The sequence below is a fragment of the Lysinibacillus sp. CTST325 genome, from assembly GCF_054665055.1.
Genome location: NZ_BAAFHO010000002.1, coordinates 574,359 through 805,044 on the forward strand (window position 1 = coordinate 574,359; position 230,686 = coordinate 805,044).

General features: G+C 35.7%; 248 protein-coding genes, 11 pseudogenes, 2 riboswitches and 1 other annotated feature (1 of these 262 running past the window's edge). Of the genes and pseudogenes, 63 read left to right on the forward strand and 196 right to left on the reverse strand.

Annotated features, from left to right (window positions below; translation table 11 throughout):
• From ACYQ73_RS08345 to ACYQ73_RS08380, 8 genes and pseudogenes are all read right to left on the reverse strand, one after another.
• Positions 1-78, reverse strand: the start of a protein-coding gene (locus ACYQ73_RS08345; RefSeq protein ID WP_460012049.1) for a Holliday junction resolvase RecU. It extends 318 nt beyond the left edge of the window; 78 of the gene's 396 nt are visible here — the first part of the coding sequence; it begins with the start codon at positions 76-78; the stop codon falls past the left edge of the window.
• 127 nt (positions 79-205) lie between these two features.
• The gene (locus tag ACYQ73_RS08350; protein ID WP_460012050.1) at positions 206-394 is read right to left on the reverse strand and encodes a DUF6011 domain-containing protein; all 189 of its coding nucleotides are present in this window, start codon (positions 392-394) and stop codon (positions 206-208) included.
• 26 nt (positions 395-420) lie between these two features.
• Positions 421-801, reverse strand: a pseudogene (locus ACYQ73_RS08355) (single stranded DNA-binding domain-containing protein); the annotation flags it as partial.
• Positions 802-803: 2 nt separating this feature from the next.
• Complete coding sequence (locus ACYQ73_RS08360) at positions 804-923, reverse strand: helix-turn-helix domain-containing protein (RefSeq protein WP_460012051.1); 120 nt, start codon at positions 921-923, stop codon at positions 804-806.
• A gap of 332 nt (positions 924-1,255) precedes the next feature.
• Positions 1,256-1,450 (reverse strand): hypothetical protein, encoded by a 195-nt coding sequence (locus tag ACYQ73_RS08365; RefSeq protein WP_460012052.1) that lies wholly within the window; start codon positions 1,448-1,450, stop codon positions 1,256-1,258.
• A 465-nt stretch (positions 1,451-1,915) separates the two neighbouring features.
• Positions 1,916-2,041, reverse strand: coding sequence for a hypothetical protein (locus ACYQ73_RS08370; protein ID WP_460012053.1), 126 nt, complete (start codon positions 2,039-2,041; stop codon positions 1,916-1,918).
• A 46-nt stretch (positions 2,042-2,087) separates the two neighbouring features.
• On the reverse strand, positions 2,088-2,633 hold the full coding sequence (locus tag ACYQ73_RS08375) for a glutathione peroxidase (RefSeq protein ID WP_460012054.1): 546 nt from the start codon (positions 2,631-2,633) through the stop codon (positions 2,088-2,090).
• Positions 2,634-2,870: 237 nt separating this feature from the next.
• A complete protein-coding gene (locus tag ACYQ73_RS08380; RefSeq protein WP_460012055.1) occupies positions 2,871-3,107 on the reverse strand; it encodes a DUF3953 domain-containing protein in 237 nt (78 codons plus the stop codon).
• Positions 3,108-3,592: 485 nt separating this feature from the next.
• Between ACYQ73_RS08380 and ACYQ73_RS08385 the strand changes: the two genes are divergently transcribed.
• Complete coding sequence (locus ACYQ73_RS08385) at positions 3,593-4,603, forward strand: hypothetical protein (RefSeq protein WP_460012056.1); 1,011 nt, start codon at positions 3,593-3,595, stop codon at positions 4,601-4,603.
• Positions 4,604-4,666: 63 nt separating this feature from the next.
• Here ACYQ73_RS08385 and ACYQ73_RS08390 read toward each other — a convergent pair whose 3' ends face one another.
• The gene (locus tag ACYQ73_RS08390) at positions 4,667-4,924 is read right to left on the reverse strand and encodes a YjcQ family protein (RefSeq protein WP_460012057.1); all 258 of its coding nucleotides are present in this window, start codon (positions 4,922-4,924) and stop codon (positions 4,667-4,669) included.
• A 929-nt stretch (positions 4,925-5,853) separates the two neighbouring features.
• Here ACYQ73_RS08390 and ACYQ73_RS08395 point away from each other — a divergent pair.
• Positions 5,854-6,153: a hypothetical protein gene (locus tag ACYQ73_RS08395; RefSeq protein WP_460012058.1), complete on the forward strand. Its 300-nt coding sequence runs from the start codon at positions 5,854-5,856 to the stop codon at positions 6,151-6,153.
• 165 nt (positions 6,154-6,318) lie between these two features.
• Here ACYQ73_RS08395 and ACYQ73_RS08400 read toward each other — a convergent pair whose 3' ends face one another.
• A complete protein-coding gene (locus ACYQ73_RS08400; protein ID WP_460012059.1) occupies positions 6,319-7,620 on the reverse strand; it encodes an MFS transporter in 1,302 nt (433 codons plus the stop codon).
• Between the two features lie 968 nt (positions 7,621-8,588).
• Here ACYQ73_RS08400 and ACYQ73_RS08405 point away from each other — a divergent pair.
• The 3 genes from ACYQ73_RS08405 to ACYQ73_RS08415 all read left to right on the forward strand — a co-directional run bounded on the left by ACYQ73_RS08405 (position 8,589) and on the right by ACYQ73_RS08415 (position 11,457).
• Positions 8,589-9,671, forward strand: a complete 1,083-nt coding sequence (locus ACYQ73_RS08405) for an Ig-like domain-containing protein (protein ID WP_460012060.1) — start codon at positions 8,589-8,591, stop codon at positions 9,669-9,671.
• 318 nt (positions 9,672-9,989) lie between these two features.
• The gene (locus ACYQ73_RS08410; protein ID WP_460012061.1) at positions 9,990-10,310 is read left to right on the forward strand and encodes a hypothetical protein; all 321 of its coding nucleotides are present in this window, start codon (positions 9,990-9,992) and stop codon (positions 10,308-10,310) included.
• Positions 10,311-11,247: 937 nt separating this feature from the next.
• Positions 11,248-11,457 (forward strand): excalibur calcium-binding domain-containing protein, encoded by a 210-nt coding sequence (locus tag ACYQ73_RS08415; RefSeq protein ID WP_460012318.1) that lies wholly within the window; start codon positions 11,248-11,250, stop codon positions 11,455-11,457.
• Between the two features lie 462 nt (positions 11,458-11,919).
• On the opposite strand, the gene ACYQ73_RS08420 is transcribed toward ACYQ73_RS08415, so the two are convergent.
• From ACYQ73_RS08420 to ACYQ73_RS08430, 3 genes are all read right to left on the reverse strand, one after another.
• Positions 11,920-12,597, reverse strand: coding sequence for a class I SAM-dependent methyltransferase (locus tag ACYQ73_RS08420; RefSeq protein WP_460012062.1), 678 nt, complete (start codon positions 12,595-12,597; stop codon positions 11,920-11,922).
• A 447-nt stretch (positions 12,598-13,044) separates the two neighbouring features.
• A complete protein-coding gene (locus ACYQ73_RS08425; RefSeq protein WP_460012063.1) occupies positions 13,045-13,758 on the reverse strand; it encodes a DUF2278 family protein in 714 nt (237 codons plus the stop codon).
• Positions 13,759-13,847: 89 nt separating this feature from the next.
• Positions 13,848-14,996, reverse strand: coding sequence for a retropepsin-like aspartic protease (locus tag ACYQ73_RS08430; RefSeq protein WP_460012064.1), 1,149 nt, complete (start codon positions 14,994-14,996; stop codon positions 13,848-13,850).
• A 1,122-nt stretch (positions 14,997-16,118) separates the two neighbouring features.
• Here ACYQ73_RS08430 and ACYQ73_RS08435 point away from each other — a divergent pair.
• From ACYQ73_RS08435 to ACYQ73_RS08445, 3 genes are all read left to right on the forward strand, one after another.
• Positions 16,119-16,736: a hypothetical protein gene (locus tag ACYQ73_RS08435; protein WP_460012065.1), complete on the forward strand. Its 618-nt coding sequence runs from the start codon at positions 16,119-16,121 to the stop codon at positions 16,734-16,736.
• A gap of 366 nt (positions 16,737-17,102) precedes the next feature.
• Positions 17,103-17,282, forward strand: coding sequence for a hypothetical protein (locus ACYQ73_RS08440; protein WP_460012066.1), 180 nt, complete (start codon positions 17,103-17,105; stop codon positions 17,280-17,282).
• 207 nt (positions 17,283-17,489) lie between these two features.
• Complete coding sequence (locus ACYQ73_RS08445) at positions 17,490-17,939, forward strand: GNAT family N-acetyltransferase (RefSeq protein WP_460012067.1); 450 nt, start codon at positions 17,490-17,492, stop codon at positions 17,937-17,939.
• A gap of 283 nt (positions 17,940-18,222) precedes the next feature.
• On the opposite strand, the gene ACYQ73_RS08450 is transcribed toward ACYQ73_RS08445, so the two are convergent.
• The gene (locus tag ACYQ73_RS08450; protein WP_460012068.1) at positions 18,223-18,990 is read right to left on the reverse strand and encodes an alpha/beta fold hydrolase; all 768 of its coding nucleotides are present in this window, start codon (positions 18,988-18,990) and stop codon (positions 18,223-18,225) included.
• A 403-nt stretch (positions 18,991-19,393) separates the two neighbouring features.
• Between ACYQ73_RS08450 and ACYQ73_RS08455 the strand changes: the two genes are divergently transcribed.
• Both ACYQ73_RS08455 and ACYQ73_RS08460 read left to right on the forward strand, forming a co-directional pair.
• A complete protein-coding gene (locus ACYQ73_RS08455) occupies positions 19,394-19,696 on the forward strand; it encodes a PadR family transcriptional regulator (RefSeq protein WP_460012069.1) in 303 nt (100 codons plus the stop codon).
• Complete coding sequence (locus ACYQ73_RS08460) at positions 19,693-20,136, forward strand: hypothetical protein (RefSeq protein WP_427504375.1); 444 nt, start codon at positions 19,693-19,695, stop codon at positions 20,134-20,136. The genes ACYQ73_RS08455 and ACYQ73_RS08460 overlap by 4 nt, the downstream gene beginning before the upstream one ends.
• A 115-nt stretch (positions 20,137-20,251) precedes the next feature.
• On the opposite strand, the gene ACYQ73_RS08465 is transcribed toward ACYQ73_RS08460, so the two are convergent.
• The 4 genes from ACYQ73_RS08465 to ACYQ73_RS08480 form a co-directional block, all read right to left on the reverse strand.
• Complete coding sequence (locus tag ACYQ73_RS08465) at positions 20,252-20,626, reverse strand: hypothetical protein (RefSeq protein ID WP_460012070.1); 375 nt, start codon at positions 20,624-20,626, stop codon at positions 20,252-20,254.
• A gap of 531 nt (positions 20,627-21,157) precedes the next feature.
• Positions 21,158-21,400 carry a hypothetical protein gene (locus ACYQ73_RS08470; protein WP_460012071.1) on the reverse strand — a complete coding sequence of 81 codons (243 nt, stop codon included), beginning with the start codon at positions 21,398-21,400 and terminating at the stop codon, positions 21,158-21,160.
• A 651-nt stretch (positions 21,401-22,051) separates the two neighbouring features.
• Positions 22,052-22,552: a zinc ribbon domain-containing protein gene (locus tag ACYQ73_RS08475; protein ID WP_460012072.1), complete on the reverse strand. Its 501-nt coding sequence runs from the start codon at positions 22,550-22,552 to the stop codon at positions 22,052-22,054.
• Between the two features lie 170 nt (positions 22,553-22,722).
• Complete coding sequence (locus ACYQ73_RS08480; RefSeq protein ID WP_460012319.1) at positions 22,723-23,469, reverse strand: alpha/beta fold hydrolase; 747 nt, start codon at positions 23,467-23,469, stop codon at positions 22,723-22,725.
• Positions 23,470-23,653: 184 nt separating this feature from the next.
• Between ACYQ73_RS08480 and ACYQ73_RS08485 the strand changes: the two genes are divergently transcribed.
• Positions 23,654-24,865 carry a helix-turn-helix domain-containing protein gene (locus tag ACYQ73_RS08485; RefSeq protein ID WP_460012073.1) on the forward strand — a complete coding sequence of 404 codons (1,212 nt, stop codon included), beginning with the start codon at positions 23,654-23,656 and terminating at the stop codon, positions 24,863-24,865.
• 288 nt (positions 24,866-25,153) lie between these two features.
• Here ACYQ73_RS08485 and ACYQ73_RS08490 read toward each other — a convergent pair whose 3' ends face one another.
• From ACYQ73_RS08490 to ACYQ73_RS08505, 4 genes are all read right to left on the reverse strand, one after another.
• A complete protein-coding gene (locus tag ACYQ73_RS08490; protein ID WP_460012074.1) occupies positions 25,154-25,567 on the reverse strand; it encodes a hypothetical protein in 414 nt (137 codons plus the stop codon).
• Between the two features lie 86 nt (positions 25,568-25,653).
• Positions 25,654-26,028, reverse strand: a complete 375-nt coding sequence (locus ACYQ73_RS08495; RefSeq protein ID WP_460012075.1) for a hypothetical protein — start codon at positions 26,026-26,028, stop codon at positions 25,654-25,656.
• A gap of 93 nt (positions 26,029-26,121) precedes the next feature.
• Positions 26,122-26,679 carry a putative glycolipid-binding domain-containing protein gene (locus ACYQ73_RS08500; protein WP_460012076.1) on the reverse strand — a complete coding sequence of 186 codons (558 nt, stop codon included), beginning with the start codon at positions 26,677-26,679 and terminating at the stop codon, positions 26,122-26,124.
• 94 nt (positions 26,680-26,773) lie between these two features.
• Positions 26,774-27,421 carry a pentapeptide repeat-containing protein gene (locus ACYQ73_RS08505; protein WP_460012077.1) on the reverse strand — a complete coding sequence of 216 codons (648 nt, stop codon included), beginning with the start codon at positions 27,419-27,421 and terminating at the stop codon, positions 26,774-26,776.
• Positions 27,422-27,609: 188 nt separating this feature from the next.
• On the opposite strand from ACYQ73_RS08505, the gene ACYQ73_RS08510 reads away from it, so the two are divergent.
• Positions 27,610-27,942, forward strand: coding sequence for a hypothetical protein (locus ACYQ73_RS08510; RefSeq protein ID WP_460012078.1), 333 nt, complete (start codon positions 27,610-27,612; stop codon positions 27,940-27,942).
• Between the two features lie 210 nt (positions 27,943-28,152).
• Here ACYQ73_RS08510 and ACYQ73_RS08515 read toward each other — a convergent pair whose 3' ends face one another.
• The gene (locus ACYQ73_RS08515) at positions 28,153-28,335 is read right to left on the reverse strand and encodes a hypothetical protein (protein ID WP_460012320.1); all 183 of its coding nucleotides are present in this window, start codon (positions 28,333-28,335) and stop codon (positions 28,153-28,155) included.
• Between the two features lie 81 nt (positions 28,336-28,416).
• On the opposite strand from ACYQ73_RS08515, the gene ACYQ73_RS08520 reads away from it, so the two are divergent.
• The 3 genes from ACYQ73_RS08520 to ACYQ73_RS08530 all read left to right on the forward strand — a co-directional run bounded on the left by ACYQ73_RS08520 (position 28,417) and on the right by ACYQ73_RS08530 (position 30,528).
• Complete coding sequence (locus ACYQ73_RS08520) at positions 28,417-28,692, forward strand: serine hydrolase (RefSeq protein ID WP_460012079.1); 276 nt, start codon at positions 28,417-28,419, stop codon at positions 28,690-28,692.
• Positions 28,693-28,752: 60 nt separating this feature from the next.
• Positions 28,753-29,157 carry a VOC family protein gene (locus ACYQ73_RS08525; protein WP_460012080.1) on the forward strand — a complete coding sequence of 135 codons (405 nt, stop codon included), beginning with the start codon at positions 28,753-28,755 and terminating at the stop codon, positions 29,155-29,157.
• A 213-nt stretch (positions 29,158-29,370) separates the two neighbouring features.
• Complete coding sequence (locus tag ACYQ73_RS08530) at positions 29,371-30,528, forward strand: Ger(x)C family spore germination protein (protein WP_460012081.1); 1,158 nt, start codon at positions 29,371-29,373, stop codon at positions 30,526-30,528.
• 238 nt (positions 30,529-30,766) lie between these two features.
• Here the strand turns inward: ACYQ73_RS08530 and ACYQ73_RS08535 are convergent, their stop codons facing one another.
• Complete coding sequence (locus ACYQ73_RS08535; protein WP_460012082.1) at positions 30,767-31,015, reverse strand: hypothetical protein; 249 nt, start codon at positions 31,013-31,015, stop codon at positions 30,767-30,769.
• Between the two features lie 113 nt (positions 31,016-31,128).
• Entirely contained in the window at positions 31,129-31,857 is a 729-nt protein-coding gene (locus ACYQ73_RS08540) for an MBL fold metallo-hydrolase (RefSeq protein ID WP_460012083.1), read from the reverse strand.
• 175 nt (positions 31,858-32,032) lie between these two features.
• Here ACYQ73_RS08540 and ACYQ73_RS08545 point away from each other — a divergent pair, with 175 nt between their 5' ends.
• Positions 32,033-32,317, forward strand: coding sequence for an NUDIX hydrolase (locus tag ACYQ73_RS08545; RefSeq protein WP_460012084.1), 285 nt, complete (start codon positions 32,033-32,035; stop codon positions 32,315-32,317).
• Between the two features lie 80 nt (positions 32,318-32,397).
• Here ACYQ73_RS08545 and ACYQ73_RS08550 read toward each other — a convergent pair whose 3' ends face one another.
• The 7 genes from ACYQ73_RS08550 to ACYQ73_RS08580 all read right to left on the reverse strand — a co-directional run bounded on the left by ACYQ73_RS08550 (position 32,398) and on the right by ACYQ73_RS08580 (position 38,765).
• Positions 32,398-32,730 carry a DUF1093 domain-containing protein gene (locus ACYQ73_RS08550; RefSeq protein WP_460012085.1) on the reverse strand — a complete coding sequence of 111 codons (333 nt, stop codon included), beginning with the start codon at positions 32,728-32,730 and terminating at the stop codon, positions 32,398-32,400.
• A gap of 360 nt (positions 32,731-33,090) precedes the next feature.
• The gene (locus tag ACYQ73_RS08555) at positions 33,091-34,965 is read right to left on the reverse strand and encodes a hypothetical protein (protein ID WP_460012086.1); all 1,875 of its coding nucleotides are present in this window, start codon (positions 34,963-34,965) and stop codon (positions 33,091-33,093) included.
• Positions 34,953-35,714, reverse strand: coding sequence for an ABC transporter ATP-binding protein (locus ACYQ73_RS08560; protein ID WP_460012087.1), 762 nt, complete (start codon positions 35,712-35,714; stop codon positions 34,953-34,955). Before ACYQ73_RS08560 ends, ACYQ73_RS08555 begins: the two co-directional genes overlap by 13 nt.
• A 35-nt stretch (positions 35,715-35,749) precedes the next feature.
• The gene (locus tag ACYQ73_RS08565) at positions 35,750-36,382 is read right to left on the reverse strand and encodes a TetR/AcrR family transcriptional regulator (protein WP_460012088.1); all 633 of its coding nucleotides are present in this window, start codon (positions 36,380-36,382) and stop codon (positions 35,750-35,752) included.
• Between the two features lie 188 nt (positions 36,383-36,570).
• Positions 36,571-37,464 carry a DnaD domain protein gene (locus tag ACYQ73_RS08570; RefSeq protein WP_460012089.1) on the reverse strand — a complete coding sequence of 298 codons (894 nt, stop codon included), beginning with the start codon at positions 37,462-37,464 and terminating at the stop codon, positions 36,571-36,573.
• Between the two features lie 180 nt (positions 37,465-37,644).
• Positions 37,645-38,064, reverse strand: a complete 420-nt coding sequence (locus ACYQ73_RS08575; RefSeq protein WP_460012090.1) for a hypothetical protein — start codon at positions 38,062-38,064, stop codon at positions 37,645-37,647.
• A gap of 185 nt (positions 38,065-38,249) precedes the next feature.
• A complete protein-coding gene (locus tag ACYQ73_RS08580; RefSeq protein ID WP_460012091.1) occupies positions 38,250-38,765 on the reverse strand; it encodes a gamma carbonic anhydrase family protein in 516 nt (171 codons plus the stop codon).
• Positions 38,766-38,839: 74 nt separating this feature from the next.
• Between ACYQ73_RS08580 and ACYQ73_RS08585 the strand changes: the two genes are divergently transcribed.
• The 3 genes from ACYQ73_RS08585 to ACYQ73_RS08595 all read left to right on the forward strand — a co-directional run bounded on the left by ACYQ73_RS08585 (position 38,840) and on the right by ACYQ73_RS08595 (position 40,821).
• Positions 38,840-39,817, forward strand: coding sequence for an NAD(P)H-dependent flavin oxidoreductase (locus tag ACYQ73_RS08585; protein ID WP_460012092.1), 978 nt, complete (start codon positions 38,840-38,842; stop codon positions 39,815-39,817).
• A complete protein-coding gene (locus ACYQ73_RS08590) occupies positions 39,814-40,221 on the forward strand; it encodes a PaaI family thioesterase (protein ID WP_460012093.1) in 408 nt (135 codons plus the stop codon). Before ACYQ73_RS08585 ends, ACYQ73_RS08590 begins: the two co-directional genes overlap by 4 nt.
• 384 nt (positions 40,222-40,605) lie before the next feature.
• Positions 40,606-40,821, forward strand: a complete 216-nt coding sequence (locus ACYQ73_RS08595; protein ID WP_460012094.1) for a hypothetical protein — start codon at positions 40,606-40,608, stop codon at positions 40,819-40,821.
• 355 nt (positions 40,822-41,176) lie between these two features.
• Here ACYQ73_RS08595 and paaX read toward each other — a convergent pair whose 3' ends face one another.
• The 15 genes from paaX to ACYQ73_RS08670 all read right to left on the reverse strand — a co-directional run bounded on the left by paaX (position 41,177) and on the right by ACYQ73_RS08670 (position 53,746).
• Positions 41,177-42,001: a phenylacetic acid degradation operon negative regulatory protein PaaX gene (paaX, locus tag ACYQ73_RS08600; RefSeq protein WP_460012095.1), complete on the reverse strand. Its 825-nt coding sequence runs from the start codon at positions 41,999-42,001 to the stop codon at positions 41,177-41,179.
• Positions 42,002-42,022: 21 nt separating this feature from the next.
• On the reverse strand, positions 42,023-42,799 hold the full coding sequence (locus tag ACYQ73_RS08605; RefSeq protein ID WP_460012096.1) for an enoyl-CoA hydratase-related protein: 777 nt from the start codon (positions 42,797-42,799) through the stop codon (positions 42,023-42,025).
• A 69-nt stretch (positions 42,800-42,868) separates the two neighbouring features.
• Entirely contained in the window at positions 42,869-44,071 is a 1,203-nt protein-coding gene (locus tag ACYQ73_RS08610; RefSeq protein WP_460012097.1) for a thiolase family protein, read from the reverse strand.
• On the reverse strand, positions 44,068-44,937 hold the full coding sequence (locus ACYQ73_RS08615; RefSeq protein ID WP_460012098.1) for a 3-hydroxyacyl-CoA dehydrogenase: 870 nt from the start codon (positions 44,935-44,937) through the stop codon (positions 44,068-44,070). Before ACYQ73_RS08615 ends, ACYQ73_RS08610 begins: the two co-directional genes overlap by 4 nt.
• Before the next feature lie 74 nt (positions 44,938-45,011).
• Complete coding sequence (locus ACYQ73_RS08620; RefSeq protein WP_460012099.1) at positions 45,012-46,520, reverse strand: aldehyde dehydrogenase family protein; 1,509 nt, start codon at positions 46,518-46,520, stop codon at positions 45,012-45,014.
• 16 nt (positions 46,521-46,536) lie between these two features.
• Positions 46,537-47,310 (reverse strand): enoyl-CoA hydratase/isomerase family protein, encoded by a 774-nt coding sequence (locus ACYQ73_RS08625; RefSeq protein ID WP_460012100.1) that lies wholly within the window; start codon positions 47,308-47,310, stop codon positions 46,537-46,539.
• A 2-nt stretch (positions 47,311-47,312) separates the two neighbouring features.
• On the reverse strand, positions 47,313-48,089 hold the full coding sequence (locus ACYQ73_RS08630; RefSeq protein ID WP_460012101.1) for an enoyl-CoA hydratase/isomerase family protein: 777 nt from the start codon (positions 48,087-48,089) through the stop codon (positions 47,313-47,315).
• Positions 48,089-48,391, reverse strand: a complete 303-nt coding sequence (locus ACYQ73_RS08635; RefSeq protein WP_370078738.1) for an EthD family reductase — start codon at positions 48,389-48,391, stop codon at positions 48,089-48,091. Before ACYQ73_RS08635 ends, ACYQ73_RS08630 begins: the two co-directional genes overlap by 1 nt.
• A gap of 20 nt (positions 48,392-48,411) precedes the next feature.
• Entirely contained in the window at positions 48,412-48,909 is a 498-nt protein-coding gene (gene paaD / locus ACYQ73_RS08640; RefSeq protein WP_460012102.1) for a 1,2-phenylacetyl-CoA epoxidase subunit PaaD, read from the reverse strand.
• Positions 48,910-48,938: 29 nt separating this feature from the next.
• A complete protein-coding gene (gene paaC / locus ACYQ73_RS08645; RefSeq protein WP_460012103.1) occupies positions 48,939-49,739 on the reverse strand; it encodes a 1,2-phenylacetyl-CoA epoxidase subunit PaaC in 801 nt (266 codons plus the stop codon).
• Positions 49,732-50,085 (reverse strand): 1,2-phenylacetyl-CoA epoxidase subunit PaaB, encoded by a 354-nt coding sequence (gene paaB, locus ACYQ73_RS08650; protein ID WP_132358347.1) that lies wholly within the window; start codon positions 50,083-50,085, stop codon positions 49,732-49,734. Before paaB ends, paaC begins: the two co-directional genes overlap by 8 nt.
• A 23-nt stretch (positions 50,086-50,108) precedes the next feature.
• The gene (gene paaA / locus ACYQ73_RS08655) at positions 50,109-51,062 is read right to left on the reverse strand and encodes a 1,2-phenylacetyl-CoA epoxidase subunit PaaA (protein ID WP_460012104.1); all 954 of its coding nucleotides are present in this window, start codon (positions 51,060-51,062) and stop codon (positions 50,109-50,111) included.
• 71 nt (positions 51,063-51,133) lie between these two features.
• Positions 51,134-51,373 carry a ferredoxin gene (locus tag ACYQ73_RS08660; RefSeq protein ID WP_400933777.1) on the reverse strand — a complete coding sequence of 80 codons (240 nt, stop codon included), beginning with the start codon at positions 51,371-51,373 and terminating at the stop codon, positions 51,134-51,136.
• A gap of 28 nt (positions 51,374-51,401) precedes the next feature.
• Positions 51,402-52,418 (reverse strand): NAD(P)/FAD-dependent oxidoreductase, encoded by a 1,017-nt coding sequence (locus ACYQ73_RS08665; protein ID WP_460012105.1) that lies wholly within the window; start codon positions 52,416-52,418, stop codon positions 51,402-51,404.
• Positions 52,415-53,746: a phenylacetate--CoA ligase family protein gene (locus ACYQ73_RS08670; protein ID WP_460012106.1), complete on the reverse strand. Its 1,332-nt coding sequence runs from the start codon at positions 53,744-53,746 to the stop codon at positions 52,415-52,417. The genes ACYQ73_RS08665 and ACYQ73_RS08670 overlap by 4 nt, the downstream gene beginning before the upstream one ends.
• 448 nt (positions 53,747-54,194) lie before the next feature.
• Between ACYQ73_RS08670 and ACYQ73_RS08675 the strand changes: the two genes are divergently transcribed.
• Entirely contained in the window at positions 54,195-54,629 is a 435-nt protein-coding gene (locus ACYQ73_RS08675; protein WP_460012107.1) for a PaaI family thioesterase, read from the forward strand.
• Positions 54,630-54,741: 112 nt separating this feature from the next.
• On the opposite strand, the gene ACYQ73_RS08680 is transcribed toward ACYQ73_RS08675, so the two are convergent.
• The 5 genes from ACYQ73_RS08680 to ACYQ73_RS08700 all read right to left on the reverse strand — a co-directional run bounded on the left by ACYQ73_RS08680 (position 54,742) and on the right by ACYQ73_RS08700 (position 60,051).
• Positions 54,742-55,488: an ABC transporter ATP-binding protein gene (locus ACYQ73_RS08680; protein WP_460012108.1), complete on the reverse strand. Its 747-nt coding sequence runs from the start codon at positions 55,486-55,488 to the stop codon at positions 54,742-54,744.
• Positions 55,481-56,278, reverse strand: coding sequence for an ABC transporter ATP-binding protein (locus ACYQ73_RS08685; protein WP_460012109.1), 798 nt, complete (start codon positions 56,276-56,278; stop codon positions 55,481-55,483). Before ACYQ73_RS08685 ends, ACYQ73_RS08680 begins: the two co-directional genes overlap by 8 nt.
• Positions 56,271-57,323, reverse strand: coding sequence for a branched-chain amino acid ABC transporter permease (locus tag ACYQ73_RS08690; protein WP_460012110.1), 1,053 nt, complete (start codon positions 57,321-57,323; stop codon positions 56,271-56,273). The genes ACYQ73_RS08685 and ACYQ73_RS08690 overlap by 8 nt, the downstream gene beginning before the upstream one ends.
• A gap of 13 nt (positions 57,324-57,336) precedes the next feature.
• Entirely contained in the window at positions 57,337-58,218 is an 882-nt protein-coding gene (locus tag ACYQ73_RS08695; RefSeq protein WP_460012111.1) for a branched-chain amino acid ABC transporter permease, read from the reverse strand.
• Positions 58,219-58,839: 621 nt separating this feature from the next.
• A complete protein-coding gene (locus ACYQ73_RS08700) occupies positions 58,840-60,051 on the reverse strand; it encodes an ABC transporter substrate-binding protein (RefSeq protein ID WP_460012112.1) in 1,212 nt (403 codons plus the stop codon).
• 494 nt (positions 60,052-60,545) lie between these two features.
• Here ACYQ73_RS08700 and ACYQ73_RS08705 point away from each other — a divergent pair, with 494 nt between their 5' ends.
• Positions 60,546-61,454: a LysR family transcriptional regulator gene (locus tag ACYQ73_RS08705; RefSeq protein ID WP_460012113.1), complete on the forward strand. Its 909-nt coding sequence runs from the start codon at positions 60,546-60,548 to the stop codon at positions 61,452-61,454.
• Between the two features lie 100 nt (positions 61,455-61,554).
• Here the strand turns inward: ACYQ73_RS08705 and ACYQ73_RS08710 are convergent, their stop codons facing one another.
• Positions 61,555-61,863: a hypothetical protein gene (locus ACYQ73_RS08710; RefSeq protein WP_460012114.1), complete on the reverse strand. Its 309-nt coding sequence runs from the start codon at positions 61,861-61,863 to the stop codon at positions 61,555-61,557.
• A 232-nt stretch (positions 61,864-62,095) separates the two neighbouring features.
• Positions 62,096-62,443: a hypothetical protein gene (locus ACYQ73_RS08715; RefSeq protein WP_460012115.1), complete on the reverse strand. Its 348-nt coding sequence runs from the start codon at positions 62,441-62,443 to the stop codon at positions 62,096-62,098.
• A gap of 325 nt (positions 62,444-62,768) precedes the next feature.
• On the opposite strand from ACYQ73_RS08715, the gene ACYQ73_RS08720 reads away from it, so the two are divergent.
• Positions 62,769-63,272, forward strand: a complete 504-nt coding sequence (locus ACYQ73_RS08720) for an NUDIX hydrolase (protein ID WP_460012116.1) — start codon at positions 62,769-62,771, stop codon at positions 63,270-63,272.
• A 610-nt stretch (positions 63,273-63,882) separates the two neighbouring features.
• Entirely contained in the window at positions 63,883-64,188 is a 306-nt protein-coding gene (locus ACYQ73_RS08725; RefSeq protein ID WP_460012117.1) for a DUF3784 domain-containing protein, read from the forward strand.
• A 127-nt stretch (positions 64,189-64,315) separates the two neighbouring features.
• Here ACYQ73_RS08725 and ACYQ73_RS08730 read toward each other — a convergent pair whose 3' ends face one another.
• Positions 64,316-64,600: a hypothetical protein gene (locus ACYQ73_RS08730; RefSeq protein WP_460012118.1), complete on the reverse strand. Its 285-nt coding sequence runs from the start codon at positions 64,598-64,600 to the stop codon at positions 64,316-64,318.
• 223 nt (positions 64,601-64,823) lie between these two features.
• Here ACYQ73_RS08730 and ACYQ73_RS08735 point away from each other — a divergent pair, with 223 nt between their 5' ends.
• Positions 64,824-65,018 carry a YjcZ family sporulation protein gene (locus ACYQ73_RS08735; protein WP_460012119.1) on the forward strand — a complete coding sequence of 65 codons (195 nt, stop codon included), beginning with the start codon at positions 64,824-64,826 and terminating at the stop codon, positions 65,016-65,018.
• Between the two features lie 194 nt (positions 65,019-65,212).
• Here the strand turns inward: ACYQ73_RS08735 and ACYQ73_RS08740 are convergent, their stop codons facing one another.
• Both ACYQ73_RS08740 and ACYQ73_RS08745 read right to left on the reverse strand, forming a co-directional pair.
• Entirely contained in the window at positions 65,213-65,503 is a 291-nt protein-coding gene (locus ACYQ73_RS08740) for a DUF5316 domain-containing protein (RefSeq protein WP_460012120.1), read from the reverse strand.
• A 165-nt stretch (positions 65,504-65,668) separates the two neighbouring features.
• The gene (locus ACYQ73_RS08745) at positions 65,669-66,649 is read right to left on the reverse strand and encodes an ABC transporter substrate-binding protein (RefSeq protein WP_460012121.1); all 981 of its coding nucleotides are present in this window, start codon (positions 66,647-66,649) and stop codon (positions 65,669-65,671) included.
• Positions 66,650-66,821: 172 nt separating this feature from the next.
• On the opposite strand from ACYQ73_RS08745, the gene ACYQ73_RS08750 reads away from it, so the two are divergent.
• Genes ACYQ73_RS08750 through ACYQ73_RS08760 form a run of 3 tightly spaced genes read left to right on the forward strand, consistent with a single transcriptional unit; the run spans position 66,822 to position 69,696 of the window.
• Positions 66,822-67,823 carry a FecCD family ABC transporter permease gene (locus ACYQ73_RS08750; RefSeq protein WP_460012122.1) on the forward strand — a complete coding sequence of 334 codons (1,002 nt, stop codon included), beginning with the start codon at positions 66,822-66,824 and terminating at the stop codon, positions 67,821-67,823.
• Positions 67,823-68,878 carry a FecCD family ABC transporter permease gene (locus ACYQ73_RS08755; protein ID WP_460012123.1) on the forward strand — a complete coding sequence of 352 codons (1,056 nt, stop codon included), beginning with the start codon at positions 67,823-67,825 and terminating at the stop codon, positions 68,876-68,878. The genes ACYQ73_RS08750 and ACYQ73_RS08755 overlap by 1 nt, the downstream gene beginning before the upstream one ends.
• Positions 68,879-68,892: 14 nt before the next feature.
• Positions 68,893-69,696: an ABC transporter ATP-binding protein gene (locus tag ACYQ73_RS08760; RefSeq protein ID WP_460012124.1), complete on the forward strand. Its 804-nt coding sequence runs from the start codon at positions 68,893-68,895 to the stop codon at positions 69,694-69,696.
• 84 nt (positions 69,697-69,780) lie between these two features.
• Here the strand turns inward: ACYQ73_RS08760 and ACYQ73_RS08765 are convergent, their stop codons facing one another.
• A complete protein-coding gene (locus ACYQ73_RS08765; RefSeq protein WP_460012125.1) occupies positions 69,781-70,479 on the reverse strand; it encodes a Type 1 glutamine amidotransferase-like domain-containing protein in 699 nt (232 codons plus the stop codon).
• 380 nt (positions 70,480-70,859) lie between these two features.
• A complete protein-coding gene (locus tag ACYQ73_RS08770) occupies positions 70,860-71,597 on the reverse strand; it encodes a polysaccharide deacetylase family protein (RefSeq protein ID WP_460012126.1) in 738 nt (245 codons plus the stop codon).
• 112 nt (positions 71,598-71,709) lie between these two features.
• On the opposite strand from ACYQ73_RS08770, the gene ACYQ73_RS08775 reads away from it, so the two are divergent.
• The 3 genes from ACYQ73_RS08775 (at position 71,710) to ACYQ73_RS08785 (ending at position 73,425) form a co-directional block, all read left to right on the forward strand.
• A complete protein-coding gene (locus tag ACYQ73_RS08775; RefSeq protein WP_460012127.1) occupies positions 71,710-72,309 on the forward strand; it encodes a hypothetical protein in 600 nt (199 codons plus the stop codon).
• 12 nt (positions 72,310-72,321) lie between these two features.
• Positions 72,322-72,654: a chaperone CsaA gene (gene csaA, locus ACYQ73_RS08780; RefSeq protein WP_460012128.1), complete on the forward strand. Its 333-nt coding sequence runs from the start codon at positions 72,322-72,324 to the stop codon at positions 72,652-72,654.
• A 342-nt stretch (positions 72,655-72,996) separates the two neighbouring features.
• Positions 72,997-73,425 (forward strand): GNAT family N-acetyltransferase, encoded by a 429-nt coding sequence (locus tag ACYQ73_RS08785; protein ID WP_460012129.1) that lies wholly within the window; start codon positions 72,997-72,999, stop codon positions 73,423-73,425.
• 569 nt (positions 73,426-73,994) lie between these two features.
• On the opposite strand, the gene ACYQ73_RS08790 is transcribed toward ACYQ73_RS08785, so the two are convergent.
• From ACYQ73_RS08790 to ACYQ73_RS08805, 4 genes are all read right to left on the reverse strand, one after another.
• A complete protein-coding gene (locus ACYQ73_RS08790) occupies positions 73,995-74,294 on the reverse strand; it encodes a hypothetical protein (RefSeq protein WP_460012130.1) in 300 nt (99 codons plus the stop codon).
• Positions 74,294-74,593 carry a DUF2089 family protein gene (locus tag ACYQ73_RS08795; RefSeq protein ID WP_053482017.1) on the reverse strand — a complete coding sequence of 100 codons (300 nt, stop codon included), beginning with the start codon at positions 74,591-74,593 and terminating at the stop codon, positions 74,294-74,296. Before ACYQ73_RS08795 ends, ACYQ73_RS08790 begins: the two co-directional genes overlap by 1 nt.
• Before the next feature lie 838 nt (positions 74,594-75,431).
• Positions 75,432-76,070 (reverse strand): O-methyltransferase, encoded by a 639-nt coding sequence (locus ACYQ73_RS08800; RefSeq protein WP_460012131.1) that lies wholly within the window; start codon positions 76,068-76,070, stop codon positions 75,432-75,434.
• Positions 76,057-76,422: a hypothetical protein gene (locus ACYQ73_RS08805; protein WP_460012132.1), complete on the reverse strand. Its 366-nt coding sequence runs from the start codon at positions 76,420-76,422 to the stop codon at positions 76,057-76,059. Before ACYQ73_RS08805 ends, ACYQ73_RS08800 begins: the two co-directional genes overlap by 14 nt.
• Before the next feature lie 1,483 nt (positions 76,423-77,905).
• On the opposite strand from ACYQ73_RS08805, the gene ACYQ73_RS08810 reads away from it, so the two are divergent.
• Together ACYQ73_RS08810 and ACYQ73_RS08815 are read left to right on the forward strand one after the other, a co-directional pair.
• Positions 77,906-78,289: a hypothetical protein gene (locus ACYQ73_RS08810; RefSeq protein ID WP_460012133.1), complete on the forward strand. Its 384-nt coding sequence runs from the start codon at positions 77,906-77,908 to the stop codon at positions 78,287-78,289.
• A 21-nt stretch (positions 78,290-78,310) separates the two neighbouring features.
• Entirely contained in the window at positions 78,311-79,162 is an 852-nt protein-coding gene (locus ACYQ73_RS08815) for a hypothetical protein (RefSeq protein ID WP_460012134.1), read from the forward strand.
• A gap of 131 nt (positions 79,163-79,293) precedes the next feature.
• On the opposite strand, the gene ACYQ73_RS08820 is transcribed toward ACYQ73_RS08815, so the two are convergent.
• The 9 genes from ACYQ73_RS08820 to ACYQ73_RS08860 form a co-directional block, all read right to left on the reverse strand.
• On the reverse strand, positions 79,294-79,845 hold the full coding sequence (locus ACYQ73_RS08820) for a S16 family serine protease (protein ID WP_460012135.1): 552 nt from the start codon (positions 79,843-79,845) through the stop codon (positions 79,294-79,296).
• 721 nt (positions 79,846-80,566) lie between these two features.
• A complete protein-coding gene (locus ACYQ73_RS08825) occupies positions 80,567-81,187 on the reverse strand; it encodes an NAD(P)-dependent oxidoreductase (RefSeq protein ID WP_460012321.1) in 621 nt (206 codons plus the stop codon).
• 80 nt (positions 81,188-81,267) lie between these two features.
• Positions 81,268-81,675, reverse strand: coding sequence for a hypothetical protein (locus tag ACYQ73_RS08830; RefSeq protein ID WP_460012136.1), 408 nt, complete (start codon positions 81,673-81,675; stop codon positions 81,268-81,270).
• Positions 81,676-81,819: 144 nt separating this feature from the next.
• Positions 81,820-82,110, reverse strand: coding sequence for a hypothetical protein (locus tag ACYQ73_RS08835; RefSeq protein ID WP_370078660.1), 291 nt, complete (start codon positions 82,108-82,110; stop codon positions 81,820-81,822).
• 245 nt (positions 82,111-82,355) lie between these two features.
• Positions 82,356-82,556 (reverse strand): hypothetical protein, encoded by a 201-nt coding sequence (locus ACYQ73_RS08840; RefSeq protein ID WP_460012137.1) that lies wholly within the window; start codon positions 82,554-82,556, stop codon positions 82,356-82,358.
• A gap of 81 nt (positions 82,557-82,637) precedes the next feature.
• Positions 82,638-83,321 (reverse strand): DUF1963 domain-containing protein, encoded by a 684-nt coding sequence (locus tag ACYQ73_RS08845; protein WP_460012138.1) that lies wholly within the window; start codon positions 83,319-83,321, stop codon positions 82,638-82,640.
• Positions 83,308-83,886, reverse strand: coding sequence for a DNA-3-methyladenine glycosylase I (locus ACYQ73_RS08850; protein ID WP_460012139.1), 579 nt, complete (start codon positions 83,884-83,886; stop codon positions 83,308-83,310). The genes ACYQ73_RS08845 and ACYQ73_RS08850 overlap by 14 nt, the downstream gene beginning before the upstream one ends.
• A gap of 24 nt (positions 83,887-83,910) precedes the next feature.
• Entirely contained in the window at positions 83,911-84,507 is a 597-nt protein-coding gene (locus ACYQ73_RS08855) for a class I SAM-dependent methyltransferase (protein ID WP_460012322.1), read from the reverse strand.
• Between the two features lie 229 nt (positions 84,508-84,736).
• A complete protein-coding gene (locus tag ACYQ73_RS08860) occupies positions 84,737-84,967 on the reverse strand; it encodes an isochorismatase family protein (RefSeq protein WP_460012140.1) in 231 nt (76 codons plus the stop codon).
• Positions 84,968-85,063: 96 nt separating this feature from the next.
• On the opposite strand from ACYQ73_RS08860, the gene aac(6') reads away from it, so the two are divergent.
• Entirely contained in the window at positions 85,064-85,498 is a 435-nt protein-coding gene (aac(6'), locus tag ACYQ73_RS08865; protein ID WP_460012141.1) for an aminoglycoside 6'-N-acetyltransferase, read from the forward strand.
• Positions 85,499-85,538: 40 nt separating this feature from the next.
• On the opposite strand, the gene ACYQ73_RS08870 is transcribed toward aac(6'), so the two are convergent.
• The 9 genes from ACYQ73_RS08870 to ACYQ73_RS08910 form a co-directional block, all read right to left on the reverse strand.
• The gene (locus tag ACYQ73_RS08870; protein ID WP_460012142.1) at positions 85,539-86,531 is read right to left on the reverse strand and encodes an anti sigma factor C-terminal domain-containing protein; all 993 of its coding nucleotides are present in this window, start codon (positions 86,529-86,531) and stop codon (positions 85,539-85,541) included.
• On the reverse strand, positions 86,515-87,024 hold the full coding sequence (locus ACYQ73_RS08875) for an RNA polymerase sigma factor (RefSeq protein ID WP_460012143.1): 510 nt from the start codon (positions 87,022-87,024) through the stop codon (positions 86,515-86,517). Before ACYQ73_RS08875 ends, ACYQ73_RS08870 begins: the two co-directional genes overlap by 17 nt.
• 216 nt (positions 87,025-87,240) lie before the next feature.
• On the reverse strand, positions 87,241-87,492 hold the full coding sequence (locus ACYQ73_RS08880) for a hypothetical protein (protein ID WP_460012144.1): 252 nt from the start codon (positions 87,490-87,492) through the stop codon (positions 87,241-87,243).
• A gap of 434 nt (positions 87,493-87,926) precedes the next feature.
• Positions 87,927-89,573 (reverse strand): right-handed parallel beta-helix repeat-containing protein, encoded by a 1,647-nt coding sequence (locus ACYQ73_RS08885; RefSeq protein ID WP_460012145.1) that lies wholly within the window; start codon positions 89,571-89,573, stop codon positions 87,927-87,929.
• 300 nt (positions 89,574-89,873) lie between these two features.
• On the reverse strand, positions 89,874-91,556 hold the full coding sequence (locus ACYQ73_RS08890; RefSeq protein WP_460012146.1) for a methyl-accepting chemotaxis protein: 1,683 nt from the start codon (positions 91,554-91,556) through the stop codon (positions 89,874-89,876).
• Positions 91,557-91,837: 281 nt separating this feature from the next.
• Complete coding sequence (locus ACYQ73_RS08895; protein WP_460012147.1) at positions 91,838-92,005, reverse strand: hypothetical protein; 168 nt, start codon at positions 92,003-92,005, stop codon at positions 91,838-91,840.
• Between the two features lie 53 nt (positions 92,006-92,058).
• A complete protein-coding gene (locus ACYQ73_RS08900) occupies positions 92,059-93,594 on the reverse strand; it encodes a YndJ family protein (protein ID WP_460012148.1) in 1,536 nt (511 codons plus the stop codon).
• Complete coding sequence (locus ACYQ73_RS08905; RefSeq protein ID WP_460012149.1) at positions 93,563-94,174, reverse strand: DUF4166 domain-containing protein; 612 nt, start codon at positions 94,172-94,174, stop codon at positions 93,563-93,565. The genes ACYQ73_RS08900 and ACYQ73_RS08905 overlap by 32 nt, the downstream gene beginning before the upstream one ends.
• Positions 94,171-95,181, reverse strand: a complete 1,011-nt coding sequence (locus ACYQ73_RS08910) for a DoxX-like family protein (protein WP_460012150.1) — start codon at positions 95,179-95,181, stop codon at positions 94,171-94,173. Before ACYQ73_RS08910 ends, ACYQ73_RS08905 begins: the two co-directional genes overlap by 4 nt.
• Before the next feature lie 584 nt (positions 95,182-95,765).
• Between ACYQ73_RS08910 and ACYQ73_RS08915 the strand changes: the two genes are divergently transcribed.
• The 4 genes from ACYQ73_RS08915 to ACYQ73_RS08930 all read left to right on the forward strand — a co-directional run bounded on the left by ACYQ73_RS08915 (position 95,766) and on the right by ACYQ73_RS08930 (position 101,534).
• Positions 95,766-96,227, forward strand: a complete 462-nt coding sequence (locus ACYQ73_RS08915) for a sigma-70 family RNA polymerase sigma factor (protein ID WP_460012151.1) — start codon at positions 95,766-95,768, stop codon at positions 96,225-96,227.
• 52 nt (positions 96,228-96,279) lie between these two features.
• The gene (locus ACYQ73_RS08920) at positions 96,280-97,008 is read left to right on the forward strand and encodes an ABC transporter ATP-binding protein (protein WP_460012323.1); all 729 of its coding nucleotides are present in this window, start codon (positions 96,280-96,282) and stop codon (positions 97,006-97,008) included.
• On the forward strand, positions 97,008-99,512 hold the full coding sequence (locus tag ACYQ73_RS08925) for an ABC transporter permease (RefSeq protein ID WP_460012152.1): 2,505 nt from the start codon (positions 97,008-97,010) through the stop codon (positions 99,510-99,512). The genes ACYQ73_RS08920 and ACYQ73_RS08925 overlap by 1 nt, the downstream gene beginning before the upstream one ends.
• Before the next feature lie 363 nt (positions 99,513-99,875).
• Entirely contained in the window at positions 99,876-101,534 is a 1,659-nt protein-coding gene (locus ACYQ73_RS08930) for a DUF6138 family protein (RefSeq protein WP_460012153.1), read from the forward strand.
• Between the two features lie 157 nt (positions 101,535-101,691).
• Here ACYQ73_RS08930 and ACYQ73_RS08935 read toward each other — a convergent pair whose 3' ends face one another.
• The 9 genes and pseudogenes from ACYQ73_RS08935 to ACYQ73_RS08975 all read right to left on the reverse strand — a co-directional run bounded on the left by ACYQ73_RS08935 (position 101,692) and on the right by ACYQ73_RS08975 (position 109,659).
• Positions 101,692-102,216, reverse strand: a complete 525-nt coding sequence (locus ACYQ73_RS08935) for a tubby C-terminal domain-like protein (protein ID WP_460012154.1) — start codon at positions 102,214-102,216, stop codon at positions 101,692-101,694.
• Between the two features lie 86 nt (positions 102,217-102,302).
• Positions 102,303-103,409 carry a DUF4179 domain-containing protein gene (locus tag ACYQ73_RS08940; protein WP_460012155.1) on the reverse strand — a complete coding sequence of 369 codons (1,107 nt, stop codon included), beginning with the start codon at positions 103,407-103,409 and terminating at the stop codon, positions 102,303-102,305.
• Positions 103,393-103,935 (reverse strand): sigma-70 family RNA polymerase sigma factor, encoded by a 543-nt coding sequence (locus tag ACYQ73_RS08945; RefSeq protein ID WP_460012156.1) that lies wholly within the window; start codon positions 103,933-103,935, stop codon positions 103,393-103,395. Before ACYQ73_RS08945 ends, ACYQ73_RS08940 begins: the two co-directional genes overlap by 17 nt.
• Positions 103,936-104,579: 644 nt before the next feature.
• On the reverse strand, positions 104,580-105,296 hold the full coding sequence (locus ACYQ73_RS08950; protein WP_460012157.1) for a toast rack family protein: 717 nt from the start codon (positions 105,294-105,296) through the stop codon (positions 104,580-104,582).
• Between the two features lie 177 nt (positions 105,297-105,473).
• Positions 105,474-106,358: a hypothetical protein gene (locus ACYQ73_RS08955; protein WP_460012158.1), complete on the reverse strand. Its 885-nt coding sequence runs from the start codon at positions 106,356-106,358 to the stop codon at positions 105,474-105,476.
• A complete protein-coding gene (locus tag ACYQ73_RS08960; RefSeq protein WP_460012159.1) occupies positions 106,342-106,875 on the reverse strand; it encodes a sigma-70 family RNA polymerase sigma factor in 534 nt (177 codons plus the stop codon). The genes ACYQ73_RS08955 and ACYQ73_RS08960 overlap by 17 nt, the downstream gene beginning before the upstream one ends.
• A gap of 211 nt (positions 106,876-107,086) precedes the next feature.
• Positions 107,087-107,470, reverse strand: coding sequence for an SRPBCC family protein (locus ACYQ73_RS08965; protein WP_460012160.1), 384 nt, complete (start codon positions 107,468-107,470; stop codon positions 107,087-107,089).
• A 146-nt stretch (positions 107,471-107,616) separates the two neighbouring features.
• Positions 107,617-108,413, reverse strand: a pseudogene (locus tag ACYQ73_RS08970) (ABC transporter permease).
• A 46-nt stretch (positions 108,414-108,459) separates the two neighbouring features.
• A complete protein-coding gene (locus ACYQ73_RS08975; RefSeq protein ID WP_460012161.1) occupies positions 108,460-109,659 on the reverse strand; it encodes an MFS transporter in 1,200 nt (399 codons plus the stop codon).
• Between the two features lie 133 nt (positions 109,660-109,792).
• Between ACYQ73_RS08975 and ACYQ73_RS08980 the strand changes: the two genes are divergently transcribed.
• Complete coding sequence (locus ACYQ73_RS08980; protein ID WP_460012162.1) at positions 109,793-110,665, forward strand: LysR substrate-binding domain-containing protein; 873 nt, start codon at positions 109,793-109,795, stop codon at positions 110,663-110,665.
• 125 nt (positions 110,666-110,790) lie between these two features.
• Here the strand turns inward: ACYQ73_RS08980 and ACYQ73_RS08985 are convergent, their stop codons facing one another.
• Entirely contained in the window at positions 110,791-111,891 is a 1,101-nt protein-coding gene (locus ACYQ73_RS08985) for a lactonase family protein (RefSeq protein WP_460012163.1), read from the reverse strand.
• A 338-nt stretch (positions 111,892-112,229) separates the two neighbouring features.
• Between ACYQ73_RS08985 and ACYQ73_RS08990 the strand changes: the two genes are divergently transcribed.
• A complete protein-coding gene (locus tag ACYQ73_RS08990) occupies positions 112,230-112,778 on the forward strand; it encodes a MarR family winged helix-turn-helix transcriptional regulator (protein WP_460012164.1) in 549 nt (182 codons plus the stop codon).
• Positions 112,779-112,871: 93 nt separating this feature from the next.
• The gene (locus ACYQ73_RS08995) at positions 112,872-114,068 is read left to right on the forward strand and encodes an MFS transporter (protein WP_460012165.1); all 1,197 of its coding nucleotides are present in this window, start codon (positions 112,872-112,874) and stop codon (positions 114,066-114,068) included.
• 256 nt (positions 114,069-114,324) lie between these two features.
• On the opposite strand, the gene ACYQ73_RS09000 is transcribed toward ACYQ73_RS08995, so the two are convergent.
• The 5 genes from ACYQ73_RS09000 to ACYQ73_RS09020 form a co-directional block, all read right to left on the reverse strand.
• Positions 114,325-115,317 carry a sensor histidine kinase gene (locus ACYQ73_RS09000; protein WP_460012166.1) on the reverse strand — a complete coding sequence of 331 codons (993 nt, stop codon included), beginning with the start codon at positions 115,315-115,317 and terminating at the stop codon, positions 114,325-114,327.
• Entirely contained in the window at positions 115,314-115,985 is a 672-nt protein-coding gene (locus ACYQ73_RS09005) for a response regulator transcription factor (RefSeq protein WP_460012167.1), read from the reverse strand. The genes ACYQ73_RS09000 and ACYQ73_RS09005 overlap by 4 nt, the downstream gene beginning before the upstream one ends.
• Entirely contained in the window at positions 115,985-116,974 is a 990-nt protein-coding gene (locus ACYQ73_RS09010; protein WP_460012168.1) for an alpha/beta fold hydrolase, read from the reverse strand. Before ACYQ73_RS09010 ends, ACYQ73_RS09005 begins: the two co-directional genes overlap by 1 nt.
• 127 nt (positions 116,975-117,101) lie before the next feature.
• Entirely contained in the window at positions 117,102-118,913 is a 1,812-nt protein-coding gene (locus ACYQ73_RS09015) for an ABC transporter ATP-binding protein (RefSeq protein WP_460012169.1), read from the reverse strand.
• On the reverse strand, positions 118,910-120,643 hold the full coding sequence (locus ACYQ73_RS09020; RefSeq protein WP_460012170.1) for an ABC transporter ATP-binding protein: 1,734 nt from the start codon (positions 120,641-120,643) through the stop codon (positions 118,910-118,912). The genes ACYQ73_RS09015 and ACYQ73_RS09020 overlap by 4 nt, the downstream gene beginning before the upstream one ends.
• 310 nt (positions 120,644-120,953) lie before the next feature.
• On the opposite strand from ACYQ73_RS09020, the gene ACYQ73_RS09025 reads away from it, so the two are divergent.
• Positions 120,954-122,021 (forward strand): tetratricopeptide repeat protein, encoded by a 1,068-nt coding sequence (locus tag ACYQ73_RS09025; protein ID WP_460012171.1) that lies wholly within the window; start codon positions 120,954-120,956, stop codon positions 122,019-122,021.
• A 61-nt stretch (positions 122,022-122,082) separates the two neighbouring features.
• Here ACYQ73_RS09025 and ACYQ73_RS09030 read toward each other — a convergent pair whose 3' ends face one another.
• From ACYQ73_RS09030 to ACYQ73_RS09210, 37 genes and pseudogenes are all read right to left on the reverse strand, one after another.
• On the reverse strand, positions 122,083-123,123 hold the full coding sequence (locus ACYQ73_RS09030) for a ribonucleotide-diphosphate reductase subunit beta (RefSeq protein ID WP_460012172.1): 1,041 nt from the start codon (positions 123,121-123,123) through the stop codon (positions 122,083-122,085).
• A gap of 12 nt (positions 123,124-123,135) precedes the next feature.
• A pseudogene (locus tag ACYQ73_RS09035) lies at positions 123,136-124,047 on the reverse strand (ribonucleoside-diphosphate reductase subunit alpha); the annotation flags it as partial.
• Between the two features lie 341 nt (positions 124,048-124,388).
• Positions 124,389-125,690 (reverse strand): annotated as a pseudogene (locus tag ACYQ73_RS09040) (ribonucleotide reductase N-terminal alpha domain-containing protein); the annotation flags it as partial.
• A 162-nt stretch (positions 125,691-125,852) separates the two neighbouring features.
• Positions 125,853-126,040: riboswitch (cobalamin riboswitch) on the reverse strand.
• A gap of 110 nt (positions 126,041-126,150) precedes the next feature.
• Positions 126,151-126,834, reverse strand: coding sequence for a hypothetical protein (locus tag ACYQ73_RS09045; RefSeq protein WP_460012173.1), 684 nt, complete (start codon positions 126,832-126,834; stop codon positions 126,151-126,153).
• Entirely contained in the window at positions 126,831-127,325 is a 495-nt protein-coding gene (locus ACYQ73_RS09050; protein WP_460012174.1) for an ECF transporter S component, read from the reverse strand. Before ACYQ73_RS09050 ends, ACYQ73_RS09045 begins: the two co-directional genes overlap by 4 nt.
• Positions 127,326-127,608: 283 nt before the next feature.
• Positions 127,609-128,001 carry a bifunctional adenosylcobinamide kinase/adenosylcobinamide-phosphate guanylyltransferase gene (locus ACYQ73_RS09055; RefSeq protein WP_460012175.1) on the reverse strand — a complete coding sequence of 131 codons (393 nt, stop codon included), beginning with the start codon at positions 127,999-128,001 and terminating at the stop codon, positions 127,609-127,611.
• Positions 127,950-128,549, reverse strand: coding sequence for a histidine phosphatase family protein (locus ACYQ73_RS09060; RefSeq protein ID WP_460012176.1), 600 nt, complete (start codon positions 128,547-128,549; stop codon positions 127,950-127,952). The genes ACYQ73_RS09055 and ACYQ73_RS09060 overlap by 52 nt, the downstream gene beginning before the upstream one ends.
• Entirely contained in the window at positions 128,522-129,298 is a 777-nt protein-coding gene (gene cobS, locus ACYQ73_RS09065) for an adenosylcobinamide-GDP ribazoletransferase (RefSeq protein ID WP_460012177.1), read from the reverse strand. The genes ACYQ73_RS09060 and cobS overlap by 28 nt, the downstream gene beginning before the upstream one ends.
• A gap of 39 nt (positions 129,299-129,337) precedes the next feature.
• On the reverse strand, positions 129,338-129,913 hold the full coding sequence (locus ACYQ73_RS09070; protein ID WP_460012178.1) for a bifunctional adenosylcobinamide kinase/adenosylcobinamide-phosphate guanylyltransferase: 576 nt from the start codon (positions 129,911-129,913) through the stop codon (positions 129,338-129,340).
• A 3-nt stretch (positions 129,914-129,916) separates the two neighbouring features.
• On the reverse strand, positions 129,917-130,534 hold the full coding sequence (locus ACYQ73_RS09075; protein WP_460012179.1) for a histidine phosphatase family protein: 618 nt from the start codon (positions 130,532-130,534) through the stop codon (positions 129,917-129,919).
• An 11-nt stretch (positions 130,535-130,545) separates the two neighbouring features.
• A complete protein-coding gene (locus ACYQ73_RS09080; RefSeq protein ID WP_460012180.1) occupies positions 130,546-131,625 on the reverse strand; it encodes a pyridoxal phosphate-dependent aminotransferase in 1,080 nt (359 codons plus the stop codon).
• A complete protein-coding gene (gene cbiB / locus ACYQ73_RS09085) occupies positions 131,612-132,568 on the reverse strand; it encodes an adenosylcobinamide-phosphate synthase CbiB (RefSeq protein ID WP_053482063.1) in 957 nt (318 codons plus the stop codon). The genes ACYQ73_RS09080 and cbiB overlap by 14 nt, the downstream gene beginning before the upstream one ends.
• Positions 132,565-133,248: an adenosylcobinamide amidohydrolase gene (locus ACYQ73_RS09090; protein ID WP_460012181.1), complete on the reverse strand. Its 684-nt coding sequence runs from the start codon at positions 133,246-133,248 to the stop codon at positions 132,565-132,567. The genes cbiB and ACYQ73_RS09090 overlap by 4 nt, the downstream gene beginning before the upstream one ends.
• Positions 133,249-133,454: 206 nt before the next feature.
• Positions 133,455-133,637 (reverse strand): hypothetical protein, encoded by a 183-nt coding sequence (locus tag ACYQ73_RS09095; RefSeq protein ID WP_132358490.1) that lies wholly within the window; start codon positions 133,635-133,637, stop codon positions 133,455-133,457.
• A 207-nt stretch (positions 133,638-133,844) separates the two neighbouring features.
• Positions 133,845-135,203 (reverse strand): aspartate kinase, encoded by a 1,359-nt coding sequence (locus ACYQ73_RS09100; RefSeq protein WP_460012182.1) that lies wholly within the window; start codon positions 135,201-135,203, stop codon positions 133,845-133,847.
• A gap of 1,226 nt (positions 135,204-136,429) precedes the next feature.
• Positions 136,430-137,767, reverse strand: coding sequence for a sodium-dependent transporter (locus ACYQ73_RS09105; RefSeq protein WP_460012183.1), 1,338 nt, complete (start codon positions 137,765-137,767; stop codon positions 136,430-136,432).
• Positions 137,768-138,098: 331 nt separating this feature from the next.
• Positions 138,099-138,321: a binding site (T-box leader), on the reverse strand.
• Between the two features lie 207 nt (positions 138,322-138,528).
• Positions 138,529-139,065 carry an SMI1/KNR4 family protein gene (locus ACYQ73_RS09110; RefSeq protein WP_460012184.1) on the reverse strand — a complete coding sequence of 179 codons (537 nt, stop codon included), beginning with the start codon at positions 139,063-139,065 and terminating at the stop codon, positions 138,529-138,531.
• Positions 139,066-139,242: 177 nt separating this feature from the next.
• Positions 139,243-140,184, reverse strand: a complete 942-nt coding sequence (locus tag ACYQ73_RS09115; RefSeq protein ID WP_460012185.1) for a hypothetical protein — start codon at positions 140,182-140,184, stop codon at positions 139,243-139,245.
• A 51-nt stretch (positions 140,185-140,235) separates the two neighbouring features.
• Positions 140,236-140,739 carry a DUF6630 family protein gene (locus tag ACYQ73_RS09120; protein WP_460012186.1) on the reverse strand — a complete coding sequence of 168 codons (504 nt, stop codon included), beginning with the start codon at positions 140,737-140,739 and terminating at the stop codon, positions 140,236-140,238.
• 28 nt (positions 140,740-140,767) lie between these two features.
• On the reverse strand, positions 140,768-141,622 hold the full coding sequence (locus ACYQ73_RS09125; RefSeq protein ID WP_460012187.1) for a hypothetical protein: 855 nt from the start codon (positions 141,620-141,622) through the stop codon (positions 140,768-140,770).
• Positions 141,623-141,649: 27 nt separating this feature from the next.
• On the reverse strand, positions 141,650-142,297 hold the full coding sequence (locus ACYQ73_RS09130) for a hypothetical protein (RefSeq protein WP_460012188.1): 648 nt from the start codon (positions 142,295-142,297) through the stop codon (positions 141,650-141,652).
• 561 nt (positions 142,298-142,858) lie between these two features.
• Positions 142,859-143,188 carry a hypothetical protein gene (locus ACYQ73_RS09135; protein ID WP_460012189.1) on the reverse strand — a complete coding sequence of 110 codons (330 nt, stop codon included), beginning with the start codon at positions 143,186-143,188 and terminating at the stop codon, positions 142,859-142,861.
• A 93-nt stretch (positions 143,189-143,281) separates the two neighbouring features.
• The gene (locus ACYQ73_RS09140; RefSeq protein WP_460012190.1) at positions 143,282-144,091 is read right to left on the reverse strand and encodes a hypothetical protein; all 810 of its coding nucleotides are present in this window, start codon (positions 144,089-144,091) and stop codon (positions 143,282-143,284) included.
• A 158-nt stretch (positions 144,092-144,249) separates the two neighbouring features.
• Positions 144,250-144,585, reverse strand: coding sequence for a DUF7716 domain-containing protein (locus ACYQ73_RS09145; protein WP_460012191.1), 336 nt, complete (start codon positions 144,583-144,585; stop codon positions 144,250-144,252).
• A gap of 159 nt (positions 144,586-144,744) precedes the next feature.
• Positions 144,745-145,305 carry a DUF4303 domain-containing protein gene (locus tag ACYQ73_RS09150; RefSeq protein WP_460012192.1) on the reverse strand — a complete coding sequence of 187 codons (561 nt, stop codon included), beginning with the start codon at positions 145,303-145,305 and terminating at the stop codon, positions 144,745-144,747.
• Positions 145,306-145,744: 439 nt separating this feature from the next.
• On the reverse strand, positions 145,745-146,425 hold the full coding sequence (locus tag ACYQ73_RS09155) for a hypothetical protein (protein WP_460012193.1): 681 nt from the start codon (positions 146,423-146,425) through the stop codon (positions 145,745-145,747).
• 164 nt (positions 146,426-146,589) lie between these two features.
• Positions 146,590-146,805 carry a bacteriocin immunity protein gene (locus ACYQ73_RS09160; protein ID WP_460012194.1) on the reverse strand — a complete coding sequence of 72 codons (216 nt, stop codon included), beginning with the start codon at positions 146,803-146,805 and terminating at the stop codon, positions 146,590-146,592.
• A gap of 209 nt (positions 146,806-147,014) precedes the next feature.
• A complete protein-coding gene (locus ACYQ73_RS09165; RefSeq protein ID WP_460012195.1) occupies positions 147,015-147,482 on the reverse strand; it encodes an SMI1/KNR4 family protein in 468 nt (155 codons plus the stop codon).
• Positions 147,483-147,573: 91 nt separating this feature from the next.
• Entirely contained in the window at positions 147,574-148,164 is a 591-nt protein-coding gene (locus ACYQ73_RS09170; RefSeq protein WP_460012196.1) for a DUF4303 domain-containing protein, read from the reverse strand.
• A gap of 109 nt (positions 148,165-148,273) precedes the next feature.
• A complete protein-coding gene (locus ACYQ73_RS09175) occupies positions 148,274-148,579 on the reverse strand; it encodes a hypothetical protein (RefSeq protein WP_460012197.1) in 306 nt (101 codons plus the stop codon).
• 215 nt (positions 148,580-148,794) lie between these two features.
• Positions 148,795-149,175: a hypothetical protein gene (locus ACYQ73_RS09180; protein WP_460012198.1), complete on the reverse strand. Its 381-nt coding sequence runs from the start codon at positions 149,173-149,175 to the stop codon at positions 148,795-148,797.
• 227 nt (positions 149,176-149,402) lie between these two features.
• Positions 149,403-149,762 carry a hypothetical protein gene (locus ACYQ73_RS09185; RefSeq protein WP_460012199.1) on the reverse strand — a complete coding sequence of 120 codons (360 nt, stop codon included), beginning with the start codon at positions 149,760-149,762 and terminating at the stop codon, positions 149,403-149,405.
• 180 nt (positions 149,763-149,942) lie between these two features.
• On the reverse strand, positions 149,943-150,257 hold the full coding sequence (locus ACYQ73_RS09190) for a hypothetical protein (protein ID WP_460012200.1): 315 nt from the start codon (positions 150,255-150,257) through the stop codon (positions 149,943-149,945).
• 189 nt (positions 150,258-150,446) lie between these two features.
• On the reverse strand, positions 150,447-150,848 hold the full coding sequence (locus ACYQ73_RS09195; RefSeq protein ID WP_460012201.1) for an immunity 22 family protein: 402 nt from the start codon (positions 150,846-150,848) through the stop codon (positions 150,447-150,449).
• A gap of 241 nt (positions 150,849-151,089) precedes the next feature.
• Positions 151,090-151,395 (reverse strand): hypothetical protein, encoded by a 306-nt coding sequence (locus ACYQ73_RS09200; RefSeq protein WP_460012202.1) that lies wholly within the window; start codon positions 151,393-151,395, stop codon positions 151,090-151,092.
• Positions 151,396-151,461: 66 nt separating this feature from the next.
• Entirely contained in the window at positions 151,462-152,115 is a 654-nt protein-coding gene (locus ACYQ73_RS09205; RefSeq protein ID WP_460012203.1) for a hypothetical protein, read from the reverse strand.
• Positions 152,116-152,557: 442 nt separating this feature from the next.
• Positions 152,558-153,310: a glucose 1-dehydrogenase gene (locus ACYQ73_RS09210; protein WP_460012204.1), complete on the reverse strand. Its 753-nt coding sequence runs from the start codon at positions 153,308-153,310 to the stop codon at positions 152,558-152,560.
• Positions 153,311-153,535: 225 nt separating this feature from the next.
• Between ACYQ73_RS09210 and ACYQ73_RS09215 the strand changes: the two genes are divergently transcribed.
• Positions 153,536-154,156 (forward strand): TetR/AcrR family transcriptional regulator, encoded by a 621-nt coding sequence (locus tag ACYQ73_RS09215; protein ID WP_460012205.1) that lies wholly within the window; start codon positions 153,536-153,538, stop codon positions 154,154-154,156.
• Between the two features lie 156 nt (positions 154,157-154,312).
• On the opposite strand, the gene ACYQ73_RS09220 is transcribed toward ACYQ73_RS09215, so the two are convergent.
• Entirely contained in the window at positions 154,313-155,020 is a 708-nt protein-coding gene (locus ACYQ73_RS09220; RefSeq protein WP_460012206.1) for a DNA alkylation repair protein, read from the reverse strand.
• Between the two features lie 277 nt (positions 155,021-155,297).
• Here ACYQ73_RS09220 and ACYQ73_RS09225 point away from each other — a divergent pair, with 277 nt between their 5' ends.
• The gene (locus tag ACYQ73_RS09225; protein ID WP_460012207.1) at positions 155,298-155,522 is read left to right on the forward strand and encodes a hypothetical protein; all 225 of its coding nucleotides are present in this window, start codon (positions 155,298-155,300) and stop codon (positions 155,520-155,522) included.
• Between the two features lie 73 nt (positions 155,523-155,595).
• Here the strand turns inward: ACYQ73_RS09225 and ACYQ73_RS09230 are convergent, their stop codons facing one another.
• Positions 155,596-156,420 (reverse strand): DNA alkylation repair protein, encoded by an 825-nt coding sequence (locus ACYQ73_RS09230; protein ID WP_460012208.1) that lies wholly within the window; start codon positions 156,418-156,420, stop codon positions 155,596-155,598.
• Between the two features lie 249 nt (positions 156,421-156,669).
• Between ACYQ73_RS09230 and ACYQ73_RS09235 the strand changes: the two genes are divergently transcribed.
• The gene (locus ACYQ73_RS09235) at positions 156,670-157,623 is read left to right on the forward strand and encodes a TRM11 family SAM-dependent methyltransferase (protein ID WP_460012209.1); all 954 of its coding nucleotides are present in this window, start codon (positions 156,670-156,672) and stop codon (positions 157,621-157,623) included.
• A 123-nt stretch (positions 157,624-157,746) separates the two neighbouring features.
• Here the strand turns inward: ACYQ73_RS09235 and ACYQ73_RS09240 are convergent, their stop codons facing one another.
• The 8 genes from ACYQ73_RS09240 to ACYQ73_RS09275 all read right to left on the reverse strand — a co-directional run bounded on the left by ACYQ73_RS09240 (position 157,747) and on the right by ACYQ73_RS09275 (position 165,898).
• Positions 157,747-158,373 (reverse strand): hypothetical protein, encoded by a 627-nt coding sequence (locus tag ACYQ73_RS09240; protein ID WP_460012210.1) that lies wholly within the window; start codon positions 158,371-158,373, stop codon positions 157,747-157,749.
• A 513-nt stretch (positions 158,374-158,886) separates the two neighbouring features.
• Positions 158,887-159,399, reverse strand: a complete 513-nt coding sequence (locus tag ACYQ73_RS09245; protein ID WP_460012211.1) for a GNAT family N-acetyltransferase — start codon at positions 159,397-159,399, stop codon at positions 158,887-158,889.
• Positions 159,400-159,722: 323 nt separating this feature from the next.
• Complete coding sequence (locus tag ACYQ73_RS09250; RefSeq protein WP_460012212.1) at positions 159,723-160,739, reverse strand: aminoglycoside phosphotransferase family protein; 1,017 nt, start codon at positions 160,737-160,739, stop codon at positions 159,723-159,725.
• Complete coding sequence (rsgA, locus tag ACYQ73_RS09255) at positions 160,736-161,794, reverse strand: ribosome small subunit-dependent GTPase A (protein ID WP_460012213.1); 1,059 nt, start codon at positions 161,792-161,794, stop codon at positions 160,736-160,738. Before rsgA ends, ACYQ73_RS09250 begins: the two co-directional genes overlap by 4 nt.
• Positions 161,795-162,441: 647 nt before the next feature.
• Entirely contained in the window at positions 162,442-163,149 is a 708-nt protein-coding gene (locus ACYQ73_RS09260; RefSeq protein ID WP_460012214.1) for an SAM-dependent methyltransferase, read from the reverse strand.
• A 153-nt stretch (positions 163,150-163,302) separates the two neighbouring features.
• The gene (locus ACYQ73_RS09265; protein WP_460012215.1) at positions 163,303-163,752 is read right to left on the reverse strand and encodes an SMI1/KNR4 family protein; all 450 of its coding nucleotides are present in this window, start codon (positions 163,750-163,752) and stop codon (positions 163,303-163,305) included.
• Positions 163,753-163,985: 233 nt separating this feature from the next.
• On the reverse strand, positions 163,986-164,423 hold the full coding sequence (locus ACYQ73_RS09270; RefSeq protein ID WP_460012216.1) for a VOC family protein: 438 nt from the start codon (positions 164,421-164,423) through the stop codon (positions 163,986-163,988).
• Positions 164,424-164,857: 434 nt separating this feature from the next.
• Complete coding sequence (locus ACYQ73_RS09275) at positions 164,858-165,898, reverse strand: DUF418 domain-containing protein (RefSeq protein ID WP_460012217.1); 1,041 nt, start codon at positions 165,896-165,898, stop codon at positions 164,858-164,860.
• Between the two features lie 712 nt (positions 165,899-166,610).
• Here ACYQ73_RS09275 and ACYQ73_RS09280 point away from each other — a divergent pair.
• Together ACYQ73_RS09280 and ACYQ73_RS09285 are read left to right on the forward strand one after the other, a co-directional pair.
• Positions 166,611-166,805, forward strand: a complete 195-nt coding sequence (locus ACYQ73_RS09280; protein WP_460012218.1) for a hypothetical protein — start codon at positions 166,611-166,613, stop codon at positions 166,803-166,805.
• A gap of 100 nt (positions 166,806-166,905) precedes the next feature.
• Positions 166,906-166,998 carry a DUF2196 domain-containing protein gene (locus tag ACYQ73_RS09285; RefSeq protein ID WP_460012324.1) on the forward strand — a complete coding sequence of 31 codons (93 nt, stop codon included), beginning with the start codon at positions 166,906-166,908 and terminating at the stop codon, positions 166,996-166,998.
• A 431-nt stretch (positions 166,999-167,429) separates the two neighbouring features.
• Here the strand turns inward: ACYQ73_RS09285 and ACYQ73_RS09290 are convergent, their stop codons facing one another.
• The 12 genes and pseudogenes from ACYQ73_RS09290 to ACYQ73_RS09345 form a co-directional block, all read right to left on the reverse strand.
• A complete protein-coding gene (locus ACYQ73_RS09290; RefSeq protein WP_460012219.1) occupies positions 167,430-167,807 on the reverse strand; it encodes an SET domain-containing protein in 378 nt (125 codons plus the stop codon).
• A 105-nt stretch (positions 167,808-167,912) separates the two neighbouring features.
• Complete coding sequence (locus ACYQ73_RS09295) at positions 167,913-168,122, reverse strand: hypothetical protein (protein WP_460012220.1); 210 nt, start codon at positions 168,120-168,122, stop codon at positions 167,913-167,915.
• A gap of 295 nt (positions 168,123-168,417) precedes the next feature.
• Complete coding sequence (locus ACYQ73_RS09300) at positions 168,418-168,732, reverse strand: thioredoxin family protein (RefSeq protein WP_460012221.1); 315 nt, start codon at positions 168,730-168,732, stop codon at positions 168,418-168,420.
• 130 nt (positions 168,733-168,862) lie between these two features.
• Positions 168,863-169,759 (reverse strand): NAD(P)/FAD-dependent oxidoreductase, encoded by an 897-nt coding sequence (locus ACYQ73_RS09305; RefSeq protein ID WP_460012222.1) that lies wholly within the window; start codon positions 169,757-169,759, stop codon positions 168,863-168,865.
• 220 nt (positions 169,760-169,979) lie between these two features.
• Positions 169,980-170,366, reverse strand: coding sequence for an Rrf2 family transcriptional regulator (locus ACYQ73_RS09310; protein ID WP_460012223.1), 387 nt, complete (start codon positions 170,364-170,366; stop codon positions 169,980-169,982).
• Between the two features lie 124 nt (positions 170,367-170,490).
• On the reverse strand, positions 170,491-170,793 hold the full coding sequence (locus tag ACYQ73_RS09315) for a DinB family protein (RefSeq protein ID WP_460012325.1): 303 nt from the start codon (positions 170,791-170,793) through the stop codon (positions 170,491-170,493).
• Positions 170,794-170,923: 130 nt separating this feature from the next.
• Positions 170,924-171,142: a hypothetical protein gene (locus ACYQ73_RS09320; protein WP_460012224.1), complete on the reverse strand. Its 219-nt coding sequence runs from the start codon at positions 171,140-171,142 to the stop codon at positions 170,924-170,926.
• 107 nt (positions 171,143-171,249) lie between these two features.
• Positions 171,250-172,076 (reverse strand): annotated as a pseudogene (locus ACYQ73_RS09325) (CPBP family intramembrane glutamic endopeptidase).
• A gap of 167 nt (positions 172,077-172,243) precedes the next feature.
• Complete coding sequence (locus tag ACYQ73_RS09330; protein ID WP_460012225.1) at positions 172,244-172,876, reverse strand: NDxxF motif lipoprotein; 633 nt, start codon at positions 172,874-172,876, stop codon at positions 172,244-172,246.
• Between the two features lie 282 nt (positions 172,877-173,158).
• A complete protein-coding gene (locus ACYQ73_RS09335) occupies positions 173,159-173,953 on the reverse strand; it encodes a MerR family transcriptional regulator (RefSeq protein ID WP_460012226.1) in 795 nt (264 codons plus the stop codon).
• Positions 173,954-174,176: 223 nt separating this feature from the next.
• On the reverse strand, positions 174,177-175,016 hold the full coding sequence (locus ACYQ73_RS09340) for a GNAT family N-acetyltransferase (protein WP_460012227.1): 840 nt from the start codon (positions 175,014-175,016) through the stop codon (positions 174,177-174,179).
• 192 nt (positions 175,017-175,208) lie between these two features.
• Positions 175,209-176,102 carry a LysR family transcriptional regulator gene (locus tag ACYQ73_RS09345; RefSeq protein ID WP_460012228.1) on the reverse strand — a complete coding sequence of 298 codons (894 nt, stop codon included), beginning with the start codon at positions 176,100-176,102 and terminating at the stop codon, positions 175,209-175,211.
• A 133-nt stretch (positions 176,103-176,235) separates the two neighbouring features.
• On the opposite strand from ACYQ73_RS09345, the gene ACYQ73_RS09350 reads away from it, so the two are divergent.
• On the forward strand, positions 176,236-177,261 hold the full coding sequence (locus ACYQ73_RS09350) for an alpha/beta fold hydrolase (RefSeq protein ID WP_460012229.1): 1,026 nt from the start codon (positions 176,236-176,238) through the stop codon (positions 177,259-177,261).
• A gap of 160 nt (positions 177,262-177,421) precedes the next feature.
• Positions 177,422-177,634: a hypothetical protein gene (locus tag ACYQ73_RS09355; RefSeq protein ID WP_460012230.1), complete on the forward strand. Its 213-nt coding sequence runs from the start codon at positions 177,422-177,424 to the stop codon at positions 177,632-177,634.
• Between the two features lie 704 nt (positions 177,635-178,338).
• Here the strand turns inward: ACYQ73_RS09355 and ACYQ73_RS09360 are convergent.
• Positions 178,339-179,214 carry a helix-turn-helix transcriptional regulator gene (locus ACYQ73_RS09360; RefSeq protein ID WP_460012231.1) on the reverse strand — a complete coding sequence of 292 codons (876 nt, stop codon included), beginning with the start codon at positions 179,212-179,214 and terminating at the stop codon, positions 178,339-178,341.
• A 346-nt stretch (positions 179,215-179,560) separates the two neighbouring features.
• Here ACYQ73_RS09360 and ACYQ73_RS09365 point away from each other — a divergent pair, with 346 nt between their 5' ends.
• Positions 179,561-180,763, forward strand: coding sequence for a macrolide family glycosyltransferase (locus ACYQ73_RS09365; RefSeq protein WP_460012232.1), 1,203 nt, complete (start codon positions 179,561-179,563; stop codon positions 180,761-180,763).
• A gap of 69 nt (positions 180,764-180,832) precedes the next feature.
• Here ACYQ73_RS09365 and ACYQ73_RS09370 read toward each other — a convergent pair whose 3' ends face one another.
• Entirely contained in the window at positions 180,833-182,491 is a 1,659-nt protein-coding gene (locus ACYQ73_RS09370; RefSeq protein ID WP_460012233.1) for a M28 family peptidase, read from the reverse strand.
• Between the two features lie 264 nt (positions 182,492-182,755).
• Here ACYQ73_RS09370 and ACYQ73_RS09375 point away from each other — a divergent pair, with 264 nt between their 5' ends.
• The 3 genes from ACYQ73_RS09375 to catA all read left to right on the forward strand — a co-directional run bounded on the left by ACYQ73_RS09375 (position 182,756) and on the right by catA (position 185,402).
• On the forward strand, positions 182,756-183,838 hold the full coding sequence (locus tag ACYQ73_RS09375) for a helix-turn-helix transcriptional regulator (protein WP_460012234.1): 1,083 nt from the start codon (positions 182,756-182,758) through the stop codon (positions 183,836-183,838).
• A gap of 214 nt (positions 183,839-184,052) precedes the next feature.
• Positions 184,053-184,574 (forward strand): GrpB family protein, encoded by a 522-nt coding sequence (locus ACYQ73_RS09380; protein ID WP_460012235.1) that lies wholly within the window; start codon positions 184,053-184,055, stop codon positions 184,572-184,574.
• 174 nt (positions 184,575-184,748) lie between these two features.
• Positions 184,749-185,402, forward strand: coding sequence for a type A chloramphenicol O-acetyltransferase (gene catA, locus ACYQ73_RS09385; RefSeq protein ID WP_460012236.1), 654 nt, complete (start codon positions 184,749-184,751; stop codon positions 185,400-185,402).
• Between the two features lie 110 nt (positions 185,403-185,512).
• Here the strand turns inward: catA and ACYQ73_RS09390 are convergent, their stop codons facing one another.
• Positions 185,513-186,607 carry a DUF418 domain-containing protein gene (locus ACYQ73_RS09390; RefSeq protein WP_460012237.1) on the reverse strand — a complete coding sequence of 365 codons (1,095 nt, stop codon included), beginning with the start codon at positions 186,605-186,607 and terminating at the stop codon, positions 185,513-185,515.
• 404 nt (positions 186,608-187,011) lie between these two features.
• Here ACYQ73_RS09390 and ACYQ73_RS09395 point away from each other — a divergent pair, with 404 nt between their 5' ends.
• Positions 187,012-187,749, forward strand: coding sequence for a helix-turn-helix domain-containing protein (locus tag ACYQ73_RS09395; protein WP_460012238.1), 738 nt, complete (start codon positions 187,012-187,014; stop codon positions 187,747-187,749).
• A gap of 78 nt (positions 187,750-187,827) precedes the next feature.
• Here ACYQ73_RS09395 and ACYQ73_RS09400 read toward each other — a convergent pair whose 3' ends face one another.
• The 6 genes from ACYQ73_RS09400 to ACYQ73_RS09425 all read right to left on the reverse strand — a co-directional run bounded on the left by ACYQ73_RS09400 (position 187,828) and on the right by ACYQ73_RS09425 (position 192,787).
• Positions 187,828-188,550 carry an SDR family NAD(P)-dependent oxidoreductase gene (locus ACYQ73_RS09400; RefSeq protein WP_460012239.1) on the reverse strand — a complete coding sequence of 241 codons (723 nt, stop codon included), beginning with the start codon at positions 188,548-188,550 and terminating at the stop codon, positions 187,828-187,830.
• A gap of 111 nt (positions 188,551-188,661) precedes the next feature.
• Positions 188,662-188,826 (reverse strand): DUF2087 domain-containing protein, encoded by a 165-nt coding sequence (locus ACYQ73_RS09405; protein WP_460012326.1) that lies wholly within the window; start codon positions 188,824-188,826, stop codon positions 188,662-188,664.
• 212 nt (positions 188,827-189,038) lie between these two features.
• Positions 189,039-189,860 carry a MetQ/NlpA family ABC transporter substrate-binding protein gene (locus ACYQ73_RS09410; protein WP_460012240.1) on the reverse strand — a complete coding sequence of 274 codons (822 nt, stop codon included), beginning with the start codon at positions 189,858-189,860 and terminating at the stop codon, positions 189,039-189,041.
• A 17-nt stretch (positions 189,861-189,877) separates the two neighbouring features.
• The gene (locus ACYQ73_RS09415; RefSeq protein ID WP_460012241.1) at positions 189,878-190,531 is read right to left on the reverse strand and encodes a methionine ABC transporter permease; all 654 of its coding nucleotides are present in this window, start codon (positions 190,529-190,531) and stop codon (positions 189,878-189,880) included.
• Positions 190,528-191,553 (reverse strand): methionine ABC transporter ATP-binding protein, encoded by a 1,026-nt coding sequence (locus ACYQ73_RS09420; RefSeq protein WP_460012242.1) that lies wholly within the window; start codon positions 191,551-191,553, stop codon positions 190,528-190,530. Before ACYQ73_RS09420 ends, ACYQ73_RS09415 begins: the two co-directional genes overlap by 4 nt.
• Positions 191,554-191,608: 55 nt before the next feature.
• Entirely contained in the window at positions 191,609-192,787 is a 1,179-nt protein-coding gene (locus tag ACYQ73_RS09425) for a M20 metallopeptidase family protein (protein ID WP_460012243.1), read from the reverse strand.
• Positions 192,788-193,278: 491 nt separating this feature from the next.
• On the opposite strand from ACYQ73_RS09425, the gene ACYQ73_RS09430 reads away from it, so the two are divergent.
• The 3 genes from ACYQ73_RS09430 to ACYQ73_RS09440 all read left to right on the forward strand — a co-directional run bounded on the left by ACYQ73_RS09430 (position 193,279) and on the right by ACYQ73_RS09440 (position 195,215).
• Complete coding sequence (locus ACYQ73_RS09430) at positions 193,279-193,743, forward strand: aminoacyl-tRNA deacylase (protein WP_460012244.1); 465 nt, start codon at positions 193,279-193,281, stop codon at positions 193,741-193,743.
• A gap of 217 nt (positions 193,744-193,960) precedes the next feature.
• A complete protein-coding gene (locus ACYQ73_RS09435) occupies positions 193,961-194,833 on the forward strand; it encodes a GNAT family N-acetyltransferase (RefSeq protein WP_460012245.1) in 873 nt (290 codons plus the stop codon).
• A gap of 103 nt (positions 194,834-194,936) precedes the next feature.
• On the forward strand, positions 194,937-195,215 hold the full coding sequence (locus tag ACYQ73_RS09440; protein WP_460012246.1) for an amidase family protein: 279 nt from the start codon (positions 194,937-194,939) through the stop codon (positions 195,213-195,215).
• 99 nt (positions 195,216-195,314) lie between these two features.
• On the opposite strand, the gene ACYQ73_RS09445 is transcribed toward ACYQ73_RS09440, so the two are convergent.
• Positions 195,315-195,689 (reverse strand): hypothetical protein, encoded by a 375-nt coding sequence (locus tag ACYQ73_RS09445; RefSeq protein WP_460012247.1) that lies wholly within the window; start codon positions 195,687-195,689, stop codon positions 195,315-195,317.
• A gap of 338 nt (positions 195,690-196,027) precedes the next feature.
• On the opposite strand from ACYQ73_RS09445, the gene ACYQ73_RS09450 reads away from it, so the two are divergent.
• Both ACYQ73_RS09450 and ACYQ73_RS09455 read left to right on the forward strand, forming a co-directional pair.
• The gene (locus tag ACYQ73_RS09450) at positions 196,028-196,711 is read left to right on the forward strand and encodes a GntR family transcriptional regulator (RefSeq protein ID WP_460012248.1); all 684 of its coding nucleotides are present in this window, start codon (positions 196,028-196,030) and stop codon (positions 196,709-196,711) included.
• A 21-nt stretch (positions 196,712-196,732) separates the two neighbouring features.
• Positions 196,733-197,350, forward strand: a complete 618-nt coding sequence (locus ACYQ73_RS09455) for a sterol desaturase family protein (RefSeq protein ID WP_460012249.1) — start codon at positions 196,733-196,735, stop codon at positions 197,348-197,350.
• 540 nt (positions 197,351-197,890) lie between these two features.
• Here ACYQ73_RS09455 and ACYQ73_RS09460 read toward each other — a convergent pair.
• The 7 genes from ACYQ73_RS09460 to ACYQ73_RS09490 all read right to left on the reverse strand — a co-directional run bounded on the left by ACYQ73_RS09460 (position 197,891) and on the right by ACYQ73_RS09490 (position 204,389).
• Complete coding sequence (locus ACYQ73_RS09460) at positions 197,891-197,959, reverse strand: hypothetical protein (protein ID WP_460012327.1); 69 nt, start codon at positions 197,957-197,959, stop codon at positions 197,891-197,893.
• A 3-nt stretch (positions 197,960-197,962) separates the two neighbouring features.
• Entirely contained in the window at positions 197,963-198,445 is a 483-nt protein-coding gene (yiaA, locus tag ACYQ73_RS09465) for an inner membrane protein YiaA (protein ID WP_460012250.1), read from the reverse strand.
• 289 nt (positions 198,446-198,734) lie between these two features.
• On the reverse strand, positions 198,735-199,043 hold the full coding sequence (locus ACYQ73_RS09470; protein WP_460012251.1) for a hypothetical protein: 309 nt from the start codon (positions 199,041-199,043) through the stop codon (positions 198,735-198,737).
• 109 nt (positions 199,044-199,152) lie between these two features.
• Entirely contained in the window at positions 199,153-200,028 is an 876-nt protein-coding gene (locus ACYQ73_RS09475; RefSeq protein WP_460012252.1) for a phosphotransferase family protein, read from the reverse strand.
• A 246-nt stretch (positions 200,029-200,274) separates the two neighbouring features.
• Complete coding sequence (locus ACYQ73_RS09480; RefSeq protein ID WP_460012253.1) at positions 200,275-202,119, reverse strand: ABC transporter ATP-binding protein; 1,845 nt, start codon at positions 202,117-202,119, stop codon at positions 200,275-200,277.
• Positions 202,112-203,875, reverse strand: coding sequence for an ABC transporter ATP-binding protein (locus ACYQ73_RS09485; RefSeq protein WP_460012254.1), 1,764 nt, complete (start codon positions 203,873-203,875; stop codon positions 202,112-202,114). Before ACYQ73_RS09485 ends, ACYQ73_RS09480 begins: the two co-directional genes overlap by 8 nt.
• Positions 203,876-203,945: 70 nt before the next feature.
• Positions 203,946-204,389, reverse strand: coding sequence for a MarR family winged helix-turn-helix transcriptional regulator (locus ACYQ73_RS09490; RefSeq protein WP_460012255.1), 444 nt, complete (start codon positions 204,387-204,389; stop codon positions 203,946-203,948).
• A gap of 455 nt (positions 204,390-204,844) precedes the next feature.
• Here ACYQ73_RS09490 and ACYQ73_RS09495 point away from each other — a divergent pair, with 455 nt between their 5' ends.
• The gene (locus tag ACYQ73_RS09495) at positions 204,845-205,357 is read left to right on the forward strand and encodes a peroxiredoxin family protein (protein WP_460012256.1); all 513 of its coding nucleotides are present in this window, start codon (positions 204,845-204,847) and stop codon (positions 205,355-205,357) included.
• Between the two features lie 249 nt (positions 205,358-205,606).
• Here ACYQ73_RS09495 and ACYQ73_RS09500 read toward each other — a convergent pair whose 3' ends face one another.
• The 7 genes and pseudogenes from ACYQ73_RS09500 to ACYQ73_RS09530 all read right to left on the reverse strand — a co-directional run.
• Positions 205,607-206,449: a nucleotidyltransferase gene (locus tag ACYQ73_RS09500; protein ID WP_460012257.1), complete on the reverse strand. Its 843-nt coding sequence runs from the start codon at positions 206,447-206,449 to the stop codon at positions 205,607-205,609.
• A 256-nt stretch (positions 206,450-206,705) separates the two neighbouring features.
• Positions 206,706-206,843, reverse strand: a pseudogene (locus ACYQ73_RS09505) (topoisomerase C-terminal repeat-containing protein); the annotation flags it as partial.
• Positions 206,844-206,928: 85 nt separating this feature from the next.
• Complete coding sequence (locus tag ACYQ73_RS09510; protein ID WP_460012258.1) at positions 206,929-207,624, reverse strand: precorrin-3B methylase; 696 nt, start codon at positions 207,622-207,624, stop codon at positions 206,929-206,931.
• A gap of 50 nt (positions 207,625-207,674) precedes the next feature.
• Entirely contained in the window at positions 207,675-208,676 is a 1,002-nt protein-coding gene (locus ACYQ73_RS09515; RefSeq protein ID WP_460012259.1) for an ABC transporter substrate-binding protein, read from the reverse strand.
• A 60-nt stretch (positions 208,677-208,736) separates the two neighbouring features.
• Positions 208,737-209,510: an ABC transporter ATP-binding protein gene (locus tag ACYQ73_RS09520; RefSeq protein ID WP_460012260.1), complete on the reverse strand. Its 774-nt coding sequence runs from the start codon at positions 209,508-209,510 to the stop codon at positions 208,737-208,739.
• Complete coding sequence (locus ACYQ73_RS09525) at positions 209,511-210,500, reverse strand: FecCD family ABC transporter permease (RefSeq protein WP_460012328.1); 990 nt, start codon at positions 210,498-210,500, stop codon at positions 209,511-209,513.
• A gap of 182 nt (positions 210,501-210,682) precedes the next feature.
• Positions 210,683-210,867: riboswitch (cobalamin riboswitch) on the reverse strand.
• Positions 210,868-211,277: 410 nt separating this feature from the next.
• A pseudogene (locus ACYQ73_RS09530) lies at positions 211,278-211,530 on the reverse strand (type IA DNA topoisomerase); the annotation flags it as partial.
• Positions 211,531-211,706: 176 nt separating this feature from the next.
• Between ACYQ73_RS09530 and ACYQ73_RS09535 the strand changes: the two are divergent.
• The gene (locus tag ACYQ73_RS09535) at positions 211,707-213,881 is read left to right on the forward strand and encodes a DNA topoisomerase III (protein ID WP_460012261.1); all 2,175 of its coding nucleotides are present in this window, start codon (positions 211,707-211,709) and stop codon (positions 213,879-213,881) included.
• Positions 213,882-214,549: 668 nt separating this feature from the next.
• A complete protein-coding gene (gene hpaB / locus ACYQ73_RS09540) occupies positions 214,550-216,001 on the forward strand; it encodes a 4-hydroxyphenylacetate 3-monooxygenase, oxygenase component (RefSeq protein ID WP_460012262.1) in 1,452 nt (483 codons plus the stop codon).
• Positions 216,002-216,733: 732 nt separating this feature from the next.
• Here hpaB and ACYQ73_RS09545 read toward each other — a convergent pair.
• From ACYQ73_RS09545 to ACYQ73_RS09580, 8 genes and pseudogenes are all read right to left on the reverse strand, one after another.
• A complete protein-coding gene (locus ACYQ73_RS09545) occupies positions 216,734-217,246 on the reverse strand; it encodes a hypothetical protein (protein WP_460012263.1) in 513 nt (170 codons plus the stop codon).
• Between the two features lie 235 nt (positions 217,247-217,481).
• A complete protein-coding gene (locus tag ACYQ73_RS09550; RefSeq protein ID WP_460012264.1) occupies positions 217,482-218,351 on the reverse strand; it encodes a PhzF family phenazine biosynthesis protein in 870 nt (289 codons plus the stop codon).
• A gap of 30 nt (positions 218,352-218,381) precedes the next feature.
• The gene (locus tag ACYQ73_RS09555) at positions 218,382-218,897 is read right to left on the reverse strand and encodes a hypothetical protein (RefSeq protein ID WP_460012265.1); all 516 of its coding nucleotides are present in this window, start codon (positions 218,895-218,897) and stop codon (positions 218,382-218,384) included.
• Between the two features lie 386 nt (positions 218,898-219,283).
• Complete coding sequence (locus ACYQ73_RS09560; protein ID WP_460012266.1) at positions 219,284-220,384, reverse strand: ABC transporter ATP-binding protein; 1,101 nt, start codon at positions 220,382-220,384, stop codon at positions 219,284-219,286.
• Positions 220,385-220,426: 42 nt separating this feature from the next.
• On the reverse strand, positions 220,427-221,389 hold the full coding sequence (locus tag ACYQ73_RS09565; protein ID WP_460012267.1) for a sugar phosphate isomerase/epimerase family protein: 963 nt from the start codon (positions 221,387-221,389) through the stop codon (positions 220,427-220,429).
• Between the two features lie 75 nt (positions 221,390-221,464).
• On the reverse strand, positions 221,465-222,172 hold the full coding sequence (locus ACYQ73_RS09570; protein ID WP_460012268.1) for an HAD family hydrolase: 708 nt from the start codon (positions 222,170-222,172) through the stop codon (positions 221,465-221,467).
• 113 nt (positions 222,173-222,285) lie between these two features.
• Positions 222,286-222,843 (reverse strand): annotated as a pseudogene (locus ACYQ73_RS09575) (extracellular solute-binding protein); the annotation flags it as partial.
• A 25-nt stretch (positions 222,844-222,868) separates the two neighbouring features.
• A pseudogene (locus ACYQ73_RS09580) lies at positions 222,869-223,297 on the reverse strand (carbohydrate ABC transporter permease); the annotation flags it as partial.
• A 378-nt stretch (positions 223,298-223,675) separates the two neighbouring features.
• On the opposite strand from ACYQ73_RS09580, the gene ACYQ73_RS09585 reads away from it, so the two are divergent.
• Positions 223,676-224,866 carry an MFS transporter gene (locus ACYQ73_RS09585; RefSeq protein ID WP_460012269.1) on the forward strand — a complete coding sequence of 397 codons (1,191 nt, stop codon included), beginning with the start codon at positions 223,676-223,678 and terminating at the stop codon, positions 224,864-224,866.
• A gap of 931 nt (positions 224,867-225,797) precedes the next feature.
• Positions 225,798-226,703, forward strand: a complete 906-nt coding sequence (locus ACYQ73_RS09590; protein ID WP_460012270.1) for a 3D domain-containing protein — start codon at positions 225,798-225,800, stop codon at positions 226,701-226,703.
• Positions 226,704-226,766: 63 nt separating this feature from the next.
• Here ACYQ73_RS09590 and ACYQ73_RS09595 read toward each other — a convergent pair whose 3' ends face one another.
• The 9 genes and pseudogenes from ACYQ73_RS09595 to ACYQ73_RS09635 all read right to left on the reverse strand — a co-directional run bounded on the left by ACYQ73_RS09595 (position 226,767) and on the right by ACYQ73_RS09635 (position 230,413).
• Positions 226,767-226,961: a hypothetical protein gene (locus tag ACYQ73_RS09595; protein ID WP_460012271.1), complete on the reverse strand. Its 195-nt coding sequence runs from the start codon at positions 226,959-226,961 to the stop codon at positions 226,767-226,769.
• Positions 226,962-226,969: 8 nt separating this feature from the next.
• Entirely contained in the window at positions 226,970-227,272 is a 303-nt protein-coding gene (locus ACYQ73_RS09600; protein WP_460012272.1) for an ATP-binding protein, read from the reverse strand.
• Complete coding sequence (locus tag ACYQ73_RS09605; RefSeq protein WP_460012273.1) at positions 227,262-227,390, reverse strand: hypothetical protein; 129 nt, start codon at positions 227,388-227,390, stop codon at positions 227,262-227,264. Before ACYQ73_RS09605 ends, ACYQ73_RS09600 begins: the two co-directional genes overlap by 11 nt.
• 45 nt (positions 227,391-227,435) lie before the next feature.
• Positions 227,436-228,224 carry a DeoR/GlpR family DNA-binding transcription regulator gene (locus ACYQ73_RS09610; RefSeq protein ID WP_460012274.1) on the reverse strand — a complete coding sequence of 263 codons (789 nt, stop codon included), beginning with the start codon at positions 228,222-228,224 and terminating at the stop codon, positions 227,436-227,438.
• Positions 228,225-228,869: 645 nt separating this feature from the next.
• Positions 228,870-229,103, reverse strand: a pseudogene (locus ACYQ73_RS09615) (IS66 family transposase); the annotation flags it as partial.
• A gap of 22 nt (positions 229,104-229,125) precedes the next feature.
• Positions 229,126-229,589, reverse strand: a pseudogene (locus ACYQ73_RS09620) (IS66 family transposase).
• 4 nt (positions 229,590-229,593) lie between these two features.
• Complete coding sequence (locus tag ACYQ73_RS09625) at positions 229,594-229,815, reverse strand: hypothetical protein (protein ID WP_460012275.1); 222 nt, start codon at positions 229,813-229,815, stop codon at positions 229,594-229,596.
• A 50-nt stretch (positions 229,816-229,865) separates the two neighbouring features.
• A complete protein-coding gene (gene tnpB, locus ACYQ73_RS09630) occupies positions 229,866-230,222 on the reverse strand; it encodes an IS66 family insertion sequence element accessory protein TnpB (protein ID WP_460012276.1) in 357 nt (118 codons plus the stop codon).
• Positions 230,219-230,413, reverse strand: a complete 195-nt coding sequence (locus tag ACYQ73_RS09635) for a hypothetical protein (RefSeq protein ID WP_460012277.1) — start codon at positions 230,411-230,413, stop codon at positions 230,219-230,221. The genes tnpB and ACYQ73_RS09635 overlap by 4 nt, the downstream gene beginning before the upstream one ends.
• Positions 230,414-230,686 lie beyond the last annotated feature (273 nt).

A 230,686-nucleotide genomic window follows, 5' to 3' on the forward strand; every position in this document is an offset into this window, starting at 1 on the left:
ATTACATACACCTGCATATTCCACCCATTCAGGCTTTTCTTTCCGTCCCTCAACTTGTTGACCTTTATCTTTTGTCACTTGGATGGTTACGAATATCCGCTAATCCAGCGTTACGATATTTTGTATGGCCATGTCAATGACACGCTCTAAAAATTTTCCGCGGTTAGCGTGTGTTACAGATTTCGCTCGTTTTTTAGTTGATTGATTATGAAACATCCTGTGCCCCCATTTCTTCTTTGTTTTCCGCTTCTAACACATCAAATATGGTGAGCTGATTTTTTAAAAATTCCTCTTCCAAATCATCTAAATGCCTTTGCCAACATGTAGCACCATATCGTCGTATGATGGATTCGCCACTTTTTAAAGGTCTGTTACATCTTTTACAACGACTCACGACGTACTTCTCCCCCTATTCACTCCTCAAAACGGTAAATCATCCTCAGATACTTCTATTGGTCCTCTGCTGTTTGCAAATGGATCTTCATCTACCCGTGTATAGTTCTGCTGATTCATCGACGGCTGATTTTGCGGATAAGGATTGTTACTAAATGCATTCTGACCTGACACTGATCCGCCGAATTGTTGTTGTGGTTAACCACCGCCATATACCGGTTGATTATTACCGTAAGTCTGACCACCATATTGTGACTGCTGTTGCTGATAAGTATTTGATTGTCCTGAATATTGTTGTGAGTTTGGCTGACCTGAGTTAGTCCGTGGCTCTAAAAATTGGACACTGTCTGCTACAACGTCTGTAGTGTAAACACGCTTACCATCCTACCCCTCATAACTTCCTGTTTTTTTCAATTGTATCGCTTGTACCAGGATTTTACCGTATTTCCCTTGACGTTGTATTTTCCCGCAATGTCCTTATATTTCAGACCTTCAAGCCAATCTTCAAATGCTAATTCATGACTTTGCACCCTTACCGCCCACCTTTCCTATTGCATATTTATACATCAACAATTTAGTGTGCATGTTGTCGCGCGGAAATCTGAAAAATATATTCATTCCTGAACCCTACTCGTTGAACGTTTCCCTTAATAAATCGCGATTTTTTTTACCCGGGGTGTTATTTTACGTACTTCGGATGTTGGTCAGCGAACTCTACAATGTAATTAACTTCTTCAGCAGTAATTCGTAACAGTTCACACGTGAATTGAAGTTTATTGGCTGATTATAATTGCTCACGCACTTTATCTACTGTCATGTGCTTACACTTACGAGCGTTAACACAATCTCTTATTTGCTTGTATCAATAGTAAGTATATCGAGTGAAAGCATTTAGCATGTCTCGCTCATACCAATCACGTTGTGAGTTCGTAATGGCTGCATCTATCATCTCTGTGTCATATGTCCATGTCCCATCAGTGAAAATCACTCTACCACCTCTCTTCATTGATAAACTTAGGCCCCTCGTTGTATTGTTATTATGTAAAATTTTAATCATTAATTAGAAAATGACCAAGACGGCAATTTAAGCTATCTTGGTCTTTGACATTTTATTTAATTGTTCCACGAATTGTAACATAACTCAATTTCCCTACTAAAATAGCACGTTCAGCAATCATTTTAGCTTCAAGTAAGGTGTTACTCTATCCACTAATAAAACGACAGCCATTTTTGTTTGAATTACCCTTTACTGGTTCGGCATACGAGAAATATCCTTGTCGCACAGCTACGTTCATTGCTGAGATCATTGTTTCACTGCTACTATAATTCCCACTCTGGATACGGAACTTCTGTGGGTTTTTATCGATTTTTACATAGTGAATTTTATTACTTACATCAACGACCCGCTTTTTAAATAAAGCAACTTCTTATTAACAAGCCCTTTAAAGGGGTGAAACTGCTCGATACTCACTTTTCAGGACAAAATAAAAAGCCACGCTCACAAGAACGCGACTAGTCTGTGTTATTCGTTTTCACTTACAATACCTTCTAGCAATTTAATAAATTGTTTGTACTTTTCGTCTTCTCCATCTGTAACCGTTTTTGCTAATGCTAACAACCCAGCCGTATCAAATTTATCTACTGGCATTTTCCCTGCTATATGATGTTATAGTACAATTCTGAAATTGATTGACTTACAAAATATTTTCAAGGACAGTTTCAATATCGAGCAATGAATCTGTTGGCTCAAAACGTGCAACTGTTTTCCCTTGTGCATCAACTAAAAATTTCGTGAAATTCCAACGAATATTACGCCCATCTAAAAAACTCGGCTCTAACTGCAAAATGTTCTCTGCTAGTATTTTCTCTTCCATATTGAACTTGCCAAATTCGCGGAAATCTACCTCATGCTTCAAATAATTAAATAGTGGATGCGTCCCTTCTCCATTTACCTTAACAAGTTCAAAAATCGGGAATGTTACACCATAATTCATTTTACAAAGCTTTGTCGTTTCTTGTCCATCTTCGGGATTTTGGTTGCCGAATTGATCGCATGGTAATCCTAATACAATAAAATTATCATCTTTATATTTATCATACATTTTTTGTAGATCTTCAAATTGATATGTAAATTGACATTGGTTGGCCGTATTCACAATAAGCATCGGCCTTCCTCGATATGTTTCCATCGACAAAATTTCACCGTTCGATTTCTTTACCAAATAATTATAAATACTCATAACAAAACCCCCATTAATTACTTTTCGAAGATATTATATCATTTAAATAAATGACTTCCAAAGAACTAACTATTCAAAAAAGCCCCTCGAATCCAAGAGGCTTTTACATTCATCTATTTAATTATTGTGATATTTGTCGAGTTAGCTCACTTTTGAAACCGTGGTAGAACTACACCACGTTATATTTGTAAAGCGAATTGTGTTTTTGTTTATAGTGCATTTCCGTGCACTTGTTACTTATTTAATCCATATGAAACTTTGAATTGACACATATACTGAAAATAAAAATAGCCCAATCAACAACCAACCATAAGCTTTCCTCTCTCTTTGAAATTCTTTAATTCCTAAAATTAGGCCAAATAAACCTAAGAAGAAAATCATTAGGTAATTCAGCTGGTAATCACGTGTGATAAGTCCATAAGCTGAAAGAGATATTCCTATGATTGCAAAAATAATTTGTAAAATTTTCAGCATAATATTCCACTCCTCTTAAATTCCATTTTTTATTTATCATATAATAAAAAAAGATATTATGGAAATGACTGTAAATTTTCAGCCTTTTCGCCTAGTTTGTCTTGCCTCGAAAAAGTTTATGAGGCGCAGATCGGTCGTCGGTCTTTCTTTCCCTAATATTTAGGATTCGATAAATGCAAATAATTCCGCACGGCCCTGCGATACTTCAAGTTTCCTATGAAAAAGGTGTTTATATTTTTGAAGCTGAATATAGAAACTCTTTTATTCAAGAAGGTATGGAGAATTTGTCATAATTTAATGAGTAGGACGCTCGTCTTCCCCTCTTTTCGTAATCGATGCTTGTCACACACCTGAAAAATGGATTTTAATCCTCACTAACAATTTAGCAGTTACTAATTTAATAGGTATTAATTACAGTTTTCTATTTGTCTATGTACTTCTTCCTTCAAATTTCCTAGAATGGTAATATAAAGGGAGGATTTTTAATGAAGAAAAAATTAATTTTTAGTGCGGCATTAGTATTAAGTTTAGGATTAGCTGGATGCGGAAGCGATTCATCAAAGGACGATAAGCCAAAAGAGAAAGGTGCTAAAACTGAAGAGCATCAAAAAGTTCTAGCTAAAACAACAGATGATGTCATTAAACATTTTAAAGCTGATGGCCTAGACATAGGAGAAGTTTCAGACTTACCAAATGATGAATTTGGAAATATCCGAAAAGAAGGTAAAAGAATTTTAATCCCTTCTCTTGGTGATGATTCAGGAGGTCGAATATTTTTATTCGACAATGAAGAAAATCTAAAAAAAGCAAAGAGTTATTATGATGAATTAGGAAATTCAAGTCCTATGTTTTATTCTCACACTCATCAAAGTGGAAAGTTTTTATTACAAATGAATGGTGATATGGAAGATAATGAATTTGCAAAGTATGCGGCTTCACTTGAAAAAGCTGTAACAGGTTCTACTGACGTTAAAATAAAAGAAGAAAGTAAAGCCAATAAAGCAGATAATTTAACAGAAGCGAATGTTGGTGATGTAGTAAAAGATGATTTTGCAGGTACATATACAATCACTGATTTATATGAAGCACCAACTGAAAAGTATAAAAGTGCCGATGTCGAATTTTCAATTGATGGCATGAAAACAGCTAAATTGGTTGCGCGTGATCCAAAAATGCTTGATACAGATGCCGAAACAAATGTACTTATCCTAACTATAACAGGAGAAAATTTATCTGATGATACTTTAAGCTTTTATCCAAATTCAGCGAAAATGACTACGGATACAAAACGTCAAATCAATTCAATTGTTGAAATTTCTCATTTCGAGTCTGAATTTATTGGCAAAGTAATACAAAAAGGCGAAGTTATTTTTGATTTAGGAAAAGAAGGTTTAGAAGGTGTAAAAGAATTAACATTTGTTTTTGATAGTGCTTCAAAAGATAACAGATTTATTGGCGAAAAAGTAACAGTAGTTGTACCAGTAAATAAAAAATAGTCACTCAATTGTACTTCACCCCAAAAGTTAGACCAAAAATCTATCTTTTGGGGTTCACTACAGTTAGATGTGACTCATAATATTATTTTCTAAGTAATTTAATCCTTTCGATTCAACCTTGGCGTTATACAAGGAAACCGATATTACTTTATTCTCTAGACATTCACGATAAATGCTTGCACCAGAAATGAACCCTTTTTCTTGGATCACTTCAACGATTTCTCCGAATGTTTGTTTTTCTATTTCAAAATCATAAAATTTAGGCTCTTCCTGATTATTTAATCCTTCTAGAATATCCAATATTAATTTTCCCTTATCCAAACAATGCTACCTCCAATCTATTTAATAATATAGATTAAAAGGTAACATTTGTCACATAATGACTCCATAATAAAAAGCCACACTTTGTTAGATGCGACTTCATGCATATAATTTTTAACTACCTTTCATATATACGGAAGGCAATAATGTTTCAATCATATCAGTTCCACCCATACTTCCACCTCCAACTTTTCAATGCCTCACCCCCTACTACATCTGACACGTCCTCAAATTGTTCAGTAATTTTGATGGAATGTTGATTAAAAATCATCCCATTCTGTTACAAGGCTAGAAGGATAAACCCATACTCCGCTCTTCCCTGTTTTGAAATGCTTCTTGTTCTTCGTACTTATCTAAGAAAATTCAGACTTACTATGAATTTCCATTTGCTATTTTCGTATAGAATGTTGCTCACTTGAAAATATCGATGTAAATAAATTAAAGAAAGCAGACCAAAAAGCCTTATTTAAGACACTAGAACAAGGTCACTATCTAAAAGAGGTAATTAAAGTCGTCGAAGTACTGTTATAAAAGAATAAACGGCATACCGATATCCATCAACGTCTTATTGTTCTCTCTTAATTCACCCGATTTTTTTTCATCCCTATGTAATATTTTGTCGTCATAAACACGCCCCACATCAATAAAACAGCGCAAACAATAAAGTACGCTCCTATACCTTTACTCGTATCTATAGCCGCTACCGCATTAATGTATATAAAAGCTGCAAACAAATTAGGGGCTTTACAATATAACATACTCTTTTTAATATGGGACCCTCATTCGTTTAACAACAATTTTGGATGAAGGCGAAAGGTTATAGATGAGTTAGCACTTTTTATATGCTGTATAAATTATGTTTATTCCTCTAAAAAATAGGGAAAAGAAAAATATTGAGCCAGATTTTATATTTTTGGGAGGGATTATTAATGGCAAAACGAAGAACATATGTTGTAATTGTAGGGTTAGCTTTAACAGCATTTTATTTAAGTAAAGAAGAAAACCGTGATAAAGCGTTAAGTATGCTCAATAGTGCAAAAGCTAAATTAGGATCCTATTTAAATACTGAGGAGATGGACAAAAACATATCAGAGCGGATAACTGCTCAAGCTGCGACACGAGCTGGAACATCTCCAACAAAAATAGCATCAAACGAAATGGTTGCTGAAGGTGGAGGACATACAGGTATCCATTTTTTCAATGAAGAAATTCAGGGAAAAGAACAATAATAACAAAAACTCACTCCGTACTCATAGGAATACTTTGCTCATATTTTAACTGTTCAATTGATATCAGATATTCCTTATTCTTATCATTTGTTATGCCACTAGGCTTAGAAACATAAATAGACCGCAAAGCTTTTTAAAGAAACGCTTTGCGGCTTTTTTATCTCTTTAAGGTTTTTCCACTAAAACCTCTTTTGCTAGAAGCCCCTCTTCCCCTACATCCCCCTCTTTTTCTAATACTTCTCCTTTTGTATCGTTTTCAAAAGTATCATACATTTTCTCTTTAATGAATAGCGCAGGAATTAACCCCATAAATGCATAAGAAATACCTAACACAGCTAGTCCAAATCCAATTGATTGTGTAGTAGCGATAATTCCAATAAGGATAGGAGCTAAAGCTGCACCTATTCTTCCCATATTATAAGCCGCACCTACAGCGGTTCCTCTAATATGAGTCGGGAAGCTTTCACTTAAATAAGTAGCATTTACACCATACGGCGCTCCATATACGAAACCTAGAACAGTCATTAAAATAATGATGTTTCCTGGTGATTGGTAAAAATATATGACTGGTAGCATGATCGCTGTAGATAATCCTGCAATGACGAAAACCCCACGACGACCAATTACATTGGCAATCCAACCAGCAAGTGCTTTACCAAGAATCGATGCTGTATATGTCCCAATTAAATATCCTGTCATTTCTTTGAAATTAAAACCTAATTCTTTAACTATATACGTTGGTAACCAAGTACCTACTCCGTAATATCCAAATTGCAATAGAGAAGAAGTTACTATCCATAATAGAAAGATTGTAAAAACTTTCTTATCCCTAAACAACGCAAGCCATTCATTTGATTTCTTAACTTTCGATGTCTTAGCTTGTTTTTTAGCCAATCTCCAACCAGTAGGTTCTGGTACTTTTGCGCGAATATAGATCGCCACAACAACTGGGATAATTGAAATTAAGAATAATGGTCTCCAACCATATTCAGGGAGAATCGCGCCCGCTAATAAAACAGCGACTAAATATCCTAATGAATAGGAAGAACCTAATACGCCCATAATAGTTGCTCTATGTTTAACTTTTACATATTCAGCCATTAACATCGTGGCTAATGAATATTCGGCCCCCATACCAATTGCTGATATGAAACGAACAATAATAAATTGTTCATATGTTTGTACAAAAGCTAAGAGAGCGGTTCCAACTGAAAATAATATCATCATATAGGTCATCATTTTAACGCGGCCAAAGCGATCAGATAACCATCCCCCTAGGATTCCACCAAGTGCCATCCCTAATAGAGAGAATGTACTGATCCAACCAGCAGCCTTAGTATCTAAGACGAACTCGTCAATTAAGCTCGGCATAACCAATGACAACATTTGGATATCCATACCATCAACTGTTAAACCTATAAAACTAGCCACAAATACAATTTTCCATAGATTTGAGTTCTTTTCCATAACATATCTCCTTCCGCATTCTTAGATTTTTTTTATCTACAAGCAAAATGAAGATACTGCATAGAATGTTTTGGCAAAAAAAGGTGTAATAGTATTGTTTTCTAGTTTAGAATTTCAAGTAGAGGTACTATACATAGAGGTGGAAGATTGAACATCTCCTACTTGTTTAACCGCGAATGATAATTTTTAATTTATTTGGAAACTAACGACACCAAAACAATATATACGGTATTTATTACCTTCCTTTAAATAATTATACATTTCATCAAATTGTTTTCAAATAATTCCGAATATTAAGTTTCACCAGAACAAATAGCAACCACTTTAATCCCCTATGAATAAGGGGTTTTAGATTAGAGGGATTGCTAATGGAAAATGTACACATTAGATATTAAGACAATTGATTAGGCTCCCTTAAACAATTAAAGAGCTTTCAGACAAATCATGACGGAGAATTACCCGTCAACTGGATTTTAAATATGTCCGAGAGCCCTTCTATTATTAAGATTCAACTTCAAGATCCACGCCAAGTTAGGAAAACATTACCATACCTTCCTACCCCGATTTTCAAAATACCTAATGTGTAACAAATGTAACATATGCACCATTTGTATATCACATTCGTTAAAGATACATTTTTTCCGACTAATACCCATTAAATCTTCCATCTGTATACTCCACAACCATTTTTGACAGCCTTGTTTACAAAGTAAATGTGACCAAATGTGATTTCTTTCTTTAAAATTCTGGATTTTGTAAAGAGTAATAATGTGAGATTCATTACTTAGGAGGAGTTTTGAAACTAAAAAACAGATTAAGTATTACACGACAAAGCCATCCTAAATTCCGATTTATTTATCAAAATTAAACGGTTTTTATTGTGGTAAATAAACGCTAAATTAGTTAAAGTTGTCTCTGTAGGTTATTTAAAGAACTAACCTTTTACAATTTTAAAGGAGGATACATAAGTGAATAAGTTATTCAGAAATGGTTTTATTTGTCTAGCATTAATAATGCTAGTATTAATTAGCTTTAACGGGGAAAATGCACATGCTGAAGAAGGCTATTCAGAAGTTTTAATCCCTAAAATGAATTCGAATGAATCAGAGTTTGGCAAAGCATCCTATTCAAGTAACTATAGTACTATACCAAGTTGGAAAGCATTTGATGGTGTAGAACACTATAATAACGGTGGTGCGAACTATGCTTGGGGAACTTCCGCAAAAACAAGGTCGTTAGCATATGAATTCTCAAAAATTTCAACACCATCAAAACCCGATTCAATATCAATAGATAGAAATGTATTAGAGCTTTCAGAATACCGCTATGCTAAGTTAACAGCTACTATCCTACCCGAGAATACAAATGAAAATATAATTTGGACAAGTAGTGATGAGAGCATTGCAACAGTTGATCAATTTGGTACTATTAGAGCCATTAAAGAAGGCGTAGTTACTATAACTGCTCACCTCGAAAATACGAATTTAACCGCTGATTGTATTGTTACTGTTAAAAAACTAGGAAGTACAGAATCTAAATCGATCGTATTAGATAGAAATGTATTAGAGCTTTCAGAATACCGCTATGCTAGTTTAACAGCTACTATCCTACCCGAGAATACAAATGAAAATATAATTTGGACAAGTAGTGATGAGAGCATTGCAACAGTTGATCAATTTGGTACTATTAGAGCCATTAAAGAAGGCGTAGTTACTATAACTGCTCACCTCGAAAATACGAATTTAACCGCTGATTGTATTGTTACTGTTAAAAAACTAGGAAGTACAGAATCTAAATCGATCATATTAGATAGAAATTTTTTAGAGCTTTCCGAATACCGCTATGATAGATTAACAGCTACTATCCTACCTGAGAATACAAATGAAAATATAATTTGGACAAGTAGTGATAAGAGCATTGCAACAGTTGATCAATTTGGTACTATTAGAGCCATTAAAGAAGGCGTAGTTACTATAACTGCTCACCTCGAAAATACTAATTTAAGCGCTGATTGTATTGTTACTGTTAAAAAACTAGGAGGTACAGAATGAAATTCGATAACATTAGATAGAATGTATTAGAATTTCTAGAAGTTAGTCAAGATTAAGTTAATAGCCACGGTTACTCCAGATACTGTAAAAGTAATATGGTATCTAGTTTTGAAGTAAGAGAATATTAATCTAAAAAGTCAGATACTCTTAATGAGATCTGGCTTTAATTAAAATAATTTACCTTTAGTTTTTCAACTTGAGATTTTAATGCTTAATTAGCTTATCGAGGTATGCAAGTGGAATAATTTTTATATACCTAATCAGAAATTTTCATTAAATTGCAATGTGTACAAAAATACGCAAAGGAGTATCAGCATCATGGATTCATTTTCAATAAACAACAAAATATGTAATGTTAACATCGTTCCTTATGAAGACAAATGCGGACTAAGAGACGATGGGACTTATTTGATTTGTTATAGAGGATGGTATGTCGATTTTCACTACGATGATAAAGAAATATTAAATGCGTCTATACCTGATTATAGTCCAGAATTAATAAGTTTTTATAGTAACCCATTCGAAACTTTCGAAAAAGATATAGAGATATTAAAAGAATACTTACAAGAAAAACACGGGATAAGAGAATTCCGATATTTTGACCCAGAAAGAGATGAGGGGTGTTATGTGAATTTTTAATCATAACTTACAAAAAGACCAAGACAGCAATTAAGCTATCTTGGTCTTTGACAATTTATTTAGTGGTACCACGAATTGTAACATAACTTAATTTACCTGCTAAAATAGCGCGTTCAGCAATCATTTTAACTTCAGGTAGGTGTCGCTCCATCTATCACCATTTTTATTTTCCTCTACTGGCTCTGCATAGGATACGAATCCTTGTTGGACAGTTGTATTCATAGCAACAATCATTGCTTCACGGCTACTATAATTCCCGCTTTGGGTACGGTTTTTTATCCATCTTTACATCAACAACTGTTTCTTTAATAAAGTAACCTCTTCTTCTCGGTGATCCCTTGTAGTCGTTTACCTACAGCATTACAATATTACAACATTTCTGCGCATGCTTTATCCCATTGGCTTGAGTCTAAGTATTTTAAAAGCTTACTATTTTTTAGGACATGACGTCCTAAGTTATATTGAAAACCATAAAAGAATGTTTCTAATATCAACATTGACAACAGTATTATTCAAGTTTTCTTCAAGAAAAACCGCTCTTACAGATATAGAGCGTACAGTCATTGAATTCGTTCAACCTATCGATCTACTGAATTATAGTGCACAACTTCAAATCCCCTCTTATGGGATAATGAATTGTTCATTAATTGAGTTTAAAAATTGCTTTAAAAGATACATATTTATGTATTTCACAACAACATTTTTGTAAATATAAAACAATAATGGATTGTTTTCTCACGAAAATAATAGTAATATTTACTCGAGGTCATTTAACCTATTGTTTTACATCATTTAACAATAATAATGGGAAATCTACTTAAATTACTATTGTTATTATGTATTTCATTATAAAACAATAAAAATAATTCTAGGAGGAACATTTATGAAAAAATTAGCTACTTCAATTATCGCAGGTGCATTATTAATCGGTGGGACAATGAGCATCCCGACGCCAATAGAGGCAGCAGCGAAAACATACAAAAATTGCAAAGAGTTAAATAAGGACTACAAAGGTGGCGTTGCGAAGGATGCCAATGTGAAAAACAAAGGTGGAAAAACAAAATATGCACCTTTTGTTTCAGCTGAACTATATAAAGCAAATGCTTCAAAAGATCGTGACAAAGATGGTATTGCTTGTGAGAGATAAAGCTTGTAATTCCGTTAAGGTGAATACTATGAGTTTATTTTAAGGATTAACTTACCTTAGTTGAAGCTGAGGTGGGCCTTTATTCATTTATGCATGCTAACTCGATGTATTATAAGATTGAAGGTTAAAAAGCACAGAGAGTTCTGTGCTTTTAATGTTATAAGCTGTTTTCTTTATTCCGCAATCTGGTCGTTAGCTGAATAAATAGGTTATATAATTTCTGTTGAAAAATAAGATTAAGTCTCCAAATGCTCCAATACAAAAAAATATAAAATAATAACTTGCTATTGTCACCTTTTTGTTAAATAGTTCCTTGAGAGCTTGAATAAACAACTCGTCAAACTTAAACCAACTTAATATCCAACCAGCTAAAAGAAAACTTAAAATCATCATTCCCTTTTTCTGCTTCCCCCCTGTTATATGAATCTTTTAGTAAATACATCTTATCTGTTTATTGATTTCTTAAATCTTTTGCACAACAACAGCTTTTGAAAACGGAAATGTATAAAAAAATTGCTTTATTTCAACGCGATTGGTAACTGAATTCAATATTTGAATGTATTCAGCAGTTTTACTGAAATCAGAAATGACTAATCGACCATTTGGGCTTAAAACTCGCCACATTTCAAGAATCGCCTTCCTTCTTCCTTCTACACTTTTAATGTTATGGACTACGAAATTTGAGACAACGACGTCGAAACTTCCATCCGAAAATGGAAGTTCCCGAGCGTCAGCATCCACGATGTCGATTGCTGCCACACCTTCAGCAACGATATTAGCTTGTAGTTTAGCTTTTCCGTTCCCACCCAAATCCCATTTTGACCAAACATCAGTGGCTGTCACCTTACAACCCCTTTGAGATGCGGAAATAGCTAAAAGTCCACGACCCGTTCCCACATCAAGAAGTTCATCACCTGATTTAACTTGTGCAAGGCTCAAAATCACCTTTCTGTGTGCAATTTTGATTGCTGTTGAATATGTAAACATCCATAGGCCTGTCACAAGACAAATCAAACCATAGCCCAATACAAACCCATTGACTGAACCAAACACACCCAATAACGTAAATACCAGTCCGATAATAATTAAAAAGGCAACCCAAAATGGAGCGTCAACCCCATATCGCATGGTAATTTTCATTTATCTTGACCCCCTTTACTCGAAAAGCACTACATAGTGTTTTCAATAAAATGACCAGTTTGTTGCATACCGATTTTTATATTACCACATTATAACAATAGTACCTTTTTGTTCGAAATAAAATTCTTGTATAAGCCTTATTTTGATTGTATGTATTAAACATTGATATAAATGGATTATGAGGTATTCGATATACTTAGAAATTATCTCAAAAAAACTAGTTTGGGAACAAAGAGAGGATAAATGTTGCTGTTAGGTTGCTCTATTGCAAAATCTGCTTCATTTATCCTCATATATCAAGGTTTCTTACCCTAATAACTGTTCACCATACCTTATAGTGTTTTTTTAGCCACTCGTTCTATTTAGGTGGTAACACGGTAGTAAGCATTGCTTCAATAGCTCGTCTTTCATACTAATCAAATACCATTAATATTAAATTTTACTTTTTCAAATTTCTATTACTGATTTTCTATTTGTATGGTTACATACACTAACTGGCTTAGTGGCATGTCCATAGTCATCTGTACACCAAGACTGCGATTGGAATGCAAGGAATATACCAACCCATCTATTCTCTTCCTCAAAATGAATGAGTACACCACCATCTTGCCATATCCCGTCGTCTGTTCTAAAATCCCTACTATTTCCTTGATTCATATGAATATCATGAATGCCTCTGCCTGGAGAAAACCCGAAATATTTATCTCTTTCATTTTCAGTTTTGAATTTTTCTCCGTAAGCATAAACTGTAGCTTTTTTAGTCATTGCCTCTTGCATATATTTATTAACTTTCTCATTTAAGTCATTATCTGGTCCATTTTTTGTTGCAGGGAGAGGAATCATTTTTGAGGGATCAAATAAGCCGCCACGAATATAATCTAATGCAATTTCACGATTTTCATTAGTAACTTCTGTAAATCCTTCTTCGTAATTCGGAATAATTGTTATTTGATTGGAGTTGAAATCTTCACTAACAAAATATAGGACTTCTGAAGGCTTTACCTTAGAGGCAACATTGATCGCAATCCTATAATTCTCCTCACTTTTATCCTTCTTTGTTGCTCGAATATGCACTTCGTAATGAGGCGTCTTATCATATGAATCCACAGGTCTCACGTCAACAACTTTACCTTTTAGCACTCCGTATTTGAATAAGGGCATGAACTATTACCTCCTATAAAGTTATGATAATAAAACCTTATACCAAGATTAGATACATAGTAATAATTGCTTGACTCTTAGAAGCATCATTAGATAAACACAAGCTCAAAATTTCTATTCGTATAATCAATCACCATACGCCCATCCTTAGCAATATCACTACCAAAAACACCATCTAGCTTGAAAAAAGTAGCAAGATCTGTCAACATCTCTCTCACGTTGTGTAAATTGATTGATTGATTCTCATTCAGATTAACAATTAAACTTTCTATACTGTCTAATTCTCTTTCCTTAACATCACCGAAGCCTCCAGAATGTATCATTCTTTTCGCTATTTTAAGATTACTAATTTTCGACAGGAGCGGTTGTCCAAAATGGCTCTTATTTGCACCTGTGTCTAAACCGAAATACAACGGAACTTGATTCTGACCTTTCACTTTCAAAATCGGATACCCACAGAAGAAAAGATTGTTCTCCACACCATCTTTTCGTTGCGGTTTCTGAATTTTGACTTGTTTATGTCTATAGTCGATTTCCAGAAAAATATGTTGTATGATATCCCATCCAATGATGCCGTCTACCTGCATTATTTCTTCCGTTTTAGGATTTTGAATCATTAATAAATCATTTGCTAACACCAACGTAGGCTGATTAAGAATCGTTAGACCCTGTATGATAATTGAATCGATGATGGCCAAATCGGCACTAAAATTTTGGTTCGTTGAATTTCCAACCTCCAATTCTTCATCTTTCACAATGTTAATATTACAGTCATTTACTAAAGCATTTGAGATAACCGTCATCCCTGCTCCAGTATCTAACCAAAAGCATTTCTTATTTCCATTAATCATTACATCAACCATTGGAGAGCCAGAAATACTTAGTTTCATTGGAATACGTATTTCATCAGTTAAGAAGGAGAACGCTGTTTGTTCCGACTTGCTACAAGCTTTCGCAATTAAACGATTGCTTTGATCAATGCTTTGATCATCAAAAAGGCCGAGCATCTCTAATTGTTTCCATTCGGATTTAGTAAAATATAACTCAAATAAAATCTTGGCACAGCTACTTCGCAATGAAAGATCATGAGACTCACAATACAGATTCTTTAAAATTTCTGCAGCCAAACATTCCTTTCCTTCTGTAATTAATGTTAAAGCAGAGGCAAATTCTTTTTCTTCATCATTCATTTCAAATGTTGCAAAATCAAACTTCTCCATTTTGTCTATAACATTCAATTTATACCCTCCTAACAAATTATTTATTTTCCTTTATTACTTCTATAAACTTCCAATAACTCCTTCTACTTCAACTAAACTTCATCGTTAGTTGAAGTATCAAATCTTTTGGAAAAACAAAAAAGAAGCAGCCTTTCGACTACTTCCACATCTGATTCAAAATTTTGTTTCCGACTCTAAATATCATTGTACTGGAAAGCCTCATATGCTTACTAATTGCTCCCACAAATAAAACTTATAAGAAGTTCTAAAACCCATACAGAACTGTAGCGTGTGAGCACGCTACAGCTTTTTATTTTATACTATTTCTCAGGCTATGAACTATACAAACAAAGCTATCACAACATATTAATAGTAATGTAAAGCTAATTTAGCCTTACACCTCCGAATCTTGTTACTAAGGGTCACTCCTATCCCAAGTGACCCTTTTTATAGTTTCCAAAAACCAAAATCATTCCTTCGAACAAATAATCAAAAAGTGATGATCTAAAACCTACCATTTACAAACTGCTTAACAAGAGCAACTTACATACAAAAACATCTAAAAAATTTGTTGATTTTTCCCGTTTTTTGTTTTATATTTACAATATCCATGTGCTGTTTAACAGGTAACTGTTAGGCAGCTTTTTAATTACCAGCATGCAATAATTACTGATACACCAATGACTATAATGAGTAGCTCACATATTACAAAAAATCCTTTATGTTTTTGATCACGGCCATCATCTGGCGTATAAAGATCATCCACTAACCGTTTCAGCCTCTGAACCATCCCTTATCCACTAATCCCAAGCATTCATGCAACGATAACTTTTTTTGAACATTTGGCACCTCTACCTGTTGCAGTTCATTAATGACCCTATCCTCTTCTATGTATCAATTTTCTGACTAATTTGTAGTGCTTCTAAACTTTGAGTACTATCATATGCTCTTTTAATGGTTACATCATAATTTTCCATAACCACTTTTGTCTCCCTTTGCTCCGATAGCTTCGTAGATTGCCTTATGATGCTTGTTAGTCATTAAAACACATCCCTTGTCATGGACGAATATTTGTTACAACCTCCTGAAAATTATCTAAGGTATTTCGTGGGATATTTACCAATAAAGGAGTTGTTATTAGTGTCTTCAAAAAAGGTATCGATCGGTCTTACACAATTTACAGACTTTACTTTCAAAGGCGTTACTGGTAAAACTTCAATGGTTAGACAAATAAAATATCAAGATGAATACAATCCTGCTTTTGATTACTGGAAACCTTTACGGGATGGTATCCGAAAATTTCACGAGAAGGAATTTAGTAACGATTACCTGCTTTCTCTTGCTAACAAAGTTTCTCAAGCTAAACAAAAGAATTACTTGGAAGCTGTCAAAGCACATTTAAAATTTATTAAAAACAAAGAAATTGAATGGTTTGACCCAGGCAAATCCAATTGGTATAGCGAATATTTAACTGTCCGTTCATCACCAGAACTTGGATTAAAGATTGATGGTGTTCCACACTTAATCAAATTATATTTCAAAGGGAAGGACGAACGAATTGATAAAAATAAATGCCGCTCCTCTTTGACACTATTAAAACAATCTGATTTCACCATTGAGCATTCTCCTGATATAAAACCAGCAATTTTAAACGTCCAAAAAGGTAGGTTAATTTCAGATGAACCCACTACTGGAGATCATCTAATTGCACTTGAATCTGAAGCAGCACAGTTTATGGTTATTTGGAACAAAATTTAATCAAATTCGAGCCCCTTTGTGCATACGCATGTGCCACAATCGTCCCAGAAGATATTTTTTAGCACTAAATCGAATTGGCGTGTCTGTGCGTTCCACCTAACCCTGTAATTTTTTTAAAATCTATTTCTCAGGCTATGAACTATACAAAAACACTATCACGACATATTAATAGTAATGTAAAGCTAATTTAGCCTTACTCCTCCGAATCTTGTTACTAAGGGTCACTCCTATCCCAAGTGACCCTTTTATAGTTTCTTTCCTCAGATTGTGCAGTAGTTTTCTTCTAATTCACCATATTTAATTTCGATTAATTACCAATCAATGATATGGTATAATAATCCATAAAAAAAAAGGGGGGCTTAGATAATGAATTCGACGACAATGGATATCGGTATGGGTATTGGACTCACTATATTACCTATTCTTTCACTATTACTTTTCCTTATTCCATTTGTATTTGTAATTTGGTATATGTTTAAATCCATTAATTTACAGAAGGAACGTAACATGATTCTAAGAGATATATCTGATAAGTTAAATAAGTGATGTAATTAGATGGGAACTCCCATCTTTTTTCACTGCACATTTTCTTTCAAATGTTCACTTCGCCCACCTATGCATATTACTAATTTGCTCTTTCCCGATGCACCGTAGTTGCCCATAAGTCGCTTTACTTCATATTATAGTAATAAATGAATAAAACAGGATCTGAGGTCCGTGTTTTCATAAAAATGATTTATCGGAGGAATTATAATGTTAATTAGAAGTGCAAAAGTTCAAGATTGTCATCTATTAAGCAATTTAGCTTATAAGTCAAAAGCCTATTGGGGATATACAGAAGATTTTCTACAACAGTGTATAGATGATTTAACTGTAACGAAAGAGTACATAGAAGAAAATCCAGTTTACGTAATGGAAAGTGACAACAAAATAGTAGCATTTTATAGCTTTGCAATTAATGAACAGAAATTAGATGCCTTATTCATAGACCCTGATTATATCGGTAAAGGATTAGGGAGAATGATATGGGACCATTTATTAACTAAAGCGAAGGAGTTAGGAATAAGCGAGTTTACTCTTGATAGTGAACCTAACGCGGAAGGTTTTTATTTAAAAATGGGAGCGAAGAATATTGGCTTTACTCCATCTACTGTGTTTCCTGACCGTCATCTTCCTTTAATGAAAGTTAGTGTTTTTAATTAAATGGGAAGTAAAAACCAAGACAGCAATTAAGCTATCTTGGTTTTTAAATTTTGGCTCTGATATAGGTAAATGTTGATTTTTATGCATCACTTATATAATCATCATAAGATCAGGTATTCGGGGAGGTTGTCAAGGTGAGCAAAGCATTTAGCAACTTGTTAAAGCAGATCGGCAAATATAATGGTCAGCAACGGTATCGATATGGCCTCAAAGAAATTCCCCCGCTGCTTTTTTATTGTTTTTTCATCAAAAGATCTCAAAGAAGAAGATCACTCATATTTAATCATTTAAGTGATTTTTCGATTTCCTTTAACATAAGTATAATCTCCTCAATCACAATCTCTGGCTCATCATGATGTATATAATGTCCACTATGACTAGCAATCCGAAACTTGCTTGACGTTGACAGCTTTTTGAATTCTGCTTGAAGGTTTTGTTCAATTTCCAATATCTTTTGAGATGGACATCCCTCTTCTCCACTATCAGGTAAACCTCTTGTAATAATTGTGAGAGGGAAGTCAGTTTGTCTTGAATGATCAACAATTTGCTTATAGCTCTTCATTTTATCAATATTTTCACTATTCAACGAAGGGTTTTCTAAATATTCTCTATTTCCTGCAACCAGATTTTCCGGTAAAACCTGTTCATAAGCAAGTTCTTTAAATTCAGGTGCAGCGTCAACTAAAATTATGCCGCAAATATCGAGTGGATTGAGACTGGCATACAATCTTGCAATCAAACCACCAAACGAATGCCCTACTAGTATATATGGTTTTTTTACGTCAAGTTCTTGCAACAATTCTGAGAGCTCCTCGACCAAATCATGACAAGTCTTCGGGACGGCTGCAACTGAACTTCTACCAATACCCGCTCTCGTGTAGGAAAAAGTTGACGTTTCATCCGATATTCGATCTTGGACCTTTTTCCATGTCTCAAAGTTATCGCCTAATCCAGCTATAAAGATGACACTCGGAGCACTGGTACATTGATATTTCGTATACAGACCGCGATTATCACCGATATTGATTATCTTTTTATTTTGTATATTCATTTTTAATCACCTATTCCTATTATAAGTGTTATATTACTTATATTTCCATAATAATTCTTAGAGACCTGCAAATAATCATTTTTCCAAATTCCTGTTAGAGTCATGAACATCATAACTTTTAACTCCTATTCCTTATCACGTATAATTAATGCCACTCTGCTTAATTTCGGGTAATGCTTTAAGCCTTAAGTCTTGCATAAAATTAAATACCTGTTCCTTCTATGGTTAGGGTTATATCACGAAACAATAATGTTTGTGTTTTGACAAGGAAAAGTTAATGGCAAAAAAATCTAGGCCTTTTTTTAAAAAAATAGCTTATTATTGCACGAATTGTAAATATCAGGTATCATTACGTTATACGTTATATCGCCAAACGTAATAAACTTTTAAAAGGAGGTATTGTATGAAAAAGGATAGATTTTCAGAGCCTTCATTGTTTATTTTGATTAGTCTGGCAGAAAAAGATTGTCATGGCTATGCAATTATGGAGGATATTGAAAAGAATTATAGTATTAAGTTAGGTGCTGGAACTTTATATGGAGCAATTACACGTTTAGAAAAGGCGGGCTATATTCAAGTGCTTGCATCAGATGATCGCAAAAAACCTTACAGGCTAACAGATGCCGGACGTGAATATTTAAGCAACCAAATTAAAGATATCCAAGCAATAACTACACTTGGTGCAAAAAGGCTTGGGCTTATATGAAGTGGTTAATTTATTTGTATCCAAAAAGTTGGAGAAAACGATATGGCGATGAATTATTTGATCTATTAGAACAAAAAGATTGGACATTCTTTATGACGATCGATTTACTCAGAGGTATAGTTGATGCTTGGAAAATCGAAATAAATGAACGAGAAGTTTTTGGCATTCGAATGAGCAATGTATTATTGCTTGTCGGTTTGATTAATATTCTTATTATTCTACAATACAGATCATCACAGGAGGTCATTTTTATGGAACAAATTGCGTTAGTCATTGCAATGGTATCGTTTTTCTTAGCAGTATCTATTTTCATTGTGCATCTTTTTAAAGAAGGATTACAAAAGGCTTTTTCAATCAGCACTAAATTATCGAAAATGAGTCTCGGATTTATGGGCATATATGGTTTGAGTTTTATTACATTTTTAGTACTAACTAATTAACTATCGTATAAAAATTCTATAACATAAAACTAATTATAAATAATAAAGCGTATTCGATTTCTCCCGAATACGCTTCTATTTTCTAATGGCGAATAAATTAAAATCGCCCCATTCTTTAATTATCCTTCGCCAATTCTAACTTCCTTTTATGTAAATAATTCGAATAAAATAAAACGATTAATACTAGACCTACGATAAATGATACATTCCCTATTTTCTGAAAAACTATCTTTGTATAATTGTTTAACGGAGTCAATTGGAAAATAAAATATAGCGTCAAAGGTATTCCAACAAAAGAACCTAATAATATATTTTTATTTTTCCAATAACCAAATAGCGTTTTTATGAAATAGGTAAAAAAAATCCAAAGACTAAAAACGATTAAAGCATGCGATATTCTATCAGCTAATTGTCCCTTCAGTACAGTTAAAAAAAGAATAGAAAACACGACTACTGTAACAAAAGGAGCAAACACAATTAACTTATCCATTCTTTTAATTGGTAATCGTAACTTTGAATCAGCCACCAATGAAAATGATGCTCTTTGTAAATATAAAAATAAACAAGCAATCATGATCAATCCTAAATATAACAATATAATACCTTCCTTCAGCCCTTTATCCTAATAAAGGAAACTTGTTTTTGTTAAAAACATAGAATATTATACTAAAATATAGAACGTTATACCATATTTATTGCAAAAATGCTCTGTCATTTTTCTTAATATAATGTTGGGTTTTGTTTCATTTTAAGCAATTGTTCAGCGAAATGAGCGTATTCTAAGTTCATTAGTATCGAATGCTAGTTATTTACGAAATTCCACCACGCCATTTTTTTATGTAATCATACGTCTGTAACTCGTACTGCTGTCCGCCTCGAAAGCTCACATAATGCATAAAAAAAGCCCTTCACTGATATGTAAAAGGCAAGGTACCACTTAGTTGCTTTTATAAAAAATAATCAATTAAGGCCTTGCATGATTTCATTCAAAAAGGAAGGGAATTATGTCCCTTCCTTTTTATTAGTGAACAACCTTTTTATTGGTTAGCTTGGTACTACCAAAAGCAATTACTAACGCTATTAAAGAAATAATAAGTGGCGGAATGAAGCTTGTATTTCCTAACAACACTTGCGAAGGTAAAATCGAAGCTTCTTCCCATTGTATGCTAGGCGTATAAAACATTGTTAATAGCATGCCTGATAGTACTTGCAATACTACAAAAGCCAATATAAAAACCCCTGCAAATAATAAGTATTTTTTCAAGTTAATCCCTCCTCTCTTATATACTACTACGACTTAAGTTTAAATAAGTTTCACAATATTCTATTTATCGTCAAGGACGGTTTGTTTAGAAATTATTTTGTAACACCTCTGTATCCTTGTATGTGATATTATCAATGGTTCTAGTTCATTCATTATTCATGATGTGGTACTAGTTTGGCTAGCTCTCTAGCTTTAGCGTCTATAACGCCTCGGCTATTTTTATGTTATAATTTACATTAATTACATACTGAGGTGATATTGTGGAAAACAATAAATTGATTTGCAAGTCTTGTGGTAGTGATTCATTTTCTCAGGGGGAACTTAATGGTTATGCTACTTTAAAACCCGTTGATACATTTTTTTCTAATGGATCTCCACTTATTTTTACTCTGTGTCAGAATTGCGGAGAAGTCGCTTCAATTAAGGTGAAAAAACCGCGTAAGTTTACTAGTTCCATATAGTTTTATTCAGGGTCACTAATAGAATGACAAAAATAGACCAAGACGGATATCTTGGTCTTATTTTTTATTCAAATACAATTTCGGTTCAACCAACAACGAAAAACATATTATGGCAATAGCAAAACATGAACGTAATACAATCCTCGTAAACGTTCATGCCTTTCTCCTCTTTCATATGTATTGGCAAAGTTTATTTTAAATTTCTAAGTGACTCACTAATCTTCTCTAAAGTATGAGTAAGTTCATTTAGCCAATGTTTCCCACCATAAACAACAAATATCGTTTCATTTTCTTCTCTTTCAAAAATATGGATTCTTTGCGATATAAAGAGATTTAAACCGAGTTCAGTTCGTTCTATTTCTTTTAAATCCAACTCCCAATATAAATTAGGATTTAAATTGATAGCATGCGCACAAAAAATTAATCGTTGGTTTGTTAATAATAGTCGCCCACCATCTGAACGAAATATACTGTAATACATATTTGCAAAGCCTGAGCGAATTGGTAACTCATGTTCACGCATTTCAATTCCATGAAAAAAGATTTTTTTATATTTGGGTTCTTGTTCATCCAAATTATAAGTGATTTGTTTAGCCTTTGATGTAATAATATAGCTACCACAATACGCACAACTATTATCCTTTGGATCAAATGCTGCAGCACAGTTGGGACAATTTAAAGACTTTGCCATTGCTCATTCTCTCCTCTATATAAACCTAAAAAAATGTTTCTTAAATATAGTATACTTTCAATTACCAAATATTCCAATAAAGAAAAGGAGAAATCCCCCTCACTCTCCCCTTCGAAATCATTCAGGCTTAAACTCCCCACCATATATTCCTACAAAATACAGTTTCAACTTCACTCTACTATACTTAAAATATCTCTTAATACATCAATAACAACTTCTGGCTTATCAATATGTATTGCATGCCCAGCATCTTCAACAATAATATGTTGCTTATTTGTTGATAAATTTGCAAGCTCTTCCTGAAATCTCATCCAAACAGCCATTGATTCCTTTGTATGAAAAGGCTGCAGACCGCCTGTAACGACAGTCAATGGGATATTTCCAAATGATTTAGAAGTACGAACTTGTTCTAAACTTTCTTCAACCTCAATAAGAGATCCTTCTATAGTAAATTGATTAAAATACGCTTCCTGAACTTCTTTTGTAAATAAAGGAGGCAATATTTTATTTTGATCCTCATGAGATGAATCTAAGAGAACTACTCCTGCAACTTCCTCTAGATATTTACTTGCAAATAATCTTACATTTAATCCTCCTATTGAGTGACCCACTAATACATACGGAGGCTTTACACCTGCTTTTTTAAGTAATACATGTAAGTTATCGACACTTTGTCTACTATGTCGAGGTCTGTCATCCATTTCACTTTTTCCGATACCTGCTCTGTCATAAATAAACATTCTTGAGAACTTTGATACTTCATTTCTAATCGAATCCCAGTTTTCTAAAGGAGCTCCATACCCTGATTCGAAAACAAGTGTTGGACCATCGTGATGCTCACCTAACAATTCATAATATAATTTGATACCACCTATATCAAGTTTTTGACCTGCTTCATTTTCAACAAATTCACCCATTTTTAATCCCTCGTTTTCCATTTTTTTAAGCTTTCTTCTATAAAAAATCTTTCCTAATTGCATAAACTCACATTCAAGAAAGTTCAATTAAATTGAACTTTATCGTAACATGTAATAATTGCCTTTTCAAGCTGAAGTTTAATATAATTGAACTTATAAAATTGAATATCAAGGATGTTGGAAAATGAATGAGTTAGGACAACGAATAAAAAAATTAAGAATAGAAAAAGGTATGACACTTGTAGAACTAACAGGGAAGAAAATGTCCAAAGGAATGTTAAGTATGATTGAAAATGGGCGTGCAAACCCTTCAATGGACAGTTTAAAATTTATAGCGCACCAATTGGGCTGTGATCCTCAATATTTGTTAGGGAGCCCTACTCCTGATGAGCTAAAAAACTTATTTAATATATTAGAGGAAGAATATGGAAAAAATAATGATGAACAGATCATTAATTTGACCCAAAACATTATAGACCAACAGTTTCCCATTTCATTGGAATCTGCTAGGATATTAGAAATTTCCGGAAGAACAGTTATGAAGTTCGATGAAAAAAATGGAGAAATGTTGATAGATCGGGCTATATCAATCTATGATCGATTATCTCTTTATAGCCACTGTTTAGCTGTCAAATTATATGTAGTAGAATACCATGCGAAAAATGGCGAGTATCTTAATGCCTTAAAAATGTTAAAAAGTGTAAGGGAAGAGTATGATGAAAAAGCAAAAGTTATTGATATGCTAGTTGAATTAGAGGCGAATTACGTTGAAATGGTCTTACTTTTTGGGATAGGCGAATATAAATCAGGGAAGGAAAAGCTTAATCAATTACTTGTTATGTCTAAGAAGAGAATGGTCTATTATAAGATGGATAATATTTTCCGGATTGCAGCATTCCAAGCCCTTCTTCATAATGATGAAGATGATTATGCTTATTTTATTAAAAAGTCAGAACAATTTGCTGTATTCAGTGAAAATGATAAGTCCTTAGCTTATACACTGTTGCTTCAAGCTCATTATTATAATCAAATACCAAAAGATTATGAACAAGCTCTTTTTTACTTAGATAAATTTGCTACAGTATTGAAGGGGAATATCGGAAGTGACTTTTATTATCTTGAAAAAGGAAAGGCTTTATTAGGAAAAGGACAACTCAATGAAGCCTTAGAAGCGTTTGAAAAGTTCAAGATGCCGGGCTCAACTACTTACCCGCTTGAATTATGTATTCTTTACACGGCTTATTCATATAGGGCAATTTGTCTAATGCAACTTGGAAAAATAGAGGAGGCGCTTATTTATGCAAAAAAGGCAGCTAGCAAAATAGATTCATTACCCAAAACGCATTATCAAGATTTTATTAAAAACACTATAGAGTTAGTAAATACATCTTTGTAAAATTAAAGACTGTAAAGTACTTTTTCTTATTAAATACTACAGATTAAATTTTCTTGTCTTAAAGAAGAGATCAGGTTACTCAACAACATGTAAAAACCTGATCTCTAGTGTTTATACAGCAACACGCTTGCTCATTTGTGAGGAGTCTAGTTGTTTATTTTTATTTTCTCTTCTTTTCGCTGCATCCATACCATTACACACCCATTTGCTCACTTCACTGATTATTGTGGCAGTCTTTAAAAGGACACATATAATAATACATCTATCCACAAATGGTACTTTAAATTTTTAGCAACGTTTATTAAAGATTGGTTTTTCTAGTTTCTCTATAAGATAATGTTCTAATGCAGAAATGAAATACCATTGTTCTCTATTATTGAAAATAAATACAGAAACTTCCGAGTTATTATCCGTAATTACCTTATCCCATTCTGCATCACCAAAAGCGGTAATTTGGTTTAAAATTCTGGACCTTAATCCAACTGCAGGAAGTGCTCTACCTACGTACTTTACAATATCATCTTGAGTGAAATAGTATATCCCACATTCTGTTTTTAGCTCATCAGTAATGTTTTTATGGTTTTTAATATTTTCTAACATCTCTTTTCTGTATGTGAGCTCTAAACCATTACTAATTTTTGAAGAAAACAAATTCACAAAATTTTGTACGTCTATATCAGAGTAGTTTCTTTTAACAATCATTAATTTAATCCCCCTTCACCTCGTAGTACCACTATCATTTTTATACAATATTAAAAACATAATCGTAACCTAATGTAGAATTTTCGTCACATTTTTTTTTCACTTATGTATTTTAAAATATAATCAATAATCACAAATAATGTAATATAAATACTGCCTATTGAAATAGTTAGATAAAGAGTGTCTTTAATAGTATTAATATCAAAATTAACTAAACTAAATAATAGTGCAAAAATGAATGCACAGATTAAATGCTTAAAATACATGAATACTACATTTTTATTTTTACTGTTTTTTTCAATTACAAGTGATACTACTAGAGCTACAAGCATGGCAGGTGCAGTAAATGCAGTACCATAGATACTATATGCAATACTGTATGTAGATCCAATAAATAATGGAATGATAAAGATTCCCAGAATTATTGTAATGACAAATGAGATAATTTTATTTTTCAACATAGTATTTCACAACCTCTTCTTTGCTTTAAAGCTGTCCTAGCAACGACATTCAGCAATATGTATTTTCTTTGACATGAGCCTATACCCTTTAGATTATCTTATTCTGCTAAATACATTCGGATAGTCTATAACCAAACCCTGTTCGTCTACACATATAGTTGTTTCATAATCATAACAACGGTATTTAAAATATCTCAATTTACCATTGTTATTTAAATATTTATAGGATTGGGGAACTTTTTTTACCTCGAGGGATGGAATCGATATGTACACCATTTCGAAATGTTCCTCTTGATTAAGGCCCCAATCCATTCTATTGATAGGAAGTGAATTTGAAAATGGTGTTGCAGATATATCAATATCAATTGCACCTTTTAGCTGATCAATTAGCTGTCCATCATTTTCGAACCAGTTTCCCTTTCCATCAGACGTTAAGTTTAAACTATTGTGTTCATCGACAATTATTGTCAATTTTCTAGTAAACCAATTGGAGTCTAAATCAACTTTGTATTCTACAATATGAGCATTAGATTCATCCCCTTCTACATATATAATTGTCCCTTTCGCTGAGAAGTTTTTTTCTTCTTTAATAATGCTTAAATGCTCACAACCAAACTGTTCTTCATTCTCCCATACTACCTTTTGATTCAAAACTTTCTCCCCTATCGTTAATAAACTTTTCATCGAAGGCTTTCTTAATAGTGGGATCTAGAATAAATAAATCTATTCGAGTACCCAGTCAATATTATCGTTTAACCTTTAAACCTAGCAATTCTGCAAAGCCAATTGCTTGTTCAGTGGAAACCACACAGCCACTTAAATTTTTTAATGTAACATTTAATCGTTCAAAAGTGCATGTACTAATATCCACATTGTTTAGAGGCGTGTCACTAAAATCAACTTCATCAATATGACAGTGTTCAAATTTCACTTTCTTAAATTGGCAGTCGTAATAGCTTGTCCCACGTAATGATGACTGCTCAAAACAAATTTGTTTTAGTCTCGCTACCCCAAAGTTACATAAATTCATGATACAACCTTCAAAAGAAACGTTCCCTAAGTTGGCCTCCGAGAAATCAACACCTAACAGCTTACAGTTTTTAAATGTAACTCGATGTATAATTCCTTCGTTGAATTTTGAGTTAGATAAATCACAGTTTTCAAAGATGACATCAGTCATATCAATTTTATTGAAATTCGAGTTAATCAAAGATACTTTTTGAAATATAACTTTAGATAAAAATAAACGGTCAATATTATCATTTTCTCTGCTTATATTCGTAATCCGTTGATTCGATAAATATGGTTCTTCATCATAAAAAATGTCTTCAAAAGTTCCTTCAGCCAAATCATTTGGCATAAGCGGAGGTTCAATTTTAAATTTTGTCGTCATTCTATTTGTCCTTTCTCACTTTTATTGCACAAAACCAAATATACAATTCTACTCTATTATAATTGATATACCTTTAATTCGAAAAGAATGTTACTATTCCACTAACGATAACAGGATAATTCAATAAGATGCAGGAATAAGTAAGCTGATTATCGAATACTTAAGTTTCTTTGATTCGGGGGAAGGGTATGTACGATTACATAAGTATTCATTCAGATAAATTTGCCTTATTTATTAAAACTGATGTCATTGAAAATTTCTTAATATTAAATATGAATTGCACTAAACTAAGTACACTGGTGTTTACTAAGGAGTTTAGTGGCTCCAGTATCATAATTCGAGGAATTAATGCTAATTTTCAAGGTAATTATGCGTATGATTCCGCAGATGAATTTATGGAGATAAATTTAATTGAAATTGACTTTCCAGATAACTCTGATGGTGATTTGGAGGATGAAATATTGAAAATTGCACAGAAAATTTCAAATGAGTTTTTATGGAAAATTGATTTAAGAGAGTAAATAAGTAAGCTTTCCTTATTAAACTAACTGGAACTTTAGTTGAAGAAGATAGCCAGACCAGAAGCAACAATCTTTGAGAAAAGCTTTAATAAAAAGGAGTTTTACTTTAGCAATTTAGTTCCCTCATATGTTCCGAGCAAATAGCTTGCTCAATTCAAATTACCACAACCCAAATGATTGTGGTAGAAAATATTATGCGTTCTTCCTTAATTATTTATTACGTTTTGAGGAAGTGTTTTCGTTGTGTTGTTTTTCATTATTTGCATTGTTCTTTTGTTCATTAGTTAGATCATTTTCTTCACGCACATCTAAATCGTCAGGGCTTAAATCTGCGCCAAATTCTACTTGGTCCTCTTCACTTTTATTGCGCTTTTCTTTTGCCAAAATTATCACCTCCGATATATAAATTATCCATTTTGGCGTCATTTATACATGAAAATGTTGTGCTATTTCCTCGGTAATAAGCTATTCTGTATGGGCGCCACGCCTCCAACTGAAGGCTATTACGACCATGTAAATTGTATAGACATAGCATACTCTTTAGGATTTTGGAAACACTTCCCTAATATGCAATTCGGTCGAAGTGAAAGCTCTTTTGGACATCCTGGAGCAGGAGGTTCGTTCTGCTTTGCTGATCCAGACGAGGGATTAGGTTATGCCTACGCTATGAATAAACATGGATTTGGCATGGCTAATGAACCAAGAGAACTTGCCCTAAGAAATGCGTTGTATAGTTGTCTTAAAAGATAGTTAGATGTCATTTCAAATTTATATTAAAATATGACTATAAAATTAAAGGAGAAATAATTTATGGCTGAAAAATATGTGCATCACATTTGCATACAAACGAATACATATGATGAATCTTTAAATTTTTACACTGAAGTATTAGGATTTGAACTAGCACAGGAATCACCAAATTTCCACAATAGACATTTTAATACTTGGTTAAAACTTGGCGCATTTTATATTGAACTCCAAACTGGAAAGTATAATGAAGATCTTGATACATGCAATTCAAATGCTCTAGGCATTGTACATTTCTGTTTATGGGTGGACAATCTTAGTCAAGAGGTAGAACGGTTGAAGGATATGAATGTTCATTTTATTTGTAAAAATGATGAAATTATTTATAAGGTTGAAAATGGCCAGCTTTGTAAGTTAAAAGCACCTGAAGGAACTATTATAGAACTTCGCGATAATAAAGGAATATAAAGTGTTCAGGGGATTTTCTTATCCCTCTTCGCTTTTTCAGAAATACGCCAGGACTCATTATAAAAATGAGTTCTGGTCTTGTGTTTAAATGGCTAAATATTGCTGTTCTAAGTTTTTCACTGCTTATAATCCTCTCATTTTTTGTCCAAACTATAACAAAACCCCTTTACTCCACAAGATCACACAGAATTTCTAAAAGTAGGGATCAAAAAAATGAAGAAAAAAATGACGTTAATAGTAAGTTTAGCAGCTGTACTATTACTTTCTGGATGTTGGGATGTTACTGAACCACAAAGAATGTACTATATTGACGGAATTGGTATCGATTATAAAGATGGTCAATATGAAATATATATGCAAATCATAAATTTTGCGAATGTAGCTAAATCTGAAGGGCCTACCCCTCAAGCAGCACCATCAGAAATTGGATACGCTAAAGGTAAAACGATGGAAGAAGCCTTTTTTCAATTATATCGCTCCATCGACCAAAAAGTATTCTGGGGACATATGACTTTTATTCTTTTCTCTGAGGATGCCTTAAAAAATAAGAATTCCATTCCTGTTATTGACAGTTTTTTACGTCATCGAGCAACAAGATATCAAATATTATCTTTCGTTACTAAAGACCCTATTAAAGATGTTCTTTTAGTCACACCGATATTAAATAAATCACTAACAGCTTCAAAGCTAAGCAATCCATTGCATACGAAAGAGCTACAAACATATATAGAGCCCGTTGATTTAAGAAAACTTATCATCTTCTTAAATGAGCCGAGTCATGAAGTGAATGTTCCACTTGTAACAATTAATAAAAACTGGGAAACAACTGAAAAACCAACATCAGAAACTGCATTAACAGGTTTCGGAGTAGTTTCAAAGGATGGATTTAAAGGCTATTTAAATGACGGGGATGCAAGAGGTATCCAATGGATGTATTATAAAAAAACTCGAGGAGACGTAACCATTAAATTAGACAATAAAGAAAAAGAATACTTAACAGTTGATTTAGAAAAATTAAGTACAAAAATTAAACCAATTGTAAAAAACAATGAAGTTACATTTGAAGCGGAAATAAAATTAAATGCAATCATCAATGGTTTCGAAGGAAAAGTAACTACTGACCAAATAAGAGAAGGTGTTATTAAAGAAGTTAAAAAAGATATAAAAACATCATATAAAGCAGGTTTACAATTGGATGTTGATGTTTTCCGCTTATCAGAGCAGCTATATCGAACAAACGTAAAGGCATGGAAAAAAATACAGAAAGATGGCAAAATACCATTGACAGCCGACACACTTAGTAAAGTAAATGTTATCGTAAATAAAGTTAATCCTGGTCGAAAAACATTTGCTGAAACAATTAATGAATAGCTATATCAAATATGACGAGGCATAATACTGAAAGAAGTTAAAGCACATTTGTGTCAGCTATCCAACGATATATTTAATTCACTGAAATAAACGCTCATTCGAACTGTGATTTTAAGTTCTATGTGTTATAATGCTGTTGATGGCTAAGCCATTATAAGGGCAAGACCAATTCTGAGCTGTAGCGTTGTCATACGCTACAGCTTTTTATATTGTTATTTTATAAAATATCAGGGTGCTCTTAATCGGACGACGAACCACTATCACTGCAACTAGATGTATCACTATAACTAGACACACTGTCCGAGCAATTGTGTGTATTTGAATCTTCAATGGATACAAATGTATTTGTTGAACTATAATCTATATGAGTACTCGAATGATTGGAATGACTTCTTATTGAACTATCATGATTAGAGAATTCCTTTTTTATTAAGCTAATCACACCTACTAAAATAATGATTCCGATAATTACAGTAAAGAATCCCATTCTTCTCTCCCCCTTTCAGATAATAATTCAATTTTATCATCAAGCGCGTTAATAAACCATTTTTAACCAAATGAATTAGAGGACGCTATTCACTTTCCTGATAGCGAACGTCCTTAAAATTCGTTCGTTACAACATTGAACCCCAACGTTTCAGCTTCTTGACGGTCAAAGCCTTCATCTAAATGCATACACCAAAATTTTGAACGTACTTCAGAACTCACTAACTCACTCAGTTTTCGTAATGACAAGTGCACATTGCCCTCATAATCAGCTTTACAAGTATCAACATAAACATAATCGTATGCCATTGGATTTCGTAAAGATTCTTTTAGGTTATTTGTATCACCTGTATAATAAATAAGTTTGTCATCTATAGATAATTCAATTGAATAAGAAGGTATTTCTTTAACATGACTAGATCTTTCGAAAAGTATTTTACAGAAATTAAGTGTGTACTGTGTATCCGATTGACATTTTTTTATGAAACATTGAACTCCTGGCATAATGCCATTAATGGCCAACAATTCTTCAATTTTTACATCATAAACGGAATAAACAGATACATTCGGTTTTGCCATTTCGCCATGGCAATAATAGCTATAAAAAATAAAATCAGCAAGGCTTCCTACATGGTCCGCATGAGTATGAGTGATCAATACATGGATGTGCTCGATACCTGCCAGTAAATTATGTTCCTTAATTCGGTGAAAAATATTGCTACCACAATCAATTAGCAACATCTGATTTCCTACTTTATAATACGCGGATGTATTGCCTAATTTTGTATTAAATGCACTTCCAGAACCGATAAATTTCAACATTAAGTAACCTCTCTTCTCCATTCACTTTATTTTACAAACAACATTATCAGTCAGTTATCCACTTCTCCCCCTAAAAATGATATAGAATGAAACACTTATATTTTATTATTTATAAATGAGGGCCCCGCTCAACAAATAATAAAAAATGTGTGTTATTTTAACGACTGGTCATATTCTTTAATGCGCATGGTTAGCGGTGGAACTTGATCTTTTAGCTGTCGATGCAGTTCCTACGAAATTACTTGCTTTATCGGATATAAATAGGCACCCCCATCCACCTCAACCATATCATTATTATAAATTGTTTATTCAATGTGAGATTATTGATGGGCATGCAAGAAATGGTTTGGAAACAAAAGGAGTACACTTTTATCATGAAGATAATTTACCAAACCTTTCTTTAGGGAGAAATACAGATGCTCAAATCAAAATGCTTTTTGAATTCTTAAGAAATCCTCATAAAGATACGATATTTGATTAATAGCTATAAAGTTAATGGAATGAAAAAGTCCAATTACTTAATTTGAATGTTAAGAAATTGGGCTTTATAGTGACTTGGATTTAGCTCTGATTAAATTTTCCCTTAATATTTTCTGGTAAATCATCCACATTCATTACTTCGGGATCACCAGTATATCCTTCTAAGCTTCTAGGGACGCAGACAATCGTTCCTTTTTTAAAAGGTTTTTCTGCAAAAAAACTTACAACCTTTTCATTTCCATCCTTATCATAGCCCTCTAGTGCGTATACGAAATGGCCATTGCTATTTGGAGTTTGTAATTCCTCGTTAATTTGAACATAGTAGTCTTTTTCTATCAAAGCACCCTTGTCACCACAACCAACTAAGAAAGTAGTGAATAAAATTGTAATTGCCAAGAATTTCATAATCTTCATTTCTTATGCCTCCTCTTCTATAACGAAATAATCTCGTTACATAAGAGTATAGATAAATTCTCCGCTACCTTAAATTTCAGAACATGACAGTTAGCTGACAAAATTGTCATCTTTAAAAAATCTATGAACTGCCCTCGACCTTTAACTTATTATCTATACCTACCCAACTCATCTCTCCTTTTAAGTATGGAAATTTCCCTACCAACAACACATGAACAAAATATGCTACACAATCTCCCCCCAAAAAGCCGAACTTCCTTTACTCTAAGGAAATCCGGCATAATTGTAAAAGCGCAATGGAAGATCGATCTTTAAGGTAATTAGCGAAGCTGTTACCAATAGATCAATGGTCATTGTGTTTTACCGCTGCGTATTCTTATGTTTACGAACTATTTTTCTAGTTATAATCAAAGCACTTACACCAGCTAGAACAAAGAAGATGCATATAAGTAATTGGACGTTCTCTGGAAGATATAGAGCAATAAACCAACTTCGTACCTTTACGCCTGAAAGCTTTAGAATAATAGGCACAATCCCCTGGGGTAATGTGAAGATAATCCCCATCGTAACGAGTAGACCTACCAAAATGGACTTTCCTGCAGATAGATTAGAGAATGTGTCGTCTGTTTTAGCTACTTTGTTATCCACGGATTGAGCTATTCCGCCGCTCTGCATGATCGAGAGGATATCTGGACCAAGAGCTTCCAAACGACGGTATGCCAAGCGTCCGAAATACCAAGCGATAAGTAAGCCGGTACACAATCCCACAGGTACACCGGCCCATGTTAGCACGTTTTGATGTAGCAACGTCCCTAAGGTCAAAATGACTAATGTAGGTATCGAAGAAAAAAACAGCAATATCAACAACAATAAATTGGTTATAAATAATTCCCCTGCGTTCATGTCATCACCAGAGACGATAGTTCCACGTCCGCGCCGATGCGGGTCTGCCACAGGTACGAGCTTGTAAACGGAGAGGAACAAGATTAGTCCCGCTCCTCCACCCAGTATGGATGGAAGCAAAGCCAAAACCCATGCCCACGCCCAGTCCAACTTACTAAAATAAAGGAATATGAGAGATATTACGATTGATATCGGTGCTACAACCATTATCCATGCAATCTGCCTGCCCCGGACATCGTTTCGTTCAGAACCCGGTGTAGTAATAAACATCCAAAGAGCACCTCCATCAAACCCATAAAGATTGTTCGAAAATATGCAAGTGAACATCACAAGGACTATGCCGACCCAGGGCATGAATAAAGGAACACCGCTCAACAATACAAATAAGCCATAGAATAATCCAGTCCACAGCCCCATACGCAACAATCGCCCTCGCTGCGGATCAAGCATCCAAGTCTTCAGTTCTTTAAGAACGACCACCCCAATTTTCGAAGTTTTCGGCGTTAGAATGTTGGCCCAAGTAAGGAACCATGATTTATTTCTCCTATAACGATTTATTCGAGCCTCATTTTTTGTGCTCCCTGACAGCAGTCTTGCCCATGCCATCAATAGTAATCCACACAATAAAGCCAACCCACAAAGAACACCTACAGCTAAAAAGTACTGAGATCGATTTACAGCTTCAATCGCTACCATTGCCCAACCTGATGGCAATATTCGAGCCGCTAAGGAAATCGCTGGCGACGGTTCCTCTACGAATAGGCTAACCGAGGGAAGTAAATACCAACCGACGTTCAGAAAAGCTATAACGGCTCCTATGATCAACGCCCCTAATTCCAAACCTAAACGAGATTTCGATGCCTCCCCAATCACCCCCAACACCACTTTGGACAATAGCATGATGATTACTAGCTGCAACAGCACCGCAGGTACGGCAACGATAACAGTCCAAAATCCTAGTCTTACTGCATAAATGATGAGGGAGAAACAGGCGACTAAGCTAACGATTGGTCCGATACCAATGAATGAGGCACCTAGCAATCCTAAAGCCAATCGTCGTTGGGCGATAGGCAGCAACGTGAAGTATTCCGTTTTCAATGCCCCTTCTCCGCCAACTAACATAGGCCCTATGATCCAACCAATCATCCATAGTCCAAAAGCGATGCAAATAAGATCTGCTGATGTTTCATGATTATATAGTACACCAAGCAGAATCGTACTAACTGCCAGCAATAGACCGATAACCCCGCCGATAATCATGAGAGTCGCTCGTCCCCCGCTCATCGAGTGGCGAAGCAAGGAAATTTTCATTCGAATCATTACATTAACCATGATAGTCTCTTTCCTTCTCCAGGGCGATTCCCAACTAACTGAACGAAAGCCTCTTCCAGACTTTTTCCATTACGTACAAGATCCAACGGACCTGTAGCAGCCACTCTCCCCTTCGCAATAACAGCAACGTGATCACACAGCTGCTCGACTAGCGCCATGACATGGCTGGATAAGATGACAGAACCGCCACTGGCAACAAAACTCTGCAAGATGGTTCTAATTGTTGAAGCAGAGATGGGATCAACCGCCTCGAACGGCTCGTCAAGCACAAGAAGCTTTGGGGAATGCAGAAGGGCCGTTGCAAGACCAATCTTCTTTCTCATTCCAGTGGAATAGTTTATAACAAGCGTACACTCATCATCACGGAATTCTAAAATATCAAGCAATTCTTCTGTACGCTGGGCAACAGTCTTCGTATCAAGCCCACGCAGCAATCCCATGTAAGTCAAAAGTTCACGCCCGGTTAACCTTTCTGGCAATGACATGCCATCTGGCAGAACCCCGACTAACGTCTTTGCATGTAAAGGGTTTGACCAAACATCAACACCGAATATTCTAGACGCTCCACTATCTGGGCGCAGCAGTCCTACTGCCATAGATAATAGAGTCGTTTTTCCTGCACCGTTCGGACCTACCAAACCGAAAAATGAACCGCAAGGCACAGTCAGGTTGACATTATTCACAACAGTGTTTTCTCCAAATTGTTTGCTCAGCCCGAGCAGTTGAAGGGCCGAATCCCCGTCTGTCATAACATTTTCCTCCTTAAGTTGCCTGCTAATTATGCTTACAAAGTTACGTTCTTATCGGTTGCCAATTTAAATAAAGTGATTAGTTCTTGTGCATAAGTATCAAGATCCAGTTCGGGGTTCGTCATAATTTGTGGCGGCAATGCATCAATCGCCTGTCTAATTGTTATAGCCATTACTCTGGGAGAAAATGTTCGAAATTCTCCGTTCTTTTGTCCATATTGCAAAATTTGCTCTAAATCGTAAATAGCTGCCTCCTGAAGATTTAAAACAAACGACTCCTTTCCTTCCTCAGGGCGAATTCCAGACCAAATTTCTAATAGAGCTAGCATATACGTCTTATGTGTAGACATAAAGGCAATGTTGCTTTCGAGGTATACGCTTAACATTTCCCTTGCACTAGTGGCAGATTGTATAAGTGGGCGCATATAAGAATCGCCAGAAGTATAGACCTTTTCAATGACATGCCGAATCAACGTTTCTTTATTTTTGAAATGGTAGGATATCACTCCCGTACTAATACCTGCACGTTTGGCTATTTGGGCTAAGGATGCTTGTGCAAATCCCAAACTGGCAATTGTCTCGATTGCACATTCCACAATTTGCGTTTGCCTAGCTACTTCAATAAAAGTAAGTTTTTTTTGATTGTTCGTATTATTATTTATATTCATATTTTAAAATTAGCATGACCGTTCAAAAATTTCAATTGTTATTTTGGTTAATTTTGGATTTATTTTGATAGTTATTGGAATTTCCTCATTATTCATATCATCCCTACTTGATACTCCAATTGGTGTTTAGGCTAACTAAGTTGCTGTTGGACCAATTTAACTCTTCAGCCTTGCAGTAGTTGCATTATTCACCTTGCACTCTCAGTTAGATTCCTTAATGTTTCCAAGATTTTTTGTCGTTCAGCTTCAAAATCAATAGCTTGCCCACTTTCTATATCACTGGAATTTCCATTGCGATGATGGAACCAATCAGGGACAACCTCTTTATGCATTTGTAGATCGGATTGATGAGTACGCTGTTGTTGTTTTCGAGCTACAAATCGAAGGTTATCCGCTTCTACTTCCTCAATTGTTGTAAACTTTTTAGTAGTCCAAACGTGTAGAATTTTTTCAACGTAATTCCAACGAAGCACATTGTTCTCTATTGCTTGCTTCATAGCATGGATCACAAGGTCTTCCGACAATTCATTCATCCAATGACGGATTTTGTACGTGACATGATCGACTAGAGAACCAAAGCCATTTTGCTCATAAAATTGGAATGCTGTTTGTGGTTTTGGAAGGTTCTCTTCTGAAGAATGACTATTATAATAATTATTATTTAGTAAATTATTATTTAGTGATTTATTATTAATTAGTATTGACCGTTTTTCCGTTAACGGGTATTCCGTCAACGGTTTTTCCATCACCGGATTAACCGGTATCGGATTTTCACTAAACGGTTCAACTTGTGGCGTTTCGAACACTGAGAGTTCAACTTTCCTAAATTTACCCATGTTTGTTCTACCCTGCACTTTGTGAACATAGCCAGCTTTCGATAGCTCCTTAATAATGTTAGCAGTAGATTCACGATTGCATTTGCTATGGGTAGCTAAATCAGAAATACAAAATGACCAATCATCTGGCAATGACAACATGTAAGCAAGCAAACCTTTTGCTTTCCAGCTTAAGCGAGTGTCATTCAGAAACCCTTTGTCTAACACAACATAATTCTCCTTTTTAAGAACTCTAAATATTGCCATGATGTCCCACCTTTTGTTTTATAAGTACTTTTAGTCATTCATTAACTTATATACTGATTTGACCTAAAAGAAGGGACAAATATTTTTTAAAAAAAGAATTTCATCGCTTAAGAAGGCAAAAAATTAGGACATGCTACATTAGCACGTCCTGTTTTTTCCTATTTATGGTCGTTCAACGTTTTATTTATATAACTCTTTATAAACAACTACTTTTAGTGCAGTCATTTCTTCTTCTGTTAATTTACCTTCCATTTCTTGAATGACCTGATCTTTCGTCATTGACCCATCTTGTACTTTTACTCTTATATTATTAAGCTCCGAAATACCAACTTTTTGAATGATTACTTTTGTAGCCTCTTCTTTTGTTGTAAACGGCAACTTGCTGCTGTCTGCATTTTTAGCCTCTTCCATAAATGATTTTAGTTGAGGGTCACGCTCAATCGTATTTTTAATTTCATCCATTTGGCCACTTTGCTCTAATTCTGTTGAAATAGTATCAACTACCTTATCCGATGCATACTTCATACCAAAATGATAAACCCCATAACCAATAATACCTAGGAAAATGACAATGATCAGAAGGAATTTAATAAATCTCATACTCTCACACTCCTTAATTCTAAACATAATAATACTATATAGTGTGGAAAGATGAGAAATGATAACCTTTCGCATAAGAACTTTTTCAATATCATTCCTCTTTTTACAAATCCAACAAACGAATGTGGAAAAATAAAAGGATTAAGTTCGACACGACGACATTGAACTCAATCCTTACAAGCAGATTAAACCTCTACTATTTCTTTAAATTCTTTTCCCTTTTGGACGTATGTGTCGATTGATAATTGAATTAACTCAATGTCCTTATCTTGCAGCTGGCGCACGACTTTCCCTGGTGAGCCAACGACTAATGAACGTGGTGGGATTTTTGAGCCTTGTGTTATAAGTGTGTTTGCACCAATAATGCATTCTTCTCCAATTTCAGCATGATCTAAAATAACAGAACCCATACCAACAATCGAGCGGCGACCAATTTTGCAACCATGTAAAACAACTTGATGACCTACTGTTACTTCATCCTCTATAACAACTGGAGCCCCTTCATATAAATGAATAGTTGAATTATCTTGGATACTACAACGTTTTCCGATGGTGATGCTATCTTCATCTCCGCGTAGTACAGCGTTAAACCAAATAGACGATTGTTCACCAACCGTAACATCTCCAATAATGTACGTGCCTGGTGCCTGAAATACTGATTCATGAACATTTGGCTTCTTTAAAGCGTATGTAATCTCCATAAAAATCACCCTTTCAATCTTCTGAATATTTTGCTAGAATTTAGTATAACATATTTTTAACGGGGGTGCTATTTTTGAATCAATTATGTTCTGTCTTAGCAATAAAATACCCTATTATCCAAGGGGGAATGGGGAATATCAGTAGTCCCAAACTCGTGGCAGCTGTATCGAATGCAGGTGGCTTAGGGACAATTGGCTGTGGGACAATGATACCGTCAGAAGTTGAAGAACGCATTGTGGCAACGAAGGCGTTAACGCAAAAACCATTTGCCCTCAATGTGCCAATCAATGTCAATCCTTACACAAAGGAATTATTGCAATTAGCTATTACACATAAAGTACCGGTCGTTTCTTTATCGGCAGGTAATCCAACTTTATATATAGAGAAATTGCATGCACATCATATTCGAGTGATTGCTGTTGTGGCCTCTGTTAAACATGCGATTAAGGCCGAGCAAGGCGGAGCAGATGTGATCGTCGCAGAAGGTTATGAAGCTGCAGGCATTAACTCCGATTTAGAATTGACAACCTTTACGTTAATTCCACAAGTAGTCGATGCGGTTTCTGTACCTGTTGTAGCAGCAGGTGGTGTTGGCGATGGTCGCGGTTTAGCAGCTGCGTTAATGCTCGGAGCAGCCGGCGTTCAGATGGGAACTCGCTTCATTGCTACACAGGAAATGCCAGTACATCAGACCTATAAACAAAGACTAGTTGCTGCAACTGATGTGGAAACGGTCATTCTAGGACGTTCGGTCGGACAGGTGCGCCGTGTATTATGTTCACCTTTCACCTCTTCATTTCTTGCTGATGAAGCAAAAGGTATAACACTTGCTGACTATCAAGAACGTACATCCGAAACCTATCATATAAAAGGTGCTATGGAAGGCAATGAGCAAGGCGGTTTTATGAATAGCGGTCAAATCGCAGGGGTTATTCAAGACTTACCGACCGTTACGACTCTTATCGAGACTATGATGGATGATGCTCAGCAATGTTTAAATCGGACATTACTGAATACTTTCCAAGACTCAGTTAGGGGTGTTCAATTATGACGACTATGATCGACTTAAAGCGAGTGATTGATGGAGAAATTGAACCACCAGCATGTGATAAAACATTAGGTATTCATGTAAAATCAGCTATTGTCGGTAAAGCCGTTTGCACTTGGAACATCGATGAACGCTTTTTAAATGGGCATCAAGTCGTTATGGGAGGATTCATCACTTCTGCAGCAGATATTACGATGGCCTATTCGATGGCTTCAATTTTAGAAAGTAATCAAGGATTTGCGTCGATTAATTTGCAAACAACATTTTTCCGACCTCTTCACACCGGAATGGCTACGGTTGAATCAACAATTGTCAAGCAAGGCCGAAAAACATGCTATGTGGAAGCAACCGTTTCTCAAAATGGACAGTATGCTGCCAAAATAACATCTTCTATTATGATCCTATAAATGAATACGTTCTCGTAGTGTCGAAAAAAATTGTCGGGAAAATATTTGTAAAGATTGTCGCGCTTTATACCGCCCCAGGCTTTTCGCTTTTCTATTGGGCTTATTTCAAAAGTGAACACTATGAGTTGCCGAAGTTTCTTTTCATCCCTATAAATTAGAGTAACATGCCAGAAGATTCATGCTAAAGTTCAGTGGTTGATTGGAGTGGAGGCTAGGCGACTCCTCGGAGATCCGTGATAGAGGAACGAAGGCTAAAACCATCACGTCCTGTAATAACGCCTTCGTGACCAACATCGTGTTGGCCCGAGCCCCTGCAGCGCAGCGAAACGGCTCATCGGACGCCCCCAGGAAGCTTTGCTCTGTGCGAAAGCGAAGTGGCAGCAAATGTTTTCTGTAGCGAAAGCAAAGCGGCAGCTACAATTGTTTTATCTGTGCGAAAGCGTAGCGACAGCAACAACAAATGTTTTATCTGTAGCGAAAGCGAAGCGGCAGCTACAAAGCGCCCAGCCGGAACGGATATCAACCCCTCATTTTACTAAAAAAACATATTTTAACACAACAACAGAGCCTGAGACAGAACTCGATTATTTTGAAAAATAGCGAAAATAGATAATAACTTTTTTCGCTTCAATCAGTAGAGTGTTCCTTCTTGGTTTATCGAAACACTTCCATGCATTATCGACCAACTTTTGAGTTTTATCTACCAACTTCTGAGTTTTATCTACCAACTTCTAAATTTTATCTACCAACTTTCACGTTTTATCACCCAACTTCTGAATTTTATCTACATCCACCGTTCCAAGAACAAAAAAGAGGTTGGGACAAAACTTGTCAAAACCTTAAAAAGCGCGAGAAATCAATTTTAGAAATTTTGATTTCTCGCACTTTTTTGATGTGAATTTTTTAAATTTTGCTTTTAAAATATACTTATGCCCCTGCCTCCTTTTTTCATTTTTTAATTATCGGCATGGAATATTTCTTCAAAGAAACGGCATGATGGGCCTTCCAATAAATTGTAATATTCTTGGAATAATAGCGCAGCATGATTTCCACTCCACATTGGCGGTAATAATTCTTGTGGCAGTCCTGGATCGATAAATAGGAATTTACGATATTCATGAACAAGATTTGTACGCTCTACAAAACACTCGGCATCCGACATTTCTTGTCTTGAAATTGCACTTTGATGGATAATATATTGCTTACTATATTGATCCATAAACTTCTCATAACGTGCCTCAATCTCAGCCAACGACCAGCTTTTTTCGATTAGTGCTTCATGATCATGAGGGCCAATGTATTCAGCTGTAAAAAAGTCTACATGATTAGCAATATCATATTTTTGAATGAGGAGTTTAACTTCTTCTTCTAAATTATTCGGGGATATCCAACAGCCATTCGAAAAGGAGCCAAATCCACTCCATAAGAGCTCTTTACGTAATTCATCCCGAATTTGTCGCTTATCTTCTGGAATAGAGTACATTAAAAGTCTCCATTTCCCATCCCACTGAGTCGGTTCTAATTTAAAAATACGATTAGCCGCCTCTTGCATTCGTATTTCACCGCGTTTTGTTAAAAAATAATAACTACGATTCCCTCGTTTTTCTGATTGCAGCCATCCTTGTTTCACCATTCTAGATACAGATACGCGTACATTTTGCTCTGTGTGACCGAATTCTTTTAAATAACGAATCAAACTACCAATCCAAATTTTTGAACCGTAATGCATAATATAATCGCCATAGAGCGTAAAAATCATAGACTGTGTATTTGCGCCCATTCTCTCCCTCTACTTTCTAACTCATTTTCCTTGAAATGCAGGTTGCCTTTTTTCGCTGAACGCCTGTAAAGCTTCGAGACGATCTTCTGTCGGAATGACTAACTCATATGCCTTCGATTCGATTGCAAGACCCGTTTGTAAATCGGTATTCATCCCTTGTGTAATGGCATATTTTGCTTGACGAACAGCGACGGGGCCATTTTGCATAATGCGCATTGCTAGTGACTCACATTCGTCCAACAACGCCTCTCGTGGCACTGCTTTTAAAATGATGCCTAGAGCTTCTGCCTCTGTAGCTGTAATTTTCGCTGCTGTTAAAATCATTTCTTTTGCTTTCATTTCGCCGATTAATCGTGGTAATCGCTGCGTACCACCTGCACCAGGAATTATTGCCCAACTTGTTTCAGTAAGTCCGAGTAGTGCCTCATTAACTGCAATCGCAAAATCACATGCTAATAACCATTCAAATCCACCACCTAATGCATGCCCATTCACTGCTGCGATAGTTGGTTGTGGTAAATTTGCTATACTATTAAACACATCTCGAATTGCGCGTACGTTTCGACGTACTTCTTGGGTCGTTAATGTCTTTCGTTCTTTTAAATCTGCACCCGCACTAAATGCCTTTTCACCCGCACCTGTAAAAATGACAGCGCGGACATTTTCAGCTATATGTAATTCGTCTATTACTTGTTGCAATTGAGATAAAGTATCATAATTAAAACAGTTTAACACCTCTGGACGATTTATTGTTACATAAGCAATATAATTTTCTATTCTAAATGAAATACTTTTCATTTGCAAACTCTCCTATTCTATTCGATTTTTTCCGAAAAAAACGGCACATTTTTGTGCCGTTTATAATGATCATTCAATATTTTCAATAATCGTTGCAATCCCCTGCCCGACACCGATACACATTGAAGCAAGGCCATATTGTACGTTTTGCTTTTTCATTTCGTAAAGCAATGTAGTCATTATTCGGGCACCGCTTGCACCTAGTGGGTGACCAAATGCAATAGCGCCTCCGTTGACATTGACTTGTGCTGGATTTAGTTCAAGCTGCTTAATGGATTCTATTGCTTGAGAAGCAAACGCTTCATTTATTTCAAATAAACCAATGTCATTTGTTGTTAGGCCTGCACGTTGTAATGCTTTTTTTGAAGAATAAATAGGGCCAAGACCCATAACAGCAGGCTCTAATCCTGTAACAGCACCTGTTATATATCGTGCTAATGGTGTTATACCTAACTCTTTTGCTTTTTCTGCACTCATTAATAATAATGCCGAGGCACCATCATTCACACCAGAAGCATTACCGGCTGTCACTGTCCCATTTTCAAAAATAGGTCGTAGTTTAGCAAGTGCTTCTAAGGTTGTATCGGGGCGTGGATGTTCATCTGTATCTACGATGATTTCATTGCCTCTTTTATCTTTCACGTACACAGGCACGATTTCTTCGGCGAAACGGTTTGTGGCAAGCGCTTTTTTCGCACGTTGTTGGCTTTCAAATGCAAACGCATCTTGTTCCTCGCGACTAATATGAAAACGTTTGGCTACGTTCTCAGCAGTTTGGGGCATTGTATCCGCTCCATACATGCTTTGCAATTTTGGGTTCGTAAAACGCCAGCCGATCGTTGTATCAAACATCTTTTGATCGCCTCTCGGATAATCCACTTCCGGTTTCCCCATGACAAACGGGGCACGCGTCATACTTTCCGTACCACCTGCGATAAAAATATCGCCTTCACCACTCTTGATAGCACGTGCTGCATAATGTATAGCATCCATGCCTGAACCACAAAGGCGATTAATAGTCGTTCCCCCGACCTCTATCGGTAGTTCAGCAAGTAATGCAGCCATACGGGCGACGTTTCGATTATCTTCTCCCGCTTGGTTGGCATTCCCGAAAATAATATCCTCAATTTGTTGGACTGGCACTTTTGGGTTACGCTCGATAAGCGCCTTTATGACAGCGGCAGCTAAGTCATCCGGCCGAACAGTTTTTAATGCACCTTTATAACGACCAATTGGTGTACGAACAGCATCTACAATTACGACTTCAGTCATTTTTTCACCACCTCTTTTTGCTCGCTATAGTCATAAATCCCTTTTCCACTCTTTCGACCTAGACGTCCAGCTTGTACATATTGTTCAAGTAGTGGTGCTGGGCGGTATTTTTCACCGAGCTTTTCATGTAAATATCGTAAATTATTCAGACGTACATCAAGACCGACTAAATCGACCAATTCGAACGGTCCCATTGGATAATTCAAGCCCAGTTTAATAGCTTTATCGATGTCTTCAGGACTACCTAAGCCTTCCTGTAACATATAAAATGCTTCATTCCCAACGAGTGCACTAATACGGCTTGTAACAAAACCTGGGAATTCATTGATAACGACCGTTTGTTTGCCCATTTGTTCAGCAATTTCACAAATGGTTTGGACTGTTTCATCACTTGTTTCCAACCCTCTAATAATCTCCACGAGCTCCATCTTATGCACAGGATTAAAAAAGTGCATCGCAATCGTTTGTTCAGGTCGTTTTGCGTAAGAAGCAATTTCTGTGGGACTCATCGTTGAAGTATTTGTAGCAAATAAACAGTGGGGTGAAGCAAACTGTTCCATCTGCTCAAAGACAGCTCGTTTAATGTCCCTTTTTTCGGGGACGGCTTCAATGATTAAGTCTGCTTTATTGGCGACAGTAGCTAAATCTGTCACATAAGTCAGACGTAATGATGCTTCTTGTACTTGTTGCGCTGTTAATTTTCCGCGTACAACAGATTTTTCGAAAATGGATGTAATTTCATTTTGTGCATTTTGTAACGCCTGTTCATTAATGTCTATAATAGCTGTTTCAAAGCCACTGATTGCGCTAACGTAGGCAATGCCGCGCCCCATAACCCCTGACCCGATGACAATAATTTTTTTCATGAAAACAACCTCCTTATTGTGAAAACCACATACGACGAGTGAAGATATCTCATCGCATATGGTTTTGGTGGTGGTTAGACGCCTAGTGGATTTAGTGGGCGGCTACCATAATATGAAATGATACTTTTCGTCTCTGTATATAAATCTAATGTTTCGATGCATAGCTCACGTCCGAAACCAGAATGTTTATAGCCGCCAAATGGGGTACCTGGCATTGCGGAGAATGGGCAATTGACCATTACGATTCCTGCTTGGATTTGATTCGCAACACGCGTAGCACGTGCCCCATCTTTAGACCAAACTGCTGAGCCTAAACCAAACTCTGAATCATTTGCTAATCGAATCGCTTCTTTTTCATCGCTAAATGGCATAACAACAACTACTGGACCAAATATTTCTTCACACACAACTTTCATGGATTGCGTTACGTCTGTAATAATAGTTGGTTCATACCAGAAACCATTTTCAAAGCCCTCTACAGCCGCCACTTTGCCACCTGTTACAATGGTTGCGCCCTCTTCAACGGCAGATTTCACATAGCCATCGATCGTATTTAATTGATCTTGGTCGATAATTGCCCCCATGTGAGTACCTTTATCGAACGGATCACCTAGTTTAATTGCTTTTGTTTTAGCAACAAATTTCTCTAAAAACTCATCATAAATGTCTTTGTGCACGTATAAGCGTGAACGTGCCTCGCAAGATTGCCCTGAGTTATAGAAAATGCCGTACAATGAACCATCTACTGCCGCATCAATATCAGCATCTTCGAACACTAGATTTGGTGATTTGCCGCCTAGCTCTAATGTAACGCGTTTTAATGTTTGAGAAGCTTTTTCCATAATTCCTTTACCGACCGGTGTGGAACCTGTGAAGGCAACTTTATCGACTTGCTGATGCTCCACTAAGTAATTCCCTACATCTTTACCTGAACCAGGAATGATATTGACAACCCCCGCTGGCACACCCGCTTCTAAGCAAATTTCACCTAACACGATCGCTGTTAATGGCGTTAAAGAAGCTGGTTTAACAATAACGGAACAACCAACAGCAATGGCTGGAGCAATCTTCCAAGCAGCCATCATGAGTGGGTAATTCCAAGGAACAATTTGTGCACATACTCCTACAGGCTCTTTTTCTGTGTAATTATGAAATTGACCTGGCATATTATTTACGGCACCACGATGGCCAACAATCGCACCTGCGTAAAATTCGAAATCTTCTATTGCTTGGTTTACTTGGCCTTGCGCAGTACCAAGAGATTTCCCTGTATCAAGCATCTCAAGCTCTACGATTTCATTAAAGCGAGAGCGCATAATAGCAGCAATCTTATGGAGTACCTGTGCACGACGATTAACAGGATATTGCTTCCACTTTCCGAAATCAAATGCTTGGCGAGCTGCTTGCACTGCACGCTCAGCGTCTTCCTGTGAAGCTTTTGCAACAGTCGCTACGACTTCACCTGTCGCAGGGTTAATCGTTTGGAATGTCTCTCCATTACTACTCTCTACCTTTTCACCATTAATAATTAAATGATAAAAATCGCGTTTCCCTATTACTTTCTCTTGTACTTGTTGTGTCATTATCATTCACTCCTTTTTATTGTCCATTAAATTGAGGCTGTCTTTTTTCTGCAAATGCTTTCATACCTTCTTGATGATCATCTGTCGCTCCAGCAATACTTTGGCTTTGTGCTTCGTAAACAAGGAAGTCTTCGAACTTTAAGTGTTCTGCTGCCTTGATAGTACGTTTAATAAGGCCGATTGCTTTTGTCGGTAACTGGACAATCTGTTGCGCGAATGAATGAACGTCATCTTCAAATGTTTCATTGTTATAGACAGCAGTTGTTAAACCTATTTGTTTGGCTTCCTCTGCTTTTATACGTTGACCGAGTACTGAAATTTCAAGCGCTTTAGCATCACCAACTAATCGTTTTAAGTAGTAAAGATTCCCAGAATCAGGAATTAATCCTACATGGATAAAGGCATTCATAAAGAAAGATTTTTCCGACATTACTCGAAAGTCGGCAGCAAGCGCTAAACTAAAGCCAGCACCTGCAGCTGCACCATTCACAGCTGCGATAATTGGTTTTTCACAGCTATGTAACTGTTGAACCATCGGACCATAGAAATCTGTTAAAATATCACCAAGTTTCATATCTTCACCAATAACCGAAAGATCTTGACCTGAACAAAATGCGCGTCCTTCACCACGAAGTACGATACAACGTACTTCATCATCTACTGATGCTTGTTTGACGGCAGTACGAATTTCATGATTCATCTGTGCGGTGATTGCATTTAATGTGTCCGGTCGATTTAATGAAATATACGCTACGGATTCTTTTAGTTCGTATTGAATGGTTTCAAACATAATTATCTCCCCTTAAAGTTCGGTTGACGTTTTTCAACAAATGCTTGCATGCCTTCTTTTTGATCTTCTGAAGAGAATAATAAATAGAAATTTTTTCGTTCAAACTGCATCCCTTCATAGAGTGAGTAGTCGACAGCTTTGTTGACAGCTTCTTTAATAAGACGTAAAGCGAGGGCAGGTTTTTGTGCGAGCATCGTCGCTGTTTTATGTGTTTCTTCTATTAACATCTCTGGTTGCACAACCTTGTTGATGATGCCATATGCGAGCGCTTCATCCGCAGTAATTCTTGCTGCGCTCCATATCCACTCTAATGCTTTCGTTCGCCCTACTAATTTTGTTAAGCGCTGTGTACCACCTGCCCCAGGCATAACGCCAAGGTTTATTTCAGGGAAGCTAAATTCTGTGCCTTCTGCGGCGATTAATACATCACAACAAAGGGCTAATTCAAAGCCACCTCCGAAAACGAATCCTTTCACACTACCGATAATAGGCTTTTTAATTTGCCCGATGCGATCCCAATCAGCGAATTGATTTAATAGCTCTAAACGAACTGTGTTGTCTGCCGCCATTTCATCAATATCTGCACCGGATGAAAACGCTTTTCCATTTCCGGCTAAAACGATGACCTGTACGCCTTCGTCACGATCAAACAATTCCATTGCCTGCATAATTTCTCGTACCATAGCACGATTTAAAGAATTGTATTGTCGAGGACGGTTTAAGTTAATAAACCCTATCCCACTGTCAATCGTTACTTCAATAAATGTGAATGCTGTCATTATGCATCTTCACCGATGATTAATGTGACGATATCACTCGCAAAGCTCATTAAATCTTTGCCAGACGCTTTCCCTTCTGGTGACCGTAGTCCATTCTTTAAATCTTCTGGGCTATCATATGTCATTTCACACATTAAGTAATACGGTGTTTCTGTACCCATCGGAGTTGAATTAAATTTAGTTACTTTCATTTCACGTAAGCCTGGTATTTTCGCAGTAATCGGTGTATGAACTTTTTCGTAATGCTCATCAAATGCCACCTTATCAACAGGGTGTTTATATAACGCGATTAATTTTGCCATCTTAAAATACGCTCCTTTGTCTACATGGAAGTAGAAATTATTTTCATTGCTTCAAATGGATTTTTACAGCTTTTGCAATATAAAATACTGCGACAAGCTGTTGGACCAAAAATATTTTCTAGCGTGACATAGGTAGAGCCACAGTATGGGCAATCTACATGCCAAGAGCCGTCTTCATTAAAAAAACGAGGTGGTGGTGCAATACCGAACTTCTTTAGTCCTTCTCGTCCCTTTTCTGTTACACGATCAGAAGTCCAGATAGGATGATTGATAAACACGACACTCACTTCCCGAACATCTTCTAGTTGTTCGACTGCTTTTTGTATATTTTGTTGAATAATTGTCAATGCAGGACATCCTGAAAATGTTGGTAGCACTTCAATACGGACATGACCATCATTCACTTGCACACGTTCAACCATGCCAAGGTCAATAATACTTACCGTATCAATTTCAGGGTCCTTCACTGTATCAAGCACTTCATAGATGTGCGCTTCGTGCAGACCCGTAGTTGTCATCGTGACCCTCCTTTTTTTGCAATAGATCGTTACCAGCTTGCCGCCAAATCAGATCGATACACCTCTGACATTGTTTCAATAGCCGAAGTTAAATCATCTGTATGTTGTCCGTGGCGACCATTGATGATTGGTTCTGGTAATACGGGTATTGCGATTTCTACTGCTTCAAAAGTCGGAGTTACAATGGCCAACCAACGTTCTTTTATAGCCGCTTCTGACTCGATCAATTCACATGCTGTTATGTGCTCAGCTGTGTTGCCCAATGACAATAAATCTCCAGTATCTTTTATTACCTCTTGTAACGCTTTCATCATACGTGAACGTGAATCTTCTGTTGCTGTACATAATTGCGTAAACCACGTTGTCCAGTGCATCTGATGATAATAAAGTTCCGTACTAATTTTCACAGCCACTTCTCGGATTGGTGCATAGCTGCTCGCTTTGAGTGCATCAATCTTCGCTTTTTTCGCCGTTGTATAGACAAAATTACGTGCTACTGCGTATCCCCAATCATAATTCGGTGCTTCTTTGTAGTAACCTTCTCCATTCGGGCGTTCTACAAGTAGACTGTTACAACGTTCCTCTTTTGGTCGGAGCTGTGCTAATGAATCTGCAACGCCTTCGCCAAGCTCTTCCAAAAGCGTATAATATAATTTAGCGTGTCCCATTGTATCTTGGGTTATGGATGAGAATGCTACATCTTCCTCAATATGTGGCGCCAGCCCAAGCCACTCAGAGCCACGATACGAAAACAAATAATCATCATCCGCTAATTGATACAGTACTGTAATAACTGCTTGTTTATATTCAGGCGTTACTTCGTTAGTCATCTTTTTTCCCTCCCCCACCCCAAGATAGAATTTCTTTTTCGTCCAGCATGACTTGTTCATAGTGACGCCATTTTTTCTTTAAATAACCGTAGCCTTTTGTTGTACGGTAATCTTTATTGTCTAGTCGTTGCAGCGCTTGTTTATTGTCTTGGGTTAGGCCGTGTAAATGTTTACGATTGACTACCCAAATGTCGACCACAGGCTCACGACGCATAAAGTTTTCCTGTGCCATAACTAGCGCCATTTCTCCGTTCGGTGCTAAAAGACTAAATTGATGCTGGAAATGTGATGTTGGTGTTCGTTTACTAAATACTTCGAATTCTTGATAGAAAGATTGTTTTTCCACGATGATAGCCCCTCTCTACAGCGTTAATTTACTAGAGCCGTTAATGCTTCCCGTACCCATGCGTTATTTTCGTATGATGAACGACGAAGTGCTAAGCGTTCTTGAGAACATGGACCTTCGTTGCGTTGGATTTTTTTGAAATATTCCCAGTTTGGCTCTTGGTACATCCATTTATTTTGCGTTTCATCAAAATGTAAAGTTGGGTCAGGCACAGTTAAACCTATTGATTGAATACGAGGAACGTATTTTGTTAAGAAGCTTTGACGTAATTCTTCATTCGTTAAGACACGAATTTTATATTTAATCGTTAAATCTTGTTTGCTAGAACCTGTTGTAGCTTTTGAGGCTGGGCCAAAGAAAAATAATAGTGATTCCCACCAGCGGTTTAGCGCGTCTTGCACAAGTGCACGTTGTTCAGGTGTACCTTCTGCCAACGCCATAATAATGGCTTCACCATGTTGTGCATGGAATACTTCTTCCGCACAAATACGTTGTAAAGCACGTGCATAAGGACCATACGATGAACCTAACATGTTTGTTTGTGAGATAATGGCAGAACCATCTACAAGCCAGCCAATTAAACCCGCATCTCCCCATGATTTTGTTTCCATATGGAATACATTGTGGAACTTAAGACGCCCTTCGAATAAATCAATCATTATATCGCCGCGATCTTTACCATATGGTTTTAGCAAATCTTCTGCTACGCGTAATAATAATTGACCATGTCCCATCTCATCTTGAACCTTCGCCATAATCCCAAGCTTTCGATATAATGTCGGAGCTTTTGGAACCCATTCTTTCTCAGGAAGAGCACCCATAATTTCACTAATACCATGCATCGAAATTAATTTGATTAGTGCCAAACGATATTCTTCCGGCATCCAATCATCTACTTCAATCTTTTCACCTGCAGCAATCCGCGCCTCAAATTGCTCTTGTAATTGTTGTTCAGATACTTGAGTAACGACACTCATCGTAAAAACCTCCTTATATAACTATTATTCGATAATCGTTACTATTATGTTATGTTGAAGGGCAAAAAAAATCACACCTCTAACAAGACCTTATTATCGTTTGCTACTTTAATTGATTCTGTTGGACAACCTTCCATTGCATCCTCTAAATCATCATATAAATCTATCGGCACTTCTTTGCAACCTTTATTATTGTCTAAAATAACAAAGGCGATTCCTTCGTCATTATAATCAAAAATATCCGGAGCCGATGCGCCACATGCGCCACAAGCAATACATGTATCTTGATCTACTCTAGTGAATTTCGCCATACACCCATTCCTTTCACAACCTATAGTATTAGGTAAGTTGTTTCTTTTTATCTTCCATTAGACTCGTACTATGCAATGGTTGCACTTTAGATGTTGGATCAATATATACTTTTGCGTTACTAATAGCAGTAGGCGCCTCTCCAAACCCACTTACAATTAGCTTAACTTTCCCATCATATGTGCAAATATCACCTGCCGCATAAATACCAGGAATGTTAGTTTCCATACGTGAATTAACGACGATGGCATTTTTACTAATGTCCAAGCCCCAGTCTTTAATGGCCCCTAACGACGAAACAAAACCATAGTTTACGATAATATCATCGACACCATAGATTGGTTGAACGCTTTCGTCTTTTGCATGCTTTAATTTGACTTGTGTAATGCGCTCTTCCCCTATGAGTTCTTCAGGTACATAAGGTGTAATGACCTCCACAGTCGATTGCATTAAATTTTCTACACTATGTTCATGCGCACGAAACTTATCCCGTCTATGGACAATAGATACCTTTTTTGCAATTGGTTCTAGCATCATCGCCCAGTCGACTGCTGAATCGCCGCCACCAAACACCATCACGTTACGATCTTTAAATGCATTAAGATCATTAATGAAGTAATGTAAGTTACTTTGTGCATACGTATCGTCCCCATCTAATTCAAGCTTTCGAACTTTAAACGCACCGTTTCCAGCAGTGATCACTATTGTTCGAGAATAATGCGTACTCTTCGTAGTAACAATTTTGAAAATACCGTTTTCATCTTTTTCGATAGTTTGTACAGATTCATTCGTACAGACATCCACCGGGAAAATATTCATTTGTTCTTTTAAATTATTGATAAGATCTTGTGCGAGAATTTTCGGAAAACCCGCTATATCATAAATATATTTTTCTGGATAAAGAGCAGCTAACTGGCCGCCCAACTGAGGAAGACTTTCTAGAATTTTGACGCTCATGCCTCGCATACCACCATAGAAGGCAGCAAACATACCAACAGGCCCTCCACCTATAATGGTCACATCTTTTATTTGCTCAGTATCAATCATTGAAGAACCTCCTTCTGTTCCATTCGTCTATCAATGACACGAATTGCTTTGCCTTCAGAGCGTGGAATAGCACCACTATTTTCAATGACTAGACTAACGGAAACTAAGCAGGCATTTTTTAAATCGTGCTTGATTTCCTTTGTCAGTAATTGTATAAGCGGATGGTTGAGGTCACCTCCTACTTTTTCGTATAATTTTGGCGTTAACTCAACATGTAGTTCAATCGCATCCATATTCCCTTTTTTCAATAAATGGATTTGATAGTGTGGTGCCAACCCTTCAATTTGCAATAACTCACGCTCGATTTCAGATGGAAAAACATTGACTCCACGAATAATTAACATATCATCTGTACGTCCCTTAACTCGTGCCATCCGCATTGTTGTACGTCCACATTTACATTTTTCACGTGTAATCGAAGTAATATCACCCGTACGATAACGAATAATTGGAAGCGCTTCCTTTGTTAAGCTAGTAATTACCAATTCCCCATCTTCTCCATCAGCTACAGGTTCTAATGTATCTGGATCGATCACTTCTACGAAGAAATGATCTTCAGCTATATGTAAACCATCTTGCGCTTCATAGCATTCAATCGATACGCCAGGACCTAGTACTTCACTTAACCCATAAATATCCATCGCGCGAATTTTTAATTTATCCTCTATGGCACGGCGCATCTCCTCTGACCAAGGCTCTGCACCAAAAATTCCATATTCAATCCCGTTCGTCGTTGGATCAATTCCCATTTCCTCCATCTTTTCAGCAATGGTTAGAATATAAGAAGGTGTCCCCGCGATGCCTCGTGGTTTAAAATCCTCAAGTAATGTAATTTGACGCTCCGTATTTCCACCTGAGACCGGTACAACTGCTGCGCCTAAAGTTTCGGCTCCGTAGTGTAAGCCCATCCCACCAGTAAATAGGCCATAGCCGTAAGCATTATGAAAGATATCTGATTTGCGTCCCCCTGCGGTAACAATAGCGCGAGCTAAAAGTCCCGACCACATATCTATATCATTTTTTGTATAACCAACAATTGTTGGCTTTCCACTAGTTCCCGAAGAACCATGAATGCGGACTACATCATCCATCGGTACTGCAAAAAGTTTAAATGGATATTGCTCACGTAAATTTACTTTTTTAGTAAATGGCAATTTGCGAATATCTTCTAAGCTTTGAATATCAGCTGGTTTAACTCCAAGCTGATCAAACAGTTCCTTATAAAAAGGTGTATTGTTATATACTTTTTCTACGGTTGCTTTTAATCGCTCTAGTTGAATCTTTGCCATTTCTCCCCTTGCAGCTGTTTCTATTTCTAGATGATACATTCCCTAGCCCCCTTTATGCTATTACAAATCCCCCTGTATAACAAATAAATTACGATAGTTCTAGTTTCGTAACTAAGATTAAGATAAACTTATTTGTCCGAATTGTCAATATATTTTGTTATCTCTAATTAAAGTTGGTTAATTAGTCGTCTTTGAACGTTTTTGCTTAAATACTAGTTATTCACAAGCATAAAAAGCAATTTGCCCATATCCCCTTTAAACCCGCTATTAATAAGCGTTAATTAAATAAATACACAAAAATAACTCGTGAACGCAAATTAATTCTATAAAAATATGTTAATACGTTTACTTTCCCGATTATAGGTGTTAAATTGATTTTATATTTCATTTTAATTTCAATCGTTATTAAAATGTATGAATGATTTTCGTATATTTTACATATACACAAATGGTAGAAATATTTTTTATAAACAAAGGGGGATTCACTTTGACATTAACAGAGGCAAAACAACACGAAAAATATTATGATGATATTTTTGAAGCTTTATCAAAGGAACCATTTGCAAATTATTTAGGGATGGAATTAGTAGAATTAAAAGCAGGCTTTGCAAAAGTGACACTTTCTCCAACACCTCACATGCTCAATACACACGGGACTGTTCATGGAGGTATTATTTTTTCTTTAGCCGACTACGCCTTTGCGGCCGCTAGTAATTCTTACGGCAAAACAGCTGTCGGTGTAACGAATACCATACATTATATGAGCGCAGGTTTGGCAAATCACCAACTTACAGCTATCGCTGAAGAGGTTAAAAAAACACGCCGTTTAGCTTGGTATCAGATCCGTGTTTGGAGCAACGATGAATTATGCGCAACAATGGAGGCGATGGTTTATCGTAAAAATGAAAATTTCATCGGATAAGAGAAAGATGTGAGTAACCTGTGTTAAAAAGGTTACTCACATCTTTTTTGACATCGTAAAATCGTAAAATCCCTCACTTGTTACAACAAGGAGGAATCTCGATGAAGCTACTTTATACTTGCATACTATCTTTCGGCGTCGTCTGTGGTTTACCGAAGTATGCTTCTTGGATTTTTGGATCATTCAACAGCTCTTGTGCTGTACCTGAAATGGCCATCTTCCCATGGGCTAAAACGCATGCACGATCGGCTACCTTCAAAGCAGCTTTCACATTCTGCTCGACTAAAATAATTGTGACACCTCGTTCATCACTTAATCTACGTAATATAGTCATAATGTCTTTGACGATTAAAGGAGCGAGGCCTAATGATGGCTCATCCAGCATCAACACTTTTGGGTTGGCCATTAAACCTCGACCAATTGCCACCATTTGCTGCTCTCCACCTGACAGTAAACCACCCGGGCGATGAAGCATTTGCTTTAAGCGAGGAAATAATTCCACAATTTCCTCGTAGTCTCGATGCACAGTTTTTTTATCTCGACCATAGCGGTGATAAGCACCGAGCATCAGATTGTCCTTGACAGACAAGGAAGAAAAAATCTGTCTTCGTTCTGGCACTAAACATATGCCATTGGCAACTGTCTTTTGCACACCATCTTTCGTAATATCTAACCCTTTGTATTCAATTTTCCCTACACTCGGTGAATACACACCTGCTAATGTACCGAGGAGCGTACTTTTCCCAGCACCATTTGATCCGACAATCGATAATAACTCCCCTTCTACTAGTTCGAATTCAATACCTTCAAGAACATGTAAATGCCCATGATAAGTATGTAAATTTTCAACTTTAAGCATAGACCACACCTTCTTCCGCTTCATCATCGCCCAAGTATGCTGCTACAACCTTTGGATTTTTGTAGATCTCTTCTGGTGTACCTTCTCCAATCTTAACCCCGTTATCGACAACAACTAAACGATCTGAAATAGCCATAACGGTTTCCATATCATGCTCGACGAATAAAAAAGTCATTCCCTCTGCGCGCATTTTTAATATGACCTCGACTAATTGTCTTGATTCCTCAGCGTTTAGGCCCGCCATTGGTTCATCTAATAAAATGAGTTGAGGTTTTGAAATCGCTGCACGTGCAATTTCAAGAAGTCGTTGGCACCCATAAGGTAATTTATCGGACATTTCATAAGCAAACTCAGCAATGCCTACATCTTTTAAACATTGTAATGCTCTCTCCATCGTATAAACTTCTTCTTTCACAACATTCGGCAAGCGTAAACCGGCCGTAAAAATATTTGTTTTCATCGTTATATGTGCACCGGTCATGACATTCTCAATCACGGTCATATTATCGAAAACTTCTAAGTTCTGAAATGTTCTTGTTACACCCGCTTGCGCAATTTGATACGGCTTTTTTCTCGTTAACCGCTTCCCTTGGAAATAGACATTCCCTGATGAACTTGGCAATACTCCTGTTATCATATTAAAAAGCGTTGTTTTCCCTGCACCGTTAGGGCCAATAACTGCGAATATTTCCCCTTTATTAATAGTGAAGGATACATTGTCTACAGCTACAACTCCTCCGAATACTTTCGTTAAGTTTTCTACACTTAAGATAAGCTCTTTATTAGTCATTTGCTTCCCCTCCTGTAGCTCGTGTATCGATAGTGAACGCTATCGGTGCAGGGCGTTCTTTCTTATGAAACTTTCCGATAATTTTCATAAATTGAGGTACTAAGCCATTAGGCATATAAATCAATGTTAAAACTAGCAATAAACCGAAGAAAACGATTTCGAATTCCCCTCCAATGCTCGGGAAGAATATGGGTACAAAATGTTTTAATAATTCCCCAAGTAGAACATAAGTAGCTGAACCGACAATAGCTCCCCAAATATTACTTAATCCTCCGATAATAACCATTATCAATAAATAAATGGAGGTATTGGCTGTAAATAAATTCGGATTAATAAATGATACATAGTGTGCTAAAAGTGAACCAGAAATAGATGTGAAAATAGCACTTGTCACAAAAATTTGTAATTTATATTTCATTAAATTTACACCTACGGCATCTGCCGCAATCTCACTTCCCTCAATCGAACGTAAACCACGCCCAATTCTTGAGTGAATAATATTCCGTGAGAAAATAAGTGCCAGAAAAACAAATAGCCAAATTAGATAAAAGTAACTTTGATCTGTAACGAATTCAAAGCCGAATAACTGAATCGCCGGTATACCGAAGAAGCCATTCGAGCCCCCTGTAATAGATGTTAATTCTTTAAATGCTGTATACACAATAATGCCAAACCCTAGAGTTGCTAGTGCTAAATAATAACCTTTCAACTTAAAAGCAGGAATCCCGATGATTAAAGCAACAAACGCAGAAATGAGTGCACCTACCAATATCGCTAACCAGGGAGATAACCCTAATGTAGCTGTCATATAGGCAGACGTGTAGGCACCAATTCCATAAAAGGCCGCATGTCCTAGTGAAATTTGTCCAGCATAGCCTGTTAACATCGTTAAACCTATACAAACTAATGCATAAAAGCCAATCATCGTAAAAATAGCGAGTGTATAATTAGATCCGACTAGTGGGATATAAAATAGTAGAGCAAAAAAAATACTTGGTCCAACTAAGCTGTTATTATAGATGAGCTTTAAGCTTTTTTTGTTCATCGTAGTAACCTCCCTACACACGTTTTCCAGAAGCTTTTGCAAATAGACCTTCTGGTTTTACAAATAAAATGAATAGCAATAAAGAGAAACTCACTAAATCTTTTAAACCAGATGACCATAATCCCTCTGTAAATGCTTCAATAATTCCAATGAGAAAGGCACCAGCAATTGCCGCTGGGGCATTTGTTAAACCACCGACAACGGCTGCAACAAACGCTTTAATGCCAAGCATCATCCCCATATCGTAGGATGCGCCGGAAATTGGCGCGATTACTGTACCCGCTAAAGCCCCCACACCAGCACTTACAATAACAGCAAACAGTGACATTTTATTTGGATTGATGCCCATTAAACGTGCAGCAAATGGATTTATAACACAAGCTGTTAATGATTTTCCTGTAAATGTATAGTTAAAGAAGTACATCATGACGATTAAAATAACGATTGAAAGGCCGATCGCCCACAGATTTTGCGGAAGTAACACAGCTTCAAAAAATTGAATTGGTGTATTATCCGTAAACGGCGGTAATGTTTGGGCTTGCGTTCCCCAAATTAAAATCGCAATACCTCGGAATGCAATCGATACACCGATTGTAATGATTATTAGCGTTGTCATGGACGATTTACGGGCTGTATGAATTGCTGTTCGTTCAAATACAGCACCAATTGCCGCCACAATGATGATACTTAAAATAATAGCTAACCATAAAGGTAAATTAGCTTTCACCAGTGAAATACTGATTAAAGCACCAAACATAACAAATTCGCCTTGCGCAAAATTAAGGATGCCTGTCACGTTATAAATAATGACAAAGCCAACTGCAATCAATGCATAAATGGCTCCTATTGTTAAACCTGAAAATAATAATTGCAACATTTGAGAAAATGTTTCCATATAGTTTTTCACTCCATTCTTTTCGAGGTTACTAAGCTCATAAATGAATGAACAGTGATAGAGAGATACCACTGTTCATTGAATGTGTATTATTTTGCAGGTATGTTGATTAACCATTCTTCTCAGGTTTATCAACATACCGTGGGGTTGATTTCCGTTCCGGCTGCGCGCTTTCCTGGGGGCGTCCGATGAGCCGCTTCACTCGCTCTGCTCGCTCCAGGGTCTCATCTGTGACGCTGATCCCCAAGGAGTCGCCCAGCCTCCACTCCAATCAACTACATGCAACTCGGTTTCTACGGCAAAAGTCGAGCTGTTTCTTCCACTTTAATCAAATTATGCCTCGGCATAATTGCGTCCGGAATCGGCTTTGTGCTTAGGCCTGCGTGATGAAGGTCAGTTAGCCTTTATCGCATGGATGCGATGATTTTAGGCTAACATCCTTTTAGAACTCCTTTCCGATTTCCGTGACATCCGCCGGAGGCTTTAACTTATTTCAGCGGATGATTGTACATCTGCTGAAATAAGTTAAAAATGTGCATATCATACATAAGCAAAATATCAACAAAAGAATTCTATTTATCGATTAATAATAATGCTATATTTCCCCAATAAACAAACCCGTTATTTATCTTCTAAAGTCCACTTACCGTCAACAATACGTACCATTGCAAAACTATCCGGACTCAAGCCCATATGATTATCCGCAGTTATGTTAAAAGTACCTGTCAAACCTACATATTCACCGAGTTCTTTTTCAATGTAATCTCGAAGAGCAGCGCTATCACTCCCTTTTGCTTCAATTGCTTTCGTAGCAATCGAGAAGGCATCTGCTGCATAGGCACCGAATGTACTTGCTGGTTTATTGTATTCCGCTGTGAATGCTTCGTTATACGCTTTCAATAATTCTTTTTGTGGATTTGAATCTTCTAATTTATCGGCAATTAATAATTTACCCGTTGGTAATATTACATCGTTTGCTGCATCACCTGCTACTTCGATAAATTGACCCGTTGCAACACCATGACTTGCAAGAACTGGTATATCTAGTGCTAATTCACGAATATTTTTAATGACAACCGCTGACTCTTGTACAGTTCCCCATACAATTATTGCATCTGGGTTCGCTTTTTTTACACGAGTTAACAGTGGCTTTGCATCTGTGACTGTCGCTTCAAATTCATCTTCAATAACTGATTCCACACCGTAATTTTCCATGTGTTTAACAAATTCTTCATGACCGCCCGTTCCAAAAGAATTTGCAACGTTTAACCAGGCAACTTTCGTTAAGTTATTATCTTTTAAATATTGTAAAATTCTCTCCACAGCTTGTTGATCATCTTGCGGCATTTTGAATACCCACTTGCGTGCTTGTCCATTTTCATTCATATAAATTTGTTTACTAGCAGCAACAGAAATGTAAGGCACCTGATTTTGCTCTGCCAAAGGTAACATCGCTAATGAGTTGCCACTTGTTGTCCCTCCGATAACGAGCGATACATTGTCTTGTGTTAGTGCTTTTTTCATGGAAAGAATCGCTTCATTTTGGTCAGATTTATCATCATATGTTACTAAATCAATTTTTCGACCGTTAATTCCCCCATCCGCATTTTTTTGATCGACTAACATTTTCAGCGTTTGCATTTCTGGTTCCCCTAGAGCAGCTGCCCCACCAGATGCAGAAAAAATTCCAGCTATTTTGATTGAATTTGCTGATGCTTCACTACCAGAACTACCGGAAGATGCATCACTTTTCCCCGAATCCGATGATGAACTACAAGCCACCAACAATAGTGCCCCCATCAATAGGAAAAGAGACAATAAAGTCTTTTTCATAAACACTACACCCCTTAATAAATTTTATACCTATAGAAACCGCATCCCCTTGTAAAATGACGGTATGTATAGCCCCTCAGATATTACGAAAATAATCATCTCTGATATAACCTGTAATGTGATATTTTTTGAGAATAATAAAAAATAGATTATTCGAGATCAAAAGTTACATTAAGCAGAATTTTCTGATTTTGGTTAATCAAAAGAATATCATGTATTTTAATAAATGATAAATACTAAAAATATATATTAAAAATTCATATATATACGTTTTCGGTATACTCGTACTTTAATTGTTATATAAAATTTATAAAGAATATGCCATTTAATATTCCACGAAATCCTTGTTAATTCTAGGTTTTCCTAGATTATTAAACTAAAGAACCAGAAATATCTAACAATTTTAACGAAAATACGCGAAAAAATGTTACTATACAGAATAAGTATACAAATTGCATAAACTAGTTGATTTTAAGTATAGGGGTGAGAGATTAATGGATTTAAGACAATTAAATTATTTCATTACGATTGCTGAAGAAAAACAAATTACGAAAGCAGCCAAAAAATTGCATATGGCACAACCGCCACTTAGCCATCAATTGAAAATTATCGAAAAAGAATTAAATTGTAAACTATTGGATCGAAACGGCAGAGCATTAGAGCTTACTGAACCAGGAAAGATTTTATATGAAAAAGGCAAAGCATTATTAGCTAATTTCGAAGATACAATTTCAGAAATAAAAGAAGTTGGAGAAGGGTTAAAGGGGGTACTATCAATCGGGGCAGATCAAACTTGTTTATCTTACCTACCTGAAAAAATTAAGTTGATGCATGATAAATACCCTAATTTATCCTTCAAAATTATTGAAGGAGATACATTTTTCTTAAAGAATAGTCTCGTAAGTAAAGAAATCGATTTAGCGATACTGCAACAACCAATAGAAGATGATAATTACTTTTCAATCGGGTTAGAATTAGAGGAATTTGTACTAGCCACTCCTGCACAATGGCATTTACCGAATCCCATTCAAATAGAAGACTTAAAGAATATACCGTTTCTTTCGTTTTATCGTCATCCTAGTTGTAGTACATTTCGCATTATAATCGATGAATTCAAACGTCACGGTTTCGAGCCTAATATCATTTGTGAGTGCATTGATATTGCGATGGTTATCGCCTTAATAAATGAAGGTATGGGGGTAACGATTTTACCTAAAACGAGTCTCGATAAATTTTTAATTCACGGTATTCGAATCATTCAATTTTCTAATTGCAATATCCAATCAAAAGCGAATATTGTTTGGTCAAAAGATCGATATTTAGCAAAGCACGCAATGAATTTTCTAGAATTATTTACAGAAGAAACTCATCTACGATCTAGCAGAACAATTCGCCAGAGTTAATGAACAACATGAGGAATTTTAATCTGGCGCTTAGGTGATGAATTGATGGTTTATAAAATAATTATCTCCCGGTTGAAATTTTTGACCGGGAGATTTAGATTTATTTAACATACTTCAAATACTTTTTCACAAAATCTACAATGTAAAGCACTTCTTCTTCTGAAATATTGTATAGACCGCTAACTTTTCGTAGTTTGGCTGGTGATTTTAATTGTTCACGCACTTGATCAATCCTCATATATTTACATTTCCGAGGGTTTACACAATCTCTAATCTGCTTGTAACGAAGGTAAGCATACCGAGCAAAAGCATTTAACATCTCCCTCTCCTGCTCATCTCGTTGTAATTTTTTTGCAGCTTCATCGATTGTTTCCGACTCAAATGTCCATGTACCATCTGTTATTTGCATAGTACCACCTCTTTCGTTGCGTAAAGTTGATAACTATTATGGCTGCACCTTAATTTGATAGCATTAAGATTGCCTCCATCTCTTCTATTCATTGCTAGTAGATGCATAAGAAAAAGCCACATCTAGTTAAATGTGACTCTTTTTGTATTTTTGTTCAGTTGGTACATTCCAATCATCCACTATATTAAAACTGAAATCCATCAGCCGTTAGCTGCGTTAAAGATAATTATTCTTATTGAGATAAACGTTTGTATTCTAATATTTCAATTTTAAAACCGTGATTACATTTCTGCTTATTAAGCTTATCACTATCACAGGGTGGGGATATTCTTACCTTAACATCATCAAGACTTCTCGAAGGGATTTCAATCCTTACAGTAACATCATAGGAATGATCGTCATTGTAAGTTATATTAACAATCCCTTTCCATTGCCATTCAAAAAGAGTATCCTGCCCATATTCTTTTATTACTCTTTTATCAATAGTTGGGAACACAATATCTAAAATAATATCCTCTGTTGTGGCATACATTTCTTCTACTTTTGATGTGGTTTCTGATTTAACAACTAGTGGAGACATAATAACACTACATAAAAGACCTAGTAAGACTAAGTATTGCTTAACCACCTAGATTCACCTCTGATTTTTGTTTACTACTTATTCTTCGCACATTATTTTTTTTTATTAATCTGCTCCGCTAAGAAGCCCGACATAATAATCTATTGTTTATCTTTTTCCCCACTACTCATCAAATTTTATGCTTTATTCCTTTCTAGTTTCTACACAAGTTGAAAAGTCATTGTTTTTCGGGTGAGAGGATTAAAAAAATATAATATACATATATCTTTTAATTAACTAAATGGAAATATAATGATTTTATAATACATAAAAAGGAATGAAGCAGATGAACAACCAAATTTATGTGAACTGGAGCGGGCATCATCTTAAACTGACATGGTTACAAAATCATAGAATTGACGATTTCAGCAAAGTAACAAGTGTACATGGAGTTTGTTTTTATCAAGGAAATGTTTTGTTAGTTCATGTAGACGGGAGAGGATTTAACTTTCCTGGAGGTCATATCGAAAAAGGAGAAACACCTGAAGAAGCATTGCACAGAGAGGCATTGGAAGAAGGTTATGTAAAGGGAGAGATCAACTATTTGGGAGCAATTGAAGTCAGTCACGAAGAGAACCCTTTATTCAATGCTGATAGTAAGTACCCTTTAATCGGATATCAAATGTTTTATAATATGGAAATTCAAGAATGCCTTCCATTTCTTCGAGAACATGAAACAATTTCGCGTATTTGGGTTGAGCCGGAAGAAATACCTTATGTAATTAATGACCATGAGTTTGCACACATAGTATTACAAGCAGCTTTAAATAACATCCCTTCTAATTTGTAAGGTGCATTTGACTATAGCTTCATGCATAAGCAATTTTATGTTAGGAGGTTTTTAGTCTAATAGCACTTTATTATACCTGCTATGCTTATTACTTATTTTGCCTTAATAAGGCAAGTATGTAGCAAAAGTGATTCAGAATTTTGAAAACTCATCTTTAGATTTGTTTTTTAATTTAAATCAAAGGCATTTCACTATACAAACATAGCTATCAAATCATATTAATAGTAGTGTAAAGCTAACCTAGCTTTGCACCTCCTAGTTTGTGGTTTAGGGTCACTTTGGTTCGAGTGACCCTTATTTATTTATCTTTCATTGTTATCCGTATCCCCGATGAGTTATCTCAGATTTTGCATGATGGAATTTTCTTCAATGTGATTCCCGACATAAGTTCCACGTACAATAACTCTGTGGCTTTTATATCCATACCTATCCATACTTTCCCCCTAAAGTCTTTTTTAGATTAATGTCACTCTTATATTATTTTGTAGTTCCATCGATTAAATTGACTGTAGCTATCTAATACATCACATCATTTTCAAAAATAATTTGGAAACCTTTTCTTATTATACTCGTATATTTATTTGAACTAACATAAGTGAGGTGACGAAAAATGATTGCTGGATATATTACTTGTATTGTTCTTGCTTTCATTATTATTTTTATGGGTTTTCTGATCCATGTAAAAAAGAAACTATGGCTCATTGCAGGTTACCAAGAAGATAGTTTTATTGGTGATAAAAATAAACTAGCTAAGCTATTTGGTGTTTTCTCATACATAGTAGGTATCGCTACTTTTCTATTACCTTTTGGGCTAGAATTTTGGGGTCTCATTAGTGGCATTATATATGCGGTTTGTATATGTCTAGGAACAGTAGCTACTTTGGTCTGGAAACAAATAATTAATAAGCCACTTTAAAAGAGTCTTTTAAAACGAAGAGCTTTAATAATATTCCCTTGAATATAGACACGAACCACATTGCCTACTTCAAGGGGAACATTTTTAAGTGTCATTCTAAAACATTTCGTTAGTCATTCCACCGCTTTTATCTAAACGAGGCTTTTCTTTTATCTTTCCGAACAACGGAAAACATGTAAATGCTAAATAATAAAATGATGATGGCTGTTACTGCTAAAAAATATGTATCTTGAATCTTAAACAAAAAAGTATTCAAAGAATTTAATAATCCAGCTAACATCAACAATAACCAATAATTATTCTTTCTTTTTGATTGATCACCGTTATTTAGATAACTAGCAGATAGCCAGATAAAGAAAGGTAAATAACAGACAATTAAAAATGTTAGAATAGCCCAACCAATAAACGACATAGTACAAACACCTCCTAGAGCCTTCCTTATTTTATACGTTTGACATTGGTAATAGTTTCAATTTTATTATTCTATAAAAATGTTGCTTCCTTTTTGAAATTGAGTAATTCCTCATCATTAATTTTTTGGGATTTTTAATTCAAACTGAGTAAAACCAAGATGAATACCTCCCCTCCATTTTACACCTAGACATATTATAGATTGTAGAAGGGAGGGATATTTCATGGGATATTACGGTGGAAATTATGGTAACTGTTGTTACGGAGGCTATGGCGGTGGCTACGGTGGTGGCTATAGCGGCGGTGGCTGCGGCGGATACTATGGCTATGGACATGGCGGAGGCCATGGTTCAGCATTCGCATTAATTGTAGTTCTATTCATTCTTTTAATTATTGTTGGTACAACATTCATGTATTAATTTTTTCAATACGTTAGTTTCTATTCAGATCTATAATGTAAAAAGTTATTGCTTTTTATCATTGTCACAATTAATCATTTCCATAACTTCTGTTACTAAATATCATATACTTAGTAATAGTAGGATAACTAACCAGCCTAACATACTACAGTTAAAACCAAAAGGTCACTTTTGTCCGAGTGACCTTTTATTTATCATTTACTTAAATAATATAATATAACCGCTACAATAATATTTGGTAAAGCAATGTATAAGGAATTTAAAGAAATTGTATTGCGTTCGTCCCGATGTTCTGTCGTTTCGGCAGCAAAATTTGCCCTCATCCGATCCCCACTAACCATGGACCCAGAAAAAATCATTGAAATGACAATGAAGATACAGCCAACCGTGCCTGAAACTAAATAAAGCTTTTCCATTCCCCACAAAATCATCGATGTCAAAACACCACATAGTGATAAGAAAACACCCATTAATAAATGCCTCAATTTAAACGCCCCCTTTTTTATTTTACGTTTAAATACATATTTTGTTTCAACTATAAGGTGAATTTTCCATAGTGCTAATGTGAGTTGCTGTTGAAATTGAACAAATGAAAAACGCCATACAATCATCATCGATGAAAGTATAGCGTTTTTTGATTCAGGTTGTTGTTATTTAACAAATATTTCTTCGATTTGGTCAAGCATAATTTCGGCGGCTAGGATTCCGCCTGCTGTATTCCAAATTACATCGTCAACTTTATGGACATTCCCTTTTTGTACGGCACTTAGGTTTTTCCAAAGTGGGTCTTCTGTCCATTCTTTTTCAGTAGCTAAACCTGTTTCATCACTTGTTGGCATGTAAGTAAAGTAGAAAAGTACATCTCCGTCCATTTTAGGAATTACTTCTTTTCCTACCTCAACAGCTAATTTCCCTAATTTCGCATTATCTTTAAATAATTCTGCTTGCTCTGGTACACGTTTGAATCCTAATGAATCAAAAATAACACCTGAGAATGAATCTGTATAGTAGATTCGAGATTTATCAGCCATAAAGCGTACGAATGACACCTCTTGATTCGTTTTATCGCCAAGCTTTTCTTTGACAGCTTGAACTTTATCATTATATGCTTTTAAAACTTCTTCGCCTTTAGCTTCTTGATTTACCGCTTTTGAATAAAGTTTAAAGTTGTCTTGCCAATCACCGCGTAATGTCTCTGCGAAGACTGTCGGAGCAATTTTGCTTAATTTTGCATAGTCTTTCTCTTGTCTTATTTTATTTCCAATGATTAAATCTGGTTTTAAAGAAGCAATTTTTTCAATGTTAATTTCACTCTCAACCCCAACAACTTCTACGCCTTCCATTTTATCCTTTAAATGATCATACCAAGGATTACCTGAAAATGCTTGTACAGCACCTACTGGTTTAATACCTAGAGCAAGAAGTGCTTCTGTCCCTTCGTTTGTTAAAACGACAACTCGTTTTGGTGTGTCTTTAACTTCAGTTGTCCCCATTGCATGTTCGACACTGTAAGCATTACTCTTAGTTGAACTTTCTTCTTTCGTGTTTTCCTTGTTATTGCCACATGCAGCTAAAACAAATACAGCGACAACAGCAAGCAAAACTAGTAGTTTTTGAAATGCCTTTTGCATCTTTTCTTCCCCCTATGTATATGATAGAATGTTTAAGCAGATTCAATGATAATGAGAATCAATTTCATCTACTCGAGAACGAAATTAAGCATATTGTAAGAATCTATTATTGTCAATAATTTATTTAACTACTATGTAAGCACATTCTATTGAAGGAAGAGTACAACTGTATATGATTTTAAAAAATAATTTTTCAAAAACAATTGCATTAATAGTAGGAACACTACTCCTACTCCTTTGTATGGGGATAAGTATTGTATACGGATATGCAAATACGTCCATTCAAATGACGATTGAATCTTTTACACATTTTAATCAATCTAACGAGCATATTATTATTCAAAATGTTCGTATTCCAAGAGCTCTAATCGCTACTTGCGTGGGTGCTTCCTTAGCTATTACAGGCGTGCTCATGCAGACATTAACGAAGAATCCTTTAGCATCTTCAGGAATATTAGGTGTTAATGCTGGAGCTGGGTTTGCCGTCGTATTTGCTATGATTTTCTTCCATGTGTCAAGTTTACAAGCCTTTGCATGGATTGCATTTTTAGGTGCTACAATAGCCGCTCTATCTGTTTATGGTATTAGCTCGGCTGGACGAGATGCCGTAACGCCAGTCAAAATAACTTTAGCAGGTGCCGCTATCAGTGCATTATTTGCTTCTTTTACTCAAGGATTACTTGCAACAAACGAAGCAGCACTCGAGCAAGTATTGTTTTGGTTAGCTGGTTCCGTACAGGGGAGAAAGCTTGAAATTCTTTTATCTGTACTTCCTTATTTAGTTATTGGATGGATTGCCGCTCTGTTCATTTCTTCCAAAATGAATATTCTTGCTCTTGGAGACGATGTAGCGAGAGGCCTAGGATTACCACTAGGATTCATGAAGTTGATGGTAGGTCTTATTGTTGTTTTATTAGCCGGTGGTTCAGTTGCAATAGCTGGTCCTATAGGGTTTGTTGGAATTGTGGTACCCCATTTTGCGCGAAAGTTTGTTGGAACAGATCATCGTTGGCTCATTCCAATGGCTGCACTATTAGGTGGCATTCTATTATTGTTAGCCGACGTTGCAGCACGCTATATCATAATGCCTCAAGAAGTACCAGTAGGAGTAATGACAGCCATGATCGGTACACCATTCTTTATTTACCTTGCGCGAAAAGGTGGAAAAAAATAATGAAAAATTTAAAAACAATACGTTTACTACAACATAAAGTATCCTTTTTACTTGATATAAAAGCTTCCAAAAAACTTACCTTAATTAGTATTATTGCACTAGCTGTTTTTTTCTTTAGTGCCTCATTTGGTGAGTCCTTTATAAATCCAATAAAGGTTTTGCAAGTCCTCATTGGCAAAGGATCTGAGTTTGATCAATTAATTATTGTTGATTTCCGGATGCCTAGAATATTTATTGCTGCTTTTGCTGGGATGGCATTAGCAGTGGCAGGTGCAATTTTACAAGGAATAATAAAAAACCCATTAGCCTCCCCCGATATAATCGGTATTTCTGCTGGTGGCGGAGCTGCGGTTGTTGGTTTTTTAGCTATGTTTAGTGATTCCAATCATTCCTTAACAGTTAGTATTGAATGGTTACCTCTCGCAGGATTTATCGGAGCAACCATTGTCGGACTTATTGTTTATGTATTTGCTTGGAAAGATGGTGTGACACCCACCCGTCTTGTATTAATCGGTATCGGAGTCTCTGCATTTATGCAAGCCATTACGACGATGTTGATGATTATCGGACCCATCTATCAAGCTAGTGAAGCCAATAAGTGGATTACAGGGAGCGTCAAAAGTGCAGATTGGAGTCAAGTTCAAATTGTAGTTCCATTGATACTAATCCTCCTACTAATCACATTTTTTATTACTCGACAATTAAATGTTCAAGAATTGGGTGATGATACGGCTGCTAGTTTAGGACAATCTGTACAAAAAACTCGTTTATTCTTATTACTCTTGAGTGCAAGTTTAGTTGCTAGTGCTATATCTTTTGCAGGAGCTATCGGTTTTGTCGGCTTAATGGCACCTCATATTGCGAGACGCATTGTAGGGCCTTCATTTGGTGTGCTAATACCGACATCTGCTGCAATTGGCGCTTTACTAGTAATGGTAGCAGATATTATCGGACGAACTGCATTTAACCCTTTAGAAGTACCAGCTGGTGTGTTTACAGCTGCCATTGGTGCTCCTTATTTCATCTATTTATTATTTAGAAACCCTAGAAAATAAAGGAGTCAAATTTCATGACTGAAACTTTAGAAACTAAATCACTTACCCTAAATTATGGTGATTCCAATATCATTGAAAATCTACATTTAACTATTCCGATGAATGAAATTACTGTGCTAATTGGCGCCAATGGTTGTGGAAAATCTACACTTTTACGCTCCATTGCTCGATTATTAAAGCCAAAGCAAGGATCTGTATTATTGGATGGACAAGATATTTTCAAATTATCTACTAAACAAGTAGCAAAAAAACTTTCTATTCTTCCACAGTCACCAGTAGCACCAGAGGGATTAACAGTACTTCAGCTTGTTAAACAAGGTCGTTACCCACATCAAAGTTGGCGCAAACAATGGACAGAAAAAGATGAAGAAATAGTGTTAAATGCCTTAAAAGCAACAGGTGTTGATCATTTACAGGATAAACCCGTGGACGAGCTTTCTGGCGGTCAACGTCAACGTGCCTGGATTGCCATGACACTTGCACAGGATACAGATATTATCCTATTAGATGAACCAACTACTTACTTAGATCTAACACATCAAATAGAAATTTTAGATTTATTATTTGAATTAAATCAACAGGAAAAACGAACAATTATTATGGTTTTACACGATATTAACTTAGCATGTCGATATGCTGACCACATCATAACTGTTCGAGACCGAGGTGTCTTTCAACAAGGAAGACCTGAAGAAATCATGACGACGACGTTGGTAAAGCATGTCTTTGATCTAGATTGCAAAATGACGAACGATCCTATTTTTGGCACACCATTATGTATTCCTTTTGGTAAAGGACGTATAATCTCTTCATCATAAATATTAGACATTCTTCTAAAAATAGAAATAAGCCTATTTAGGACATGGAAAGTCACTGAGTAGGCTTATTTTTTTAAGCTATATTCATATATTTCCTAAATACACTACAGATAATGCTTGTTCATTAATATCATTATCCAAGGAGACCTTATATGCTTTACCATTAGGTTTTGAACTAACAATTTTATGGATTTCTTGATCGATAAAATGAACGGCTACTCCATCATCAGCGGCAATTCCAGATGAGAGTTTATTAGCTTTCACCAAATTATGATAAGCTGGTCTTCGATTGATTTCTCCATCATAATGAGGGCAATTACTTCCTGGGAGAAACCCTAAACATGTTATCGGCTCTAATTCTCCTCCAAATGAATCTGTTATTCCTTCCTCGAACCAACAAATTGAACCAGCACTAATACCAGTTAAAAGGACTCCCTCATGCCAAGCTTTCTTAAAAACGCTATCTAACGACCACTCTTTCCATAAAGCTAAAAGGTTTTTAGTATTTCCTCCGCCAACATAAATAATATCTTTTTCCATAATAAAACTTTCTAAATCTCGAGTCGGAGGTGAAAAAAGTGATAAGTGGGACGGAATGCATGGTTGTGAGTTAAAAAAAGAATAAAATTTTGCCATATAATTTTCAGAGTCCCCACTTGCAGTAGGTACAAAGCAAATCTTAGGATTGGCCTTGTGAGACTGCTGTAAAATATATGTATCTAATAATGAATTATGAGGCTCCATAGAAAAGCCTCCCCCTCCTAATGCAATAATTTGTTTCATCTTTTTCACTCCTTTTTTTTGGAAAATAGTGTATTTTATGATTATATAAAACTTCTAGAGGAAACGCACCCATAACTTTTTCATTTTATTACTGGTGTACGTATACCATTGCTCCAATCCTTAATAAATGAGGATTGGTGAGGATTAAGATTTAAAGGTATTTCATCTCTCGATAAAAAGCGCAATTTTCGCTACTTTCATCATTGATTTGTAAAGTTGTAGATCCCTAAAACATTCTTTTTCACAATTTACTATTTCAGTCCATTAAAAACTAAAATAACCATGAACATCCTTATTTCCCGTTATTTCTTAAATAATCAGGGTTCTAATACAAAAAAGCAAGGCCCAGATTACATAAAAAAAATGAGCCCTGCCTATATTTATTTTCCATCCTTATTACTTAGCTTTTGAATCTCGAGTAGTTCAGAAATCGTTACAAATTTATATCCCTGCTCTTCAAGCTCTGGTAAGATTTTTTTCAAGGCTCTGACAGTTTGCTCACGATTTCCACCGCCGTCATGAAATAACACGACACTTCCAGGCTTAGCACCTTTTAAAACAGTATTGACAATTTTCTTTTCTCCAGGACTTTTCCAATCAAATGTATCTAAATGCCATGACCACATGACAACTTTATACCCTTCTTTTGCTATTGCATCAATCATGGAATCCGTGTATTGGCCTTCAACTGGTCTAAATAAAACAGGGACATAACCTGTAATACCATAAATTGTTGCATGTGTTTGTTTTATTTCTTTCATCAAATTGGAAACATTCGTTCTAAAAGGATGCGTATATGTGTGAATGGCTAGTTCATGACCTTCTTCATGTATACGTAAAGCAAGCTCTGGATTTTTTTCTGCATTTTCACCCACAATAAAAAATGTGGCCTTTGCATTGTACTTGTCTAATATATCTAAAATGTCAGGTGTGTACTTTTTATGAGGACCATCATCAAAGGTTAAGGCGATCACTTTTTCATCCGTATTAATATCCCACAAAATTTGTCCTGCCTCTTCGTAATACTTCCTTCCCTTGTCTGCAAATGATTTTTCATTTACAAAAAATAAAAATAGCCCGAAAAAGGATAAAGCGATCAGCAGATAGTATTTCCTCAAGTTTTCACCTCCTGCAAATAATTATTTCTAATCATTATTATTTGAGGTTTAAACTAAAAAATGCTTTTATTTTTGTTCTTTTAATTGTATATAAAACCAATAACAATCCAAAATGAATATAAATAACGCTGCACATTCTAATCCTAAAAATGTTATATTATTTGGAAGGAGTGTGATTATTTTGATAATCAGTGTAAAGAAAGAGGATTTAGATTTTAATGGCTCCAGTTTAAGTCAAAGATGTTTCGAACCACTCATTAAGATTTATAAGGTAAGAATGTCCGAAGAAACTAATCTCGGTGTAAAAGAACGTTTTTATGAGGAACTTACAGAAGGTCAAAGAGCATTATTTATGTTTTATGTTTATTATAACCATATTAGTAAATCTCTTATCGAATTCTATTGGTGGAGTACTTATTTCATGGCCCAGTCTAAAAAATGGGCAGCTCTCAAAGCCTGCTTTAAGTATTTTAATGATGAACCTTTTCTTTTACTCCTTGAGAAAATTGAACGGGAACTAAAACAACATAATCACCCTACTACATTAGAGAATTTTACAATCACTCGAGAAGAATTAGATCAAAACAAAGAGCTCCATGCATCATTTGAATCGCTATATGCAATATTCGAAAACATTTATCCAGCTACTATAGAAAAAATAAATACTTTCATCGAAAAGAATTTACAAGAGTTTATACAAATTGAAAAGTAAGGAGTATTTTTTATGGCAACTATAGAAGACTTTATAAACCTTGATATTAGAATTGGGACAGTTATCCAAGCTGAGGAACTTCCGAAAGCAAGGGTTCCTGCTATTAAAATGAAAATTGATTTTGGAGAAGATATGGGAATCAAGCAATCCTCTGCTCAAATTACTAAACGCTATACGCCAGAAGAAATTATTAATAAGCAAGTAGTAGCGATCGTTAATTTCCCACCCCGTCGTGTGGCTGGCTTTAAATCTGAAGTTTTAGTGATTGGTGGAGTTCCTGTAGAAGGTGATGTCATTTTATTATCTCCTGATCAACCTGTACCAAACGGAACTAAAATTAGTTAAGTCTAGGATTTTGTGATTTGAAAATTTAATTTTTAATGAATCTATTTCACAGGCACAAAACTAACTTATATTACATCTACATCATATATTTAATAATGTAAAGCTAATTTAGCCTTCTACCTCCTGACTTGATACTAAGGGTCACGAATGTGTGGCCCTTTTATTATTTTGTAACATCTAGTACCACATGTTACAATTTTTACTACATATAGTAGAACGAATCCACTAAATCGAGAGGATCATAGAAAATGAAAATTTATTTTGATTGGTGCTACATCATTAAGATCTTCAAATAAAAAATAGAAAGGAGCGTGATAATGAAGAGAAAAAGGAGAGAACATTATGAAAAACAGACAAGCAACAACTAATGACTATGAAACGATGATAAATCTTTGGGATAGATCCGTTACCAAAACCCACGATTTTTTAAGTTTAAAAGATAAGGAAGACATTAAACAGGAAATTCCTATGTATTTCCCACATCTTGATGTGAGACTTTGGTTTGTGGAAAATGAATTGATAGGTTTTTCAGGTATCAATAATCAGCACTTAGAAATGCTATTTTTAGAACCCGGTGAAATAGGAAAAGGTTATGGAAAACAAATAATACAACAACTCATTAGAGATTTTTATATAAGGTCTGTTGATGTTAATAAAGACAATGAAAACGCAAAGATGTTTTATTTAAAAAATGGTTTCACGATTGTCAGTGAAGAACCAACAGATAGTTCTGGTCGCCCTTATCCAATATTACATCTAGGATTGAAGTAACGAGAAAAAAGACTTTTCCCGTTGTTTAAGAAAGGATACGTTATGTAAATTTTTTTTGCATTTATACCTCTTTTAGTTATATTAATATTTTAAATTATTCCTGCCGCATTTATCATTTGGTTTCTAATCAAATTAATAAACTTACAGCAGGAGCAAACTAAAATACTTAGAAGTATATCAGATAATAAAAACAATTATGCCGTGACATTCGTCGGAGGCTTTAAACTTCTTTCAGCAAATGTTTTGGTAGCGAAAGCGTAGCGAAAGCGTAGCGTCAGCTACAGATGTTTTATGTAACGTAAGAGAAACGGCAGGTACAGGTGTTTGAACACCCGTTGAAAAGCAACTTAAATCCGCATTCATCTTTCCACCTATAGAGGTAGGAGACTTCTGCAGGGTCACAAATGTGGCCCTTTTATTTTTTCTGTCGTTGTTTCATTTTTTAGATATGAAAAGAGAATCTTTTGAGCTTGGAATTAAAGTTTAATAATCAACTAATACATTTTATTTAAAAGCAATAGTCAGAGCATATCTTGCAAAAAGTTTAATCACTCTATTTTCTGTATTCATTAACTAATATCATGTAACTTCATTTTTTCTAATTCTTTCTTTCTTTTATTTTTTAGAGATTCTCTTCCTTTAGCCCAAGTTCCTAATAAAAACACCGAACCACCAACTGCAGCCTTAATAAGTGAAGATGTATTGACATTATCCACTCTAATGGACCACCATCCGAAAATAAAAACTAAATATAGAATAGGTACAATTGCTCCCCAGTAAACGTTTGTTCTTCTAGATAAAAAAGATTGAATTCCTATTATTACAATGGCTATTAAAATGGCTATTATCCATTTATAAGTTGGATCCATTATTCATCATTCCTTTCGCTTTTATATTTATCAATAATCATTTTTGCCGTTTCTAAACTCAACCGTTCATCAATTACCAAATTTTTAATCATATTTACAAACTCCACGTCTTCAGTATTGCTATTCAGTTCAATTTTTTTAATTAATGTATCTAATTTAATCCTTACTGTCGGATAGGATACACCATAAATTTTAGATATATTCTTTAAAGACCCAGAATTAATTATAAATTTTCTTATAAATTCAACAGATTCTTTATCTAAAGACAAAATCCAAGCTGGTACTTCATCACGATTCATATCACCCCTCCTTTTCAATAATGTTAAACAATAATTAAATAAAATTCAAGTAATCATTAATATTATTCATTTAATTTTAAGGTTATTTTAAGATAAAACTGTTTTTTAGACGGAGAAACTTTTTCGTAGAGTTATTGCTAGGTTTGACTATTGGAGGAATTATAGTTGTTCTATGTTCGATGATCAGTGCATCTTCACCTGTTGGAGAATCAATGCGGTTAACATCAAATTCTGCGAACAAATAAGCTAACCAAATTCGCAAACAGATAAAAAGAAATCAGTGGCAGTATGGCAGGAAATAAATAACCGTATCCAATGCCTACAAGAATGTAAAAATAATAATTATTACTCTTTAATAAAAATATAAGCACATCAAGGGCTATAACGAAAATAAAGAACTTCACAGCTGGCCTTTTCATGTTTTCTATTATCCTATCCAACTTTACCTTCCTTACCACTAATAAAAGTAAACATAATCGTATCGCTACACTGAATAAAACTGTTAGTATAATAAATTCGACAAGAGGTATTCTTTTAAATCCAACCGCAAGAATAATGCATAATTTGCTTACAATCCATCGAAAAAATGATATACACCATCCACTATATATCTAAACAAAGTACCTCCTCGATCCATTTATTTTTTAACAAAATCATTCCTCAAGATACTATAAATAATGTTCATGTTATACAGTAAATGAATTATATGGAATAAACAAATTTTATTCAACTAACTTACTTCGTTAGTTGAATAGCAAACAATCTTTAAGAAAACAGCTTAATCAAAAAAAAGCACTAACATGCGGTCCGTCAGTGCCTCTCGTATTTAATATGGTGCTTATTTCTTCACTTTTGAAAGTGTCATACCATCACCAATTGGAATAATAATCGACTCTAGTTGTGGGTGATTTGCGACTGCTACATTGAATTTCTTCATCAATTCCGTATATCGTTTTGGTTTGGCATTTGGATCTGCCACACTTCCTGCAGCAAGCACATTGTCAGTAACTATGATTGCATCGGGATTTGCTAGCTGTACACAGTAATTTAAATAGTTTTCATAATTATCCTTATCAGCATCGATAAAGAAAAAATCGAATCGTTCATTACTTTGCACTAGCACTTCAAGGCTTTGTAATGCAGGTCCTGTTATATATGTCACTTGTTCACCAAAACCTGCCTTCGATAAATTACCGTAAGCTAATTGTGCGTATTTTTCCTCTAATTCAAGAGAAGTTAATTTTCCATCACTGCCGAACCCTCTAGCTAGACAAATTCCACTATATCCACCGAGAGCCCCTACTTCAAGAATGTTTTTAGCTCCTGTCATCGAGACAAGCATTGTTAAAAGTTTTCCAGAGGAAGCAGAAACAGAAATGGCGGGCATTCCGTTTTCTTCAATAGATGTAATGACCCCCTCTAAAATTGAGTCTTCGCTATGGAACACAGTATCAATGTAATGATTAATTATTTTCATTCAGGTTCTTCCCTTCCTCTTCATGATTTAAAGATTTTTCATTATCTTCTTCACTGTCAGATGTAGCCATCGTTTCACTTTCATGTATTTCAAATAATTGAATGAACTCATTGATGATCATATCAATGGCTTTTAATTCACCCACTAATATGGGCTGAATAGATTGAAACTCTGGTTGCTCTAATTGTTGCTTAATCGTTGCACGCTTTAGATTCATCATCTCTAAAAAAGCAATGGCTCTTCCACGTCGGAAAGTTTTAGCTCCGCGTTGATGAGAGCCGTCTCTCCCTCTGTGGCGTCCCCCACGATGATGTCCCTCTTCTGTAAATTCCTTAAATTTTTCGTTTCTCATTTTTATCCTCCTCACATTGTATACATTTGCATACACTTCGTTTCAATTTGATTGTATACAAATGTATACACCTTGTCAATCACCCTTCTATATTTATTCCACCTTACATTAGGATCTAGAGAATTTGTAATATGTACCTCATTCAGTTCGTACATGGTAAACTTAAATTTTTAAGATAATAATTATTTCAATTAACCGAAAATACCCAAGAAAATTATAAGATTTAAATCTATAAATGGCTTTAAATCGTTAATGATAAAAAACGTTCTCGTTTAGTTTTCCACACCAATGATGACTATTTAATAGCTCTATTACTTTTATTTCAATTAAGGGATACTTAAACAATTCAGACAACTTTTAATACAGCTTCCTATTGTAATTACGAGTATGCACATCATTGGATAAAAGTCAAATTTATGTTTTATTAATCTTTGTTAAATTATCTGAAGAAACTGATTTTTAAAATTTAATAGCAAATGATAAGGTATTAACATAACAAGGTTATTCTTTAGAGGAAAATAGCATTGAAGTAAAAAGGATTTTTCCTAAAGATCAAGAATCTCAAGTAAATGTAGCTTTTATGCTGAGTAAATCTCAAGATAACTATCAAATTGTCCTCTATAACTCTCAAGGCTTAACTAATGTAATTGACGTTAATGACGGAGAAGTAAACATGAATTATTCTTTACAAGGAGAACCTACTCCTCGAATTTTATACATTACATGTTCAACAGTTTGTGTTGGATTAGTTGGTAATCCACCCGAATTTCTGTCGTGTCTAGCTTTATGTGTTGTAGACTGGGGCGCCTAAAATAATCTCAATATGATTTTATAACTGAAAGGAGAAATGATTTAATTGAAAAACAAAAAATTTATTAATATTTTATTATCAACATTTCTTCTTTCATGTTTTTTAGCATTTATTTATTTACTTTCTGCTTCTGGAGCTAGTTGGTGGATTATTATCATTATCATAATACTAATCCTAGTATTATTTAAATTTCATTTGATATAAAGTATGTGAGATTTAGCGAAGGAAAATTAGGATTGATTATAGCGTTTATATTGTTAAATGTAATCTAAGAACACTGTATAAAGCATCAACAAAACGGGGTTTTATAATCGTTGCACGCTTTAGATTCATCATCTATAAAAAAGCAATGGCTCTTCTACGTCTGAAAGTTTTAGGTTCACGTTGTTGAGATCCGTCCCTTCCACTTTGACGTTCTCCCACGATGATGTCCCTCTTCTCGAAATTCCTTTAATTTTTCGCTACTCATTTGGTAGCCCCCTTTCATCGTTTACATTTGTATACAGTTTATCAGTCATCCTTATCTTTTTATTCCCCATTATTTTACCATAAGCATTTTAGAGAATTGTAATATTTACCTCTGCTAATTTTTCCATTAAACTGTAAGTACCAGCCGAATTAATTTGGGAGTGAATCTGGCTTAGAAACATGTCTTAAGTGAAAAGGTGGAATATGAAGAAAAAATCCTGTTTATTTGTGGTATCGTTTAGTTTATTTTTAGTTGGTTGTAATGAAAAAGTCACAGTAAATACTTTTGAATCTAAAAAACCTGATGCAGCAGAGGCTTTAAGATTAGACAACCAAGCAGATATTTTTCAATGGGAAGGTAACATTTTAGAAACGAATATCGAATGGATTGATGAACTTGAAGTCAATGAAGATAAAAATATTGGTGAGATAGAATTTAATGCAACTAAAGCTGAGGATTTTAAAAATGGGACAGCTAACCTTTTACCAATTGGTGCACAGATTTATTCTGTTAAAGAACGTGATGATATTTTAATCGTGAAATATAACAATGTGGTTAAACGATATTTGATTCTATCTGAGGGCTGATTTCCTAGAAGGGAGACGAATATGTTCATTCATGATACAGTTACAGATTTCACCGATAATTATCTGCCTACCATTGATTATTTAAAGAAATATTATGAAAAGCATGCGCGCCATTTTGAAGAATACTTTCGATTTCATTGCCATAATGTAGATGAGAAAATGGAAATGGCTATTCAAAAGCACCAGGAAAAGATTTCAGCGTTAATTGAGATAAAAGATAAAATGCCAATGTTTATTAGTGATATTGCAAGGGACTATGAGCAGGTGTACGATATCGCCTTTACAAAAGATGTACATCTGATTGTAGGTTTATTCGGAAGTAATGCTTTTACTTACCGACAGATTATACCAGAAATTGCATTTTGCTTAGAGAAACTTTCCCCTCAAGATCGCCATTTACAAATTATTATTGCTCATGAGTTGGGGCACGCTTTACACCATTTATTATCCGAAAAAAGAGGCATTGATTGGGCAATTGTAGACTGGGAGAGCCCATTCACTTGGCTTTTACAGGAAGGCATTGCAACGTATTTTTCTACAAAAATGGTAAGTGCGAGGAAAGATGAATACTTTGCATTTGAAGAAGACTTAGAGTGGATAACATTTGCTACAAATAATAAACAAATAATTATAGAAGAGTTTTTAAGCGATTTAACTTCACTTGATGCAAGAGCAGTGTTTTTTGAATGGTTCTCTATTAATGGAGGTAAACGATTTGGTTTTAATCGCTTGGCTTATTTTATTGCATATGAATTCATACAAAGCTGCCTTCAAGAACTAGCAGAATTAGATGTTATTACATTATGGCGAGACGTAAACTATCAAGATGTTATTTATCAACAATTAAGCGAAATGGTAAAGAAAAATGTATGATTTGACTATTTTGCCAATGGTTACGCAAAGCCTTTAAAATCTTTTTTTGGAGGTCACCTTTCATTTTTGAAGGTGACTTAATTTTTTTAGCCTATGGGCGAAAAGAAAAGACGTCATTAGACGCCTTGTAGTCATTTAGTTTTATCGTTCATCTCATTAATTAGTTGAACAGCTTCATCGATATGAGACACATTCAAAATTTTCATGTCGATATTTAGCTCCTTTTGAATCTGTGCCGCTTCTTCTGCATTTTTAGTGGGGATAATCATAAATGGTAAGCCGTATTTCTCTGCGATTAAAATTTTTTCTTTTAGTACCCCTATCGGTAAGACGTCACCTGTTTCGCTTATTGCCCCAGTCACCGCAATGGCTACGTTGTTTTGCAAATCGCCTCGAATAATGAGTCCTGTTAGTGCTAGCCCTAACCCAGCACTATTTCCACCAATATTATCCTGATTAAAAAATTCATTAATACGTACATCTTCTTTACCTAGATAAAGATTAACGTTGTCTTTCATTTGCTCTACTTCATTTTTCTGAAGATGAAGCCACTTTAATATTTGCTGATTCTTGCTCTTATAAAGAACTAAATTTGTAATTTCATCCACATTTACAAAAGGAACTTGCTGTTTATTTAAAAGATCTTCAACAGATTGAATACTCTCCATAAATTGAAAATCCACTCTATTTACGCCTATTAAATAGATTTCACTACCTCTGGCATGTAATGGCTCTGTGTATATGTATGCGACATGAGAAGTTCCTTCATAAAATATAAGGGGCGATTCGAAACAAAATAGCAAGAACATCATGCAAGTAGCGAGCGTGATACTTCTTTTATATATTTTGTTTCTCAATAAAATCCGAGCAATTAATAAGATGATAAAATTAATCAATAGTAAAACAACAAAAGAAATTCCACCTATTACATCTTGAAGATACAAAAATAAAAATACACCATAATAGAGAAATATTAAAAAGATAGTCATGATATAATGCAAACTTCTTTTATGATTAGAAATATTCTTCACTCCCTACTTTAATATTCGTCTATTTTCAAACTTTAGGACCTTACATTTAATTTCACACCTCAGTTTATTTATTCCGGAAATACCCTTATATTCCTTCTTTTTCGAAAATCTTATATTCAAAAATGAGTCGTAGCCAGCAACTTAGTCCGTTATAGCTCTAATCTGCATAAAATTCAATGTGTCAATCTTTCTAATTGATACTTACTTATTCCCCACTTTATACACATGCATAATTTTCAGATTCGATTCCGTTAACAACAAAAAAGCGTTAACCCTTTTCGATTAACGCCCCTCTTAAGCTGAAGAAAGTTCTTCCAACCTTTAAACATGGTTTTTTCAGTTTCTTTTTGTTAATTACGCAATTGATTGAAATTTAATACGCAATACCTACACGCGATTTCACAAATTCCTTACTTTGAATTTGTTGATAGGCAAACTCTGCGGTATCTGCTACAGATATTTCTGCCCCATCATTCGGTAAAAAGTCTCGTTCGATTCGATATGTGCCCGTATATTCACCATCGGGTAAGTATGTAGGACAGACGATTGTCCAATCAGTATTAGAGTTCTTCAAGAAATTATAGACTTTATGGTGCTCCTCTGCAGCAAAGGTTGTTTTTCTTTTGGATTCGCTCGATTGATAACGTAAAATACTTGGAGTCAGTCGACTTTGGAGAATTCCAGCCGTTCCGACAGTTATAATTCTTTTCACATGCTCTTTTTCCATTGCATCAAGAATTAGCGGCATACTTTCAGTTAATGTATTTATGCCATCTGTGTTTAATGCACTAATCACAATATCTACATTCGACATGACATTTTCTATATCTTGTTTTTCTAAGACATTCCCTTGTACAGTATGTAAATTTTCATCATTTATTTGTAGCTTATTTGGATGACGAACTAAAGCTGCAACGCTATGTTCATCTCGTAACGCTAGGGAAACAATGTGGCTACCAACGCGGCCAGTCGCACCTAAAACTAAAATTTTCAGAATGATCACCTCTTACTTTATTATAGCATACAAATTTTTTGTAACTATTTAGAGAGGTCACTTTCCATCCTTAAGCACGGTTAATGAACATCAGTAAGTCTGATATTAACAATAAACTGCTGAAGATCATTAGTTTCCGTAATACTGTTGACGATGTTTTGGATTTCGCTTTCCGTACTCTTTTCAAGTTTATCCAAATTATGTAACTGTATAGTCATTACTTGATTGTTTGGAGATTCAATTAAGTAGCTGATCATACTATCTGGGAAATAGCCTGCTGCTCGTAACGCTACTATAATTTTTTGTGTGAAATTCGTGTTTTGTAATTTTTCACCAATTTCTTCACTATAATTTGTATCGGGATTTTTTTGAATGGGTCTTTCATATGAAGGTTGATTATACTTTAGCAATGCTGCCGTTACTAACATCAAGGAAAATAAAATAAATAGTCCTTTTATTAATCCTCTCATATATTCTCTCCATTTCATCTTTTTAATAGAATACGCTTATCTTATAAAATAATGAATGAATCCCACTGGCCAAGTATGAACTTTTTGTTTAATAATCCTTATAATATTTGCCAGGCTAACTTTTAGATAGCCTGGCAAAGGGACAACATTCACCTTAATCGTTTATTCGTTTACGATGACTTTCACAACAGGTTCTAATTTTCCTACATATGCATCCCCAACATAATCAACATCTATTACTATTGCTCGTGGCACGAAACGTTGAATGCTTTCCAAAAGACGTGCGGTATTACGTCTTTTGACAAGCTGGAAAGGTGGAAGAGTGTCTAGTTTTAAACCAAAATCTCTGTAAAAAGGGCAAGATATTACGAAAGTAGATAATATATAAGCTACATTTTGTAATATTTCATCAACACCTGTAGCATTAAAATCAATATTGCTTGTGGCGGTCACTTGATGTGTCATCCTATCAACCTTTCTTCTACGATACATGGAAAGATGTCAGCAATCTTTCTTAATATGAGCTTTTCATCGAAAAAAGAGCACTTAGTTATTTATGCTAAATGCTCAAAAATTATGAACAAAGCACACATTCACTATTGTATGTATACGATGCATTTCCCTCTAAACAATTGCACAGCTTTTAGGTCCCACATTCATCCCGTTTCTTTAATTGGATTCCACATGTTAATCACATTTTATCTTATTAGTGCGTAATAGATTACATACAACCAACTTAAACAACCATGTATAATTGCCCATATAATTGAATGATTTACGCTCCAAGAAATAGTAATGGCCAATACGGAGCCAAAGCTAATACCGCTCTTAATAACTGTTTTATTTTTCATTTTCCCCACCTTCTTTTCTCTTCTAATTTCGGAAGTATGTCTCCTCATCATCATTCCTCCTATTCATATCATTACGGATGTATCTATTTAAGGATGCTTATTTTTATTCTATTAGAAGTACTTTTACCGCTAATAAAAATCGCAATGAACACGCCACTCATTTAGTTCTTGATTAAAAAAGAAATAGAAATTTCCATTATCGACGATATTGAAATACGCCTTCTCGTCTGAGGAGATCTGTAAAACAAAGGGAAAGGCCTCACCGTAATCATGACCACTTTGACAAAAAGCAGGATAGCCACCTATTTTATGAATAGCGTATATTTCCTCTACGATATCATCGAAGTATTCAAAATCCTCTTCGTGCTCTAACCTCAAAATTTCATCCTCCATATCAGATGGAATCCCTCCTCCATCCCATGTCGGATAATCATTCTCAATATGTTTAGGAATAAGCGGGAAAGCGCGAATACGGTCATGCTGCCAATTTTGCTGGATTAATCCTTCTATAGATGTATATGCTCTTATTTCAAAAAAACGGCTCAGATCATCTTCTATGAGGTGATCAAATATTTCTTCATTAATAAATAATGTTAGAAGCTCAATATGTTTTAGTGATGCGGGTACAAAACGAAGTTCCTTTAAAAATAATGTCGCTAATGGCTGAAACCCTTGTGGCCTCTGTTCCTCAGGTAATGACCATCCAACATAGCCAATCCAGCTTTCTAGCATGTCATGTGTAGGTCTAACCCCACCTGTTTTAAAGATTGTTGCCTTTCTTACTAGCTGTGACTTAATATCATCCATTTTCATTAACTGAACCCTCACTGCGACAAATACAGTCTACGACATGATCATTCACCATCCCAGTAGCCTGCATAAATGAATAGCAAATCGTACTTCCAACAAATTTAAAGCCGTCTTTTTTTAATTGCTTGCTCATTCGTTCACTAATTTCTGTTGTAGCAGGTACATCTGCTATGGACGTCCATTCATTGATGATAGGCTGATGATCCACAAAGCCCCAAATATATTCAGAGAAGGAGCCATATTTCTCCTGTATCCGCAGAAAGGCTTGAGCATTCGTCACAACACTAGCAATTTTAAGCTTATTACGAACGATGCGAGAATCCTGACGAAGCTCCTGTAGCTTGTCATCCGTATAGAGTATGATTTTCAAAGCATCAAATTGATCGAAAGCTGCACGGTAACCCTCTCTTTTTTGTAGTATTGTCCACCAGCTAAGTCCAGCTTGTGCCCCCTCTAGACAGAGCATCTCAAATAAATGCTGATCATCATAGACGGGAATACCCCATTCCTTGTCATGATACTCAACATATAAAGGTTCATCTAGCTTGACCCAGTCACATCTTTTCATTTATATCTCCTCCGTTTTTATGTATCATTTAATCCCTGTTATACAAAGCCATCCTTTTTGTGTGTTTTCCTGTATTGTAACGGTTTGAAACCCAACACTTTCAAACAACTGCTTGATTTCAGATTTAGTTTTATAGGCTTTCATATGATAATTAATTTTATAGAGCTCCGAAATTATGATAAATTTCCCATCGTCCTTCAATACTCTAAATACTTCCTTCACATCATTTGCTAAGTCTGGCCAAAAATAATGCGTTTGGAACGCTGTAATCGTATCGAAAAACTTATCTGAGTACGGAATACTTGAAACACTCGCTTGCGTCACAATCACTTTGCCATTTGCTATATCCACTTGATTTGTTTTTATAGAGTCTTTCACAGCCAGCGCAGAAAAGTCTATACCATAGATTTTACCACTTGGATTAATTTTCGATAAGGATTGAAGTGTTTTTCCACCCCCACATCCAATATCTAACACAATATCGCCATCATTTATAGCTTCCTGTTTCATTAGCCAAGTATTCATACCACTATGTGCCTTATTCATAATTCGTAACATCAATGAGCCCATGAATCCTCTTGGGTTTTTAGCTTGCTCAATTAATCGTTGTAAAAGCGTCATTTCATATTCCCCCTTTGGCATTTTCACTTTCAATAATCGCTGAGAACTATAGATTAAGATGTCTTGTGAAGCTAACTTTGTTAAGGCCACATCACTAGCACCTGCGACTGCATCCTCCACAACAGTTACAGCAAAATTTCTAGCTATAGCCCTTCTTACTGTTGCAGTGACACAGCCCTCTCCGGAGGCTTTATCAAGTCGTTTATACCATTATTATCTAAATACTTTGTTAAGCTGGGATTATTAAATGCATGAATTTTCGTAAAAGGTTGGAAAGTAATTGCATTCGCTCAAATTCATTCCTAATATAAAGGATAGGGACATTTGACTTTCCAGCTCTTTTTATCAGGTCATTCATGCAATTTATAGTTGACTCAATTTGATGCTTGGCGATAGGCATTCGAGCTTGATCACTAAAGTAATCATTTTGAATATCAAGTATCATTAATGCTTGCTTCAAAATAGTAACCTCCCTGTATTTTTATATCTTCTATTTTTTTCGTTTAATATAATTAAAAGTTTCAATTTTTACCATTTTATAAAAAGGAGACTCAATATGATTAAACAAGCCACTATGGAAGATGCTCAAACAGCAGCATTATTAGCACTACAACTTTGGCCAAATCATTCATTAGAAGAATTTAGTGAGGAGATGACGCAACTAATTGATGCTGCAAACGCTACGATTTTCCTCGCCTACGAGGATGAGGAAGCAGTCGGTTTTGCACAATGTCAACTCCGAACAGATTATGTTGAAGGTACCCACTCAAGCCCAGTCGGCTATTTAGAAGGACTCTTCGTAAAAGAACAATATCGACAGAAAGGCTTTGCAAAGCTTCTGATTGAGAGTTGTGAGCATTGGGCTAAACATAAAGGATGTAAAGAATTCGCGAGTGATTGTGATATGCAAAATTTCGAAAGTTTAGCAGTCCATCTTAAATTAGGTTTCACCGAGGCAAACCGCATTATTTGTTTTACGAAGGAATTATAAAAACAAGGTCATCCTTCTATGGGATGACCTTATTCAGATGTCAATACTTATCTGTTATAACTCCGATTGAGGATGCTTTAATATAATCAAGATTTTGTAAGCTTGAAAGTGTCTTCGTATTCCCAGTTACGACAGCCCCATATATGACAAGATCTTTTACTGATAGTCCATCCGCACCACCAATTTCTTTTTCTAACCGTTTATACTCATCTTGTAAACTTGATTTTTGTCTAGTGCCACTAGTTATTGAATTCACAAATAGCTCAGCTGGGTTCTCTTCTAAATCACCGTTTATGTTTACAAGTGAAAAACCATATACATTTTGTTCTGAACGCAAAAGGTAATCCCCTTTCTTAACTGTTCCATCATTATTGATAATCTTAACAATATTGTCATCTGACTCGTTAATATCCTTCACCCATAACCAAGAAGTAGTCACATTTTTCGGCAGCTTTGCAAGCGCTTCTTGCACTGTGTAGCCTTTATCAAAAGATAAAGCAATCTCCATAATTTTATCGTCACTAATTTGAGGCAACAACGCTAAATCATTTCGTGTCTTTTTATAATTTAAAAATGGATAGAAAAACAACATTTCGCGCTGTCCAAGCTCATTGTAACGCTGAACATCTAAATCTTCTTCACTGCCGCTCTTTCCAAATGGAAGAGGAGAATTAGAACCTTCATAAAGTATCTCATCTCGAAAAAGACCGTAGCCATACGTGTCATCTCCAGTAGGAACGATTTTACCTTCAATGTATTTAAACGTTTTATAATGTGTTTCACCTCCTAAAATGCCAGGGTAATTCTTCGTTGTCCCAATAAACTCATTCGCTCCTTCTACTTGATGTAGTGTATAAAAGGAATTCTGTGCATGGCTTTGCAAAAAACTAGTAATTGCATCATTAGCTATTTTCCCAGCAAACGATGTCACAATGATGACGCAAAACGTAATAATGATTGTTTTCCAAGTTGCACAACGTTGTGCTTTTTTCATTGTTTTTTTCATCTGTTCTGTATTAAAAAGGTTGTCCATCTTCTAACGCCTCCCATTGTTTTTTAAATGCTTTACGTGCTCGCTGTAAATAAGTTTTTACATGCGACTCACTCACCGCTAGAATCGTAGCAATTTCTTTATAAGATAATTCCATATCGTATTTCATTAAAAGCAATTGCTGAAATGTTGGCTGTAGCCCCAACAAGGCTTCATTAATCTTTGCATTTTGCTCTTTTTGTAAAAAATGTTGCTCTGCATCATCCAATGCAGTTTTTAATTTTTCAATTTCATTATCACCAATTAATGTTGCGCGCTTTTGCTTGTTATACAACGTATAGTAACGATTAAGGGCGACCTTAAATAACCAAGCTCGTAAATTATCATGTCGAATTGTAGACAGACATTCAATTGTTTTAATGATTGCTTCTTGCACTACGTCCTCTGCATCTTCTTTTGTAGCCCCTATTTTTATCAAATATTTGAAAACGACTTCTGCATGCGCTAGCAATAGACGCTCCCACTCATTATTCATACTTCACCAACTTTTGGATATCCATTTCGTAGTTAACTCAACTATATAACCAATTAAATCCTAAAATGTATACAGTTGTTTTAAAAAAAAAAAAAATCACAAGTGCTTTTTTTACACACTTGTGATTTATATTTTTTCGATATATAAAGGATCTATAACAGGAACACAAGCCTTAAAAGTCCTTTTATTTTGGATATAGAAGATATGTATTATTTATTAATTTAAATATGTATTGGCTGAAATGTTTCTTTCGCGCTCGTCCATTACTAGGTGGATAATAAATGCAAGTTGTTGCTCTATTCGCTCATTGTTAAGATGCAGGATGTTGGCAATTGCATTTTTTTGTTTTTCTTCTAATCCTACCTTCTCAAGCAATAACATAATTTCTTCTTTCGAAAGCCCAAACATACTTTTTTCACCTCCAATTAAATCATTTATTATTTCATAATCATTATTCACTTTTCTCAAACAGCGAACTAATACAACCATTCTATGACCTATTTTCACTAATTATAGGATAACACATGGACTTAATTAATCCAAATTCTACTTTATTTTAATAAAATTCCAACCTCTATAAAAAATCATTATTATTCAATAATAATTTTTAGCGAAGTATATGTAACGATTATTGATATTCATTAATTCTATTATAAAAATAATAACCCCTTTTGTCGAATTTTAGTTTTCTGCGGCACCGCTTTAAAAGCTTTAACGCGAAAGCGCTCATATTAAAATATGCTTGAGAATTGAATGAATAAAGACAATAAATAAAATACTCATTTTTTAATATTTATTTACCTTAATTATACATTATAAGTCGTTACCACAGTACTTTAAGCTCATAAAAAAAGTAATTTCAAAATATTGAAACTACTTATCCTACTTTTTATTCGGTTAACTTACACTGTTTTGTTGATATTATTCTGCGGGAGATTAATGTTAAATTTTTGTAAATTTTCAACTGGTATTTGTAATTTTACATCCAATTTTCGGATATCTGCTATATCTACTTTATTTAATATAATGTTCTTTGTCTTATCACTAGTATTGACTGGTAAATTAACTATTCTCGACGTTGCATCAGTCTTCCAGATTGTTTCGTTTGTATATCCTTCGATAAATAACTGACTCTTCCCCTGAACAATAGCCGGTATTTTTACAGCAGTTAAATCTGTATACACCATTTCAAGTAAAGATTGATTGGACATCGTTAAAAATGGGCGATCTGCTTTATCAATTGTACAATGCTCAATACGCCCCATTGACTTATCAGACCAAACTATTGCATATGGGCCTTCATGACAATTTTTAAATTCACTATTCGCAACTTCAAAAATAGCATCAATACAAGTAATCGCATTTCCGCTGATGTGTTCAAAAGTACAATTATCTGTAAAGAGTCGAGCATTATTTATATAAATATGATGACTTCGAAGCTCTTGAATTGTTGTGTTCTGCAGCGTAATCTTGGCGTGATCATTGCCATAAATACCACCTGCCTGTCCAAATTTGATCATGCACTGATTGAGCTTTAACCCGCTTGAATCAACAATAAAGTGAAATTGCGGGTGTTCTTGGAGATCACACTCTGTCATTGATACATCGGCTTCGTTGACAATGGTAACTCCGGTTGCCTCTCCCTTATAAATCTCACATGTACGTAATTCCGCTTTACTATTTTCAATTAACAGCTGCGACTTCACATGTCGATGGATCTTACAATCATACAATATCGCCTTAGATTTCTCACCAATATAAAGCCCATTCCCTACGCCATCAGACAAGATAGAATCTGTCATCAACAACTCACTTTGATGAACAACCAATTGGGTATCTTGATGTTGCTTGATTTCACAGCCATCTATTGTAAGTTTCGAGCTATCAAAAATTTGCATCCCTACATCTTGCCCTTGGTGAATAAGTGTATTGGTCATTGAAATTGAACTAGAGCCTGCTACAATTTGTGCTTTTTTATGTCCATGAAATTCGCAATCCACAAGCTCCATTTTTACATCCCGTATTGCATAAATGCCATTCGTTCGTCCTTCTAACAGCATGCAATTAGTCATTGCGATTTCACTATTTTGTACATTAATTTGAGCTTTAACATGATGCTGGATCGTTGTATCCACTAGAATAACGCTTGAGCCATTATCAATACTTAATCCAAAATGATTGATTGGGCTTGCTAAAATATCAACATTTTTCATCATTAAACTACCGAAGCTTACGGTCACTTGTGCCTGCACCATTTGTTGCTCAATTACACAGTTTTCTAGCTGTAAATCTCCCTTTACATAAATACCCTGCCCTTGAGTAAAACGCAGGTTTCGCATATTTACAAGTGTCTGATAGCGGATAAACACGCCACCTTTAATGGTCACATTCCCTACTCCATAAAGTGTCAGCCTTTTGGAAATTTCGAAGCTTTCTTCATATATCCCATCCCGGATTTCAATGAAATCCCCCGGCTCTGCCTCTTGAATCGCCTGCCCAATGCTTTGGTATCGGTGCATAATACTTCTCTTTACAACAAGTGTCGCCATCTCTACACTCCTATTGTCGGTTTTCTTTTATTTATATCCCCATTGAACTTCCTATTATTCAATTTTGTACAAATAATTTACAACCGTTTCTTATTTAGAGCGATGACAATACATATATCTTCTATTTCACCCTTCTAAACCAAACAATAAAAAACCAGCAATTTAACGATTTTCTCGTCAATTGCTGGTTTAACTGATTTTCAATTTTCTTATGTTTCGTCAGTTGCTTTTGTAAAATTTACCGATTGTCCTACTTTTAATGCTGGATTAGATGCAAGTCCAGAATTCCAACAGACTTAATTACAATTTAAACTTCCTAACAAGGTCGTTTAAACTCTCTGCCATTTCCGCTAAATTAGCTGAACTTTTATTGATTTCATCCATTGAGCTGGCTGCTTGTTCGATTGTTGCAGAAGTTTGCTGTATACCTGCAGCGGATTGCTCCGAGACAGCGGCAATTTCGTCCACTGATTTATGAATATTGACAGTGTTTTGTACTACGTCTTCTAGCTTTGTCGTCATGCTGTCAATGTTTGCGGACATTGAGTAAACAGCTTCTGCAATCTGGCTGAATGTTTCATTTGTAGCAACAATTTGAGTTGTACCTTTTTCAACTTCTTCATAGCCATTTTCCAATGAGGATGTCACCATGTTGGAATCTTGTTGGATTTTTTGTACGATGCCTGTGATATCGTCAACTGAGACTGCTACTTGTTCAGCGAGTTTACGAACCTCATCTGCCACGACCGCAAATCCTTTACCATTCTCCCCAGCTCGAGCCGCTTCGATCGCTGCATTCAGTGCCAGTAAATTCGTTTGTGCAGCAATACCCTGTATCACTGCCACGATTTTTGAAATGTCCTGAGTTTGTTTACTTAGTTCGTCCACCTTTTGAACTGCATCCTTCACAATATGATGAATGGATGTCATTTGTTCAGTGGATGCGTCCATTAAATCTTGGCCATCTTTCGTTAAAGCCATAACATTTTGGGAATATTGCTGAACATCCGTACTGCTATTATTGACATCTGTCATCTTTAAGGTGAATTCTGTCATTGTTGTAGCTACATCTGATGCATTACTTGCCTGCACTTCAGTACCACTCGCGATTTCAGTGACTGTGTCGACAATTTGTTCCGTACCAGTTTTCACCTCTGTTGCTGATTGCATAAGCTCTTCACTATGCGCAGCTACATCATTAGACACGGTTTGAATTTTCTTTAATAAACGGTTCAAAATATCGGACATCGTATTAGTCGCTTCTGTAAGCCGTCCTACTTCATCTTTTGATTTCACAACAAGTGCAGGCTCGCTTAAATCACCTTTAGTAATTCGTTGCATACGATTTGTCACAGCGATGATTGGTCTTGAAATGATTCGAGCACTTAATAATGCAATCACGATAGAAACGATAACAATCACAATGCCGACGATTATACCTGTAAGCTGCTTAGTCTCGCCTGCACTGACAATGTCTGCACCAGTCGCATTAATCGATTGCTTACGATGCTCTGCTAACCCCTCAAAGCCTTCACGTATTTCCGTAGCCTTATCACTCATAGTTGCTAAATTTTTTGTTGCTTGTTCAATTTGGCCTTGGTCATAAACAGTAAATACTTCTTTTTCAACATAACTGCTCCATTCTTTAGCCATTTCCGCAAATTTGTTGAAATCACCTGTCTCTGATATTGCTAAACGTATTTTCTCATTCTCATCAGCATGCTTGACATTATTTCCAAAAATTTCCTTATACTTTTCATCACCAGAAAGTATATACCCTCTAGCTGCCGCAATTCTTAGCCCTATCGTCTGGGCTTCCTCATAATCTGAAATTAATAATTGCAATTCTTCATCAATAATTTGTTCTGTTGCGCTGTTGCTTTGGTTGACTGCATAAAAATTGTAACCAATGTATAAAATCACTACTGCTACTACAATGCTGAAGGAAAAAACGATTCTTTTACTAATTGACTTAAAATTCATTTCAAATTCTCCTTACTTTCCAAATGCAATAATGTGCATTGTCATAATTTGCATACCATTAGTAATTTAACACTCGCGAGCCAAGTTTGGATTGATTTGGAATTTTTTCTAGATTAAACGAAATAACTAGTTGATATTTATGTAATTTTCAGCGGATTATAAAAGCCATAATTTTCAGACAGATGGACTACCCCAAAGACCCCAAAACAGGACTTTTGATACAAAAAAAGAACAACCTCAAAAGTAGGCTGTTCCTTCTATTTAAATATTAATCCCAATAATTAAACATAACATCTCCGAGGCTGATCAATAAATTGGATAGCTTTTGCTCGTTGTTCATTTGTAACTAAATGATAAACCATCAACTGGAAAGATCGCAAATCCTGTTCAATAAGATGGTCTTCATCAAAACCTGAAATCCCTTTAGTTAATCGCAACGAATCAACCATTTAGTGTCTATATGACCTTCTAGTAAAAATAGGCAGATTCCTTTAATAAGAATCTATTTTCTTGTTATTTGATAGTTAATTTCTAAAAAAGGAAGACAGAAAATACGCATCTTGTGCACAGCCGTTAGTGTTGTTGAATCTTCTGCCTTTATCTTAAAATGCTCCTGTAATGGAAGTTGAAATAAAAAACGGTTAATGGCTAAATAAATCCCAGCATCCCCATCGTGATTACTCGTTAAATATAAAGCACCATTATCTTCATATAAATGTAACACCCCAATCATTGTTGAAAAAGGCAATGGAAGTGCAATATTCATATAGGTGGTTTGTCCTGTTGTATGCTTTGAATAGATTGCGACAAAAGTTGTTTGTTCGTCTATTTTACGAATCCATGCACGTGGAGCTGGACGCCCATCGTGCAGCTCATCTACTTTAACAACCTTCCCTGTCATCTCAACTTGCTTACTGGAGAAGGGTAAATTCAGCTGTTGCATGAAGCGACTCAAGCCTTGATAAATCAAAGCAAACGGTTTAAACCAGCTTTTCCACTTTACAGATGCCATTAAACGATACTGATTGGTTTCTTCATAAAAATGTGGAATGATGTGTGGCAGCTTTGTCGTATCAACAAAGTCACTAAGCGCATCGACTAAACCTGGGTGCGGATCTTTTCGTTCTCGCAATTTCCCCCTAATTTGGCTAACAGGAAAATGAAATGGATGAAATTTAGTTTCGGGAATAGCTATTGCCCAAGCTAGCACCCCTACACTACCGAAGAAAATACCATTCATAAATCCATGGAATTTTAGCATTCCTGGTATTCCTACATATCCAAATGCATATATAAACGACCATAATATCGTGATACATAGAGACCCATAGGAAATGCGTAACAGTAAACCTTGTCCACGAGGAAGTTTCGTTTTTAAAGCAAGGAAAAATAAACTGTAAATCGCAGCGATATAAAGTGTCACAGAAATAATTTCTATTAGTGTAGAGAACGTTATACCAACTGCAACAAGAAGCGGGCCAGTCAATAAAATAACAACGACTGCATTGTACCATCTACTCTTATGTATTCGCCCAAAAAGACCTATAGAAATAGCTAATAAACAAGCTGAGTAATGAAAATGGATGGCTGTTAACCATGTTATCAGCGATGAAAAACCTGTATCGATGTTTGCGATAAAAGCAAAAAACCATAGTCCACCGATCAATATATAAATTAGCCCCACGTCAATTGATATCTCCGCCATGTTTGTAAAGCCTCTCTGTAAAAATCGCTTCACACCTTGTATAGCTATAAACGCCGTATAAAGAACGTAAATAAGTACGAGAACGATTGCTATCCAACCTTCAGACCACCAATGTAGCATCGTAATAGCAAGCATCATCGTGACAATAATAGCATCGCCGGCTTTGGTAAAGGGAATGACCATTTTCACCATCGCAGGAACAAAGATCAGCTGTGCAACCGTAAGTAGCAACATATATTCAGGCTGCGGGCTAAACAAATAACAAACGACCGACAACATAAGACCTAATACTAGGACTGGACTACCTAGATTGTTGCGTAAATTCTCCAGCATACATCATTAGCCTCCCTATCAATGGATTATGGATGGACACATGAATCGTAAACACATTCCTTTTGTCATCAAATCCTTCCTCGACGATAACACGCCCCTCTAATATTTTGGGTATTGAACATTCTATTTTGGAAACTACAAATCGTTGAACCCCAGAGCGAATGACCAATTTCCCCTCACGTGTCACCGTAAAATGCAAATCTGAATAAAAAAGAGCTGGTGATCCTAAGTAATCCTTCACTATTTTTCGGACTGGATCAATCGTCATTCTCGCATCAAAATGTCTTGTTCTGTTTGAAAAATTGAAAGTACGCTCCCATAACACTTCAAGTTCTCCACTTGGCAATACTCGACAAGTATTACAAATGGAGAATGGAACATCGTCGCCTGATTCAGGAAACAGGAATTTAGTTTTGGTAGCTATCGCATAAAAAGGACGCAGCCACTTTGCACCAGACTCAATTTTATGCATCACGCCAGTAGCATAAAAAGGCTGATCTACAGGTAACATATAACGCTTCTGCAGCATTGGATGGAGTCGAGTAAAGTCCTCGCCTAATAAAGTTTGATAAATCGTCATGTTGTTCCTCCTTGCTTTCGTTTACAGCTTGTGGCACTAGGCATATCTTTACTTAGAATCAACCCGATAATAGATAATACCCATAATGCTACATTAAGTGTTACAGGATTAAATGGAGCAGTAGCAATCATTTTATCTGTTAGTACGGCACCCAATGTTAAAAATGGGAATAGCACTATTTGCATTCCAAACAATAAACGCTTTCCTCGAGGCAATAACCAACAAAGTGCAAAGGTTATCTCCGCAAGTCCAATCCAGTTTACTATTTGGCTCGTGTTACTCTTATCGGATCCTGCAGATATGCTCGGAGCTGCAACATTTCCGCTCTGCTCGATTGCAGGTCCGCTCTGCTCAACACCCGATCCATTCAACTGACTATAATCCCTGCCTAGTAATTCCTCAATCATCATCACCTCAGTAGGATGTTGTACGATGATTTTCGGCACAAGACCGTGGTACAACCACACAAAACAAAAAAGCACACTAATGAGCGTTGTTAAAAAGAAGCGACGATATTGAGAATAAGGATTTTCTCCTTTTTCAAGCCATCTTTTTAAAACATCGAAACTAAGAGCTGTTGCCCAGCCCATTACGGGACGAAACACTGCATCAAATAATGTCCCTAGTTTCCCGTAGCGAACATCATAGTCATACTTCGTTAAAAATGTAAGCCCCTTGTCATTGGGAATATATTGCCAGTATCCTTTCCCCTCTGCAATTGGGGATATTTTTTGGGGTGTACCAAAATGTAACGAAGATGTTTTCGTGCCATCATTTTTATGATGCTCTCCTTTACTCTCTCCCCAGCCACTAACTGATATGCCCGGCATCACCTTCGTTTCATAGGTAAAGCGCTGAGGTTCTTCAGGAGATTTTTTATCGATATATGTAATAGAAGTAAAACGTAAATCCCATTGCTCATGCAGCTTAGGGTTTTGGGTATAATTCCAAGCCTCGTCGATGGGTGCTCGTATATCCACTTCCACATAAATAGGCTTTTTCTTCATCTATATTTCCTCCTTAGAACACGCTTATTGGTTATTTTAGTTTACTTTCTATAAACCTCCATAACTCCCACTCTATTAATGGTATTATAGCAATAAATTAATTTTTAACCATAATTTGGACTTCATCTATTAAACTGGAACGACACAATAAGTTTGGGATGACACTTGAATATAAGTTGATTGGAGTGGAGACTGAGCGACTTCTTTGTCATTAGCGATAAGAACGAAAGCTAAAACATTACGTCCTGTGATAACGCCTACGTGAACAACTTCGTATTGGCCCGAGCCCCTGGAGCTCAGCGGATGTTTTCTGTGCGAAAGCAAAGCGACAGCGACAGCAACAAAAGTGGCTCATCGGACGCCCCCAGTCGGAACGGAAATCATCCCCCACGTTCTGGTGTTGACCCACTTAATTCCAAGAAAATAAAAAAATTGAATCGAAATGATAGTTTGCCAAGTCTAATAGTCGGAAGGAGGCGATTTTCATTACTACAAAGCAAGAATCATTAGTACAGCTAGCACAAAACGGAGATGAACAAGCTTTTTATCAGCTTATTGAGCAGGAGCAACATAAGTTATATCGAATGGCCTATGTTTATGTACAAAATGAAAATGACGCCGTAGAAGTTTTTCAACAGACCATTATCCGTGCATATGAGGGCCTACCTAAATTAAACGACCCTCAATATTTTTCTACCTGGTTAACGCGCATTATTATTAATTGCTGTAAAACCTATCTTGTCAAGAAAAATTCGGTACAGCTTGTAGAACCACATACATTAGAGGATCTCAATAGTACATCACCTACATATATCGAAGAAGAACTTGATTTATGGCATTCTCTTTGCGAGCTGGAGGAAAAATACAAAACGGTTTTACTATTACGTTTTTATCAAGACTACTCGGTAAAAGATATTGCAGCGATTTTACAATGTCCTGAGGGTACTGTGAAAACGCATATTCGCCGAGGTTTACAAGCTTTACGACAACAATTAAAGGGGGCATATATAGATGAATGGGTTCAATCCGTTGAAAGGAGTTATTAATGCGATTCCGATCCCCGAAGGACGTTTAACAGAAGTGTTACGCATCGAAGGGATGTCAAAAATCTTTCAACAAAAGCATCATACAGTCAATGCATTGAAAAATATCCATTGTACGATTTATCAAGGTGAAATGGTGGCCATTATGGGGACGAGTGGTTCTGGTAAAAGTACACTGCTCAATATGATTAGCGCCATCGATGAACCGACTGAAGGAGCGTTATTCTTATTTGGAAAGGAAGCGCATGATATTTATCAAGAGCCAAAAGCATCGAAATTCCGCAAAGAGAATATCGGCTTTATCTTCCAATCATTCCATCTGTTGAAGGATTTATCAGTTGAAGATAATATTGCGCTCCCTCTTATCCTCAATGATATACCGAGTAAAGAGATCAAAGTACGCGTACAGCAAATGATGCAAAAGCTTAATATAGCTGCATGGGCAAAGCATCGATCAAATGAGCTTTCTGGTGGTCAAAAGCAACGAGTGGCCATAGCCCGCGCTATTATTGCAAACCCACCAATATTGCTGGCAGATGAGCCGACGGGTGCATTGGATGTGAATACGACCGATGAAATTTTAGAGCTGTTAGTAGACTTGCAAAAAAATATGAGTCAAACCATGTTACTCGTGACACATGACCCTTATGTTGCGACTTATGCAAATCGTGTATTATTTTTCCATGATGGTGCTATTGTGGATTCCTATCAAAATACGCAAACAGCTGAGGATTTAGATTGTATTTTAGCGAAGTTCAAGCTGATTACTAGAGGTGATATGTAATGTTTACGATGCGTACCATTGCTCTGAAGCTATTTCGTGCAGCATGGGCCAATGTATTAACGAGTATTAGTATTATTACCATTTCCATTTGCCTTGTCATGACAATGAGTGTTTACATATGGAATGCCCATAGTCAAATGAAAGAAGACATACAAGCACAATTTGGAGAAATGGATTTAATGGTCGGCTATAACCCCGATCAAAATAGGTTGTTAACTTCACAGCAAATCGAAAATTTCGAAGCAATGCCTGGTGTTACAAAAGTTTCGAGTGTGTCACTAGCTCAAACAAATGTTGAAAATGAGAAAAATACATCATTTTATACAGTTGGTGTGGAAAACGACGACTTAGTGAAAAGCCGCTATCATTTTAATGTCGATCTTGACCCGAACGAAGTTGTGATTGCTGAAAATGTGGCACGTCTTTTCCACAAAGAGGTCGGCGATACGCTAAACGTTACTTTCAATAAAACGACTGGAGACTCTGATGAAGCAAATACAGGTAGCTTTACGATACAAGAAATCCTTCCACCTCTTAAAGGCACAGATAGTCCTAATTTTATCCTTATGCAAAATGATGTGTTGAAATCTTGGATGAATAATAGTAATGCACAAACAGCCGGTATGTTTGCACTCATTAAAACGGAAGATAATATGGCAACCTCAGTTGGTACAGATTTGAAACAACTTGATGAAACATTACGTGTAGATGTCATGAGTGACTATGATGAATTTAAGAGAAATTTACAAGCATTAATCATTTTTATGATTGTACTTTCATTCTTTATATTACTTATTTCAAGTGTTTTACTGCTATCAACGTTCCAGCTATTATTTTACAAAATTAAAGAACAGCTTATGGTTTTTCGTGCACTTGGCGCCTCTACCAAGCAAGTAGGACGCATTGTACAATTGCAATTATCTACAATCATTGGCGTTGGCGTATTGCTAGGGACGACGGTCAGTTTATTGATAATAAAAAGTTGGCTACCACAGCTCATTAGTTTGATGAAAATGCCAGATGCAAAAACTGATTTACCGATGATCTTTGTGTTGGTGATTGCTATTGTAAGTTTTTTATTGCTCCAGCTAATCACACAGTGGCAAGTTCATAAAAGCTCAAGTCTATTACCTTTACAAATCGCAACAGAGAATGAAAATTTAAGTTTACGATGGGCAAAATGGAAAACGATTGTTGTGAGTGGCGTTGCGTTCATGTCCCTATTCTTGTTTTTAAATGCTTATAAAGTCGGAAAGAATAGTGGACAAGGTGCACTTATGATTTTAATTGGTACATTACTTGTTAGTGGAATTTTCCTTTATATAATGCCATACCTCTTTACAGCACTATTCAAAATTACATTGAAGCCTATTCGTACTGTGCTCGGCAAAGAAGCATACTTAGCGTGTCAGCAGCTTATGCCACAGGTACGAAGAAATATGCCGATTATACTTAGCATTATCGGGTTAATGGTCATTTTAATATTTGGTAGCTCATTATTTAAATCTGCTCAGCAAAGCTCCTATGAGTATATTAACTCTCAATATGAAACATCGATTAAAATTGATAATGAATTAAATGACCCAACCATTACACCGGATCTAATAAAAGAAATTGAGGCATTGCCGAGCGTGGACTATGCCTATGCACGAAGTGAAGCACCTTGGATCGCGCTTGAAGGCGAAAATGGCTGGGAAGAAGGTAGTAACTTCCAGGCCATTGATGTTGAAAAATACGTCCAATTAAAAAAGCTTGATGCTGTTAATGGAGATTTGAAAAATGGAGTGATCATTACAGAAAGATTTGCTAGAAAACATCAATTAGCAGTTGGTGATCGTATAATGGCAGGGACATTTGATGAAATACTTCAACAAAATGTGCCAATTGGTGAATTGCTAGTAATTGATGTAGCTCTTGATTCTTATACTAAATATATGGATTTATTTGTGGATTGGTCTTCTTTTTTAGTATCTTCTGATTCAACTATCATTACAAACATAATGGTGGAAGCAGATGATACAGAGCAGGCATTAGCTGATCTCTCATACTTACAAGAGCGTTGGCCAGCTTTAAAAATTACTGATAAAGAGACATTTATCAAACAAAACGATGAAATGACCTTCCAGCGCTGGAGCCTTTTTGTTGGAGTCTTTGTTATTTTAATTTCTGCAACTTGTCTCGGCGTATTGCAAACACTGCTTCACTCCATTTACTCAAAACGTGCCGATTATGCGATTCAGCGGCTTATAGGTCTTTCACCACGAGGATTAATCAAGCTAATTTTGACGCAAGTGTTATCCTTTGTACTTTATGGGCTGGCTGTCGGGACATTTCTTGGACTTCTATTTACAAAATTAATGTTTACGATTGACGGAGGATCTTATGACTTCGTTACATTAGGTGTTACGAGTATCGTCTTTTTAGGCGCGACAATTATTGTCTTTACGCTACAAGGTTACTGGATTAGTCGTAAAAAATTAGCGAATGAAATGCTTGATATTTAAACGAAAGCAGCCCCTCTTAAGTAGCAGAGGGACTGTTTTTCATTTATCACTCAAATTTTTCAGTTTATCGCCTATTTTTCTGATTTATCACCCAACTTTTTCATTTTATCAGACACTTTTTTAAATTTATCGTTCAACTAAACAGAGTTTTATTAAAAATAGCTTTCTTAGAAATAAGCTATTTTTTAATGCTAATCCGACAATGAATGTGTGAACTTTTGTACTTAAACTAAGCGAACGAAGCAGATTAGTATAAAAGATGTTCGCTTCTTGTGTAAGATTATGTAAAATATATGTAGACTAATACAATTTTACTTATAAAACTAACTAAGCTAATAGAATAGTTATTAGGAGGAGATACCGTTGAATCAGGCTGTGGAAGCTTTTCTGAATAAGGTATGGAAGGAAATCACTACACTTTACGAACAAGAAAGCAAAAGAATCAATGAGTTTAAGGATCAAAGAACGTTGCAAGCTGGAGTGCACAACTACCTCCGGGTAGCGTGGAGAAAAGGCAAGTTTAACTGGTCTAAGGGGAAAATTTATATTGATTTCTCCAAATTATTATCCAGCTCGAACAAATTTGGAGCGGATACTTACATCATGGAGTTAACCGATGAACTTCTGACTGAGGAGTTCTTTCCTACCTTGTGCGGGCTTGTAGACGACCTGTTCCGCTCGGAAAAACTGGAACCCGATTTCTTTGATTACAAGTTTGAAGTTGTGTTTGAGTTTGAGTGGGAGAATTCGAAATTAACGCTTAACAAACAGCTATATAATGAGCCCAAGTTGATTCAACTCCAAAAGAGGCTGGATCATTTTATTCAAACAATGATTCTTACTGATCTACCTGTGTTACCTGTAGAGATTGACATTTTCTTTTTCGCCTTGCATTTGGTCAATCCTGATTTGATGAAACAGGAAGTGGAAGTAATTGATCCGTTAATTCGTCGTCTCTCCGACAAATTAGATAACGACCAAGAGCTCAAAAATGATTGGATCAGTCGGTATACTTATACGTTAAAAAAATGGGCGCTGGATTACTTTTTACTGCAGCATTTTACCCGATCCGGTCATTATGGAATGATTTGGACTTTGAAAGAGGTTCATCCTTCCGTAGATATCGGAGAGATGGATTTCTTTCTTTATGCAGCATTGCAGATTGGCTTCACAGAGCCAGATATTCGGCAAAAATATATGGAACTAGCAGTCCAATTGGGTTCCAAGGAGGCTGCTAATTATTTAAAAGAAGGCAGTGGAAAATTTGCTCGTACATATCGTGGAGAGCTGATAGAAGGCCGAAACAACGATATTACACAAACGATTGAAATCCGAATTCTCTCCGAAGAAGAACTTGCTTATAAAGAAGCGTTGGATTATATTATCGATCTTTTGAAACAAGAGTTTCCTAAAAGTTATCAACTAAAGTTAGAGAGTAGCCAAAAGAACTTCCTTCCCTTGGAGGAGCTGGCGAAGTCCGAGCTACATCAGTTTTTTGCAAATGCTCTTGGCTACCCTAATTTGTTCCCGAAGATTGCAGAATATATAGATACAGCTATGGAAGAGTTCGCGTGGTACGGGGACGTGGAGCCAAGCGAGGAATCGGTCATGCCGGGCACTTATGCAGTATTGGGCCTTGGCTTGTACAGCGAAGCTTATTTTCCGCTATTGTGCCGCTATATGGAACTTGTAGATACAGAGCATCAGTTAGCGCAAGATGGCTATGCGGAAGCATTTATTGAGGTGCATGGCGTAAAGGCAGAGCTTATGCCAGTAATTGTATCCATTTTACAGGGAGGAATTGATGAAGGCACGTTAGTCACCAATTTAACCATCGACACTCCTGAGCTAGCCGAGGCGCTATTCAAGGCGCTAAAAGGCAAAGAGCTTTATGAAAGCGAAATGGTACTGCACCGGATTTTTGGGAGCATAGAGGAACTTGAAGAGGCAGCCCGAGAGGCACAACCGTCATTAAAAGAAGGATTGGAGCAGCTGATGGCTCTTCAAATCGAAATGACTTGAGAGCTTTATCTTCTAATAAATTAAAAAGAGCATGTTTTGGAAAGAATAACCAAGACATGCTCTTTAGTTTTGTTCACAAATTATTAAAAAGATTTATCGTTTAACTATCGCCCATTTTTTTAGATTTATCGGACACTTTTTCAAATTTATCGCCATCTTACGCTCCTACAAACAGCACTGCCTGTCCGATCGCAATAAAAAAGGCTTCATGCTGTATTGGGCTGTTGTCTTCAATTTGTAAGGTGATGTCAAAATGAGTTTCACAAAAGACAGCCTGCCAGCGTGCAATTGGTTGATCCTCTAGCGAAAATTCGGACCAGTCCTCCATTTCCTTGTTCAGTTTTATTGTTTGGACCCCGTCTGAGATGATTAAATCAGGGATCATAATTTGCCAACCATCATAGGCAATCATATACTCTTTGCCTGTGACGAAATCCTTCCCTTTAAAATGCACTCGCCCACGACGCGACATCTTCTTACATGTGAAAAGAGGCTGACCAGTGACATCACTGACATCAAAACGTACAAAATAGCGATAGTCCATTGTGCGGTCAAATGCCTTTTTCAGTCCATTCGAATAAACACGTTGGACAGTCGACGAAACTTCCCCCGCTTCATTTAAAATTGATACTGTCTCTGTTGATTCAATGACCGCTGGTTGTTTGTATGTATAAATCTTCAATCCGTTCGCTCCTTCATTCAGTTGCTTTCTATAAACTAACATAAAATAAGCGCCAAATACAAAGGTTGTATTTGACGCCTGAATGTTTATTTATTTTGCTTAGGTAATTCTACTGTGAATGGTTGGAACTTCACTTCTTTTAGTGATGACTTATCGAATGGTATTTTTGTTTCTGCGCCATTCTTATCCATTTGTACACCGCCTCCGCCTGAAGGAAGCATTAAATATGGGGTAATCGTTAATTTTTGAACATCGTTTGAAATTGGGTCAAAGGACTTGACGCTACTAAAGTTCCATACACCATTATCGAAATGACCTTCTCCTCCACCAGAATGCGAAGTAATCTCCTTGCCATTCTGGTCGGTAATACGGAATTCTATAAACGATGCACCTACTTGTGAATTATCAATTGTCCCCTTTTCAGAAGCTTTATAGTCAAGTGCTATACCTGATGGGCTTAATGAAATTTTTGACACATCCAGTTGAATACCCTCTGCTTGTTGCTGATGGCTGACAGGAACATAAACAATATCCGTAATTTTTTTTACCGGCGCTTTGAATTCCCATTTTTCCCCTCCTTTACCTTCCAGCACTAAGCCCATTTCAAAGGAATCTGGCATGTTATCCTTTACATCAAATGTCGCGATACCTGTAAGAACTGTAGGACTTAAAACTTTTGTACCATAGGAACCAGAACTCGCCTCAGGATATTTACCATTTATCGTTAAATCAAGCCCTGACCCAAAGTATTCCATACTTAATTCCTTTTCAGAATCAATTGTAAATCCAACAGAAATATTAGATTCGTCATAAAGGACTTCGTCTATCGTTACAGAAATACCGTTAATTGTTTGTTTTTCTCCTATAGTGCTCGTTAGACCTAGTTCACTTGCTTGTTTTAGCCCAGGTAAGCCTGAGTTACTGAATACCGACCCGACAATTGGTAGTTGTGATAATGTACTTGCGAAAGTTGGTGATACATACGCGGCAGAACCTACCATAATACTAAATGCGGCTGCCGCACTTGCTACATATAATAATGGTTTACGTTTGCTTTTTCTTTTAATTTGTACAGGTGTTTGAGTCATATTTTTTTGCTCCTCTGCTTGTTTTATTCCATTGACAATCGCTGTTCGTACCTCATCTCTTGGGAATTCCGGAAGGGTACTGTTTTCATTAAATGGCTTTTTCATTGAACGTTGCACTCCTTTCTAATTCTCGTTTTAATTGTTTTTTTCCACGATGCAAATACGTTTTAATAGTGCTAACCGGCTTTTCCATTACTTCTGAAATTTCTTTAATCGGTAAATCATGATAATAAAATAAAATGATGGCCATTTGCTGAGAATGATTCAAAAGCTGTATAGCATCCGATAAATCGATTGGATTCGTCATAACATTTTCTTGCTTCTGTAAACGATTTAATAATTCACTTTCTTCATAAGGAATGATTTTCTGCCCTTTTTTTAGCAAACGATAGCATTCATGTATTAAAATCCGAAACAGCCATGTGGAGAAAAATTCCGGATGCTTTAGCTGATGCACAGTTAGATAGGCTTTACATGCTGCTTCTTGAATAGCATCCAATGCATCCTCTTTTTGGCCAACATAAGAAAGCGCGGTATAAAATAATTTTTCTTCCTCTAAAATGAGTAGCTGCTCAAACGCTTCCTTATTTCCTGCAATAGCCTGTTTAACGATCGATAAGTCATGTTCCATGCTGTTTCCTCCTTTCAATACTTAGAGTAATTAACCCAATCAAAAGGTTTCACTTTGTTAAAATTCTTTTTATAGATAAACTAAAATGGCCTAACGGGCGGTTGATTTCCGCTCCGGCTGGGCTCTTTCCTAGGGGCTTCCAATGAGCCGATTGGGCCAACACGATGTTGGTCACGAAGGCGTTATCACAGGATGTGATGTTTTTAGCCTTCGTTCCTCTGCCGGCTCGCTCCAGGATCTCGTCTGTAACGCTATGATTTGACCCCATGGAGTCTCCCAGCAATATACAATTGCATATGTAATAGAAATTTCTCCCCCAAATTTTGGTGATAAGCAAATATAGTGGTTCTTCTTCAAATGCGGGGGTGACGTTCAATCCGTCACTTTGGCTCTGCTATCGTGCATTTTATTTGTTCTATCCACGATTTTGACTCTTCTTTCCACGTTTGCTCTCTATCCACGTCTTAGGCTCTTCTATCCACGTTTGGCTCTCTATCCACGTTTTTGGCTCTTCTATCCACGTTTGGCTCTCTATCCACGACTTTGGCTCTTCTATCCACTACTTTTGTCAATCTATCCGTCACCTATGTTTTCTACAAAAAAAAGTAGCCTACTTCACTTAAAGTAGCCTACTAAATTTTTCATTATTTATCCAATTTGAAAGTAATGTCGCCTACTCCGATTTCTGAATTGACCTCTATTTTTACATCTGCTTTGTCATACGCTTCGTTTACATAAACCCCTTCTCCTTTAGAAATGAGGCCTTCAATATTTGATGTGCCGATGCCTTTTTCTGTCGTAAGCTTTACCCCAACCTTTGACGGTAAAGTGACAGTAGTGTCCCCAACACCTGTTTCAATATTCGTTTCGAAGCTTTTTTTCCAATCGCCACCTAAATTTACTTTAAGATCGCCAACACCCGTGTTAATATCTAATTTTTCCAGCTGTAACCCTTGTAAATCTAGTTCTGCATCCGACGCTCCCGTTTCGATTGAGAGATCCATTGGAATATCTTCATTTAGTTTAATATCCCATATATTTTTTATTTTCCCTAAACGCACGCTAGTTGAACCTTTATGGTCGATCGATATTTTTCCTGTCTGGCCACGTAAGTCATATTTTACTTTTGGAGCAAGTTTATCAATATTATATTGAGCAGTACCTTCAACCCAATCCTTAGCACCTTTTTCTACTGTTATTTCGCCAATTCCAAGTTGTAATTCAACATCTAACTTTTCTGCCTTATCCTTTTCGACTAAGATTGTTTCATCTTTAGTTTTACCTGGCATGACTGAGTTGCACCCCGATAGCGCAATTAATGAGGCGCCTATAACCAAACCAAGTCCCATAAATTTTTTCAATGTAATTTCCTCCCGCTATATAATATTCCAATAAATTCATTATATAGGAATTTTCATTTATAAAAACGACCCTCCGCTTTAAAATCTTCTAAGACCTAAGACGTAGTGAGTACTCCTCCCATGGATATGTCAAAAATAAAGCCCGTATGAAAACATCATATTCATACGGGGTAGCAGTTAATAGGTGAAAATACGTGAATCCTTATAAAGAATAGAAGTATTTCCTTCATGATCCAGTGCATGTATCACTAATTGAGAAGTATCTATTTTTGATTTTAGAGGCACTGATATTAATTGCGCATCATTCGAATCAACTGCTTTCTCAATACGCTCGGCACCAGTGTCTATTATTACTTTTTCAATATTATGATTGTTAAGTAATGGAATAACAAGATTGTGGATGTCTTTCAAATAAACAGAAACCATGGTATCTACTTCGCTCTGTATATAGTGATCCAATGCATAACCTTTTCCATCATGCTTGAAAATTACAATAATTCGAAAGCTATCCTTTGAAAAATAACCAATTCTATACTGACGAATCGTTATTGTATCATTCATTTTCACACCATCAGGGTTAAATGGTATCCACTTTATAGCATTATGAATGTCCGCTTCATTCTGTACGTAAACGCGATAGCCAATTCGTTCAGACATATTCCCTAAAATGGCGATAATAATGACGATACATAGTAGTACGCGCCAAAACCATTTTTTCATAAATGCTAATATCGCAAAAATAAATAAGAACACAGAACTCACTAATCCTACTACCATCCATGGTCGTGTTAAGACGCTATAGTCTTTCACCCTTCCAGACTTTTCTGGATAGAAATTTGAATCGATAACCGTCGACGTCGTTGATTGGATATCATGTTGGAAAAGCATCATCTTTAAGCCAATGATCAGACAAGCTGATACGACTACCGTTAGGATAATTGGCATTAACGCTGTTCGCTTCTTCGTTTTTTGATTGATTTTTTGAAACGTTTTCACGTGACTTTCATGAGAGAATTTGCCTTCCTTATACATTTCGTTGATGGCATTACGAATCTGATCCATATTCGAATCCCTCCTCCAATAGCGTGATACCAACCATTTGACGCGCTCTCCTTAATCGTGTTTTGACCGTATTTTCTGGTAGCTTAAGCAGTTCTGCCACGTCCTTTAAGGAAAACTCGGCAAAGTGAAATAGTAGTAGTACATCTTTGTATTTCGTCGGGAGTTTCTCAATCGATGCCACTAGCAATGCATCTACCTCTCCCATCAATACTTCTTTTTCAGGATTGTTGGAAAGGCTCTTTAATTTGCTCCAATAATCAATGACTTGTATTTTTTTATAACGCCAGCTTGAAAGATAACTATGACAATTGTTAATCGCAATTCGATATAAATATGTTTTGATGGAAGCTTCTTCACGAAATTGTTCCATTTTTTCATAGTATTTAACAAATGTGTCTTGTACCAAGTCCTCTGCCACTGTCCAATCTTGTACATATGTATAGCAAACTCGTAATAAATAGTCTCCGTACATTGTCATAGCTCTAGTTAAGTGAGCGTCCTTCTGTTCTTTTAACAATTTGCTCGCCCCCTCAAAAGCATTTACAGTTAGACTGATGAACAACGAAAAAGTTTCATGAAAAAAATCAATTACGCCTTGGCTTAATTGCGTCCGGATTTTGAATTGTGCGAGCACAATTCATTCCTTTCAAAATCCGTGACATCCGCCGGAGGCTTTATCTTCATTCACTGAATGAAGATAAATTTTTTCATGAAACTTACATTACATGTTAAAGAGTTTTATATCCCTCAACTAAAGCTTTTAAGTTAGTGAGAGAAGCCTCGTAGCCGCTCGTATTAAAAGTGACCGTGGTACCATTTTTTTCTTCCTCTAATACGATAGCGATCAGCGTTTCTTCTACACCTAAGTAAAAAGAAAACTCTCGATTTGGCGTTACATTTTTTATCGTTAACACCATCGGTAATTTTTCTGCAAGCTGATTTTGTTCATTCGGCATTATCGAGAAAATTATCTCTTCTCCAGCCTCTAATTTGGGGATTTCCCAAGTTGAATCAGGGGCGTACCATTGCACCAGCAGCTGTTCCTCTGTGACAGCCCGCCAAACTGTAGCAATACTTGCATCAATCCAAATCGAACTTTTTTCTTGATTCATCCTCGCATTCCTCCATTTGTCGAATATGTTCCTCTTCCTTTCATTTTATCCTATTATTGGAATCGACAACAGTTACAACTTCTGTTCTTTCTATGTAAAGCGTGTTTTGACAATTGCTTGTTCAAAACACACTCTTTAAGGGCTTTTTATGTTCTACGCATATAAGCCCGAACTGTTAGTGGCGCAAAAATGATGACAACAATTGCAGCTCCAATAAGTGAAGCTGACAAATCCCAACCTATTGCTCCCGAATTTGCAAGTTCTCTGACGGCAGTGACGAAATGTGAAATTGGATTAAATTTCACATTTCGTCACTGCAGGAAATTTGGCAAAGTTTCAGCTGGGACAAAAGTATTGAAAAAAAATGTCAGCGGAAACAGTACTAGCATGGAAATCCCCTGTACACTCGAAGCTGTACGTGCAATGACACCAAAGAAGGCAAAGATCCAGCTAATAGCCCAGGCACAGACAATAACTAAAAGCCCCGCAAGTACAACGTAACGTAACCTAATCCACCTTCTGGTCGATACCCCATGATATATCCCATAGTAAAAGTAAGTACAGTTGCAATTGTATAACGAATCGTATCCGCTAATAGGGCCCCTGCCAGCGGAGCAATGCGTGCGATCGGTAGTGATTTAAATCGATCAAACACCCCTTTATCCATATCTTCCCGTAATTGGACTCCTGTAACGATTGAGGTAGTGATGACCGTTTGCACGAGAATTCCTGGAATGATAACTGGCAAATAGTTTTGCACATTACCCGAAATGGCTCCCCCAAAAATGTAGGTGAACATAAGGGTGAAAATAATCGGCTGAAGCGTTACGTCAAACAATTGCTCAGGTGTACGGCGAATTTTTAATACGCCTCGATAGGCCATCGTTAACGAATTTCTTAAAGATTGATTGAAGCTCGGCTTCTTTAGCAATTGACTTTTCATACTCTTTCCCCCTCTACTTGCCCAGAGGAATTTGGGTTTATTATTACTACGATACTACAGCGTTTTTGTTTTGGGTCACCCTGTATAAATTCATTGCACCGAGAGCGACAAATATGGCTACAATGTCAAGCGCCAATTGATAGCTTGCAAAAAAAGTGACCATGAATCCAAATAACGACGGGGCGATCACAATAAATAACTGATTCAACGTCAAGGCTGCACTTACAGTTAGACCAACATAATGCGGATTCGATTGCTCTGTTACACAAGCGATAAACAGTGAATACCAACCAAGTGCTACGAATCCTAATACGAAACAACATAATAGCATCAACATTCTCGCATGTAGCATAAGTGGCAATATGACGATAAGAATAACTGCACTAGCCATTACGATTATTAATAAATATTCCCGCTTCTGCGCAAAAAATTGATCACTAATCCACGCAATGGCTACCCTGCCAATCATTCCACCGATTAATACAAGGCTTAAATATTGACCCGCCGCTGTTAAGGAATAACCTCCTTCTTGATGTAAATAACTCATAAAATGGGCAACGATGATCATTTGTAAAGTCATCATTACAATTCCAACAATATAGATTGGATATAAATCTTTATTATTTTTAATAGCTTGGAGCTTCTCTTTAAAAGTGACAGAGGTTGTAGCTACTGCTACGCGATTTTTAGGCTCCTGATAAATCAGTAAAAAAAGCAGTCCGCCAGCAATAGCTACTATGCCTTGCACAAGATGCACCGACGTTAGGCTATGATGATAGTACATATATGTGAGAATGGCTGATGCTAAAGCTCCACCGATTGGAATGCCTGTTTGTCGAATACCAATCGCTAGCCCACGATGTTTGTCTGGAAACCATTTCACAATTGCGGTGCTGCCTCCTGTTTGTGCACTTCCGTACCATACGCCCACGATTAATAATAAAAATAACAACACCGCATAATTATTGACCAACATGAGAAGCAGCGCTGAAAATCCTAATAAAATGGAGCCCCATCCGATAATTTGTTTTTCCCCTCTTTTATCCATTAAATAGCCGAACAGCATCATCGAAAAAATTGGCCCAATATTTACAGCAGAAACGATAAAACCCGTTTGAAACGATGATAAACCCCATTCAATTTGATAAAATGTGGCAATTGGCCCCATGCCGTACGTCACAAAAGTTGCCGCAGTTTGGGACAGTGTCGCTACTAATACGATGATCCATTTATAATATGTATTCATAATAATTCCTCCAATGCTGTTTCACTGATTCATTAACTTTACGTATTTGAGTTTACGCTTGCTTAATGAATGCGTAAAATAGAGGAAAATGATAGTAGCTATCAAAAAATTTAATAGGTGTGTGAACTACAACATGAACATAGAAGAAATAGCATTAAAAATCGAGATTTTAGAGAGGCAAAATCTTAGTAAATCCGCTGAAATTACGAATTATACGCAATCTGCCTTAACCTCTAAAGTGAAGAAAATGGAGGGAGAAATTGGTCAAGAGGTGTTTAAGCGCACACCGCAAGGCTTGAAGATTACGAATGTAGGGACACAATATTTAAAATTTCTAAAGCTAATTACAGAAGAGTACGATGAATTTTTACAAGGGATTGGTTCGGCACAAACGAATACGAAAATTAGCCTCGGCACTTCCCATACAACGATTAAAATTTATGGTGCATCCATTATGAATGCCTTACAGACAAATAATATTCCTTTAGATGTCGATTTCACTGTGGAATCTAGCACTTCCTTAAATGAAAAAATACATAATGCCGAAATGGATTGTGCACTGACGAGTAATCCTGTTAAACACTACCCTGATGTAAATTATGACTTGATTGCAACAGAAACATTTGAAGTCATTTCGAACAATTCTTATATTATTGATTTTAAGAAACGTTCACCTGTCACACTACTAGTATTAAGTAAAGGCTGTATGTATACACGGGCGATGGCAGAATGGTTAAAAAAGAATGAAGTTCCATTTACGATGAAGGAAATAAAATCGGTAAGTAGTATCCTTGATTTTTTACAAATAGACAATACGATTGCTGTGTTAAATACAAAACTAATTGACCTTTATAACTACTCCAACATTCACTATTACGATTTGCCGCAGTTAAATAAAGTGATAGAGACTGTCTTTATTTACAAGAAGAACGAGAGTCAACAATCGTCTATTTTTCAATTAAAACATGTGATTGAATCATTGTTGCTAGAAGACCCTATCGAATGAAGCTAGTTCGATAAGGTCTTTTAGCAATTTGTCGGAACAATTTTGTGTTTTATCGCCTAAGTTTCATCTATCACTGACCTTTTGTTATTTATCACCCAACTTTTTTAATTTATCCCCTAACTTACTCAAAGAACCGCTAATCCCTGCGAGCCAAAATAAGGGAGTTGCGTCCATGCAGCAACCTGCAATCTAACTAGACTTCCATCCTCTTGAATCGCAAAAACGGAGACTGTTCCCTGATTTCCGTTCAGGGTGTAAAAATGCCGCCCATCTTTACTCACTCCAACATCCATCGGTAGTCCTGGAGCTGTACCCTGCGGTGTACTAGTAATATGCCCTGCCACTGACAGTTCACCATTGGTATCGATTCGATAGGTGGAAATAGTGCCGCTTAATGTATTTGTTATGAAGGCAAAACGTTCATCTCTTGTTGTGATTACCCAGCATGCAGTTTTATATCCGTTTGGTACGGAGCCACTAATCACATGGAGAGCCCCATCGTTGTTCATTGAATAGGATGACAGGGCATTTGAACTTGCTTCAGTAACTAAGAGGATTCCAGTGGATAGAAAATAGGCACCCAATGGCCCATCACCATAAGAATCATTAACGATTGGTTCTGAAACTGTACCATTTTGATTGACGTTGAAAACGCTAAGACGGTTTGTAGTAAACTCGGTTACTAGAAGCTTACTTCCATCACGTGTGAAAAGAACCTGAGCGGGCTCGGCATTAAAAGTGCTGAGAGAACGTGAGGAGCCAGCAATAGGAGTAAGGCGCCCGTGTTCATCTATGCGAAAACCCATGATGTTAGATGCAAAATTATTTGCGGCATACCCTACATTGGCTACATAGACAAGATCACCAAATACATCAACACTATTCGGCTGAGCACCTCCCGATGGCTTCACGTCAACGAGAACAGGCACACCACTGTCACTAATGTTAAAACTGCTGATACTATGGCTGCCTGCGTTCACTGCGAGAAGAAAACGACTATCACGGGATAAGGTTAATGCTCCTTGTGACGTCAGAGGATCGACACCGTTGTTTGGGGTTGCCGCAGAAACTTTCCTTATGCCAGTACCCCTCCCATTAGTCGGGTAGGCACCCGCGAAGGTGAGCATTCCATTCATGTCCCTGTGAAAAGCAATAACTTGATTCATGACTTCATTATTCGTCATCATGTAAACCATGCTTACACTTGCAGGGGAATATTTGTTCATGAAAACTTCCTCCTTTTATAGCTTTATATGGTTCTTTTACGTTTTTGATTCCCTGTTTTTTATTTAGGCTGTTTTCTAAAAGATTGTTGTTATTCAACTAACGGTGTAGGTTAGTCCAATAAGGAATTCAATTTTTATAACGAATTTAATATAGTTTCGCTGAACTGTATCATAAATAAGTGAGGTTTATTTGAAATATAGGAAAGCACCGTTCTAGATTAATGCTTGTTGTGTTGCTTTTAGATTAAAGAAATTTATGGTAATAATACTTCTTGCATCAATTTAGATTTATAGTTAGAATGGTAGATAGTTAGATACTCTAATTAAAAGGTGATTAAATGACAAAATTTAAAAAAATGTTCACTAATGAAGATGACTTACCAGTATTAGGCGTAGAGCCGTATATTGAGCTGATTCAAACGTCTTCTTTGGGTAATACGGATCAAGAAGATGCAAAATTAGGATTAATGTTGTTGTGGTTAAGTGACTACGTTTTAGATGTAATGGATATTGAGCTGGCTCCTTTCGGAATTACAGAAAGTAAATTAGACTTACTAATATTACTTACACTACATGGTGAAAGACGAGCGACTCCTTCTGCTATAGCTGAACGATTAGGGATTACGAGGGCATCGGCAACTTCAATGATAGATTGGTTAGAAAAGAGAAATCTTGTCGTAAGGAATCATAGTAAAGAAGATCGTAGGAAAATTTATGTGAGTTTAACTCATGAAGGTCGTAGTTTTGTTGCTGAGATTTTGCCAACTTATTGGTCGTCTTGTGCTTCTAACATGATTGATTTGGAACCCGATGAACGAAAAGTCTTTGAGAAGCTGGTTAATAAATTATTAATATCTATACAAAGAAGACTTGAGGTGAAACGTTAAACTGTAGCTTCGTTGATGCAGTTTAATTTTTTAAATCATTTAATTAGATTATCTAACTATAAGTCAATCAAATTAAAAAGGGTGATTTATTGTATGAACAAAGCAATTACAGGAAACCAAGTGAATTATTCTCTGATGACAATTATTTTATCTTGGTCAGGGATGGTAGTTATGTCTAGTTTATATTTAACAATACCTCTTATTAGTCTTTTCAGTGATTATTTTCATATTTCATTGTCCAAAGCAGGCATCACTTCAAGTATTTTTTCACTTGGTTTTGCTACAGGGTGTTTTTTCTATGGAGCTATATCAGAAAAATATGGACGAAAAAATGTGATTGTAATGGGACTTTTTTCATTAAGTATTATAACCTTGTTACTAGGAATGGTTACTGATTTTTCTTTAATTCTACTACTAAGAGGGTTACAGGGACTTGCGGCGGCTACCTTTTCACCAGTAGCACTTGCATATACTCTTGAGGTATTTCCAAATGATAAAAAAGTAGGAGCAGTTGGTTTTATAAGCACAGGGTTTCTTGTAGCTGGGATTGTAGGTCAGGTATTTAGCGGATATGTTAGTGAACATACTCATTGGCATGTAATATTTTATGTTCTTTCTATAGTATATATTTTTACTGCCTTCCTAGTATCGTGGTTTATACCAAAAGGAGTGACTCATAACCAAACCAAAAATATATGGGAGCCTATGAAAAAGATTCGTACTATTTTTACCAATGGAAATTTAATATTCAGTTATATGATTGCATTCGTTCTATTAATGTCTTTTGTCAGTATGTACATTATTCTGGGTGAGTACCTTACAAGTGCTTCTTTTGGGATGAGTAGTCAGAAACTAATTTACATTCGATCTTTTGGTATTTTAGGAATGATAACGTCACCTTTTGCAGGAAAATTAGCAAAACGATTCAATGTGTTGTTTGTACTTAAAGTTGCCTTGACTCTTTCGATTATCGCACTAATCATGATGAGCGTTATTTCAAACATAATTGGTTTAACCATGATTAGTGTCATATTTGTTAGTGGCATTGCCCTTGCTGTACCTTCATTAGTGACACTTGTTGGTCAATTAGGCTGGAAAATGGGTGGCATTGCAATCTCTATGTATACGGTTATTTTATTTGCTGGAACAAGTGTTGCTCCCATTATATCTGTTTACTTTATGAAAACTGGTAGCTTTACATTAGCATTCATTCTTCTTGCTACAACACTTAGTATCGGATTAGTTTCTGCAATAATGATAAAAATGCAAACTAAGAAAATCCTAAATTGATTATTGAAGGACTATCAGCATTAAAAAGCATCTTCTCAAATTTTAGAGCGATGCTTTTTTAGTAATTGTTCCATATAGCTTGATTTCATTGTTGATGATAATGGTCGTGTTTTAGTGTATGAAAAAGATATGGATACAGCCTTATTTTAAAACAACAATGGGCATTAAAACAGCTGTTCATTTGTTGACCTGCAGCAACACCTAGCTTTTTTCGATGTAATAAAAAAACAACGGCAAAGTGAAAAAGCCGTTGTTTTTAGGTTGTAATAGAAAAACAAAAAGATGTCCCTTCATCATTTGAATGTAATGCATAAGTTACTTGAAGAATTCTAGCGATGTCATCAACGATCTTCAAACCAAGACCCCCACTTACACGATTTTGTTCAAAGCCAATACCGTTATCCATCATGAAAATCTGATTATCTTTCATTGTTATTTCGAGCTTTGTTGCTTTTGAATGTTTCAAAGTGTTTTGGAACACATTATCGAACATTCGTTGTAGCCATAGCTCATTACTTTCCCATGTTACATTTGTATTCTCTGAATGATAGATTAGTTCGATATTATGCATTCTATATAAATAGCTCCACTTTTTTATCATCGTTTCTAACAATATCGTGAGTTGCACTTCCTCCGTCACGATATAAGAATTCTCCATTGTGTCTAAGGACTGCAAATTAAATTCATTCGTTAAGCTAGAGATATATTGAATTTGCTCATTCAAGGATTCCAGCAATTTTGGTTGTTCCTTAAAGTAATCTTCTAGATAAAATAATTGTAAACGGATCGCAGTTAACGGTGTATTAATGTCGTGCCTTAGCTTTTGTAGTAGCTCTTTTTGTAGCTCTTGCTGTTGTTTAAGCTCTAATTCTCGATAAGTAGTTCGCTCAATTAGTATATTCACCGACTGAATCAGCTGTCCAAGTTCATCCTCACTTCCAACCTCTAATGTACTCGGTGTACTTTCATGACTCGCTAAATCACGAATCGTTTTGTTTAGCATATTAATTTTCGTCAGTAATGAATTGATTGATTTCGAAAATAAAAATGCTAGCAAACATAAAGATAGGAAGAACACAATAAGCATCGTTGGATAGGCGAAAGATTCATGGAATGGAGTGCCTTTATTTCTAGTTTTAAAAGCGAATTCATATATAATAGACATCGACACACTGATCCCTAACAAGACGATTGGAACACTGACTATAGCGGTAAATAATAATAATCGATATTTTGTTTTTAATGTCATTTCTTTATGTAGGTATTTAACCGATACCCTTCTCCGTAAATATTTTGTAGGATGATACCTGATGAATCATTCATTTTTGTTCTAATCTTTTTGATGTGAACATTGATGATATTTTGATTTCGATCTTCAAGCGGCCATAAATAGTCAAAAAAGTGATCCTTCGTTAACACCCTATCCTTGTTGTCATATAAATAAAAAAAGATTTTACGTTCGATGGCTGTTAATGAAATTTCATCATGTATATTATTTTTAAATAATTTACGATGCTCTGTATCAATCAATAGATGCTGGATTTGCGAGAAAGTTCCATATTGCTGCTCTAGCATTTTCTGCATTCTTAAAAGGAGCTCTCTCGGATCAAATGGTTTTGTCATATAGTCTTCACCAACAGTTAACCCTTGAAGCTTGCTCTCTATATCATTACGAGCTGAAAGAAAAATAATGGGGATATTTAAGCCTAAGCTTTTAATGTTCTTTGTCAGCTGATAGCCATCTTCCCCTGGAAGCATAATGTCCATGATGATTAAATCGATTTGATGAATAAGATCCATAATTTCTCGTCCATCCGTTTTCCATACAACGTCGTAACCTTCACGTTGTAGTATTTTTTGCATCAAATCGCCAATCATTTGGTCGTCTTCTACTATTAAAATCGTAAATCCTTTCATTACCTCGACCTTTCTTTGCTACCAACTTTTGTCTTCATAAATTCTATCGCAAGATTATAAATTTCTTCAGGTTTATATAAATAAATACTATGCGTACCGATAAATTCTTTCACTTCCGCTATGTTAATTTGCTCGGCGAATTCTACATATTTCTGGCGATGGTACTTCGTAAATTCCGAATTTTTATTTTGTTCAGCAATAGCATCTATTAATAATATCGGTGTGTCTTTTGGTTTCGGAAGCTCTTCTGATTTTAAACTATTTTCGTACACATGTAGTAGCTCATTTTTCATATCATTATTAAAAACTTGTTTATAGGATAATGCTTTATACATTTCTTTTTCTTCCTCCGTTAAAAACGATTGCTTTATTACTTCTGGATTATACACTTGCGAAGGTGTTAAACGATGTACGCCCAATTTCGTTAGCAAATTCATTCCCCTAACAGTCCATACATCGACTGCTCCCATTTCATGTTCCACATATTGACTTGGTAAACCTATATCAAGCGCAATAATCCCCTTAATTTCTTCAGGATATTTTTGTGCCCAATAAATCGCTTCAACTCCTGAAATGGAATGTGGTACTAATATATAAGGAGGCTTATTGCCACTTTTCAGGAGCGCTTCTCGCGTCTGTCCTAATATTGTATCAATATCTCGATCGTCCTTCGAGACATCGCTATAGCCATATCCCGCTCTTTCAATAACAGCAATCTTATGTTCTCGAGAAAATTTACTGTACAGTCCTTTCATTTCATAAATGGGTGCCGCAACTCCTGAACCTGCCATAAACACATAAGTGTCCTGACCATCCCCCTCAGTGTAAACATTGATTTTTTGATGATCGACCTCGACAAGTGTTCCGTAAGTATCTAAAAGATTGGATTCCTTACTAAGCTGATATCGATGATAGCTGAATATCGCCACTAGTCCAATAAGCATGAACGCGATAAAGTAGATGACTATTTTTTTAAACATTGTTTTCATAAATTTCCCCTCTCATTTGATAATGAAAAGGATAAACAATAAAAATAAATTTCCCATAAATTTTTTGCAGAAAATAAAAAAACTGTCTATTAAGTTTTTACAACCTTAATAGACAGCCTTCTATATGTTATTCCACTTGCTCCAGCAAAAGTTTTTGCTGGAGATTACTATAAATACCTTGTTTTTGCATGAGCTGCTCGTGATTGCCCTGCTCAACAACTTCACCTTGTTGAATAACAAGAATTTGGTCAGCATTTTCGATTGTTTTTAAGCGATGCGCGATGACAAAGCTTGTACGTCCCTGCATTAAATGCTGTAAACCTTTTTGAATATCGACCTCTGTTTGCGTATCCACACTGGATGTAGCTTCATCTAAAATCAAAATATCCGAATTTTCTAAAATTTCCCGGGCAATAGCTAATAATTGGCGCTGACCTTGACTTAAGTTCGCCCCACCTGCCTGTACAGATGTATCATATTGTGCTGGTAAATATTTAATAAAATTATGGGCATTCGCGATTTTCGCCGCTTCTTCCACCTCTTTATCTGTCGCATCCAGTTTACCGAAACGAATATTTTCACGAATCGTTCCGGAAAATAAATACGTATCCTGCAATACAACACCCACTCGTTGACGGATCGTTGCCATTTTATAATCCTCAATATTATGACCATCAATCAAAATTTCACCCGCATCGACATCATAAAAACGAGTTAACAAATTGATCATCGTTGTTTTCCCTGATCCGGTTGGGCCGACAAGTGCAATCGTTTCACCCGCTTTGGCATGGAAGCTAATATTTTTCAGTACTGGCTTCTCTGGCACATAGCTGAAAGACACATGTTGAAATGACACATCCCCTTTTAAACTTTGACAATCAATGGCATGCTTTTTATCTGCTACTTCCGATGGTTCATCTAAAATTTCGAAGACTCGTTCTGCCCCAGCAATCGCCGACTGGAATGTATTCAAAAGGTTAGATAGCTGATTCAGCGGACGGAAAAATTGACGTGTATACGTGACAAATGCGGCGATAACCCCAATTGAAACGATTCCTTTTACCGATAAAAATGCCCCTGTGCCAATAACAACAGCTAAACCTAAGTTATTCATAAAGTTATTAATGGGGCCTAGGAGACCAGAAGTGATTTCTGCTCGCTGTGCTGAATTACGAAGATTTTCATTCTGTTTATGGAACGTCTCAATTGTTTGTTGTTCTGTCCCAAAAAGCGTCACAACTTCCGCCCCCGTAATCATCTCCTCAATAGTTCCGTTCAGCTTCCCTAAATCACGTTGACGCGCTGCATAGTTTTTACTACTACGTTTGACAATTTGCTTCGTCGTAAAAACAATGAGTGGAATAATGATCAGCGTCACGATTGCTAACTGCCAGCTAAGCGAAAACATAGCAACACTAACACCGATGACCGTTAGGACCGACGATACGATTTGTGTCACACTTTGTGCGAGTGCCGTATTTAAATTATCAATATCATTCGTTACACGGCTCATTAAATCACCGAGCGCTCGCTGATCGAAAAATCTCAGTGTTAATGTTTGTAGCTTTTTAAATAGTTCCAGTCGCAATGTTCGAATAGTTTTCATCGCTACATGAATCATGACATATGTTTGTAACCAAGTAAAAATAGATGCTGCTGTATAGATAACTGCTAGCACAACACCTAGACGAATTGTACCAGCAATGTCCTTTTTCATAATATATTCATCAACGATATGTCCAATTAAGTACGGCCCTGCTAAGCTTAAAAATGTAGAAGCTACTACAAAAAAGATAGAAAAATAAAGGCCTATTTTTTGTTGCTTCACATATTGCCACACACGACTAATCGTTGATTTTTGATTTTTAGCCTTCTCAGCTGGCCCAGCTATACGTGGCCCACGCCCAAAATTCATTTGCTTTGGTTGACTTTTACTCATTGTTGTACACCAGCCTTTTGCTGTGAAGCGTATATTGCTTGGTAGGGTTTATTATTCCGCAATAATTGTTGATGTGTACCTTGACCAACAATTTCGCCATCCTCTACTACTAGAATCAGGTCCGCCTGTTGAATAGAAGTAATTTTAGACGCGACGATAAACGTCGTTGTGTCTTGATATTCATTGCTTATAGCTTGCTGGACATGTTTTTCAGAAGCACTATCAAGAGCAGATGTTGTATCATCCAACACTAAAATGGCAGGTTGTCTTACGAGTGCACGCGTTAACGCTAATCGCTGCTTTTGACCGCCAGAGAGATTAGTTGCCCCCTGTGAAAGTTCATATGCTAAGCCTTTATCCAACCGGTCCACAAATTCAGTGGCACATGCTGCATCTAAAGCTTGCTGAACTTCCTCTGACGTTGCATCCTCTTTGCCAAGCCGTATATTATTGTCAATTGCACCTGAGAACAGTAATGCTTTTTGAGAGGTAAAGCCGATATGTTTACGTAAAGTAGATAATGCATAATCTTTTAGGGGTTTTCCATCCAAGCGTATTTCTCCACTCGTTGGGTCAAATAAACGTGGTAATAGCTTCACTAATGTTGATTTTCCACTGCCCGTCTTTCCGATTAGACCTACCGTTTGTCCCGGCTTTACTGAAAATGTAATATTTTTTAGCACATCCTCCGCCGATTCATAATAACGAAAGCTCACATTGTGAAAGTCAATCGCCCCTTGAATTGGCGATGTAAGTGGATTTTCTGCTTCCTTTACCGCTACTTCTTTATTTAAAACATCCACGATACGTTCTCCTGAAGGAATAGCTCGTGCAATTTGCATTAGCACCATACTAGAAGTCATTAATCCATTTAAAATAATTGTTAAATAGTTAATAAATGCGAGAATGACTCCAACCTGTAATGTACCGGCTTCTACTTTAATAGCACCAAGCCAAAGCGCTGCGACAATTCCTAGATTGACAACGAACATCGTAAACGGCACAAGTACGCCAACAATTTGCTCGGCTGTAATAAAGCGCTTCGTTAACGTATCATTAAGCCCACTGAATTGGTCAATCTGTTGCGTTTCACGACGGAATGCCTTGACGACACGAATCCCCGCTAAATTTTCCTGAAGCTTCGTATTAACACCATCAATTGCCTCCTGCACTCTACGGTATAGCACACCTGAGTACTTTGTGAAAAAGTACATCGCAATAATTAATAGCGGCACGATAATAAGTAGGATCGAAAATAGCTCACGTGCCGTCACAAACACAATAATGACCGCTCCAATAAATAATAGAGGACCACGCACAAAAATACGCAATGTCATCATAAACGCACGCTGAACACTTTCCACATCATTCGTTAAAATCGTAATAAGCTTCCCTGTTGTAAAAGCGTCACGTTCCTTGGCCGAATACGTCATCATTTTTTCATACAGTGATTGCCGAACATCCGATGCAAAATGAATTGCTGCCTTTGAGCTATAATAAGAGCATCCAATCCCACCAACAAGTCCACATACCGCACTTATTAGCATCCAGACGAGCATTTTCAGCACATATGGATTGTCGCCATTAGCAATACCGGTATCAATCATATGCTGCATAATAGTCGGCTGAAGTAAATCCATCGTTACCTCTAGTACCATTAATAATGGCGCAATCAAGGTAAAAAATTTATAGGGCCCTAAAAACCCTCCTAACTGTTTAATTGCCTGCATTCTTCGTCTCCGTTCTTTTCTTTCACATTCAATCTTAATTATAACTGAAAATCATTCTCAAATGGTAATTAATTTTTCGTGTCTCGTAATATTCGGAACACGTTTAATCATGTAAATGAACTTTTAATTGAAACAAAAGGAGGCTTTATCCTACTTTTCCAGAATAATAATAAGGGGTGATTAATTGGCTCATCACCATGGCTTGGGGTTGCATTCCGTTCCGACTGAGGACGTCCATTTCCCCACTGCAATCAATTATCTCTAACTTTTGGTATGAGCCCTTACATTAATGCAGAGACGAGGATGAATCATGGAAAACACTATACATAGAGCATTACAACTACGAAGCCAAGGAAAACTACAAGAATCGAAAGAAATGTTTTTGACATTATTATCAAATGATCCTCTCAATCCTTCCCTCCACTTTCAATGCGCACGCAGCTTTGATATTTTAGCTGAGGAAACAAAGGCAATGCCATTTTATGAGAAGGCCATTGAATTAGGCTTAACAGATGACGAACTAGAGGACGCATTTATCAAATTAGGCTGCATTTATCGAACGCACGAACGCTTTTTAGAGGCGAAAAGGCTATACCAAGAAGCGATGAGTAAATTTCCGAAAAAAGAACAAATGAAAATATTTTACGCGATGGCATTATATAACTTAGGAGAACATGCTGAAGCAATGGGTTTCTTAATAAATAACATCGCTTATACGACAACTGATCAAGATATATTAAAGTACTATCGAACAATTACTTATTTAGGTCATCGATTAGATTCTAGTAGCGATGAAATTATCCCACTTGATAAAAATCAACCATTGCATACAGAACCTTCTACAAAATCTATCGTAGAAAAAGTAACAGAGGGTCTTAAAGGTTTTGGTATTGGAGGTTTTTATACTAGTAGCGGTTTTGAATATGATGAATATTATCGCTTTTTTAATGATCGAGATTTAGCAACACGGAGATGTGCCATTACCGCTTTTACAGTAATGCTCGGTGCATGGCATGCTCTCAGTGGTTTTACCTTTATCCCACAGCAAGACCGAAAATATTCAGGTGGCTATGATCCAAATGAACCGTATCATGAATTGAATAATTACATTGAAGCCTTCGTTGCTCATCATCAACATATAAAACAAGATTTCCCTGTGATGTTTAAATATATTATTGAATTTTTAATTTCTATTGAAGAAGGAAGAAAAGTACCGTATGAAAAATGGTTTCCAGAATTAGATGCTCATCTCGTTCAACGATTGAGAGATGAAGTATTACTTCCCAATAAATCACTTTTAGAAGTCCCTACTGAATACAAATACTTTTTAAGAGAAGCTGGTATTCCACCATTTTTCAAAGACGATTTTTTTGAATAACTAGAGAAAAGCCATGTTAGCATTCTACACGCAACATGGCTGTTTTTTTCTCTATAGTTTTTTACAAATCATCAAAGCCGTTATCTTCTACATTAACCTTTACATACTGACGAGAACGCTGCTCGAAGAAATCTGTTTTCCCTAAATCAACATCCTCATATGCTTTAACCCACTTCAATGGATTTTTACGATAGCCTTCAAATGGACGCTCTACACCAAGCTGATTACAACGTACATTAGCATAGAAATGTACATAATCATGCACATCTTCCACATCGAGGCCAGCAATTTTATCGCCAATCACTTCATTGGCCCAATCGATTTCTAGTTGAACGGCTTCACGGAAGATTTCCTGTACACGAGCTGCTCGTTCAGGTGTATCGTATTCAGGATATTCCTCTAATAGCTCTTGATAAATTTTCACAAATAAATCGACATGTAGCTGTTCATCGCGATTAATATAATTAATCATCGTTGACGAGGCCACCATTTTTTGATTACGTGCTAAATGATAGAAGAACGCAAAGCCAGAATAGAAGAATAAACCCTCTAAAATTACATCATAAACAATCGCTTCTAGCATATTTTCAACAGATGGCTCCTCTGAAAATGCTTGGTAGCCCTTAATAACGAAGTCATTACGTCGCTCTAGCACTGGCTCTGTACGCCAATAGTCAAACGTACGATCCTGCTCGTCTTTGTTGACAATACTTGATAGCACGTAGGAATAAGAGTGATTATGAATTACCTCTTGTTGCGCTAAAATAATCATTAGTGCATTTAAGCTTGAATCTGTTAAATAATCCGCTACTTTCCCCGCAAAATCGGTTTGTACACTATCTAATAGCGCTAGCAAGCCAATGATTTTTAAAAAGGATTCCTGTTCATCTGCTGATAGCTGTGGAAACTGTTTGACATCATTGCTCATATTAATTTCAAACGGTGTCCAGAAGTTCCCTAGCATTTTTTTATACTTTGGATATGCCCAGCTAAAACGCACATCATCCCAGTTTAAAATGTTAGAAGAACGTCCGTTGACAATTCCTGTTGAACGGTTTGGTGCTTCCTTATCCATAATTTGTCGTTTTGTAATAGTTGTCATTGTTACTTCCTCCTAGCTCGCGCAAGACTCACATTCTAGCAATTCTACAGACGTTGAGCGCACATAATAAGTCGTTTTCACACCGCTCGCCCAAGCATTCATATGCAATGCTAGTAAATCTTTCGCCTTAATCGTATTTTGAACGTATAAATTAAGTGAAATGCCTTGGTCGATATGACGTGCTCGTGCAGCATTTTGTTTAATTGTCCAATTTTGATCGATGAAATAAGCAGATTTATAATACCAAGTCGTCACAGGTGATAGATCAGGTACTGTTACTGGAATTTTGTAATCCTTCTTCTCTTCTGAATAACTCTTTTGGAAGATTGGATCAATCGTAGCCGTACTGCCTGCTAAAATAGATGTTGATGAGTTCGGTGCAACTGCCATTACATAGCCGTTACGCATCCCTTTTTCAGCAACCGCGGCGCGTAACGCGTTCCATTTATGACTGTCATAGCCACGTTTGTCAAAATACGCACCCGTATGCCAATCTGAGCCTTCAAATAATGGGTAAGCTCCTTTTTCACATGCCAAATCGTTAGAAGCACGAATCGTTAAATACGCAATTTCCTCATATAGCTTGTCCGCAAACTCTACAGCTTCCTCAGACTCCCATTGAATTTCTTTCAAAGCTAATAAATGGTGCCAGCCAAATGTGCCAAGTCCAATACCACGGTAGCGTAGGTTCGTACGCTCTGCTTGTTTTACTGGAATTGTATTTAGAGCAATAACGTTATCTAACATACGTACTTGAACTGGGATTAATCGTTCTAGAACGCCAGCCGGTACAGCTCTACCTAAATTAATAGATGATAAGTTACATACAACGAAATCTCCAGGCTTGCGACGTGTTACGATGACATCATCTTCTAGGGTAATAGATTCGAATTCAGTCGCTGACATATTTTGGAATATCTCTGTCCTTTTTCTTCAACTAGGTTCGCTAAACCTAATCCGTTCTCTTTTGAACTGCTGTATATCACTATACAGAGGAGACTATATCATCATCCTCAGCTCTACCTGTAGGATGCTCCGCTTTTCCCTTTATGAATTATCCCATTTTATAGGGCCTCGCTTGAGGGGTACTCTACTCGCTTCTTCACTCATATTTTTCAATGAGCTATGCTTTCGATAGTCGTTAGGCTTTTACTTTTGATTAATTAATTTAATCAAAAGATTTAGCACGGTGGGTTATCACATTGTGACTTTCCCCGTTTAACGGAGTTTTCGACAACCATTTCTGATTGAAGGTGCTACTATTAACACAAATTGCTTGAGTAAATCATCCCTTCATGCTTATTCGGATTCATACGATTTACTTCATCACGATAGAACATAAACGGCACGCCTGTTTCTAGCTGTGAGCGCATAATACGCTTCATAATATCAATGGCTGGTACGACTTCACGACTTAACAATGGATTCGCGATACATTCCTCATATTTAGTACGGAAAGAACCGTCACCCTTTTTCTCATCGTAGAAATCTTCTAGTGAGTAGCCCATAACCTCTCGTACTTCATGCGGGTCAAATAAATGCCAATCCCCACGTGCCTCAACAGTTTCCATAAATATATCCGGTAAGCATAGCCCTGTGAAAATATCATGGGCACGTAGACGTTCATCCCCATTGTTTAAGCGTAAATCTAAAAACGTAAAGACGTCTTTATGCCAAACATCTAGATAGACAGCAATAGCTCCTTGTCGTTGCCCAAGCTGATCGACTGAAACCGCTGTATTATTAAGCTGTTTAATCCATGGTAAAACGCCACTTGATGCACCTTTAAAACCTTTAATAGATGAGCCTCGGCTACGAATTTTACCCATATAAACACCAATACCACCGCCGTACTTCGATAATGTTGCGACATCTGTATTCGTGTCATAAATGCTTTGTAAACTATCATCTACTGTATCGATAAAGCAACTAGATAGCTGTCCATGTGTTTTACCTGCATTCGATAATGTCGGTGTGGCAACAGTCATATATAAATTACTCATTGCCCAGTAAGATTCACGGACTTTCTCTAAACGATTTTCTGTTTCATCCTGCATCAGAGTCATTGCAATGACCATCCATCGTTCCTGCGGTAATTCCACTGGTGTTTTCGTGTAATCACGGACTACATAGCGGTCCATTAATGTTTTTAAACCAATATACGTAAACAACTCATCACGACTTGATTCTAGATAAGAAGCGAGTTCCTGAAGCTCCTGCTCACTATACTTTGTTGTTAAACTTTCATGATACAAACCAGCTTCTGTATAGTGTGCTAAATGTTCTGGAAAAACCTTATAAACATCTTTCACTGAGACACCACGACGCGTTGCAAATTGATCATACAGTTTTTCTAAATAAACTTGAGCTGCGACAAATGTCCAGTATGGCTCCTCCTCATCAATTAAGCTAAGCGTTTGTAAAATCATCGCATCCGCCCATGCTTCAAATGTCGCATTGTCGTTTTTTCGTAGCCATCGATCCGATAATCTTACAAAACTTTCGAGTTCATCCTCCGTGTAATTTTTCTTTAGCTTAGCAATTTGCTGTTCGATTTGAATTGTCATGTACACATTCTCTCCCTTTCCTTCTCCAGCAACACAAAAAGCGATCACGCAACATCTATCGGTTACGTGATCGCAGTAAAATCGGAAATGGAAATGAAGGACATGCACACAAAGAAGTGAACAAATCTCTCGCCTCCACTTCTCAATCCCCGAAGAATGTGTTGCTGTCTTGAACATATCGGCAGGTCTCCTGGCTCATGCTTCCTCCAAATGATAACCTTCCCGTTCTTCACAGTGGCCTACTCATCATTTGTCAGCACTTACAGTTGCGGGGACAGCTTCGGCTTAAGATGACTCTTTTTCCGAATTCCCTTTTAAACCATATTGGTACCGCTCGTCCAAAATACTATATATTGTGTTTTAACTCCTAAACAAATCTAACATATTGTGTTTATTGTTGCAATAGGCGTTTTGCCCCTTGCACGTTATAAAGTGCGACATTTTCTCGAAGCAAGCCCAATTACAATGCAGTTTTACGTAGTTTTTCAAAATTTCTAGGAAATTTTTTTTGTGCTAGCTGCTCTTTTTCAGGCTGTATTCCTAGCAAAACTACTGCACATGGACCAGCCGATTTCTCAACATCTAACGAACTTTTGACCTGTTGTTCACCAAAAAGCCGAGTAAATTCGGCTTGTAGACCTTTTGATCCAACTGGCCATACTTGCTGCACGATTCCCTCTTTCCACGCCTGAAAAATAGGTTGCAGCTGTGCGACATCTTCAGGCTGTGCAAGGATTTCATTGCCTACAAGCGGTAGTCCATAGGTGTACCAACTAAGCTGTTCATGCTTAGTTGCTGCGTGTTTTTGCTGCTCACCTAGCATCGTTATAGACAATCCTGATTGTACAGTCGCCATATTGGACTCTGTACTACCATCTATCGGCGGACAACTAAGACCAGCCTCATCAAAAACCTGCTGAATGCCTGCAACATAACGAGACCATGCAGCATCCCCTGAAAAATTAGCGAGTAAAATATGGCTTGGTAAAGCATTTGCAGCAAGCTGCTCTAAAAAAGTAACACGCGCCGTGAAGTATGCCGTTAGTTGGTCTGGGGCAGACACAACATCTTGTGGTTTTTCACCAATCGCCGCGGCATTATCTGTTGTAGCAAACAGCTCACCTATTTTTATTGCATTTCTCAATGTACTCGACCTTCTTTACGCCCAAACACATTCGACAAAATTGGCATCACAATTGCAACGATCACTAGGTTTATGAGTGTTGCCAATGGAAGACTAGTCAGTGCCGCCCAGTAAAATGCCGGACTAATGATAAAGTAAAATGGTAAAGGTGCCACAACGCCATTTAAAACAAGTGCCACAGGCCATTTCCAGAAATGCATTCCTTTTTTATGCATGACCCCAAAGACCCATACAACAATAAACATTTCTACTGCGATAATAATATGTAGAGGCCCATATGGAAATCCAGTAGTTAAGGCTGAGATAAAATGCCCAATGACTCCCGCAACTCCAGCTAATACTGGAGATAAAAATACAACGCTCAACAATGCAGGTGCAGAGTCAAGCGCAGCAGTTGAAATAAATATTGGAATTTTAATAACTGCACCTACTGCACAAATTGCCGCTACCATAGCAGTGAGCGTCAATTTTATCAATCTTTGTCGATCCATCCCATTTCCTCTTTTCTTTAAATTTTTTATAATAGCGTGGGATTGATTTCCGTTCCGGTTGGGCGCTTTCCTGGGGGCGTCCGATGAGCCGCTTCGCTGCACAACACGATGTTGGTCACGAAGGCGTTATCACAGGACGTGATGGTTTTAGCCTTCGTTCCTCTATTGTTAATCCCCAAGGGGTCGCCCAACCTCCACTCCAATCAACTTATTTACAAAGCATACGTCCTTGGAAATCTTATCCCCAACATGAAAAGCCTAATAAAATTTTTTTAAAACTATATCATTTGATTTGTTCCCCAATACCGTACCAAATGCGTACGATTTGTTCGGCTTCAGCAAATAATGCCTGGTACAAACGCCCACATGTATCACGCAACAATCGTGCCTGTTTTTCCATTGGCACAACTCCACGTCCCATATCGGTCACTATTATATAGACTGCACAATTTTCTTCCAGAGTCTTTAGTCTTGTCAAAAAGGTTTTGACAAGGGGTTCATCCTCCTCAAGATCTTGTGTCAGGAGCCACTTCTCTATATTTTTAATAACTAGTACATCACAGGCTGGGCTGCCATCAGGTAGATTGCCATCTACTAGCTCAACTTTTTGACCTTCGAGCAATTTCATGACATAGTCGGTTTTTCCACTATAGGCACCTCCGATAAAGACATGCATCTCGCTCCCTCCTCCCAAGCCTTTCTTGTAAACGTTAAAGAAAACATTTTATCATGCGGTGATTGATACGACCAAAAAGTTTGCTCAGTCGGTGCAAATTCAACGAGAAGTGCTCGAATAACTCCACCATGGACAACGAGATGATAAACATCTTCGTTTTTTGGTAATGCCGTGAACCCTTCAATGACACGCGCACAAAAAGCATCCAAGCCTTCCCCCTTTGGAGGCGGTGACTGAACGGGGTCGTCTAACCATGCACAATAACGACTATCTGTTTTCAAGTCCTCATATGTTCGCCCTTCAAATTCACCGAAGTTCGACTCTCGAAATCTCCTATCAGACACATATGTTGCATTCGGAAAATAATGGGCAGCTGTTTCTCTACAGCGCAGCAAATCACTACCATACACCTTTGTGACATCTTGATCTACACTAGTCAGTAAAGAAGGATCAGCTAATGCAGAATCTGTCCAGCCTATATAACGCTTCTCCAAATTTCCCTTTGTCGGTGCATGTCTCATTAAGTGAACAATAACAACGTCACCCACAATACAACCTCCATTCCTTCAATTGATGCACCGAGTAAATCTCCAGAAACGCCACCAAAGTTGCGCACAGTAAATTGCCGAAAGACTAAAAAGGCAATCGCTAATACAGCCATCAACACTAGTGGAACAATGGAAAAACCTATGACAAACAACAAGCTACTATACGCCAAAACTAATGTGATAAGCATAAAGCAAATAAGTATTCTCGGCTTAATATGTGTTTTAAAAAAGTAGGCAAGCCCCTTTTCCTTTGAGCATTTGAGCGACATAAAATAAAAGCTCATGCCTACTCGTGTTAATAACGGAATAAACACAGGCATCCATAGTGCAAACTTATGCTGTACGAATAACTCATGCAATATCACAAATTTACCAAGCACTAAAAATAGCACGGATAGTACTCCAAATGCGCCAACACGTGGATCATCTAAAATTTCAAGCCGCTTCTCACGATCTCGATACGAAAAATAAGCATCCCCCATATCAATAAAACCGTCTAAATGTAAACCACCCGTAAATAAAGCAAACAATCCGATAATCACAAAGGAAAGCAAGACCTCACTACTAGCCGTCCATTCAGTTAAACTATAAATCGTCGCTGCCACTGCGGTACCCATAAGCGCCCCTATCCACGGCAAAAAGGCGAACATCCCGGTAATCGTTGCCTTCGTTAAAGGAATTTCTTTATGCACCGGCAAAACTGTAAAAAATTGAAACGCAAGTTGTATGCTATGCCAGAAATTTTTCATCGTCTTGCCTACCTTCTTTCTATTTTAAAGCGTCATTCATTATTTCCATTTCTTTACGACACCATAATTTATTTCATACGCCTCATCCGCTATCGATACGAACCATTGATGTAAATTCCCAAGCATTTGTCGATATAATTCTACTTCCTCGCTAAAATAAGGAGGCTCATCGAATAACTCATTTGAGACGATAAAAAACGTCACCCTTTTCTTAAGCAACGTCTCTACCGCCTTTTTTAAAACTTCTAGCTTCTGCTCTAAACAGCCGGGTTGTTCCACACAGGGAGTGCCCGAGTCAAAACCCTCGTAAAAAGCATTTGTCAGCCATGTCGTAACACAGTCCCATAACACGACATCTCCATCGGTCAGTTTATGTAATGTATTTGCAATGTCATAAGGTGCTTCTATCGTCAGCCATTCAATATTTTGTGCACGTCTGTCTGCCTGATGACGCACTATTCGCTTCTCCATCTCATGGTCCAACGCTACTCCAGAAGCAATATAAATAAGTCGTTGCGCTTGTTTCAACGTTGTTTGATAGTGAGTAACAGCCGCTTTTTCAGCAAAGTGGGATTTACCACTGCGTACTCCCCCTGTAATGAAAATCAGTGGCATTTGTTACGCCTCCTGTTGTAAATGTTGAATGTTCCCGATATCTTTCACGAGCCATTGTTGCTCGACTTTCTCAATAATTGTGACGCTTGTACCATGAATAAATGGTTCTGCCCACAGCTGATTAATGCTACGCCCTAAAATGGAGTTAATGATGCATTTAATCGTTACAGCATGAGACACAATTAAAACATTGTCCTCGGGATATTTTTCCGTAATTTCCTTTAACGTAAACATCGCTCGTTCTGTTACCGTACCAAAGCTTTCCGTATGGGTCGCGACGAATTGTCCAGGATAATCGGTATATAATTCATAATCAAGGCGGTGCGTAGTCATAATGTCCTCAACGGTTTTTCCTTGCCAATCTCCTAAAAAAATCTCCCGGAAATTATCCTCATAATAGATTGGAAGCTGTCGATTACCTAGAAGAATATGCAACGTTTCCTTAGCACGGCCACTTGAACTGCTATATGCCGCTGTAAAAGAGCAGTTTTTCAAATGATCTCGAAGTTTTTCTGCATGTAAAATACCATTCTCGGATAATGGCGAATCTAACCATCCCTGCAGCCGCTGCTCTTTATTCCACATCGTTTCGCCATGTCTTATTAAATAAAAAGTTGTCAACTTTGTCACCCCTAATTTGCGTTAAACCATGCTTGCAAACAATTCTTTAAATATGTCATGGCTGCAATATCTTTAATTCCAATACGGAACCATTCACCATTTAAGCCCATAAAGTTTTTTGTATGGCGCAGCACGACTCCCCTTGATAAACAATATGTAAAAAATGTATCTGCTTGCTGATTTTTCGGTAATGCAAAACATACATAATTCGTTACACTATTCGTCACCTGACAACCATGTTCTTGTAAATAGTTCTGTAGTGATTCCCGTTGATTTTTAGCATAGTCAATGGCATGCTCACAATATACACGCTCATCTAAACAGCCTGTACCGATAACAAGGGCAAAGGCATTCAAGTTCCAATGCGGTAGGATATTCTTTAGCTCAGTAACAACTACCGGACTTGCTACTAAATAGCCAAGGCGTAATCCTGGGATCGCATACATTTTTGTCATCGAACGAACGACAATCAAATGTGGGTTTTCTATCACATGCTGGATCAATGAATAAGCTTCATCTACCCAGTCAATAAATGCCTCATCGATGACAAGCTCACAATTGACCTTTGCACCGTGAGAGATTAATTCGAGAAGCTCCTCTTTCTTTGGAAGCACCCCAGTCGGATTGTTCGGTGTACAAATATATAAAGCATCTGCGTTCACCATTTCACCCTTCAAATGCTCCATCGGCAATGTGTAGTGAACAATATCCTCTACAATAACGGGCACAATTTCAGCACCCGCTGCCGTTAATGTTCGTTCATATTCTGAAAAAGTTGGATGTACGATAATAACCCGCTTATTGGCGTAGCGTCTAACTAGAACACTAAAAAGCTCGGATGCACCGTTACCTAGTAATACAGAATTTTTCTGAACATCATGAAAAGCTGCCACCTTTGATAAAAACGGCTCACCGTCCGGATCTGGGTAACGTTGAATAAGCGAATAAAATGTCCGCCAACGCGCCTCAACAAATGCAGGTGGCCCTGCCGAATTAACATTTTCGCTAAAATCATACACCTCTTCGGGCATATTAAGTCCTAGCTGATGATAAACATTTTGCGGATTTGCTCCGTGATTAGGTAATTGCAAAAATTAACACCTCCATTGTTAACATAACAAGCGTAAAGAGCAAGGTCGCAATGCGCATATGAATCACAGACGTTGCAATATGCTCTTTTGTTAATGGAACTAATTTCTCGCCCATTATTGCTCGATGAGATACGACACCTTTATATGTATTTTTTCCACCAAGCTGTACCCCTAATTGAACAGCTGTAGCTGCTTCTAAATAACCACTATTAGGACTTGGATGCTTTTTCGCATCTTGTGCCCAACGTTTTAAGCGCTTACCAAGAGATACATTCGTTTCATTTTTCGTACCTAGCACCATCAGAAGACCTGTTAATCGACTTGGAATAAAATTCAGCACATCGTCTAGCTTTGCAGCAAACATACCAAAATCTTTATATTTTTCATTTTTATAGCCAATCATAGAGTCTAACGTATTGACGGCCTTATAGCCCCATAACCCGATTGCGCCAAATAAAAAGGCATAAAATAATGGAGCAGTTACACCGTCACTCGTATTTTCTGAGACCGTCTCAACAACACCACGAACAATCTCATCCTCGTCAAGTTTCTCCGTATCACGGCCGACAATCCAAGAAAGCTTCACACGAGCTTCAGCAAAATCACCTTTGACAAGCGGTTCATAGACAGCCATCGCTGCTTCCTTCAAGCTACGTTGTGCTAGTCCAATCCCAATCAATAAGCCCTCAACCAGTATGCCAAATAGTGGGCTAACTTGATAGCTTAGTAGCATAATGGCTGTCACAACAAACATTGTTGTTCCTACTACAGCTAGTGCCATCACCATGCCACGGAATTTTCTCATTCTTCCTTTATTCCATAATTCTGTTTGAGATTGAATGAGCTTCCCAATCCAGCGTACTGGATGAGGCATTTTAGGAGGATCACCCACGATTAAATCAAAAACAAGCCCAATGATACAGGCAATCACCAGTGCCATCATAAAGGATTCTCCTCTTTGTCTTTTTTATATTTTTGAATGGCCTCACGCATCGTTTCATAAACACCATGGCCAATAACTTTTCCTAGCATCGTAATCGGTCCAGCATATTGATGGTAGTCGCCTTCCTCTGTTGAAGCAATTAACAAACTATCCGTTGAGGTGCCTGTAGCTTGTGTACCCGTTGTTGGATCTGTTATATCCTCATCAATAAGTGCTTTGACCTTAGCCTCTGTCGTAGAAATCATTGCCTGAAATAAAGCTTCATCCGACAATCTTCCATTGATCAGTACCCACGTATTAATAGTCCCAGCATGATACTGCTCCTGACGATGAAAGGCACGCGTAATATCGACGGCATTACCAAGACCTGCCGTAATCATGATGACAAGATGAATTCCTTCATATGTAAACTCACGAATTGTTGCATATCGGGCATAGACGGCTGTCATCATCGCAACTGTATTGTCAATCGGAAAACCCTCAGACTGTAAAAACCGTTGTAATTCTAACTGTGGTTTGCGTTCATCATACGTATAAGGCACTGAACGATTCATCAAATGTGTATAAAAGCCAAAGCCTGGATTATGTACTGCCGACGATACGACCTTCATCGGCGAATCTGTTTGGATGGCAACATAATGGTCGGAAATATGAATATCTTCCTTGCGAAGTACTGGCATTATCTCGCCTCCTATTCAAAGAAAAAAAAACAAATTCTTACAAAGAAGAATTTGTACTGTTTAGTCTTAAATTAATAACCTATCCCAAATATAAACCTTTTGAATTTGCGTACAGCATCATAACTTCATCATACATAAATTATTTATTTTTTTGAAATTGTATCACAAATTCACGTTTTATCACAATTCAATTTTAAGATATTCCGTTATTGCCTTTGTTTTAAGGTTTTAAAACGAATAATAGATCCTGCAATGATAAACACCCAGCCAATACCGATATAAACAATTTTCATCGTTTTTGTCGAGGACGGTAAAATATCCATGATCGTTAAACAAACAAATAGTATGCCTATCATTGATAGCAACATACCAATCGATAATTTTTTCAACAGAAAGACCTCCAATCAATGTACGCCCTTGATTTTACCGTATTCCCGTCAAAAAGAAAACACCAATCCAGTTTAAGGATTAGCGTTTATTTAGCAATACTACCTCCAACTCGATATCTAGCGAAATCAAAGAAGTTTGGTGGTACATTAACTACCCGTTCAGTGGGGATGAAAAACCCCCCACTGATTAAGTTACACCTTATTCCCTTATACTCTTACATGTGCAAAAAATTCCCCGTAAAGCGCTTGTAAAATTTGATTTTCATATTCTTGTAGCACACCGAATACTAGACTGACTTCAGATGAACCTTGATTAATCATCTCTATATTTGCACCTGTTTTTGAAATCGCAGTTGCAGCACGTGCCGCTAGCCCCGTGTTATTACGCATGCCTTCGCCTACAATAACAATCATAGAGAACCCATGACGCATTTGCACATCATCTGCATTCAACTCATTTTTCACACGAGAAAGAATTCGTTCTTCATTTTCAAGTGTTATTTGATTTGAACGCATAATGACAGAAATATCGTCTAAACCAGATGGTGTGTGTTCATATGAAATATTTTCATCTTCTAAAATTTGTAGAAGCTTACGGCCAAAGCCTACTTCCCTATTCATCAAATATTTTGACACATATAAAGTTGAAAAGCCACTGTCTGCCGAAATACCTGTGACCGGACGTCCTGTTACAGAGCGTCTTGGTACAATACGAGTACCCGGGGCTGATGGATTATTTGTATTTTTTATGTTAACTGGCACCCCAATCTTGTAAACAGGCATTAACGCTTCATCATGGAAAACTGAAAAGCCTGCATAGGATAATTCGCGCATTTCGCGATACGTAATTTCTTTAATTTCCACTGGATCATTCACAACTTTCGGATTCGCGGAGAACACACAGTCCACATCCGTAAAGTTTTCATATAGCTCTGCTTCAACAGCAGCTGCTAAAATCGAGCCTGTAATATCAGAGCCACCGCGGTCAAATGTACGCAGTATGCCCGCTTTAGTGAAACCAAAGAAACCCGGGAATACAATAATTTCCTTGGTAAATTTTAGAGGCGCTAAATTTGCATAAGCCTCTGGTAAAGCATACGTGCGTTCAGGTAAATCATTGACGACCAAACCATCTTTTGGACTTACGTAGCGTGCAGGCATACCGATTGAATTAAAATAAGCAGCGATTAGTTTCGCGTTATTGTCTTCCCCTGCCGCTTTGATGCTATCGATAAATAATTCCTCATTCGATTTATCACCTTGTACGCGTTCACGTAAATCCTCAGCAATCACATCACAAATTGTATGATCTAATTCCAAACCATCCGCAATCGCCATAAAGCGATTGACAACGATTTGCAGTTCATCTTCAATATCTTCATTTTTTAATGCTGCCATCGCTAAGTTAATTAATAAATCAGTTACCTTTATATCGTCACCAGAACGCTTCCCAGGTGCAGAAACGGCTACGATTTTACGTGCCGGATTAGATTTTACAATGTTTGCGACTTTTTGAATTTGTTCTGCGCTTGCTACAGATGTTCCACCAAATTTACATACGATCATAACCATCAAATCCTAACTTTTTAAATTAAATGTATTCCTCCAAAAAACAATTGAATGTACACAGTGTACAAATTAAAGTTCCCCACGTCAATACAATTTAAAAAATTCACGCAATTAATCGATGGAAAATGGACAATTTTCACACTGTTTGATTTATTATACGGATTTCGTAGGAAATAGTTAAGGTTTTTGCAAATTTTTTTCGTAGATTTCCAATATTCGTACAAATATTTGTCTGAACTAGCTGAAATCATCTAATTTACAGAATTTTTTAACACTAGACCTAACATGACAAACCAAATCACGTCTTTTCGAAAACAGATACGGATATCAATATAAACAATTTTGCTCGTATAAAAATAAGATGTATCAATTCAACAGCAGAATGTGGGTCTTTATTACAACATCTACAAGCCGAAAATCTTTGGACATGACAATCCCAAGATAAATAGCTCAAGGTTTTATGCCCATCTCTCTTAGTGTTGTAATAAAACCAAGTAACGAAAAGTACACCATGCAAGAATCTTTTGTACATACTTAAATTAGCAAGTGTTTTTCAGCAAACCTGAATCAATTATGCCTCGGCATAATTGCGTCCGAAAATCGGCTTTATGCTTGGGCCTGCACGATGCAGGTCAGTTAGCCGTTATCGCATGGATGCGATGATTTTAGGCTAACATCCTTTATTAACTCCTTTCCGATTCCGTGACATCCGCCAGAGGCTTTAACTTCTTTCTGCGACACCCGATGAAAAGTGATTTAAACCACATTCAACTCACCAACTATATAGGTCGGAGATGAATGCTGAAAGAAGTTAAATTGTAGTGCCTTTCTTCTATATTAATTGAAGAAAACGCTTTCCCCATTATGATATGCAGAAAAACTTGTGATGTTTGTGCTATTTCGAATGATGTCAAGCTATTCTTTTTTTGATTTTTTTATCTGTTTTAGGCGGGGATTGCTTTGATTTGCGTTGGTTTCCGCTTTTATTCTGTGGAGGGTTGAATTCGTAGGGGCCGGAGCAGTTCTTCGGGGTGGCCCGAGCGATTTTCTCTTGGACCGGAGCAGTTCTTTGAGGGCCCCGATCACTTTTCTCTTGGAAAGTAAAGAAAACAAAAAAATAACTCCAACATCAACTTTAATTGATATTTTGGAGTTGCTTTCAGATCATTTTATAACAAAAAGGCCCTAACATAACGTTATGCTAGAGCCTTTTATATTGTATTTTAAATCAATCCAATTACATTTAAAAATACGATAATAATTGCAATTGGTGCTATATAGCGAAGTAAGAATAACCATAATACAAATAATTTATAGCCTTTATTTTTACTTACACCCAGTTCTTGCATTAATACATCTTTCTTCATTTTAAACGGTACAAAGATCGCAACTAATAATACACCGAGTGGCATAAGAACATTACTTACTGCAAAGTCTGCTAAATCAAAGATTGTTTTTCCAAACAATTGCACATCGCTTAATACGCCAAATGACAGTGCCGATGGAATCCCTACAACAAAGATTAGTAATCCGACCATCAATGCCATTTTTTCACGTTTCCCTTTACCTTTTGTCGTTAAAGAGGCAACGCTAATTTCTAACATGGAAATGGCTGATGTTATTGTTGCAAAGAAAAATAGTAACAAGAAAATAATGAAGAAAAATTTCCCGAATGCCATTTTACTGAAAATCGCTGGCAAGACAATAAATAATAGCCCTGGTCCTTGAGATGGTTCCATTCCAAATGCGAAAACTACCGGGAAAATAGCAAGCCCTGCAAGCAATGTAATCACAAGCGTTAAACCAACGATAGAAAATGCTGAACGCGGTAAACTTTCTTCTTTCGGTAAGTATGAGCTATACGTAACCATTACTCCTACACCGACAGATAACGAGAAGAACGATTGCCCCATCGCATATAAAATAATTTCAGATGTTACATTTGAGAAATCAGGTTGTAAGAAGAAGCGAACCCCTTCTCCAGCTCCATCTAATGTAAGAGCACGAATAATTAAGACAAAGAATAAAACAAACAGTGCTGGCATGAAATATTTATTTACTTTTTCAACACCATTTTGAACGCCTTTACTAACGATAAAAATAGTAATAAGAATAAATAATAACTGTGATCCAACCGCTAAAAACGGATTGGCAATGATTTCATTAAAAGTGGCTTCGTACGCCCCATTTCCTTCCCATAGTCTACCTGTAATTGCATTCCATAAATATAATAAAATCCATCCTCCTACAACACTGTAGAATGAAAGCAAGATGAAGCATGTTACAATCCCTAATTTACCAACCCACGGCCATAGCGTCTTAGGAGCAATATTTCTATAAGCATCAACAGCCTCTTTTTGCGTACTTCTTCCAACTACAAATTCCGCCAATAATAACGGTAAACCAATTAATAAAGTAAAACCGATGAAAATAAGGAAGAACGCACCGCCACCTCCAATACCGGCCATATACGGGAACTTCCAAATCGCGCCAAGACCGATTGCCGAGCCTGCTGCTGCTAAAATGAAACCTAATTTCGATGTCCATTGCTGTGATTCCATCTCTTTATCTCCTCTCTTTTTCTATTTCTTTGTTTATTACAATTCGGTCTTTATTCATATTGGTCTATCGTAAGTCCTTTCAAATAAAAATCGCCTCAACGAAACGTAGGGAAAATAAAAATATCACAATAAAAAACGCCCCTACGCAAATACGTAGGGACGATTATATATCGCGGTACCACCCTAGTTATGAAGATATAACAAGAGGAAAGCCTTAATAAAAAACGTCCCTACGTAAACACGTAGGGACGATTATATATCGCGGTACCACCCTAGTTATGAAAATACAACAAGAGGAAGACCTTAATAAAAAAACGTCCCTACGTAAATACGTAGGGACGATAGATATCGCGGTACCACCCTAGTTGTGAAAAAATTCTTCACCACTTTATTTGATAACGGTATTCACTACCGTCTTCCACTTCCTCACAACGTGTGATTTATGAAAGATGCTCCAGGTCGAAATTCATGATCATCTATATACTGATTCGCACCACCCATCAGCTCTCTGAAATAGGGAGATTTTCACTACTTAATCCTATCATTGCCCAAATATTAATTTTCCGAATTGATACTATCATTTTTATCACACATTTAATACTAGCGTCAATTAATTTTTTGAATTTTTATGTATTATCCTCTTTTTTCCACTATAAAAATTCGAAATATGACTTTTGAATGAATATTTTTGCATTACTATGATTTATACTTTATTAAATACTGCGATAGGTTTATAGTTTTTTAATTCAACTTTTCGATTATTAATCCTTTAAACCAACAAAGGTATTTTTACTATCTTTATTAAGAAAATCACTTGGGAATATAGGGCAAATAATACTACCACTTAATACATCATGGAGAAAACCAGTCATAGAGCCCTTATATACAAAGGAATCACCTGATCCATCATCTACTAAAATAGCCCAATCACCTTGAGTATTCACAATCCAATTTAATGTATCCCCATTTTCAGTTCGTCCCCAGGTCAAGATTCCTCCATTTGTTGGGTATACCTCATATGGAAAGTCCTCAGGGAAACTCTCCTTTAAAGTTAGATATGCACTTTTATTCAAATTTTGTTGAATAAAGAAATTCATATTATCATTTTTTGCAAAAGGAGAATATATCATTATAAAGTTACCAATATTACCTGAACCATATAAAGCGATAAACTCTTTATAGTCTAAAGGTAATACTATACCTAATCTATTTTCAACTTCGCTCCATTTCGGAGAGTTATCTGAGGACCTTGTGAAATTTGGTACTGGTAGAACAGATTTTAATTTTTCAAAAGACATTGTTTTCCCCCAAACATTTTACTGTTTATCTTTATAACTCTGGCATCTACCGCTCCCTCTAACATTTATTGTTATTCCTATAGGCTTATCTACATCATGTAGGTGTTACTTTGTATAATATAATTTCTCCAAACTTAACCCCTCTGAACAAAAAAGTATCCTATTTTGCCGAAAAATTTAGTAAAAGATATCTACATTTTCCCCATACTCTTTTTTTAATTGCTCCACTATTTCTTCAAATGTATATATCTTTGCCTCCTTCTTAGTTCTCTCAACAAGTTGAAACTTTACGTCTAGGTCTGAATTATAGCCAGTAGGAATCGTGGGATAGACAGCCATTGGCGTTGAAAACCACTCATGTTTTATTACCGGAACATCTAAACCTAGTTTCTTTCTCACTTTAAATAGATTGATTAGCTCGATTGGAACAAGACCAAAATCTATAAGCTCCTCATCTTTCCATTTGGTTCCCGTAACACCAATTCCATTTAAATGATACTCACACAAGCTATTCCAATACTCATCCTCAATTTCATTGAATGGATGATCCCACTCAGCTACAATTCGCTCATAAATACCTAATCCATCACCGTATTCCATGACCTTATCTTTTACAGGATTCGGTATCCCTAGTTTCTCAATTAAGAAATGTATCAAATACGTACTTGGGTATACCTTTTGCTTAATGTAATCCTTGTTATTCTTATACTCATCTCTTTCCAAATCATCAGCAGCTTTTGTTAATAGTAGTTCTATTAAATCTATTCTTTCCACATATAGCGCATAATTTAATAATGGTGCAATTGGATCAATAAAAGGAAAACTACCACCTGTATATGAGATAGCAAAGAAATGTGCGGTACGTTCAAAGAATTTCCAGCAGTCACTATCATCTTGAAAAAGTAAGTTCTTCGCTGCAATATGATTACAATTCGGTGTACCCTGAAAAGCACCATAAATGTTCTTCAGATTTTTTTTGCAGTTTTTTCTATTGGTGTAAAAGGAGTATTCATCATAAAAATCTCTATTGGTTTCGTCTTGGTTAATAACTTCATTATATTTATACCTTTTCATTGCTTTTTGAATCAGCTTATGTTTAAATCCTTGTTCTACTTGCACTTAATCTTTACCCTCCTCTATTTGCTCAATTGTAACGAGATGCTAACTATATCAATAAGAATCTTGAATTCTAAAACCTACTTCTTGTGCCAACTTCTTAATATCATCAATATCAGATAATGGAACAGTGATCAGAACGTAACAGTCACTATCAATATCCAAAAATGCCAACGAAATTCCCTCTTCCTTTAATTTTTCGGAAATTTCATTTAAACATTGGGAAGTTGGTAGCTCGTCAAATTCTCCATCTTCAAAGTCTTCCCAACTTATGCACGCCATTTTTTTTCTATCTAGCAATTCATCAACAACATCGCAAATGTATAACCCTGATTCTTTCCAATCGAGTTCAAATGCCAAATCATGATCGAGAAGTGCATCAACCAAAGATATCCATGCCAATTGATCAATGGGGCTATCTATTCCTCTTTCATCCAGTCGATTTTGGAACTTCTCGAAATAGGTTTCTGGCTTTTCTATAGCTAATGAAACCTCTGGAAAAATTTGTTCTTCTACATCACACGAAAGCTTTTTCACAAGTAACAACAGTGCATTCATACACTCACTCCTTTTCCATCCAATGCTTTTAGCGTATAAGGCGTTGTAAATCAGGTACTTTTTCATTTTGTATTACGAATTGCAAAATCTTATCCTCATTAAGTTTATATCCAGGCTTATCCTTAGGAATTTCGGCCAGGGGTGTTTGAAGTAACGGATGCTCTATATTAGGTGTAGCTAGTCCCTCTTTTTCTCTTATTAATTGAATACAATAATAATCGTAAGGAATACAGTCAAACGATAAAATTTCACTTGATTTATGAGGTGTGTCGCTTAAACTATAGATGTGAAAATCACATAGTTCATAAAGATTTTCTCCAAAATCATTTGTATCGTTCCAACTGCGCATTAATCTTTGATAGACTTGATCTTCTGGTAAAATATTAAACAATTCAGGCATTTCCCCAGTTTTCCAATAATGATATAGGCATATCATAAAAACATGATGAGTCTTATTCTCAGCATAAAAATCTCGATCTTTTGTGAACATATTAGTTGCATATTTGTATGTTAGCTCTGCAATATCTTCATAACCCCACAATAAAGAAAGCCCGATAAGTCCCCCTATTTGCCTGTCTGATACACTTCCTCTACTAGGATTGCTTTGAATCATTTGAATCAACCAAAAAAGTTGCTGCTCTAATAAAATCCATGCTGATGGCTCTCCATGTAGTATTCTATTTTTGGCATTCATTTCAAGGTGAACACCTATTAATATTTTTAAGCGATCAGCTAAACGATTTCGTTCATTTTTTTGAATTAAGTCTTTCATTTCATTTAGTCGATTATCTAATATTTCTTTTACTTCTTCATCTGAAATTACTCGTTTTTTGTACTCTTTCATCACTCTATCAAAATACTTCCAATATTTATTAGTTCGCATTCTTCCGCTCCTTTTTGATTTTTAGACTTATCGATTTCCCCAATGTAAATGCTCACCAATCATTATTTTTGATAAAACGGTACTATCAACATAGTAAATACTGTAATCCATTTGTTTATACCAACTTGTAGCAAACATTGATATTTTTTTAATTCTATTATCTTGCAACTCATCAACTCTAACATACCAATTATTGGGTGGTGTAATTGAAACATAATACACTAAACCATTTTCCTCATAAACATGGCAAAGAGAAGATAATCTAGAACTAGTAGGATTGGACTCATAAATATGCGCATTAACAATTACTTTTTCCTCATTTATATAATCTACATATCTTATGTTTTCTCCATATTTCATAACATCTTTATCATATTTTCTAATCACCAAAAGAATATTTTCATTATTATCGATACCATAGGTAACTAAATTTTTCGACTCAAAGTTGGACTTACTAGGTTTAGCAAGAGGCTTCCCTTTCTTGATTGATATGACGGAAGGGATTAAATTCTCAAATGGAATTAACTCTTCAGTGACTCCTAAAGAATACGACCATTTAGTAACCTTGCTCTTCAACTTAAGATAATGCTGATGAATGTCATTTGAATAACTATTAAAGTACTCTGATAGCTCTTTTCTTTTCAATTCTATTTTTTCATCATTACATATTTCCATTATTCTCCTCCCGAACTAGTGTAATTGTTTTTTCCATGATCCGGTTAAACATGTACCGATCAAGTAATCTTCTATATATAAACTTTGCCGAATACCATAATCCCCTCTTTGCCCTCCTATTTTGAACAGCAGGATTTATTATTAAAGCTTTATCATATCTCCCTTGAATAAATCTGCTTCTTTACCACGAGGAATCACACACCATATGGACATACCATGTTTACTAATAAATCTACAATAGCATATTTCAATCCATTTTTTGCCTTCTTAAAGTACCTTTATTTTGAATTTAACCCAAGATATTCGTACTATAGTTAGTACTTTTTGCTTTGCTTTAAAAACGATTACTTTTTTCATTAAATGAGGGACATCACTCAAAAAATACAATAATAATCATAAAAAAAGAGTAGCAATAATCCCAAAGGATGTTTATGCTACTCTCGTAAAAGAACCCATCTTATCTTAGATATAGATTTTACAACAATTTCAATTTCTCATTGTATTTTAAATTTTTTTTGACTTCCATACACGTAATGCAGCTTTAAATGATAAATCCTTCAATTAGGAAATAATGTTAATCGCTTCCTCCCAAGTATACATTTTATAAGAGCTAAACCTTTCACTATCAGCTGTATTTGAAAGTTGTATTAAATACTTTCCTTTGTATCTGTCACCATTCAAATCATCTTTTTTATCCGACGACTTTGCAGGAAAGAGCGTAATAACAGCATTATCTACTGGATAGTATGTATAACCGGTTTGAGCCTCTACTCCCATTTCCCAAGGACTAGATGTGTCTTTACTAAATTTTCCTTCCAATTCATCTTTAATGACAAACCAACTCTTATAAGTAATACTGTCCTCTGGAACATATTCTACGATTACCTTCAATTCAATTCCTCCCTCTATAAATGTTGATATATTAACGGTTCGGGCCTTTGATAAGCTTACCATTTACTAATGTTTTCCGAGTATTCATTCACTTTACGTAAACAAACTTTGTAATTCCTCATATCCACCAAACCAAAATTTTAGTGCATTTTGATTTATACCGTCACTCCCTTTCCACCAATCGAAGGGATATAGCCAATCCGAACTATATCTAGATCTTGGAGCTAAACCAAGATTTATGAATTGATGTAAAAAACCTTTATGCTCTTCTGTTTCTAAAATACTACAAAAACCAAGCGTCTCCAGTAATGCTTTTCTTTGTTCTTCATTTGATTTAAATCCTTCAATTTTTCTAATCTTTTTTTGTACTTTAAATGGCGTATCATTACTTTCTGTATTCCTAATAATTTCAATAATAAATTGAAAAATATCAAAATCTTTTTTTGTCGGTTTTATATGCGGAAGCTTATTATGCTGTTGAAGTATAAATGAAAAATCATATATGTTACCTGAAATAACCCCACCATGACCAAAACGAATTTTATTTATGAATGTTAAATCTACTAAATCTTCGGCATTATTGGCACATTTCTCACAAGAGATAAAATCACTTTTAAAGTTATGAGTAGGAAATTGTCTCATAATCACAAATACTGGTAAACCTGATCTCCAATCTAAACGCTGGGTACTTAAACTGGCCAGAAATAAATCGACCGCGAAACCTTTATTACATTTCCTCATTTCAAACATTGCATTCTCAATAGCTTCATTATGCGTCTGCAAAATTTTATCAAACGTATAACCTGCTGTCTTAGCATATTGAAAATCTTCCTCTGATGTTTTCTCTGGATTCAACAAGCTATAATTTAATAGAATTTTTAAAGCCTTATCATCATACTTCATTCTTTAGAATGCTCCTCCATCTATTTTTTTATGTTCTGATTACTGAGGGTAGACACTAATACACGAGATGAAGCAATTCCATTTCTAATAGAAAAAGAGTGGAAAATATCCTGTATTTAGGTTTTCTACTCTTTTATCTTTATTTTTAATTTAACTACTTAAAAAGCTAAAAATGCATCATTTTCAAAATAATAAATGAACGCTTGGAGTAACTGATCTAGTGATGGATTTTCTAACTGTTCCTTTACATTGTCAATTACATCCTCAATACTTGCACCATCTAATGTTTCTATCCAACCATTTTCTTTCACTTGTTCTGGTAAAAAATCATCTGAATCGGGTGGAAAATCAAAGCTATCTAGCGAAAATATTCCCTTTGAATGTAAATTCCATTCTTTTGAATTTGGAGGAAGATAAAGCCAAGCCTCTGGATTTTTCTCTGGATGTGATAACACATCCCCAACACTAATTAAATTCAATTTTTCTTTCGTCATAATTTCACAGCCTTTCCTTAGTTTTTTAAATTCACCCTCTTAGCTTAGATAAAGACTGCTCTACCAATAGATGATCTATTTTCCATAACACCTTAATCACTAAAAAGTCAGCACAATACTATGTAGAAAGTGTATTACATGCATTTCCTAAGTATATAGCTATATGATATTATCAAATCTTTTTAAGAATTCATTGTAAACTTTTTCTGAATTTAACGACCTAGCTGAATAATTCTCAACTTCTTCAGTTCTTTCATCATCAGACATCGAAATGAAGACCGTAATATCATCTTTATTTTGACAAAAAACTTTTTCGTTATGAAGATTATCAAGCACTGAAATCATAGTTGTATGAAGCTTCTCTTCAAATCCATCAAAGATTTCTTCTTCTATGTCCTCTCTTTTCTCTGATAAATAGCTTGCAACAGACATACTGGCATCTGATTGAAAATGACTATTACCATATCCCCAATCGGAAGGATCCCATTTTAGTTCATCGTATGCGCTCTCCCAACCCTTCTCAATATATTCTTGATCTCTTTTCTCAATATACTCATAAGTGTTCGCTACAAAAAATGTGGTTCTAGCCTCGCTATCTGTTACAAAACAAACTGCATAGATTCTTTCATCCCCGATAAAATGCAACATTTCTTTGAAATCATTTTTAATGGCATTAACCATCTTCTTTTCTAGTTCTTTAAAGAAAGCATTCAGTCTCATAACCTCCCTCCTAATATTTGAACTCCTTCAACAGTTATGCCTACATTGAATTTTCTTATATTATGTACCACATCTATATCATATTTCTTCAATATTTTCTTACTTGCTTTGAAATTACATGATGCGTTTAAAAGATAGTCACTAGTTACCTTCATTCGTGATCATATTTTAAACACCCATACAACTAAATTATCTGGTATTTTATGGTTTAGCAAACAGATGAAGTAAAAAAACAATTCCATTTCTAACAAAAAAACATATGAAAAGAAGAGCTAATGATGTCTTCTTCATATGTTTTAAATCTTTATGAACTAGCTATTGAGTTAAGTAATGAAACGATATTGGTTGTACTGTAGTTCTGTTTCTAGTACTGTCTAATCTCTTTTATTTTAGAAAGCTTAGATGATCAAACGACTTAATAATTGCCGAAGAATTAAACCTACCTAGAAAATATTTTTGTAATCGATGGTTTACCACTTGCAAGATTATGATCTTGGCTATGAATTTCTGATAAGTTATCAGACAAATCATATACTATATTATAATCCCTATCAATTATTATTCCATTTATACTATTTTGAATATAACCTCTAACATTTATTCTCATTATTTTAGAGTCTTTATACTCATACAGTTCCTTAACAATAGTATACTCTTCATCATAGTCTATTTCATGTTCGTATGTTAAATATTTTTGTGGATGTCCTTCAGTATTAAAAAATAAAATCGATATTTTATCGAGGCTTTTTATTTCAATTCCATCAGAATATCTAACCTCAATTAATGAATTTCCTTCTTTAAGGATAAACCTTTCAGCATAAATATACTCATCGTTTGAATACAACTTAATGTTAACAATATCGTTTCCTAACTTACCGTAAGCAATCATTTGGTCCCTTTTTTTAGGTTCTTTTTTCAACAACTTCCCTTTTTTATATCCTGATCTTTCAATTTCAAAAGGGGTAAAATTATAATAAAATCCTCCCTTTGACCATTCCCACTGCAATTCTTGTCTTTCATAATTATCTTTCAATTGTTTAAACATCTTTTTATAAAAATTAAACCGCTCTCTAATAAAGGCCAATTCCTCCAACTGTCTACCTTCAATGCTATTTTTCACTTTTAATTCCTTCTTTTTCAAATCCTTTTCTAGTATTTATATATACCATGCAGGCGTTCTTGATTTAGATAAAATCTTCTTGACTTCTATAATTAAGTTCACTAGTTGCTCAATCTTTTCGTCTATGAAATAAGATTGTCTGTTAAGAAACTATAAATATTCTATTATAGTTGAATGGGTTTATAACTCAAAGCTTTATCAACTACTTCCTCTGGGAGTAAATTATCGTAAAAAATGTAATTAGCCGCTTCTGGATCAATTACGTTATGAAGAAACTCTTCTAATAACTGATCATCCTCCGCTTCTGTTTTTCCTTCATCATTCATTATCCTAGTTACAAGCAATATAAGCTCGTCTCTATTTAATTTTCTCATAGACATTTTCTCCTCCATTGCCTATCTTCCCATTTTGGAATCAAAATTTTGGAGCTGTAGTAATACTTCATTATTAAAAACTCGAGTATGCTTTGTTTGTGAGGTCTATGGTGACCCCTTCTTTAAAAAAGGGCATGGACATCCCCTTTAGATTCATACTTTCTATCATTTTGATTTAGGTCATAGTATGGAACTAAATTTCACGCTTATTTATATCAGAATTCATATGAATCATCTTCTACTTCGTCATCCATGCATTCCTCGAGATTATTAATAAATTCCATAAAACTATTTGCTAAAAACTTAATACTTCTGTTAGTCACTTCTCCTAAATCTAAATAAATAAGAACCACTTGTTTTGAATTGAGATCTATGCAAAAAACGTTCCCACCCGCGTCATTTGCAAACGGTAGATACTTTCGTGGAATAATATTTCGGTTTTTGAAATCTAAATATCCTTCTTCCAATGTGTACCCGATATTGTTACGATATTTTATCGGAAGGAAAACATGTACCCTAGTTTCCAAACCTGACTGTTCTTCAAAAAAGCAAGGGTCTTTAGGTAAACCACCATTATATTGAAGGTAATGATCCTTCAATTTCTGAGGTAGTTGAAAACTTAATAACATTTCAACTTCTTCGATATCTTCTCGTGTTAGCTGAAATGAGCACTTATCAAACATTTATTCAACCTCCATGTAATATTTGGGTTTGTAATAACCAAAAAATAAAACGAACTCTACTACCATTCATTATCCCTTTTATTTTTCACTTTTATCGTTGACTGAATTTATTATAAACTTCTTCTGAATTAAGAACTTTTGCAGAGATATTTTCTATTTCTTCAGTTCGTTCATCATCGGATATTGAAATAAATATCGTAATTGCTTGATTATTATCACTAAAAACTCCTTTTGTTATTAATGTTTGTAATGTAGATGTTAAACATTCAAAAAATAATCTTTGAAACAATGGTAGTTCCTGTGAATCTAATGTAGTACCCTTTTCAAATAATTTAGGTACGATTAAAGCTATTTCACTATGTATTAAATCATTATTAGAATATCCCCATTCAGCTGGTATCCACTTTGTGTTGTAGGTGATATTATCCAACTCATCGATCTTCCCAGGAAAATATTCTGCGAATTGAGCAAGCAATTCGTTATCTTGCATGTCCTTCTCATCATTTTTTTTCTCTAAAAATTCGTTTGTATTCACCGCCAAGAAAAGACTAACTGTATCACTATCTGTTACTAAACTTACTGTATATATTTTTTCCTTACCGATCATTTTTTTTATGTTAGTAAAATCTAATTCTATAGCTTTGACAAGTCTTTCTCTTAGATTAATAAAAAAATCTTTCATTCTTTGTCTCCCTCCCTAATAACCTAGATTAGATATATAATTGCAATGTTTATATGATATAGTTCAACAGTATTTCAAAGCCAACTCTCTTTTTTAAGTGTTCTAGATTTTATTCAAATAATTGCCCAGCCAAACTAGATATTTCGTGAACAGCATCTTCTAATTCTTCTTCTTCCTCTTTGCTGTACTTGCCCTCGTTAAAATAAAAGTAATTACTTATATCTACAAAACATAAGGCGAGCTTCTTAGGAACTTCAGATTTATCTTTATATTCTTTAATTAACTTTTTCATTGCTTCGATTAAGAGTCTGTAGCTTTGGTGATTTAATCCTTTCCCTGCTCGTAACTCTATCAGTATTGAGCTTTCACCAATGGTATAATCATAAACAACATTAAGTGCCTCATCTAAATTCATCGATCTTCTCCTCCACCATTGATATTTTCTAATTACTGAAGGCAGGTACATAACCTTGAACTAATACTTCTTTTGATTTCGCAGAAAAATTTACAGTTGGGGGTCGTAAAAGGAACCCATTAATAAAATAGATTCAAATTTTTCTGAATCATTCAGCGGAAAATATGTAGAGCAGGATAACATTATCTTTTCGTTTCTTACATATATTTTTGATGTCACTTTTTTAATGAATCCAATAAGGAACAATATTCTTTTCTTTTAGGATTACTTTCATCACTACAAAGGCGTTCTAATAAGTAAATTGTATATTCTTTAGGTTTACGGTGTAATGATTTTACTAATATGTCTTCATAACCATTACGATAAAAATTTTCTAAAAAACTACCAAATGGTCCTGGGCCGCCAAAATCAATATCTTCGCTTCTTTCCACTAATAGAAATATAGGCTCTACAAAATCAAATGCATTTTCTAACTCTTCAATCTCATCCATTATTTCATATGCTTGTTCTTGGAATAAATATTTATCTTTTTCCTGATCAGCTAATTTTATTAATTGTTCTAATTCATTAATATAATCTTCAACTTTCTTTTCCATAACACTTCTCCTTTGAAATCTGATTCCAATCTATCCCTTTTTCTGTGCCTGTACCTTTGTTTGTCCTCAAATATTTATTTGTCATTTCATATTTTTATGTAAAAACTTTTATATATCTTTCATATTGATCACATACTGGGCTCACAATAAATCGTCTAATTTTCTCCAGGCTTTGTGTAATCCAAAATATCAACTTTAGTTAAAATATAATTATTCTTCTCTAAGCATTAGATTTCTGAATATTGCTCAAAGCTCCATCGTAATAATTTTCCTGAGAAATAAATGTCAGACTGTCGGAAATCAAAAACTGAATCAATTTCATCTGAGAAAGGAGCAAAATCAATATAATACAAACCCGAAATTTCTTTCATTTTTATACCTGACGACAATACCACATTTGACACTCTTTGATTCTTTAATATTTTAAATTCTTCAAGTGACTCCATAATAAACTTAACATTGACCCACTCATTTATTTCAGTATCTTGAACAGAAATAACAATTTCAGCAGAGTTAAAGTTGTTAATTTTCAAACTTCTAATTAAACCATCGAAACCAAAATTAATTCTTTTTAATAATTCGTTCATAAAATAGCTCTCCCATAACAAATATTATATTTAAGTTGATTGCTCTATTATAAATAGTATTTCTTATGAGACCTGTTGCGAATATAGAGATCTTACATTAAATATTTAAAAATCATCATATAGCTTTCTAAGCTCCTCAATATCTTCACCTTCTTCTATAGCTAGCCAAATATCCTGCAATCACCCATTTAAATTGTTTGTACTTTTCTCAAATTTTAGTTCTAAATTCTTAGTTTGTTTTTCTAAGTAATAAACACCATCTAACCACCCAAACACATTGGAGATTGTATCTGAAATTGAATTTTTAATAAGATAGAAAAACAAACTTTTTTGATATTCATTCAGGGATTGATAAAAGGGAACACCTTCTGAAAGCATGTCCATATTATCTGAAGGGGGAGTGTTCAAAGTTCCTTCAAAACTAGAAATATGTTCTAAATAAATTTCTTTTTTAATATCTAATACTAAATCAACTGGGTTTAATTTTTTCTGCATTTTACTAACGTCCCCTTTACAATACACATTCTTCGTTATTCTCTAAATCTCTCAATACTAAGTAAGGTATTTTTCTATTATGACCATCTATCTATACAGAAGATTCCTACTAACAATAAAAACATATATAAAAAGGATATTATGACACTTTCTACATATGTTTTACATTTTACATAATATTAAATTTAGTTATCGTAAATTTGTATCAAATTCTCCAATATAAGTTAATTCATTATAAAGTTTGTTTTTATCGACGACATCTATCTCTGAATCCATGAAATAAAACATAGCATTTACTTCTTCTAATCCTTTTTTAATACAAATGTCCTGTATTTCTAACAATGTTTCCTGCGATACCGATAACTCTTCCAATGCAATACGAACATCTAACGTACTATCTTCCTTGTAAACTCCAATACAGTCTTCATCATACCATTTCTCATTTATATCCAGACAAAATTGACACACTTTATAAAGAGGATCATCAATATCCATTTCTGGATCATCATAGTCTAATTCAAAGTATTTTTCAAAAGTTTCATCATCAGCATTATTAATACCTACCCATACATGCACTTTAGACATATACATACTTTTACCTCACTTCCAATTTTCTATTATTATTCTTTTCCATAGAACATCCTAATCTAGTAGCTTTTACATTCGGAACTTCCATTTGAGTCCCAAGCCTTTAATGCCTTCAGTATGCTCATATTAATTCTATTAAGATAATCCATTAAAAGGCACGTTTCATACGCCTTGGCATCTAGAATCCATTTAAAGTCTAAAGTTTACTTATCTCTTAATACATAACTAAAAATCCTATTTAAATCTAGCAGAATAATTCTTCTGCTAAATATGATATTTCGTGAATTGCATCTTCAAACTTTTCTTCCTCTTCTGTAGAATACTTGCCGTCATGAAAATAAAAGTTTTTGCTGATATTTACAAAACATAAAGCTAATTTTTTAGGAACTTCGGGTTTATCCGAATACTCCGTAATTAGTACCTTCATTGCTTCAATTAATGAATGATAGTTTTTTTCATTTAATCCCAATCCCACTCTTATTGAATGTAGAACTGAGTTATCACCAATGGTATATTCATAAACTATTTCTAAAGCCTCTTCTACTTTCATAAACCTCTCTCCAATCTCGGACATTTTCATTGCCTAAGCAGGATCATCATAATAAAAAATTGAAAATCAAATTTTTTTCAATTGCATATACTGCACATTATTAGTATTTTCGTAATCTATCCGCCCTAATCCTCCTCTCATCCCTATAATAAAATCCCCTTTATAGATAATAAGTGAGTTCGGTACAAAAGCACTGAATGGGAAATTATTGAATATAATATTCTTTTTAAATGTTCCATCTTCAATAGATAAATTAAATAAATTTTCGCTAGAAAGTATATACAAGTGACTATTGAATATATAAAAAGCAATTGGACATTCTTTTAAATCAAGACACTCTCTAATAGAAAAGTTAGTACCATCGTAAACTAGCTGATATAAACTTCCTGTATTTAAATACAGATGTTCTAAGCCTTCTAAAAAATATAGATCTCCTTTATATTCAAATATTGATTTGACATTACATTTTTTTAAAAATATTTCTGATGAATCCGGATAAACAACCTTTAACTCTCCTCCCCATTCTCCATAATCTGTGCCAATTATTTTTAAATCTAAATAGTCAAATTGTATACTGTGCTTTTCACGATACCTAGAAATCACGAGTTCATCGTTTTTTATTGCAACACAATACTGCTTTGAATTATTTATAATTTGAAACCATTTACCGCTTCCCGCATTGGGAATTTCGGCATTTATAAAGTCATTCCATAATGGCATAAATTTTAATACCTCCAATCATGCACATGCGCTGTAAGTTCGTCATCTATCAAATAACCCATACGGATTACAAACGTATCTATATAACTCAGGATATCCGCCAGCAGGATCAAACCCCGTGTACGTTCCATCATATGAATAGTAGTATTTAAAACGATATTAATTCAATCCAGGCATCGTTTTCTGCGCCTGCAAATAATATGGAATAAAACCCCTTTTCGTCTTCATCTTACCATAAATATTATCCTCCGCTACCCTAACTATAGTTCTATCCAAAAAGTTCTTTTGCTGAACTGAGCATTTCTATAGCTTACCTAGTTCCCTGTTTCACACAGGTATTCATTCCCCTTTTCGTGAAGATTCTCTTCTTTTGCATCCATTCTTATACATAACAAAAAAACTAGGCTCACATTCTGTGTGAAACCTAGCTTTTCTCTTTTTATTAAATAGCTGTCCAACCACCATCAATAACTAATTCTGCACCTGTCATAAAGCGAGATTCGTCTGATGCTAAAAATACAACGCCATAGGCTACATCCTCTGGTTCACCAAAGTAAGGAAGCTGCGTATACGTTTTATAGAAAGGAAGAGCTCCTCCTTCTTCCATCGTTGGTGCTGTCATTGGTGTTACGATGATACCTGGATGTACGGAATTTACACGGATTTTATCTTTTCCGTATTCAATTGCCGCTGATTTTGATAATACTCGTAATGCTCCTTTAGCCGCTGTGTATGGACTTGTACCTGCCATACCAACAATACCGCCAATTGAAGAAATATTGATAATAGAGCCGCCACCTGCTTTTTGCATTTCAGGAATCACATATTTCATACCAATGATGCAGCCATTTAAGTTAATGTCCATTATTTTATTCCATTCGTCCATTTCCATGTTGGCAATCGTTTTTGGTGAAGAAACACCGGCATTGTTAACAAGTACATCGACTTGACCATATGTCTTCACTGCTTCGGCAATGACGGACTTCCAAGCATCTTCAGATGTCACATCATGCTGGATTCCTATAGCATGTCCGCCACTTTCTTTAATTTCCTTTACTAATTGGTTCAATGGCTCGATTTGAACATCTGTAGCGATAATTTTCGCTCCTTCTTGAGCAAATAATTTTGCTTCAGAAGCACCCATCCCCATTGCTGCCCCTGTAATAATGGCTACTTTTCCATTTAAACGACCCATTTTAAATCTTCCTCTCTATATTTGTTAGATATCTATTCCAATTAATAAAATGACTAATTCATGAACATATTAACAACTAGTTGTATTATCGACATTGTGTCGTTAATATAAGTATATCAATACTCTTCAAAAGAGCAAACAACACATTTCATAGATTCGATGCTTTATCAACGAATTTATAGCTAGTGTTGTAAAAATAGAAATAATAAGACAAGGAGCTTAAAAATGTCGAATAAGAAACAGAAAATGGACCCTCGGGTTATGAGGACGCGCCAACTACTAAGAGACGCACTTGTGGAATTAATTGAGGAAAGAGGCTATGACAAGATTACGGTACAAGATATTACAGAGCGAGCGACCTTAAATCGTGCTACCTTTTATCTACACTATAGCGATAAGCTTGATCTTCTCTATCAAAGTACAAAGGAAATATTAAATGATTTAGTGAACAGTCTTAACGTTACATTTGAGGGCAAGGTGGAATTTGATTTCTCAAAAGATGCAGATGAGCCACACGATACATTTATGCATTTATTCGAGCAAATTTCTTTAAATAGCAAATTATATAAAGTGTTTTTAACTGAAAAAGACATTCCTTATTTCTCTTCAGGTTTGAAGGAAATCATCATCGATTTTGTCTCAAATGGCATAAACTCTATGCAGCCCGATGACAAAAAGCTTACAGTTCCACGTGAAATGGCTGTCAGATATTTTGCTGCTTCCTTTCTGGAGGTAATTGTTTGGTGGTTAGAAAACGATATGCCTTATTCACCAAAATTTATGGCTACTCAGCTAATGCGCATTACAGTGAAGGGTCCTTATATTGACCATCCTTATGGAAAATAAAAATAGTTTTTCAACCTAACAACTTCTTAAGAAAAAACATCCATTAGTATCACAAAGCAAAATAACTATATAAATAAAAAAGAGAGATTTTCAACTAAAATTGAAATTCTCTCTAAAACAAGATTTGATATATTGTTCGCGATGCGCGGCAATTGTTTAACATCTTACATATTTGCGTTTGAAACCAATTCTCCCTTTATCTACATCCTTTTGAATACCTTCGTAAGCATGCAGGACACTGCTTTTTTTCTTATCTCGTTTAACTTCTACTGGACCTATTTCCTTTGCAATTTCGACAGCCTTTTCATGGAGCGGTAAATATGAAAGCCCAACAGTGTATAGAAAATTATTCATAGCAGATTTCGTTCTTTCTGGCGATTCGTGAATCGTATTTTTCACAATTTCAATCATGTTGGCCATTTTGCTCTCAGAAAATTCATCGTCCAAGCGATTCCCTAAAAGCCAACAGTAGCAACTCCAGCCTGCTGACATTCTCAGCTCTTCACCGCTTGCGATCCATTTATCAGCAACTTCTTGTGCAATATCTGCTTCCGCTAAAGTTACTGCTACCACATAATCCGATAGCATATAAAAATATGCGGAATCCATCCACCGATCAAAATCTGACACAGTCATCGCTTTTGGTTCTGCAATAATGCCTGCAAAGTACATTGCGTCATAATTCCCTGTGGCATAAAGTTCTTCAGCTAACGGTTGATTTTGTTTTATTTTCTTAGCTATTGGCTTCATAGCACCTGTTGCCACGCCAAAAAGCGGCTCATGTGCACCATTGGACATATACATTTTTTTAGTTCGTTCCTTGCCTAGAGCCTCAAGCTCCTGCATGACCATTTCTAGATTCATTTTTTGCACTTCCTTTTTGGAGTATTCCCTCTAATATTTTGCCATTAAATATAACCATTATCCTATAGATAATTAAAGATCGAAAACTAAAATGCTTTAATTTTTTTTTACAATATGTGTTAACCTTTTAATAATAAGGGGTGGTACTTTGTTAAACTTTTTTAACAAATATTCAAAATATGTAGTGTGACTCATTTATATTTTTGAAATAATTTATTTTGGAATTCCCGACTATGTAAAGCCTGTTTTTGTTTATGAGTAGCTTCTATTTTTCGGTTTGTCTTATTTATTTGCTATTATTCAAGATTTTTTTAATCCAAGTGAAAAAACAGATATGTTATTACGTGTTGTCATCATTATTAGTTCCCTTGTCATAATGATTACATCTCCCTACTATAAAGCGACGTTTTCACTTATTTTTTCTGTGATAATGTTTATTGTGATTAGTTTCACATTATATTTAGCAATCAAGCAAAACAAAATGAACAAGCAACAGGATTAATACCTTCTGCTTGTTCGGTTTGATGATTGTTATCGTGAAAAATTCAAGGCTGAATACATTTTTCAATGGCCAATTAACTTTTTACAATTGTTCTTTGAGCCTTTTTAATAATTCTCTCAGTTGCCTTAGTTGGAGATTCTTTTTGCCATTCATCACATAGGTTTATTACCCACTCTGGTTGAGTTTTGCTAGCATCGTTTAACCAGTTGCCGACAGAATCTTGAACATACTTAGCCGGATCGGATTTAAGTAAATTTAGAATCGGAAGTGCAATTTGCGGTTCTTCCTTTAAAACTTCAATATGCTTTGTCCATACTCCGCGAGGCCGGATTGATTCTAAACTGAACCTACGAATGTTGTCATCTTCACTTTTCGCCCACTCTGTTAACAACTCTACACTATGCTCAATATTTGCTGAAAGGTCCTCCCTAATTGACATCCATGCAATTTCCCGAACACCAAAATGATGATCTGCTGCGAAAGGTTGGATATACAAAAGCTTTTCCTCTAAAGAATAATCGTTGTTTTTATTCATAAATGCCGCCCAACATCGGACACTATCAGATACGTGATGAGCGCATATTGTAATTAGCTCCTCTTTTTTTGTTACACGCTCATCCATTAAAACTGTATCTAACAAACTTCCAATTAAACGTATGGCCTTCATTCCCGTTTCAACTTTTTGCTTCTCTACCTCAGTTAGTATAAATCCTAACTTTTCTTCTAGCCCAATGGATGGTAGAACATTTTTTAATAAAGTAAAATGCTGAACAGCTTGCCACTCCGTTAAATTAACACTCTCTATTTTCCCTTGATTCAACGATGTTAAAACTTCACTAGGGATTTCGCTAGCTTTTCTAGCACCCTTTCTATGTAAAATATCTTCTTTTACAACCATTTAACACCCTCCTGTTATTGTAGGACATAAAATCAGACATGTTGAAATGAATAGATGTCTATTTTTATATTATTTCTTCTAACAGATTATTTCCACTATTCCCTCTAATCGATTAACCCTCGCCATAATTGTGTATCGAGTGGCTTGATAGAGACGCCTATGATACGATTACAAAATAAGCAACCTCATTTGTTTTTTATTAACTATAGTGAAATCAAGTGAATAACAATATAAAAGGATGGTAATCAATTGAGCACCGAACAAAATAAAAATAAACTTATATACACATATGTCCATCATGTTGACGAGTACGATTTATGTAGAATGGAGATGCGTTCATTTTTTAGCCTTGATTCCCAATCAAACTATATAATAAGCAATATTAAAATTGATCCAAGTCGTAGCCCCTTTATACAAGAGAGACTTGAAGTGCTATATGAAGATAATAGCGTAGAAAACATCATGACAATGGTGAAGGATATAAACATAAATGAAGCAACTTTTAAAGTGATTTGTTTAAATAGTATGGATATAGGTGAAACGAAGAAGATCCCTCAATCAGAGCGTCGATTGATCGAACGTGAGATAGGATTGTGTATTGATGGAGAACCAGACCTAAATCATCCTGATATTGTATTTGGTCTTATGTTAGTAGATGGGATATGGTATTTTGGAAAGTATAGGAAGAGTGAATCCATTTGGCGTAAACATTTACACAAACCAAACAGTTATTCTACGGCACTTAGTACACGAGTAGCCCGTGCTGTTGCGAATATCGCAGTTCCCCAGCCTCAAAATATTCGTGCGATCGACCCTTGTTGTGGTATAGGGACAGTAGTAATTGAAGCCCTTTCCATGGGAATTAATATGGAAGGGCGAGATATGTATTACAATGTTTGCAAAGGTTCCCGCGAAAATATCGCTTATTTTGGGTTAACAGGCAACGTTACAGTAGGTCCAATCTCAGAAGTAACGGAACACTATGATGTCGCCATAATTGATTTACCTTATAACTTATTTACGCATTCTTCACCAGAAGATCAATTTGATATTATAAAACATGCTCGCCGGATTGCCGATAAGGTTATTGTCGTTACAATTGAAACAATTGATGACATGATAGAAGATGCAGGTTTGATTATAAAAGATCGATGCGTTGCTAAAAAACAATCGTTTTTACGTCAAATTCTATTATGTGAATAACTTGGTTTTTGGGAACGACATAAGTGGCAATTTGCTGAATCTCATTTCTAAAAAAATCTGCTACATAAAACAGAGACCTGGACAACTATATAGGTCTCTGTTTGTTAGTTTTATTAAAAATGCCTAAGCTTCTTCGGATCCATTCACAGCCCTGCTTAGTAGTCTATGTCCTGTAATCCAAACTGCCACTCCAGTCCCCCACAATATCAGAGCTGAGCCAAAACCAACAGATGTCCACCACACCATAATTTGATAATTACCCCAGGTAACTTTTATAGGGAAAGTAAACAGCGCGATTGCCGAAAGCAGACAAAGAAGTGAACCCGTCATGTAATAGATCTTCACCTGGAAAAGGTGCGCTAGGGGAAAGAAATGAGCACCGACAATAAGAGCCATAACAGGGACAAACAAATCCAAATGATTGGTAGATCCACAAATTCCGGCAGCAATGGCTATCAACACGCCTTCTAAACCGAAAATAATACCGAACCACATATTCTTTCGTTTCCAACGCTGGGAATCCCCTTCCGCCATCTCGTTTGATAACCTTTTTGAATTCATTATCAATACGATTCCTCCAATAAGCAATATTACACCAATCAATAGGGATAAGATCAACAGCCAGAGAAATCCCCAACCCTGCAGTCCTCTAATTCCAATTCCCGCCCACAGAGTACCGAAAAATGCCATGAAAATAACTCCAGAAGCTGTCCCTCGCACAGCGGCTCTAGGAATGATGTTTTGCGACATATCATGCCCCCCCTCTTTCAATCTCATTCTAAAAGGCTAAAAGATTCTGTCTCACCATTACGGAGAATTTCGCCAAAGTAAAGATAATAATAATATTCATTGGTTCTGGAGTTCATACATTACATTCAATACAGTTGTAGTTTATAGGAGATACCTTTATCAGAAGAAATCAACAACCGTCTGTCAGGATAATCTTACAGTTAACATATCGCGACCCTATTAGAAATTCCTCATCAGAAAACCCCTTGGTGTTGTTTTGAAATAAAGTTTGATCAAATCACCCTCGCACGCCAGCATTTTTCAATAAAATAATAAGAACCCACTTTGAAAAAAGATTGATCAAAATGGATTCTTTCTAAGCAGATGTAAGTTTGATTTTTATAAAAAAATGAATCGCTCAATAGATCATGAACAATCGCGCCCGATTGCAGTATAAATATTATATTTTTGCTAAGACAGAGTTAATAAAATCGGTTTTTTCTTCGACATTTCTTTCCTAGAAATCCTATTTTACTAAGATTCTGTTATTTTCCCATCTAGATTTTTAATCGCCAACATCGAATTATCCTGAATGATGCCTGTATCTACGAAATCAAATGAAGCGTATAATGTTTTAGCTTTGACATTACTTGTTCGATAAAAGAGGGCTACATATTCTGCTTCCCCATATGGCAAAGTTTCCATATCCATCAACATTTTTTCAAAGGCAAGTTTGCCATATCCTTTCCCCTGATAACTCTTTTCAATCATAATATGCCAGATAAAATAGCACTTCTTCCCGTAAAAAACTTCATTTTCAAATGATTCGTGATCCAACGTATCATAAATATACATCAAAAATCCAACCGCAACTTGATCGGCATAAATGGCAAAGGGAGTCGCTGGTATCCCGTCTGCGTTCAACACATGAGCGTCTGCAAAGCTTCTGAGATTAGTAGTTTCTATAAAGTCTTTCTGGTTTTCTCCAACTTCAAGTGCTATTACTTCATCTATGTTATCCTTGGTTATTTTTCGTAATTCAATCATTTTTTTATCTCCTCTCCTAAGACAAGCCACTTCTACACATGGCCTAAAACGTTCCAAATATCATTTCCATAATTCTCAAAATAGGGTACACAAAATATTCACCAATGCTAACTCTACTAAAGGGTTTTGTAACCTTTAGTTCTAAGAAATAGATAGGAGAAATAATAAACAAAACTCAAATTATTCATTAATGGATAATTAGTTGTTTTTATTTATTTTCTCTACTTTCTTATTTTAAAATTGTTAAATTCCATATATTAAAACGATACATCAAACAGATACATTCAGTTCTTTACATATAATTACACAATAGTTATATTTATCTACACATTTCTCATCTCATGGATTTTTTGCAAGGTATTAAGGTGCAATGATTTATCTTCAGGCGACTTAGCGAATTTATACCACACCACAAGCCTGTATCCAAACATAGCAAGAATTAGTTCATAGATACAATGATCGGATATACGGGCCACATCCGCATATTCCGAAAAACCCCTGTAATATGCCGGAACGCATTTTTGATAGTATTCAATCATATGACAAATGTCCGCTTCATCAGTTATTAAACTCGCGATATCCTCGCCCATGTACCCCCATCCGGCGGTATCCCAATCGATAAGTACGATTTTACTGTCCGAATAGAATATGTTTGCCACCCAAAAATCTCTGTGGCAAAGCACTATTGGTAGCTTTTCAATTCGACTGAATATTTCGTCCGCATTGTTATCTAAGTCTATGAGCATTTTACACAGGTGCTTCGGGATTTCACAGTCATCGGAGCGTATATAATCATACAAAACATTCCATGACCGATAATGCAGGTAGTAGTTTTTCATAAACTCAACCTTGCTTAAATTGGGCAAATTCTGCAATACATTTGGTCGTTCAGTGTACAACTTACCTTGAAATCGCCCCAATTCCTCGGCTATATGTTCATACATTTCCGAGGTTAGATTTAAGCCTGACACTCCATCAATATATTCCATCCACAGTTGAATCTCATCGCCATTTATTTCGGCGTGATAACATTCCGGCCAACGGAACGAGTCGAAGAAAACCTTTTTGAAATCCGATGCATAGAGGTCGTATTCCCTACGCCATGAATCCGGATCACCATAACGCTCAAATTTTTTCTGTGTTTTCCAAACTATCTTATACGGCAGATTTTCGCCATCAGAAGTTTCAACCATGCCTGTTACAAGCCGAACAATTCCTATTGTCCCGCCTTGCAACTCTTTAAGTTGATAATCTGCGCGGATTATCGTCCTGTCGAGCATTTTACTCAAAACAAGCGTCAGTATTTCGGGCTTTACAAACTTTTCATCCTGGTTGTTCATTTCTTGTATCCTCCCTTTTTCCCCTTATGTCGCATGGCAATCGACTTTTGCCACGCCCGTTTATCTATGAGATACCCCGACTTATCATCCACAAATTTATTTTCCCGCTTCTGTACAAGGTAACGCTCCCAATGTTCTGGTGCCAATGAACCATCAGCAAGGGCGGCAAGAACTGCGCAGCCTGGCTCCGTCTGGTGGCGGCAGTCATTGAAGCGACACTGTGTGAATAATTCCTCCACATCGTTAAATCCCGCGCTAATCCCGTCGTTCGCACCGAACAGCCCAAGTTCACGCATACCAGGCGTATCAATAACCATCGCACCGGAAGGGAGCATGAATAGCTGGCGATGCGTTGTTGTGTGCCGGCCCCGGCTGTCGGCTTCGCGAATAGCCTTGACAGTCATCACTTCCTGATTCATCAAGGCGTTTAGCAACGAAGATTTTCCCACACCAGACATGCCGAGTAATACCACGGTTTTTCCTGGTTGCAAATATTCGCTCAACCCGTCTAAACCACTCCCGGTGTGGCTGGAAACTGCGTGTACTGGCACATCAGGAGCGGCTTTCTGAACTTCAGCTAACGGTGCATTGAAATCCGGAGCCAAGTCAGCCTTTGTTAAGATTACGACAGGCTGGCTGTTGCTCTGCCGTGCCTGTGTCAGGTAGCGCATGATGCGGCTGACCTTGAAATCCCAGTTTAGGGACGACACGATAAATACGTAATCAAAATTCGTTGCTACGACTTGCTCCAGTATGGTTTTGACATATCCTACGGCGTGTCCCGAATAGTCCGCGCGGGAAAATTTCGAGCGGCGAGGCAGCAATTTGGCAATGCGCGAAGCACCGTTTTCGTTATATTGCAGAAATACAAAATCGCCAACGCACGGAAAATCTTCCCGAGTCACCGCAGTGTGGTAAAAAGCGCCCTTCAATACAGCCGTCACTTCTCCTTGTTCGGTGATGACTGTATATTGCTCTCGCTGTAGTTCCGTAATCCTTCCGGGTATTAAACCTATCGGAGGCGTTTCGGCTTCGATATAGCCGTATTGTTTCAAATCAATGATCGATACCAACCCTCTCCTAAAAGTTGTTTTGGGCATAAAAATACCGCGAACAAGCAGCCTCCTAAGAAGCTGCTGTTTCGCGGAGAAAAGTCAAAAGTCGACTATCATCAAAAAGGAATACGACCTTCATCGTATCCCGCTAACAGCAGTATTCACGAAAGGTTACTGTTTACGGCATAGCAAAAAACACGGGTGATATTCCCGGTTGCTCTCATTCCAAACAATAATCAAAAATTGGAACTTACTATGCCCGATATTGTTAAGTTAAAACCACCAATACCATATAAGTTGTCATTAAAAACATCTCCTTTCGCAGAAAAAAGTTGGAATATAATTCCACCCCTATAGTGTGACATAACCCTTTGTGAGAAATCAACAGAAAATTTCGTTATTAGCAAATTTTATCAGTCATCTACCTCTCGAACTCCATTCCCCAACTATCGTAAATAACATGAGAAAAGCTACCTTCGTTCTTGATTTGAAGGTGGACATTGATTAAAAAATTAGATCAGCAAATGCAAAAACTCCATTTTGAAAAAAGATTGATCAAAATGGAGTTAATCTTTCTAACTAAGTATGAGATTTTTATAAAAAGTTTGATCAATTAAGAGCCTTCTTCAACTAAAGCATTTGCTAGTTCAATAAGCCTTTTTTATTTTCAACATAGAATTAGCATTTTCTTGAAATTCATATGGAACTTTTACTTCTTCAACTGTACAGTTATTGTCAGCAAGATAACTTAATAGTTTGTCTAAATGCTTATATCTTTTTCCCTCTAAATCAACTAATGGAAAAATACGAACTTCCTCTTTTGTAACCCTCAACAGCTCGTTTAGCGTTTCTAAGTGAAATTGATAATCTAACCTATCTGCATACATAAATAAAAAATGTGCTGAGAGAAGAATCTCAAATTCATCATTCTTAAATGGCAAAGAAGGCAATTTAACAGGTATATATCTTTCACTCGATTTTTTCATATCATTATTAAAATCTTGTAAAGCCGTTAAACGAAATTTTCTAAGACCTTCTATATCCTTAAAATAGTCCCATTTATAGTTGTTTTTAGCTTCTTCCATATGCTTCATTGCGTGTTCAATATCTTGAAAACCTTTATTTTTTAAGTCTTCACCAGAATGATAATAGGCAATGTCACAAGCGGTTACATCGAAACCTGATTTGTTGCCAATGGCTGTAAATGAACAAGCTCCCGCTGGACAATCAAGTATTTTCTTTCCTCGTAGTTCTTCTTCTGAAAGTAAAAACATATCCAAATACTCTTCAAAAGTTCTCCCAATAAAAACTATTCTCTCTAAATCTAACTTTGTACTCTGCTTCATTTTACTCAACTTAACTCACCCACCCCTTTTAAAAGTACATTCATAATACCACAAAAATGGTAATATCAACCTTTCCCTTTATGGAGATAACTTGCTCCGTTAGTTAAGCAGAAAAGGGCTCTACTTCTTATTGAAGTAAAGCTCTGGTAGTTGAACAAGGATTTATCTTATTATTGGACATAATTCATCTTCATCGAACTCATCGTTTTCAGAATCCAATTTAATAAAACCCTTTAAATCTGAGGTATATTCCTCTATTTCTGCGGTCTCGTGGTTCCAAATATAAATTTCATCATTCATTTTCCCGTTTATAACTTGAAGACATAATTTATCCCCTGTGCCATCATCACCAATAGCGATTAGATCACCTGACATTTCTTCACCTTTTGCATCCTGGTTTTGCCTTACGACATCATCCCAAGTTTTTTTAGGATTCTTTTGGTCTTTGATAGGAAAAAGAGTCCATTCGCCGATTTCAGCATTATTAACTAATTTAAAAAGTTCCTTGTATTGTTCAGGAAAAACTGCACCTAACTTTTCTTCTGCAGATTTTATATCATAATCCGTAACTCCAGGTTTTCTTGTTGAAATCAAGTCTCTTAATTCTTTCACTTAAAACTTACCGCCTTTTCTTGTGTCATCTACACATACCATCTACATAATAAACCTATGTAACAATCCATTTCTTGAACTAACTGTATTGTTAGTTCAAGAAAGAACAAAGAGCTACGTATGTAACTCAATGTTTTTTTATCAACGCACCCGTTAATTTAAGTACATTTCTTCACAAACTGAAAAAATAAGAAAGTATCGAAGAGTCGTACTTTCATTTTAATTAACATTACTTATTTGATTTCCTCAGCCAACTCCAAAATAATTCCTTCTGGACCACGAACGTAGCATAATTTATAACTTTCTTCATATTGCTGTATCTCACTAAAGATTTCCGTACCCTTCTTTTTCAATTTGGCAACAACAGCTTCAATATCTTCAACAGTAAATGCAATATGTCGGATACCCAGTGTATTTGCAAAGGGTTGCTGAATATCTTTTTCATCTGAAGGTGAATAAAATTTGATTAACTCTATCCATGTCTGACCGTCTGTCGTTCCCAATCCTACACACGCTATTTTAACGTCATTAAGCCCAACTGCATATCCCATTAAGTCTCCTTCCATTTCCCATTCCCCTTTTACCTCAAGTCCAAAATCGAGAAAAAACTCTTTTGCGGCAGCGAGATTATTTACGATTACACCCACATGATCTATTCTTCGGATCTTCAAATTTCATACCTCCATTGTTTCTGTTATTTTGCAATATCCTGTATTCAAATTCTAGTAGTAACAAAGGGACGTTTATTATAATAAAAAGATACCAGCATTGCCAGAGGCTTTATTCAATTGCTTTAGCCATTGAATAGAATGTGATGCAGAAAATAGCCCTGTTGTTATACCTACCACAACACCTAGATTTTTCTCTGTTCAATTAATGCACCCCGTTAACCACCCATGTAGCGCAAAATTAGCACTTCGCAACAGAAAATGAAAGATGATTAAGTTCTTTCATGGGAGTTTAAGTGCATTATTTCACACTCTCTATAGCATTAAGAATTGGCTGGAATGGTGAATAAAAGAAATCGCTATGAAGATAAGAAATCTGAGGAAACAGTTTTAGTCACGGAGTATTCATAGCGATACATTTTATTATTTATTATATTTTATTTTCGTAGAGGAGCTAGACGCCAATAGGTAAAGCATCTCCAAACCCATTCTACAGGTCCATAATAAAAATATTTTAACCAAATATTACTAATGATTATTTGTGTAATCCAAGTAATAATGCATAATCCATAGATAATTAATGATGGAGAGAAATAACCAATCAACATTGGTAGAATAAATATCCCTACTACAGTTTGACCTAAATAATTGCTCATCGCCATTCTTCCATAAGCTTGTAAAGGATATAGAATATAACTTCCTCTTTTATTCTTAACCAAAAATAATAAAAGAAGAATGTATGTTAGCATTAATGGCAGTTGTGAAATGATTAATAAAATATGTGATAGCTTATGATTAGTAATCATGAATTGAGCAATGATGGTGATAACAGAAATACTTCCAAGAGTGATTAACAACCATTTGTTCATTTTGGGACGCATCTTTAATTTTGCAAGAGCATTCATATTCATTAGTGTGAAGCCTTCTATAAAATAAACTAAAAATGATGTTAAAGAAGTGATTAAAAGTAGGAAATCCAATATAGGAGGGATATCCGTCTTTCCACCATATAGCCAATCATAGGCAGATGCACTAACTAGTATGCCTATAATATGCAAACTAAAAGTTATTGTAAACAATGCTTTTGCAGGGACTTTATGCAAAGCAAATAGTACTAATCCAATCAAAGCATAAGGTAGCAACACATCTCCACCCCAAACTAGCGAGTGAAGATATCCTATCACTGCAAGTACAACCATTCGACGAATGAAAAGTATAGATGGTTTTCCTTTTTCTTTAGCACGGCTTATGAAAATAGCTGCACCAGCTCCAAATAAGAGAGAAAAGATAGCGTAAAACTTTCCTGTAAAAATAATATCAATCCAATTACTGTCAGGTAGTAGCTTGACATCAACACCTGCCGTTTGTATAAAATTAAATATATTAACTAAGAAAATACCTATTAAAGCAAATCCTCTAATTATATCAAGTTCATATATTCTATTTTGATTGAGTGAGTTTTCTTTCATTAAATTCATATAGTTATCTCCTTTCTGCAAAATTAATAATAGAATTTCGACATTACACCTTATTAACTTAAACCTTACATAATCCTTAATTCCCTATTGTATCGAACTTAGTCCATCTACTATCAGAAGTTTATTTTCATGGTAGTTCAATAAGAAAAAGGGCAAATTGTACATAATGAAACTTTTCTTAAGTTCATAAATTCCCCCTTTGCAACACAAGAGGAGAAAAAATCATCATGGTGGAGCAAGCTTTTTAAAAACAAAGGGGAAGCTTAATTATGATTAAAAAAGGGTAGCGTTTGCTACTCTTTTTGGGAGCTAAAAGCTCACATGTTTTATATAAAGTTTAATCCTAGAATTAGGACAATTCATCGAGTGTAAGCGACAAACAAAATTAATTGCTAATTTTCTTGAAAAATAACAGTTATATTTGTAAAGGTCGTATGAATCACCTACCAAGTCAAAAACCCCATTTTTTTGGGTTTGTTATGACAAACCCGTTGCTACAAGTGAATATTCATGAAATAATTAATCCAATTTAATAGCTAGGGACTAATTTTTAATTAAATTATCCATTTAAAATGAACAAAAATCTTAAAGTAAATTGCCCCGTTCGTAAAAAAGCGTCTTTACTTGTTGTAAGTTAAAGTGGAAAGTTTCACAAATGATAGAAAATAGATTATACTAGACTAACTATCATATTCAAAAAGGAGCATTTCCTATGACCGAGAATAATCATTCTGAAGTACCCCAAAAAAAAATCACCCTGCAAGAGGCAGTTAAACAGCAGCTTGAAAACAAAAAGAAGCAGTCCTCTTCTAATAAAGGAAGAAAGAATGCCGACCTTTCAACAAAAAAAATGAAAAGCCAGCAAACGAAAAAAACAAGCAATACCCGTAGAAAAATGGGTGTCTAATTTACGGACAATATCGGGAAGACATATTACCCGACAAAGCTGTTGATATTGTTAAAAAAGGATCGTAAAAGGGAAGATTACCAGTGATATCACTTATGATATTTTTACCAAATCGGGCACCCTTCCCCACGGAATTAAAATCAGGCTTACAGATGGACAGATTGGACGTGTACAGGAAATCCACTCTAAATAAAAGAAGTGAAAAAGCATTCAAAGGTGAACTGTTCCCTGAATGCTTTTTTTAATTATTGGCTGTTTTCTCAAAGATTGTTGCTTCTATAAACAGAGGATAGGTACTGGTACACTTTGAGGAAAATAATAAAGTAGATAGTCCACTACTTATTGCGAATATCCAAGAATTTATGAAAAATCATATTTAAACTAACTGAGTGCTTTAGTTAAAAATTTGGTTTGTGAAATATCAAAACAATCTTTTAGAAAACAGCCTTTTAAAAAAACAGGATTGAGTTCTACAAATTGTAGAATTCAACCCTGTTTTTATTTTTCACCTTATTGAACAACGATTTGGAAAGTCAAATCGAACTGCATTTACTAAGTTAAACTAGTTTGATTAAGTAACTTTATCTTTGTTAGATCAACGCCCTGATTTATTTTAAATCCTTTTTATTCCTGATCAAACCATAGTGGATCTCTGTCATCAACGTCGCCATTATAATTGATTAGAATTTCATCTCCAGCTTTTATATCTGTATATGCAAAGAAGTCAAAAGTGCGATTTTTAAAATTAATTTCATAAGTTGCATTTGGTTCATAAGAATGGTTAAACAACATTCCATAACCAAGAAGGATAGCAGATTGACCTATTCCATACTCAAAAGCATAATCACCGAGTAAGGTTTGCTCAATGTATTGGTGCTGTTCGTTTGGATAAGAAATGACAGGTGCTTCGTGTAAAAGCTCTCCTTTTTTGATATCGCATGTTGCAAATACCCCTCTATTGAATTCTCCATCACTTAAAGGAGATGTTTTGATCTCTATCATGTTTGTTCTCCTACTCACTTTTAATATATTCTTTCTAGCTGTAACATTGAGCTCTTTTTTATCTGTTGTAATGCACATAGCTAATACGTCGTATCATTTATACGGTTAGCGTGACTCTTTTGGTGGTTGGCAGACATCACATTTACGTTGATGTTTATTTTTAAACTTTGTAAATGTTTTTTCAAACTTGCTACCACATGCACATTTTAATAATAACTTTTGAGAGAAACCGTGATATTCAGTCGTTAGCAACTTACTTTCCGAATTATTCTCAATAAATTCTTTAATTTTATCAATCGTCCATTTTTTATTCAATCTCTTACACCTCTATATTTTATCTCTGCGCGGAGGCTTTCTTGGCATCCGTTCTGTTATAAGGAACATTTTGATTACCTTAAGCTATTCATTATAACATGAACTGGTAAATAATTAAACAGATTCAAGAAAGCTTATTCTAACATCTCACTACAAATATTGATGCGTCAAAGGTTTCTGATCCCAAAAAGTTATTATGGGCAGTCTCTCTAATGTTATAAGTTCCACCATCTCGAAATTCGGATAGACTCTAGCAAGATCAATTATGCCGATACTCCAATCATAATTCCATACATCAAATACCAATCACCTGCTTTAGTTGTTCAAAAGGCACATATCCAATGATGGGTTCATATGATTTATTGTGAATAATCAAACGAGAATGAGGAATTCCCATTACCTTATATTCTGCTGCAATATCTGGGCTTTTTTCAACATTCACCTTTATAATTTTTATCTTACCACTGAATTCTTCACTGAGTTGATTAAGAACCCCTGCGAACATTTTACATGGACCACACCACTCGGCCCAAAAATTAATTAACACAACTTTTTTAGTATTTAAGTGTTCTCTTAATTCTTTCTTTGTTGTGACATGAACAATCGACATAATTCTTTTCCTCCTTTGTGAAAATAAAAATCTTGAAGTTATAATATGCTTATAATTATTATTAGACCCTACTCTTTCCCTTTTATCACATATTAAAGACCTTTAATATCCGTAATTAAGTGAAAATTTTTTAAATTATACTATCAAAAATAACTGCCATCGCCGCTTTATATCCTTCAGCAGCAGCGACTATTAATGAAGACTGGCCTAATTTTACTGTCTCTCCCGCTGCATAAACATTTTCCAGTGATGTACGCCCTGCCTCATCCACAAAAATGCTACCATTTTCATTTAAATGACAACAAAGCTGCTCTGCAAATCGGTTCGGACGCACAAAGTTTGGCACTATAAAACCTCCAACTCTTTCTATTTCAAGTCCTGATCTAAACACTATTTTATTTAAATAACCATCCTCACCATGAAGATTCTGAATGGATTCAGTAATGACAGTTATATCTTTTCTTTCAAGTGCATTCAATGTCGGAGCAGAAAGTTCATGACCATTTGTGGCTATCACTAAATCCTCTGACCAGTTAGAAACAAGCTTTCCTTTAAAAAGCGTCTGTTCTTCATTTTCAGAAATAATAATGAGAGGTTGATCTCTTAATTCCCATCCATCACAAGTTGGGCAGCTGAATAAACTTTTCCCATAATACTTTCGAATATCCGGAATTGACGGAAATTCTTCTTGAACACCCGTTGCCAATATAATTCTCTCAGCAACGTACTCAACTTCTTCTAAAGTCTCAATTTTAAATAAGCCATTTGGTTGTTTCGTAATATTCCTAACCGTGTTCTGATAATAATGTACTGACGGGTATTTATTCACATCATTCAATGCTACTTCTTTAAACTCAGCAGGTTTAATGCCATCACGTGTAAGAAATCCATGTGATTTCTGCGTCACACGATTCCGACTTGTTCCATTATCAAATAACGCGACTTTTTTCCGAGCTCTTCCTAAAATCAAACTTGCATTTAGCCCACCGCCACCTGCACCTATAATTGCACAATCAAATAATTCCATCATTTAACTCTCCTTCATATGTTGTATAGAGTACATGTTGTTAGTTATATTCATTCTTAAACATCACAACATGCCTTCTAGCTCTAATTAAAATTTAAAAATAGAATGATTCTAAGCATAACCACTTGAAAGTAAATGTCGTTAAGATTCAATCACAGACTCAAAAGACTCTTTATATCCACGATTAATGAAAAAATAATGGTGGACTATTCATCCACTACTATTTTTTCACAAGATCCGATATTTTTTTATTTCTTAACTCATTCTCCAGTGTTTCCTCTGCAGATAGCATTACTTCTTTTATTACACACTTAGGATCGTTATATAAACAACAATCAAACAAAGACGATTTGCCTTCAATTGCATGTATTATATCTAAAAATGAAATTTCTTCCCAATGGTGACTAAGTGTATAGCCACCATTGGCACCCGATACAGAATTAATCATTCCCTCTTTTACTAACTTAGTTAAGATTTTAGACAAATACGTAGGAGACACATTTTGCATCTCCGCTAATTGTTGGACACCTACTGGTTTATTTGATGCTTCCTTTGCAAGAAAAAGCATTGTGTGTAGTGCATAATTTGTAGCTTTAGAATATTTCATAATTATTATTCACCTCAATTAGAGACTTTACATATCTATAATAGCATTGAATTTTTGTTACTTCAATGATTGTGTCTTCATTGTGATTTTAAGGTGAAAATCAGCCATCGTCTAAAGATAGTTGCTAGCTTTGTCTTTTTAAATGGGCAAGCATCTGGAAAATTTGTCCTCTATGATGGGACTCATGTTCAAAGATATGGTAAATAACCCACTCAGGTGTGACATCGTAATGAGGGAGATTTCTGGCTGTACGCCAATCCTCTATATCCATTGAACGAAAATGGAAAAGCAGTTCATCACGTACACATTGTAGACGAAGTAAATGTTCATCTAAGGTTTGTCCCTCTATATGGCTCAAGGTGTCATCCTCATTACGGTCTTCATGAGAAAATAAGGAACGGATCTTTGGATTCCATGTACCGCCCAGAACCTCTTCATAGAGCCAGTCTGCTTCAAATCAATTATGCCTTGGCATAATTGTGTCCGGAATCGGCTTTGTGCTTGCACAAAGAACTCCTTTCCGATTCCGTGACATCCGCCGGAGGCTTTATCTTCTATCAGCGGATGTTTGTACACCCGCTGATAGAAGTTAAAGCGATATGATATAACAACGATCCGATGGAGTGACCGTTTAGTTTGGTATCGAGCTGTTGCTGACTTATGTCAGATATTTTTTCTATAAGCGTTCGCCGAACATCTTCCAAACACCATATCCAGCGACCAATCTCTGTTTCAAAATCTGATAAGGGAACGACAACCAAATTTTTTCTCTTCAACTATTTCTCCTCCTTATTCCTCAAAAATTGCCCATTTGCATATAACCCCCACTGAAATGAGCCGTTCGGTTATCGATTGTTGCTTCTCGCGCTTAACTAACATTAAATCATGTATTGCTTTGCATGAATAACATTGTATCTTCCTTTCCATACAATACGTTCTTTGGATTAATAATAATGATTAAAACGGCTGCAACGAAGTAAAAAATGGCGTTATACATGAGTAAATCAATTAATTTCCCGTTTATTAAGCCCAAAAAGAAATTAAATAATTGGTGAATGATGATTGGGATGACTAGATTCTGATTTAAATTATGAAAGGCTGTCATGACGATTTTAGTGGAAATGAGTGCAATCATAAAGAATAGAATATATTTGATTAAATCAATGCCCATATACCCTGTAGTAAACCATATAGGCAGATGCCACAGTCCCCACCAAAAACCTATGATGATGGAAGCTTTTAATGGCGAATGCTTCTTTTGGAGCTCCATTTGAGCGAAACCTCTCCACCCTAATTCTTCTCCTAGTGGCCCAGAAAGAAGGTGATTAAAAAGTAATAGATCAGCATTCCCGATGAAGAAACAGTAAAAATAGAATCTACTTCACTAGTATTAGATACAATAAACAAAATCATCAAAAATATGAAAGCTTGAATCATACTTGCAATAAAAATCACAGAAAACTTAAGTTTATTCTTGAATTTATCTTTTACAAATTGCATAAAACTTTGCCCAGGATAGATTTTTTTAAACAATATTGCAAAAGCAAAGGTTGAGGACCAAGCTGATATACAGAGCATTACATCAAAAATCCATTTAGGAAATCCTAACACACTTGCGGCTCCTACAAGACAAAAAAGTGGCAAAAAAATGATATTGGTTAGTAAAATAAAACGTGCTACTGGTTTTTTTAGTTTCTTTTCTCTATTCATGCATATTCCCCGTTTCAAACTAAAGTTATCTTAAAAATTTTAAGAATACCTTAAGCTTAAACCTAGGGGTAACTCACAGGTCAACACTTTGACCGCCTCAAAATTCGGCGAAAGAATAATAAAAAAATACCCTTCAAAGACTTAAAGGGTAATTAAATATATTCTTTCTATTCATCGAAATATGTAGTTTTAATATTTTTCTCATCTAAAAATTTTTCGATTTTTAATTGCTGCCTTCCGTTCGCTTTAGTAAAATGCTCTGAAGCAAAATCTGTTATATCTGTTAAGTTACCCTTTTCGATCACTCCAACAATTTCATCTTCAAATTGTATTAAAGTTTCTCTGATCGATGAAACAAATTCATAGATTGTTTTTGAAGGTTCTTTATAATCATCAGGGATAGTATTATTACTAATAAAATCATTGAAATTCGCATCATTCTTTTCCCCTTCAGCTACTAATGTATGTAATTTTTCCTGATCAGATTTAGTAGCATCCTCATATTTATAAACAATTATCTCCATTTCTTTGTCTAACACATGACTATAATCCATATACTTTTTTATACTTGCTTTCATTTCGTCTTCACTAATAGTTTCATTCTTTTTATTAGAAACAAATATATCATCTGGAATTTCAACAGCTACATTGTTAACAGTTTTTTCCTTACTTTCTTTATTGCTTTCTTCGTTAGGTGTTGTATCGTGTGAACAAGCACACATCAATACAATAGTGAACGCCATTAATAGAAATAAAGTAAATCTTTTCATATTTATCTCCTTTTCAATCCATCTAGTCATTAATTTCATCCTTTCTTATAATACGCTTTCTTCTCGAAGCGTCTCTACTTCCTCATGTGCACTGAACGAACCATTTTATAATAAAATGATTTGATCTAAAATAGGCTCCACATCATATACACTCCGTGTCATAGTGTACTAGTTAAATAGTACACTATGACTTTTAATTTCGCAAGTATTATATTCAAATAAAAGGAAGAACCCCTAAATGAAGGGTTCTCCCTTGATGAAATTAAGTTGAATAAAGTATGCCTCTTCAGCAAAGCGAGGAAATAATAAGTTTCACTTGATAGGCGCATAAATCTCTAGAAATACACGTTCAAGTCCGTCTTCATAAGTGGTCAGTAATAAGTTTATATAAACTTGTCCCAAAAGTTCATACCCGTTTTCTAATGCTATGTTTCTTAAACTCGCTTCCACGTGTTGATCAATATTTTTTCCGCCAGTTGACCATCTTCCATCTTCCATAATTGTATAAATACATTTTGGATGGGATAGAATTTCACCATCAATTTCTTCATCAGGGTCGCTCACTTTTCTTACAATGATAAACTTATCTTCTATAATACCTTCTTCATTGAAGCTGATGACTCTTCTTAAAGATGTGAGCGTAACTGCTTTTTTTAAGCTGTCCGCATTCTTTTTTAAAGTGTCATATTCTTCATAAGCAGTAAAATGTTCTATTTCTCCCTTTATTGCTAAAGGTTTCATTTCCTTAACTATGTACTCTCCTAAGAATTGTTTGATTTTCTTACAATCTTCTTTTACTATTTGAATCTTTTTCAATAAAAGTTTTTTATATTCTATTTCCCGTAAAACCTCTTGTTCTTTTTCTTCTAATAATGATTGAATTCCATCAATACTCTTACTCTTTCTTAATTCCTGGATTTTTTTAATTTCAATATCAATTTCTCTGTAGAAATTTACTGTTGTAATATCATAAATATCAAAATGATTATATTTTCTATATCCATTCTCTATATTTTGCTTCGGCTTTACTAATCCCTTTTCCTCATAAAATTTCAAGGTATCTCTAGATACACCTAAAAAATTAGCTACTTGCCCAATTGTGTACATTTTAGTCTCCTTATTATTGCAAATTCTTTATTTTATCTAGACCCATATAATACCATTATTTTTTATTGAATAGATGAATGCCATATGTTCGTAAATTAGTAGATGACGACTGTTTATATGGATTAGAATTTCGTTTAGGCGCAAGGATTTCTTAAATTAAAAACCGATTTTTTCTATGCTAAGAAAAAATCGATTTTTAATTTAATTGTAAGAACGAGCGTATCTACTCGGACTTTCCGACAGTGCAGTTAGGGGAAATTACATCCCACTTACCAAGCGCCGTCAAGCCAGCTGCTTTAGCTAAGACTGTTGAAGCATCGTTATCGAGCTGGCATCTATACTGCGGTTCGTATCCCTGCTCATAAGCGTACTTGCAGATTGAACGTACCACTTTGCGAGCATGACCTTTTCCTCTAAAAGGTGATAGAGTCAGTACACCGAGATCCGCAATTTGCACATCTTCTTCCCAAGGATACATGCTGGAAGCACAGACCAAGCGATCTTGCTCAAAAGAGCCGAATACCGCCCAGTGATCCAACTCGACATAAGCATCATCTAAGTCTTGTTCAGTAGCGGAAGACTCGAACTCTGAGAAAATTGCATCATCTCGTTCTGTTAATTGGCGCAATGTACCTTCCAGGTCTTCTTGCAGCAAGATGTTCTTTTCTGCTTCTGAAAAATAAAAAAGATAATCTGCGCCATGCATTGTGACTCCTGCTTCATTTAATTTCTGGCGGAAGATCAGCTCCGACATTTCTTGTCCTTTTGAAAGGTCTAACTTTTCGGCCATCTCAGGCTTCAAAACTGCCAAAAACCGTCCGTCAGTAGTTTCTAGCACCATGACCCGACTGTCTTCGCTCAGGTCTGGGTTGATGGTGACCGTAAAGACTTTATCGTTGTAAATAACATCTCCGTTAAAAAATTGCAACTTCCAATAGTCAGTTATCGTTTGCGAAAACATACGTATTCCCCCTTTAATTGAAACTATATTTAAAAATACTATATTTACCCTATCGTTTTCTAATCTTTTTCTTTTTCTTTTTCTTTTTCTTTTTCTTTCCATTGTTCCTTCATCTAATTCTAGTAAACATCTACTTCAAAATTGTAATTATTTAATCATTCTCTCGCATTCTATATTTTTTTCGGCTAAGCATTTTTTAGCATTTCACCTTAATAAGACACTTAGAACGAATTAGTAGTATTAGTATTTATCAATTATGCCTCGGCATAATTGATTGATTTTGTTGAAAACATCTTAGGGGTTTTGTTTTAGTATACTTCTTGCCAATTCGATAAAGACGCTCATTGATGGTGAAATCCATTTCTCTTGATGCCACAGCATTTGAGTAGCAAATCGTATTTCAGATAAATCCCATGGTAAAGCAATCAGTTCTCCCCGCTCCATCTCTCCCTTTATCGCCATTTCAGGTAGTAAAGCAATGCCAAGCCCTACCATTGTGCATTGTTTAATGGCCTCTACACTATTAAACTCAAGTTCGGTTAAGCTGTCGGCCCCATTTCTCAGTAACGTTCGATAGAAGAATGTCCGATAAGAGCAACCCTTTTCACTTAATAGAATTTGCTCTCTGTTAAAATCTTCTATGCTTAATGTAGAGCGTGAAGCTAATGGATGGTCGGGTGAAACTACCATAAGAAAAGGTTCGTCCAATAAAATCTCTGTATGAAGATCCGTCGATACGACTGGTTCATCCAGCATAAAGACCACATCAACATTTCCTTCTCTCAAACTCTGTTTCAAATTGTGACTAGACAAGGGCCTAAACAAAAGACGAACGTGCGGATATCGTTCGCGAAAAAGCCGGAGCAATGCAGGTAGCCGGTATGTACAAAGCACTTCGTCTGCACCGATTATAACCGTACCAGTTAATTCTCCGCTTTGACTTGAGATATACCGTGCCTCCTCTATATCGTTTAATATTTTGTTGGCATAAGGTAACAATTGCTGGCCTGCATCTGTTAATACAACACTCTTGCCTAAGCGATCCAGCAGCTTGACCCCCAATTCTTCCTCTAAAGCCTTAATTTGCATAGTTACAGTAGATGGAACATAGTTCAATACTTCGGCAGTGCGGCTAAAACTGCGTGTGGAAGCAAGCGTCCAAAATGTTTTAAGTTGGCGAATTTCCATTGAGACAGCACCTCTTCATTCAAAAAAAATGAACATTATGATCAAAAACGTTTCGTTGATTTGATGGTAACAGTACCGTAAAGTAAAAATCAAGCTTCAACACCAAATCTTGTAAAACGAAGGAGAATCACATATGAAAGATTACGAAATTTATTCACTGGGAGATGTCGTGCTACAATCGGGCCAAAAGTTGCCTCAAGCCTTTCTTGCCTATAAAACCTATGGAACTTTAAATTCCACCAAGTCAAATGTAATTGTCTACCCTACCTGGTTTGCTGGTCAGCACACTGATAATGAGTGGTTGATTGGACCTGGTAAAGCTCTCAATCCAGATAAATACTTTATTATTGTACCTAATATGTTGGGGAATGGTCTTTCGTCCTCCCCAAGCAACACACCAGCCCCTTTTGACAGAGCTAATTTCCCACTCATTACGATTTATGATAATGTTCAGCTACAACATCGGCTAATAACCGAGAAATTTGGTATTAAGAAAATTGCTCTAGTCGTTGGCTGGTCGCTCGGAGCGCTGCAAACCTTTCAATGGGGATCAAGTTATCCTGAGATGGTCGAGCGGATTGCACCGTTTGGTGGAACTGCAAAGACCAGACCACATGCTCAAGTTGTTTTTGAAGGACTTATCGCAGCATTGCAAGCGGACTCTAATTGGAAGGAAGGCTTCTATACCCATCAGCCTGTAGCAGGACTCGCCGCGATGGGACGAGCCTATGCTCCTTGGGGATTTTCCCAAGCTTATTATTTGGAGCAGCTCTATCAGATGGAGGGATACTCGACGTTAAAGGCATATCTGGAAGACTATTGGGATCAAGTGTTCCTTTCCTTTGACGCCAACGACTTAATTGCTATGCTCCGAACAGGGATCAACGGGGATATCAGTGCCAATCCTCAAGACAACAAAAATTTTGAACAGGCTTTAAACAAGATTACAGCTCATGCCCTTGTTATGCCAGGATCGACTGATTTGTTTTTTCCTCCTGAGGATAATGCATATGAGGTGAAATATATGTCTAATGCTGTTTTTCGATCAATCGAATCCAAGTGGGGACATTGCTTTGGAATTGGACAAAACGAACAGGATTCTCTAGTGATAGACAGCCATTTAAAACAATTTTTGAAGTCAGCTAGAGCGGAAAACTAGATAATGGCTCTTCTCCAAAGTAGCACGTTTTGATACTCTACGCTGTTTACTTACAGCGCTCCCTTCTTACAGGCGAGTGCCGAGCTGTCGGCTGTTACGCTTTCCGGTATTCTATTTACTTTTTGGTTTTTGCAGTTTTTTCGACTCCAAATTTGGAGGAGTGAGTGCTGATACAAAAGGGCAGAAGTTCATGATCTATACTGGTTTTTCCGTTCAAGCCGGAATACAACTGCTAGTGACTTGGGCAGGACGGATTGATTTTTGCTATCATCCCGTTAATCATGATATGGATGATGGCAACATGGGCGACCTCCCCAGCACAACAGTTGTATTTGGTTTCCTCGGTACCACACTCGCCAGATATTGCTCTTAGCGTCAATATTCGCTTAACCAGTTTGGTTTAGCACTCGGCTCAATAATCGGGGACTGGTAATCAGCAGTTCCTCCATAGGGAATCTCGGCTGGTCGGGACTCATATTGGTCTTGCAGCGCTCCTGCTATCAGTCCGGTTATTTACTTACCATAATAAAGTGAAATTTTAATCAGTGGGGGTTTTTTTCATCTCCTACTGATTATTGTCTTCATCAATAGAGCGGTAGTTAATCTCCCACCTAACTTCTTTGCTTTCACCGAATTTCAGGTGGGAGTCTTGTACCTTACGTTTCACTTTCGTTACAGATAAATTACTGCCAGTTAATGCGGGCTCAACGAAAAAATAAAGAGCGTGTTTTATAATGATAAAAAAACACGCTCCATTAATTCTATTTATTAGTTTTAATAATTGCTCATAATATTCAACCTATTGATCCATACCGACTTCAACAGTTATTGAATAGCTAGAGACTAAAGTGCACTGGCTATCCATTTTTACATCAATTTGTTTGTAAAGTAAATTCCGGACGATCACCAATGGTTTGGTCTATTAACTTAAATGGCTGATGTTTTAAGTTAGATCGATAATCTGAAGTTGTCTGTGGATTGTAACTATTATATTGAGTCTAAAATAAACTAATATTATCTTCAACGAGAACATTTAGAAGATATTTTAGATTTCAAAAAATAAATTCCAAAAATCCTTTATTCTTCAAATGATAGATTTGTTGGTTCCTCTAAAAGATGGTTTTCAAAACTAATGTGGGTGGTAGGGGTATCTTTATCAACTACCTCAAAACGAAGCCCATCTAGCCAAACTTCCCCTTTTCCTGTCAGTAAAATACCGAACGATATTATTGCACTACTTTCTGGAACATCCAGAACTATAGAATATCGATTCCAACTATTTGTACCAGTGATTGGTCTATCACTCATATTATCAAATTGCAGCATATCCTCCGATGCATTATCTACTCGCATCCAAAGTCCTGAGAATTGTTTAACATTTTCAGTTTTAATAAACCCTGAGAGTTTAACTCTTTTATTTCTATATTCATTCGCCTTAAATTGTTGCATCATTGTTGCAAATTCATCTGGATCCCGAACAGTTTTTGATTTTAAATATCCCGATGCCTTTCCTTGATGTACAGTTTCCTGATCTATACCAATTTCATAATTATAAGGATGACTCCCACTAATGAACCAACCTTTAATTTTCTCTTCCATTATTGATTCCTCCTTGTTTCTTCTCATAGCTCTCATTACTTTCCTGTATTGCCCTGGTGGCAAACCATATAGTTTTTTGAATGCTCGTGTAAAGGATTCTTGTGACTCAAATTGATAATAGAACGCGATATCAATAATTCTTTCATTCGTATGAAGAAGTATACTTGCAGCATTTGCAAGTCGCCTCATTCGAATATATTCCGTGACAGACATTCCAACAGAGGCTTGAAAAACCCTGTGAAAATGATATCTTGAAAATCCACTCACTGCATCAATATCATTGGCGGAAATTTGCTCATGTAAATGTGATTCAATCCAATTTATTGTTTTTTGAATTAGCCAGTCATTTTTCAACGGTATTTCACCTCCTCTTCACTATAATCATAACGAATAAAAATTAATAATTTTTGACTTTTTTTGCGATATTCTTCAAAACCAGAGATACTTTAACAAAACATCTTCAATTAAATTGATTTTTCTACACGCTAATCCAAGTGTAAAAGTCCAATACTGGTATATAAGTGGCTATTTTGCTCCTTTTACCATTTCGCCTTTCAATCTAAGCTGTCCACCTAAAAAAGATAAATGCTTAAACTTGCAAAAAGATCTTATACTGCTTTAACATAATTAAGCAATGATATGTGACGGTATCCATTCCTCTTACACAATCTTGAAAATCTTTACCGAAGGAGTGATAGAATTGGCACGTGTATTATTTATTAACGGTGGATCAGAAGGACATATCAATCCAACTATTGGCGTTGTGCAGGAGTTAATTTCGCGTGGCGAAGAGGTCGTGTTCTTTACGATAGAAGCTTTTCGAGAGCGTATTGAGAAGACGGGAGCGACTGTACGCACATTTGATGGTCAAAAATTTATCAAAGCCTTTATTTCAGGTGGAAGAAATCATTTACTTGAAAGGGTCAACGGACTTTTACTTACTGCAGATGTCGTCATACCTAGCGTCCTTGAACAAATTAAAGGAGAGCATTTTGATTACATCATCCACGATTCTATGTTTGGTTGTGGCCATTTACTGGCCAAAATCCTTAAGCTTCCGGCAATCAATTCATGTACATCTTTTGCTGAAACTAAACAATCATTTGATAGAACAATAGAACATCTTTCAAAAAATGTCCCAACTGAAGTTTTAAAAACTATCAATGACGATTTTCTAAATCTAACAACAAAAATTAAAGAAAAATATGATGTTGAAATCAATTCACCTTATGACGTTTTTTGTAATCCCGCACCGTTTACAATCGTTTATACAACGAGAGAATTTCAACCTTTTGGAGAAACATTTGACCAAACCTATAAATTTGTAGGTCCCTCCATCTCTTCACGATTAACACAAGAAGATTTCGATCTTACTGCCATCAAAGGAAAAAGCCTCATTTACATTTCACTCGGTACGGTCTTAAATCAAGCCATTGATTTCTATAAAATTTGTTTTAAAGCACTCGGAAATACTGAGCATACCGTTGTTATGTCTATCGGAGGACAAACTCAACTTGATGAATTGGGAGAGATTCCCGAAAACTTCATTGTGAAAAATTATGTTCCACAAACCGAATTGCTAAAATACACTAAATTATTTATCACACACGGCGGCATGAACAGTACGAATGAAGCTCTCTATAACGGGGTTCCGCTAATCGTTATCCCACTTAGTGCGGATCAGCCTTTAATCGCTCAGCAGGTAACCAATATCGGAGCAGGTATTCAATTACAAATGCAAACCTTGACGGCAAACCAATTAAAAGAAGCTGCCGATCAGGTGTTAAACAACCCTTCCATCCATAAAGCTGTTGCAAATAGTAAAGAATCCTTCCGTACATCAGGTGGATATCACAAAGCTGTTGATGAGATTTTCAAATTTAAAAGTCAATTCGATATTTAATTGATGGCTTAAAAGTTGAAGAGGAGAAAAACGAAGTCGCTTTTCTCCTCTTTTTATATAAAAACTCTACTATGCCTCTTCTCGCGCCACTATCCAATTCACAATTGCTATTATTTGGGATGCAATGATTGCTGTTAGTATGGCTAATATAGGTGCTATACTAATTGTTTGCGCTACATACATCAGATACATAACTGGTGCCAGTAATAAAATACTCGGGACTCCCCATCCGGCAACCGTTACATAATTATATACACCCTTCGCCCAATTTACTTTTAATAAGATTGGTATAATCAACAGCAAACTAATGATCACTGGAATCGTAAATGCATAACTTATACCTTTGAAAGTTAGACTAGTCATTACAGCCAATATAGCCCATATAACTTGCGTACTCATCGCGAAATTCGAAGGACCCCATTTTTTCGAAATCCACTTCGCAAAAAAGAAACAAAGAATTATAGCGAGTAAGACCAGCAACGTAAGTATTGTCGAATCATAAGTACCAAACATAACCATATTATATTCATTTATTCCACCGTAAAATACGATAGTTAAAAGACGTATTAGAAGGAAATAGAAGATGAAAATGGCAACGAAACTACCTATCATCGCAAAGAAACTTAAAGCAAGGCCCTTAATTTGTATCACTTGCTTTTTAAAACTGAAGAAGAATATTACTGCTGTTAAGACCAATAAAACAACCATCAATGGAATGACTACCTTTTCGGAATACACGACTAATGTTTTTTTCATTAATGGGAAGTAAATGGCATCGCTTTTACTTTCCTCTATGGCTTGAAACTCTTTTGCATCCATCATCATATACTTTTTCACTAAAGGAAAAACATAGCTCCCAAAGTGACGAATTGTTCCCTCATCACTATTTTCCACACGATCTAACTCCGTATGGTATGCCTCTAATCCATTCATATTTGCAAAGTTATAGCCTAATTTATTTGCCACTTTTAATTCTGTAAAATCTGTATCGTTCGGCATCCTTTTATACATTTCAGAAGCAAATGAGTAGGCTACGGGGTATGGAACGGTCTCTTTATACAATTGCACTAACTTTAAATCATTTGAACTCGTTTCAAACAAAATCGGTACCCCTGTATTTCCTCTTGCTTCAAAATTTAACATTACACTAACATTATTCAAAATATCTGTTCTATCTTTAAAAGCACTCGCTCCAAGTAACCCTAGCTCCTCACCGTCTGTTAGCACAAAATAGATTGTATTTTTAGGTGCCGGCATTTGTTTTAATGCTCTAGCTGTCTCCATAATTGTGACAACTCCGTAACCATCATCTGACGCTCCAGGAGCCTCTTTTACAGAATCATAATGGGCTGTTAATAAAATCGGATTGTCATCTCCTGATGTCCCCGGGATTTTCGCGATAATATTTTCAACAGTCTCTACACCTAATTCCGCAGCATACTTCTCATCTCTAATATCCTTAACCGGCTTCGATTGAATTTCAACAGGCACATCTATATCTTGAAAGTATTTGACAATATAATCTCTGACCTTTTTATTCGCAGGAGAGCCCATTGGATGCGGTACCTTTGTAACTTCTTTTAAATAATCAAGAGCTCGTTCTGATGAAAAATCCTTTTCAGTCCCCTCTATTTCTTCTTTAGAAGGACCTGAAAATTGACTAAAACTTATAAATAGCGTTAACAATCCTAGTAATATCGCAAAAATAAGCAATCTTCTTTTTTTCACCTAATACTCTCCTTATTCTTTTTTCTTAACACCGAATTTAATGGCTCCTAGATATACCATATGTTTTATATTTAGTTATTTTCCAATCAACCAATTTCACTCTATGAAATACCTTAAAGGCAAATTCGATTTTACATAAAAAATTCTTGATATTACATCATTTCCACTTTATCGTTGAATCCAGTTCGATTCATTCAAAAAACACAACGAATATCAAAACACCTTTTCATTCTTCACTATAATTAAAAACAGGAGTGATATATGATGAACACCATGATTCAAGATATGATTGATTGGATTGAAGAGCATCTGTTTGAAGGGTTTTCCCTGATGAAACTAAGTGAAGCAATGGGCTATTCTTCTTACTATTGTTCCTTTAAATTTCATCAAATAACGGGCATTAGTATCAAACGATATATGACCCTTAGAAAAACCTATCTTTCTTCCATCAGTCTTAGTGAAACAGATGAAAGGATCATTGAAATAGCGATCAAACATGGCTACTCGTCCCAAGAAGCATTTTCCCGAGCTTTCAAGGAGATATTTGGAGTTAGCCCTAATGTCTTTCGTTCTTGTCCTGAACCATTACAATCATATGTAAAACTCACTATGAATGAAGCGAGGGGTTATTATATGGACATTTCAAAAAAATTAAGAATTGAAGACTTACAAAAGCATGTGGATAAACATTTTGATCACGAAGTACTGAACATTTTAAATGGACAACATATGTACGAAGAATTCAGTTCTCAACAATTAATGGGAAAAAGCGATTACGCACCTTTTAATGAAGCAATGTGTGTACACGACACCGTTAAAACAATTTTTAGCGACTCATTCAAACAGGTTCGAGCGACAGGTCATGAAGTCTCATTTGCTGAATATGAAGCAATTACAGTTGCACCACTTGAAAAGACCTTATTTTCAAAAAAGTATCAATGTATCGTTCTTTGGTTTGGTGAAGATATGTTCTGTCAGATGAATGTAATAACGATCTTAGCTTATTTAGAACATATATCATTTAAAGGAACTATTTATTATCATGCGGTTAGAGAGCAAACATATGACGTGAAAGAAACTGAAATCACATTAGGCAGCTATTATCAAATATATGAATCAGTGTTAGTAGAACACCGTATGCCAGATGTAGAATTGATGCCGGTAATGTATCAAGGAATCAAATTGTATTTAGAATTGTTACAAAGCGATAACGAAATAACAAAATACATTCAAACACATCAAAACCTTCCTCACCGTGAAATTGTTCGAAACTTGCTGCATCTTTTCCCTCAATATGGTTTAGGGGATACTCAATATTTAGAATTAATTAAAGCAACACAAAAATAAAGTTTGAGCGTTACCTACCTCCCCTTTAGAGTGATGAAGAGTTGCTACTAAAACTCTTCATCGCCACAAAAAAACGAATCACCTCTTTGTAGATAAAATTAAAATATCCTTTATTTTCAAACAACATTATTGACAAGACATTAGATTTATCATATTTTGTAATAATGAATAAAATTTGTATAACAACATGCGAACAAAGAATAAGGTGTATTGAATGAGGTTTATAAAAGTTGTAGATTATAACCACAATTGGAGCAGCGACTTTCAGAAAGAGGAACGTTCTATTAGAAATATCCTTCAAGATGAATTGGTGAATAGTTTTCATATTGGAAGTACATCAGTTCCAGGTCTAAAAGCAAAACCCATTATTGATATTTTACTAGTAGTCAATGATATTCATAAATTAGATTCATTTTCTAAGCAATTTCAAGAGATTGGATACGAAGTTAAGGGGGAATTCGGGATAACTGGAAGAAGATATTTCCGTAAAGGTGGCGATCATCGCACACACCAAATTCACGCTTTTCAATATAACAACATGGAAGAAATAGAAAGACATTTAGCATTTAGAGATTACCTTCGAGAGCATCCCGAAGTTTGCAGGCAGTATGGGGAACTAAAGAGCCAGCTTGCCAAGCAGTATCCAAATGATATTGATGGCTATTGTAACGGGAAAGACGGTTTTGTCAAAAGTGTTGAAAAAGATGCTATTAAATGGCATTGGACTGTCCGGTAATATTTATGTTCATTTAGTGGCTGTCCTTGAAAGCCCTCTTTACTATATTATAAGGATATTAATCGTTGAGTAACAAAAAATTTTATCAGACAATATCATATACGAGGTGTAGTAAATGAAAAAAACAGTGAAAATAGCCTTCTAAATAAAATACTATTTAGGAGGCAAAAAATAATGATTTTTAATAAAATTGATCGAAAGAACTGGTATCGACACGAATATTTTGAGCATTATATTACCCAACAAACAACATTTAGTATGACGACAGAAATAGATATTAGTATTCTGTATAAAAACATAAAGGATACTAATCTTAAGTTTTATCCAACATTCATATATATAGTAACAAAAGCTATCAACACTAATATTGCATTTAGAACGTGTTTTAATAGCCAAGGAGAATTAGGTTATTGGGAAAAATTAAATCCAAGTTACACGATCTTTAATGAGGAATCAGAGACATTTTCGAGCATTTGGACAGAAATATCGGATAATTTTAAACAGTTCCATCAGAATTACGAAAGTGATTTAAAGAAATATAACGGGAAGATCAGTTTATTTCCGAAATCCCCTATCCCAGAAAATATTTTTCACATATCAATGATACCATGGAGTTCATTTACTGGTTTCAATCTCAACATCAATAATGGGGGTAATTATCTTTTACCGATTATAACTGCAGGTAAATTTTCGCAGAAGGAAAATGCTATTTATCTTCCTGTTTCTTTACAAATGCACCACGCTGTTTGTGATGGTTATCATGCAGGGTTATTCATGAATTACCTTCAGAGTTTTGCCGATGAATCCCACGATTGGTTATTAGATTGAATATTTTCCACTAAAACCTTCTTCTTTTGTATAAAAGCGTTCCTACTTGTTACAAGAACGCTTTTATATTATTCTCATATTTAATAAAAACTATTTCTTCTACCAAAATATTATTTTGTTATTTTTCTCATAACCCATTCAATGGGTCCCCTTTTAAATTTTCTGCTCCATAAAACAGAAAATAAAATACTCGCTACGAAAAACAATAGTGTAAATACTAATGAGAATGCTAACGTTTGGTTTTCTAATCTATTGAATAAAGTTAATATGCTAACACCGATAAATACATGACTTACATAGTGAGTTAATGTTAACTGTCCTGTTTGAATAAGTGATTTCGTCAACCAATGCCTAGGAAAGTTTTCTACAATATAAATAGAGGCAACGATGACAATGATCGCTGAGGCGGCATTTGATAACATATAAAATATGTTTGGTGGAATTGGCCCTGTTTGAAACAAGACTTCTGCACTGTTTACATCTAACACCGCCAAAGATAGTCGCATTAATATTTTTGAAAGTACCTCTATTGTTATGAGTAGAATTATAGAAATAAACAACATTTTGTTTCTTACAGCTTTCTTCGATAAATCAAATCTGCCAAGGATCATTCCGAGTAAAAAGAAACAAATCCAAGGAAATACTGGATGATACCCATTAAACAACAGATTTCTAATAAAACCTTCAATCGTCCAAAAATCAAGATATTCCATAAATGGCTGTTTGGGATGCCAACCTTTCAAATAATTCAGTGTCACTTGTAAGACCTGCGTGGTGATTAAAAAAAGACTAGATATGATGATCATGAGCTTTGTAGATGCTACGATAAGAAAGGATGCAATCAGCATATAAACGCCATAATAATGAAGGATATCTCCAGTCCAATCTGCAACATATAAAAGTAAACCTAGAATAAAAAGAAAAGCGGAACGTTTCCATAATTTCACCTTATTTTCTTTAATAGTAGAAAGGTCACCGCCATTTCTAGCTTTTCTTGTCATCAAAGCAACACCGATACCTGCCAGCGCAACAAAAGCAGCGGACGCTCTTCCTTCGAAAAGTCCAGTAAACCATATAAGCCAATCCGGCCCTCTCCCTGCCGCTCCCATAATAATTTTAAAGTTAACTATCAGCATTCCAAACATAGCCAAGGCTCTAGCGAAATCTAACCCTTCCATACGTTTAGATTGTAACTGTTTGATCATAAATGTTCCTCCTTAAGTACACGATTGGGACATCTTTTTATAGATATTGCAGTCTTTTTATATCTACTAAAATATTGATGAAACCATTATTTATCAGAAACCTATGCATTTTTTGGGCGCCCTACTTAATACATCATCACTATAAACTATAGGGTTGACCTAATGTCAAACCAACTTTTTTTGTGTCCACCTCTCCATTCATTTGCCCAATTATTCATTGGTAGAATGATGCTAAAATCCAACGGAGCAAATCCTTTAGCTTTATCACATGGGATTTATACTTACATATTCTTATACCCCATCCATTTCTTTCATGATCAGGGATAACTGTTCAGGATCTTAGGTTTATCGTTTGACATTAGGCTAGCCCTAAAGTTTATATTTATCTAGAGAAGAGGGATATTATGGATGAAACAATTACAATAAATCAGTTAGCTAAAATATTTGATATTAGTCATCATCAAATACGATATTACGAAGAAAAAGGACTCTTATTTCCATCCTACACAGATAATAATAGATATCGAAAATATTCTCTTAAGGAAATTTATCAACTTGCTCAAATTTTAATGTTGAGAGACTTAAATCTTTCAATCGCACAAATTAAAGATGTTGTAACGACATATAAAAAAAATGATTATTTGAGTTTATTAAGCGAAAAATCAAAAGAACTTTCAGACGAAATAAACAAACTACAAAAAATTAAAAAGGCAATTGATCACCATTATGTAAATATTACAAATAAAAAAGTAAGTTCTACAAAATACTTAAAAACAAATCATTTAGAAAAAATAATCACTTTAAAACCAAATGAAACTTTATCAGCCAAAAATATTTTTAATTTACAATTATCCACGCAATTTTTTTATAATGACATTATTTATGTTTTTGAAGAAGATGAATATCATATATGTATAAAATCAGACCATAAAGCTGATTTCATCATGAATGAAGGTAAATATAGTTCTATACTTATTATTGGTGAAAATGATGATGAATTTGAGGAACAAGTATTATCCATTATCGACAAGAAAAATGCCCCTATCTATGTAATGGAGCTCTCAAGCGGCATCTTTACTAATAGTCATATTCTTGAGTTAGAAATTCTAATTCCCGAAAAACGTGATTACCAATCAGAATAATTATGAAATAAGCACCATTTTAAACGGCCCACATATTGAACAGAATCGTTCAACATGTGGGCCGTTTTTTATACTGAATTATACATTCATATCTGTAATAGCAGGAATATTTATTTCCTTCACACATGAAACTGGTGATAAATTAATAACACATTGGACAATGGCTACAATATCTTGTACCGGAATACGTGTACCTTCATACAACTTAATTGCTTTTTCAGCCCCTTCTTCAAAAGGTACTTCAGCAGCCAGTTCCCCTGGATTAATACACGTTACAGTGATCTTATCTTTTCTCACATGCTCGCGTAAAGCATTTGTAATGCCTCGTAAGCCGAATTTAGATGTAACAAACGAAACTTGTGCATTATTCGTATGATCTAAACCTGCTGTCGATCCTATTAAAATTATTTTTCCATTTCTCGCCTGTCTTAAATTAGGTAATAGCGCTTGGATATATGTAATTGTGGAAGTTAAATTAATATTAATTATATTTGCAATATCCCCAACTTCATCGTGATCAAACGTATAGTCATCTTCAAAACCACGCTTTTCCCATACACCTACATTGTAAATTAATACATCAATAGCAACGCCTTGTAAAGCTTCTTTTAAAACAGGAATATGTTGTTGACTAGATAAATCAATAGTCAGCCACTTACGATTTACGCCATCATTTATATCTAAGCTACTTGGTCGTGTTCGTGACACCACCCATACTGTATCCCCTTTTGTTGGTAACCCCTTTACAAATGCATCACCTAATCCTTGGCTTGCTCCAAATATAATAAAGTTCTTACTCATCCAATCACCCTTTCTATATGACTACAACGTAAGTATAGTTAAAATAAAAATAAGTAACAACTAATGTGATTTATAGAAATATTTAGGTAACTGAATTTACCTATGTTCATTTTAAACCTCTTTCACCCAATACGTCGTACAATCGTCACTTCGATCTAGGAAGCCATATTCAATTAAATATCTTCTAATTGATACATAATCGCTATAAATCGGCTTCAAAATCTCATTTACTTCTTTTTCATTATATTTATGCCCTACCTCAAACTTCGTTGTAATGTGTTACAGTAAAATTATTTTTCGTTTTTCCTTACTTGGAAAACTTTCAATACAATAAATTCATTTATTTGTAAACAAACATTAATTTTGTTTATCTGAAAACATAAAAGAGGAATCCATTTTGACAATAATCAATCAAAATAGATTCCTCTCAGTAGATAAATCATCTGTAGCATAAAAGAAACAATTTTTTTACCCCTAGAACACTAGGTTTAATCATTTTTAGGAATAAACCAATAGTTATCTTTGTTATTTTCATCCATGTATTTTTTAAACTCAGGAGAGTTATACGCGTCTTTTACTGCTTTTGCCCATTCGCTATCTTTATTTTTTTCATTTACTACGGCTACTAATTCGTATTTTTTCACAACATCTTCTTGCAGTATGGCATTTTTCGCATCAATTCCTGAAGAATATACGATACTTCCTGGAATTACCCCATAGTCCAAGTCTTCTAAAGTACGTGGGATTTGAGCCGATTCCATTTCTTTTATTTCTAACTCATATTTATTTTCCACAATATCTTGTGCTGTTGCTTGAATTGGATCGATACCCTCTTTAATTTTTATCCAGCCCGCTTTTTGTAAAATAGCATAGGCACGAGCTGCATTGGATGGATCTTGTGGAATACCAATTACGTCGCCTTTTTTCACGTCATCTAATGATTTCTTTTTACCAGGGAATAAAGCTGCTGGCACTGTTGGGACAGCTGTTAACGAAACAAGAGATGAGCCACTTTCCTTATTAAAGTTGTTCATATATGCTGTATGTTGGTCCACATTTAAATCTATGCCACCATCTTCTAATGCAACATCTGCTTGTCGTAAATCTGTAAATTCTGTGTCTTCTACTTTAAATCCTTTATCTTCAAGAATTGGCTTTACGGCCTTTAAAAATAATTCACTATAAGGTCCAGGTGACGTGCCGACTTTAATTGTTTTCTTGTCATCTGATGAGCTCGAGTCAGAATTACCACAAGCTACTAAAAAAATGGCAAGCGATACTAATAGGAATGCTGAAATATACTTTTTCATAAATGAAGACCCCTTTTTTATTGATGTCTAATTTTTTTAGCTAAATAACTGCCAAGTGATTGGATAAGTTGTACAATAATAATTAAAATAACGACAGTTAAAATTATGACAAATGTATTAAAACGTTGATAACCATATGATATGGCTAAATTCCCTATACCACCGCCCCCAACTGTGCCAGCCATTGCCGTTGCGCCAATCAATCCAATGGTTGCAGTTGTTAGCGTCAATATAATAGAAGCAAGTGCTTCAGGAATTAAAAAATGTCGTACAATTTGTAAAGGCTTTGCGCCTAATGATTTTGCTAATTCGATAATTCCAGGATTCACTTCTAATAGAGATGTTTCCACTAATCGTGCAATAAATGGCGCAATGTAAATAATGAGCGGAACAATCGCCGCCTCCGTACCATATGTTTTCCCAACAATTAAGCGTGTGAACGGTACAATCGCTACGAGCAAAATAATAAACGGTAATGAACGAATAATATTAATCATTGAATTTAAGATGAAATATATAATTTTATTTTCTTTTATGCCATTTGGCCTTGTAAGTACTAGAAATAGTGCAAGTGGTAACCCTAATAACGTTCCAATTAATAGCGATACAGAAACCATATAAACGGTTTCGGTCATGGCCTGCCAAATAATATCCGGGGAAATCCGATTCATATTTTCACATCCTCTACGATGACATTAAACTCTTTAATAAATGCTTTAATTTCTTGGATGATTGGCTCATTTGCAGAAAAAGCAATCGTAAAGATGCCTAAAGTAGTTCCCTCTAGTTCTGTAACATTGGCAAAGACAATATTGCTTTCTACATGATGGAAACGTTTATTTAGTTGATATAATAACGAGCTAGCCGTATTTTCTCCTAAAAACTTTAGTCGTAATAACGTATACGTTTGTTGATTTTTTTGATAAAAATCCAATAGGTCTTGTGGAATTTTATTTGGGATAACCGTTTCTACAAAATCTTTAGTAGTCGGTTGGCTCGGCTGACCGAACACTTGAATAACATTTCCCGTCTCAACTAATTGACCATTTTCCATCACAGCTACTTTATTACATAGGTCACGAATAACTTCCATCTCATGTGTAATTAATAGAATAGTAATATTAAACTGTTCATTGACTCGTTTTAACAATGCTAAAATTGATTTTGTCGTTTTAGGATCGAGTGCAGAGGTTGCCTCATCGCATAATAAAATTTCAGGATTTGTAACCAGTGCACGCGCAATTCCAACGCGTTGTTTCTGACCTCCAGAAAGTTGGTTCGGATAATTTTTATCTTTATCTTCTAACCCTACAAATGAAAGCATTTCCCTCACTTTTCGATCGATGTCTTCTTTACTTTCATTCCGTAGCTTTAATGGCAAAGCGACATTGTCAAAAACATTTTTTGACTCAAGTAAATTGAAATGCTGAAAAATCATACTAATCTTTTTCTTATTTAAAATTTTCTCATTCGGACTTAATGTTTGAATATCCTTGCCGTCTACGATGATTTGTCCAGAAGTCGGATCTTCTAAGCCATTTACCATCCGAATTAATGTACTTTTTCCCGCTCCACTATAGCCAATGATCCCGAATATATCGCCTTTCTGAACTTCAAGAGAAACATCATTTAAAGCGACTATTTTCTTTTTCTTTTGATAAAATTCTTTTACGATATGTTTAAAGACAATCAATGTATTATTCCTCCGGATAAATTTGCACTAAAGTTAATCACATAGTTCTCAGAGATTAATCGATCAAAAAATGACTCGCGATTTTTAGGAACATTCCCCCTGTATTTAGTAGTGCTCGTTCATCAAAATCAAATTTTGGATGATGGTGAGGATATTGTGTATTTGGATCTTCATTATGGGCGCCTACATAAAAGAAATTACCGGGCTTTTCTTGTAAATAGTAAGCAAAATCTTCCGCTCCTAACACCGGATCTTTCTGAATAAAAGCGCTCTCTCCAAACTGCTCTTTAATAAATTGCTCCACAAGTGCAGCTTCTTCTACTGGATTAACAAGTACCGGATAACCATGTAGGTAATCTAATTCAAACTCTATATAATTAGTAATCTTTAACCCTTCTAAAATTGCTCGAATTTCCTTTTCAATTTGCGCACGAACGTCTTTATTTAATGCACGAACGGTTCCTTCTAAAACAGCAGAGTCTGCAATAACATTGAAGGCATTTCCAGCATGAATACTTCCGACTGTGACAACCGCCGCTTCCGTTGGGTTAATACGACGACTAACAATTTGTTGTAGATGTTGGACTAAATGTGTTGCCGCAATAATGGAATCTTTCGTTTCATGTGGTCGGGCTCCATGCCCGCCTTTACCGATAATTTTAATCGTAAAAGCATCAACTGAGGCCATTATTGCCCCTGAGGCGGTTGACAGCTTGCCAACAGGGAGGTCTGTCGCTACATGTGCTCCGAACACATAATCCACACCATCTAATACCCCATCTTCAATCATAAATTTCGCCCCACCTGGTGGCTTTTCTTCTGCTGGTTGGAAAATAAATTTAGCTGTTCCATGAATACTGTCTCTATGTTTTTGAAGAACTTTTGCCACCGCAAGTAAGGCAGCTGTATGCCCATCATGTCCACAGGCATGCATAACGCCAGGCACTGTAGATTTATATGTAACTTCTTTTTGATCCTCGATCGGTAATGCATCGAAATCTGCTCGAAATGCAATCGTTTTTCCCGGCTCTCTACCTTGAATAATTCCGACGACACCTTTATCACCAACGTTTTCCCGAACAGATATTCCATAACTATTTAATGTATCCGCGATATAGCGAGATGTTTTTTCTTCTTGAAAAGAAAGCTCCGGGTTTTGATGTAAAAAGCGACGATTTTCTACTATCTCTTCAAACAAAACAGTCAACTCTTTTGTCAGTGTTTCAATAGTCATTCCTTAACCCTCCTCCTATTAGTTAATCATTCGATATATTCGAACAATTACTACGATTTTAAACATATAAAACCAATAAGTCAACTATGTTTTATTTATTTTATATCCACTTCCAAACGAAACGGCCACCTAGCCTCGATTAAATATCGATGCCAGATGGCTGCAAAAGCCTCTCTATTCTACTGGGATAAAGTGATAAATTGTCTTCACCTATCGGGTTTCCACCCTATAAAATCACTTTTTTATTAAGTTAATAAACTCTACCTTCCTGCTAATGTATTCTGAATAAGCATCGAATTTATTCCCTTCTCTACTCGTTCAGCTTTTCAGCAAGAAGCAAAATATACTTTCTCATAAATTCTTGGATATTCGTAATATGTAGTGGATTACCTTATTTATTATTTTCCTCACATGGCTCAGTAGTAGTGGTATTAAAACCTGCATTATTGTGCTAATATTTACATAAATAAGAATATTAAAAGGAGACTTTTATGAATTCATATGAAACTAAGGTTAAAGTTTTTTTAGACTCTAATAATGTACAAGCTGAGCACCTCGTATTTAATCAATCATGCCACTCTGTAAAAGAAGCTGCTGAAGCAGTTAATGGTTCGGAAGACGATTTTGTAAAAAATATTTGCATGATTGATTCAAATAATGAATTAATAGTTGCTATTGTAAAAGGAAACAATAGAGCTAGTACAACTCGTGTTGCCAAATCATTAAACATAGAAAAACCAAGACTTGCTAACGGAAATGAAATTATTGAACATACAGGTTTTCCACCAGGTGGAGTCCCTTCTTTTGGTTTTCAAGCAAAGTTTTTAGTTGACCCCAAAGTAACCAATATGGATTACATATATACTGGTGGCGGTTCTGAAAACTCGTTAGTTAAAATAAATGTTCAGGACTTATTAAGAATCAATCAAGGTACTATTATTAAAGTAAGTAAATAGCAATTCATAACAACCGTATAAAATGACGGTTGTTTTTGCATTGTAAGAATAACGCACTCATCTCCTGTATCGCTCCATAATCGGTGCCCTATTGCGGGAAATCAAAAATACTTTTAAGTCTTGAGGGTCTGTTTACGTTTAGTTGAGCAAACAATAAATTATGTTTTACATTTATGTCATCAAAATCAAGAAAAAATCACTTTAAGGAGATTGCGATATGTGTTATACAATAAAAAGAATCTACCCAACTGATTTAAAGGAAGTCGCGCATTTTATTGCACAGCAAAATACCGAAGAACAACATAACATTGGCTATTGTGGTCAAAATGAACAAGAACTATTGCGCACATTACAGGAAGATTTTATCGATGGTGAATTTACATCGATTGTAGCTTCTTTCGATAATGAAAATATACAAGCACTTATTGGATTAGATATAGACGACGATTCAAGTGAAGTATGGGGACCATTTTCCATAAATGATAATGTAACGATCCAAGAGAAATTACTTTTCACATTGCAGCAGACATATCCACACATTTCAACCTATTATTACTTCATTAACGAACTGAATACTCGACAATTAGCATTTATGGAGCAAATAAACGCCAATAAAACAGGTGAACATCTATTACTTGAAGTTTCGAAAGATTCTTTTGAAACTGTAGTTGCTATGACTAGTCGTTATTATAAAGAATCCGATTACGAGCAATTTAAAAAGATTCATACAAATGCATTTTCAAAAACGTATTACGATGCAGATACCATTTTAAATAGAGTTCAACTGGAAGAAGAAAATGTTTTAAGAATTATAGAAACGGATGGAATCGTTCAAGGATATGCCTATTATGAAATGGACTTAACAGCAAAAGAAGCCCATTTAGAATATATAGCTATTAATCCTGCATACAGAGGCAAAGGAATAGGCACCCAGTTACTAAAAGAAGTTTTAACAGAAATGTTTCGATTCGAAGAAATCACTCAAATCACACTAAATGTAAATAATCAAAATGATCAGGCAAATCACGTTTATTTTAAAGCCGGATTTAAAAAGAGAGCGACTTTATGGAGCTTTTGTTTTAATAAATAAAGTATAAGTCTAAATTAATATTAGCCGGTCTTACATTAAATTTAAGAACAGATTATGTTATGTCCAACAATCGGTACTATCACCGAAGATTGGTGAGCTAAATGTGGATAATCCAAATATCTTGGCGATTGAATGGACAGAGGAAATTTTCACATACGCGCCATTTACCAATTTATTTAACGCAACAGGTCAACCATCGTTATCGTTGCCACTTGCGATGAGTGCGTCTGACTTACCAATTGGGTTGCAATTTATAGGACGCTTCGCAGAAGAATTAACTCTTCTACAGCTTGGGAAACAATTAGAAGAATCTGTTCCATGGAAAGATCGTAAACCACCCGTCCATGTGGGTGCAGAAGTTACGGAAATTGCGACAACATAAAAAAGTAAGTACAAGATTTTTTCTTGTACCTACTTTTTGTTAGTTTACGGACATGAGATATTTTTAGGAATGTCATTAAAGAGGTCAGATACTTATCTATTATCCTTCGAGCATCTTCAGATAAGGTATTTCCTTGCCATCTACAATAGCAATATCGATTGGTGTATTGGTTTTATAAATTATGGTTCCAACGGGTAGTTTGTTAGATGTTCCGTTTTCAAAACCCTTTGCTTTATTGGTTTGTTTTGTTATTTCACCAATTTCTTCACCTATTGTGTAATTTAATTCTTTTACCCAATCTATGTTTTCAACATTAGAATATACAATATCATCCAGAACAAAGATGTCTGCTTTACCATCCTTAAGAAAATCCTTTGGTGTAGGATTACCATTAGTTACACATCCCGATAAAACTACAAGTGAGAGGCAAAGAAATAAGAGAAATTTTTCTTTCAAGCAAAATAGTTTTTTCACTTTTTCCCCCTAATAATCAATTGTTCAACTAAACCCCTTACAATTTCTCACACTTATTTTACCAGAAAGTTTGATCATTAAATACTTGTTAAAAAATCAATAATCTTTTAGAAAACAGCCTTATATTAATTAGTTCCATTGATTATTTCCTGAATTACATGTTGTACTTGTTTGATTCAAATAAATTAAATCTTCTAAGGATTTTACGGGCTTGTTTGATAATTTTATTTATAAAAATTCGCCTTTCTTTATTGACAGAAAATTCGGATTAATTATATAATTCTTGGTATTACCACTGTCTTTTATTTGTATTACCATAAAACAAAGGGGACGATAATTTGAAAGAAAAGGAACGCTCCTCAGATAAAATCGAGAATGAAATAATTAAATCCATATTGGCTGGTATTTATTCTATAGGAAGTACTTTACCGCCGGAAAGAGAGCTTGCAAAAGAATTTGGTGTTGGTCGTCCAACTATTCGAGAGGCACTTCAACGTTTAGGAAGGGGTGGATGGATAACAGGAAGAAAAGGAATGCCTGCAATTGTTAATGATTATTGGCGCAATGGGAATCTAACGACACTTGTTAATATTGTTGAAATTCATCCTAGCATAACAGATGAATTTATCATGTACTTATTAGAATTAAGAAGTTCTTTGACTCCGACTTATATTCGTGATGCTGTTACGTTTAATCAGCCTAAAGTGGTTGCTCTCCTTGCCAATCTAGAGCAGCTTGAAGATAGTGCAGAAAGCTATGCGGCATTTGATTGGGATCTGCAAAAAAAGTGTGCTGGCCTTGCTGTCAATCCAATCTTTCTACTCATTTTAAATAGCTTCGATTCCATTTATATAGATATGGCGAAAAGATATTTTTCTGTAAAAGAATATCGTGAGTTGTCCTTCAACTATTACCACGACTTATTAAAGGCTGCATTAAAGGGAGATGCAATGGAAGCGAAAAAGTTGTCTACGACAACAATGGCGAAAAGCTTGGCACTCTGGAAAGATAGAAAAAAATAAAGAATACTGGAGGCGTGATAAATGAGATTGAAATATTTTAAAGAATATTTTTCATATCCTGATATATTAATCATGACTTGTCTATTCCTCATTAGCTTTGGATTTATGATTCTTCATTTAACCTCTATCGGAATTTTGGGTGCTTTTATTCTTGGAATGATTATGTATTCCTTAGCTGAGTATGTTACACACAGGTTTCTTTTTCATCTGAAACCACCTAAGAATGCATTTTTGTTAAAAATGCTTAAACGCTTACATTATGACCACCATTCAAATCCGAATGAATTACATTTATTATTTTTACCCTTATGGTATAGTGTGCCAAACATTGTCATTGTAGCAGTCATTATTTATTTACTTTCATCTAGCTTTATAATTACAAATGCATTTATTGCAGGGATCATGCTCTTTTTATTATTTTATGAGTGGAAGCATTATATCGCCCATCGCCCCCTTCAACCAATATCTCCATGGGGACGTTGGATGAAAAAGGTTCATTTATGGCATCATTTCAAAAATGAAAATTACTGGTATGGTGTTACGAACCCAGCCTATGATTTTCTCATGGGTACCTTTAAAAACCAAAAGGATGTTGACCAAAGCAAAACTGCTAAAAATCTTGAGAAACGTGGCGACTAGCATAGGGATAACGTCAAAATTAGATATTGATAGACTTTAATTAAACATAAAAAGCCAATCATTGTTATTTAATGATTGGCTTTAAATCTCACTTACTTATGCTACAGTTCTCTGTGGTATGCCAAAATAAGGTTTTGTTAACATTACATTTCTTATGAAAAACAGTTACAATTAAACAAAACATTTTATACAAAAGGTAGGATTTAATGAAATTAGGAGTAGGCTATTTACCTGTAATAATAAACCGTTATCTTACGGTGGTAATATTTTCGAGTTTAGAGCAAGTTTTAAAACTTCCCCCTGATTTCGTTACACTAGAAATAGTTGAATTTGGATAATTCCTTTTAAAAATAACCACCTAGAACGTTGTCAGACAATTTTCTAGGTGGTTCTATTTTTAAAATCGAACTTACTTATGGTACGGTTTTCCGTTATATTTTATGAAGGATTTAGACTTCTTTTTTTATTTATTGAATTATTGAGTCTTCAAATACAATTAGGGGTCACTTCACTTGATCTAAAATGAGTATCTTTTAGTCGCTAGTAGAACCTTAACGAGCCATGGAAACTCCTTGCAGCATAGTAGGATTCTGCTCCATTGTGGTACATAACTCAACCTCTCTCTCTTGCCCTCTGTGTATCTCTTATATTCTTTTGAACCGTTATAGCTGCAAATAAACTAAGAACAAATGCCATACTATAAAATCCTTTTTCGCTTAAAACAATACTTCCTGCATTGTATAAACCGATGGCCATTAATGTAATAGATACAATAAGTGCGAACCAACTAATACCATAATAAATATTAGTAACTGGTATTCCCTCATCTTTATCTCTAACTGCTTTTTGTAAAGATATCGCCGAATAAAGTCCGAAAACTAAAACTGCAAAGTAAAATCCCTTTTCGTTCAATTGCATAGTTGCGTTAAACAAACCTATAAGATAAGACGCAACACCTACTAATAGCGCTGCCCACGAAGCCCCTTTAAAGGCTGGAGTCGGTTCTCCTTCTTTCCTTTCTACTTTCCTTTCTTCTTTCACTATTAAATCATTTCGTTTTTCTTTATCTAATAAAGCTTCATTATCATTGGGCATTCAATTTTTCGCCTCCATCTTTTAATCTAATAAAAATGGAGCACCAAAGACACTGTAGTGCACCTTCTTTACAAAACTAACCTGCCAATAAGTTGAACAAGAAAAGAAGAACTTCGTTATTAAAGTATATGCTCATTAGCATGAAGAACATAACTTCACAACCTTTAGGTTTTCGCGATCAATTATACCTTGTCCAAAATCGGCTTTGTGGTTAGGCCAGTATGAGGTATGAGTGTAAATCTTAAATAAGTTGTACTAACTCTGGATTTAATACAACTTTATGATACCTCTAACAATCAGAATATTCTGTACCAATTTCGTGGCCATTCAAGCAAACCCTGTTCATTCCATCACAGCCGTCAAGACCACAACAACCATTTAATCTACTGTTATCTGAATGGCGGTTTGAATTGATTAAATCCTTGATGTTGATAATGATAGAACCTTTTAATAGTGCGTAAGCTGTTTCCTCTTGAATTAAATAAAAGCCTCTAGGAATATAATCTTGACCATCATTTTCATTAATCAAATTCAAGTCTTTTAATTCCGATAATGGTTCAGAAATTTCTAAATTACATACTTTACAAATCAGTTTCAACTTATCGGTTCCTCCTTAGCCATCCATGTAGCGCAAAACTAGCGCTACACAACAGAGAATGAAAGAATACTACATTCTTTCATGAAAGAAAAAAAGCTGCCTATGCACTCTATCTATAATTTTTTATGCCACTTTCGAAAGCCTGTCTATCGTCATTCTCAATCCCGTGCAAGGCTTCTTGTAAAGCAAATGTACTTTTATAAAATTTAACTCGTTCAGATATTTCATTACCGTTAGGATATGGGTTTATACACATATCAAAAAAATCTTCACCATAGCTAGAGAGTATGCCAGCAAAGTCATACGCTGGATCTCCTAAACCAGAACCACCAAAATCTATTATCCCTGAAATCATACTTGTTTTTGGATTCCACAAAATATTAGATGCTCCGAAATCTCCGTGTATAAGTGTTATATCTAAATTTGAGAATGCTTTCCCTTTTAGGAACGTTTCAAAAGATTGTGATATTTCCTTTTGAGCGTCTAATCTGATAAAAGGAAATAATGTATTTTCAATCTTATCATACAGGGTATACATCTCTTCCCTAGGATTACGAACCTTTAGTTTCAAATCTCGACTTGCTTTTTCTCCTGAAATAGAATGGAGTTCTACAAGAAAAGAAACAAGTTGTTTTGCCAACCCTTTCACCAATTCAACACTCTTAACATCTGTTAAACTTTCCTTCCATAAAGGAACACCATCTATTTGTTTATAGCCACTGAAGACCTTACCTGGTGCTACCTCTACAAAAGACTCATAAATTGGATTCGGAATAGGAATGGAAACGATCCCTTTAATATATTTCAAAATTTCCGTCTCTCTTCTTAATTGAATGATGCCATTTTTATATTTTGGAAATCTAAAAACCAAAGATTTGTTTACAATTAATACATCGTTATTCTGTCCGATTTCATTAAGATAAAAGTCTTCAACGGAAAGGTCAGAATAACAGGATTGAATGTTTTCAATAAAGTTATTATTCATTTAGAAATACCCCCTTTGGTCTCTTTCTATTGTTTTGATTCCTAAACTCTTGTTGAATTATCCTGCGCAGTTAGTTTAACTACATTCCTTCACAACATTCAAATCCATTTTAACATAAATATCCAATAAAAAAATCACCTCTAAGGAACGAGGTGATTTTTATCAATCTTACTTGTAAACAATCCATCTTATTTACGAAGCTACACACTACCCTAGTAACCAAAAGTGAATTGATGGCATTCCATTTTAAGAAGCATCTGCATTTTCAAACTGACTATTGTATAGGTCTGCATAGAATCCTTTTTCTGCAATTAGCTCTTCATGATTACCACTTTCAATAATATCTCCGTCTTTCATAACTAAAATCAAATCGGCGTTTTTAATTGTTGAAAGTCTATGTGCAATAACAAATGATGTTCTGCCCACCATCAATTTATCCATTGCTTGTTGAATCAGTGCTTCAGTACGCGTATCAACGGAGCTAGTAGCTTCATCTAAGATTAGCAATGGTGCTTTTTTAACCATTGCCCTTGCAATCGTAATAAGCTGTTTCTGTCCTACAGATAAACTTGTATTATCATTTAAAACTGTATCATAACCTTTTGGCAGCGTTCTAATAAAGTGGTGTAAACCTACTGCTTTACAAGCTGCAACTACTTCTTCATCGGTTACATGATCTTTGTTATAAATGATATTTTCTTTAATGGTACCTTCGAATAGCCAAGTATCTTGCAGCACCATGCAAAATAAGTCGTGAACATTTTTACGCGTAATGGACTTAGTCGGTACATCCTCAATCATGATTTCCCCGCTATCTACTTCATAGAAACGCATGAGAAGATTAACAAGCGTTGTTTTACCAGCCCCAGTAGGTCCGACAATGGCCACTTTTTGACCGGCTTTTATTTGAGCAGAGAAATCTTTAATAATAAGTTTTTCTTTCGTATATCCGAATTTAACGTTTTCAAATTTCACATTACCTTTAACATCTTTAGCATCTAAAGTGGATTTCTTATCACTTTCATCTTTAAGTTCCTCTTCTTGTAAGAACTCAAATACACGTTCGCTTGCTGCGGCAGTTGATTGCAAGCTTGTAGCTGCCTGTGCTAACTGAGACAACGGCTGCGTAAATAAGCGGATATAAACCATAAATGAAACAATAACACCAAATGTAATAGAACCTTTCATTGTTAGTGCAGCACCTACTACACAAACAACAACATAACCTAAATTTCCAATAAAGATCATGAGCGGCATCATCATCCCTGACATAAACTGTGCTCGCCAAGCGCTATTAAAAAGACTTTCATTGATTTCATTAAATTCTTGCTTCGCCACTTTTTCACCGTTATAAACCTTCATGACATTATGTCCTGAATAGATTTCTTCAATATGGCCATTTATCCTACCAAGATCTTGTTGCTGGCGTACGAAGTACTTTCGGGATTTGGATATAATAAATGACATGAATACAAATCCAACGAAAGTTGCTGCAATGGCAGAAAGAGCCATCGTAACATTAATATAGAACATCATAATCAAAGATCCAAAGAACATAACTACCGCTGTCACTAACGAACCAATACTTTGGTTTAAAGACTGTCCAATCATATCCACATCATTCGTGACACGACTTAACACATCTCCGTACGTTGTAGAGTCAAAGTATTTCAACGGTAATCTATCGATTTTGTTCGAAATATCTGTCCGTAACCTTTTGGAAACTCGCTGCGTAATAGTAGCCATCATAAACGCCTGAATATAATTGAATATAAAGCTCAACCCATACAAAATAGCAAGGAACAGACCAATTTTTCCGATAGCTGTAATATCAATCTCACCTGCCATGCCATCCATGATCAAATCGGTGATCTCACTCAGCTTATTCGGTCCAATGATCGTGAAAATTGTTCCTACAACTGCTAATACAAGTGCAAAGATGATCGCTGGTAAATAAGGTTTACAATAGGCGATCAACTTCGCCCAAGGCTTTTTGAAATTCTTGGGCTTTTCTCCAGGAGCCATCATAGGACCTGGACCACCGGGACCGCCGGGACCTCTTCGGGGCTTATCTGTTTGTGTATTACTCATTTTCCAACTCCTCCTTCGATAGCTGCGAATAGGCGATTTCCTGATAAGTCTTACAAGTTTTCAATAACTCACCATGTTTCCCCATACCAACGATTTTACCTTCGTCAAGAACAATGATTTTATCAGCATCTTTAATTGTTCCAATTCGCTGTGCCACAATCAAAGAAGTTGCACATTTCGTTTCTTTTTTCAAAGTTGAACGAAGTTGACGGTCTGTTTTATAATCTAGGGCAGAGAATGAATCATCAAAAATAAAGATTTCTGGATTTCTATTCACTGCTCTTGCAATAGAAAGACGTTGTTTCTGTCCTCCTGAAAGATTTGTACCCCCTTGCGCAATCGCCGCTTCATATTCGCCGTCCATTGTCTCCACAAACTCTTGCCCTTGGGCAATTTCCACCGCTTTTTTGATCTCCTCATCTGTGGATGAAGTTTGACCGTTATCACCGTAGGCAACATTAGATTTTACCGTACCTGAAAATAATACGGCTTTTTGAGAAACGTAGCCAAGCTTATTATAAAGAGCTTCATGTGCGTATTCTTTCACATTGATTCCGTCGACTAATACCTCTCCCTCCGTAGCATCGTAAAATCTTGGGATTAAATTAATCAGCGTACTTTTACCACTACCCGTAGAACCGATTAATGCGACAGTTTCGCCTTTATGTGCTGTAAAGCTAATATCTTTTAACACATAGTCCTCTGCATTAGGATATTTAAAGCTAACATTACGCAGTTCGATTTCACCTTCGATTCCCTTCGGTGACGATTGCATTGTTCCGTCAATAATTGTCTGAGGTGTATTTAGTACTTCATTAACACGTGCTGCAGATACTGCTGCTCTCGGTAGTAAAATGAACGTCATTGATAATAGCATAAATGCCATAACTACTTGCATTGCATAAGATGAAAATACTACCATGTCACTGAACAAACCGATTCGGTCCATACCCCCTGCATTCGAAATCAAATGAGCTCCAATCCAGTAGATAGAAAGAGTTAAACCTGACATAATTAGACCCATCCCCGGCTGCATAAGGGCCATAAGGCGGTTGACAAAAAGATTTGTATCCGTTAAATCCTTATTTACTTTTTCAAATTTTTCTTCCTGATACTGTTGTGCGTTATAGGCATGAACAACACGAATACCAGTTAAACCTTCTCTTGTTACTCGGTTAAGATTATCTGTCAGTTTTTGAACAACTTTAAATTTCGGTAGCACAAAGATGATCAGGTTGCCTATCATAATCAGTAAAACAATGACAGCCACTCCTGTTGCCACTGACCACTCCCAACTTTTCCCGGTAATCTTCAAAATAGCCCATATTGCAAGGATTGGAGCCTTAATCATCACTTGAAGACCCATTGCAACAGTTTGCTGTATTTGCGTTATATCATTAGTAGAACGAGTAATTAGACTTGCGATTGAAAAACCATTAATCTCCTCCATAGAGAAAGATAACGTTTTGTTAAATACCCCTTTTCGCAATTCCTTCGAAAGAGACGTTGCTACCTTTGCCGCAAAATAGCCCACGATGATTGCCAAAATCATACTGCCAAGGGCACATAAAAGCATCTTCCCTCCAGCTGACCATATATCGCTCGTTTTACTGCCCTCTGTTTGTACAAGGGTCGTAATTTTAGACATATAATCCGGCAACTTCAAATCTAGCCAAACTTGCCCTACTATGAACACTATGCTGGCTACAATTAGCGTCCATTCTTTTGGTTTTAAGTATTTAAATATTTTTAACATGTTTGCAGTCCCCCTCTTTTAGTTAGCATGCTAACTATATAGTAATAAAAACTTCAAAATAGCATCTGCTTCAAGATTCAATATTCTCTTTCATAGCATCCATTACTTCAAAAAAAACTTCAAGTTTCTCTTCCGGGATACCTGTTAGTAATTGTTGTTCAAGCATTACTCTACGTGTCATGATACTGTTATGTATTTTCAACGCATCTTCTGTTAAGACAATTTTTTTGAGTCTTGAATCAAAGGGAACAGTTTGCCTAGTAATCAATCCATTACTTTCCATAGATTTCAGTATTCTAGACGCTGTTGATTTGCGAATAGAAAATTCTCGTTCAAAATCTTTTTGAAACACATCTGTATCTTGATTTTTGTAAAGATAACCAATCGTCCAGCCATGCATGGCAGTAAGGTTATCTCTATCCGTTTGCATAGTACATATGGTTTGATCCAATTGTCTTCTCATTAAGAGCGACAATGTACGCAACTCTAACCCAACTGATCTCCTTTTGCTCAATTTTCTACCCCCGAACTGTTAGCCTGCTAACTTTATTATATAAAAAGTGTATAGTGTCCCCCATGTGGAGCATGGCGTACTTAACAATTTATTCGTAAGACGCTTATGCCATTAGGTGAAAGATGGATCGTGTTCAGATTTATCTCCGTATTCAGTTTGCCATATTAACTGCAAAAAATTCAACAAAAAAGCAAAACCACTTTTTAGTTATGAAAATAAGTGGTTTGCTTTGAAATAAAGTATGCTAAGAAATGGCAAATAACAATGTTCATATCATTTTTCTAAGCCTGAATACGGAAAAAATTACAGCTCGGAAGTTGTTGGAAGAAACGGTTTTTTTGCAACTAGTTAGGCATTAAATTTTACATATCTAATTTAGAAAAGGAAAGAATATAAAGGAGTTCCAAATCCGGACTAGAGCTCAATAAGAATTTACAATTTTCAGGAGGATAAGTATGTCTACATTTAATTTGGGTGACAAAGTACCCGATTTTACTCTTCCAGCAGTTAATGGAGAAGCATTCTCTTTTGTATCTCATCAAAATCAGCATAAAAGTTGGCATCTCATTATCTTTTTCAGAGGATCATGGTGCCCTGTTTGTCTTCATGACTTAAAAGAGCTTGAAGAAAACAAAAGTTATTTTAAAGACAAGAATGTACATCTAATTACAATCTCAACGGATCAATTGGAAAATTTAAAGAAAATGGTTGATGAGCACAATCTTACCTTTATTGTCTTAGCAGATGAAGAGTTAAAAACATTAAAAGCATATGATGTGTTTTATCACGGAGAGGAAGCACCCTATGAGGATCATGGTACGCATGGAGAGCCAGCTTATTTCCTAGTTGATGAAAATGGACAACTACTATATCAACAAAAACAAACAAGTCCATTTGGACGCCCATCATCTACTGAACTTCGCAAGATTGTCCAGTATATTGGAAAGAATTTAAAGACAAATCAATAAATAAAAATATTTGATTGGGTGCAATTGTAGAGCAACATAAGTAGAAAATGATCCATCTCGAATGATTTGCCTTATACGATTGACCTAAAATCTAAAATGCTTAAAATTAAAAGGTAATCCCATATTAGACATGACTAAGATGGGATTACCTTTTTCTGTATGTGGAATCAATTCCGTCTGTTATAACGTAATAATATAGGCTAAAACAAAGCTAATTCCAAATTCGAATTTCGTAAGTTATTAATTAGATTATATTTTCATGTTTAATTCTCTATTGGGATTATAGAATTGTAACCATTTATCCGCTTCACTAACCATCCACGTTCCAAATTCATTTAAAAACGATAACATTAAGTTTGTATCTATTATTGGTGTTATGGCATATTCAAGTGCTTTTTTCATGTCGCTTTCCTTTTCAGGGAAATATTCCGAAAACAATTTATAAGCAGGATATAAATCCCTTGTATATGTGTTTGCTTTAGTTATGACAAGTGCAAGTCCTGCTCTTACTATAATTTTCATAATCCACTTGCAACAATCTTTAATATCCTCTATATCAGAATTATCTTGAAGATCATCACAGGCATTTTTAATTTGACCTTGTAAATGAATAAGGTGGTCATTTGCTAAAGCTTCGTCAGCTTTATATCTTGGTAATTGAGGTATCAAGTCTTCTCCAAACACACATATTCCATGGGTTTTGAGTATGAAACTAATTATTGAAAAAGATGACGTATTTAAAATATCTTCTATGCTGTAAAAACTTAGTTCAATACCATCTACACAAGTATGTTTTTGATTTAATTCTTGTTCTACTTCTTTTATCCGCTTTAACTGCAGTTTATTAGGGTTTTGTTTTGTAACCGCTATTGTGTCTAAGTCAGCTACGCCTTCAATACCTATCCCTTTTGGAATGGATCCTCTTATGTATACACTATGTAAGTCATCTTGAAGATGAGTGGAATACGTATTAACCACATCGTATATCACAGGAAGAAAAATTGAGTTGATTTTATTCCAGTCTGAATGGTTAATAATGTGGCCATCTCTATCAGTAACACATAAGCTTCCAATTTCTCTAATAGTAGTCATCACATATCTCCTTTTAAAGATTTATAGTAACTTAGTCTACCTACTATACTACGCCTGGCTTTAGCCCCTGACGAATAAAAACAACTAATGATATTATATCTAATATACATTTTTTTGAACATCTGAACATTATATCTATTTTGTATAAAAATAGGATAGCATGTTCTATATTGAACACGCTATCCTATTTCATTTTGGAAATTTAGGGTCGTAGAGAATTAATACCTTAATCCTTATTTTCAGCAAACCCCATCTTCTAACTAAAGTATTCGTTATCTGGATTTTTCTCATATTTTAAATGAGCGTCGAATTTAGTACCTTTTTTACTTGTTGAGCCTTTTACCAATACCGTTCCATCGGCTAGCAATTTCTTTACCATTGTTTTGGTAGGCTTCAGTCATTAGCATTTCATTTCCTATCAGCATACGAATTGTTTGTATGTAGCTTATCATATCCTCCTGGAATCCACGGTACTATTTTCATAGCATTGGATAACCTGGGTAATGTTTTATCGTTTGCCAGTAGTCTGCTGCTTTTGTTCTCTTGTAAAACTTATAAAACGGTTCTTTGTGGCGAGCAAGTTCTTTATAGAGCCTAATTATTTCCTGTAAAAGATTTTCGATATGCTGTACAGACACTTTCTTCACAAATAGCTCCCCTGCCTGTGCATTTTTCCCCATCGGAACAGCCCCTAAATACACATCGAAGCTATCTTTCTGATATACAAGCCCAATATCATCATAAACGGCATTATAGCAAGCTGATGCACAGCCATTCATATTAATGCGAATCCTGCTTGGTACTTCCAAGCCTTCAAGCTGCTGATACAGCTCCTCTGTAATCTGTGCTGCCTCCATTTTATCGCCATCACAAAAATCACAAGCCTTCATAGTTACAATCTGTCCTTGCTTTGCAATATATAAGCCCGCCTTTTCCAACTTCCTTTTGGCAGTCGTTAATTCTATTGTTGGTACGGATAGTAGTATACTGTAGGACGCAGAATATTTAATAGCGCCACTCACTCCGACTATCTCTGCGATTGTTTGAAATTGTGCTGGTGTATAATGTTTGTTGATAATGCCAGGACTCACAGCAAGACGCGTAAATTCACCTTCTTTGTTTAACTTAGCAAATGTTTTTTCAGGAATATTATGGTTAAAAGCATTTATAGTCATTTTTACCCTCCTCCTATAAAAAAAGCTAGCACATGGCTAGCTCCTCTTCTTTATTGAAAGCTTTCTGGATAAAATCCTTGTGCCAAAATTCGAATTGCTTCGGCCGCACGAACACCCTCAGATGCTGCTGATAGTGGTAAAATAACGAAACGTTTGTTAAATACTGCTTCCGTTTCTTTTAGTGCCGGATCATTTTTCAGGAAATTAATTTTTTCTTCAGTAGTAGTTGAACCATAGTCAATTACAACGATAACTTCAGGGTTGCGCTCAACTACATCTTCTTTTGAAACGGTTGTCCAGCCAGACTCAACGTCACCGAAAATATTTTTTCCACCTGCTACTGTCACGAGTTCATTCATGAAGTTTTGTGCAGCAGTAAAAACTTCTTTCTCACCACTATCAAATACAAGGATACGTAAATTCCCCTCCTCTTGCGGAAGCTTCGCACGAATGTCCTCTACATCTTTTGTCATTTGTTCAATTAACTTTTCTCCACGCTCTTCCACATGGAATATCTTGGCGATGTTACGAATATCGCCGAAAATATCCTCTAACTTAGGATTTTTAATGCTTGAAGATGTATGTAAATAAGTGTGGATGCCAAGTGCTTCTAGTTCTTCTGGTGTTCCGACACCCTTCTCACTAAACCCGCTTTTCCAGCCTGCATATAAAAAATCCGCTCCTGCATCAATCACTTGTTCCTTTGTTGGGTATTGCTCAGCTAGTACTGGAACTTTATCATACGCTGCCTGTAACGGTGGATAAATTGCATCATCTAAATATGCTGTTCCGACCATTGAATCCTCTAAGCCTAACGCTAGCATAATCTCTGTCACATGCTGATTTAAGCTAATTGCTTTTTTAGGTGCTTGCGAATAGACTTGTGTCGTATTGTTATTGTCAATCGTTACTTCCGTTGCTCCTGCTTTTGCTGGTTCTACTTGTTCACTTTGCGATGCTGAATCTTTTTTTCCCTCGTTACCACAAGCCGCTAAAATACTTAGCATTGCGATTGCAAGAACAAGCCATACGCTTCTTTTTAATGTCTTCATGTCTACTTCTCCTTTTTTCTAAAAAATATGATAGAAAGAAATCTAAGAGTCTTAAACTAACTATAAAAATTGCTCAGATATATAATAAATATGCGGCTTTTTCGTGACAGGATGTACACTAACTTCCGCATGTACACCAAACACCTTTTGTAGCAATGAGGGTGTTAATACATCAAACGGAGTTCCATACGCCGCAATTTCTCCGTCCTTTAAAACATAAATTTTGTCGCAATAAGTTGCTGCAATATTTAAATCATGCAAGGCTACAATGACCGTAATCGGCAAGCTCTGTATTAAATCCATGAGTTGGAGTTGATGCTGAATATCTAAATGATTCGTTGGCTCATCTAATGCCATGACCTTAGCTTGTTGCGCCAAAGCCCTTGCAACAACGACTCGTTTTTTCTCACCACCAGATAATGAACTAAAAGTACGTTCACTTAAATGCAGTACGCCTGCTTGCTGCATCGATTCCTCGACAATAGCTAGATCTTCTTTTGTATCCACTTCCATAAGCCTTTTATGCGGGGTACGTCCCATTGCAACAAGATCCTTAACAGTGAACTCAAAAAGCACTGGTGTTTCCTGCCCTACGACGGCTAGTTGCTTTGCTATCTCCTTTGAAGATTGCTTGTAAATATTTTCATTAAATAACAATACTTCTCCCTCTTGAGGTTGTAGCATACGATACATATTTTTTAATAGGGTCGATTTCCCACTGCCATTAGGGCCAATTATGCCCACAAACTCGCGTTCTTGAATATGTACAGAAACATTGTTTAATATTTTCACCTGCTGCACGGCAAAAGTAAGGTTTTTTGCTACGTATACCATCTAATTCTCCTCCCCGAAAGAATACATTTGCTTACGCAACATCCATATAAAAAATGGGCATCCGCATAAAGCCGTAATAATTCCAATCGGCATTTCCTCAGGTGCAATCACAACGCGCGCAGCTGCATCAGCCCATATTAAAAATATCGCACCAATTAATGCACTGACTGGCAGTACAAACTTATAATTTGAGCCGACAATCATGCGTACGATATGTGGAATAATCAGGCCTATAAAGCCAATTGCACCACTGACAGCAACAAGGACACCTGTTAATAAGGAAATTAATAAAATTAGTAGCAATCGAAATTTCTCTAAATTAACCCCCAGCGTAACAGCAGATTCTTCACCTAGTAAAAGTAAATTCAAATGACGTGCATGAAGACGTAAAATTACGTAGACGACCATTAAAACAACGAACGGAATCATTAAATTTACCCATTTCGCTCCAGCCAGACTTCCCATCATCCAATACATCACTGCCTTTATGCCACCCTCTTCTTTCGCCATCATCAGCATAAAATTCGTCATTGCTGACAAAACTAGTGACACGGCAATTCCGGCTAATAATAATCGAATAACTGAAATTCGCCCTTCAACTCGTGCTAAGAAAAACACGATTAGTACTGCAATCGTCGCACCTATAAAAGCCGCAAGTGATAGCGCATACATACCTAAAAATGAAAAAGCGCCAAGTAAAATAACAGACGTCGCCCCGACAGATGCACCGGAAGATACTCCCAAAATGTAGGGGTCTGCGATTGAGTTGCGAACTAAAGCTTGAATAGCAGCTCCCGAAATTGCAAGACCCGCCCCGACTAGTATGGCAAGTACTACGCGGGGAGTACGAATTTGCCAGATGATGATTTCCTGCGAACGACCCCAATCTTCTGTAATGCCAAGTGGATTGAACGGGATATGCGACAAAATAATACGCCATACAATACTAGGTGTAATAGACACAGAGCCTACCATTATCGCTAACGTCATTGATAATAGAACGACACCAGTCAATACTAATAAGAGTAGGTTGATTTTTCTTGTTGTTGGATTTTTCAAAACGTGCTCCTCTCTTAGGGCATAAAAAAATCCCCTTGTCTACAAGAGGATGTCATAGTTAAATAAAGGGCGTCTCTTCCCAGTCACTACAACCATCCTCGTGGTTCTATGTAAGTTTGTTGCTTTTATTGGCAGGTCTCCTGGCTTAGGTTCATCATCTATACGCCTTCCCATAGCTCGCTACAGTGACATATTGTATAGACTCTCCATTACAGTTGCGGGACAGCATCGGATTTGCACCGATTTCCCTTTTAAGCAAATGAACAATGTCATTCGCACCAACAAAAAATATTAAGTTATAAGAGGAACAATATCAGAATATTTTCCAGATAGCAATTATATTATATATTACATTAAAGAAAAAATAGTTATAAACGAGAGATTAATAGTTGTAAAATAGAACTATTAAACACTAATTATTGTTAGAAAAATAAATAAATTTAGATAATATTTTATCTTACCTTACTATACAATTTCCTCAAAGTACTCTATTAGTCATCTCCTTCTTCTCTATATTCAATATCATTCAGGTCAATACTCTACATAATCTACTAACAAATCTTTCATTCCATTCTATGGACTTACTCTTAATTAAACAAAATTTAATTTGGTTATATATTTTTATAAATGGAAAATATAAAAATACAAAGGATTTCTTTTTATACTTGGGAGTTCATAAGGCTGAGATAACCTTCATTTCATAAAATAAGTAGTTATGCGAGTTTCATATTCAGCAATAGGCATAAATTGCATAATAAACTATCGCCTCATCATTTGATAAAGTTTTAGGTATCACATACGTCGGTATAATCGTACTATGGCTTTCTACTTTAGAGTTGTCGAAAACACGCTTCTTTTTGGAAAACTGGATTTCATGTTCATACGGTAAACCTGTTTTCAATTTGTTCAATACTTAAGCAGTCTTCTCTACTAAACTTTCTTCTAAGGCGACACTTGCTGTACATTATCTAAATAGTAATGGACTTAATTACAATGTATGAAAGCTTAGATTATAAGTCATTAAAATTAGATTTCCTAATAAAGATGGCCATAATTATTTATATAACAGTTATACTGAAAATTAATTTATAATTAATTTACAAGAAGTTGTAATTATTATTAATAGGAGAAGGATATATGAAAATAGTAATTGCAGAAAAACCAGATCAAGCAGCAAAATTAGCTGCCCCCTTTTCTTTTACAAAAAAAGCTGGTTATTTTGAAGTTAAGCCTAACACATATTTTCCAGATGGAGCACTAATTACATGGGCGATAGGACATCTATGTGAATTGAAAGCACCTGAGGAATATAATCCAACATGGAAGAAATGGACATTAGAAACATTACCGATTATTCCAGATCGATTCGAATATAAAGTGACAAAATCAAAATATAAACAATTCAATGTAATTAAAGGTTTAGTAAAAAGACCTGATATTCGAGAAATCATCATTGGTGGTGATGCTGGGCGTGAAGGTGAATTAATTATCCGCACCATTTTGAGAGTATGCGGTGTTAATAAACCGATGAAACGTCTATGGATATCATCTTTAACAGAAAACGCTGTAAAAAATGGGTTTGCAAACTTACTACCAGAAGAGAAAACACGCGATATATATTTTGAAGCACTAAGTCGTTCATGTGCAGACTGGCTAATTGGCATCAACACATCCAGATTATACACGGTACTCCTCAAACGAAATGGCGTGAAAGATGTATTTTCAATTGGTCGTGTACAAACACCTACACTTGCACTAATAGTAAAGAGAGAGCATGAAATTGCGAATTTTAAATCAGAACCATTTTGGGAAGTGGAAACAGAGTTTAATTTTGATGGAAAAATGTTAAAAGCAAAATGGCATAAAGATAACATTTCAAGAGTTCAAGTGGAAAGACAAGCTATTGCGATTGCTAATTTCTGTATCAATAAAAATGTAGAAATTAATAGTATTAAAAGAGAAACAAAGGAATACGCTCCTCCATTGTTATTCAACTTATCTGCATTACAAGCTACAGCAAACAAGGCCTATAAATTCTCACCACAAAATACACTGGATATTTTGCAAAAACTTTATTTAAAGGGCGTAGTTTCCTATCCAAGATCTGATTCACAATTTTTAACGAATGAAGAAGCAAAAACACTACCAAAGATACTAAAGCATTTAAGTAAAATTGATAAATATAAAGGACTTCTTCCTCCACCGACAAGTTCAATTATGAATAATAAAAGATATGTGAATGAAAAAAAAGTAACCGATCACCATGCAATTATTATTACAGAGCAAATACCAGACGTAGCGACGCTAAGTACAGAAGAAGAAAAGATTTATGATTTAGTTGCAAGACAAGTCATTGCTGCACATTACAACAATGCCATATTTTCTTACACAACGATTCATTCACTTGTCGATAAACGTGCAGAATTCATCTCTAAGGGCAAAGTGCTTATGGAAGAAGGTTGGCGTAAGGTTATTTATCATTCTAAAGATAACTCACCTACAGACAAAGATGAACTACTTCCCCTATTACATGAAAATGAGCAAGGTATCGTTGCGAAAGCGAACGTAAAAAAAGGTGAAACCCAGCCACCAAATCGATATTCTGAAGGTAATTTAATTACCGTAATGAAAACAGCTGGTAAACATTTAGAAGATGCGGAATTAGAAAAGGTCTTATCGAAAACGGAAGGATTAGGTACTGAAGCTACACGCGCTGGAATTATTGGTACATTAAAAGATCGAAACTACATCGAAGTTAAGAAAAATCAAGTCTTTGCAACGACTAAAGGTATGTTACTAATTGAGGCACTAGGTGAAAGTATCTTAACTTCCCCTTCTATGACTGCCAAATGGGAGCAACGACTTTCTGAAATAGGTGAAGGCAACGCTTCTCCTAAAGTATTTATGGAACAAGTAAAAAAGCTTGCTGACAAATTGATTTCAGATGCTAACATGCGTGAAAAGGAATGGGCATTTAATCAAAATGCAGTCGATAAAATCACTGCAAATAATCCGTATAACAAAAAATATAATAAAGAAAAAACAGTTGTTGGGAAATGTATCCTTTGTGAGGGGTCAATCATAGATCATGGCAATTTTTACGGATGTTCAAATTATAAAACAGCTAATTGTAAATTCTCTGTTTCAAAGAAACTTTTAAGAAAAACTATTTCACAATCGAATATGAAAAAACTCTTGTCAACTGGTGAAACAAACTTGATAAAAGGATTTAAAAAAGGAGAAAAAACTTTTAATGCCCACCTTATTTGGGATAAAAAAGAATGTAAAATTAATTTTAAATTTCCACAATAACTAACAATTCTACTTTCAACATATCGTTGAAAGTCTGTAGCTTATATTAAGAGTTTAATAATAGCCTTGATAAACAAGCAAAAAGAAAGAGCATGTTTTTAAAAAATTTAATCAAAACGTGCTCTTTGTATATTTTATTGAATCATTCTTCTATAATAAAGATTGATCATTTCTATGATATTTCCTCCATCAGTGCCCTTTAATGGAGAAACATGCCAGAAATTATCTTAAGTTTAATCTATATCACAGGCCGTTCACTATACAAACATAGCTATCACATCATAATAATAGTAAGGTAAAGCTAATTTAATCTTACACCTCCTAAGTTTTTTCTAAGGGTCACGCCCCTGGCTTGGTGAGTCTTTTATAGTTACTTTCCTCATTATTTAAAGAAGTAGTCATAATGGCTTTCTTCCCGATTCTAGCCATCCATTTCATTCAATATAGTTATGAAATTAATAGTTTCACTTTGGTTTCTTTGTTTAAAGAAACCTTCTTCTCCTTCTTCTTCAACTAATGCTGCGTTAGTTAAATAAAGAATATTAGCAAGCTCTAGTTACATAAAATAATTTTAGTAATAGTAATAAAATATTCGACGATTTAACTTGTTAAAACAGCTATAAACGAATAATTTTATTTAAATATCAATTAAAATTGGGGAGTGGAACATGGGGGCTATTAATGGAAAAGATTACATTAACCGATTAAATCAGCTAAATAATGAAATTTGGTACGACGGTGAAAAAATTGAGGGGTTGTTATCAGAACACCCTGCCTTCAAGGGACTTATTCAGTCCAAAGCGGATCTTTATGATTTGCAACATGATCCAAAAATAAAAGATGAGATGACTTTTATTTCTCCAGTATCAGGAGAACTTATTGGTCTTTCCTATTTGCAACCAAAAACGAAAGAGGACTTAATAAGAAGAAGAAAGATGATTGAACATTGGGCTAGGTATTCAGGGGGTATCATGGGAAGAAGCCCAGATTATTTGAACACAGTTTTAATGAGCTTTGCCTCTTCAGTATCCTTTTTAAATAACAAGGACAAATGTTTTCCAAACAATCTACAAGCATTTTATGAATTGGCTAGGGAAAATGACCTGTCGTTTACACATACCTTTATTACCCCACAAGTGAATCGTTCTTATATCTACATTGAAAATACGGATGAGCCAATCGCCGCAAAAGTTATTGATAAAAATGAAGAAGGAATCATCATTAAAGGTGCACGTCTTCTTGCTACGCAAGGTGGTTTAACAGATGAAGTATTAGTATTTAGCGTAGGTAAATTTCTATTTAATGAAGATGAAGCTTTTGCTTTTTCGATCCCTTCTAACACAAAAGGATTAAAGTTTATTTGTAGGGAAACATTCATCGGCGGACAATCTTCTTTTAATCATCCATTAAGCTCGCGGTTCGAAGAAATGGATTCTATCGTCATCTTTGACAATGTATTAGTACCTTGGAATAGGGTATTTTATTACAGCAATGCAGAAGTAGCCGGAGAATTCCCAATTCAAAGCTCTTTCCATCCCTTTACTAAGCACCAAGTATTGACTAGACAAATTGTAAAAACAGAGTTCGTCTTAGGTATTGCCGAGCTTCTTATAGAAACAATTAATATAAGCGAGTATCAACATATCCAAGAAAAGATGTCAGAAATCATCATTGGTCTAGAAACGATGAAAGCCTTATTAGAAAAATCTGAAAACAACGCAAAATTAGATGAATGGGGATATATGCGTCCAGAAATTTTCCCGCTTCAAGTTGCTGGTAACATCTTTCCTAAAATCTATCCTCGTTTCACTGAAATTATCCAGCTAATCGGAGCTAGTGGAATGATTACATTGCCAACCGAGAAAGCGTTTCATTCTAATATTAGAAATGACTTAGATTTTTATCTTCAAGGAGCTACTAAGACCGCAGAGGAACGAGTGAAAATATTTCGTTTAGCTTGGGATCTAACAATGAGTTCATTTGGAACAAGACAAACCCAATATGAGCGATACTTTTTTGGCGACCCAATTCGATTATCCAGCGAATTATATAAGAAATATCCAAAAAATGAATATATAAAGGTAATTAGTAATTTCTTGAATCTTAAAAAAGAAGAGTAATAGAAATTCAATTATTGTCTTAAATGAATACAGGTTTAATAATTCCTTTTTAGGATCAAAATACTACGCTCAATCTTTTTATACATTGAGCGTCCTGCTATTTTTGCAATGATTCCATGCTATTTAAACGATATTTTCGCTTTCTTTAAATCTTCTAAATCAACATTAAATGCAATATGTTTTTATGAAACGTGGTAAGGAATTTCTGATCCTTCCCTACCTATAACCAGTCCAACTCTCTTCTTCTTTAATTCAATAAAGCTGCTCTATTATCTTTTATAAAGTATAAGACCTAATTTTTCATAAAACTCTATTAATACTTGTAAATTTCCTAGTAATAAAAAACTCCCATTTCACTCAAAGGTCTAATGTTATTTAATTTTGTTCTTCTATTCTAATCCTTCTTCAACTAACCTGCTACGATAGTTTGAAGGTAAGTAGGATTATTTTCTTCATTAAAGTGTCCCCTTTTTTCACCGAGATCAAGGTTTGTAGTTCGCCCCCTTTACTGAAATAATAAAAAATAAAATCTGCGGTTGTTTCAGTTACTTTTTATAAAAAAAGGGTTGGTGGAGAGTCTACATTTTTTAACCACCTATGTTCTTGAGCATCCATACTATCTTTAACCCAGACATCTCCTTGGTCTTCTTTTTCAGATGTTCGATACCAAGTAATAGATGTACCAACTACTTGAGGTGTATTATCTATTTTATTGTTCTTTGGAAATGTAAGCTACTTTTGTTCTCCTGATTCAAGATTAATTACATACAACGCTGTAAACATAGTTGGAACTGGTCCCTCTTTCCACGCTTTGTTTTCTTTCGCCCGTACAACAATTATTTCATCTGGAGAAAGCCATTCTAAATCTAGGTCTACATATCCTTTATGTGTGTATTCCTTTTGTTTATTCAATGTAGGAATCTCGCTACTTTTGTTTACAACAAAAAATCTTCCTTCACCCGATATGAAGGCTAGTTGAATTTTTGTAGGAGCCCACTTTATCCATTTTTCATACCCAAGCATTTTCCCTATAACTTGAAATTGATCTCCAGCTGATGAAAGTACAGCTAATGTATTGTTATCATTAGACCAAGCCGCAGTTGGTGCTAATAGAAAGCTAACCCAGCTCCCATCAGCGCTCCACTTAAAATAATCTGCATCAATTGCAAATAAGTCGGTTGTATTTGTTTGAATGGTGTAAAAAGGCTTGATTTTATTCGTATCTAGATTGTCATCTACGGGCACTTTAAAAAGACGAACTGGTTTATAATGGGTTTAGACCTCTTAAGCCCCCCTTTGATATAGGGGGTTGCCTTTGTATGTCGCCCGAATTTATGCTTAATAATATAATTGGTTATAATAATAGCCAACATATTACCAAGGATACTTAATTAAGAAATAAACAGCCATACTAGATGTAACATAACACCTAATCCGGCTATCTTATTATTTCAATTTATTAGAAATTTATATTCTACAATTATATTTCAACCTCTGTTTCAGACAAATTCAATGCTTTTCCGCCCACCTTTACCTCAATAATTTCTTTCCCTTGAGTGGTTAACGCTATAACTATTTCTGAAGGTTTTTTCAAAGAGTAACCTTGCTCAACAGATATATTAATAACTTGTTCAGGTTCGATTTTACCATATTTATACAGATAACACGAAAGGGCACCGTTGGATGTACCAGTTGCAGATTCTTCTGGAATTCCATATAAAGGTGCAAAATTTCTACAGTGAGCATTTGAACCCTTTAGTGATTCAAGGGTAAAAATATGATAACCAATGGTATTATATTTACTGCTGATATTTGTTACTTTTTCAAAATCTGGTTTTATAGAATTTAATATATCTAAGTTTCTAATCGGTACAAGTATATCCCTAAGGCCAGTAGATACAATTTGCACTGGTAGATCCCCCAACATTTCATCTATAGTAATATTTAAGGAATCTGCAATTTCCTCCTTGTCTATTATTTCATAATAGCTTGGAGCATTTTGATCCATCATAATTGATAGGTCTTCGATTACTTCTACATTTAAAATTCCAGCCTTTGTTTCTTGAGAATATTTTCCTGGTTTAATATATCCTTGGCTTGAAAGTGTATAGAACGCTGCTATCGTTGCATGGCCACAAAGATCAACCTCTTCATTAGGTGTAAAGAATCTAACCTTAAAGTCAGCAAGGTCTGACTTCATGACAAAAGCAGTCTCACTAAAACCGATGATACCTGCTATTTTTTTCATGTCCTCATCTGATAGATAATCAGCGCTAAGTACCACTCCGGCAGGGTTCCCTCCCTCTATGGATTTTGCAAATGAATTTAATGTATAAACTTTTAACTTCATAATATGATCCCTCCAAATTCTATATCGATTTTATATTTGCACGATTGTCCCAACATTCATTTCTTCTGCTTTTGATACAATATAATTTGAAACTGCAAGATCCTGCAATGCTATACCAGTACTATCAAAAATCGTAATTTCTTCATTACTTGTACGTCCTTTCGCATTTCCAAGTATGAATTGTCCAATTTCAGTCAAATTGTTTTTGCCTAATATACCAGCCCTTATAGCACTTTGTGTTTCTCCGACTGTCGATGCTTGTGTAATATCATCTACATATACAGAAGCTACCTCAAAGATCTTATCATCTATTTCCTGTTTTCCAGTCATGTCTGCCCCGACACAACTGAAATGTATGCCTGGCTTAATCCACTCCTTAAAAATCAATGGTTTTCGCGAAGGCGTTATCGTAATTACTGCATCGGTTTCTTCCAAAGCTTTCACTGGATTTTCTACAGCTACAAACTGAACTGACTCAATTCTTTGTTTCCAGCTCTTATTATAAGTATCGTTTATATCATTTATGATTTTAATTATTGGCTTCAAAAGCCGCCTTTCAAGAAACGTTGACATATTATAAAGAACACAAAATTGACGCATTTGTCGGTAAAAATACGTATGCTATTAAGAAAGCGATAAATACGAAGAATCCACCAATCATCAACGTAGAGTATGCCATATTCATATGAGACGATTTAACAACTTGTGTAGTATAAAGGCATCCAAATTTGCATCCAACTAGATAAACAGAAATAACCAGTAGCCGAAGCATTACGTAGAGGTCTTATTCAATAAATTACTGCCAGTTAATGTGTGGGAAAAAATCATTATGTACAAAAAAATAGTTTTGATATGACAAAAGAGATTTAGATATGAGCCTAAATCTCTTTTTTATATTCTTCTAAAGAAATCTATCTTCAATTATGAAGGCTTTATAAAATAATTCTTTTTTCAGTTTGAGCATCAAAATAATGAGCTTTATCCATATTCAACATAAGGTCTATCTTTGATTGATTATGCACATCTGTTGAGGAGTCAACACGTGCAACGAAAGATTGACCATTATTATTCGAATAGAGATATGTTTCTGAACCCAGTAATTCTGACACTTCAATTTTGACATTTACTTTATTTTGATGGGACAAGTCTAAAGCTGTTTGATCATTATTGAAATCTTCTGGGCGTATACCTAAGATCATTTCCTTATTCATATACCCTTTATTTTTAAAGTACTCTAGTTTCTCTTCAGGGACCTGGAGCTTCCAATCACCAACTATAAAAGCACTTTCTGTTAGTGTCCCTTTGAAGAAATTCATTCCTGGAGAGCCAATAAAACCTCCTACGAAAACGTTCGTTGGGCAATCATATATTTCTTTAGGCGTACCAACTTGTTGAATGATGCCGTCCTTTAACACAACTATACGTGAAGCCATCGTCATCGCTTCTATTTGGTCATGAGTTACATATATTGTTGTTGTTTGCAATTGATGGTGTAATTTCGAAATTTCGGCACGCATTTGAACACGTAACTTTGCATCTAAGTTTGATAACGGCTCATCCATTAAAAAAACTTTTGCATTCCGAACAATCGCACGTCCTAATGCTACACGCTGACGTTGTCCACCTGAAAGTGCTTTCGGTTTTCGGTCTAAATAATTCTCAAGCCCTAGGATATCCGCTGCATGTTTTACACGTTCGGCAATCTCGTTTTTGCTATACTTTCTAAGTTTTAAACCGAATGCCATATTATCGAAAACCGTCATATGTGGATAGAGAGCGTAATTTTGAAAGACCATCGCAATATCTCGATCTTTAGGTGCAACATCATTCATACGCTTTCCATCGATATAAAAGTCCCCTTTTGTAATCTCTTCCAGACCTGCAATCATACGTAATGTCGTCGATTTCCCACACCCTGAAGGCCCTACAAAAACGATAAATTCTCCATCATTCACTTCTAGATTAAAATCTTTTACTATAGTTGTATCATTATCATATTTTTTATAAATATGTTCAAATAATAGTTGAGCCATTATTGCCTCCTAATATTGTAATTTTTTTAGAAAAAATCTACGTTATCTACAATACTTATCTCTAAGCTCTATTGCATGTTTTATCGATTGGTCAGCACCTTGAATTTGTTTTTCGATCAGCTCTTCTAAAAGTTCTTCAGGAGGATAGTAATAATTTTCAGGCTCGATTACATGGCGATCAAATGGAGGATTCTCTACTTTAAATGCACCTACTCCTACCTCCGAAACACCACCTGTCCCTTTCTCTCTTTTAAATCTAGCTACATACGGATAACACATTTCGATATTAATTCTTGTTAACGAGGAATGCTCCACCATAATTTTAAAGATTTCGTCTAAATCGATATTTCCTTGTCCTGCCGGAACACCGCACACTTTATACCCATCTTCCGCTTCGATGATAATATGATCTTTAAAGTGGGTTGTATACGTATACGGAGCAAGCTTTCTTGCTGCTTCCACTGGGTCTTCCCATGCCATCATTGAATTTCCAAAATCACAATGAGCTCCTACCCAGTTGCTGTTTACTTCATTTACAATCTGTATGATTTCGTCAGCTATTTCTTCCTCATGATTTTCAACAGCCAATTTAATTCTATATTTTTTTAGAAGTGGCACAACTTTTTTTATATTGTTTGGTGCTTGATCTAGTAAATCTTTATCATATATCCCTGGACAACAATACGTCCGAATCACATCTGCTCCAATTTTATGTGCTACTTCGATAACCTCTGATAAATGATCAGGCTCTGTTCCTCTTGCGTCAATCTCAGCGTATAATCCATATTTTTCAATTTCTTTACGCACCCTCTCTAAATGATCAGGTTCAGCGCCGCCAAGAGCCCCCCACTTAGGATGTAAATATTTATCGCCAGGATATGCTATGACATTTATCATTACCCCATTCAAACCGTGTTCCGCTGTTTTTCTAATAAAGTCGAAAATCTCCATTCGACCATTTTGAAAAAGTAAATGATAGGTTTCCGTTTCTAAGCCTAATTTCATCCGTTTCACCTTCTTCGTAATCAATTTAGTCATTGTTTTTAACTAGATAGACTTCTCTCATTTAATGACAATATGCTATAAAATCTTTTGAATATCTTTAACACTATCTATAATATAGTCTGCTTTTCCTTCTAAATCTTCCTTATTGCATGCACCAGAAAGAACCCCAGCTACTTCAATACGGCTATTTCGTGCAAATCGAATGTCAGTTAACGTGTCACCTACCATTAAAACTTCCTCATCATTCAGTAGGAATTTATCTTTGAAAATATGATAACATTCACTATTAGGCTTAGGTTTATTGATTCCATCATCTGCTCCTAAAAAATCTATATACTCATATAGCTTAGTCATTTTAAGCGAATGCACAGCTGCATCAACATCGTCTGCTGTCACAATACCGATAATATAATCATGATTTTTTAAATACTTTAATGTTTCTTGTGCACCTTTTACTTCTGTAAATACGAGGTCATCTGATGTAGAGTGCTTTTTGAATGATGCACAAACGTCGTGTATAAATTCCCCTTTTTTAATATTTTTTTCTCTCAAAATTGAATGCCATGCAGCAGCAATAAAAGAATTCGTTTGACTAGCTAGTAAACTCGTACTCTCGAAATCATTATTGTCCATTCCAATAATCTGCATATATTCATCTCGTCTGTTCTTTTCATTCGGAAACTTTTGAAATATATCATTAAGCACACAATCAACGATCTTGTACCAAACAGCATCGAGCTGTATTAATGTTCCATCCTTATCGAAAATAATTCCTTTCTTCATCTTCTTCTCCTCCTAAAACATAAAGCCTATTATTCTAATAAAAACAATCCAAATAATGAAGGTACTTCTTTCATTCAAAAGAGAAGAACCTCCATTTCTCTTCGAAAAGTTTATTATTTCTTTTTAACTTTGTCTAATTCTTCCTGAGCTATTTTCGCTGCTTCATCTAATGCTTCCTGAGCAGAGATTCCTTCGATTTCTACTTTATCTTTCGCAATATCTAGTGCATCATAGATTTTTCCGCCTGTTGGGTCGATAAATGGCGAAACTCCATATTTATTTGCTTGCTCTATCGGAACTAACGCCTGTGGTTGTTTTTTTACGAAATCTGCATAAGGCTTATAATCAGTAACATTGTTTTGAACAGGGATATAGCCTGTTTCCATTGACCATTCTGCTGTTTTCTCAGTACTTGTCGCAAATTTCATAAACTCATATGCACCTTGTGCTACTTCTGGATCAGTATTTCTAGTTAATGTTAAATAAGCTTCTAATTTCGGTGCCGGCTTATGGTCACCCCAGCCTGGTTGTGGAACTGCTCCAAATGTAGCTCGTCTTTCGGCCTCATCCATTCCCTCACCTAATGATTTAAAGACAAATCCTTGGTCACCAGATGAACCTGTATATCCTAACGATCTACCTTCCACAAAATCAATAATTGTGTTTTCCCAAATTGCGGTTTCACTACTCTTAAGCCAATCCAGGTATCCCTAACAAGCCTAGCACCGTATTGATATCACCAAATTTCGGTTCATAAAGAAGTGACCATACAATCGATACAGCTACTGTTGGTGTTACCCATGGCGAAAAAATCATCAATTTGTAAATGGCAGAGCCTCTGAAATTTTTTCTAAAGAACAAAGCAAAACCTAATCCTAATACAATCGTTGGAATAACTGTCCCAAATCCAAAATAAAGAGTGTTTAGTAATGCCTGCTTAAACGATGACTGGGTAAACAAATTGAAATAGATATCTAAAGCAACAAAATGAAAACCGTTTGTCATGAAATCCCAGTCTGTAAAACTAATACCTATACTAAACAAATTCGGAATAATCCAAAAGAGTGTAAGAGGTATTCCAACCGGTAATAAAAAGAACGCAGCTTTTGAAAATTTTATTTGCATTCAAGTCACCTCCTGCTTCACATTGTAATGCCAAATTATTAATCAGATGTTGTAATTTCATTAACAAGTTGTAAAAATAAACATATAAACAAAACAAAACAACACAAAACCAAAATACAATAATAAAAAAACTATTTCTCGTAGTCATTGAGAAATAATTTAATTCAATTAGCGATATTAACCCTGACATGCGAACAAATCTAAAGAGCATATTAAAAATGGATCAAAACATGTTCTTATTTAACTCTACAGCCATGTCGATTCTGGTAATCCATTGATTAAGAAAGGGTTTTTCTCACAAAAAATTTTATGGTATGATGTTCAGGTTGTGTATCTTCTATGTGACACATTTACATTCATCTAAGAAAAGAGGTATTTATGCACACCACAAAATTATCCAAGCGACATTGGTTGCTCATCTTAACACTTACTTTATTAACATTTGTTCTCGGGACAAGCGAATTTGTTATTGTCGGGATTTTAACAGATATTTCTTCAAGCCTACATATGACAAATGCAAAAGCAGGCACACTCGTTTCTGCGTTTGCCATTACGTTTGCCATCGCCACACCACTAGTGATGTCAGCAACAAGTCATTTTCCAAAGCGTAAATGGATGTTGTTTTTGATAGGGTCTTTCATCGTCCTGAATGCTTTGTGCGTCATTTCGACGAGCTACATCATGCTCCTTGCCCTTCGGATTATGACAGCGATAGTAACAGGGGTATTAATCTCCCTAGCCATGATTGTTGCGAGTGAAACCATGCCGATTAAAAAACGCGGACTTGCTATATCATTCGTTTTCGGTGGCTTCACACTTGCAAATGTCGTTGGAGTGCCAATTGGTATTGTAATCGCAGAATGGTACGGTTGGAATGCCACTTTCATGTTAACCACTTTCCTAGGAGTATTGGCGTTTGTGGCCTCCTTTTTTGTCTTACCTAATAGTCTCAGTCAAGTACGCAGTTCAATACGGGATCAGTTTTCTTTAATGACCAAGCCACGAATTTTGATGGCTTTTTTCATTCCTGCTCTCGGATTTGGCGCAACTTATGCCGTCTTTACTTACCTTGTTCCTATCTTAAAGGAAATGGGAGCACCAAATAATTCAATTAGTTTAATCTTATTTGGTTACGGATTTATCTCGATTTTCAGCAACATCCTCGCCGGTAAAATTGCCAACCACAATGCAATCGGTCGCCTTCGGTTTGTTTTTCTCGTACAGGCAGTTGTTCTGACAAGTTTATTTTGGACGACAAATCAATTTATTTTAGGACTGGTAAACATTGGCCTAATGTCGTTAATGGCCATCCTCTTAACAACATCTACTCAGCTATATTTAATAGACCTTGCCGGAATTTATCAGCCAAATGCTACTGGACTCGCCGCTTCACTTATGCCAGTGGCAAGCAACGTAGGCATCGCTTTTGGTTCTGCATTAGGTGGAATTGTATACCATCAAGGGAATTTAATGAATATAACATGGGTCGGCGGAATAGTTGCAGTCTGTGCAAGTATATTAACTTTCTTTTGTCATCTTTTAGACCAAAAACAAAAGAAATCAGCTTAAAAATGACATGAGCAATTATTCATGAGTGAAATTTATTCTACAACGCTCTTTGCTTGGATGGGTCTACTTATTTTACTCAGTATACTTACACACTTCCTAATGAAAAAACGAGCACATAAACCTTGGGACTTATCAAACTGCTGAGGGTATTTGTGAAATTGCATTTTTTTGGGAAGGTGGTAGTCGTTTTGATTCACATTCGAGCTACTATAATATTTACACTAACGGTAGCAATATTTCGGCAGATGCGATGAAATTTCTTACTTAAAAGAAAAAAAAGTTGCCTGTAAAGATACTATTTAAATGCAACAAATACTTTAGTAAAAATACAAATCAGACAGGCACATTCGCATGAAGAGAATGTGCCTGTTTTAAAAAACCGCGCTTACTTGTGATAAGGTTTATTCCCCGCCTCCCCAAAGATGAATGCATCTGGCTTACCAATCGGGCTGCAATTTACAGGTCGCTTCGCAGATGAGTTAACCCATCTACAGCTTGGGAAACAATTAGAAGAATCTGCTCTCACGGAAAGATCGTAAACCACCCGTACATGTTATATATCTGACATACTATTAAAACGTTGCTATAGCAACGTCTTAATAGTATGACATCATCTACCTTTGTCATTTCTTCTTGAACGCACGTTAAGTTTTCAATAGACGATTCGTTTGTATACTCGCCCTTAAGTGATGGAAATAAATTCATAATAATGATCGAGCCATATCTAATTTTTCCAGATTATTCATGACATACATTGTCGTTTGTTCTTGCACCACTTAATACTTTCTTAGTAACGTTTAATATTAGCAATATTATTGCAATATAATTGACATGGACGTAAACGAATTAACATCTCTTTGTTCTTTTTCTCAGAAAAATCTATGTTACGATTATTTAAAATTAGCAACCAAGAACATGGAGGATAAAAAAAATGCTTAAAAAAATTATATCAATTGTACCAGTTGCAATGCTCTCGGTAACTTTAAGTGCTAATGCTCAAGCTGCAACGATTACCGTACAAAAAGGTGATACTCTTTGGGAGCTATCACGTGAAAATAATACATCTGTAAAAAATATCAAAAAGTTAAATCATCTTACTACCGACCTTATTCACCCCGGGGAGGTCCTGACCATTGCACAGCAAAAACAATATACCGTAAAGCAAGGTGATACATTATGGGACATAGCCATAGATCATCAAGTAACAGTTTCGCAAATTAAAGAATGGAACCAATTACATACTGATTTCATTCATCCAGGTTTAAAACTATTCATCTTTGACAGTTTGAGAACAAGTAATACGGCTGAAACTGAAAAACCAATAATGCCTGCAGCATATGAATCAAAGGGAGCTACAACTTCAGCAGCCGCACCATCAACAAATAAAACAACTTCAAAGGATCGTACACCTGAAGCAACTGCTCCATCAACAAGTAATATAGCTTCAAAGGATCATACACCTAAAGCAACTGCTCCATCAACAAGTAATACAGCTTCAAAGGATCATACACCTAAAGCAACCGCTCCATCAACAAGTAATACAGCTTCAAAAGTAATTACAGTGGAGGCTTCAGCCTATACGGCTTCATGTGAGGGATGTACCGGTATTACCGCTACTGGAATTAACCTTAAAACAAACCCAAATGCAAAGGTCATCTCAGTTGACCCAGCTATAATTCCACTTGGTAGTAAAGTTTATGTAGAAGGCTATGGTGAAGCGATTGCAGGAGATACTGGCGGAGCCATTAAAGGAAATCGAATCGATGTCTTTTTTCCTTCACAACAGGATGCAATCAATTTTGGAGTAAAACAATTAAAGGTAACAATCTTAAACTAACATATCTATTACCAGCCTCTCCTTAGGATTTCTATATCTGTACAAAAAGGTGTTTTTAAATCATTATAATAAGCAAAAAAGAACTAGGTTGATCCTTTTTTGCTTATTTTTTAGCTCTTCCAATAGGTTTGTTATCGTCTCACTTGCTTCTTCTAAGGTGTTTTCTGCTATCGAAATGGCTGTTTCATTCATTGCCCCCGATAAACAATGGGTCATAGCATCCACAGATACTGGTATTAAATATCCTACCTTTTTCATAATGTCTATTAATCCTCAATTTTCGGAAATAGAAATTGAATTACAAATTCCTTCCCATACTTAGAGTCAACTTCAATTTCAATTTCAATCTGCAATTCATCGCATAATTTCTTTACAAAATACAATCCTATCCCAGTAGACTGTTTTCTGTTAGAATTATCTCCTGAAAATCCTTTATCAAAAATGAAAGGAAGATCAGAATTAAGCACCCCGATACCATTATCAGATATCCTTAGAGAATACTGATTTTTCACGCTATCAAAACCAGTTTTTAACCAGATAAAACTATCAATCTTTTCATTAGACTGCATTAACAAGTATTTGCGTGAAAATAAACTGGATCGCCTTTTCATCTGACACGATTGGCACATCTTTCATCTGAGAAATAACTTTCACTTCTTTTTCATCCAGTAATGTCTGAAGTTCCATACCAATTAAGTAATTCGGTTCTTGAGAATTGGATTTTCTATTCTTCTAAATGATTATTATTTCTACACCATTTGCTGCTAAAGCACTTTGCCATTCTATATCGAGTTTAGCATTCGTAAATAATATATCGATATCATCAAAACTCCCACTTTTATAAAACTTCATTAAGTTGAATTTAGATTCATCTGCCATCATGACAACTTGTCTTGCATTTTTCTTTAAGCGGTTAAATATTTGAGCGTCTTCAATATACGTACATGTTAACTCCTTTTCTAATGAGATTCCATCACAGGAAGCAAACAATTTATTAACTGTAAAATGATCCAGGAAGTTTAACGTCATATCACCAGACAATGCTAATGAATTTGTATTTAACATTCCACCAGCTACTATAAGTTTGCAATCAAATGACTCATACTGTTCCTTTAGCTCAATAATTTTATTAGCTGCAGGTATAGAGTTTGTTAAAATGGTTATGTTTCTTTTGTCATATATATAGTCCAATATTTGCAACGTAGTTGTGCCAACTTCAATGGCAATAATATCATTATCCTCTACCAATTTACTTGCTGCCATTGCTATTCTTCGTTTTTCATCAATGTTTTCATTGCGACGTTTATTAAAAAATAATTCCACGGTATGATCGTTTTTCTTTAAAGCCCCACCATGTATTTTTGTTAACTTGCCTTCTTTATGCAACAAATCTAAATCTCTTCGGATGGTTTCTGTCGTTACATTTAACACTTTTGCTAAATCATTGACCATCACACGATTGTATTGATCTAGCTCATCTAATATGTATTTTCTTCGTTCAAATTGTGTATAAGACTTCATAATAAACACCTCTTTGTATTCCACCAATATACTTTAACCTTTACCGAAATATGTACTCTTATACCAACATACTTTTTCAATCAAGAACAGACTTCAGTATTGATTCTTAGTTATATTGTATTTAATTTACCAAGCAAATGGAAGTTTTCCTATTAACACTTAACCTTTTAAACATTCCATTTACATTTCAAAAGGTATATGTTTACTATTTATTTCTTTAAGTGAAGTCTGCGAAAAGTTGACACCATTTTTTTCGAACTAAGTTAAACTGAATCTTATAACTCAACATCAAAATAGTTAGCATTCTGTAATGAAGGTCACTTTTATTTCCTCATTAGCTTACTCCCTTACTCTTATTATAATAATCATATCAATTCCACCTTTTCAAATGTAAAGTTGACTAAATTTAAAAATACAAGAGCCGCATAAAACACGACTCTCTCAACCGTAAGCCCGACATATAAAAAAAGCGCATCTTCTCGGTACGCACGACGAATAGCCATCTATCTGAATTTTTTTTCGGATAGATGGCTATTTTGCACATGTGACTTAGATTTTTTTCGACCAAGGCATGTAATTATTTAAAATCTCTGGTTGTTGGTGAATCGGTAAATTTGGCAATTCTGTCATTAACGTCACTAGGTATTAATAGAAATCGATGCCGTTTGCTTTTGCCGTTTCAGCCAAACTTAAACAGATCGCATTTGCTTTAGCGCCTGCTTCACTAACAGAGAAAAGCCAGTTCTTACGACCGATCACATTTGGACGAATCGCATTTTCAGCTGGATTATTATCGATTTCAATTCGACCATCGAATAGAAAAGCCTTTAATCCGTGCACACGATTTAATGTGTATTCGGCAGCTTTTGCGAGCGCATTTTTCCCGAAGAAAGGTGATTCGTCAACCCATTTTACATTTTAGAAACTTCTCTACAATCGGCTTTGAATGTTTTTGCCTTACTTTTCGGCGTTTACCTGGTGAAAGATGCTTGAATTGACGTTCTAGGTGATACAGTTGATCACAGTAATCCACGCCAATTTGCCCGTTTTTGCTATCAACTTTCAGCCAATAACGTCGCACATGCGCCTAACAATATGCGAACGTGACTTAGGTAGATTCCCGTATGCCGAATAACCATCACAAATCACGGTCCCTTTAAAGCCCTCTGTAAATTCTTCTAATACAGAACGACTTCTCGATAATGCACTTTGAAAAAGAACGATGATCGGTCCTTGACTTGGCACACTTCGGAACACCCAATTATAGGCGTTCGATTGACCGGATTTTCCGTCTGAACGTTTGATTATTTGCGCATAAGTTTCATCCACATGTAGAGCAGATTTTGCTGTTAATGTCTGCTTCATCTGTTCATAAATCGGTAGAATACTTTGATTTTTCCGATTTCGAACCGTACAAAGCCTTGGTTAATTGGCGAACTTGTTCTGTTAACAATTCGATTTGTTTCAATGATTGATCCAACTTCTTTGTCAGTTCATTGTTTTGCTGATTTGAATGGGCCAATTGTTGCTCAAGTAATCGAATGAATCGTTCATTTTGGTCAGAAGATACGTTACCCACTGTATTCACCACATTTCGTTCAGTATAAGTCATGGATGATGATACCACTTAGGTGAATAGATTTAAAAGACACCTTTATCTGATTTCGCAATTGCCTTTGGCTGCTGAAGTGATAAGCCTTCCAACAGCCAACGAAGCTCCTGTTGTGAAAGATTACGCACTTCCTCCTTTTCATCTTTTGGCCATTGCAGTTTACCATTATCTAATCGTTTATAAAGCATTGCGAAGCCATCTCCATCAAAGTACAAACATTTATAACGGTCTTTGCTCCACCCAGAAAACAAGAAGATGGAATCACTATATAGATCGAGTTTAAAAGAATCCTGGATGAGCGTTGCGAGGCCGTCAATACCTTTACGCATATCGGTCTTGCCGCAAATAATATAGATGTTCTGCACGCTTGTAAAATCATGCTTCATAGCTTGTTCAACTCTTTCAGGATCGTTTGGATGATGCGCTCATCTACGCCATTAAAGAAGGAAATTTCAGTGCTAGTTGTTTTAATGATGCAGCTCGGCTCAGGAGAATTTTGTGGTGAAGTTGTTGATGAAGAGTTGTCAGTGATCGGATCTAGTGTCACAGGGACAATAGTTAGTTTGGTAGTTGTCATAAAGAAGCACCTCCTCTAATTTGATACATTTATCGTACCGGAGGTGCCTGGTTGTTTATATGCGTTATTTGATTACGGGCTTACGATTGAAACATCCAAAAACCTGCTTTTTCACTCTCTTCAATTAAAATCGAAACAAGCTTAGGGCAATGCTTTTCCCTCTACCTGCCTTAGAAGGCAGAGTCAAAACTTTAAAAAGTGCGAGAAATCAATTCCTGATATCTCACACTTTTCTGATTATATTTTTTAGATTTTGCTTTAAAATGGTTACTT

What these genes read in the sequence shown, in the direction of transcription:
- ACYQ73_RS08365 (WP_460012052.1), bottom strand. Translation starts at nt 1,450, where the DNA reads ATGATTAAAATTTTACATAATAACAATACAACGAGGGGCCTAAGTTTA.
- ACYQ73_RS08370 (WP_460012053.1), bottom strand. Translation starts at nt 2,041, where the DNA reads ATGCCAGTAGATAAATTTGATACGGCTGGGTTGTTAGCATTAGCAAAA.
- ACYQ73_RS08375 (WP_460012054.1), bottom strand. Translation starts at nt 2,633, where the DNA reads ATGAGTATTTATAATTATTTGGTAAAGAAATCGAACGGTGAAATTTTG.
- ACYQ73_RS08380 (WP_460012055.1), bottom strand. Translation starts at nt 3,107, where the DNA reads ATGCTGAAAATTTTACAAATTATTTTTGCAATCATAGGAATATCTCTT.
- ACYQ73_RS08385 (WP_460012056.1), top strand. Translation starts at nt 3,593, where the DNA reads ATGAAGAAAAAATTAATTTTTAGTGCGGCATTAGTATTAAGTTTAGGA.
- ACYQ73_RS08395 (WP_460012058.1), top strand. Translation starts at nt 5,854, where the DNA reads ATGGCAAAACGAAGAACATATGTTGTAATTGTAGGGTTAGCTTTAACA.
- ACYQ73_RS08400 (WP_460012059.1), bottom strand. Translation starts at nt 7,620, where the DNA reads ATGGAAAAGAACTCAAATCTATGGAAAATTGTATTTGTGGCTAGTTTT.
- ACYQ73_RS08410 (WP_460012061.1), top strand. Translation starts at nt 9,990, where the DNA reads ATGGATTCATTTTCAATAAACAACAAAATATGTAATGTTAACATCGTT.
- ACYQ73_RS08415 (WP_460012318.1), top strand. Translation starts at nt 11,248, where the DNA reads ATGAGCATCCCGACGCCAATAGAGGCAGCAGCGAAAACATACAAAAAT.
- ACYQ73_RS08420 (WP_460012062.1), bottom strand. Translation starts at nt 12,597, where the DNA reads ATGAAAATTACCATGCGATATGGGGTTGACGCTCCATTTTGGGTTGCC.
- ACYQ73_RS08425 (WP_460012063.1), bottom strand. Translation starts at nt 13,758, where the DNA reads ATGCCCTTATTCAAATACGGAGTGCTAAAAGGTAAAGTTGTTGACGTG.
- ACYQ73_RS08440 (WP_460012066.1), top strand. Translation starts at nt 17,103, where the DNA reads ATGAATTCGACGACAATGGATATCGGTATGGGTATTGGACTCACTATA.
- ACYQ73_RS08445 (WP_460012067.1), top strand. Translation starts at nt 17,490, where the DNA reads ATGTTAATTAGAAGTGCAAAAGTTCAAGATTGTCATCTATTAAGCAAT.
- ACYQ73_RS08450 (WP_460012068.1), bottom strand. Translation starts at nt 18,990, where the DNA reads ATGAATATACAAAATAAAAAGATAATCAATATCGGTGATAATCGCGGT.
- ACYQ73_RS08455 (WP_460012069.1), top strand. Translation starts at nt 19,394, where the DNA reads ATGAAAAAGGATAGATTTTCAGAGCCTTCATTGTTTATTTTGATTAGT.
- ACYQ73_RS08460 (WP_427504375.1), top strand. Translation starts at nt 19,693, where the DNA reads ATGAAGTGGTTAATTTATTTGTATCCAAAAAGTTGGAGAAAACGATAT.
- ACYQ73_RS08465 (WP_460012070.1), bottom strand. Translation starts at nt 20,626, where the DNA reads ATGGATAAGTTAATTGTGTTTGCTCCTTTTGTTACAGTAGTCGTGTTT.
- ACYQ73_RS08475 (WP_460012072.1), bottom strand. Translation starts at nt 22,552, where the DNA reads ATGGCAAAGTCTTTAAATTGTCCCAACTGTGCTGCAGCATTTGATCCA.
- ACYQ73_RS08480 (WP_460012319.1), bottom strand. Translation starts at nt 23,469, where the DNA reads ATGGGTGAATTTGTTGAAAATGAAGCAGGTCAAAAACTTGATATAGGT.
- ACYQ73_RS08485 (WP_460012073.1), top strand. Translation starts at nt 23,654, where the DNA reads ATGAATGAGTTAGGACAACGAATAAAAAAATTAAGAATAGAAAAAGGT.
- ACYQ73_RS08490 (WP_460012074.1), bottom strand. Translation starts at nt 25,567, where the DNA reads ATGATTGTTAAAAGAAACTACTCTGATATAGACGTACAAAATTTTGTG.
- ACYQ73_RS08495 (WP_460012075.1), bottom strand. Translation starts at nt 26,028, where the DNA reads ATGTTGAAAAATAAAATTATCTCATTTGTCATTACAATAATTCTGGGA.
- ACYQ73_RS08505 (WP_460012077.1), bottom strand. Translation starts at nt 27,421, where the DNA reads ATGACGACAAAATTTAAAATTGAACCTCCGCTTATGCCAAATGATTTG.
- ACYQ73_RS08510 (WP_460012078.1), top strand. Translation starts at nt 27,610, where the DNA reads ATGTACGATTACATAAGTATTCATTCAGATAAATTTGCCTTATTTATT.
- ACYQ73_RS08520 (WP_460012079.1), top strand. Translation starts at nt 28,417, where the DNA reads ATGGGCGCCACGCCTCCAACTGAAGGCTATTACGACCATGTAAATTGT.
- ACYQ73_RS08525 (WP_460012080.1), top strand. Translation starts at nt 28,753, where the DNA reads ATGGCTGAAAAATATGTGCATCACATTTGCATACAAACGAATACATAT.
- ACYQ73_RS08530 (WP_460012081.1), top strand. Translation starts at nt 29,371, where the DNA reads ATGAAGAAAAAAATGACGTTAATAGTAAGTTTAGCAGCTGTACTATTA.
- ACYQ73_RS08535 (WP_460012082.1), bottom strand. Translation starts at nt 31,015, where the DNA reads ATGGGATTCTTTACTGTAATTATCGGAATCATTATTTTAGTAGGTGTG.
- ACYQ73_RS08540 (WP_460012083.1), bottom strand. Translation starts at nt 31,857, where the DNA reads ATGGAGAAGAGAGGTTACTTAATGTTGAAATTTATCGGTTCTGGAAGT.
- ACYQ73_RS08550 (WP_460012085.1), bottom strand. Translation starts at nt 32,730, where the DNA reads ATGAAGATTATGAAATTCTTGGCAATTACAATTTTATTCACTACTTTC.
- ACYQ73_RS08555 (WP_460012086.1), bottom strand. Translation starts at nt 34,965, where the DNA reads ATGGTTAATGTAATGATTCGAATGAAAATTTCCTTGCTTCGCCACTCG.
- ACYQ73_RS08560 (WP_460012087.1), bottom strand. Translation starts at nt 35,714, where the DNA reads ATGACAGACGGGGATTCGGCCCTTCAACTGCTCGGGCTGAGCAAACAA.
- ACYQ73_RS08565 (WP_460012088.1), bottom strand. Translation starts at nt 36,382, where the DNA reads ATGAATATAAATAATAATACGAACAATCAAAAAAAACTTACTTTTATT.
- ACYQ73_RS08570 (WP_460012089.1), bottom strand. Translation starts at nt 37,464, where the DNA reads ATGGCAATATTTAGAGTTCTTAAAAAGGAGAATTATGTTGTGTTAGAC.
- ACYQ73_RS08575 (WP_460012090.1), bottom strand. Translation starts at nt 38,064, where the DNA reads ATGAGATTTATTAAATTCCTTCTGATCATTGTCATTTTCCTAGGTATT.
- ACYQ73_RS08580 (WP_460012091.1), bottom strand. Translation starts at nt 38,765, where the DNA reads ATGGAGATTACATACGCTTTAAAGAAGCCAAATGTTCATGAATCAGTA.
- ACYQ73_RS08590 (WP_460012093.1), top strand. Translation starts at nt 39,814, where the DNA reads ATGACGACTATGATCGACTTAAAGCGAGTGATTGATGGAGAAATTGAA.
- ACYQ73_RS08595 (WP_460012094.1), top strand. Translation starts at nt 40,606, where the DNA reads ATGTTTTCTGTAGCGAAAGCAAAGCGGCAGCTACAATTGTTTTATCTG.
- paaX (WP_460012095.1), bottom strand. Translation starts at nt 42,001, where the DNA reads ATGGGCGCAAATACACAGTCTATGATTTTTACGCTCTATGGCGATTAT.
- ACYQ73_RS08605 (WP_460012096.1), bottom strand. Translation starts at nt 42,799, where the DNA reads ATGAAAAGTATTTCATTTAGAATAGAAAATTATATTGCTTATGTAACA.
- ACYQ73_RS08610 (WP_460012097.1), bottom strand. Translation starts at nt 44,071, where the DNA reads ATGACTGAAGTCGTAATTGTAGATGCTGTTCGTACACCAATTGGTCGT.
- ACYQ73_RS08615 (WP_460012098.1), bottom strand. Translation starts at nt 44,937, where the DNA reads ATGAAAAAAATTATTGTCATCGGGTCAGGGGTTATGGGGCGCGGCATT.
- ACYQ73_RS08620 (WP_460012099.1), bottom strand. Translation starts at nt 46,520, where the DNA reads ATGACACAACAAGTACAAGAGAAAGTAATAGGGAAACGCGATTTTTAT.
- ACYQ73_RS08625 (WP_460012100.1), bottom strand. Translation starts at nt 47,310, where the DNA reads ATGTTTGAAACCATTCAATACGAACTAAAAGAATCCGTAGCGTATATT.
- ACYQ73_RS08630 (WP_460012101.1), bottom strand. Translation starts at nt 48,089, where the DNA reads ATGACAGCATTCACATTTATTGAAGTAACGATTGACAGTGGGATAGGG.
- ACYQ73_RS08635 (WP_370078738.1), bottom strand. Translation starts at nt 48,391, where the DNA reads ATGGCAAAATTAATCGCGTTATATAAACACCCTGTTGATAAGGTGGCA.
- paaD (WP_460012102.1), bottom strand. Translation starts at nt 48,909, where the DNA reads ATGACAACTACGGGTCTGCACGAAGCGCACATCTATGAAGTGCTTGAT.
- paaC (WP_460012103.1), bottom strand. Translation starts at nt 49,739, where the DNA reads ATGACTAACGAAGTAACGCCTGAATATAAACAAGCAGTTATTACAGTA.
- paaA (WP_460012104.1), bottom strand. Translation starts at nt 51,062, where the DNA reads ATGAGTGTCGTTACTCAAGTATCTGAACAACAATTACAAGAGCAATTT.
- ACYQ73_RS08660 (WP_400933777.1), bottom strand. Translation starts at nt 51,373, where the DNA reads ATGGCGAAATTCACTAGAGTAGATCAAGATACATGTATTGCTTGTGGC.
- ACYQ73_RS08665 (WP_460012105.1), bottom strand. Translation starts at nt 52,418, where the DNA reads ATGATTGATACTGAGCAAATAAAAGATGTGACCATTATAGGTGGAGGG.
- ACYQ73_RS08670 (WP_460012106.1), bottom strand. Translation starts at nt 53,746, where the DNA reads ATGTATCATCTAGAAATAGAAACAGCTGCAAGGGGAGAAATGGCAAAG.
- ACYQ73_RS08680 (WP_460012108.1), bottom strand. Translation starts at nt 55,488, where the DNA reads ATGCTTAAAGTTGAAAATTTACATACTTATCATGGGCATTTACATGTT.
- ACYQ73_RS08685 (WP_460012109.1), bottom strand. Translation starts at nt 56,278, where the DNA reads ATGACTAATAAAGAGCTTATCTTAAGTGTAGAAAACTTAACGAAAGTA.
- ACYQ73_RS08690 (WP_460012110.1), bottom strand. Translation starts at nt 57,323, where the DNA reads ATGAACAAAAAAAGCTTAAAGCTCATCTATAATAACAGCTTAGTTGGA.
- ACYQ73_RS08695 (WP_460012111.1), bottom strand. Translation starts at nt 58,218, where the DNA reads ATGGAAACATTTTCTCAAATGTTGCAATTATTATTTTCAGGTTTAACA.
- ACYQ73_RS08700 (WP_460012112.1), bottom strand. Translation starts at nt 60,051, where the DNA reads ATGAAAAAGACTTTATTGTCTCTTTTCCTATTGATGGGGGCACTATTG.
- ACYQ73_RS08705 (WP_460012113.1), top strand. Translation starts at nt 60,546, where the DNA reads ATGGATTTAAGACAATTAAATTATTTCATTACGATTGCTGAAGAAAAA.
- ACYQ73_RS08710 (WP_460012114.1), bottom strand. Translation starts at nt 61,863, where the DNA reads ATGCAAATAACAGATGGTACATGGACATTTGAGTCGGAAACAATCGAT.
- ACYQ73_RS08715 (WP_460012115.1), bottom strand. Translation starts at nt 62,443, where the DNA reads ATGTCTCCACTAGTTGTTAAATCAGAAACCACATCAAAAGTAGAAGAA.
- ACYQ73_RS08720 (WP_460012116.1), top strand. Translation starts at nt 62,769, where the DNA reads ATGAACAACCAAATTTATGTGAACTGGAGCGGGCATCATCTTAAACTG.
- ACYQ73_RS08725 (WP_460012117.1), top strand. Translation starts at nt 63,883, where the DNA reads ATGATTGCTGGATATATTACTTGTATTGTTCTTGCTTTCATTATTATT.
- ACYQ73_RS08730 (WP_460012118.1), bottom strand. Translation starts at nt 64,600, where the DNA reads ATGTCGTTTATTGGTTGGGCTATTCTAACATTTTTAATTGTCTGTTAT.
- ACYQ73_RS08735 (WP_460012119.1), top strand. Translation starts at nt 64,824, where the DNA reads ATGGGATATTACGGTGGAAATTATGGTAACTGTTGTTACGGAGGCTAT.
- ACYQ73_RS08745 (WP_460012121.1), bottom strand. Translation starts at nt 66,649, where the DNA reads ATGCAAAAGGCATTTCAAAAACTACTAGTTTTGCTTGCTGTTGTCGCT.
- ACYQ73_RS08750 (WP_460012122.1), top strand. Translation starts at nt 66,822, where the DNA reads ATGATTTTAAAAAATAATTTTTCAAAAACAATTGCATTAATAGTAGGA.
- ACYQ73_RS08755 (WP_460012123.1), top strand. Translation starts at nt 67,823, where the DNA reads ATGAAAAATTTAAAAACAATACGTTTACTACAACATAAAGTATCCTTT.
- ACYQ73_RS08760 (WP_460012124.1), top strand. Translation starts at nt 68,893, where the DNA reads ATGACTGAAACTTTAGAAACTAAATCACTTACCCTAAATTATGGTGAT.
- ACYQ73_RS08765 (WP_460012125.1), bottom strand. Translation starts at nt 70,479, where the DNA reads ATGAAACAAATTATTGCATTAGGAGGGGGAGGCTTTTCTATGGAGCCT.
- ACYQ73_RS08775 (WP_460012127.1), top strand. Translation starts at nt 71,710, where the DNA reads ATGAATATAAATAACGCTGCACATTCTAATCCTAAAAATGTTATATTA.
- csaA (WP_460012128.1), top strand. Translation starts at nt 72,322, where the DNA reads ATGGCAACTATAGAAGACTTTATAAACCTTGATATTAGAATTGGGACA.
- ACYQ73_RS08785 (WP_460012129.1), top strand. Translation starts at nt 72,997, where the DNA reads ATGAAAAACAGACAAGCAACAACTAATGACTATGAAACGATGATAAAT.
- ACYQ73_RS08790 (WP_460012130.1), bottom strand. Translation starts at nt 74,294, where the DNA reads ATGGATCCAACTTATAAATGGATAATAGCCATTTTAATAGCCATTGTA.
- ACYQ73_RS08795 (WP_053482017.1), bottom strand. Translation starts at nt 74,593, where the DNA reads ATGAATCGTGATGAAGTACCAGCTTGGATTTTGTCTTTAGATAAAGAA.
- ACYQ73_RS08800 (WP_460012131.1), bottom strand. Translation starts at nt 76,070, where the DNA reads ATGAAAATAATTAATCATTACATTGATACTGTGTTCCATAGCGAAGAC.
- ACYQ73_RS08805 (WP_460012132.1), bottom strand. Translation starts at nt 76,422, where the DNA reads ATGAGAAACGAAAAATTTAAGGAATTTACAGAAGAGGGACATCATCGT.
- ACYQ73_RS08810 (WP_460012133.1), top strand. Translation starts at nt 77,906, where the DNA reads ATGAAGAAAAAATCCTGTTTATTTGTGGTATCGTTTAGTTTATTTTTA.
- ACYQ73_RS08815 (WP_460012134.1), top strand. Translation starts at nt 78,311, where the DNA reads ATGTTCATTCATGATACAGTTACAGATTTCACCGATAATTATCTGCCT.
- ACYQ73_RS08830 (WP_460012136.1), bottom strand. Translation starts at nt 81,675, where the DNA reads ATGAAATGGAGAGAATATATGAGAGGATTAATAAAAGGACTATTTATT.
- ACYQ73_RS08840 (WP_460012137.1), bottom strand. Translation starts at nt 82,556, where the DNA reads ATGAGGAGACATACTTCCGAAATTAGAAGAGAAAAGAAGGTGGGGAAA.
- ACYQ73_RS08845 (WP_460012138.1), bottom strand. Translation starts at nt 83,321, where the DNA reads ATGAAAATGGATGATATTAAGTCACAGCTAGTAAGAAAGGCAACAATC.
- ACYQ73_RS08850 (WP_460012139.1), bottom strand. Translation starts at nt 83,886, where the DNA reads ATGAAAAGATGTGACTGGGTCAAGCTAGATGAACCTTTATATGTTGAG.
- ACYQ73_RS08855 (WP_460012322.1), bottom strand. Translation starts at nt 84,507, where the DNA reads ATGACGCTTTTACAACGATTAATTGAGCAAGCTAAAAACCCAAGAGGA.
- ACYQ73_RS08870 (WP_460012142.1), bottom strand. Translation starts at nt 86,531, where the DNA reads ATGGACAACCTTTTTAATACAGAACAGATGAAAAAAACAATGAAAAAA.
- ACYQ73_RS08875 (WP_460012143.1), bottom strand. Translation starts at nt 87,024, where the DNA reads ATGAATAATGAGTGGGAGCGTCTATTGCTAGCGCATGCAGAAGTCGTT.
- ACYQ73_RS08885 (WP_460012145.1), bottom strand. Translation starts at nt 89,573, where the DNA reads ATGGCGACACTTGTTGTAAAGAGAAGTATTATGCACCGATACCAAAGC.
- ACYQ73_RS08890 (WP_460012146.1), bottom strand. Translation starts at nt 91,556, where the DNA reads ATGAATTTTAAGTCAATTAGTAAAAGAATCGTTTTTTCCTTCAGCATT.
- ACYQ73_RS08895 (WP_460012147.1), bottom strand. Translation starts at nt 92,005, where the DNA reads ATGGTTGATTCGTTGCGATTAACTAAAGGGATTTCAGGTTTTGATGAA.
- ACYQ73_RS08900 (WP_460012148.1), bottom strand. Translation starts at nt 93,594, where the DNA reads ATGCTGGAGAATTTACGCAACAATCTAGGTAGTCCAGTCCTAGTATTA.
- ACYQ73_RS08905 (WP_460012149.1), bottom strand. Translation starts at nt 94,174, where the DNA reads ATGACGATTTATCAAACTTTATTAGGCGAGGACTTTACTCGACTCCAT.
- ACYQ73_RS08910 (WP_460012150.1), bottom strand. Translation starts at nt 95,181, where the DNA reads ATGAAGAAAAAGCCTATTTATGTGGAAGTGGATATACGAGCACCCATC.
- ACYQ73_RS08915 (WP_460012151.1), top strand. Translation starts at nt 95,766, where the DNA reads ATGGCCTATGTTTATGTACAAAATGAAAATGACGCCGTAGAAGTTTTT.
- ACYQ73_RS08920 (WP_460012323.1), top strand. Translation starts at nt 96,280, where the DNA reads ATGTCAAAAATCTTTCAACAAAAGCATCATACAGTCAATGCATTGAAA.
- ACYQ73_RS08925 (WP_460012152.1), top strand. Translation starts at nt 97,008, where the DNA reads ATGTTTACGATGCGTACCATTGCTCTGAAGCTATTTCGTGCAGCATGG.
- ACYQ73_RS08940 (WP_460012155.1), bottom strand. Translation starts at nt 103,409, where the DNA reads ATGAAAAAGCCATTTAATGAAAACAGTACCCTTCCGGAATTCCCAAGA.
- ACYQ73_RS08945 (WP_460012156.1), bottom strand. Translation starts at nt 103,935, where the DNA reads ATGGAACATGACTTATCGATCGTTAAACAGGCTATTGCAGGAAATAAG.
- ACYQ73_RS08955 (WP_460012158.1), bottom strand. Translation starts at nt 106,358, where the DNA reads ATGGATCAGATTCGTAATGCCATCAACGAAATGTATAAGGAAGGCAAA.
- ACYQ73_RS08965 (WP_460012160.1), bottom strand. Translation starts at nt 107,470, where the DNA reads ATGAATCAAGAAAAAAGTTCGATTTGGATTGATGCAAGTATTGCTACA.
- ACYQ73_RS08975 (WP_460012161.1), bottom strand. Translation starts at nt 109,659, where the DNA reads ATGAATACATATTATAAATGGATCATCGTATTAGTAGCGACACTGTCC.
- ACYQ73_RS08980 (WP_460012162.1), top strand. Translation starts at nt 109,793, where the DNA reads ATGAACATAGAAGAAATAGCATTAAAAATCGAGATTTTAGAGAGGCAA.
- ACYQ73_RS08985 (WP_460012163.1), bottom strand. Translation starts at nt 111,891, where the DNA reads ATGAACAAATATTCCCCTGCAAGTGTAAGCATGGTTTACATGATGACG.
- ACYQ73_RS08990 (WP_460012164.1), top strand. Translation starts at nt 112,230, where the DNA reads ATGACAAAATTTAAAAAAATGTTCACTAATGAAGATGACTTACCAGTA.
- ACYQ73_RS08995 (WP_460012165.1), top strand. Translation starts at nt 112,872, where the DNA reads ATGAACAAAGCAATTACAGGAAACCAAGTGAATTATTCTCTGATGACA.
- ACYQ73_RS09000 (WP_460012166.1), bottom strand. Translation starts at nt 115,317, where the DNA reads ATGACATTAAAAACAAAATATCGATTATTATTATTTACCGCTATAGTC.
- ACYQ73_RS09005 (WP_460012167.1), bottom strand. Translation starts at nt 115,985, where the DNA reads ATGAAAGGATTTACGATTTTAATAGTAGAAGACGACCAAATGATTGGC.
- ACYQ73_RS09010 (WP_460012168.1), bottom strand. Translation starts at nt 116,974, where the DNA reads ATGAAAACAATGTTTAAAAAAATAGTCATCTACTTTATCGCGTTCATG.
- ACYQ73_RS09015 (WP_460012169.1), bottom strand. Translation starts at nt 118,913, where the DNA reads ATGAGTAAAAGTCAACCAAAGCAAATGAATTTTGGGCGTGGGCCACGT.
- ACYQ73_RS09020 (WP_460012170.1), bottom strand. Translation starts at nt 120,643, where the DNA reads ATGCAGGCAATTAAACAGTTAGGAGGGTTTTTAGGGCCCTATAAATTT.
- ACYQ73_RS09025 (WP_460012171.1), top strand. Translation starts at nt 120,954, where the DNA reads ATGGAAAACACTATACATAGAGCATTACAACTACGAAGCCAAGGAAAA.
- ACYQ73_RS09030 (WP_460012172.1), bottom strand. Translation starts at nt 123,123, where the DNA reads ATGACAACTATTACAAAACGACAAATTATGGATAAGGAAGCACCAAAC.
- ACYQ73_RS09050 (WP_460012174.1), bottom strand. Translation starts at nt 127,325, where the DNA reads ATGGATCGACAAAGATTGATAAAATTGACGCTCACTGCTATGGTAGCG.
- ACYQ73_RS09055 (WP_460012175.1), bottom strand. Translation starts at nt 128,001, where the DNA reads ATGCATGTCTTTATCGGAGGTGCCTATAGTGGAAAAACCGACTATGTC.
- cobS (WP_460012177.1), bottom strand. Translation starts at nt 129,298, where the DNA reads ATGAAAAATTTCTGGCATAGCATACAACTTGCGTTTCAATTTTTTACA.
- ACYQ73_RS09070 (WP_460012178.1), bottom strand. Translation starts at nt 129,913, where the DNA reads ATGCCACTGATTTTCATTACAGGGGGAGTACGCAGTGGTAAATCCCAC.
- cbiB (WP_053482063.1), bottom strand. Translation starts at nt 132,568, where the DNA reads ATGATGGCACTGGTGATTGCCTGTATCATTGGGCTTGTTTTTGATTTA.
- ACYQ73_RS09090 (WP_460012181.1), bottom strand. Translation starts at nt 133,248, where the DNA reads ATGCCAGTACTTCGCAAGGAAGATATTCATATTTCCGACCATTATGTT.
- ACYQ73_RS09100 (WP_460012182.1), bottom strand. Translation starts at nt 135,203, where the DNA reads ATGATCGTATGTAAATTTGGTGGAACATCTGTAGCAAGCGCAGAACAA.
- ACYQ73_RS09105 (WP_460012183.1), bottom strand. Translation starts at nt 137,767, where the DNA reads ATGGAATCACAGCAATGGACATCGAAATTAGGTTTCATTTTAGCAGCA.
- ACYQ73_RS09110 (WP_460012184.1), bottom strand. Translation starts at nt 139,065, where the DNA reads ATGTCTTTTGAAAAATTAAAATCTGTTCTACCAGTACCAAATTTCACA.
- ACYQ73_RS09120 (WP_460012186.1), bottom strand. Translation starts at nt 140,739, where the DNA reads ATGAATGCACTGTTGTTACTTGTGAAAAAGCTTTCGTGTGATGTAGAA.
- ACYQ73_RS09125 (WP_460012187.1), bottom strand. Translation starts at nt 141,622, where the DNA reads ATGCGAACTAATAAATATTGGAAGTATTTTGATAGAGTGATGAAAGAG.
- ACYQ73_RS09130 (WP_460012188.1), bottom strand. Translation starts at nt 142,297, where the DNA reads ATGGAAATATGTAATGATGAAAAAATAGAATTGAAAAGAAAAGAGCTA.
- ACYQ73_RS09140 (WP_460012190.1), bottom strand. Translation starts at nt 144,091, where the DNA reads ATGAAGTATGATGATAAGGCTTTAAAAATTCTATTAAATTATAGCTTG.
- ACYQ73_RS09145 (WP_460012191.1), bottom strand. Translation starts at nt 144,585, where the DNA reads ATGACGAAAGAAAAATTGAATTTAATTAGTGTTGGGGATGTGTTATCA.
- ACYQ73_RS09150 (WP_460012192.1), bottom strand. Translation starts at nt 145,305, where the DNA reads ATGAGACTGAATGCTTTCTTTAAAGAACTAGAAAAGAAGATGGTTAAT.
- ACYQ73_RS09160 (WP_460012194.1), bottom strand. Translation starts at nt 146,805, where the DNA reads ATGTCTATGAGAAAATTAAATAGAGACGAGCTTATATTGCTTGTAACT.
- ACYQ73_RS09165 (WP_460012195.1), bottom strand. Translation starts at nt 147,482, where the DNA reads ATGTTTGATAAGTGCTCATTTCAGCTAACACGAGAAGATATCGAAGAA.
- ACYQ73_RS09170 (WP_460012196.1), bottom strand. Translation starts at nt 148,164, where the DNA reads ATGAAAGATTTTTTTATTAATCTAAGAGAAAGACTTGTCAAAGCTATA.
- ACYQ73_RS09175 (WP_460012197.1), bottom strand. Translation starts at nt 148,579, where the DNA reads ATGAATTTAGATGAGGCACTTAATGTTGTTTATGATTATACCATTGGT.
- ACYQ73_RS09180 (WP_460012198.1), bottom strand. Translation starts at nt 149,175, where the DNA reads ATGGAAAAGAAAGTTGAAGATTATATTAATGAATTAGAACAATTAATA.
- ACYQ73_RS09185 (WP_460012199.1), bottom strand. Translation starts at nt 149,762, where the DNA reads ATGAACGAATTATTAAAAAGAATTAATTTTGGTTTCGATGGTTTAATT.
- ACYQ73_RS09190 (WP_460012200.1), bottom strand. Translation starts at nt 150,257, where the DNA reads ATGCAGAAAAAATTAAACCCAGTTGATTTAGTATTAGATATTAAAAAA.
- ACYQ73_RS09195 (WP_460012201.1), bottom strand. Translation starts at nt 150,848, where the DNA reads ATGTATATGTCTAAAGTGCATGTATGGGTAGGTATTAATAATGCTGAT.
- ACYQ73_RS09200 (WP_460012202.1), bottom strand. Translation starts at nt 151,395, where the DNA reads ATGAAAGTAGAAGAGGCTTTAGAAATAGTTTATGAATATACCATTGGT.
- ACYQ73_RS09205 (WP_460012203.1), bottom strand. Translation starts at nt 152,115, where the DNA reads ATGCCATTATGGAATGACTTTATAAATGCCGAAATTCCCAATGCGGGA.
- ACYQ73_RS09210 (WP_460012204.1), bottom strand. Translation starts at nt 153,310, where the DNA reads ATGGGTCGTTTAAATGGAAAAGTAGCCATTATTACAGGGGCAGCAATG.
- ACYQ73_RS09215 (WP_460012205.1), top strand. Translation starts at nt 153,536, where the DNA reads ATGTCGAATAAGAAACAGAAAATGGACCCTCGGGTTATGAGGACGCGC.
- ACYQ73_RS09220 (WP_460012206.1), bottom strand. Translation starts at nt 155,020, where the DNA reads ATGAATCTAGAAATGGTCATGCAGGAGCTTGAGGCTCTAGGCAAGGAA.
- ACYQ73_RS09230 (WP_460012208.1), bottom strand. Translation starts at nt 156,420, where the DNA reads ATGGTTGTAAAAGAAGATATTTTACATAGAAAGGGTGCTAGAAAAGCT.
- ACYQ73_RS09240 (WP_460012210.1), bottom strand. Translation starts at nt 158,373, where the DNA reads ATGTCGCAAAACATCATTCCTAGAGCCGCTGTGCGAGGGACAGCTTCT.
- ACYQ73_RS09245 (WP_460012211.1), bottom strand. Translation starts at nt 159,399, where the DNA reads ATGATTGAATTACGAAAAATAACCAAGGATAACATAGATGAAGTAATA.
- ACYQ73_RS09250 (WP_460012212.1), bottom strand. Translation starts at nt 160,739, where the DNA reads ATGAACAACCAGGATGAAAAGTTTGTAAAGCCCGAAATACTGACGCTT.
- ACYQ73_RS09275 (WP_460012217.1), bottom strand. Translation starts at nt 165,898, where the DNA reads ATGAATTTAATGAAAGAAAACTCACTCAATCAAAATAGAATATATGAA.
- ACYQ73_RS09280 (WP_460012218.1), top strand. Translation starts at nt 166,611, where the DNA reads ATGACCGAGAATAATCATTCTGAAGTACCCCAAAAAAAAATCACCCTG.
- ACYQ73_RS09290 (WP_460012219.1), bottom strand. Translation starts at nt 167,807, where the DNA reads ATGATAGAGATCAAAACATCTCCTTTAAGTGATGGAGAATTCAATAGA.
- ACYQ73_RS09300 (WP_460012221.1), bottom strand. Translation starts at nt 168,732, where the DNA reads ATGTCGATTGTTCATGTCACAACAAAGAAAGAATTAAGAGAACACTTA.
- ACYQ73_RS09305 (WP_460012222.1), bottom strand. Translation starts at nt 169,759, where the DNA reads ATGGAATTATTTGATTGTGCAATTATAGGTGCAGGTGGCGGTGGGCTA.
- ACYQ73_RS09310 (WP_460012223.1), bottom strand. Translation starts at nt 170,366, where the DNA reads ATGAAATATTCTAAAGCTACAAATTATGCACTACACACAATGCTTTTT.
- ACYQ73_RS09330 (WP_460012225.1), bottom strand. Translation starts at nt 172,876, where the DNA reads ATGACTAGATGGATTGAAAAGGAGATAAATATGAAAAGATTTACTTTA.
- ACYQ73_RS09335 (WP_460012226.1), bottom strand. Translation starts at nt 173,953, where the DNA reads ATGTACACAATTGGGCAAGTAGCTAATTTTTTAGGTGTATCTAGAGAT.
- ACYQ73_RS09340 (WP_460012227.1), bottom strand. Translation starts at nt 175,016, where the DNA reads ATGGAAAGAAAAAGAAAAAGAAAAAGAAAAAGAAAAAGATTAGAAAAC.
- ACYQ73_RS09345 (WP_460012228.1), bottom strand. Translation starts at nt 176,102, where the DNA reads ATGGAAATTCGCCAACTTAAAACATTTTGGACGCTTGCTTCCACACGC.
- ACYQ73_RS09350 (WP_460012229.1), top strand. Translation starts at nt 176,236, where the DNA reads ATGAAAGATTACGAAATTTATTCACTGGGAGATGTCGTGCTACAATCG.
- ACYQ73_RS09375 (WP_460012234.1), top strand. Translation starts at nt 182,756, where the DNA reads ATGAACACCATGATTCAAGATATGATTGATTGGATTGAAGAGCATCTG.
- ACYQ73_RS09380 (WP_460012235.1), top strand. Translation starts at nt 184,053, where the DNA reads ATGAGGTTTATAAAAGTTGTAGATTATAACCACAATTGGAGCAGCGAC.
- catA (WP_460012236.1), top strand. Translation starts at nt 184,749, where the DNA reads ATGATTTTTAATAAAATTGATCGAAAGAACTGGTATCGACACGAATAT.
- ACYQ73_RS09390 (WP_460012237.1), bottom strand. Translation starts at nt 186,607, where the DNA reads ATGATCAAACAGTTACAATCTAAACGTATGGAAGGGTTAGATTTCGCT.
- ACYQ73_RS09395 (WP_460012238.1), top strand. Translation starts at nt 187,012, where the DNA reads ATGGATGAAACAATTACAATAAATCAGTTAGCTAAAATATTTGATATT.
- ACYQ73_RS09400 (WP_460012239.1), bottom strand. Translation starts at nt 188,550, where the DNA reads ATGAGTAAGAACTTTATTATATTTGGAGCAAGCCAAGGATTAGGTGAT.
- ACYQ73_RS09410 (WP_460012240.1), bottom strand. Translation starts at nt 189,860, where the DNA reads ATGAAAAAGTATATTTCAGCATTCCTATTAGTATCGCTTGCCATTTTT.
- ACYQ73_RS09415 (WP_460012241.1), bottom strand. Translation starts at nt 190,531, where the DNA reads ATGAATCGGATTTCCCCGGATATTATTTGGCAGGCCATGACCGAAACC.
- ACYQ73_RS09425 (WP_460012243.1), bottom strand. Translation starts at nt 192,787, where the DNA reads ATGACTATTGAAACACTGACAAAAGAGTTGACTGTTTTGTTTGAAGAG.
- ACYQ73_RS09430 (WP_460012244.1), top strand. Translation starts at nt 193,279, where the DNA reads ATGAATTCATATGAAACTAAGGTTAAAGTTTTTTTAGACTCTAATAAT.
- ACYQ73_RS09435 (WP_460012245.1), top strand. Translation starts at nt 193,961, where the DNA reads ATGTGTTATACAATAAAAAGAATCTACCCAACTGATTTAAAGGAAGTC.
- ACYQ73_RS09455 (WP_460012249.1), top strand. Translation starts at nt 196,733, where the DNA reads ATGAGATTGAAATATTTTAAAGAATATTTTTCATATCCTGATATATTA.
- yiaA (WP_460012250.1), bottom strand. Translation starts at nt 198,445, where the DNA reads ATGCCCAATGATAATGAAGCTTTATTAGATAAAGAAAAACGAAATGAT.
- ACYQ73_RS09475 (WP_460012252.1), bottom strand. Translation starts at nt 200,028, where the DNA reads ATGAATAATAACTTTATTGAAAACATTCAATCCTGTTATTCTGACCTT.
- ACYQ73_RS09480 (WP_460012253.1), bottom strand. Translation starts at nt 202,119, where the DNA reads ATGAGTAATACACAAACAGATAAGCCCCGAAGAGGTCCCGGCGGTCCC.
- ACYQ73_RS09485 (WP_460012254.1), bottom strand. Translation starts at nt 203,875, where the DNA reads ATGTTAAAAATATTTAAATACTTAAAACCAAAAGAATGGACGCTAATT.
- ACYQ73_RS09495 (WP_460012256.1), top strand. Translation starts at nt 204,845, where the DNA reads ATGTCTACATTTAATTTGGGTGACAAAGTACCCGATTTTACTCTTCCA.
- ACYQ73_RS09500 (WP_460012257.1), bottom strand. Translation starts at nt 206,449, where the DNA reads ATGACTACTATTAGAGAAATTGGAAGCTTATGTGTTACTGATAGAGAT.
- ACYQ73_RS09510 (WP_460012258.1), bottom strand. Translation starts at nt 207,624, where the DNA reads ATGACTATAAATGCTTTTAACCATAATATTCCTGAAAAAACATTTGCT.
- ACYQ73_RS09515 (WP_460012259.1), bottom strand. Translation starts at nt 208,676, where the DNA reads ATGAAGACATTAAAAAGAAGCGTATGGCTTGTTCTTGCAATCGCAATG.
- ACYQ73_RS09520 (WP_460012260.1), bottom strand. Translation starts at nt 209,510, where the DNA reads ATGGTATACGTAGCAAAAAACCTTACTTTTGCCGTGCAGCAGGTGAAA.
- ACYQ73_RS09525 (WP_460012328.1), bottom strand. Translation starts at nt 210,500, where the DNA reads ATGACGTTAGCGATAATGGTAGGCTCTGTGTCTATTACACCTAGTATT.
- ACYQ73_RS09535 (WP_460012261.1), top strand. Translation starts at nt 211,707, where the DNA reads ATGAAAATAGTAATTGCAGAAAAACCAGATCAAGCAGCAAAATTAGCT.
- hpaB (WP_460012262.1), top strand. Translation starts at nt 214,550, where the DNA reads ATGGGGGCTATTAATGGAAAAGATTACATTAACCGATTAAATCAGCTA.
- ACYQ73_RS09550 (WP_460012264.1), bottom strand. Translation starts at nt 218,351, where the DNA reads ATGAAGTTAAAAGTTTATACATTAAATTCATTTGCAAAATCCATAGAG.
- ACYQ73_RS09560 (WP_460012266.1), bottom strand. Translation starts at nt 220,384, where the DNA reads ATGGCTCAACTATTATTTGAACATATTTATAAAAAATATGATAATGAT.
- ACYQ73_RS09565 (WP_460012267.1), bottom strand. Translation starts at nt 221,389, where the DNA reads ATGAAATTAGGCTTAGAAACGGAAACCTATCATTTACTTTTTCAAAAT.
- ACYQ73_RS09570 (WP_460012268.1), bottom strand. Translation starts at nt 222,172, where the DNA reads ATGAAGAAAGGAATTATTTTCGATAAGGATGGAACATTAATACAGCTC.
- ACYQ73_RS09585 (WP_460012269.1), top strand. Translation starts at nt 223,676, where the DNA reads ATGCACACCACAAAATTATCCAAGCGACATTGGTTGCTCATCTTAACA.
- ACYQ73_RS09590 (WP_460012270.1), top strand. Translation starts at nt 225,798, where the DNA reads ATGCTTAAAAAAATTATATCAATTGTACCAGTTGCAATGCTCTCGGTA.
- ACYQ73_RS09595 (WP_460012271.1), bottom strand. Translation starts at nt 226,961, where the DNA reads ATGAAAAAGGTAGGATATTTAATACCAGTATCTGTGGATGCTATGACC.
- ACYQ73_RS09600 (WP_460012272.1), bottom strand. Translation starts at nt 227,272, where the DNA reads ATGCAGTCTAATGAAAAGATTGATAGTTTTATCTGGTTAAAAACTGGT.
- ACYQ73_RS09605 (WP_460012273.1), bottom strand. Translation starts at nt 227,390, where the DNA reads ATGGAACTTCAGACATTACTGGATGAAAAAGAAGTGAAAGTTATTTCT.
- ACYQ73_RS09610 (WP_460012274.1), bottom strand. Translation starts at nt 228,224, where the DNA reads ATGAAGTCTTATACACAATTTGAACGAAGAAAATACATATTAGATGAG.
- tnpB (WP_460012276.1), bottom strand. Translation starts at nt 230,222, where the DNA reads ATGAAGCATGATTTTACAAGCGTGCAGAACATCTATATTATTTGCGGC.
- ACYQ73_RS09635 (WP_460012277.1), bottom strand. Translation starts at nt 230,413, where the DNA reads ATGACAACTACCAAACTAACTATTGTCCCTGTGACACTAGATCCGATC.